Source organism: Streptomyces sp. P3, from assembly GCF_003032475.1.
In the GTDB taxonomy this organism is placed as follows: domain Bacteria; phylum Actinomycetota; class Actinomycetes; order Streptomycetales; family Streptomycetaceae; genus Streptomyces.
This window is the reverse complement of record NZ_CP028369.1, coordinates 7,047,873-7,278,558: the sequence shown is the minus strand read 5'-3', so window position 1 is coordinate 7,278,558 and position 230,686 is coordinate 7,047,873. Positions and strand designations below refer to the sequence as shown.

The following is a 230,686-nucleotide window of genomic DNA, read 5'->3' as shown; positions in this document are numbered from 1 at the left end:
CGAGGATGGTCGCCGACAGGGTGCTGCCGAACTTCTCCGGGGGGATCAGGCGGGAGCGCAAGGTGCGCAGGACCACCGTCATGCCGCCGTCGGCCGCCATGAGGACCGCGACCAGGACCAGGTAGGACAGGTAGTCGGGGGCCTGGGCGGCGGCGAGGCAGGCGAGCGAGGCGAGGGCTGCGCAGACGGCGCCGACCGGCCACAGGCCCCGCCGGTCGAGCGCGAAGCGGCAGAGCGTGACGCTGAGGAGCGTCGCTGCGGCGGCTGCGGACCAGACCAGGCCGACGGCCGTGGTGGACTGCCCGAAGTGCTTGACAACGATTACCGGACCGGCCGCTTGCAGGAGTCCGGTGGCCAGGTTGGACAGGGTCAGCCCGGTCACCAGCCAGCCGAGCGCCGGAAGAGAGCGGATGGTGCGCCACCCGGTGAGGAGTCCGGCGCCGGACTGTCCCTTCGGCGCGCGGGCCGGGGCAACGGGTGAGGGGGGTGTGCGCAGGGCGAGCATCGCGGCGAGAAGTGAGAGCACCGTGATCACCGCGAGCATCGTCGGCGGCCCGGCGAGCAGGAGCAGTCCGGCGAGGGCGGGGCCGACCAGGGTCGCGGTCTGGTCGATGCCGAGCAGGGCCGCCTGGACGCGGTGGGCCCGCTTTCCTGCCCGTCGGCCGGCGGCGGCGCCCGCGGTCTCGGCCGCGATGTAACTGAACTCGGTGAGCACGCCGGTCGTCGCCGCCAGCACCAACACCGTTGCGGTCGCCACAGTGCCGGACGGGTGGCAGTGGAGCAGGACCGCGCCGGCGGCGAGGGCCAGCGCGCGTCCCAGGGAGGCGAGGTGGAAGACGACGGCCGCCCCGCGCCGGTCGACGATGGATCCGGCCCACCCGAACGCCGCCAGCCGCGGGATCCACTCCAGGGCGAACGCGGCGCCCGTCAGCGCGGCGGAGCGCGTGGTGGCCAGGACCAGCAGCGGGATGCCGTAGGTGGACATCGCAAACGCGAGAGCGTCCGCCGTGCGCGGCAGGTAGATGCTGCGCATCAGCCCGGCGGTGTGGCGTGCATTCCGGGGTGCAGCCGCTGTGCTCACGCGGCCGGCTCGGGCTCGGACACCTGGGTGATCTGGGGGTTGCCGGCCAGCCACTGGATCAGGAGGATGCGGGGACGGACAAGGTCCGCTTCGGCCTCGTCGCTGGGCAGCCGCGCGGCGGCGGCCCGCTGCGGCAGGCCGTCGGCGCGCTCGGTCGCGAGCGAGGGCGCCAGGAGGTCGAGGACGTGGCGGACACGACTGCTGAACTCGCAAACCGGTGCCGGGTAGGCATGGCGTCGAGCCCAGCGCGCAGCCGCGTCGTATAGGTCGGCCAGCTCCGAACCCGACTCGGTGAGTTCCAGACCGGCGCCGGGCGCGGTCCGGACGAGACCGTGGGCGCGGGCCGCTTCGGCAGCGCGGCGCAGTTGGTGCGAGGAGAGGTCGGGGAGGGTACCGGCCAGCCGTCGCGGCGGTATCGCCCCGTTGTCGTCGATCTCGGTGACCAGGCGGATCAAGGAACGCGAAGCCAGCAGCTCGACCGCGTTGCGTACTTCGGCAGAGGTGAAAAAGGTAGTCATCGGCGCGGACCTCCCGCCGGGATGGCTGCCTTCGGCCGGGCGGCCGTGGCATGGGAGAAGAGATCGCGGTTGTGCCACGCCGGAGAGGACTCACCCGTCCGGGCCTGCGGGAGGGTTACGGGGGCCGGCCGGGACTGGCTGCTGACCCACGGCCTCGGCGCGAGCTTCGCCTGCGGATGCCCCCAGACCGGGTGCTGGGCCGCCTGGTTGAGGGGCTGTCCGGCACACCATGCGGACAGGGCGCCGAGAACGGGACTCAGGCCGTCGCCCGCCGCGGACAGCCGGTAGGGCAGGCCGAGGCCCTCGGTGTCGACCAGGCCGTCGGCGACGAGCTGTCGCAGCGGCGGGTAGATGTTGGTCCAGTCGCTGCTGGGCATCACGATCCGGGCCAGGGCCCGCCCGCTGACCTCCTCGCGGGACTTCAGCACCCACAGGATGGCGGCGGCGTGCCGCCGGGTGAGCAGGGTGAGGCTGTCCTCGATCTGCTCGATCGCGGGCAGCGGGCGGTCCGCCTTCTCCAGATGCTCCTCGGCCCAGGTGACGATCACCGGCAGGACCGGCAGCAGGGCGACCCCACGCTCGGTGTGGCCGTAGGTCACATGCCGTGCGGTGTGTTCGGTGCGCTCGACGAGCCCGGCGTCGCACAGCGACTTGAGCTTGGGATGGAGCTGGCCGTTCTGCAACCAGGACACCTTGGCCGCCAGCTCGCTATAACGCTGTGGCGGGCCGGAGAGTGCCAGCAGGATCCTCACGTTCCAGCGCGGGGTGATCATAGCGAGGGCCTCGGTGACCCGGGCGATGTCGGCATCGGTGTCGGGAGGCAGCGCGGTGATGGCCAAGGGGAGGAACTCCTGGGTGAGTAAAGGGAAATCGCCAGCGGATCAGCGGCTGTGTGCGGTGCTCTGGGCCGGAAGTGGTGGAGCCGGAACGGGTGGCGAGGGAGTCGGCGGGGTCGGGGCTGGGGCCGGGACGCGGGCCAGGCTCTGCAGAACGGCGGCGACCGACTTGGCCTGGACGTCGCGGACTGCGACGGCTTCGGCGAGCCGGCGGGAGCCATCGAGGAGATGGGAGACCTCGTGTCGGCCGATCTGCCGCTCGGGGTGGATGAGCCGGGCGAGGTGGTCGCGGTGGAAGTCGATGCTCCGCTCGGCGAGGGCGAGGTCGTGGTGCATGCCGAGCAGGGCGGAGAGCATGCCGGGCGGCTGGTCCTGGGCGTGGGCTTCGAGGTCGGCGAGCGGCGCGCCGTAGAGGTCCTCGATCCGTCCGGCTATCTCGGTGGACGTGAGGTGAGACAAGCGGGGGCTTTCACGGTCGGCGGGCCCGGGCCACCCCGGCACGCTGAGGTGCCGGGGCGGCGGACGGGGGCAGGGCTGCGGTGACCCTGAGTTGTGCCGTACGGACGGGACGGGCCCGCTGGTCGGGCGGAGGCATGGTGCGCAGCAGCTCGCCGAGGGCGGCGCGGTAGCCGTCGCGGGCATCCAGCGCCGCCTCCAGCCACCGCGCGTCGAAGCGGAGCTTGTCCGCCGACAGCTCGCCCATGTCGCGGTCCGGATCCATGTCGGCGCACACGCGGTCGCGGACGCGGGCGACCTGCTCCTCGGTCAGAGCCAGAAAGGAACGCAGTTCCAGGGCACGGGCGAGGGCGGGAGAGGCATCGTGGCCCACTGCCGCCTCGTACAGCTTCGAAACGGGGCTCCCGAAGACTTTCTCCAGGTCGCCGTCCATCGTGCTGGACTTGACCCTCCTCAACGGACGGGCCTTCCTGTCCGCCCCGCCGACGCCGGCGCGGGTGTACCCGCGGGTCGGTGGGGAGCGCTGGTCTGCACCGCGGGCCCGGTTCGGGGGCGAAGGCGGGCGAGCCGTTCGGCGGCGAGGTCCTTCTTGCCCGGAGCGTCCGGGTCGAGGAGCCACCGCACGACCAGAGCCCGGCCGTCGCGTGCGGTGACAGCCGCGTTCACGCTGTGGGCAAGGCCCATCGTCGGGTCGTCGACCTCGCTGGGCTGGGTTTCCAGCGCGGCGAGGAGGTCGTCCTCCGCGCGCTCGAGCAGGGACTGAGCCTCGACGAGAAGGCCGTGCCACTTGACGACGTCGGTGGCGTCAGGGTTCACGGTCGGCGCGGCGGCGACCGCGGCCTTCAACTGGTCCATGTCCATGGCGAAGCGCGCTTCGATCCGTTCGGTGAGCACGCCCACGACATCCTCAGCCTCATCGGATATGCCGTCGGACAAAAGAGAAACTCCTTTTCTAGAAAGACCGGTGCCTGGGGGGAATGCGAGGGGGCGGCCGTACCCGGCGGCTCAGCCGCTTACGGGCACCTGCTGAATACCTGTCAGTCCAGGCACATACGGGTATCGCGGTAGACGTAGGTTCCGGACACCCAGCCCTTGACGCCGGTCGACCTGTCCGTGATGTAGAGCCAGTTGCCGCTCTTCTTGTGCACGGTGAACCTGTGGCTCTTGTAAAGCACGCCGAGCGCGGTGGACTTCGTGGTGGCCTTGGACCGGATGGTCACAGCCGACGCGTGGACCTTGTACGGCAGCGGCGGCAGGGACGAACAGCTGCTCGCGGGGGCCGCAGATACCGCGGCGGGTGCCGCACTGGCGGTGGTGGCGCAGAGCACCGGCAGGGCGAGCGTGCCGAGCATCGCCGCGGATATGGCAATTCGTGTGGAGCGCATGCGGAAGAAACCTCCGTGAAGGCATAGGGATTGTGTGGAATGGCGCCGCGGGAGTTGTCCCGGCGGCTGTATAAGGGTCCGGAGACTCGCCGGTTTGGCTAACCGGCGATCGTCGGCTATGTTGCGCCGCCAGCGTCGGCTTTGGCGCTCAGCGCGAGCGGCCGGGCGGGCGTGGAGCAGGGGCCTTCGGCAGGACGGCCGGGCGGCTGGCTGCGGCTGCCGGGCGGACCGGCGGCAGGGGGCTGGCCTCGTCGGTAAGCCGGTCGTCGCACCACTGCAGGGCTTCGCCCACGGTGTCGAAGCCGCCCTCGCGCAGGGTGTGCGTCCACGCGTCGGTGTCGACCTCCTCGACCACGACGCGGAACGGGCTGGGGGCTCGCTCGTCCAGGGCGCGCAGTGCCACGACGGTGACCATGTCGTCCGGGTCGTCGCGGGTGTAGGAGTAGCCCATGGCGTAGTGGTCGCCGTCGCCCGCAAGGCGTCGCTCCAGCGCACGAGTCGCCTCGTCTGCCGGCGGTGGCCCCAGCTCGGGGTCGAGGCCGATGGCGTCCTGCGGGCAGCCGCGGTGGACGAGCCAGGACTGCGCCATCGCGGGCAGTGGCACGCCGGCCTGCTCGAAGGTGAACGTCCGCTTCTCTCGGTCCCGTTGCAGATGCACGGCGAGCAGCTGCGGCATACCAGGGTGTCCCCAGGTGGCGGTGCGGTCGAAGAGGACGTAGTAGCTGTGCGCGCCGTTGGGAGTGTGGTGTGCGGCGAGGGGGACGAGCATGTCCTCGTGGACGGCGACCTGGCGGTAGAAGTCGAGGTACATCTCCTCGTCGGCATCGAAGTCGTCCAGCTCGAAGTCGACTTGGGGGATGGGCTTCCGGGCCGGCGCCGGTTCGGTAGGGGGCAACAAGGGCCTTTCGGTGGAGTTCAGCGCCGCTGCACCGGCGTGGACGGCGACGTGCCGGGGCGAGCCGGGAGCGTGGGTGCCCGTGTCGTGGGGGTCCGACGGGCGGCGAACAGCGCGGCGCGTCCGGCGTCGGTGAGTGCGACCGGCTGGCCGGCGTGCACGGGGTGGCCGGTATCCCTCACGACCAGGCCGGCGTCCTCCAGTCGCTGCAGCTTGGCGTGTGGGATGCGGGTACCGGAGGCGGCGGTGACGGACATCCGGCCGGTCAGCAGGTGTTCGTAGAGCTTGGCGCCACCGGCGATGGCGAGCAGGGCGGCGTGGTCGTCCGTCGCGAGTGGCTGCGCTTCGGGCGCCGGGGCCGCTGCGGCGGCCTCGATGGGCTCCAGGGCGGCGAGTACCTTCCCGGCGGCGGCGTTCCGTGCGTCGGCGGCCTCCTCCAGTTGGTCCACGGTGCGGTGGATGCGCGTGAACAGGGCGTCGTTGACGTCGAACTCGCCGCTGGAAAGGCGGTTCAGGAGGCGGCGGTAGAAGGTGACGCCGGTCTGGGTCTTGGCCAGCTCGCGGTGTCGATCGACCAGGTGGGCGTGTGGCTCGTCGAGGATGCCGCGGTCGCGGTAGGCCCACAGGGTGTCGATGTCGTGGCCGGTGGCGGCTTCGAGGCGGTGGTCGAGCGGGGAGACCGCACGCCGGGCTGGTGTCGGCGCGGGTTCAGGGGGCATAGGCGAGGTTCCGTGCGTTCAGCGGGTGTGGTGGTGCGCGGGGTTGTGTGCGGGACGGGGCAGACCCGGCGTTGCGGTGGACGGTGGACCGGGCCGGGGCGTCGGAGTGCGGGTGGTCAGCTGCGGGGAGCGGGAGCGGGCCGCGTGGGTGCGGGCGCTCAGCGGCCGGCGGGTCATCCCCAGGCGGCGGCCGACCTCGTCGTAGACGTCGTTGCCCGCACGCGGCCGGATGGCGACGACGTGGATCTCCTTTGAGTGCGCGGACTCCGCGGGGGCCGGGCGGACGCCGTAGACGACGCGCCAGTCCTTGCGCGAGTCCACGAAGAGCTTTCGGTAGCCCTCCAGGTCACCGTCGAGGCGCAGTCCGAAGCGCTGTGCGTTCACGACTTCTTGCAGGTAGGCGAGGGTGAGGTCGCGGATATCGCTGGGGGCTTGGAGGAGATCGGTCAGCGCGCGGGGGTCGAAGCTCAGTCCGAAGGCGGGCTGTCCCTGTCCCGCGGTCATGACGTCGGCTCTGCGGGCCCGTCGGCTTCCGCCGCCGCCGTCTCCGTGCGCGCGGACGGCGGCGGGCCGGGCAGAAGACGGTGCGCTGGCCGGTCGGGAGAGGTCATGCAGGCCGACAGCGGCCCGCCCGGTGCGCGGACGGCCGCAAGGGCGTGGGTGAGGAAGTCCCGGTGCCACACGAACAGGCCGCTCAATCCGGCTTCGGGGTCCTTGTGTTGCTGGTAGGCGAGCCACAGGGCGTGGAGCCAGGCCACGACATCATCGTGCTCCTGCCACTGCAGGCACCAGGGCGCTGCGGTGGTGACCTCCGCCCCGTACACCGGGAGGAAGAAGTCGTCGATCCAGTCCGACAAGGCGTCGAGTTCGTCTTCGCGTTCCTCCCCGTCGAGTTCCAGGATCGGGCGGGGCTCCGGCGGAGCGGCGGCAGGCGGCCCGCCGAGCCCCGGCATGCCGAACGCGGCGAACGGCGATCCGCTCGGCTCAGGGGCGGACGCGAGGTGGTCGAGTTGCTGCGCCTGTTGCGCCGACTGCTCCATGAGCCGTCGGACGCTCGCCTCGATTCCTTCCAGCTGTGGATCGGGAATGCGTACCGGCTCCAACTCCCCATCGTCAGGGGGTTTTATGGGTTCGGGCATGAAGAAGTTGGGCCTCCTACGAGACGCGGAATGTAAGGAAGACGGAAGCGGCAATGCTCGGACCGCCGACGGGTGACAAGTCCACTTCGCCGGATTGGCACTAGGGCGCCGGTCGCCTTGACGGGAAGCGCGCTCGCGGCTCAGGCGGTGAGAACCACGTCGTCTTGCGTGAGGGTCTTGCGGATCGTCTCGGTGAGCCGGTCAGCCGCGATCGCCGCGTAGTGCTCGGTCTTCTCCACGCCGATGAAGTCCCTGCCTTCCAGCAGTGCGGCCACCCCCGTGGAGCCGGAGCCGGCACAGAAGTCGAGCACCGTACCGTCCTCAGGACTGATCTTGACCAGCTCGCGCATCACCTCGACGGGCTTCTGCGTGATGTGCTGACGCTTCGCCCCCGAGGGCTGCGAGGCCGAGTACATGCCGGGCAGATAGACGGGGTTCCGGGAGCCGTCGATCGCCCCCTTGCTGGCCCAGACGATGAATTCACAGTTCTGGGTGAACCGGCCCTTCTGGGGCCTGGCCTGCGGCTTGTGCCAGGCCAGTACCCCACGCCACAGCCACCCTGCCGCCTGGATCGCATCCGTCGTGATCGGGAGTTGACGCCAGTCGGTGAACAGCAGAGCGGTCCCGCCGGTCTTGGTGAGGCGGTGGGCCTCGGTCATGATCTGCGTCAGCCAGAACCCGTAGCTTCGCTGGTCCATGTTCTCGCCGGTGAAGTCCGGCAGGGTGTGCTGGGCGTCGGCGGAGGTGTACTTCTGCTTCGCGGAGCGGGTGGTGCGCTCCTTCGCGGTCCTACCGCCCGAGTTGTACGGCGGATCGGTAATGACGGAGTCGACGCAGCCGTCCGGAAGGCCGGCGAGAACACTGAGGGCGTCGCCCTGGTGCAGAGAAAAAGGCAAAGAGGAACCCCTATTCGGGTGCGGAGTCGCGGAGAGAACTCACCGCCTCGCACACAAATCCTCGCGGGCCGGGAGTGGGCATGCAGAAGCCCAGGGCCACAGACCGAGGAAGGCGAGGGGGAGTCCAAAAACTGTAGAGGCGAAAACGCCGACGACCAAAAAGCTGGCGTGAGGTGCCGGATTCCGATACCTCACGCCAGCTTTTTGGTCAACCGCCGATCTGGGCCTACTGTTTTTGAACCGCCCGGCGCACACCGCCGCTGACTACTCCCTGCCCCACCTCACGGAGGTACCCCCTTGCCCCGGCACACCTAGCTCACCGCCCGGCCACGCGGAGCGAGCGGCAACTCGCCCCCACCGGCCCGCCTTGATCGCCCGCCCCGGCCGCCGCGCCCTTCCCATCATGCCTCGCGCACGCGGCACGCCGGACACTGCACCCCGAAGGACACGCTCATGACGTCTCGCCACCCACCCACGCCCGAAAGCCCTGGCCGGCGAGCGATCCGCTCCGGTTGAAGGCGCTCGCCGCCGGCATCGGCGTCGTCTTCCTCTCCCCAATCCTGATCGCCGGCACCGGCATGATGCTGGCCTCCTCCGCCGACGCCGTGCAGAGCAGCAGCTCCTTCAGCAGCTGCCTCACCGACATCGACACCGACGAGGTCGCCGAGCAGGTCACCAAGATTCTCGACGGCGCGTCCGGCAAGAACGTCCACGTCGAGGGCCTGGACCTGCCCGCCGAACAAGTCCCCAACGCGGCGACGATCGTGGCCGCCGGCCTCTCGCTCGACGTCCCCAGGAAGGGACAGATCATCGCGCTCGCCACCGCGATGCAGGAGAGCCGGCTGCGCAACCTCAACTACGGGGACCGGGACTCGCTCGGCCTGTTCCAGCAGCGTCCCTCCCAGGGCTGGGGCAGTGCCCAGCAGATCCGCGATCCGGTCTACGCCTCCGAGCAGTTCTACAAGCACTTGCTCAAGGTGAGCGGCTGGCAGCAGATGACCGTCGCCCAGGCCGCCCAAGCCGTGCAGAGATCCGCCTACCCCGACGCGTATGCGCAGTGGGAGAGCCTGGCCACCGCGCTGCAGGATGCCATCGCCAAGACCTTCCCGGGCGGCGGCACCGACGCGGACAGCAAGGGCGCAGACCAGGGCGAGCAAGCATCGACCGGCACGAGCGGCTGTGCTCCGGGCCAGGACGGTTCCGGCTTCGGCCGTATCCCCGAGGGAAGCGTCCCGAAGGGCTACGCGATCCCAAAGGACGCCGATCCGAAGGCACGCAAGGCCATCGAGTGGGCGATGCACCAGCTCGGCACGCTCTACCAGTGGGGCGGCACCTGCACCAACGCTCACGGCCCCGACCCCATGGGCCGCTGCGACTGCTCCAGCCTCATGCAGCAGGCGTACGCACATGCAGGCGTCACGCTCACCCGCACCACGTATACGCAGGTCAACGAGGGCAAGGCGGTCTCGCCAGCTCAACTCAAGCCCGGCGACCTGATCTTCAGCCGCGGCAGTGCCGCCCGCCCTGAGCACGTCGGCATGTACTTGGGCGAGGGCCTCGTGATCGAGGCGCCGCGCACCACCAAGCCGGTCCGGATCACTCCGATCAAGGACTGGACGATCCTCGCCGCCCGCCGCGTCCGGTGACACCGGCCGGGGCGCAAGGGGCCCCGGCGCACATCTCTGACCGAGATTCCCTCAACCGTACGGAGCATCTTCTTGATAACCCGCCCCCGCGCCCAGCGTGCCATCGCGGCAGCCTCTCTGGGCCTGGCCGTCGTCGCCGGCGGCCTCGCCACCGCCACCGCAGCACAGGCGTACGACACCGACACCACCACCATCAGCTGCAGTGCGGTCAAGGTGCGCAAGGCACCGTCGAAGACGTCCACGGTCTTGGGCATCGGCTACAGGCACGACAAGGTCGTCTACGACCAGTGGGTCTACAAGAAGGCCGAGAAGACCTGGTACACGCGCGGCACCGTCACCCGGAAGTCGGACGGCAAGAAAATCGGCCGCGGTTACATGATCTACAACTGCGCGAACCCGTACAAGACCAACCCCGCTCCGAAGCCGCCGGTCCCGAAGTAGGGGTCTTCCACGGCCGGTTCGGCCCCTGAGCCGGCGCCTTCGCCGGGAGCACTGGCTCGGTCCGCAGCCTCGGCGCGGCACCTGCTGCGTCCTCGTGCGAGCGATGCCGTCTCTTCGCGGACGCCGCCCGGGCCAGCCCGTGTCTCCACGGTGTCTGCCCTCCCTTTCTACGAGGCGCTGCCTCGTTCCTCCCTTTCCTTCTGTGATTCCCGCGCGCCAAATTTCGGCGCGCCCAAGGAGCTTCCTTGCCCCTACTCGAAACCGTGCAGTACCTGGCCTACGATCCCGGCATCACGCCGTCGGGCGGTGGCCTGCCCGGCCTGAGCGTGCTGAAGAACGTCGTCAACTCGATCAACCTGTTCGGCATCATCGCCGTCGTCGGCGCCCTCGCTGTGTCGCTCGGCGTGTGGGCTTGGGGACACCACACGGGCGGTCACCAGGCCGAGGCCAACGGGAAGAAGGGCGCGGTCGTGGCCGCGGGCGCCGCCCTGGGCCTGGGCGCCGCGAACGGCATCGTCGCGTTCTTCTCGACCCTCGGGTCGCAGGTGCACTGATGAAGAAACGACTCCCCTCCCTGTCTTCGTATGGCAGTGGCTGGTCGGCCAACCGGCGCATCGCGATCGTCGCCTCCGCCGTCGCAGTCCTGCTCGCCGTCGCCGGGATCGTCGCCCTGCTGACCGGCGGCGGCAACGGCCACCAGGCCCCGGGCACCGCCGCGCCTACCCCGAGTGGCAGCCCGTCCTCCTCCGAGGCCGCCCCCAAGCCTTCCTCCGGATCCGGGTCGGTGTCCCAGCCTCCGCAGATCGCCGAACCGGTCGCCTACGCCAAGGCGGCGGCCCAGATGCTGTGGTCCTACGACACCCGCGACACCAGCCGCGACCAACAACTCGCCGGCATGCGCGCCTGGATGACCACGGAGACCAAGTACGCCGACTGGGCCTCGGTCTCTGGCCAAGTGCCCGATCCGGTGCTGTGGTCGCGGATGGCCGACCAGGACCAGCACGCCACCGCCAGCGTCACCGAGGGCCACTACCCCTCCGCGTTCAAGCAGGCGCTGGCCGACGACCCGTCCGCGATCACCGAGGCGTACATCTACGTCGTCACCGTCAACGGCACGCAGCAGATCGCCTGGAAAAAGGGCGGCGGCGGAGCCGAGGAACGGGCCGTGACCCTCGCCGTCCAGTGCCGCCCGAATCACGACTGCACCCTGGCAGCCATCGCCCCGAGCGTCACGCAGTGACCCGCGCCTGAGACAAGAAAGGAGGAGTAACTCCTCGTGGGTTTCTGTGATTTCCCCCTGGCAGACAAGCTGTGCGCCGTCGGCGACGCAGTCGATTTCGCCTCGGACCCCGGCAAGGCCATCGGTGACTGGATGGCGAAGTCCGCCGGTGAACTGGCCGCCGCCGCAGCCGATCTGGCCGCCGAGGCCGTCAACACCACCACGAAGGTCGACCTCAACGCGTCGTGGTTCGTCGACAACTACGAGATGCTGCTGCCTCTGGGCCTGGTCCTGCTGGTCGCCACATTCTGCGCACAACTGGTCCGGGCCGCCATCCGACGCGACGGACAAGCCCTGGCACAAGCGTTCACCGGCACCATGAGCGGCGTCCTGTTCGCCTTCTGCGCCATCGCCTTCACCACGGTCGCCGTCGAAGTGGTCGATGCCGTCAGCGACGGCCTGTTCAAGACCGCCCACCTGAACATCGAGTCGGCCGTGCGACGCATCGTGAAGGTCAACCAGATCGCGGGCCTGTCCGGGATGGGCTGGCTCGTTGCGGTTGTCGCCGGCCTTGGTGCCGCCGTCGGTGCCTTCCTCTACTGGTGCGTGATGATGGTCCGCAAGGTCGGCATCCTCGTCATGGTCACGCTGGCTGTCTTCGCGTCCGCCGGCGGCGGGTGGGAGGTCGCGCGGCGCTGGCGCAAGGGCTGGATCGAGGCCACCGCCACCCTCGTCGTCTCCAAGCTCCTGATGACCGTGATCTTCGTCCTCGGTATCGCCGCCATGGGCAAAACCGAGGCCAAGGACGGCATCGCCGCTCTGGCCGACGTCATGTCCGGCATCGTGATCATGATCCTGGTGCTGCTGTGCCCCTACGCCGTCTTCAAGTTCGTGCACTGGGCGGCCGACGGGACCGACGGCGAGTCCATCCACCGTGCCGGTGGCGCCGGAGCGCAGATCGCCAAGGCGCATGCCGAGAACGCCGCCCGTAAGGCCGCCGCGGCTGCGGCCACTGCCGGAACCGGTGGCGCTGCAGCCGGAGCAGGCGCCGCACCGCAGGGGCCCGACGCCGCTGGCGGTGGCGGTTTCCCCGGCGACGTCGCCGCCAACCCGACCGGCGGCGGAGGGGGCAAGGAAGGTTCGCAGGACGGCGGTACGGGCGTCTCGCCCGGTGGCGACGCGGTCAAGTCCGGTCTGGAGAAAGCCGTCCAGCCCGCGCCGACGAGCGTGTCCGACGACACCAGCGGCCAAGTGGGCGGCAGCCCAGGGCCGGGCGGGCCCGGAGCGAACGCCGCCTCCGGCCAGGGCAGCGGATGGCAGTCCGCGCCGCCGACCACCACCGCGCCGCCGCAGGGCGCACCCCCGCCCTCCGGCTCACAGAACGCCACGTCCAGCGGGTCGGCCTCACCCTCTCCGCCGCCGACCGGCCTCTGATCCCCTGCCCGTCCACCGGGGGCGGGACGTGCGCTGCACCTCCCGCCCCCGGGTTCCCCCGCGTCTCCAGGACCCGCCCCTTTGACTGATCTCTCCGTCGCCCCGGTCACGGTGAAGTTCCCGCACCGGTCCCGCCGCGGCATCCTCCTCGGCCTCTCCCTGCCCCAACTCATCCTCGTCTCCTGCACACTGGCGCTCCTGCTGATGACGGTGGTCTCCACCGGACTGCTCGGCGCCGTCGCCCTGGCCCCGCTGTGGGCGGCATCCGGTGCGCTCGTCACAATCCGCCGGCACGGCCGCTCCCTCATCGACTGGGCGCCGATCGTCGCCCGCTACGCACACCGCCGCCGTACCGGCCAGACCCTCTGGCTCGCCCGGCCCGTCACCCGGCCCCGGCAGGACGGCATCCTCCACCTGCCCGGCACCACCGCCTCCCTCAAGGTGGTCACCCCCGGCGACTCCGCCAACGGCGCCGCAGCCGTCCACGACCCGCACCAGCACACCCTGACCGCCATCGCCCGCGTCACCAGCCGCGCCTTCGCCCTCCTCGACCCCGCCACCCAGAACCACAACGTGAGCAGCTGGGGACGCGCGCTCGCGGGCATCGCCCGCACCGGGCACGTCGCCACTGTGCAGGTGCTGGAACGCACCATCCCCGACTCGGGCGACACCCTCACCCGCCACTGGACCCACAACGGACAGCCCCAGACTCCCGTCGCCGGACAGATCTACTCCGAGCTGGTCGCCTCGGCCGGCCCTGCCGCAGCCCCGCACGAGACCTACCTCGCCATCTCCCTCGACCTCAAGGCCGCCCGGCGCCTGATCAACCAGGCCGGCGGAGGGCTGCCCGGCGCGTTCACCGTCATGGAGCAGACCACCGCCTCCATCGCCCAGGCCGCGCGCAACGCCGGACTCCAAGTCACCGGATGGCTGACCGCGAGGGAGATCGCCGCCGTCATCCGCACCGCCTACGACCCCAAGGCGCTCGCCGCCCTCCAGCAGTGGTCCGAGACCGGCCGCGCCGAGGCCGATCCCGCAGCCGCCGGGCCCGTCGTCCAGCTCGAGGAGTACGACCGGCTCGCCACCGACAGCGCACGGCACGCGACGTACTGGGTGGAGAACTGGCCGAGGACGGAGATGGGGGCCGGGTTCCTGCACGGGATCATGTTCACGGCCGGCGTGCGGCGCAGCCTCTCCCTTATATACGTGCCGCAGGGACTCGAGTCCGCGCTGCGAGACGTCCAGCGGAAGAAGGCGGCGATAATCGCCGACGCCAACGAGAGGGCCCGCCGGGGGCAGGTCGACAGCGAGGAAGACTCCGTCGAGTACGCCGACGTCAAGCAGCGTGAGCGCCAACTCATCGCCGGACACGCCGACGTGGCCCTGACCGGACTGGTCACCGTCACCGCCGAGACCGACGCCCTCCTGGACGCCGCCTGCGCACAGATCGAGACCCACGCCGTCACCTCCGGCGTCGATCTGCGACGGCTCAACTACCAGCAGCCGGACGCCTTCGCCCTCACCGCGCTCCCGCTCGCCCGGACCGCCCTGTGAGCCGGGCCCGTCCCCGCCGGACAGCGCCGTGGCGCCCGCCGCTCTTCGATCATCCGTCACCGCCCCTGCCTGCCGGCAGGAAGGACCACCACCTTTGACCGCTCCCACGCGTCCGGACGACGCGCACCCCTACCTCCGCGCCGCGAGCGCCGGAGTCCGCCACCACACCCGGGCCCTGGCACCGTCGGACGCGAACCCGCCCCGGCCAGCGGACCGCGTGCACCTTGACGTGCTGCACGCCCACCTCACCGCCCTGCACCAGCTCATGGACCGGCTCGCCGAAAACACCCGGCCTGCGCACCCCGCCGCCGGCCGCCACCTCGCCACCGCGCGCACCCGCCTCTGGCAGGCCACCAGCGAGGTCCACTCCGCCTTCCACCTGCTGCCCAACAACACGGCCGCAGAAGCCGATACGAGCGCATGCCATCCAGAGCGGCTGCCCGAGGGACCGCCCGTGCTCACGATCTGCCAGCGCCACCTCGCCGCCGGCCACAGCATCCGCCGCAAGACCACCCCCACCGACCTCCGCCCGCACACCACAGCCTGCGTGCGATGAGCACTACCCGCAGAAACGAGGGCCACCGATGAACTACCGGCCCGCCCGCCGCGCACGCCGCGCCTCCGCCAGCCCGCTCTTCACCCCCCACAGCACCGACCGCGCCAGCCGCAAGGCCGCCCGTCGCCAGCTCGCCGAGGCCACCGCCAAGGCCCGCGCTAAAGCCAGTGCCCACCAGAGCGAGACCGCGTCCGCCGCGCACGAGATGCCCACCGCGCTCTACCCGGCGAACGGACGTCCCGGACCCGCCTCCGCGCGGGGGAACCGGCTGAAACTGCCCGCCCACCGCATGACCACCGCGGTCGCGGCCGGTGCCTATCCCTTCCTCGCCGAAGGCGGACTCGGCGCCGAGGGCATCTACATCGGCCGCGACGTACACGCGGAAGCGTCCTTCGTCTTCGATCCGTTCGCGCTGTACGGCAAGGTCGAGGGATTCACCAACCCCAACCTCCTGCTCGCCGGGGTCATCGGCCAGGGCAAGAGCGCACTCGCCAAGTCCTTCGCGCTGCGTTCGGTGGCCTTCGGATACCGCGTCTACGTCCCGTGCGACCCGAAGGGCGAATGGACGCCGGTGGCACAAGCCCTCGGCGGCCGGTCCGTCGCTCTCGGCCCCGGACTGCCCGGACGGCTGAACCCCCTGGACGCGGCCCCGCGCCCGCACAGCGTCTCCGAGGACGACTGGGGCGGCGAGATCCGCAAACGGCGCCTGCTCCTGCTCGGCTCCCTGGCCCGGACGGTCCTGGGCCGGGACCTGATGCCCATGGAGCACACCGCCCTGGACGTCGCCCTGGACGCCGTCGTCACCCGCGCCGTCCACACTGGCCGCACCCCACTGCTCGGCGATGTCGCCGCCACCCTCAACAACCCCAGTGCGCTCGACGAGGCCGCCGGGATGGTGTCGGGCCAACTCGGCGACGCCGCACGCGACCTGGCCCACGCCATGCGCCGCCTCGTCCACGGTGATCTGGCCGGCATGTTCGACGCTCCCTCCACCGTCGCCTTCGACCCGAACGCACCGATGCTCACCATCGACCTCTCCCGGCTCGGCGGATCCGGCGACGACACCGCCCTCGTCCTGGCGATGACCTGCGCGAGTGCCTGGATGGAGTCCGCCCTCTCCGACCCGTCCGGCGGCCGGCGCTGGATCGTGTACGACGAGGCGTGGCGGTTGATGCGGCACGTCGGCCTGCTGCAGCGCATGCAGGCCCAGTGGAAGCTCAGCCGTGGCCTCGGCATCGCCAACCTCATGGTGATCCACCGGCTGTCTGACCTGCTCACCGCCGGCGACGCCGGATCACAAGGCCGGGCCTTGGCCGAGGGCCTCCTCGCCGACTGCAGCACCCGCATCATCTACCGCCAGGAGACCGACCAACTCCACGCCGCGGCCTCGCTGCTCGGCCTGACCTCCGTCGAAATGGACGCCATCGCCCACCTCAACCGAGGGCGTGGCCTGTGGAAAGTCGCCGGACGATCTTTCATCGTGCAGCACCTCCTGCACGCGTACGAGCTGGCACTCTTCGACACCGACGCCCGAATGCATAAAAAAGCCGCAAAAGACTCATGAAACCTGATATCCGGCGTGAATTGATCCCGCGCGCCACCACGCTCCACCTCATCGACGCGCTCAACGCCGTGAGGGGCAAACTCTCCGGCGCGTTCGAGCAGTGGGAGCTGCTGGACGACACCGGTCGCGTCCCGGCCTCGCCGTCCTACACCGCGCTTCTCCAGCACGTCACCGGCGCACAGGCGCTCGCCCGTGATGTCGTCCAGCTGACCGCGGACTTCGCCCGGACCACCTCCAGTACGAACCGTGCCGGCAGCGCCGTCCTCACCCATCTGGCGTCGGCGGTCACCCTGTCGAGCCAGGCCGTACCGCACTTCGCCGAGACCGCACAGACCGCGCTCTCACCGCCCCGGCCGCACAGCGAGAACGACAGCTACGTCCGTGACAACCGCATGGTCGTCGAACACGCGACGGCGCGTGCCTGTCTGCGGCGCGCGGCACAGGCGCTCGGTGACGCAGTCCAGGAACTCACCGACCACCTCGACTTCCACCGCTTCTTCCTCACGCCCTCCCACCGCCAGAGCCCGGTACCGCCGCCCAAACCGCGCGGTCGCCACCGCTGACCCGGACCGGCCCCACCCTTTCAAGGAGCCCTCTGAACCGCCCCGCCCACCTCAGCGACGCCGACTGGGCCGACTACCAGCAGTGCCAGGCCGAGCACGACGAGCTCATCGCACAAGTCGCCGAACGCGAAGTCCAGATGGAACACGACCTGATCGCCGCCTACGACGACTACGAACTCGGTTTCGCTCCCGTGCCGAAGCCCGAAGCCGACCCCGCACGCCGGACACCTCCGTCCCACCACGCGCCGGCCTCCCGCAGGAGGAACCGTGGCCGCTGACCAGGAGAACACTCCAGAGGCCCGCCGCGCGGCTGCGCTCGCACCGCTTCCCGACCACCGCAACGTGGACACGCCGTGGTGGCAGGAGCTGTGGCGCCGCCACGCGCACATCACCACGCCACTGCGAGAGCGCGGGCTGGAGTGCGACATCGAGTTCGGCCTCAGCGCCTACATCGTGCGCGTATCCCTCCCCGACGTCAGTCACCTGATCATCGGTCCGCCGCAGGAGCCCCCCTCCGACCGCCCTCCGGGAAATCCGGAGGGCTGGATCGCGACCCGCGAGCACCCCGACAACCCATCGCTGTCCGAGGTCCTCTACGACTCGGCGCCCTCCGACGACCCCGGTGCACCCCAGCGGCCCGAAGCCCGGCACGGCGGCAGCGCCCAGCTCCTGATCGAGGCGATCAACCATCGCCTCGATCAGCTCGGACTGCTGCCAACTCCCTCCTCGCCCACCGCCCGTACGCCCGTGTCCGCAGCCGAGCCGGCGCTCCGCACCCCCGAGCCCGCGGACGTCTCCGGCAACGCGGACCGCACCTTCGTCTACGGCGACGTACTCCTCGCTCTCACCGACCGGCTCAACGCCACCGAGTCACCTGCGGACGCCGCCGCCCTGCTGCACCAGATCCTGGACCCCACCAGCGGCCTGCTGGAACGGCTCGGCGAGTTCTTCGAAGCAGCCGCGGAAAAGGCCAAGGAATCCGAGCAGGACGACGGATTCGACCTCCACTACGACCTTCAGGACGCGGCGGCCACCCTGCGCAGTCTCGGCGAGGACCTGCACACCGCTGTCGACCGCATGCGTGCCCTGGCCCCCGCGCGCCGGACCACCCGGGCCGGTCTCCCGCCGGGCCCGAGCCAGGGGCCACCGACGGCGACCACCCCCGTGCCCGGCCGCACCCGGTGAACCAGGCACACCCGACGCTCACTGCGCCCTCGCCCGGCTCAAAGACCAGGAATGTGCCGCCTTCCCGAAATGGCGAGGTCCACCAGCCGCAGGCCCCACTTCGTGGACTTCCGCCCGGCAGGCAGGTGGCCCGGACGGCGGTCGGCGTCGCCTCCGGGGAGGTACACGGTGCGCTATCTCGGCACTCCCTCGGGGCCTGAGATTCGGGCTGCGATGAGCGCCGGACGCATCGGCTGTATGACCACCCCGGCGCAAGGCAGTCGGATCCCCGAGGGTGCGCTGTATGCCTGTGACAACTCCAAGTTCGGCAGCGACGGCAAGGGCCGCTACTGGCCCGGAGCCCAAGCATGGTTCGCCTGGCTGCACCGGACCGTTGAACGGTACGGGCCGGATCGCTGCCTGTGGGCGCTCGCCCCGGACCAGCCATTCGACGCCGCCGGCACCCTCACCGAGTCCCTGCCGTGGCTGGCCCGCATCCGCGAACTCGGCGTGCCCGCGGCCTACGCGGCCCAGGACGGCTGCGATACACCCGGGCTGCTGCCCTGGGACGACTTCGACGTCCTGTTCCTGGCCGGATCGACCGAGTGGAAACTCGGCCCCGTCGCCGAACGGCTGGCCCGCGAGGCGAAGGCCCGCGGCAAAGGCGTGCACATGGGCCGCGTCAACTCCCGGATCAGGCTGGGGATAGCCGAGTGGTTCGGCTGCGACAGTGCCGACGGCACCTACCTCGCGTTCGGGCCCGACAAGAACCTGCCCAAACTTCTGAGCTGGCTCGACGAACTCGATGGCCGCCCCTCCCTCGTCGGCGGCACACACCCCTTCGCCGCCCCCGACGCTCCGTCGACGGCTCCGCCTCCGCGAGCAGACCTCCGACGACGTGTACTGCCAGGTCACGAGGCTGCCATGAGAGCGAAGAAATACCCGCCCACGGCGACAAGCAATGTAGCCCCCGCCCTCCCGACACCACGAGGTCCCCGTGCCAGAACCCGCTGAACAATCGACGCCGCACCGGTCGCAGCAGCAGAACCTCGAACTGCGCAGTACCTCCGAGCCCCTCGAACTGCTCGACCACACCGGCCACGTCCCGGACGATGGCGGGTCACCGGCCGGAGCCTCATCGTCGGACATCAACTCCACTCGCACGAGCCTGGCGTTGTTCGACACTGACGGACCTGCAGACAAGCCCATGCCCGCCATTAGCCTCGGCGATCACGACCAGATCGGTGTCATCGCCCTCACCAGCAACGACGCCCCCGCTGCAGCCCACACCCTCCTTACCGACCACGGCTTCTGGCGCCCGCGAGGCGTCTTCGGCTCCATCCTGATCCACGACAGGTACGACCACGACGTTCCGGCCCGGCTCACGCGGTTCCTCGCCCATGCCGACCGACAAGGCATCGGCGTGGAATACCACCTGCCCCGCATCTTCGCGGACGCCGGTTCTCCAGCTGCGGGCAAGCGCGTCGAAGACCTGTGGCGCGACAACCAGCAACGGGAGTACCGCCGTTCACAGCGTGAGGCCGTCCGCATCGCCACCTCCGGCAGCGATCTGGAGTCCCTCGCCCATGGCCTGTGTCACCGTCTGCCCGGCGAATGGGTTTCCTGCATCACCGACTTCGCCGATCCGGACAGCCAGCTCGACTTCTTCGACGACCTGTGGGACAACGCGTCTTTGGCCAGTGCCTGGATGCAATTCCGCGTTCCCCGCGCCGCGATCCTCACCGGCCCCAACCGCCTTGAGCTCGTCGTGATCGACCGCCCGCTGCATCGCGGGCAGGTCCTCGTCGGCGCGCGATCTCTGCACGGCATCACCCACGACTACTTCGGCGACGACAACGCCCCGCACGCGATCGCAGTCCCCGCCGAGGCAGTCCGCGCCGCGCACACGGTCTCCCGGCGGCTCCTGCCCCGCTACCGCCAGGCCGCCCGGCGCCTCAGGAACCCATGACCGCGTCCCGCACCGATCTGTCCGCCTCCGAGGGCCCACCGACCCGCCCGCCCACAGCAGCGCCCGGCATACAGCCGACGGCGGGCACGCCGTCCTCGGCACGGCGGTAGACGCCCCCGCCCATCCTGGAGTTCCCGCTGTCCGATCCTGACCAGCGGATGCTGCTGCACGACGTGGCCGACCGGCTCAACGCCGTGGCCGACCACCTCCCGCTCCCCGACCAGATTCAACCGGACCCGGCCCTGAGCGAGATCCTGGACGACGAAGTCCGCCACCTGGCCAGCCTGCTGACCTACCTCGTCGGCGAGAGCGCCTTCCGCCACCGGGCCGCCGCCCGCTACCCGACCCGCGTCACGGCCACCCACCGCCGCACCACGCTCGCGCTCGCCCAAGCGGCCGAGCCCACCAGTGCCGCGCTCGCCGCCCTCGGCTCGGCCGTGCACCACCTCGGCCTCCTCGCCGACCTCACCCACCAAGCACCTGGTCCTGCCCGCACCCGGGCGATCGCCTCCACGTACCCGGGTCTCGTGGACCGGCTCGGTGAGAGCCGCGCCTGCCTCGCCCGCGCCGCGAAGCAACTACGTGCCGCCGCCGATACACGGGCGGCACCGGCCGTGACCGCGCCGTCCCCGCCGACGGCATCCGCCACCGCATCCCGTACCCGCTAACCCCCTATTTACCGGAGCCTCCTGATTCCCCTGCACACCTCCGCACGCCGCACCGCCCTCCTGCTCACTGCCGTATCCGTCGCGCTGACCGCGTCCGCCTGCGCCACTTCCGGCAGCCCGGACGCCGACACCACAGCCAGGGCCACCCGCAGCAGCGCCTCCCCCACCCCGACCGCCGAGCCGGCGCTGACGACGAAGGAGGCCCTCGCCCAGATCTCCCACTACTCCAAGATCAACAACGAGGCCAACACCGACCGCGACCGGCGCTTGCTCGACACGGTCGAGGACGGCCCGCTGTACGCGATGTCCATCTCGGACTACACCGAGACCGAAGGGCTTCCCGCAGCGGACCGCAAGCCGTACAAGCCGTGGTCCTACGACTCGGCAAACGCCGAGCTGTACATCCCGCGCCTGGAAGCGGGGCAGGACCGCTGGTTCGCCGCCGCGCTCTCGGAGCAGAAGGGCAAGGCACCCTCGCGTCTGGCAGTGTTCGCCGGACGCCCCCAGCACAAGCGCTGGGAGATGGTCTCCGTCGTCGACCTGGACAGCCAGAAGCTGCCGGACATCGCCCTTGACCGGGACGGGTACGCGACGGCCGCGCCCGCCGCCGGCAACAAGCAGCTGGCAGCGGACGCCGACCTGCTACGCGCAGCCGTGCTCGACAACTTCGCCACCGGAGGCACGGACACCGGGACGAAGGTCTTTGCGCCGACCAAGGCAAGCAAGCGGCAGATCGAGGTTCACGGCAAGACCGGCACCCGCTACGGGAACCAGGGCACCACCGTCTTCGCCGGCGCCGCCAACCGCTACACGGACGCCTACGCCCTCAGGACCACCGACGGCGGCGCGTTGATCCTCTTCTCCCACACGCACACCCAGACCGACGCCGTCGCGCACTCCGGCCTGCAGATCAACCCCGGCAAGGACGACCGGGCCTGGCTCCACGACGTGCCCCGCACCTCCATCACGTACACGTTCGTGTGCAACGACGCCGCCATCGTCCCCGCGAAGGCCGAGACGTCCCGACTGATCGGTTATACCTGCGCCCGCACCGACGCCTCCGGCCCCCCGGTCGCCTCCTGATCGGACCGCGTGTAAACGCACCACCCCTGACGGGCCGCGCGCCCCTGATGGCCGCCCGACGTCCCCGCTTCCTTGCTCGATCCGGAGAACTCCCTGTCCACACGTTCCTTCATCGCCCGCCCCACCACCGGTACGGGATACAGCGGCATCCACGTCCAGCTCGACGGCGTACCCAGCCACCACCTGCCGCTGCTCCTGGCCGCCTACCAGTACAAGTTCGGACGCGACGTGGAAGCCATGTCCCGTCACCTCATCGACGACGTCGCCGTCGGCTGGGACGAGCTGGGCACCGATCTCCTCGACGGCGCCCCGCCCTCGCTCGTGGCCGCGCTGACCGGCGGCGAGCAGTGGCCCAGCCGTAACCTCGACCACCTGATCACCCCGTACGGCTCCCCGCCGGTGCGCATGTCGGTCACCGACGAGACCGCCGACGAGCAGGACATGCAGTGGGGGTACATCCTGCACAAGGAGGGCATCGAGGTGATCAGCCTCCTCCACGAGGACATCGGCCCGGTCGTGGATTGGGCCATCGACCCGCGGACCGCCTTCAACGACCACCCGGCGGCCTGGTCCTCCCTCGACCCCGCACCGGTTATCCGGGCATCGCGCAGCACGCCGCCCCCGGGCGCTCCCGCCGCATCCCCGGCGAAGGCCCACGCCCCGCGTCCCGCCACGCGCCGCTAGTTCACTCTCGCTTCCCGGAGCCTCCCCTGCCCTCGCACACCCCGCCCCTGATCACCGTCGTCATCGCCAGCCGCCTGCGCGAAGACCGGCTCGACTACCTGACCGCCATGCACGCCAGCCTCACCCGGCAGTCCGTGCCGTGGGAGGCCGTGATCGCGCTCGACGGTGCCTCGCCGGACCGCCTGCCGGACCCGCTCGCGCAGGACTCCCGCGTCCGCACGTTTGCTCTGCCGCGCCCGGTCGGCGCCGCCTGCGCCCGGAACCTGGCCCTCGCCCATGTCCGCACCCGGTACACCAACTGGGCAGATGACGATGATGAGTTCACCGACGACGCCATGTCCGTGCGGCTGAACATCCTGGAATCGACGGGGGTCGGCTGGTGTGCGGGATGGAGCGAGGACCTGCACCCCGACGGCTCGACCACCCTGTGGCGCTGCCCCGCCCCGCCCGGCCGGCACGAGGCCGGCGACGTGTGGACGTACTGGAAGTCACCGGCGGACACCATCCCCATCGGGCCGACCACTATCCTCGCCCGCACCTACCTGGTGCGCGCCGCTCCGATGGGCGGGCTCGTCCAGGGCGAGGACTACTGCGCCGCCCTCGGCGTAACCAGCCTCGCCCCCGGGATCCTGCTTCCCCTGCCGGTCTACCGGTACCGCAAACACCCTGGCCAGATGACCCGCCAGGACGCCCATGACGTCCTGGAGCCGGAGGCTCGGCGGCATGCGTGGAACTACGGAGGCAGCCTGCGAGCCGCCCTCCGCGCCCGGGAGACAAGCGCTGCGGCCGGGGTGGTCTGATGTCTTCCTCCGTCACTCCGGCCACATTCGACTACCTGGCCAGGCGTCTGGAGGAACTGGCCGCCTCATTCCCCACCAGCCCCGAAGCCGTCGACCTGATCACGCTCACCGACGACATCGGCGTGCTGGCCCACCATCTGCAGCACACAATCGAACACGCGCAGGAACGGTTCACCACACCGCAGACGGTCTACCCGCCCGAACGCGTCGCCCTGGTCCAGCTCGCCCGGGCCGCCGCCGGTATCACGCGAGGTCTGGACACACTCGCCGAAGCCCTGACCTACGCCACGACCGGCTTCCAGCGCGAGGCCGTGGAGGATCTCGCCCACTCGCCTCTGCGCAACGACCCCGAAGTCCTGCGGATCATGACGGCCGAGAAGTACGTCGCGGCCCGCGCACGCCTGCACCACACCGCCGCCGCCCTGCGCGCGACCTCCACCCCGGCACCGTCTGGGCCGTCCACACCGCGCACGACCGGCCCACGGGCCCAGCCAGCTGCCGCCGCCCAGTCACGGCAGCCGAACCGCCACTGAACGACGCCAGCAGACCACGGGATGCCCCCGAACCCTCTTGCCGAGATCCGGCTCGCCTACAGCCGCGCCGCCGCCCTGGCCGCCATCGCCCACGGCGAGCAGTACCAGTGGGCCAACGCCGCATTGGACCAGGCCGGATTCACCAAACGGGACGACGGAAGCGACAGCATGCCCGGCCCCGACGTGCGCCCAGCCCGCCACCGGCGGACCCGCCCCCTTGCAACCAGCCCGGCGTACCACGACCCATCCGCCGTCCCTCGCCGCTGACCAGTAGATAGAAGGGATCATTCTCTGTCCGACCACTTCCGCTTCCGTGCCCATCCCGAACACGGTTTCGTCGCCACCGCCACACCGAGCTTCACCCCTCACCTGGCCGAGTGGTTCCTCGTCCGCGAGCAGTTCGAGCCCGTCCCCTTTTCGCCGGGCCTGTACCGGCTCACCGAGCCGGAACGCGATGGGCTGCGCCGTACGCGCCAAGCCGTCCACGACCTGCGCAGCCTCGGCTACAGCGTGCAGGCCGACGTTCGCCTCGACCCGTCCCTCTCCGCCGGGCCACCACGCCCGGACCGGCCGAACGGGCTCCGGGAGCGCCGCAGCCGTCTCGCCCAAGCAGCAGCCGGCCGAACGACGCAGCGCGCCACACCGCCCACCACTTCCCCGCCCTCGGCCCGACCGATCCCGCCGAAGCCCGCCTACGCACCGACCGTCCATCTGACGGCCTCGGGCAGTGGACGGTCCCGATGACGCCCGCGAGGAATCCGACCCGGGACGGCTCCGTCCCGGTGACACCGGAACTCACGAACGGTGCACGCAACTTCCGGCTGCGGATGGCGGTCATCGACCGCGAGAGCGAGGTCGCGCTCGACATGGCATGCGACCGCTACGGTCGCATCGTCCACGCAGGCGCCGCGGCAGCCGCACGAGCCCACCGCAACAGGGCGGCGGTGGAGGCGTACACCACGCACCTCGCCCCGCACGCCGACACTCTGCTCGACGCCGCCCGCCGTGCGCTCGACGAGCTGCCACCCGCCCGGCACCTTGCCGGGTGGCGGGCCGTGCTGGACGGCCTGGCCGCCTCCGCCGCCGAGATCCGCCGGGCCCTCGACCGGCCGGACACCCCCGGCTCCCCGGCCGAACGCGCACAGCACTCGGCCCTGTGGCCGCACCTCGCCGCCTGGGCGGATCACAGCTTCATCGCCAGCGACATCGCCGACCAGAACAAGCACCACCACCACAAAGCCCCGCTGCCCGACGAAGAGCAGCGGATGTGGACCGAGAGGGCCCAGGCCGCGCAGAAGCGAGGCGAGCTGGAGCTGACCGAGTCGTGGTACGCCGCCGACGGGCAGCCGATCACCCTCGCCCACCTCATCGAGAACGATGACTCGACGCTGGTCGCGCTGCGAGGCGACCCGGACGCACCGGGCTGGCAGGTGATCGGGCACTACGCCCACGAATACGAGGCAGGGAAGGTACTGCCTGCCCCGGTCCCGCCTGGCGTGCTGCGCGCGGACGTCTCCCGGTTCAACCGCCCGGCGCAGGTCCCGGAGGTGTCGCTGCAGGAACTCATCCGCGACGTCGTCGAAGGCCAGACCGCAGGAGACGCCTCCGAAGCTCTCCTCGGCGCCGTCCAGCGCGGCTACACCCCGGGCCCGATGGTCCGTCTCCAGGAACTCCTGGAAACAAGCAGCCAGTTCGCCAGCGCGCTGGCGACCGTGCAGAGCCGCCAGATCGCCGCCCGCCTCTCGGCGCTGGGCCGGCAGATGGAGTTCCTCACCCGCGAAGTCGAGGAGGCGGCCGAGGACCTCGGCGCGACCGTCGCCGTCCTGCCGCCGCACCGCACCCCCGTGCTGCGCGTCCGCCCGCGTCCGGCCGTGGACACCGCACCACCCACGCCGCCGCCCCGCGCCATCACGCCCGCCCGCCACCGCTAAGCACCGAGAAAGCACCCGTTGTCCCTGACCGCATCCCCGGCCCCGGCCCCGCGCATCTCCTACGGCGCGGTGCTGGGCAGCCCGTACGTCGCCCGCCTCCTCAGCGGCACCCTCACCGGCCGGCTTCCCAACGGCATGGCGCCCGTCGCCATCCTTCTGTTGGCCACCGCGGGTGGCAGCAGCATCGCCTTCGGCGGGCTGCTCAGCGCCCTGTACGGGCTGTCCTCCGCGCTGGCCCAGCCGGTCAAGGGACGCCTCATGGACCGCCACGGCCAGAGCGCGGTGCATCTTCCGGCCGCCCTGCTCAACTCGGCCCTCCTGGTGGCTCTGCCCCTGGCCGGACCGTACGGCGGACCGGGCCTCGCCACGGCCATCGTCGTCGTCGGCGGCCTGACCACGCCTCCCCTGGAGGCCGGACTCCGGGCGCTGTGGCCGAGCGTGCTGCCAGACCCCCGGCTGCGGCACGCCGCGCTCGCGCTCGACACCGGCACGCAGGGCCTGCTGTACATCGTCGGCCCCCTGCTCTCCGCCGCGCTCGCCTCCGCGTACAACCCCGCCGTCGCGCTCGCCGTCACCGCAGCCCTCGGCCTGGCCGGCACCGCTGCGGTCGCCCTCGCTCCGCCGTCGCGACGCTGGCGACCCGAACCGTTCGTGGGGCAAAACGCGGCCCCGGCTCGGCAGTTGGCCACCCCTGCCGTGTTGCTGCTGTTCGTTTCCCTCACCGGCATCGGATTCGCGATCGGAGCCATGAACGTGTGGTCCATCTCCATGGCCGAGCACCACCACCAGGACATGCTCTCGGGCATCATCCCCGCCGCGTTCTCCACCGGCGCCTTCCTCGGCGGCCTCATCTACGGAAGCCGCACCTGGACCGGCACCACCACCAGGCGACTGATCATCGCCACAGCCGCGTTCCTGGCCGGGTGGCTCCCGATCCTTGCTCTTCCGGCCCCGTATGCGGCCACCGCCGCGGTCACCGTGCCCGGTGCGTTCCTGACCATCGTGGTCGCCTGCGCCTACGTCACCACCGACGCCTTCACCCCGGCAGGCCGCACCAGCGAGGCGTACGCGTGGCTGATCCTCGCGATCGGCGCCGGGCAGTCCGCCGGCACCGCCCTCGCCGGACGCCTCGCCGAGCAGCCTCTCGCCGGCGCTGCGCTCCCCGCCGCCGGCGCGGCCTTCGCTCTCACCGTCCTTCTCGCCGCTCGCCGACGTCTCGGCCCCACCGGCCACATGCAGAGCGGCCAGCACCGCCGCCCGCTCCGAGGCCGGCACAAGACGCCCTTCTCCGGGCGCAACACCCCCACTTTCCAACCCTTTTGAGGAGATCCATTTATGGCCGTCCGTACCCATTGGACAGTGGAACACGCGTGCTCCCACCAGGTGGTTCATGACCTGTCCGGCCGTCCTGCCGACAAGCGGGCAGGGTTCGCCCGCTGGCTCTCAGCCAAGGACTGCGCCGACTGCTGGAAGGCAACGCGCGACGCCGACACCGAGTCCAAGGAGTGGCTCGCGGCCAAGCGCGCCGCTGAGCAGGAGGCTGCCGTCGCGTGGGCGAAGCAGTTCGACATGCCGCAGTTGGAAGGCCCGGCCAAGGCCCTGGACTGGGGCGAGCGCTCCCGCCACCAGCTGATGACGGCCGCGCACACCGCGCTCGTCATGGAGGGGAGTTGGGACGAGGCTGACTGGGCGGAGCTGGAGGAGAAGGCCCGCGCCATCACCGCCGCCGGATGGTGGATCGACCAGCGCGACGCCGAGGGCACTGACCTGCTCGAACTTCTCGACGCTGCAGGCGAGAACGACCGCGGTACGGAGAACCCGTTCCGCTGACGGCGGGGGAACATAGCCGGGAAACGCCGGTTAGCCAAACCGGCGTTCCTCCGGACCATTGTTCCTCCCACCCCGCCACCGATTGCGTGGAAGGAACCGCATGTCCCAGCCCCCGCCCACGTCGGCCTTCGCGCCGACGCCCGACCCGCTCACCCCCGCCCGGGACATCACGCACCAGCACTTCCAGGCCGGTGACACCGTCGTCGTCCTGAAGGGGGTGGCCGGCGGGGAACTGTGGGGCGACGCGATGCGCATCGTTGCCCCGTCCTGGCACACCCCGACCGACGAGGACGGGTGGCGGCTGCGTGATGCGACCGGCGGCGCCCAGTCCTACGTCACCGGCCACCCCCGCTACCTCGTACACCTCTCGCGCCGCTGCCCGGACTGCCTGATCTACCTGCGGGCCATGGAAGACGCCCTCCTGCCGCGGTACGCCGACCGCAACGAGCTGATCGACTGCGGCTGGTACACCACCACCGCCCTCAACCAGTTGGTGCACATCGCCGACGTTCGGGGCGGCTGGTGATTCCCCGCCTGCACGAGCGGACCCACACGCCGCACGGCCCGCTCGCCGAGGCGCTGGCGCGGCCGGTCTCGCCTCACGAGGGCCTGACGGAATACACGATCGTCGCCCACTGGCCGGGCCTGGATTACTTCACCCTGGACGACGAGCAGAGGATCTGGACGTCCGTCCAGTGGGCCGAGCACCTCGAAGACCCGTATCTGGAGCATCCGTTCGCCGCCAGCCCGGACGACGACCGACGGGCGATCCTCCACCTTGACATCCGGCTTCATCCGGACGACCGGGAGCTGACCGGCCCCGAGTGGGCTGAAATCGCTCACCGGCTCGCGCGGGCCGCCGACATCGAGATTCCCGGCAAGGAGCGCGGGTGCCGGTGGATTGCCGTTCAGGCGCAGCCCGGACGCCTCGATTTGATCGCCAATCTGATCAGCCTCGACGGCGCGTGGCACGCACCGCCCGCCGACATCCTGCGGCGCCTTGCGGACGAGGCGCGCCGCATCGAGCAGGACCTCCGCCTGATTCCCGTGCGCTCCGTCCCCACGGCGCGGCCCGCCCTCCGGCCGGCGCCCACGGCATCGGCCCAGCTCGCGAGCGTCCTCACGCAGCTCGCCGACGAGCAAGTCGGTCCGCTGGCCACGGTCCGCGGACTCATCGAGCACACCGCGCACCGAGTCGCACGCCAGCCCGGCGCCGCCGGCACCGACACGGCGCACCGCCTGGAGCTGATCGCCCGCCGCCTCCACGCCATCCAGCAGGACCTGGACACTACCGCGGCCCACCTGGTCCAGCCCCGGGTCGCCGCCGCACCACCCGCCGCCCGGTACACCGCCCACCGATCGCCGTAGGAGAAACGTCTCCTTGCCCCGTACCGACCGCTTCCTGGACATCCGCCGTGACCCGCACTCCGACGAACTCCTCGCCCGCGGCGGCGACTCCGAGGCGCACAGCGTCCTGCAGCGCGCGGGTTTCATCGCCGTTGTCCGCGTCCACGAGACCTACCACCGCGCCCCCACCGGCCTCACCGAGGACGGCGAGTCCGATCTCGCCATCGACGCCGTCGCCCGCCTCCGGGCCGCCGGGTACCACGTCGACTGCGACGAGGACTTCGACACTGACTACCGGCCGGCCAGTTACCTCTCGCTGGGCTCCTCCGTAGCCCACATCGCCGAGCGCATACGCGAAGCCACCACCACGGAAGAGGCGGCCGACGCCCTGACCGAGCTGACCGCAGCCCACGACGGCATCCTCGCCGCGCTGGAGGAAGTGCTCATCGCCACCGCCGACTTCCACGACGGGCTCGGCCAGGCGGCCGACCCCTACATCGCACGGCGGTTGCGCTACCTCGTCGACGAGCACCTGCACGTCATCCGCACCGACGTCGCCCACACCCGCAACGCCCTCGCCGACCGGCACGCCCCGCACCCGGGCCGCAGCACCTGCAGCGGGGAGGTCCCCGCCCCCGAACGCGAACGCTCCGCCGTGTGCGCCTGCCCGCCCCCGCCGCGCACGCTCCCGGTCCCGCCGCCCCCCGTGGCCGCCGGACTGCGCCGCTGACCCTACTTTGCCCAAGGACACCATGCACGACTACGACACCTCCGAGCGCCTCGCCTCGTACGCCGACGTCCTCGCCGGCGAACTCCCCGACACCTGGACCAGCACTCATTTCCCGCCGGAGGCCAAGGACGACCTCGCCGAACTGGCCGACCGTATCTGGGACTTGGACCTTGTCGCCGCGTCCCTCGCCGAGCACCCGCTGCGGCAGGCAGCCGTCCTGAGCCGCCCCGACGGTGCCCAGCTCGTCCTTGTGGACCGGCACGACGGACGCGACGGATTCCTCATCGCCGCCGTCGCCCCCCGCGCCCTGCCCGACGAGGCGTACCGCGGCGTCCCCGAGCCCAACGGCATCCCCCTGGCGGACGACCCGTTCCTGAGCGCGGAGCAGATAGCCGGCGACCTGCTCGCCCGCTACGACAGCGCCCTCGCCCAGGTCCGGCACAACGCCCTGGGTGGCATCCAGCCCTCCCAGCCGGGCCGGGTCGTCCTGACCTGGCAGCCGGACGGCAGCGTCGCCACCGCCCCCGTCGGCGACCGTGCCGGCGCGATCCTCGTCGCCCACGGCTTCGTCCAGGACCCGCAGAGCGGCATCTACCGCCTCAGCGGCGACAACACCAGAGCGCAGGCGCGCGCCCTGCGCGAGCTCGGCCCGCAACTCGACGCACTCGGCATCGGCACCGCCCTCCAGCACCCCGCAGGCCGGACCGCGCCCACCTCCGCCCCAGCCTCCATGCCGCCCTCCCCGGCCGGCAGTCGTGCGCCGGCCACCAGGGCTCGATGAAGCAGACGGAGCCCGAGTTCTGGGTGCTGGAGTACATCACCATCACCAAGGACCCCCGCACCGGCCTCGTCGTCGCCATCGGCGGCACCGAGAAGGCGGCTTACATTCTCCAGCGAACCGGCGGCTTCCTCTCCGCTCCCGGACCGAGCGGGGACTACCACCGGCTTCCCCACGGCCTGCCCGTCGAGCGCCAGCGCCTGAAGGCGACCGCTGCCTCGCACGCCCTGCTTGCCGCCGGTCACAGCGTCCACCTCGACCCCGCCCTGAATGCGCTGGTCACACCGGACAGCGAACACAACGCGGCCCTGCGCTTCCTCACCCAGCTCGCCGAGCGGGCCTCTGCCGCCAAGACCAGCAGTGCGGTGGCCGAGGTGCTGACCGAGATCGCCGCCCCGGTCAATGGGCTGCTGCCCCTTACCAGGGAAGTGGTCGTCCGGGCCTGGATCGCTGCCAGTGCCCTCCAGAGGGCGGCCCCCGGCGAGGAACCCGAACCCCTCGCACGGCTCAGGGACACCGCGAACTCCATGAGCCAGGCCGCGTGCGTGATCCTCCACGCCCGCAACCACGCCGCCCGGGCTCCGCAGCCGGCGGCCCTCACACCGCCGCCGAGCGCTGCCCACCCCTCGGCTTCCCGCCACCGTTGATCCCAGAGGGAAACACATGGCCAACCTGGCCGACGAGTACGGCACGGACGTCGAGATCTACATCAAGGCCCTGACGACCACCCTCCACGCCGACACCCCCACCGGCGCCCCCGCCCAGCTCCATGACCTGCTGGAACAGCTCGGCCTGGAACGCCACGAATACCCCACGGGCGCGCCGCTGTACATCTGGCACACGGTGCCCGAACACCTCGGTGCCGACGAGCAGAAGCGCGTGGCGACCCGAGCCATCCCCGCCCTGCTCCTGGCCGGGTACGAGGTCAACTGCACGCCCGACGTCTTCGAGGAAGCCACCTACCGGCAGGCCGTGCACGACATACGTACCCGCGCGGCCCGCCCTGCCGCACAGCACCCGGCACCGGCCGGCTCCCCCTCGCGCCCCGCACAGGCCCGGCGCGCCCCGTAAAACCCCTGGGCGGCCCCGGCACCTCGCCGGGGCCACCCACCGCACCGCTCGATCCCGGAGAAACCCGTAGCAGCCCGCACACCCCCACCCATCAGCAACCGGCTCCAACCCCGACTCGCGACAGCCCTGTTCCGCCGCTACCTGCGCGCCTGCATCCCGACCGGCCCCGGCCGCACCACCCTGCTGGCCGGCGCCCGCCCGGAGGCCGTCCTCGCCGAGACCCAGCGCGTCGGCCACCGGCACCACCACTGACCGTTCCCCTGCCCCGGAGGAGCATGTCCCACCCCGCCCCCTACCCGGTGAGACTGGCCGACGAGATCACCCGCCAGCTCGGCCAGCTCGCCGACCACCTCTCTCAACTTCCCCCTCCCCAGGCCGCGCAGGTCATCGCCCGCGTCCTCGACCCCGACACCGGAGTCCTCGGCGGCATCACCCACCTCGTCGCCACCGGCAGCGTGTTCGCCAAAGACCAGGCCGAACGAGGCACCATCCCCGCAGAGGTGTGGCTCGCCCTGGGCCGCGCCTCGAACGAACTGCACGACATCACCCTCGACCTGGACGAACACAAGGACACCCTGCAGCACGTCGGCACCCAGCCCGCCACCACCGCGGCGAAGCCCCCGGCCCCCGCACCGCTCGTCGTCCGGCGGCACCGGTGAAGAAGAAGCAATGGCAGGGCTGGGGGCCAGGCGAGCAGACCGAGCAGCACTACCTCGTCCAGCCCCGTGCCCTCGCCGGCGGCGGCGACGTCCGGCACGTCTCGGAGTTCCTGCGCGCCTCGGGCTGGCGGGACAAGTCCAAGACGAACGGCCCGCTACTCATGGAGAGCCCCGACCGCACCGTCCGTGTCGCCTACGACCCCTACATCCTGCCCGGCGGGTGGACCATCCACGGCCAAGCGGACGGCCTGAACGGCGAATGGACGGCGAACCTGGGCCGGCAGACGCCGGTGGAGATCGTCGCCGGTATGACCGACACCCTCACCCGACCCCGCTCCGCCCACGCCCCCAACGTCTGGGCGCCCCTGCAGGAGCAGAACTGGCACACGCGTTCCGAGGGCGAGCACTACACCGCGACCAGCCCCGACGGCACCGCGTGGATGCAGTACCACCACAGCCCCGACGGCACGGCGATGTGGTGGACCGGAGCGAAGGACCAGCAGGGAAACGGCTGGACGGCCAACTTCACGCCTAACACCCCGATGCACCTGGTACAAGCCCTCTCGGCCGAACTCGCCAATCCCGATCCCGTGATGCGCCCGCGCGGGCGCGTCCCGCACAGCGCACAGATCCGCACCTGGTCGGTCTCCGTCAAGCCCTCCCAGCTCAGTGCGTGGCAACAGGCCCGGATCACGGCCGCCCGCGCCGCCACCTGGGCCCAGGGCAGCGCTCGAAGCACACGGCCACGCACCACCGCCCGTACCCATACCCCGGCCGGCGGCGCCCGGACCCGCCGCTGACCCGACACACCCGTCCCAAGGAGCCCGATGCCCGCACTCACCCCGGACACCATCCACACCGCGACCGAAACCCTGTCTGACCTCACCGACTACCTGCGCGAGAACCCTGACCCCGTGGAAGCCCTCGCCCTCGTCGAGCCCCTCCTCGACGAATACACGGGCCTGCCCGTCCAACTCGCCGACACCCTGCGCGCCCTCGCCCGCACCCTGCAGGAACACCCGGACACGCCGCGCACCGCACAGGTCGACCTTCTGATCACCGAGTTGCGCACGGCCGCGTGGGAGCAGGCCGACCAGCACACCCTCCACTACATCCTGGACGACCTCCGCGACCTGTACGGCAGCACCGCCGCGAGTGAGCCGGGAGACGCCCGGTGCCCCTGAGCGAACGACAGCTCGCCGCGTTCGCCGACAAGCACGCCAGGCAGATCCCCTTCGACACCAGCCCCCGCCACCTCGCCGGCCCCGGAGACGCCCGCCACGTCACCCACGGCCTGGCCGCCGCCGGATGGAGCGCCGCCTCCGACCCGTTGAGCGCCGAGATCGTGCTGCGCAGCCCCGACCTGCGCCACCGCCTCCAGTTCGACCCGCAGTCCACCACCTCCGCATGGTGGCGGCTGCGGGCCGAGCCCACCGACACCGAGCCGGGCTGGTACGCCGAGTTCGGCGAACTCGTGCCCGCCGAGATCCTCACCGGCTTCACCGACGCCCTCATCGCCCCGCCGCCACAACAGCAGGACCCGTGGCAGCCGGTGACGTCGGCGAACTGGCGCCGCGACGCAGACGGCACGGCGCACTCGCCCGACTCCATGTGTCACATCAAACTGCGCCCGTTGAGCGAATTCAGCTCCCGGCCGTCCTGGCACGTCGAGACCCGCGAGCCCGGCCACGGACAGTTCCACGGCCCGCGCATCTGGCACGCCTACTTCGACGAGCGCACCCCCGCCCACCTCGTCGGATCGTTCCTCACCGCACTCGTCGACGCCAGCCCGCTCCAGCGCGGCATGTACGACCGCACCGGCCACTACAGCGCCGTACAGGAGCCCAGCCCGCTGCGCCCGCAGCAGGTGGTCGACGCACACACCGCGCGTATCGAGTCGCTCCGCTCCCGGGCACGCTCCGCCCGCCGACAGCTGACGAGACCCGCACCGACCCCGGCGAAGGCCCACACCGCCCAGTCAGCCGCCCGCCGCTGAACCGACAGGACTCCTACCCCATTTCCGCTGATCACCGCGCACACCGCGACTCCCTCCGTCACCTCGACCGCTACGTGAGCGACAGCAAGAAGATCCTCGACGCCTGGGACGTTTACTCCGACGAGCACACCGACCTCGACGGATGGCCCTACGACGACCACGCCTACGGCCTGCGCGCGAGCCAGCGCGACGCCGACACCGCCGAGGCGTTCGAATCGCTCCGCTACGGCGCCCGTCACCTGCTGGCCACAGCGGAGACGCAACTGGGCCGCCTGCCGGAAGGTACCGTGCAGAGCCGCTGGGTCTACCAGCTGGGTGTTCTGCACGCCGCCCTCGACCGGCTCGAGCAGCTGCACGAGCAGTGGCTGGAAACCCGAGACGCCCTTCCCGCCACCGCTAAGCCCGGCACCACGGCCTTCGACGACGCCCTCGCCGAGTACCACGCCGAATCGTGGAGCTACCTCGACGACTGGGCCACCCATGGCAAGACACTCCGCGAGATCAACGCCGCTGCGCGCAAAGCCCCCTCACCGCTGGCACCTGCACCATCGTCGGCTCCCGTGGCCGACCGGCGAACCCCGGCACGGAAGTGACCATGCCCCCGGCTCCCGAGACCGTCGAGGTCGACTTCATCACCCCGCGCCACCTGGCCGGTGGCGGCGACCCCGCCTGGATCACCATCCCCCTCCACCGAGCCTGCGGCTGGAGCCACGGCAACGACCCCCTGATGGCGCGCGTCCTGCTCTCCAGCTCCGACCAGAAAGCCCTCCTGCGCCTGGAGCCCGAACCCGACGGCCAGTGGTGGACCCTTCACCACGCGGCGGAGCCGGACCGGCCCGCGTGGTACGCGAGCTTCGGCGCCCTCACCCCGGTCGAACTGATCGCCGCCGTTACCGACGCCCTCACCGATCCGGCCGCAACCGCGAGCACACCATCCGATCCGTACAAGCCGCTCCAACAGATCGTCTGGTCGCCCGCCTCCGCGGACAACGGCCTCGTGTCACCCGACGGCACCGCGTACGTCCAGCGGCTGGGCAACGCGGAAGAACCGGGCGCCTGGTTCGTCACCGCCGCACTCGGCCCGGACCGGCCGGTGTGGCGGGCCCGCTTCGGCGCGCACACTCCTGCGTACATGGTCGCCGCGTTCACCGCTGCGCTCGCCGATCCGAAGCCCGTACCGCGCATCGACAGCGGGCGCAGTCTCCCGACCCGCGACCCGAACGTCGTCACCCCTAGGACCACGGAAGTGCTCGCCGTGTACGTGGCCGGGGCGCTGGAAGAACGCGTCCACTCCCTCGCTGCCCGGCACGCCAACCCGCCGACGAATCCGATCCGCTCGCGACAGCCGCCGGCCAAGAACCACCGCAGCCGCTGATCCCTCCGCCCCGCCCCCGCCCGGAAGCACGTAGCCCTTGCCCCCTTCCTCCTCCAACAGCAACACGGACGGGTACGACCTCGTCCTGCGCCTCCTGATCGGCGTACTCGCCGTCGTCGTCCCCCTCTCCCACCTCGCCTGGCTGTCCGGCAACGTCACCGCCTACCTCACCGGCGCCGACTGGGCCCCCTACCAGCCGACCAGCGCCCTGCTCCACCCCGATCAGCTGTGGCCCAAAACGGGAGAGACATCCCTGCTGATCGGTGCCCGCGTCGTCCCTGTTGTCCTGCTCCTGGCCCTCGGAGTGGGGGTGGGCGTCCTGTGGGCCCGGCACAAAAACCGCAGCGGCGGCCGGAAGAAGAAGATCACCGGCATGGCCAAGGCCCGGGATATCGAGCCGCTGATGGCCAAGGCGATCACCGACAAGGCCCGCTCTCTGCGCCCGAGCCTGAAGGACGCCAAGCACATCGAGGCCCGCGACACCGGCATCCTGCTCGGCAACCTGCAGGGCACCAAGCACGAGGTGCGCATGGGCTACGAGGACGTGGCCGTCGCCATCATGGCGCCCCGCTCGGGCAAGACCACCAGCCTCGCGATCCCCTCCATTCTCGCCGCGCCCGGCCCGGTCCTGCTGACCTCGAACAAAGCCGCCGGCGACGCCTTCACCGCCACCTACGACGCCCGCGCCCGCGTCGGACAGGTGTGGTCGATGGACCCGCAGCAGATCGCGCACGCCGCACGCGAGATGTGGTGGAACCCCTTGGCGGACGCCAAAACCCTGGACGGCGCCGGGCGGTTGGCCGGCCACTTCCTCGCCGCCTCGGTGGACGCGAGCCAGCAGGGCGACTTCTGGTCCAAGGCCGGATCCAACATCCTCGCCCAGCTCTTCCTCGCCGCGGCCCTCGACGAGCGGCCGATCACCGACGTCATGCAGTGGCTGGCCTTCCCCGCCGACCGCACCCCGCTCGACATCCTCCGCGACCACCAATTCGCCGCCGTCGCCGCCCAGCTCAAGGGCACCGTGGAGGGACCGCCGGAAACCAGGGACGGCATCTACGAGACCGCCCGCCAGTACGCCGCCGCGCTGCTGAACAGCGAGATCGCCGCATGGGTCACCCCGCAGAAGGACACCGCCGAGTTCAAACCATCCGCGTTCGTAACCTCCACCGACACGCTCTTCCTGCTCAGCAAGGACGGCGGCGGCGGCGCCTCGGCGCTGATCGCCGCGTGCGCAGACTCGGTGATGCGGGCCGCGACCGCGCAGGCCGAACGCGCCGGCGGACGGCTCGACCCGCCCATGCTCGCGATCCTCGACGAGGCCGCCAACGTCTGCAAGATCTCGGATCTGCCGGACCTGTACTCGCACCTCGGGTCGCGCGGCATCATCCCGATCACGATCCTGCAGTCCTACCGCCAGGGCCAGAAAGTGTGGTCGGACGCCGGAATGGACGCCATGTGGTCCGCCTCGACCGTCAAGGTCATCGGCTCCGGGATCGACGACCCGGACTTCGCGGACAAGCTCAGCCGTTTGATCGGCGACCACGACGTCGAGACGACCTCCACCTCGCACTCGGAGTCCGGCAAGTCGACCTCGGTCAGCATGCGGCAGGAACGAATCCTGCCCGCCGACGCCATCCGCGCCCTCCCCAAGGGCACCGCGCTCTGCTTCGCCACCGGTCTGCGGGCCGCCATGCTGGACCTGCGCCCGTGGTACCTGGAGCCCGGAGCGGAGGAGCTGTCCGCAGCGTCCGCCCGCGCGTCGAAGGCGATCACCGCCCGCGCCGTGGCGAAGCACGCGCCGACGCAGTCCGACTTCGGGAAGGCCGTGTGAGGGCCGTCCGGCTGCATCTGGTGCCGGTGCGCTCACGTGCGGTGAAGGACTTCGTGCGCGCCTGGCACCGCCACCACCCGCCGCCCGCAGGTCAGATCTTCGCCGCCGGCGCCGCCGACGAGACCGGCACGCTGCACGCCGTGGCCATCGTCGGCCGGCCGGTTGCCCGCCACCTCGATGACGGCACCACCCTCGAAGTCACCCGGACCGCCAGCGACGGCGCTCGCAACGCCAACTCCCTGCTGTACGGAGCATCGTGGCGCGCGGCGAAAGCCCTCGGTTACCAGCGCCTGATCACCTTTACCCAGGCGGGCGAGAGCGGCGCGTCCCTGCGCGGCGCGGGATGGCACCTGATCGCTAGCCGCCCCGGGCCGGATGGCACACCCCCTCCCGGCCCCGGGCGGGCCACGGCAATGACCACATCGCCCGCTTCCTGTGGCAAGCCCCCTGACACACATGTCTGGAGACGCCCTGCATACTTACGAACCCACCGACCTCGACGAGATGTCCCCGCGCCAAGCCGTAGACGCCGTGACCGCGGACATCCGCGACCACCACATCACCGTGGACGGCACCGGCCTGTTGAACGCCACGCGGCACATCGACCTCCTGTGCCACCTCGCTGCCCGCATGGCCGCTGACGTCGAGTATCAGCTCGCCCCGAACACCGCCGGCCTCCCGCCCGCCGAGCCCCTCGGCGAGAGCGCCGGCCACGTCGGGCGGGCCATCGCCCACTACACCCAGGCCCTCGCCCCGCTCATCACCCTCACCACCACGGCGCAGGACACGCTCCAGCAAAAGCTCGACTCGCTGGACCACCACAGCCGCCTGCGGATCCACCTCGACGACGCCAGGCGGGCCCTGGCAGCAGCCCGCACCGCGCTGGAGGTACCGCGGACCCCCGCTGCTGCGAGCGCACCCACCCCAGCCCCGTTGCCCGCCCCGGCTATCCGGCGCCGCGCATGACGACACCGCCCACCGATGGCCTTCTCTTTGCAGTGGCCCCGCCACCGACGCCGGTTGAACGGCTCATGCTGCTCGCAGACCAGTACGTGCAGCACAACGACACGCTCGACCGCCTCCTGCGAGCCGGACCGCAATCCGAGCCCGACGCCCACGTCGCCTCCGCCCAGCGACTCGCCTCCGCGACCCGCACCGCCATCAAAGCGGTCACCGACGAACGCCTCTACGAAAGTCACGAGCTGTCGGACGCGGTGGTCCGGCTCCAGCAGCTCGCCTTCCTGAGCAGCGCCTCCACGGACCACCGCCTTCCCATGGCGCGCACCCTGACCGCCCTGGCCCCCGAAGCCGCCATGAGCTGCGCCGACAGCATCGCCCGCGAAATCCGACGCCGACGCTGGAGCACCACCGATGCTCCAGACCACCAGTTGACCGCCACGCAGCGCACCGCCCTGTGGGAGATCGCCTGCGGGCACGTCGTGGCCACCCGCTCCCTGGGACGGCAGTACGTCCACTACCGCGACGAGCGCGTGCTCATCGGCACACTGCGGTCGCTGGAGGCGAACGCTCTGGCCGAGCGCGTCCCGAACTCCGCGTCCTCCGCCTACACGGGCGGACCGCTTCAAGACCGAGTCCGTCTCACCGCCGCCGGCACCACCGCCCTGGCCGCCGCCATCAGCCGCCCGATCACCGCCAGGCCACCCGGCACGACACCCGCGCCCGCCCCCACCGCCGCGACGACGGCCACCCGAAGCCGCTGACCGACCCTCCGGAGCCACACCACCCCATGCCCCTGCTCGACCTGGCAGAACACGCACAACAACTCCGCACTCTGGCAAGCGACTTCGAGACCCTGCACGCTCGCGTTCGGGACGTCTCCTACACCCCCGGCACCGACGCGCTGCGCCAGATCAGCCCGCTCCTGCTCATGACCCAGGACCTGACGGCCACCGTCCTCGTCCGCCTAGGCGCGCTCGACTCCAGCACGTACACCAGCGTCGCCGGCAGCCGCGCGAGCCTGGAGTGCCTGGCCTCGGTCGTGGTCGCCTCCTCCCTGGCCGGCAACGACCTCGCCAGCGCGCTGCACGCCAATTTTTATGAAGGGGCGCCGTTCCCCGGCTATCCGGCTGACGACGCGTCGGTGCGCACCGCTCGCCACGCCGAGGCCATCCCGAAGATGACCGGCCACCTCGCTGACGCCGCCCACCAGCTCGACCTGAGTGCGACCGGGTGCCACTACGTCGCCACCGGCATCACCCGCGACCTCGCCGCCACACGGGAGGGAGCGGCTACCGCGCAGCGATCTGCCGGCCCTCCGCTGACCAGCGCCCAGTACGACGCCCTCAAGGCACTCGCCCTCGGCGGAGGGCGGCTGTATGAGAGTTCGCAGCGGGGGCTGGGTATGACCCGTGTCACCGCCGCCGACGGCACCCGCATCTCGATCGCCACCTTCCGGGCCCTGAACAAGCGCGGGCTCGTCGACTGGGACACCAGCACCTCCCTGGTCCACGGGCAGAAGATCACCGTCACCGAGCACGGGCGGCAGGCTCTGGTCAAGCCGCGCCCCGCAGCCACTGCTACTACCCCCGCGAAAGCCGTCCCCAGGACTCCTGCGGTGCAGGGAGCGCACCGGTGACGCACTTCGCGCCCCAGGATCGCGTCCTGGTCTCCCCTCGCCATCTGGCGGGCGCTGGGACCGACCGGCTCGCCAACGCGATCCACCCGCTGATCCGCCTCTTCGGCTGGCCGAACGAGCACGAGTGTGAGCGGACTGTCAGCAGCCCCGAGGGCACCCTGTTCGTGAGCTTCACCTCCCGCCGCACCAGAGGGCAGTGGTGATCAGTCGCCCAGCACGAGCCGTTCTGGAAGGCGCAGTTCACTCGGCAGACCGCGATCAAGGCCATCGTCACTGTCACCGTCACCGTCACCGTCACCCAGACTCTGCCTCAGCTGATCGGCGACCAGGGCCGGGCCGCCGCGCAATCCCCGGACGCGAAGCCCACACCACGCTGCGCACCCCGCCGCTGAACACCCTGCGTTCCCAGCCAATCCGTCCCCGCTAGCCCCCGAAGTACGGAGCTAAGGGCACAGGAAGCCGTATCGGATCATCACCCCGCCACCCGCCGCCCGGCATACCGCCCACCGAAAACCCCTGGACCACCTTGTCTCTTCTGGACATCCCCGATGTGTTCATCGGGTCCACCGACGACGGGCACACCTTCGTCGTCCTCAACCGCCGCATCCGCGACACCGACCGGCTGCTGACCGATGCCGGATTCCTCACCCGCGAACACCTCGGCCGCACGCTCTACCTGCTGCCACCGGGCACCGCGCAGGACGCGCACGAGCGCGCCGGAATCGCGATGTACGGGCTCCTGGCCCACACCCACGACCTCGTCGACCTCGCCTGGACCACGCGCCAGGACGGTGCAACCCCGTCACGCGAGCCCGACGTGGCCATCCGCTTCACCGACCACGCGGTCACGGCGACCGCGGCCACGGGCCAGGCCGACGCCGTTCTCGCCCAGCACGGCTTCATACCAGCGGAGGCGAAGCAGCAGTACGCACTGCCACCCGGACTCGGTGATCGCGACGTACTCAGTGCCGTTGTCCGCGCCGAGGCCCACCTCTACGCCGACGGCATCAGCGTGCGCATCGGCCTCGGCATCGCGACCCCGCAGGACATCCCACCGGCATCGTCCCGTCCCGGTGCCGCCCCCGCACCGCCGCCCATCACACAGGTCCAGCGGCGCAGCCGCTGACCACCACCCGCTTCCACCCGGAGCACTGCACCATGCGCAAGCGCGGCCTGCCCTTTTTGACCATTCGCTCTGCGGCGGCCGGCCCCCGAACTCAAGCTGCCCGCGCCGCCCCCGGTCATCGGTCAGCGCTGTACCCGTGGCCCGAACGCGGGCGCACCTGCGCCTTGCCAACCCCACACGATCACGCCGCTGACTTTCCCGCCCGGCCGCTGGGCGTCGCCTCCCCGATATCCGCCCGCCCCCTGTACGGCGGCAAGCGCAGTGAGGTGCCGAACGGCCAATTCCACCAACCCGGCCCGGACGGCGAACGGCTGCCCCCGACTGATCCCCCCTTTGGAAGTCCTACCTGTGCGCAACCCGCCTTTTGCCACCGAGGTGTTGTCGGTCTCCGCCGCGGACGGCACGCGCCTGTCCGCCTACCGCGACACCCCTGCGCGCCCGTGTCCCGGCGGCGCGACGGTCGTGCTGGTGCACGGCGCGTCCGTCACCGCGGACCTGTGGCGCGTCCACGCCCGGCACCTGACCAGCCTGGGCCTGACCGTCGTGCGCTACGACCAGCGCGCGCACGGTCACACCCCGTGCGGCCAGGCACCGCTGACGATCCGGCAGCTCGCCGACGACCTGCACCAGATCCTGACCCACGTCGTCCCCGCCGGGCCGCTCGTGCTTGCCGGCCATTCCCTGGGCGCCCTCGTCCTGCAGGAGCTCTCCGCCCTGCACCCCCAACACCAGGCCCGCATCTGGGGCATGGTGCTGCTGTCGGCCTCCGCACGCGGTGCGACCGTGCTGCCCGGACGCGACCCGCGCGCCTGGCTCCTGGCCGCCGGACGCAGCCTCGCCGCTCTGGCCTGCACCCGGGCGCCCCGCACGGTGGACTTCCTGCGGCGCCGGCTGCCCACCACACACCCCTACAGCCTCGCGCCCCACCCCGACCGGCCGGCCGACGGGCCACCGCGGTGCCGCCACGGCATCCGCCACACCCACACCCGCGATCTCGCCGACCTGTGGCAGTGCCTGCGCCGCTACCAGCCGCGCGACGCCACCGTGCTCAACCAGTTCGGCGAGCGGCTGCTGCTGATGGCCGGCGCGGACGACCGGCACATCCCCGCCGCCCACACCAAGCAGCTAGCCGCCCAACTCCCTGCCGCCCGCCTGGAGATCCTCCCCCGCACCACGCACGCGCTGCCCATCCGCCACCCCGCGCTCATCAGCGACCGCATCGCCCGCCTCGCCGCCGAACCGAGCCCCCACCACCCTCCTCACCCCCAGGACCAATCATTTCCGAACTCCCTGCCTTCCGGGCAATTTCACTAGGATTGGGTCTGTACCGAGTTCAGCGTGTTGCATGCGGTCTGCAGCGGTAGGGCATGGTTCTGTTCCGGGCCATGAGCGATCAACTGCGGGGCTTCAGGTCCCGCTTCGGGGTCTGGTACCTGCGCCGCTGCGAGCCCGACCGGCTGGTGCCGTGGTACGCCTCCGACCCAGTGCTGGCCGGTCTGCCGAGCTTGCGGGAACTCGCGGATGACCACGGGACTCGCACGGGTCAGGAATTCCTGATCAATTCCGACGGGCGGGTCATTTCCGAGGTCAATGCGTTCTTCGGGTCGTTGCGGATGCGGAACCGGTCAGCGGGGACCCGGGAGAAGTACGGGTACGCGCTGTGCACGTGGCTGGGCTTCCTCGACGCGGTGGGGGGCCGCTGGGACTCCGCCAGCACGGAGGACGTCGAGGGCTTCAAGTTCTGGCGGATGACGGACGAGTCGAACCCGGAGCGGGTGGCCGGTGGGACCGTGTCGGACAACCTGGACGCGATCAACGCCTTCTACGACTGGGCCGCTCCCAGTTTCGGAGTACGTAATCCGGTGATCCGGCTGGTGCACCAGCGGGGTTCGTCCTACACGGGTACTGCCGGTTTCGAGGCCGCACCGCATGTGGTGCGCGACCGGGACGTGAAGTGGTTCGATCCGGGCGGCTACGCCTTGTGGCGGGATGTGGGGCTGCGGGGCCTGGACCGTGAGGGCCGGGAGGTGTCGAGGTGGCGGGGCCGTAACAGTCAGCGGGACTGCACGTTCACGGACGGCCTCTACGGCACCGGGCTGCGGCTGACGGAGTGGGCCAGCACCTTGATGCTGGAACTGCCCGGCGAGAGCGTCAGCAGGAACTACTCCACGTGCCGGCTGGCGTCGGCGTGCGCGAAGGGCGGCCGGGGGCGGCGCTATTGGATGCCGCGCACGGTGCTGGCCGACGCGCTCGGCTACTGCGAGGGCGAGCGAGCTGCAGCGGTACGCCGCGCCCAGCGGGCCGGCCGCTACGAGCGGCTGTCCGAGGTCCTGGTGCTGCACCGGGTGCTGGGCCAGCGGCGGCTGCAGCTGGTCGACGGCACGGGATCGCTGATGCGGGTGTCGCTGGACGCGCTGACGCCGCAGGTCCGCAGGCGGATCTTCCTCGACACCCCGGCGGGGCTGGCTCCGGCGGTCTTGTGGCTGAACGAGGATGGGCTGCCCCGGGCTCCGCGCGGGTGGCAGCACACCTTCGACACCGCCAACGAGCGGGTGGCCCGCTCCGGGCTGGAAGGGGTGGCGGCAACCGCTCACATGCTGCGCCATTCGATGGCTCTGCGCTGGTTCTCGGTCGGGCGGCTGCTCTATGAACGCCGCTTCGCCCATCTGGACGGCGAGGAACTGCGGGACTTCCGGGCCCAGTTCGGCGACACCTGGCACCTGGTGCAGACCCTTTTGGGGCATGCGGACGTGTCCACCACGATCGACACGTACCTGGAGCCGTTCCGCGACCTGGATGTCGCCCTGCTGATCGAGCACGCCCACGGCACGGTCCTGGCCGAGCTGATGGCGGAGATGTTCGCCGCCCACCGGCAGGTCATCACCGCCCCGGCGGTGACCGGATGAGCGGGGCGGGACGCCGGGCGGTGCTGCCCGGGGCCGGTTACCGGCTGCCGCAGCGGTTGTTCGTCGACGACAGCCAGTGCCGGGTGCTGTTCTTCCCGGAACGCGGCGGCGAGCCGGTGGACATCGACCTGTCGGTCCTGCCGGTCGCACGCGAACTGCGCGACTGGATGGCCCTGGGAGTGCTGGGGGTGACGGGCCCTGCCGGGACTCGCCGCACCACCACCTCGGCCCTGGACACGGTGAACATCCTGAAGCGGTTCGCCCGTTATCTGGCTGCCCTCTCCAACCCTCCGACTGCTCCGGCCCAGCTTCGGGCCATCCACCTGGACGGATACATGCTGACCGGGGCGACCACGCTGCACCGGGACATTTCTGCGCTGCGGACCATCTTGCGGTTCGCCCCCGATCCGCCGTCGGAGTTCGCCGCCCGCCTGGCCCAGGCACGGGTCGCCAAGTCCGATACGCCTACCTGCAGTTACACCGCAGCCGAGTTCCGGCGCATCACCACGACGGCGCGATCCGAACTGCGGACCGCAGCCGCACGCATCCGCGCCGGCCGCCATCTCCTGGCCGACTGGCGGGCAGGCTCCATCGACCGGGAGAGCGACCGGCTCCGCTGGGAGATCGGTGATCTGCTGGACCATCTCGACCGGCACGGCGACATTCCCCGCTACGAGTGCGGAACACCACGCGCACTGGAGGTCGTGCGCCGGGTCGGCGGCATCGGCGCGGTCTTCGCACACCTGCACCTCACCCACCACGAGACCGGCGCCGCCGCGGTCCTGCTGCTCTGCCTGACCGGACAGAACTACTCGACCCTGGCCGCGGCAACCACCGCCCACCACCGGCCCGACGCGCACGCCGGGGGTACTCCGACCGCTCAGCTCGACCTGGTCAAACCCCGTCGCGGAGGCCGCCGGGCCGCAATGACCGTGGCCTTGCGCGATGTCCCGGCGGAGCCGGCGGAGGCGCGTGAGGACCTGAACACCCCATTCGGGGTCCATGCCCTGCTGCTGGACCTGGCCGCGCCCGCCCGCAACCGGCTGAAGTCCGACGCGCTGTTCGCGTTCTACAACGCCCGCAACGCCAGTGGCTTCGGCCACGGCCTGCCCAAGCAGATCCTGCAGCTGTGGGGCAAGGCCACCGATCTGGTCTGCGACGCACCCGATGCCGAAGGCCGGGCGGTGCCCCTGCACATCGACAGCCGCCGGCTGCGGCTGACCTGGCTGGAGATCAACCAGCGGCCGGTCGCCCACACGGAGACGACGCTGGCCAACGAGTACCTGGCCCGCAACCGCGGGAATCTGGCCGAGTACCAGAAGATCGTCGCTGATGTCCTGGACCAGCAGGTCGCCCGCGCCCGCACCGCTCCGCCGATCCCCGTGCTGTCCGCCCAGGACATCGAACAGGCCCGCACCGACCCGGCGGCGGTGGCCGTCCGGCACGGCCTGGACACGACCACCCTCCAGCAACTGATCACCGGTCGTCTGGACACGGTCCTCGCTGGCTGCACCAACCCGCTGGCCAGCCCCTACACCCCGGCTGGCAAGCCTTGCGGCGCTTCCTTCCTGCTCTGCCTGTCCTGTCCCTGCGCCAGAGCGACACCGGCCCATCTGCCCGTTCAGGTTCTCGCCCTGGATGCGCTGAAGGCCCGTCAGCAGGAGATGACGCCCCTGCGCTGGGCCGAACGTCTGGCCGAACCGACCGCCCGTCTGACCGACCTGCTCAGCCACTATTCGCCTGCCGCCGTCGCGGACGCCCGCACTTCTGCCACCCCCGCCGACCAGGCGCTCGTTGACCGCTTCCTGAGCCGAGGACTGGACCTGACATGACACCCGCCCTGCCCGCCGCCGCGCCGCCTGTCCGGCGCCTGCTGCCCGGACCCGACACCCCGGTCCTGGCCACCCGCCCGCTGCGTCCCGGCACGAGGGCCGATGACCTCTCACTGTTCGGTGAGGACCGCTGGAATCTGACTCCGGGCTTCTTCCAGGAGCACACCTCCCGCACCTGCGTGGACTTCCACGATGCCCCGGCCGCCTTCCGGCTCCCGATCAAGCTCCTGGCCTGGCTGATGCTCAACCATCAGGACGCCGACCACGGCGGCTTCCTCCCGGGCATCCCACGGCCCGCCGTCCGCACCGTCGTTCCCTACTGCCGATACCTCAAGAGCTTCGCCCACTGGCTGGAGAACCGAGGCATCACCCGTTTCGGCCAGGTCACCGACACGGACCTGGATGCCTACGCGGCCGACATCAAGGACGCGGCCGTCTCCCACGAACTACGCGAGGACTTCCTCGCCGTAGTCGTACGCACCTGGACACTGCGCGATCTGCTGCCCGACGAGGACGACCGCCTGCCCCAGGCACCGCCCTGGAACGGTGAGCGCATCCAGGACATCCTGGGGCAGCGCCGCACCAGCGAGGAGAACCGCACCCCGCGCATCCACCCCGCAACCATGACGCCGCTGCTGAAGTGGGCTCTGCGATTCGTCGAGGACTTCGCGGACGACATCATCGCCGCCTTCGACGAGTACAAGACACTCTCCCTCCGCGCCAGGGCCGCATCCACCCGAAGCGCCGCTCCACCCGGCAAGCAGCGCCGCCCGCCGGGCACGGTTCCCCTGCTGGTGGCCGAGCTCGCCGACGACTACCGGGCCCGCGGCCTGCCCCTGCCCGGACGCCGGAGTGCCGACGGACACACCACCATCAACACCCACTTCCTCAGCCTTCAACTGGGCGTCCAGATCACCCGCGCAGCCGCCAGCACTCTCGCGCACTCGGGACTGCCCGTCGCGGACGACACATACCTCACCACGCCCGTCCACGGCCTCCTCGACAACGAGCCCTGGCTCACCACTCGCATCACCTACGATCAGGCCCCCGTCCTGGCCCGCCACCTGAGCACCGCCTGCCTGGTCATCGTCGGATATCTGTCAGGTCAGCGGCCCGGTGAGACGCTCAACCTCGAACGCGGCTGCGTCGAACACGACCCGGTCACCGGCCTGATCCTGCTGCGCGGCAAACACTGGAAAGGCGTCCGCCACCCCGACGGCGCTCTCCGCGCCGAAGGGGAACAGCGAACCGATCCCTGGGTGGTCACCGCCCCGGTCGCCACCGCTGTCACCGTGCTCCAACGTCTCCACGACGCGCGGCTGCTGTTCCCCAACACCCTGCTCGTCAATGGCAAATCCGAGGCGGGACCCCTGCGGGAACGCGTCGGCCGGGCCCGCAACGACTCCGGCTGCAACAAGGACATCACCGAACTGATCGGCTGGATCAACGACTACTGCGCAGCCCGGCACCGCGACGACGCGATTCCCGCCGATCCCACCAATCCGAAGATCGCCCTCAGCCGCCTACGCAGAACGCTTGCCTGGTTCATCGCCCGTCGCCCCCGCGGCCTGGTCGCCGCCGCGATCCAGTACGGCCACGTCCGCGTCAACATGACCCTCGGCTACTCCGGCAACTACGCCTCCGGCTTCCCCGACGACCTGGCCTTCGAGGAATGGCTCGCCCGCCTCGAAAGCCTCGCCGAAGCCCACGACCAGCTCCAGGCCGGCGAGCACGTCAGCGGCCCCGCCGCCGACACCTACCGCCACCGCGTCGCCGCCTCCGCCAAGTTCACCGGCCGTGTCCTGCGCACCACCCGCGAAGCCCACACCCTGCTCACCAACCCCGACCTGCAGATCTTCCCCGGCCAGGGCATGACCTGCGTCCTTGACCCCGCCCGCGCCGCCTGCCGGCTGAGTACTGACGAACGCAGCAGTCGCCGCACCCCCGACATCGACGACTGCAGACCCTCGTGCGTGAACATCGCCCGCACCGACCGCGACATCGACTTCCTGCGCACACGCGTCGACACCCTGCAGGCCATCGTCGACGACCCGCTCGCCCCACCCATCCGCCACGCACGCGAACAACACGAGCTCGCACGGCTCCAGCAGGTCATCGCCAACCACCAGGAGCCCCGGCCATGAGCACCAACCGCACAGCCGAACGCGACGCCATCCGAGCGGCAATGCAACGCCTGCTGGCCGGCACACCGACCTGCTCCACCGGAGCCCTCACCGTCATCCAGCTCGCCGCCGAGGCCGGAGTAAAGCGATGGGTCCTCACCCACAAACACCCCGACCTTCGCAAGGAATTTGAAAAAGCCCGGGAATCTGTGAACGGAATTCCCGCCGCGTTCCAAACCCTCCAGGCCAAGGTCGACGACCTCGAAGCCGCACACAAACGGCTACGCCAGCACAACAGCGAACTGACCGAACGAAACGAGATCTATGCCCAAGTCATCCACGCTCTCACCACCGAACTCGCAGAGCTCCGACGAGACAGGCCCCTCCCAGCGAACGTCCGCCGTCTCCCGGCCGAAGCCACAACACCACCGCGGGCCTGAACTCTGTGCCGCCGCCCGGCTGGCGTCACGGTCGGCTCGGCGACCTCCGCACTCACGGGCGGCGGCTACACACGCTCAGCTGGTCAAAGTTCCCTGGTGGAAGTACATCCGCCAGCCCGTCTCTGTCAGGCGCCACAACGAACTCCGCCATGCCCGGCGGCCCTGGTTGTCGGCGAAGTACGTCAGATGGACGATGCCCGGAGCAAGGACGGCACCGGACATTTCGCTGACCTTGACCGGAGACTCCGGGGACACCGAGCCGCCGCTCGTCACGGTGAGGATCGACTCCACATCCCACCGGCGTCCAGAAGCGCCGATCTCGGTGAACTCCGGATCCAGAAGCTCCAGGACACGGGCCGGAGAAGCACGCACCTCAGGGTCGAGAAGCCGCAACTCCCCATCAATGGCCGCTTGCACGGCCTGCTCACTCTCATCCGCCATGCAGGAACCCTACGGACACGCCTGCCCGGAGCACAGCGAATTCTTCACGCGACGCGGCCACGGCACGGAGATGCCGCCAAGACTCGCGAACATCTCTGAACAGGCGATGGCCACCTGGCCCCGGAACTCGTGCGCAGGTGCTGCCGTCCGACGCGAACGAGGCCAGCCACTGGCGCTCCGCGCCAGAGGCTGGATGCAACAGCCCCGAATAGGTGACAGAGGTGCCGGTATCCAGTCCAGCGCCATGCTCGCCCTCTCCGCACAAGGCATACTCCCGAAGGTCGACTACGCAATTTTCGCCGACACAGGCTGGGAACCGAGAGCCGTTTATTCCCATCTCGACCGGCTGGAGCGAGAAATAGCCAGGCCCGCAGGCATACCCGTTCTCCGTGTATCGTCCGGAAACATACGCAACGATTCCCTGGACCCCGACCACAGGTTTGCGTCAATGCCGCTCTACGTCCTGAACAAGGACGGAAATCCGGGTATGACCAGGCGGCAATGTACCGGGGAATATAAAATTAAGCCGATCAAGAAAAAGGTCCGCGAACTACTCGGCTACCCCTATCCCACACGCATCCCCAAGAGCGTCTTCGTCGAGCAGTGGGTCGGCATCTCCACCGACGAATTCCACCGGGCCAAGGACGCCGACGTCAAGTACATGCGCAACCGGCACCCGCTCATAGACATGGGCTGGTCACGGTCCGACTGCGTCCGCTACCTGGCGTCGCTCGGCCTGGCCGACACCCCGAAATCGAGCTGCTTGGGTTGCCCTTTCCACGGAAACGCCCAGTGGCGCAACATCCGCGACAACTCTCCGGGGGAATGGGAAGACGTGGTGGAGTTCGACGCGGCCATCCGCAAGGGAAATGCCCGCGCGAACGCCACCGGCAACCGGCTGCTTGGTGAGGCGTTTCTCCACCGCTCCCGCGTGCCTCTCAGCGAGGCCCCCATCGATCACGTCACAGCCGCCGAATGGGCAGCGATGCAGCAAGAACTCACCGACAGCGGACCTGACCTTCAGGAGCTGGAGCAAGGAGTCACCGACGGCTGCTCCCCGTGGGCGTGCCGCGGTGAAGTCGAGCCGGCACAGGACGACTTCGGACTGGCCTCTTGACCATCCTGGACCTGTTTGCAGGACCGGGCGGATGGAGCCACTCACTTGACGTCCTCGGCGCACGGGACGTGGGCCTCGAATGGGATGAGTGGGCCTGCAAGACCCGTGCGGCGGCAGGGCAGCTGACCATTCGCACCGACGTGGCGCTATATCCCGTCTGGCCCTTCCTCGGCAAGACCGCCGGGCTCATCGCGAGCCCGCCCTGCCAGGCATGGTCCATGGCCGGCAAGCGCCTCGGCCTGGTGGACCAGCCGCTCGTGCACCAGGCAGTGGCGGACCTCGCCGCCGGACGCGACACCCGCGAGAAGCTGCTGACCGCCTGCCGGGACGAGCGCTCGCTGCTGGCCGCCGAGCCCATGCGCTACCTCCACGCCCTCAACACCGTCGGCGAGCCCGAATGGGTCGCCATGGAAGAAGTGCCGGACGTCCTGCCGCTGTGGAAGCAGTACGCCTCCGTGCTGCGCGGATGGGGGTTCTCGGTCTGGTACGGGATCCTCAACGCCGCCAACTTCGGCGTACCGCAAACCAGGCGGCGGGCAATCCTGCTCGCCTCCCGCGTCCGCACCGCCCAGCCCCCACCACCCACGCACGCCCAGACCGCCGAGCCGGAGAGCCTGTTCGGGCCAGGCCGTGACCGATGGGTGTCGATGGCCGAGGCCCTCGGCTGGGGCGCCACCGACCGACCCGTCCCCACCGTCTGCGCCGGCGGCGGACCCGGCGGCGGGCCCGAACCGTTCCCTTCAGGCTCCCGCAAGACGCTCTCCGACGCCCGGGAGCGCGGCACCTGGATGCCGCGACCGGAGGCTTTGGTCCTGCAGTCCCGCCGCGAAGGAGCCGGATGGGCCGCCCGGCACGGCACCCGCGAGAACCGGACCGCTACTGCCCCGGCACCGACGTTCACCGCCGAGGCGCACCGCTGGTCCTGGTCCCTGCGCAGCAACAACCAGGCCAACGCCACCATCCGTCCGCTGTCCGAGCCGGCAGGCACGCTGTTCTTCGGTCACCGGGCGAACGAGTGCACCTGGGTCGCCGCACCGGCCCTCGCGCCGACGGCGGACACGGACGCGCCAGCGGTGCCGGAGCCGATCCGGATCACCGCCCGCGAGGCCGGCCTCCTGCAGACTTTCCCCGCCGACTACCCGTGGGCCGGCAACAAAGGCCAGCAGTTCTCCCAGATCGGCAACGCCGTACCGCCGTTGCTCGCCGGCCACCTCCTCGCCCCGCACCTCGGCGTCACCCTCGACCCCAACGACTTCACCCTCACCGCCTGATGCCCCGCACCCCCGAACCTGACGAGGACGGCGACCTCGACGACCTGCCCGACACGCATCCGCCGCCGCCCGTGTACTACGTCGAGCAGGCCCTCCTCGGCGCCCTCCTCCTCGATCCGCACCGTCTCGCCGACGTGACCGGCATCGCCGGCAACTCGTTCTCCACTGCCGCGCACTCCGCCTTGTACGCAGCGATCAGCACGCAGCCCCCGCCCGACCCGGCCGAGCACGCCAAAAACACCAAGTGGCTCGACCAGGTGCTCGCCACAGGGCGCGAGCAGGCGCGCGGACTGACCGCCTCCTACCTGCACACCCTCATCCAGGTCTGCCCCTGGCCCCGCCACGCACCGGCCTACGCACGGATGGTCGAGGCCGAACACGCCCGCCGACGCCTACAGACGGCCGCCGAACTCCTCGTCCAGACCGTCCACGATGCCTCCCTCCCACACCCCGTCCAGACGGTGCTCGCCGAGGCCGACGCACTCGTCGCGGTCGTGGACGACATCGCGAGCCGGTTCCCACCGCGCGCCGGCGTCCTGCCCCGCGCCCCCGCACCGCCGCCAGCCATCCCGCCCGACTACATCGAGGCAGTCGAGGAGGAGCGGCTGCTGCTCGCAACCGCCACCGCCCACCCATCCGATATCGAGTCCGTCCGATGGCTGCTCCCCGACGACCTCACCCTGCCCTTGCACGCCGGCCTGTGGCAGTGCCTGACCGCCCTGGCCCGCCGCCGCGAGCCCGTCGACCCCGTCACCGTCCTGTGGGAGGCCCAACAGCGCGGCCTGCTCGACGACGGAAGCGAACCGGGCGAGGTGCTCCACCTGCTGGCCGAACCGGCCGGTTCCGTGGAGCACTGGGGCGAGCGCGCCCTGCAGCGCTCCCTCCTGGCCACCGCCGATCGCACCGGCCGGCGCATCGAGGCATACGCCGGCGACCCGGCGAACACCCCGTTCCAGCTCGTCGCCGGCGCCCGCCGATCCCTCGCCGACATCGGCGCCGTCCGCACCCGCTGGCAACACGCCACCGGAACGGTCCCGCCGCAGCGACCGCGGCCCGCGCCCACCACTCGCGCCGGACCGCCGACCACCACGGCCGCCCACACCGCCCGCGCCGCGCGAGCAACCCGATAGCACCCCGCATACGCCGGTGGCCGGACCCGAAGACCCGGCCACCGGCAGAAGAGACGACCACCTCAACGTGACCACCACACTCCCCATCGACGCCCACGTCCACCTCGACATCCACCCCACCCATCCCAGCGCCGTGACCGCCGCCCTGACCGGCACCCAGGCCCACATCGCCCACCTGAGCCTGGAGGCAGCCGACTGGACCGTCGTCGCCGACAACGTCCTGGTCCTGGTCCGCATCGACCACGAGGAGCCCTACTGGGCCCAGGACGCAGCCAAGCACCTGACCGCCGAAGGCATCACCGCCGAGATCACCCCTCGCCTCCAGGAGGCCATGGACGAGGAATGGACCTGGGCCAACTACCCGATGCCCTGGTGCACCCGCAGCGAAATCCGAGAGGTCTCCAACGAGGCCCAGAAGATCCATGACGACATCCGCCACGGCCAGCTCCTCATCCACGCCCACGCCCACGACGGCCACACCACCGTCGCCGTCGGCACCTACCTCGGCCGCAACGGCAAATCCGTCTACCTCCACGGCGAGGACCACCTGCGGCAAGTCGCAGACACCTTCGACTCACCCGCCCAAGCCCTGCTCGCCTTCGAGAAGGTTCACGCTGCAGACATGCGCCCCGGCCCAGCACCCCTGACCGACACCGAACGCGCCGCCGCCGAAGCCCGCACCCCGCTCGCCCTCACCGCAGCCAAGCCCGAACCGGCCCGCCCGGAGCCCGAGACAGTTGCGGCCTACCTGGCCGATGCCGGCAACCACGACGCCCTCCTCGACACCTTCCTCACCGCACACGGCGAATGGGAGAAGTGGCGCACCTGGTCAGACGAGACCACCCACGCGATCCACGAATCGCAGACCCTGCGCATCGAGCGGATCCACGAAGCCCACCCCCGCGAAACCGCCTGGACCGTGGCCGCGTACGAGACGCCAGTGTCCGACCGCATGTGGCACCTGACCGCCACGGGCACTGCCCCCGCCCCCATCCTCCAGGCACTGCTGAACCACCTCGCCGACGGTGACGGATGGGACACCGCCCTGGGGAGCCCCGTTGACGAGAAGACCGTCACCGCTGCCACGAGACCCCTCGCTGACGCCGGATGGAAACACACCGTGGACGGACGCTGGCTCCGCTGGACGAACGCCTCCCAGGATGCCGGTGTCCAATTCGACGCCTTCGCCGCCCAGCAACCGAACAGCCCCCTCGCCACCTGGACCATCTGGGCCGGCCCCACCATCGACCAGCCCACCTGGACGATCCACGCCTCCCCCTACACACCCGCCCCCATGATCGCCGACCTGGCCGAGGAACTCGCACACGGCACCGGCACGCGGCAGTTCAGCCCCAGCGTCCAGCGGCAGCCTCCGCGTCTCACCGCTACCGCACCGGCCATCGCGACGACCGTCGCCAGACCTCAGGCGAACCGAAGTCGCTGACCAGCACACTCACGCGCGCGAACAGCTGTGTGGCCCTGCGGACGGGGGATGCCGCAGGGCCACACTCGCACCGTACCGCGCCTGTCCGTTTCACCGGGGCTTACTCTCGCTGAATGCCGATGAGGCCCCCGCCATAGGCAACCAGCGCGGGGGCGCTTGTGGATTCACTCTGCAGAGCGCTCTCGCCTTGGCTTGTGGCCCCTAAGGTCCAAGCAGTGGTCGCGGGCGGCAAGGGAGCCCAAGTGAAACGTGAACGGGCAACGGAGATGCTCCACAAGATGCTCGACAATCTGGACGCAGGCAGTCGCCCCCTCGACCTCGTAGACGAGGTCTATGTCTTCGGTTCCTACGCCCGAGGCGCGCTGCAGCCAGGCGACCTCGACGTGGCCGTGATCCACCGGACCGACGCCGAATTCACCGAACACGTCGTCGGCGCCCGCATGTACGGGCGGGATCCGATGGCGGGCATGAAGCGCGCGCTCAAAGGCAGCAAGCGCGGCTTCCAATTCCAGTTCAACCAGAACGACCGCCTCCCCGAAGGCTCCGAGCCACAACTGCTGTGGAAACGCGGCGACACCCGCGCCACCGCAGAAGAACGGCTGCAGGCCATGAAGGCGGCCCCGGACGCCGGCCGGGCGCCCCGCGACGCCATGATCGAGCAGTTCGACGGACTCGACCGGTGGATTCCCCTCCCCATACGCGTCCGGCTAGTGGAACTGCTCGACACCGGCGCGATCGAGATCAGCCGCATCGCCCTCACGGCCGCCGACCCCACCGACCCGGCCGCCGTAGCCGCCCTGGGGCGCCGATGGAAGACGGACAGCCCACTGCATCGCGCAGCCGCTGCCGCCGTGCGCTATACGGAGGACTCCGGCATGTCCCCGCCGTCCGTATGGGTGCAGGGACAGCCACTCGACCACCGCCGCGACCAGTACAGCGCCGACGCCCTGTGGATCAACCTCGGCTGGTACCACTTCGACCAGCTCGTCTTCCGGCTTCGTGAGGGCGCACAAAGTCTGGAGGTCGTGCGCCCCACACGGACGCAGCCTCTTCACGCCCTCCACATCACCGTGCGCGACATCGCAGCCCTGGCCCCGTTGTAGCATCCCCGCCAGCCGGAACGACGACGAAAATTGGCGTCGCTCAGGGGACAGATCGGGGCCCGAGCAGCGCGACGAGGCCCGGCAACCGTCACAGGTTGCCGGGCCTCCACGCACTCGTCAGTCAACGAGGTAGTGGGCTTCAACGTAGGCGACGGTGGAGCCGTACGGTTCGCCCACCGGCTTCAGCATGTACCGGCGGAAGACTGCGGCGGTTGCACGGCGGACGCCGCGGTTGCGGGCCTCGGCGTTGTCCCATGACTGGGCGAGGGTGCGCTTGACCACCTGGTCGATCTCCTCGGCCAGGTTTTGCTCCGTGACGGTGAGGCCGGGCGGCGCGTGGTCGTGGATGATCCGTGACAGGACACCTACGTGGTCGTCGTCCAGTACGACGGCTTCGTCTGGGTGCTTCTCGGCGTTCACGATGGCACGGGCGACCCGGAGTGCTTCGGCCAGGAACTCCAGGGCGTCCTGGGCGTTCTGGATGATCCGGTCCCGCAGTTGCCTGATCCGCTCTGCCAGGGCGGTGTACTTCGCGGACCCCGGTTCGACGCCTTTCTCAAGGGCGGCCTTGATGTGGTCCAGGATCTCCGCCGCAGACGGCGGCCTCTTGTCCTCGCTGTCGTCCTTGTCGGGCTTGGGACGGACGAGGGCCAGCAGCTCCTTGAGGATCGTGATGCCCTGGGCATCCAGGACGAGGGCTTCTTCCTGGGAGGCGGCCACCGAGAAGGAGTGGACGTGGGCGTTGATTATCTCCAGGACCATCGGCCCCAGCTCGCCCAGTCGCTCCTTCCTTTCCTCGTCGGAAGACTTCTTGAACAGGGTCGTGTACGCAGACCCGAAGAGAGCGAACCCGTCCTGGTACTTGGCGACCCGCTTGTCCGTGGTGATGAGTGGGTACAGGCGGGCCAGAAGCCGGTAGTTCTTGCTGAAGACCTCGGCGGCGTCAGGGTTGGCGTCCAGGAAGCCGTTGATGGCACGTACGGACTCGTATCCGTGTGCCGTGAGGTCGAGGCCGTCCACATCTGCGAGGAGGTCTTCGATGCGGGCGAAGGTGGTGCGGAACTCGGCGACCAGGTCGGTCAGGTCGGTGACGAACCCGCCGCCCTTGCCGGCGGACCCCTCCGAGGTGGGGTCGACGACGGCACGCTGGACTTCTTCGGCCAGGCTGATGTAGTCCACGACCACGCCGGTGGTCTTCACGAATCCGGCCGGGGAGATCCAGGTGCGGTTCGGGCGGGTGATCGTCTGGAACAGGTTGTGAGCCTTCATTGGCTTGTCCAGGTAGAGGACGCCCTCGTTGGGGGCGTCGAACCCAGTCATCAGCTTGGCCGTCACGACCAGGAAGCACAGTGGGTCATCGGGAGTGAGGAATCGCCGCTTCTGGTCCTCCTCGTCGACCTCGGAGAGCCGGTAGGGCCGCATGGCCGCTTCCTCGGTCTTGGCGTCCGAGACGTGGATATTCACCTCTGCGGTGATCCGATCGTGCTTGCCGACCTCGGCGAGTACCTGCGACGCCTCGTAGCCGGCCAGCAGCTCGTTGATCTTGTCCGTGTATGCCACGGCCAGCTCACGGTTGTAGGCGACGACCTGCGCCTTGAGGCCGTTGCGATAGGTGCCGGCCAGGTAGTGGTCCACGATGTCCTGGCAGACCGTGTGGATGCGTTCGGGGTTGGCGAACACTGAGGTGAGGCGCCCGAACTTGCGGGACAAGGTTTCCCGGTCGGGGTCGTCGAGATCGAATTCGTCGGCGAACTGGTCGAACTCGGCCTGTAGGGCCCGGTCGTTCATCTCGAAGGTGACCGGGTGTGGGTCCAGCATGACCGGGACGGTTGCCTCGTCCTGAAGGGACCGGGACACCGAATACCGGTGCAGCACCCTGTTCGGGTCGGTCTCCTCACCGAAGAGGGCGAAGGTGTTGGTGGCGAGGTTCCTGACGGGTGTGCCGGTCATGCCGAAGAACTTCGCGTGCGGCAACGCTGCGCGCATCTGCCCCGCCAGGGACTCTTCCTCGGATGACTGCGTGCGGTGTGCCTCATCGACCAGCACGATGATGTTGCGGCGGGTCGACAGGTTCTTGCCGGCGTCGGCGAACTTGTGGACGGTCGTGGAGATGACGCCGCGCACATCGTCTGCCAGCAGCGAGCGCAACTCCTTGCTGGTGGAAGGTTGATGGAAGTAGGCGTCTCCCATCGCGGAGGTGAATACCCCGGAGGTTTGCCGCACGAGCTGGGTTCGGTCCGAGAGCAGGATGATCGTGGGCGACTCGGTGCGGGTGTCAGCCAGTAGCAGCGAAGCTGCGAACACCATCAGCAGCGTCTTCCCGCTGCCTTGGTGGTGCCAGACCAGACCTTTCTTGCCGTCGGCCAGGACCCGCCTGTGGATCAGATGGGCGGCCTCCATCTGTGGGTAGCGGGGCAGGTACTTCTTGTCCGGCCCGCCTCCAGAGGTGTCGAAGAGGGTGAAGTTGGCGAGCATGTCCAGGACCGTGCCTGGGTTGAGCAGCAGCTCGACGGAGCGCTGCACGTCGGCCTGCCCGGACAGGTTCTCGTCGTCGTCAGTGGATCGGAACGGCTGCCACAGGTTCAGGGGCGCACCAGCGGCACCGAACCGCAGCTTCAGCCCGTCGGAGGCGACAGCGAAGACATTGGGGGTGAAGAACCATGGATATTCGGTGGCGTACACGTCGTTGATCTCGCGTGCGGCGTCGGCCCACCCGGACTTAGCGGTCGGTGACTTCACCTCTACGACAACGAGGGGCAGGCCATTGGCCCAGTACACGAGATCGAACCGGCGGGGTGTCTTGCCGGGGATGGTTATGGTCACCTCGTCCGACACGACCAGGGTGTTGGTGGTCGGGTGCTCGAAATCGATGACCTTCAAGGCGTGCCACACGCCGTCGGCGCCCCGGAACTCCTTGTGCCCGCGCAGCAGTTCCAGTACCTGCTCGTTGGCTCGCACCAGCCCGCCATCGACGGCGTTGACCGTAGCGATAATCTCCTCGACCACGGCGTCCACGTCGAACCCGTCGATCACCTCAGGGTTGAGCCGGACGATGGCGTCCCGCAGCTCGCCAGCGAGCACCGTTTGTGTCGTCTCACGCGGCAGCGACCTGCCCGCTATGAAGCCCCACCCCATCGGAAGGGACCACTGGATCATCGAGTTCTGAAACTCACGCTCTCGAATGCCCTTGGCCACTGCTCAGACCCCCAACTTGGCAGACTCGATGTCGATGCTGCCGTCCAGTAGCCCCGACAGTAGCCCGGCCCGGACTTCACGGAGGCGGGCGGACTCTGCGCGGGTCGCCGCAACGACCTCGCTCATCGAGTCGAGTTCTGTCGCGATGCGCTCCTGGTCGGCGACGTTCGGGAGACGCACTAGCATCTGGACCGCCCGCCTGGACCCGATGTGCTTGATGTTGGTTCCGCCAGCGACGTCACGGAATTGCCCGGACTCGTACGCCCACAGGCACCAGTGCTTGACGAACGCCGGAATGCTGACGCCTTGGATGGCGCGATAGCGAAGCAGGGTGTTCTGGAAGCAGACCGGAGCTGGGAGCTCGTCCCGCCACATGGCTGGCATTCCCACTGCGGTCTCGCTCGCGCTCCCCTCAGAAACGAGGACGTCCCCGTACCGGAGCCCGAAGGTCTCACGCTCGCTCGGGTTGAAGTCCATCTCAAGTACATCGGAGAGGTCTAGGGTTCCATAGCCGACGTTGGCAGACCGTAGGTAGAAAGTCATGTGCGGGCCGGTGGCGCGTTGCGGTGAGCGCTGGCGTCCCATCGTGATGCTAAATGCCTTGTCCGCGCGGACTTCATCGGCTGAACTGTCGGTCATCGAGTCAGCGCGAAGGCGGCGAAGAACGTCTCGAAGCGCATCCGCCTCCACGTCGAGTGCAGTGACCTGGTCGTCCACCGCATCAAGCACGTCGACGATCCGCGCTTGTACCTCGCGAGGTGGGATCGGGAGTTGGATCTGCAAGAGCTGCTCTGGGTTGAGACGCTTGCGGCGTTGAACCGTCCCGCTCACTCGGTTCTTCATTTCCGCCCAAAGTCGCGGTGAGCGGCAGACGTGCCTCATCCAGTCAGGCATCAATTCGGGGCCAAGCGAGAACGTCGGGAACTCGTTGCTGACGACGAATCCGTCGAACTCGGCAGGTACTACGGTGATCGGGCCTTCCCATGCCGTCAGTTTTCGCATCACGACCTGGCCAACGCGCAGCACATTCATTGCCGCGTACTCGGTATCTGCGCCGTAAAGTTCGCCTTTATCGACAACTCCCTTTCCTGCATTCAGGACCCCGGCTAGGCGGTAGGTAGTTGTAGGCTTCACCGGTGTGCGCTGGATGTCGAGGCGCATTACCTCCCCGAGCGGACGAAGCGGATAACCGTCACTCATCGAAACTCTCGATCCCTGCGACGGAAGGGCTTCCTTGAGCCGCACAGGAGTCTCCAGGTCAGCGAAGGTGGCCTGCTGCCAGTCACTCATCGAAGCCCTCGATCCCTGCGGCAGAGAGGACCGTGAGCATGCGCTGCTCGGTCTTTTGGCGCTCGGCCCGGGCGATGTTGTAGGCGTCGATGAGGGTGCCTAGGTCCTCCTGCTCGGCGGCGGCCCGCTTGATGTAGCGGCCGATGTTGAGGTCGTACCCGTTCGCCACGATCTCCGAGATGGAGACAAACCGCGCCGAGAGGCCAGCCTCTCCGACATCGCCTGAGCCCGAGTGGTAGGCCGCCACGATGTCGGCGATGTCTGCGTCAGTGAGGAGGTGGCGGTTCTTGGCTTTGGTAAACCGTGTAGAGGCGTCGATGAACAACACGCCGCCCTGCCGCTCCGAGGTCTTGGTGCCGCGGGCGCGGAATACGAGGATGCAGGTCGGGATCGTCGTGTTGTAAAAGAGGTTCGACGGCAGCCCGATCACGGCCTCCAGGAGGTCACCGTCCAGGACGCGCCGGCGGATAGCTGCCTCCTGGCCAACTCGGAAGAGGACGCCGTGCGGCAGGACGACGCCAGCACGGCCTTTCTTCCGATCCATGCTGGCGATCATGTGCTGCACGAATGCCCAGTCCGCCGACGACTGTGGGGCGACCCCTCCGATGGCGCGCGGGTCGTTGGTCCAGGGCTTCCACTTCAGGCTGTAGGGCGGATTGGCGACAATCACATCGAATTGCTTGACGGACCCGTCCGGGTTCTTAAAGCGCGGGTCCCTCAGGGTGTCGCCGACCTCGACCTTGAACTCGGTCAGGTTGTGCATGAAGAGGTTCATGCGGGCCACACCTGCGGTATCCGTTACCGCCTCTTGCCCGTTCAGGCTGAGTGTGTACCCCCGCCCGCCGTGGGCCTTCAGTAGGTTCGCGGCGGCAATGAGCATGCCGCCTGACCCGCAGGTCGGGTCGTACACCGACTCGTGGTTCTTAGGGTCCAGCAGTTCGATGATCAGCTCGACGACCTCGCGCGGCGTGAAGAACTGGCCAGCGCGGGTACCGGACCCGTCCGAGAACCGCTTGAGCAGGTATTCGTACGCTCCCCCGAGCACGTCGTGGGACATGTTGCCCTCGTGCATCTTGGGGACGCGGTTCATCGTCCGCATGACCGACGCCAGCACCTCCCCTGGAAGCACCGCTTCGGAGGTCCAGGTCATGGACCCGAAAATTCGGGAGAACTTGTCAGGGTTGGCCGACTCGATGGCCTGGAGGGAAGCGCGAACCCGCTGGCCGAGGCCGTGCTGGGCGACGGTGGCGAGGATGGATGACCAAGAGGCGCGGCTCTCGGCGACGGTACCGGGGAAGATGAAGGGGATCTTGAACGTCTGGTAGTTGCTGTACTCGACCTCGTCGGCTTCCTCGGCTGAGAGGTCGAGGTCCTCGTTCTCCTTGAGGAAGGTCTGGTGGGTGTGCTCCCAGGTATCCGACAGGTACTTCCAGAACATCAGAGGGAAGACGACCGAGGAGTACTGCGCTTCGGGCATCGCCACACGCAGCTCGTCGGCGGCGTCCCACAACCGGTTCTCGATCTCCTGCTGGGTCACTGCCATCAGTCGGGGGTGTCCTTGCTCGTCAAAAGGTGGCGACCCGAAGGCCGTGAAAACCTGCTGATCACCCTATTTAGGGCGGACCCTGCATGTACACACCAGGCTTGGCCTGCCGGGTGAGCACACGCGGAGCGTCGCACTCCCTGCGCGGGAGACTCACAGACGATATCCGCCTCCCCAGAACCACGAAAAACGGCAAACAGCGCAGCCATCGGGACGCATCTTGCGGTGACCTCGCGGGCGTATGCGCGCAGGTAGCCGACGGCACCCTGCACCACTCCGTCGCCGCTGGGAGCTGCGCCCGCCGAACCTCATCGCTCGAGAGCTGCCGCGCCGGACCTCCCAGGAGCAGCCCGGTGGCTCGCTGCTCCTGCCTGATCAGTGCAACCCGAGCGAGGTACCGGGCGCTCCGATGTCATTTTCGGCTCGCGAGAGGCAGGGACCGTCATACGTAAGCTCATGGGGGCGACTCCGGAGACATCGGCAACGGTGCTGCGGCATATCCCACCACGCACCACTGACAGCGCGGGCCGCGAGCGTTCCCGGAGACAAAGGCAGAGCGAGAGATCCCCCCGTCGAAGAATCCCGCAGGCCGTAGCGCCGCTGCCCACAGTGCCGTCCGGCAGCGCCAGCCGACGATAATCGAAATCATGAGCGGATCAATCGCACAGACATTCGACTCCTGAGAGGCGTTGTCAGTGCGGTCAGGTATACCGGTCGGCTATGAGTGTTGCTCAGGAAGCGGCTGCGTCGGCCTCCGGCGGTACGCAGCCACCATCGGTTGACGGCGACTTTCCGGATGACCACCGCCCGGCTGCTGCGGTCCCTGCATCGAGGGACGCTGGCTCCGGCAGAGAAGGAAACCCACGGACCGCTCAGGACGACTACCTGCTGGTGGAGCTGCTGTGTGCCGCGTTGGCGAAAATCCGCCTCGAACGACAGCGGGCCGGCGTTCAAGCCCGCGGCACACGGTGAGCTTGACGGCCGAGTACACGTTGCCGCCGAAGGTCACGGCGATGGTCCGCCCCGCGTTCTCGTCGAAGACGATCGGGTTCCAGCAGTCGTTGCGCCACGCGTAGTCGTGGAACGGCAGGATGCCTTCGACCTTCATGGAGATGGTGTCGTTCTCGGCACCCTTGAACTGGTCAACACCCTGCTCCTGGAACAGGTTCGGGACCAACAGCTCCTGTTCGAGCATCCCGACAGCGGTGTTCACGAGCTTCCGGGGCTTTACGACCTGATGCTGCGTGATGGGCAACTGGACTACCCCTACAAGGGGTTGGCGCCGGGTTGGCGGGTGGATCGTTACCGGCTGAGCTGGCCGAGGTTTGTGAGGCTGTCGTAGCGTGATCGCCTCAAGCGACGAGAGATGCCTGACGGGGGTGCCTGGTGCAGACGCAAGGACATCAACCACGAACAAGGCCCAGTACGAGGCCCTCTGAGCCGAGGCAGGGAGCGGGACAGCCAAAGTGGGCATGGTGGGTGATCGGGATCGTGATTCCCGTCGTTGGGATTCTCGTGTCCGTATATCTCGCACTTGCCCCCTCGGACGATCAAGATTCAGCCGCGGGAAGGCCCTCGACGGGCGGAGGAGGCTCAGCGGATACCTCGGGGGCATCGCCCACGCCCCGCCAGGCGGCGTCGAAGATCATGTTCGGCCCTAAAGCCGTTGAGGTCGACGTGAACGGCAGCTATCTGGAGCTAGATACAAGGGCACCGCTCGTAGAGGGCGAAGCTCCGAAGGGCGTCGACATCCTCGTGAACACGGACGCGTCCGGGGCCATGGAGAACGCGAAGGTCTACGGCTACCTCGGCGGAACGGTTGCCCCGATCGCTGCGACTTCCGGGGCCGTTCAGGAAGCCGACTGCCTGCAAGCCGTACAGAGGAACGCCAGTGACTCGATGGACAATTTGCAACGAGGGCGCGGCATCTGCGTGGAAACAAGCGAAGGCCGGGTTGCCTTCCTGCGGGTAGCCTCGGCGCCTCCGAAGGGGCCTGTCACGTTTGACATGACCGTATGGGAGCTGCGGGGCTAGAAGCGCCTGGAGCGCCGCGCGAGCTTGCGTGGGTCCATCTCTCCGTCGTCCTCGTCGGACGGGTCGAGAGCACCGCCGAGGGTGGCTGGAGACCCCTGGGCGACAAGAGCCTGAAGGCCCTTCGCGTCGGCCTCCAACTCCTCGGGTGTCTTGCCACGCAGGCGACCCGCCAGGGCCTCGGGGAGATCGAACCTGCGGGCCACGGTGGACTCGAGGATCGAGCGCTCAAGGTCGGCGTTCTTGGCCTTCACGTCCGCGAGGGCGGCCTCGAACTCCTCCGGGCTCTTGGCCCCGGAGAGCTTCGTCTCGGCGTCCGCAGTCGAGTGCGGTTACGTCCAACTGGCATAGTCGGGGCAGGCCCGCCAGCATCTCCGGCAGTTCGGCGAGTGCGTTCTCCCGCAGGTCCAGGTGGCGTAGTTCGCGTAGGTCGGCTACAGACGGCGGCAAGCTCTCCAGCACGTTGCCCCTCAGCCAGAGTTCAGGAGGTTGCGGAGGCGGCCGATAGTGTCGGGCAGCGTGGCCAGCCGGTTGTGCTGTGCCCGGAGTTCGATCAGTTCGGCCATCCGGCCGACGGCCTCGGGCAGGGTGGCGAGAGCGTTCTCGCCGACGTTGAGGTAGCGCAGCCGCGTCAGGTTTCCCAGCGAGCCCGGGAGCTGGGACAGGTTGTGGTCGTGCAGGTAGAGACAGCCGCTGAGGCCGGTCAAGTCGCCGAGCTCGTCCGGGACAGACGTGAGGCTGTTGTGGCCGAGGTCCAGGGTGGTCAGCCGGTACAACTTCCCGATCTCGGCCGGGAGGGCGGTGAGTCCGGTGTCCGCAAGGATCAGCACGTTCAGCTTGGTGTGTTGCCAGACCGACTCGGGTACTTCTCCGAGCTGTTGGCACCACAGATTCAACACGTGCTGCACAGCCTGGTCCTTTTCGATGCTGATCCGGACTTATTCCAGTCGAAACAGCCCTCGGGCCAGCGGCGAGCCCGTGCACGTGCGTTGCTGTCACGCGCTCGCGTCTCGCAGCACGGAAGACAGCCCGTGGAAACGGTACCGCCTCGGAAGCCCGGGTCACCGACACGTTTACAGACCCCAACACCACCGTGTAGTTGGGGTGTTAGGTCACTGCACCCCTCGTGGCTTCAGGCGGGCTCGCTAGGCGTGCCGCGTTTGGCGCCGTCTGCCTCCCGCCCCTACGGTAACCCCAACATGTTGTGGTCATCATCGACTTGATGTCCACAGTTTGTGTATTCGTTTGCGCTCTACCCAGATTCGCAACTAAGGATGGGGATCATTCCATGGCCGAACGGTTCGGTGACAACACGACGCGAACGCGTAGCGGGGAGCACGCTGTCGAGCCGGCCCGGCAGCATCCTCTGCGGCGCATGCAGTCGACGACCCGGTCGTTCACTGTCCGCGAGGGCAAGGGGTACCTGACCGTCGCACGCACCGAGGACGGAGCCCCCGCCGAAGTGCTGATCCGTATGGCCAAGCAGGGCTCCACGCTCGCGGGCATGATGGACGCCTTCTCCTCGACCATCACCCAGGGCCTCCGGCATGGGGTTCCGCTCAGGGCGTTCGTCACCGACTACGTCGGAATGCGCTTCGAGCCCGCCGGCCTCACCAACGACCCAGAGGTCAAGCAGGCCAGTTCCGTCATGGACTACGTCGGCCGCCGTCTGGCCCTCGACTACCTGCCCTACGACCTCCGGGTGGAACTCAACGTCCTCACCACCGAAGAGCGGGCCACCAAGGAAGCCATCGACGGAGTCGGCGACGCCGTGTGGACCGACCTGGTGGGCCTGTCCATGTCCGCTCCCCTCGTGGCACGACCACGCCGTAGCTGACCCCTCAGCCTGGCCCGAATGCGGTCGTGGAACGGACGGACAGCGGACCAGGTCACCTGAGACCACAATCGAATCGGGTCAGACCGCTTGAGGCGGAAGCTGCTCTGTTCGGGCAAGAGCCACATGCGCTATGCGTGACGAGATACACCTGGAAACGGGATGGCAGCGCGCACCCCTGCGCGGGGGGGGCGGGCATCGGAACCGCCGGGTGGGTGACCTGAATCTCCGAAGATGTACGCGGGTCGGGTCAGCCCAGGACGAGGGGGCGCTCGGGCACGCCTCTGGCGAGTACCTCGGTTATGAGGTCGAGGAGACCAACGGGATAGATCGTCTCCGTGGTGTCCCTCAGCTCCTGAAGACTCCACCAGCGATGGGCCTGGATGTTGTCGGGCTGAGTGGCACGGGCGGGGTCGACATCCTTGGGCGCGAGTTGGGCGAGAAGGTACCGCTCGACCTGCCGGACTTCCCGCCCGCTGACTGCGTGATCCGTGCTGCGCTGGGCGAGCTGCGTGCCCAGTACGACGTACTTCTCGTCGACGCCGAGTTCTTCGCTCAGTTCGCGGAGCGCGGCGGCGGCGTGGTCCTCCCCTGCCTCCAGGGAACCGCCGGGGGTGGCCCAGTAGCCTCCGCCCTCGGGGTAGCGCAGCAGGAGGACCCGCTGGGCATCGTCAAGGGCGATGACGCGTGCGCCTTGCCGCAGGGGTGAGGTGGTCATGCCGCCCATTGTTGTGGTTCCGGCCCGTTCGACGAGGTGGCTCCGACCGAACGGTGTCCTGGTCTTATGCCTGAGGGTGACGAGTGCTTGGGCTGGGGGTAGTCAGACCGGCCGTATGGCGGATGGCAACGGCCGGCGCCGCCGCACAGACCGAGGCGGCTGCCCATCTCGGGATTCGGCACCTGCGTGCTTGCTACGGTCCCGCATATGACGCTGCCTGTGCCTCGTGCTGTTGATCTACGCCGAGAACCGCTTGACGGGGTGCTGGAGCGTGTGGAGCGGTCGCTGCAGGTATGTCTCGACCGGGAGACAGTGGTGCGCAAGCGCCGGACGGTCGGGGCACGGACGGACCGCAATACATGGGTGCGCATTGAGCGGCGTGGGTTCGACCGGATCGGCACCCAGGGGTGGAACGGCCCCGAATCGGCTGCTGTCCTGAGCGGGGTCGTCATGCCGCGGTGGTACACAGGGCTCGCTTGGCGCGAGCCGGGGAAGCCGGTGATGTGGCGGGCGGATGAGATGGAACTGGTCAATGCCGCGCCGGTCGGGCAAGCCGCTCTCGTGATCGAGGACCCTCGTCTCGCGGATGCGTGGTGGTCCGCGCTGAACGCCTCGCTGGACGCGCTCGCTGCCCAGTCCGCACCCCGCGTCGCCACGCCGGATACCGAAACCATCAGGCAGGAGCTGGTGACAGCTACCCTCGGGGAAGTCTTTCCCGAGGTGACCGACACCACGGTGGAGGAGTGGCTGCCGGCCCACGCCGACCTGACGTGGGCGAACGTCACCGGCCCGGAATTCTGCATGATCGACTGGGAAGACTGGGGCATGGCGCCACGAGGGCTGGACGCGGCAACGCTATGGGGCCACTCCCTCGCTGTCCCGGCCTTGGCGGAACGTGTGTGGAGCGAGCGTCGGCCGGACCTGGCCAGCAGGTCCGGTCGGCTGATGGCACTGTTCATGTGCGCGAAGATCGCAGGGCCACACGCGCGCCCCGAGGATCCACGGCTGGAGCCGGCCAGGAAAGAAGCCGCGCGGCTCATTTCTGAGCTTCACGACTACGGGCGACGGCCCTGCGGCAGCTGCCCGGACTGACCGTCATCCGGCCTCTGGCCAGCCGTCGAGTGAAAGGATCGGGCCGCCGTCCAGGTACCGCTGGACGGCGACCAGGGTGGTGTGTGTAAAGGGTTGGGGCAGGTCGTCCGGCGGCACCCAGGCGATGGTGTCGTGCTTGTGCGGCTCCGCGTTGTGGGGAGTACCGCTCCACTGGTCGGTGTGGAAGACCAGGGCCATGAACATCCCTGGGACCTCCGCCCCCCAGGAGCCGTGGACGATGTGGACCAGGCGTAGGTCCGCCTCGGCGGCCACGACGCCCGTCTCCTCCTTCAGTTCCCGTACCGCGGTCGCGGTGATCGGTTCACGGGGCTCGCCCTTGCCACTGGGGACGTCCCACTCGCCAGGCGCGAAATCCAAGTGCGCGCTCCGCCGCAGGATGAGGAGTCTGCCGCTGTCTGGATCCGTGACGAGAACAGCGGCGATGAGTCGCGTCGTCATCGGTTCGCTCTTCCACCGGGCCAGTGGCTGATTGGACTCAGTCAATCGCCTTTCTCCAAACGATCTCGGGGTGTGGGAGCGATACACCCGGCGCAGGGGATCGGTCAGTCTGCCGCAGAAGCCGTACGGTTCGCCTCGGGTTTTTCACCGCACTCGCGCTGGTCGAACTGGTGCACCTTCCCCGGCGCTTGGTGGGGCCGGCAGTTGCGGCACTGGTTCAGCACGCGTACGTCTTGCCCTTGCCACGGTCTGCTTCATGCTCAGTCCGCCAAGCTGGAGATCCTGTCGCCGCAAGGCGGCACTCCGACTCGGCTTCTTGCTGTACCGCGACCAGAAGGAACCCCCGCCATGATCGACGTCGTCAAGCGCAGCGCCCGCGCCATCCTCCTCGATGGTGACGACCTTGTCCTGATCCAGCGCACCAAGCCGGGCCGGGAGCCGTATTGGGTGACGGTCGGCGGTGGTGTGGAAGCCGACGACAGAACCATCGAGGCGGCCCTGCACCGCGAGGTGTACGAGGAACTCGGCGGCACAGTGGGCCGCGCTGAACTCGTCTACCTGATCACCGACGAACTCGACGACGGCATCGGCATCCAGCACATCTTCGCCGCAAACCTGGTGTCGATGGACCTGACCGCGCGGACCGGCACGGAGTTCAGTAAGCCAGAGCGAGGAGGCTACGAAGTGGTCCGGGTGCCGTTCACAGCGGAAGCCGTCGACGAACTTAACCTGATGCCACCACAGTTGGCTGAGTTCATCACCGCCAACGTGGACGCACTCGTCTCCGTGCTCGACACGCCGATCCGCGAGGCTTGAGACGGTCCCGTGTCCCCTGGTCTATCACGTCGTGCCGATGGCAAAGTTGATCGCTGAGGAGACGCCGCTGGCAACGTGGGTGGGCCGGTATGAGTCCTCGGGCCACGGCCTGCCGCCCGACACCCACACGCTTCGAAGACCGAGCCCGTTCGCGCCTCCGATGTCGGCACTCGGCGAATCGCCGATCATCCAGGCGCCGGAGAGGGGAACTCCGACGACTTCCGCCGCCGCGTGGAAGATCTCCGGGTCCGGCTTCCTATGACCAACGCGTTCGGAGATCACCCAGCCCTGTACGAGCCGTTCGAGCCCGGTATTGCGGATTTTCGCTTCTTGCTGCACGGTGCGGCCGTTGGTGACAATCACGCAGGTCCAGCCATCGGTGAGCGCCTTCGTGAGCGCCTCGCGGGTGGTCTTGGCCAAAACGACGCGATCAGCGGCGCCACGATCGAGAAGCGTTCGGATAGCGGTCTCAGGAAGCGCCGTCCCGTAGCGGTCCGCCATGGCCTCTGCGACAGCCGGTTTGGGTGTGTAGCCGCTCGCGTCGAGGGTCATCAGCCATTCGATGTCGGTTTCGGGCAGTGCATGCTCCGCCAGGAGTGCGGTGGCCGCGGCCCGGAAGGCGGCGTCGCGGTCTACCAATGTGTTGTCGAGATCCAGCATCAGCAACGGCATGACCGGCAGTAGACCACGAGCCATAACCTCCGGGCAGGTGGGTTTCCCGGCCGCGATCCGCGTGATCTCAAGATGAACCAACGTAGGCGGTCGCGCCCGGACTGGCCTTCGAACCGGACCGACGTCAGTGCGAGAGCCGGGCATCCACGAGTTGGCGCACGATGAGCACTCCGTCCCGGAGCCACTCGACGAGTTTGGCCGGAGCCTGCCTCCGGGCGCTTGGCCCTGCCCCGAGTACGACCTAGCCGACGCACCGTCGACTGACCCGCATCGGTCGGCGCGGTCAGTGACGGCTTCGGTCCTCTCCGGTCCCCCGATGGCTCAGGGACGGTGCGGACTGGCATTGCAGGCCGCCCGGCACCCGAAGCACCGCTGACGATTGCGGCGAGCTGATGACGGCTCGGGCAGGTGAACGCAGCCTGCTTCGAAGCGGGGCAACATAGCGCGGGATCGCCGGTTGGCCAAACCGGCGATCCCGCGCATCATTGATCGTCCACCGCCACTACCTGCCCCCTACGTCGGAAGGCACGATCGCCACCACATCCACAGCGGCCCAGTCCCGCACCCGATGACGTCACAGACGCGATGGGCGGTTACGCCGCCGCCCAGCTCGCGCGGAAGAGGTCCACAGCCCGCTCCACGTCCCGCTCGGAGCGCAACTGCACCTCCAGATCGCCCGTACCGTGGTGGCCGACCTCCGTCACATCCCGGGTGAAGCCGGGAATGAGGTCGACCTCTTTGGGGTCGGCCTTGAGGTAGACGAGGAGCTTGGTCTTCTGTGGCGGGCAGACGCACGCGAAGTTCCGCAGGCGCTGATACGCCCGGTACTGCTTGCGCTGCACCCGGCTGACGCCGTCCCCGAGGCCGAGCAGCACCTCATCGACCGCCTCAGCCAGCTTGGCCAGCGCCCCGCCCCGCGCGCGGACAGGCGGCAGCCCGGCCGCGCCCCGGCGCGGCTGTCTGAAGGTCGGCGTCCGGCCGGTGACAGAAGCCACGGTCTCAAGGCCGATCAGGTCCTTGCCGAAGAACCGATAGCGGACCAGGTCGATGCTGCGTCTGTGCTCGCGTACGGCGTGCGCGTCGTAGCGGGTGAAGTCGCCAGCGACACAGATCAGCCGGGGTGCGCTCCACAGCACCTGGGACGCGGCCGATACCCCGAGCCGGTCGCGGACCAGGTGCCGGAAGGCGTCCTTGTGCGCCATCAGCCACGCCATGTAATACAAGCCCTGATTGATGACCTGTTGACTGAACTACTGGCGGAGTTTCCGCAGGTCAGTGACCTTGTGGTGGGGGCGTCGTTGAGTCGGCCATGGAGGCATCGAGAGACCTGTCAGCCCTGTCCGTACCCCTGGTCGGGGAGCTGGTGGCCATGGATGATCCGTGGGATCCCTACCTGCTGATCAACCCGACCGGGGAACCGGTCGAGGGAGCTGGCGCCTTCTTGCGGGATCTGCAGGGAGCTGGTCGTTCGGCGGCGACGGCCCGTTCCTACGGGATGGATCTGCTGCGCTGGTTCCGCTTCTTGTGGGCTGTCGAGGTGTCGTGGGACCGGGCAAGTCGGATCGAGGCGAGGGACTTCTCCCGCTGGCTTCAGATCGCCGGCCAGCCGAGGCGTCCGCACTGGCGGCGCCCGAGCGAGGCTGGCCGATGGGCTGCGGGCGGGAAGCCGTACGCACCGTCGGTGCGAGCGCACAGCGAGACAGTGCTGCGCACCTTTTACGACTTCCACCGCGACAACGGCACCGGTCCGGTCCTCAACCCGTTCCCACTGGACCGATCACGGCATGGCCGACGAGCGCACGCCCATCGCAACCCGCTGGACCCGCCCCGCAACGAACGTAGTGGGCTCTACCGTCCGAGAGTGCCCACGCGAGTGCCCCGCAGTGTCCCTGATGAGGAGTTCAACGAGATCTTCGCCCGGCTCCCGTCGCACCGGGACCGGGCCCTTGTCGCCTTCTACATCTCCACCGGCGCCCGGGCCAGCGAGCTGCTCAGCACATGGCAGGCCGGCGTGGATCCGGGGCGTCAGCTGATCTCGGTGGTCCGCAAGGGCACCCGGGAAGTCCAGGAACTACCGGCCTCAACCGACGCGTTCGTCTGGCTGCGGCTCTACCAGGTGGAGATGGACGATGCGATCCCGCGCGGGCGGCGCCTCCCACTGTGGTGGACCCTGCGCTCACCGTCGAGACCGCTGACCTATCACGCGGTTCACCGCATGTTCGAGCGGGCGAACGCCAAGGCGGGGACCTCTGCGACGCTGCATGCGCTCCGGCACACTGCCGCCTACCGCATGGCCGAGGATCCCAGCCTGCCCCTCACCGATGTCCAATTCGTCCTCGGTCACGCCCAGTTGACCACGACACAGCTCTATCTCACGCCCCGCAAGGAGGTGGTGATCCGGCGATTGCTGGCCCACCACGCCGAACAGACGCGGCAGGCAGCCGCCCGCGTCGCACCGCCTCCCGCAGCCGACTACCGGCCGGAGAGCCTCGAGGTGCTGTTCGGAGCCGGTGCCCGATGACCACCACTTTGTCGGCACGCGCCGACCACGAACCGGCACCCGGAGTCACCCCTGGGCGCAACCGCGCACTGGCCGCCCAGCAGCGCTTCCCCGCCCGGACCGTTCCCGAGAGCTGGCCGGGCACCGAGCGCTCGCGCGTCGAGGCGGCCCGATTGCTGGCCCGTCCGCCCTACACGCTGAAGAACGCCGGCAGCGAACTGCACCACAAGCACGGCATCGTCATGGTGCTGGACTGGCTGGAGGACCAGCCCGGACAGACCTGGCAGGAACGGTGGCAGGCCAGCGGCATCGAACAGGTCGGCGCCGCCTGGCGGCCGGTGATCAAGCAGTGGCTTCACGAGCGCGGCCTGAAGGCGGCCTGGCGCATGCCGGTGGTGGGCCGGGCCCTGACCACGGTGATCAGTGCTGAGCTGCTGCGGCCGTCGGTGGACTGGCTGGCCGCCGGGGCCAGCCGTCAAGGAGTGCTGGTCCGCTCCATGGCACACAGCCGTGATCCCCGCGGATTCGAGCGCCTGCGGGAGCTGGGATCTCAAGCCCAGGGCGTGCGGCCGGGCGCCGTCAGCACGACGCTCTGCCGCAGCGCCCTCATCCTCGCGGCGAAGGGCGGCACGCTGGCCGACATCACCATCGGCGACGTCCTGGAACTCCTCGACACCCAAGCCGTGGTGCTCAAGCGGGCGATGGCGGGGACCGAGGTGTTCTACCGCCTGCTGCACCAGTTCGGAGCCCTCGGAGAAGACGCCCCGCCGAATCTGCGCGCGGTCCGCAACCTGGGACAGCGCACCCCAGAGGAGCTGATCGACCGCTACGGACTGATCTGCCGCCCCGTCAGGGATCTGCTGGTGGACTACCTGCGGGAACGCCAGCCCGCGCTGGACTACAGCAGCCTGAAGTCCCTCTCCTACCACCTCGGCAAGTGTTTCTGGCAGGACATCGAGCACCACCATCCCGGCGCCGCCAGCCTCCGCCTCGCCCCGGACGTCATCGCGCAGTGGAAGCAGAGGAATCGCACCAAGGACAAGACCGTCACCGCCCCGGACGGCCGACGCACGAGCACCAAGGTCGAGAGGCTCAATCACCGCGACACGCTCACCCAGGTGCGGGCCTTCTACCTCGATATCGCCCAGTGGGCATTGGAAGACCCCGGTCGGTGGGGCCCGTGGGTGGCACCGAGCCCCGTGCGGGCTGACGAGCTGGAGAACCGCAAGCACCAACGACGACGCAAGGCCAGGATGGACGCCCGCACCCGCGAGCGTCTGCCGGTCCTGCCCATCCTCGTCCGCTCGGTCGACCAGCGTCGCAGGGACGCGGCCGCGGTACTGGAAGCCGCCCGACACACCCGCCCTGGCAAGGTGTTCACCGCAGCCGGTCAACAACTCGTACGCGCGGTGGTTCCGCACGGAACGGCCGGCCGGATCTGGGCCGAGGATCCGGAGACCGGCAAACGCCGCGATCTGGGGCTTGAGGACGAGCGGGCCTTCTGGACCTGGGCCGCCGTCGAGGTCCTGCGAGCCACCGGCATCCGCATCGAAGAACTACTGGAACTGAGCCATCACAGCCTGGTCCAATACCGGCTGCCCACCACCGGTGAACTCGTCCCCCTCCTGCAGATCGTGCCGTCCAAGACCGATACCGAGCGGCTGCTGCTGGTCAGCCCCGAGCTCGCCGACGTCCTGAGCGCGACTATCTGCCGAGCCCGGGACACCACCGGCGCCGTTCCTCTGGTCCGTTCTTGGGACCGCCGCGAATGCGAGTGGCAGGCACCAGCCCCGTTGCTGTTCCAACGACGCATCTCCGGCGAGGACCGCGCATTCACCGACGAAACCGTCCGCACGATGCTGGACCAGGCCCTCATCGCGACGGGTCTGACCGATGCCACCGGCGAGCCACTGCGCTACACACCGCACGACTTCCGCCGACTGTTCATCACCGACGCCATCCTCAACGGACTGCCGCCACACATCGCCCAGGTCATTGCAGGCCACCAGGACATCAACGTCACCCTCGGCTACAAGGCCGTCTATCCCGAAGAGGCCATTCAGGCGCACATGGCCTTCCTCGCCCGCCGCCGATCTCTCCGTCCCAGCGAGGAATACCGCGTCCCCACCGATGATGAATGGCATGAATTCCTCGGCCACTTCGAGCGGCGCAAAGTCTCCATCGGCGCCTGCGGTCGCGCGTTCGGCACCCCCTGCATCCACGAACACGCCTGCGTCCGCTGCCCGATGCTCTGGCCCGACCCCGCCCAACGTGACCGGCTCGTCGAAATCCGAGACAACCTCCTCGCCCGCATCGCCGAGGCCGAACGCGAAGGATGGCTCGGCGAGGTGGAAGGGCTCCAGGTGAGCCTTACCGGAGCGGAGGGAAAACTCGCCCAACTCGACCAGCGCCCCGCCAACCGGAGCATCGTCGACCTCGGCATTCCCACGATCACCGCCCCCACCGTCCCACACCAACACAAGCCAGAGGGACGAAGGTAGTCACGGCTTCACGCCAATACCCGGACACCGACTGCAAGTTCAGAGAACACGCCGGCCGCGGTACCGCGCTTGAACTCCACGACCACCGGCGCCCCGTTCTCATCGAGCCCCAGCGAATCGATCCGGCCGCCGTCAGCACAGTCGATGACGTACTCGCTCGCCAGGAACCATACCCCCAGCATCGTCTCCATGTGCGCCTCGACGAGGCCCTGCACATCCGCCTCGACCTCGGCAAGACGCGGCGCGACCTCCGTCACGCCGCCATTCGTCGTGTGGAACAGCTTCAGGCCCGACACCTTCCCCTCCTCGGCTCAAAGATCGAGAACGCAGGAGAGGGGTAGATCTATTTCCGCGCGGGCGCACCGAACAGGTGAGGAGATCTGAGACGGTGACCACCTGGCCCAGTCGGGAACCCCTGCATCCCATCCGTCCCAGAGGTGCCCTCGTCCCACATACGTCCCACAAAACCCCTGACAGCGTGTCAGTGAGGAAGAAAGTGGCAGGTCAACGCACCTGCCGACGAGATGCGCCAGGCGCCTTCTAAGCACCTGGCGCTTCCAGTTCGGATTTTCCGGCACAAGTCGCTTGCAACGCTCGACGATCATCCGTAAGCCAGCCGACGCGGTCGCCAGCGCGTCGTTAGTACCACTACCCAGCCGTTCCTCAGCTGAATGCCGGCAAGACTCACGACTCGTTCCATCGAACTCGCCGCCCGTCAACGAATTCGCGACGCTGCAGTCGAGAGTGGGGTGCGCCTCCTCGCACAGGGAGCCACCTGGCAGGGCCCGCCGCCTCTCCTAGCCCCCGTGGATGCAGCGAACACGCCAGAAAACGACATCGAACAGGCATGCACATTGGAGTGAAGGCGACGAGCAGACCCGCGCGACGGGCACTCTGCCAAACTGCGCGTACGTCTACCGGCACGAGCGGAGATCGTCGGCGTTTTGCCGATCCCCGCCCCTTGTCGGCGCTCGAATCCCTCGCTCGCCGTCGTGGTCTGCCAGTGCCCCGGATCAAGAACGCCGGACTCGAGCCCTGGCTGGATCAGGCCGATGCCGTGCGGACGTGCCCGCCGGTGAGGCGAGGAACGGCTTCCCGGATCCGTTCTTCACGGCTACTGCGTCCGATTCATTTGTCCAACGCGTCGAGCGCCCCGTCAACCAGGGCGCTGGTCAGGGCCCGAACGGCTTCATGTCCTGCCTCGGCAAGCCGGGACAACGCCGCATCCCACTCGGTAAGACGACGCAGGGTTTCGCTCCGGCGTCGTTGTTCCTCGATTGCCAACACGGGCAGACGCAGCCGTTTCACATCGATGCGGAGGGCTCCGCTTGTTCCGGTGGACGTTCGGGCTGCCTTCGTGGCGTTCTCGGAGCGTGTGAGAGCGCCGGCCGCGAACCACGGGTCGAGGAAGTCCAGATCCACGCGCACGGCGTGCACGCCCGGCCCCAGCCGGGCTCCGATCTGCTCATCCGTCGCGACCCGGGCGACCAAGGTTTGGGCGATTGCTGGGATGAGGATGTCGTGGGCCCGTACCCGGGCCGCCGGGTCGTCGTCGGGGCTGACGGGAACTGAACCGCTGGCGGGTCGGCCGGCGATGACGTCCTGGCTCGTCAGCGCTGGTTCGTGCCGATCAGGGTCGGGGGCATCGCGGTGTGCGGCGCGGGCCGCATGGCGGTGCAGGCTCAGCGCCCCGGTCCGAGAGAGTTCGCCCAGCGTCGCAGTGGGACCGCCAGACGCCGTAGGCGCCTGGGCGGGGGCAAATTCTGGCAACGTATTTCGGAGGGAATTGAGTTGAGCCTTCACGACCGCTGGCATCTTGAGCAGGTCGTCGGGCGGGCACGGAATGGAGTCCGGGTTCGGCACGCGATGCCGGGGGGTGAAGTCAACGTCCTCGTCGAGCAGCTCGGCCAGCGGCACATCCCGGGCGAAGTCTGCATCCGTGGCCAAGGGTCCGTGTCCCTTACGGTAGCGGTCCCACAACGGAGCGATGTGGCGGCGCAGCGCCTCGAGACGGACCTTCGGGCGCACGTTCGCATCCAGAGGCACGTCGTCGCCGTTGACGAACAGCACACCTGTAGGTGGGGTGCTGTCCTCGTACGGACGTTGGAGAAGCCATACATGCACGCCGTTGCCGCTGCCGACGGTCGCCGTCGGGGGGAGCCCGACGACTGCCTGCAGGGCGCCGCGCCGGACCAATTCGCTGCGGATGCGGCGTCCCGCGGGACGCGCAGCCACTGCGGGCGGCAGGAGCAAGGCGGCCCTCCCGCCGGGCTTCAGCTGAGCCAACACGTGTTGTACCCAAGCAAGTTCGGGTTCGGTACGCGGGGGCAGACCTCCATAGGCCCACCGGGGATCGAAGGCGAGGCGGTCGTGGCCCCAGTCGCGGGGACTGTGGGGAGGACTGCCGACGACGGCATCGACGTGGTCGACGGGGAAGGCGCCCTCAAGGAGCGGATCGCCGACGCGCAGGCACAGTTCGTCGCCGGTGCCCGAAGCGGCCCTGGCCTGCTGCCGCAAGACCAGCAGGCGCAGCAGCGCGATGCGCACGTGTTCGGGACGGGCGTCCAGCCCCAGAAGCTGTGGCGTGCCGCCTGCCGCGTTCACCCTGTCGAAGGCGGCGCGCAAGAATGTGCCGGTGCCGCAGGCGACGTCGAGGACAGAGGCGGCGGGGCCGACGAGATCCAGCATCAGGCTGACGACAGGCACGGGCGTATCGGTGAGGCCGGCCGCGCCTCGGGCTGTCACGTATTGCGCGTGAAGGTGCTCCAGAATTCCAACACGGTCCTCTTGGTCGCTCAACGAGCACGAGACCTCGAGGATCTCTCGGTGCGTTGGTGACCATGCGACCGGGAGGTCCGTCAAGAGCACGTCGGCGTGACGGGGTGAAGTCAGCAGACGCACGGCGTCGGCAAGTTGGCGAGGGGTGGGCACTTCGGCAGGCGCCGTCAGGAGTGTCAGGCCGACCAGGACGAGGGCCTCTGCGGACTGCCCGGCCGTCCCGAGCGCTTCCAGACGCTGCTGGAGTCGGTCGAGCGGGCCGACAGTGCGGAGCTTGCCCTGCTGGTCGAGCCATAGCTCAACCTCGTCCAGGTCGAAGGCGGGGCTCGCGGCTGTGCCGGCGATCGGCCGAGGGAAATCCTGGTGGCGTCGGCGCCAGTTACTCACTGCGGCCCGGCCGACACCTGCGATCCTGGCGATGCCCGTGGCCGTCACGGTGGTCGGTTCTTCTGTCACGCCATGCTCCCTGCGTCCTACCCTGTTTCTGCAGACAGAGCGTGAAGCGTACCTTCGTTCTACCGTGCGTGTATGTTCTTCACGCGTCGATGACGGCACCGCGCTCGGAACCGCGTGCAGTGCATCGAGGCACGGATCAGTTCCACGTTCCGTCCTCCTCGCATCCCTCGATGCCTTCGTCGATCTCGCGCACTTCTGGACTCTCCTCTCCGAATGCGAGGACGGCGTCGGGGCGCACGTCGACGTAAGCGGCGTGCGCCTGCTTCGACAACCCCTGTTCACACAGCAGGCCGGCGTGGTCGATGCCCAAGCGGACCACACCCTTCTCGATGCGACCGAAGTGGCCGACGGCCGATGCCAGGCACTCCTCGATGCGCTGGACGGCGCCTCGCAGATCACCATTGGCCGCCTGTGCGGCAGCGTCGGCGCGAACCTGGGCCAAGTCGTCCCGTCTCAGGTCGGTTCGCCGCGTCCGGCTGCGGGCCAAGGCATCCATCCGGGTACCGGGAGAGCGCCGCGGAGGCGGCGTTGACGGTTGCGGCGGGGGCGGTGGTGAGCACGGGGCACGCCAGAGCAGGGCCGGATCGAAGCGGCCGAGCCGGGGGCCACCCGTTCCCCTGAGGTCGTCCAGATGCGGGTGGCAAGCCCCGTACAGGGCTCGCGCGTCGGGGAAGCGCAGTTCCGGGTCCTTGTGCAGCAGCCGATCGATGATGTGGGCCAGCCATGGTGGGGTTTCGGGGCGCACGTCCCGGGTCTTGCGGGGCGCCTGATCAATGTGGGCGCGCGCCATCGCGTGAGCGGTCGGCGCGTTGAAGAGGAGTTCTCCCGTGACGAGTTCAAATACGAGGCAGCCCGTGGAGTAGAGGTCACTGCGGGGCTCGGCGAGACCGTCGGCGGCCTGCTCAGGGGCCATGTACGCCGCGGTGCCCGGCACCTGGCCGGTGGCCGTCAGTCGCGTCGCGTGGGGGTCGGAGACGGCGACGATGCCGAGGTCCACCACCTTGATGACGCCGCCTGACGCGATCATGACGTTGGTCGGCTTGAGGTCGCGGTGGACGAATTCGGCGTCGTGCAAACAGGACAGCGCGGTGGCGAGTTGAGCCAGGATCGCCGTGATCGTGGAGAAGGACAAGGGGTGATGGTTGGCCGCCAGCTCCGCCAGGGTGGGTCCCTCGATGTACTCCATGACGAGATAGGGCTCGTCGGCGTGGTATCCGAAGTCGTACACCTGGGGGAAGTGCCGGCAGCGGCTGAGCCCGGTGGTCGCCTTGGCCTCACGCTCCAGGCGATCCGCGTAACGCCCCTCTTCTCGTTCGACGTTGTGCGCGTGGAGCTGCTTGACGGCGACCTGCCGGCCAAGGCTCAGGTCGTACGCCAGGCTCACCTCGCCCATCGCGCCGCCACCAAGCCGGCGCACGAGGCGGTACCGCCTGGCGATGATTTCGTTCTGTGAACCCACCTGAGGTCCGTTCTCTGCAATGAATTTGACGAATCATCCGCGCGTGAACCGTAGCAGCATGTAACCTCCGGTGAATGTTGTTCACAGACACGGGTGTGAGGAGTGCGCGTGACTGAGTGGCCGCTGCCCGCAGGAACCACGGGTGACTCGGGCCTGATCAGAGTGTTCACCGGAGGCGCGAAGGAGGGGGACGAGGACTGCCCCACGCTGCGGGCCGTCAAGGCCCGGCCACGCCTTCGCCCCACGCACCGCACCCCCTACAAGCCGGCGGACTACGAACCGTTCGCCCTAGCCGCCGTAATGCGCCGGCTCGACACCGTAGAGTTCGGCCGCCCCCGGGACGATCCGGCCCGAGTGCGCCCCTCGCACCCCGGGCTCGAGCGCTATGCCGAGCATGCCGCAGCCCAGTACCTGGACGCGGTCAAATCCCTCGATCCAAGAGGAGAGTTGCTGCCCGATCCGCAGTACTGGGTCAAGCAGTCGAGGACAGCAGCCGAGGGTCAAGGCACTTCCACCGTGTACGAGTTGAGAGTCTGGGGGCGCTGCTACGCCAGCCGTGACCGTGCAGTGTGTGAGCTGCGCCTGCTCCGGTTCGGATCGGTGCAGCCCGGGCGACGCGGGCCGGCTGAGCGGGATCCGGCGGAGGTCGCGATGGCGGCATACGTCGCTGCCCACGGCGGCCGTGCACCGGAACCCACCCGATGGGGTGACGCGCACGACGTGCACAGCGCCGTCACCCCGCAGCGGGTACGGGTCGTGGAGATCGGCTGCCTGGACGGCTCGGTCCGTCCCCCGCTGTTCGACGGGACACCCCAGGAAGCCGAAGCCGCCTATCACAAGCTCGCCGCGCCCCGCCTGCGCGCCACGGTCGATGCCGTGGACAGGCGCCCGGGCCCCGGATGCGCGACCTGCAAGCTCGCCGCTTCCTGCCCTGACCTGGCGCGCACGCCGGGCATCTTGCAGATCGCGGACGGGGCACGGCCTCGCCGCACCCTGTCCGTCACCGATCTGCGCCGCCATGCGAACTGCCCCGCGCAGGAACATCTGCGGCGCATCCATCTGCCCTACGACAAGGACGTCGAGCACGACCATCACGTGGTGCGCGGGCACGCGGTGCACGCCTGGCTGCAGCATCTGCACGCGCGCACCCCACAACGCCCCTGCACGCCGGACGACGCCCCCGCCGACCGGTCCGACTGGGCGGTCGACGACTGGCACCTGACGGGGGACGATGCCGAACTCGGTGCCCGCCTGATCGCCCGTCATGCCGCCGTGTGCCCGCTGCGCCACGCCGATCCGGATGCCGCGCTGGTCGCGGAAAGGCTCCTCACCTTCCACGACACACAGGCCGATGTCGTGCTCGTGGCCAAGCCGGACCTCCTGTACCGCAGTGGCGGTTCGGTGGTGTGGCGTGAGGTCAAGAGCACCAAGTACCGCACCCCGCGCGGGGGCAAGGACATCCTGGAGCTGTATCCCCAGGCGGCCCTGGCCGTGGTGTTGCTGGCCGACGGTGCACTCGGCGGTGACGTGCGCCGCTCCCGCGTCGAGGTGGAGATCCTGCGGCCCACCGGACCGGACCTGGAACTTGTCTCCCCCCGTCAGGCCGACCGTGTTGCCACAGCCCGGCAGGTGCTCCACGACCTCGCCGCCCCGTGGCATGCGGACCGCACATCCGCCCCGAACCCGGGAACCCAGTGCGCCCGCTGCGAGGTGTCCCGTTGGTGCCCCGCCGCACCCTCCTCCTCTGCTTCGTCGTCCCTCCAGTGAAACGGACCACCGTGCCCCCCGATGACTCCGCGCTTGTCCCGCACCAGGGTCTGACTCTGCTGCGCACCGTGGCCTCCGCCGTCCTCGATCTGGATGCCCTGTCCGACCTCGGTACCTTCACCCTCCCCTACCCGGACGAGGCACAACGCGCCCTGGACCGCACCGTGCTGGCCTGCCTGCTGCGCGGCGCCGACCCACCCCTGAGCGTCAGCGACCTGCTCGTGTGGTGTCGCCAGCGGCCGGTGACCGAGTGGCCGCTGGACCTCCCCGACGGTCTGGCGGGCTCGGAAGACCGCCTCATCGACGAGGACGCCTGCGTGCCCACGGACCTGTGCTACGAGTGGGCCGTCGACCGGCCCGACTCGGCGACCGAGCAGATCGACCGGGCCCTGATCGGCCTGGCGATGGACCGCTGCCGCAGCGCCAACGCCCCGGCCAGTTACGTGGCCTTCCGGCGCCTGCTCATCGAACATCCCGTGCTCACTCGGGACAAGGCCGCCGAGATCGCGCTGGAGCCGGCCTTCACCCCACTCGACGGACTGCTCCAGCAGATCTACCTGCCGGCCCCCATCGGCTGGGCCCGCGGGGGCCGGTTCACGTCGTGCCGGCGCTGCCACACCCTGCTCGCCCCCATGCGGGAGGGCGGCTGGTGGTGCGAGAACGCGCGCTGCCGGCACCAGGGTGACGCGCCCGTCGGCCCCGCGTACGACGAGCTCGAGGGCGGCGGCGTGCTGCTACTCACCCGGCCTTTGCGCCTGTTCGTCACCTCCCCCGGGGTCGCCGAACTGCGCCTGGAGCGGGCCCTGTTGCGCCTTCGCCTCACCCCTGAGCTGTGGCCGAACTACGACGCATACGACCTGCGGATCCCGCTGCCGGACGGGCGAGTATGGGCCGTCGATGTCAAGGACTGGGCCAACCCCGCGCTTCTCGGCCGCAACGCCGGGCCGCTGCCCAAAGATCCTCCCTACGACGAGGCGTTTCTCCTCGTACCCGACCACCGGATCGCCTTGCGCCGCGACTACGTGTCCGTAGTCCGCCGGTACCTGAGGGCCGAGGTACGCAAGTCGACGACCGTGCTCAGCCACCGGCAGCTCATGGCAAGGATCCGAACCACCCTGGCCGACGGCCCCGGCGGGCCGTTCGCCGACGACCAGGCGGAGGACGCCGATGCGTGACCAAAAGCAGTGGCGCGACGATCTCATCGCGAGCCTTCTTCCGTACTTCGCCGACGATCCCCAGCCGGACCTCGCGGCAGCCCGGTTGTGCGAAGTCGAACTCGGGCTCTGCCTGGTGGAACAGCTGCTGCCCGGGCATCCCGCACAGGCCGGCTGGACCCTCTTCGGCGGATACCCCTTCGCCGCCGCACTCGGACACGCCCAAACGCCCGCACAGCAGCGCATGCTGCGCATCGGCCGCCACCTGCTGTGGCCGCTGCGTCGGCGCCGCATGTGGACCCAGTCCCTCGACACCTATCTGACGCTCCCGCCCGAGCTGCGCGGCTTCCATCTCGCCGGCAAGGACGACACCCCCCGGCGGCGGAGCGTGTCCATCGCCCACCACCGGTGGGCCATCTACGCCCAGGCCCTCGCCGCGGCCCCGCCCTACCAGACCCGGTCGCTGCCACTGGCCGAGCCCGGCGCATGGCGCTTTCTGGAAAGCCGCACCTGGACCTCGGTGGAGCTGCCCAAAGAACTGCCCGCCGAGGAAGCGACGCCCCACGCTCTCGGATCATCGGCCGCCCCGGACGGCAAGCCACTGGAGGCCCCCTGGGAGGAACTCCTCGCAACCGCCACGTGGATGGAGGACCAGCTGCGCGGCCCCGACGACCCCGACGGCGGCGACTGGCGGCACAGACTGGAACGGGTCGAACTGTGCGTCCGCAAGCCCGAGTCGGGCGACTTCGCACCGGAGCACGAGGTGCTGCGGATCGACCGGATGCTGCATCTGCTCGGCATGGTCGGTGCCGGAAAGAGCACCCTGCGGGACATCCTCGCAGTCTGGGCGGCCACCCACGACAAACGCGTCACCTTGGTGGTGGGCGATGTCGCCGAGGCCCTGCACCTCGTGTCCCTGTTCACCGCGCTCGGCCTCAAGGCGGCTCCCGTCCTGGGGGTGACCACACGCGAGCAGCATCTGCAGCGCACCCACCGCCGCCTCGCCGCACAGGACGGCGGCACCTCCCTGCTCACCCACGACGCGCTGAGCCTCGACTACCTCAGCACGGCCTGCCCGCTCGATGCCCTGCGCGGAGTCGAGGCAGCGGAGCCACTCGCCTACCGGGCCGCTCCCTGCACGCAGCTCTTCCCGCCCAAACGGCGGCCAGCTCAACGCCCGCTCACCGCTCTGGCCACTGACGGATCGCAGGACACGCCAGCCCCGAACCTGCGCAAACGCCACGGCTGCCCTCTATGGCACCGATGCCCGCGTCATCACGGTGCCCGTGAGCTCGTCGCCGCGGACATCTGGGTCGCCACCCCCGCTGCCCTGGTCCACAGCGCCGTACCCGCCCACCAAAACGAGGAGCGCATTCGCTTCCTCGAACTCGCCTGCCGGCGCAGCGACTTGATTGTCGTCGACGAGGCCGACCGCGTGCAGATGCAGCTGGACACCATGTTCGCCCCCGCCGCCGTGCTCACTGGGCGCACGCCCAACTCCTGGCTCGACGAGATCCACCAGCACAAGATCGACGAACTGGCGCGCGGCGGACGCATCCAACTGTCCAACTCCACCGTCATGGAGTGGACGGCGGCCCTGCACACCGTCACGGTCGCCGCTGACCGCATTTACCACATGCTGCTGGGCCACCGGAGCCTGCGCGACTGGGTCGAGGCCGACTACTTCAGCTCGTGGACCCTCCAGTTCAAACTCATCTCGGACTGGTTCGGCAAGCCCTCCGACGCCGACACCGATCCGGCCGACACCCCCGACCAGCCCGCCCCCGAATGGGACGAGGACATCGGGCAGGCCGCCGACGGAGACGAGGAGACGCAACCTCCCGAAACCCGTCAGCCGGTCACACCAGACTCCTCAGGCGACGCGCGACGCGACGCCGTCGTGGCGGTCCTTGACGCGTTCCGCGACGACCCGCTCGGCGACCGCGAACCACGCGACCCTCAGGTCGACTCGCTGGTGCGACTTACCCGTCAGCTTCTGCACGCCATCCGCCCCCGCAACGCCCGCCGCCTGGTCGAGCGAGAACTGCTCTCGCTTGCAGGGGACGCCGTGCTGGAAAGCCCCGACAGCGTGAAAGAGCAGGTGCTGCGCTTCGAATTCACCCTCCTGCTGTCCGCCCTGCACACCCGGCTCGACCTGCTGACGGAGCTATGGCCGGGGGTCGAGGCCGCCTTGAACTTCGGGGCATCGAGCAACGTGCTGTCCCGCCGCCCGCCCGAGGACTACCGGCCGTTGGTCCCCGAATCACCCATGGGCAACATCCTCGGCTTTCAGTTCCTGTCCGAGGACGCAAGCCTGGGACAGCTGCGCAGCGGCGAACTGCGCTTCTTTCGCTGCGCCGGAAATGGTCGCGAACTCCTCCTCCAACTGCCGGAGTTGACCATCGCGGACGGTCTTCCCGGACCGAACGTGCTGCTCATGTCGGGCACCAGCTGGGCCGGCCGCTCCACCCGCTACCACGTGCTCACCGAGGTAGGAGCCCTCCTCAAGCCCCCGCCGGCGGAACGCGCCGCCATCAACGAGACCGTCTTCACCACCCGCTTCCTGACCGGTCCAGACGGCCGCCCCCTCAAGCTGTCCGGCACCAAACCCCACCTGCGCCCCCTCGTCCTCGAACACATGCTGGACCGGCTGGCCCGTCGCGGCACCGACGGCAAACCCAGCGTGTTCGAACAGGAACTCGCCGCCGTGAACAACGAACGGCGCGAACGGCTCCTCGTACTGACGGGCTCCTACGACGAGGCACGTCGCGCGGCGGACATCCTCAACCGCATCCCCCGGTGGGCCGGAAAGGTGTGCCGCCTGGTCGCCGACGACGCGGACGAGGAGCCCGCGTTCTACTCCAGCCCGGCCATGGGCCCCGACGGCGGCACGGTCGTAGCCCTGCGCCGCGGCGACGTGGCCAATTTCGCCTCAACCGGCATGGAGATCCTGGTGGCTCCCCTGCTCGCAGTCGAACGCGGCCACAACATCCTCGACCGAGGAGTCGCCGCGATCGGCTCGGTGTTCTTCCTGGCCCGCCCCCACCCCCGCCCCGACGACATCGGCCTCGCCGTGCAGGCCGTCAACGACTGGGCGGCACGCCTGCAACGCGACGGCACTTTCGATGAGTTCGTCCGCGCACAACCGAGCCTGGACAAGGCCGGCGCCCAATTCCGCACCCTTGCCCGCGCACGGTGGCGACACCTGCTCAACCATCCTCTGGCCTGGAGCCGGCTGAACGAGGACGAGAAGATCTCCTTCACCTGGGACCAGTTGGTCGTCATCTGGCAGGTCATCGGCCGTCTCGTGCGCGGCGGCGTCCCCGCCCGCGTCGTCTTCGTCGACGCTCCATTCGCCACCCGGGCCGCCGCAGGCAAGACGGTGCCAGATACCTGGCGGACGAGTCTCCTGCTCGCCATGCGGCACGTCCTGGACCCTTACCTCGCTCCGCCCCCGGCCGACGAGACGACCCCCGGCGCTGTACCGATCACTGCTCTGGACCGGGCCCTCGTCAAAGCCCTGTACGAACCCCTACACACCGCGCTCGCCGGCATCGTCCCTTCCGCCCCGGACCCGACCGACTGAACCGCACGGCCATTCCCTTACCCCTGTACACGAAGGGACCTCCACACGTGCCCTCCTACCCCACCGTCAGATTCACCGCGTTCGAGCCCGCCCGCGGCACGGACTTCATCCGCCAGACCCACGGACTCGCCTTCCCCGCCTCGTGGCGGGCCGAGGTACTGGACTTCTACCGGATCGGCAAACGCGAACCGAAAAGGATCAACCAGGTACCTATCCGCAGGCTCAACGAGGTCATCCGTGCCGTGGCACCCGACCTGCTGTGTGTCGCGCGCGGCGCCACACTCGACGACAACACCCCATGGCTGTACGCAGAAACGCCGCTTCCGCTCCCTGTCATGCGGCAGCTCATCCACGCCTGGATCCGTGACCTGCACTCCCCGCGCACCCGTAAGAAGTACCCGGACATCACCGAACGGGCCACCAAGCTCAGCGCCTCACTGGACGTGGCTGGGCTGACCTGGCAGCCACACACCGTCGACCTCTTCGCGGGCACAACCTCGCCCGGCGGCACCTTCGAGCCGGACCCGCTGATCCACCAGCTCCTGCCCGACGCCCTCGCACAGAGCATCGCGAAACTGGATCCCTACCGCTTCGAGGGCGTCGAGATGACGTTCAAAATCGCCGCCGCCGAACGCGGCGCCGAGCTCGTCTCCTGGCCGCCGCGTGACCACCAGGACGACGATGGAATGTGGTGGAAGTTCTCGTTCGTCATCACGCTCACCGTGCAGACCGTGCCCTTCGCCGGCGACTTCCGCCTCCATGTCCGCACGGGAGTTCGCCGCTGGCGCACCGGTGGGCCCGTGCCCGTACCGTATCGGCGGGCCGTGTCGGCGTACCTGCTCGCGCAAACGCCCTGGCTAGGGCAGTCGACAGGAACCGGACGGCTCTCGGTGTGCCGACTGGCCATCGACCGCAACACGTCCCTGCCCCAGTGGACGCGCGGAGGCCCCCAAGGCATGCTCAGCAGCCTCCGGTTCTCTCGCGAACTCCCGAACGCAGCGGCAGTGCAGGAGAACCCCGACGCCTGGATCCCCGGGAAGGAAGGCATCCAGATCAGCGTCGTGCATGCCACGTCGATGGGCGGCCATGGCGTCGGCACCGGTCTCATGCCGCGCGACCGTTCCCCCCTTACCGACTGGGCAGCCGGGGCGTTGCTGCCTCACCTCACCCAGCTCGGCGACTTCACCCGCAGCCGATTTCCAGTCCTCCCACGCAATCTCCCCAAGACTCCGACAGCCAAGACGAGGGAGGAACGCGCCCTCCAGAAGGTCGAGTTGGAGCGGAAAGGCCACAACGAACGACGCGCCGCCCTGGCACGGGTACTCGACGGCCGGCCCCTGATCGTCGAAGCGCGCTGGCAGAACGACCGCACGCGTGGCGCCCTGATCGAGCAACTGGCAGTCTTGTTGGGCCTGGACGGCCCGGGCGGAACGGACAAGGCCGTACGTACCTGGACGACACCAGAGCTGACGGTGCGCCTGTACCTGGAAGACGCCGGTGTCGTCGCCGCCCGGCTCGACTTCCCCGACGGCCAGCCGAAACGAAAGACCCTCACCACAGCGATCAGTGCCCGCCGGCGAGAGATCGCCGAACTGTGCGAGCGCGACGAACGACCAGACGTCCAGGCCGTCGTGGTCGAGATCGGCCACCCGAAGTCCTTCCGGCCCGACTTCGTGGACCCCAAGTTCGCCGTACGCCTCGGGTATGCCGATGCCGGACGGTTGACAAAGTTCATCACCTTGCCGAGCTCGCACTGGAACACCGCCACCAAGAAGAGCATCGCCCACCGAGCCCTGCAGGCGTGGAACGACGTCCTTCGGCAACTGGGCGTCTGCACGGCACCGGAACACAGTGTGGACGAACTGCCCAAGGACCTGGAGTACGTCGCACTGTGGATGGTCAAGCGCCGCGCCGACGGGCCCACCCGCAAACGCCGCACCTCCCCTGTCGCCGTCAAAATGAGCGCAGCCGACAGCTCGGTCATGGGGTGGGACCCCGATCGTGGGGACTGGATTCCGTACCCGGAACTCCTGCTCTCTCTCGCCCGCCACGCCGAGATCCCGGGCGAGTATGAAGAGTTCGACGAGGAAGACCAAGACGGCGAGGACGGTGAAGTCACAGGAGCGACCGGGGAGGAGGACGCGCCGAGGCCGGAAGCCGAGGATGGAAAGAGACAACGCACCACGACCTGGGTTCCCGATCTGGACGATCAACGGGCCGAGACGGCCCAGTTCATCCGGGCGATGCTCTACAGCCTGCGCGACCGCCACGTCCTGCTGCTCTCGCACGCGCAGAACTCCCGTCTGCACTGGCCATGGCTGACCAACGGCCGACTGCGCCCCGACGCCCTCCAGTTCGGCCCCAACCCGGCCCAGCACATCACCCTGTACGGCGAGAATCTGTGCCATGTGCGGGTACGCGACCACGCATCCGACGAAACCCCCCAGTGGTTCGCCCCGGACGACGACACCGCCGATCACGGCTTCGCGAGCGGCCTGTGGGCCCACCCGGGCGCCGACGACGACCACCGCGTGTACTACAGCACCGGCGAAAAGCCCCACACAGCCAAGCACGCGGTGAAGACCGCCTCGAAGATTGCCACCCGGATCCCGCTGAAGAAGAAGCGCTCGGAGGATGAAGAGGACAAAGAGCCGGAGCCCGTCATCGACACGGGCACCAACGCATGGAACCCGGCCGCACTGGAGATCGCGGTTGTCGCCGTGCCAGAGAAATCCAGCGTGCCGGGACCTTGGGCCGCCATCACCCACCAGTTGCGCCGCGCGCCTGACTACAACGTGACCCTAGGGCTTCCACTCCCGCTCCACATGGCGGCAAAGACCGCACAATACGTCCTGCCACACGACGGCGAATCCGACGAGTCCTCCGGAGAGGAAGGTTCCCCACCGAGTCGGTGACTTGCAGGCTCATCCCGCACGGGCATGCGTGGCGGGCCGGCGTCGTCACCTCGCGGCACTCGACTCCGGCCGCCCAGCGGCTGAGGTCTTGGTCTTGCCCGCCGACCCACGGTCGGCACACCGTCCACCTCGACGTAGTCGGACCATCGGTTTACCCAGCCGGGATACTGCTCGGGGAGGTTTTCCCGCAGTTGCTTCTCGACGGGCGACAGCGTCGGGCACGGCTTGAGCTCTTCGGGCACCGGCAGGGCTCAGTAGTCTGCGCTCAGCGTCGCCCGCCTCGGGGCATCGGCCTCCGCATGCGCCTCCCCGCCACACTCCACCTCAGAGCTCAACTCGTCGCGACCTGACCCTGCCGGCCTTGGTGCATCCAGGCGACGACGTCGAACACACGCAGGACGCCGATGTCCTCACCGATACCCGCCTGATCGCGGAGATGGACCAACTGATCATGGAAGGCACCGTTGTCTACCCGCAGGGCCGCAGCCAGCGCGGTCCAGAAGGAGTGGTCCGCCTTCGGTCGCTCGAACAGCTGCTTGATGCGGATGTCGTAGATGGGGATGAGGTGCGGCCGCTTGCGGGCCAGCAGTTTGCCTGCGACAACCGGGCCGCTGCCGTCGGGTTTGCCGGGGTATTGCTTGCTGCCGGATAGGGCTGCACCGGTGGGGTAGGGATACGACCCGGCAGATGCGGTCCAGTGAATTCCAGTCCAAGTCCGCTGGTATGCCCGTCGACCCGCCGTAGGAACGACGGCCCGACGAGTCCGGGTCCGGATCGAAGGGAGCCAGGAACAGACTCGTCCAATTGTTTGTCACAGTGCGAACCTAGAGGACGCCGCTGATAGGCCACGCCGATCAACCGTAGAAGCCCCTTCTGGCCAGCGGTCGACAGTCAGTCAACGGTGTCGTCGGTCATGTCGACGTTGGCTTGAGTGGCCCACTGCTGCACGCCAGGGCCGTAGCGCTGTGAACTCCAGTATTTGGTCCGGATGACGCCGTCAGTGGTCATCTGGAGGGTCTCCGGGTAGCCGAAGTGCTGGATCAGGCCAGCTGCGAGGACGGAGGTGGCCGCGATCAGGCCCGGTCCGTCTTCGGCTAGGTCGTCGATGTCGAAGACGGAAGTCGCTTGGGGTGGCTCGGTCACCTGGTGAGTGCCAAGACTGCCGCCGAGATTGGCGTGTCCGCGTGGGTGACGCAGTTCGGCCGGAAGGTCGGCGTTGACAGGGGTGATGGTCACGCGGACTGTGGCAGTGCCTCCTGCGGCAGCTCGGTCCCGTGCGTGGCGAGCCAGGAGCCGGAGTCCGGACCAGATGTCGAGGACCAGGTCCTCATCTTCGATCCGACTGACCGTGGTGTTCTCATCCACCTGGCCGGGTCGGGCAAGGTCGGTGCGGTTGGCGGCGACGGCGGCGAAGGTGCCGGCGCCGCTTTGGTGGAACTCGCACGCGATCCACTTGGCCGTCGCGGGCTCGGAGCCACCGTGCGCCATCAGACGGCGGCTGCCTACCGTGACGTGCCGGACGTACGCACCACGCGGGATGACGAGCAGGTCCTTGTCGCGGGTTTCCTGCTGGAAGGCTCGCAGGGCCTTGGTGTCGAGGATGAAGTCCCCACTGAGGTCCGGGACCAGGGTGACAACGACGTACGTCTGGTCGCTCACGTCCAGGCGGCCGATCAGGTCCCGCTCGTAGCGGAGCAGGTCGTCGTGGCGGGACTGGCGACGAGCGAAGCGGTCCTGGTAGGCGGCGGCCACTTCGGCCTCCGTCAGGTAGATGATGCTGGCGCCATTGCGGCGCGGGTAGCGCAGGCCCTGGTTGACCAGGACTCCGTGCGGAGCGGAGGGGCTGCGGGGCACAGCGATCATCAGAATCCCATGACCAGGTTTGTCCGGGTCCTCGATCTGCTCAACGTCGAAGACGGGCAGGGGGTGGACCTGGTCGGCCACGATGTTTCGGATCCGCAACACCTCAGCGTCGCTGAGCGCGACCCCGGGGAGCTCTGTCGCCCGGGCCTGGTCGTCTTCGGCAACTCCCAGCAGCAGGACTCCACCGGCGGTGTTGGCCAGGGCCGCCACGTCACCGGCCAAGTCCCGCTTGGCCTTGTCGTTACCGCCATAGAGCTCCCCCTTGAACTCCAGGTCGTAGGACTCAGAGACCGCGTTCGTCCTCAGGGTGGCGATCTGAGCGTGCGAGACCGCGTCGAGCCGGGCTCCGAAGAGCCCCTCCAGACGGCGGGAGCGAAGAGCAACCATCACGCCCGATGCTGCCCGAACCACCCCCATCTGTCACAGGATTAAGCAGATCCACCGGCGCGCGCCGAAAGCGCTCCGTGCCGTGGAAGACGTTCGCAGTCCCGGACCAGGCGGCGCAGGAGTTCATGGATGATTTAGTCGGTTCCGTCGTCCCGCCAGGCGGCGAAGTAGTAGTACGTCGCGTTCTTCTGCGGCAGGTCGTGGTGGAGGTAGGCCCATTGGCAGCCGGTCCGCCCCTGGTAGAGGATCGCGTTCACGATCTCCCGCATGCCGTAGGCGCCTTGATGACCGCAGACCGAGCGGTGCCGGTCCTTCCACGTGATGATCATCGGCTCGATCAACGACCACCGCTCGCCGATAAGTCACTGGGATGCGGCTTGCGTTCACTCACCCCGCCAACCCCAGCAGAGCCCGCACCGCGATCCTGCGGATTCCACCCACACCCCACACCCTCAGGCGACCAAAGAACGACCCAAAGACTCACGAACCACCCACCGTGGGTCGGCGACAGCCTGACTTGAGCCGGGCGCGAGAGCGGGCGATCCGCTCCAGTCGGATGCTGCCCGGAACATACGCGCGTGCAGTACCAACCAGGAGAAACCGCTCGAATAATCTATCTGCGGCGAGGATCATGGCGGGATGGCTGCGTACCTGTATGACCGGCTGGTGACGGAGGACGAATACCGTCAGCGCATCCGGCGTCATCGTCCCAGCTCGCTGCTTCCCCTGATCGCTGCAGCGGCGGCTCGCTACAGCACGCCCGAGCGGCCACAGCCCTGGCTGGAAAGCCCCTTTCTGAAGTACACGCCCTGGGCTCTGGCTGATGCGGCCCGCGTTTGCCTGGCATACGGCACCGAGCACCAGAGGGCCGAAGCCACCGAGCGTGACCTGCTGGAGATCCTCGCGGCGTATTCCAGCTTGAAGGAACCGACCTTGCACGGTACCGACGAGGATCCGATCCGCCTGAGGGACTTCATGATGCGTCTGGGCGGCGAGCAGATGGCCTTCCAGACCCCGGAGTTCGCCACTCTCGCCCGTACCGCCGCGCTGTACCTGCACACACCGTTCCCCGCACGCCGGCAACCCCGCTGCATAGTCCCCGGCTGGGACACCGAAGTCTTCGGCTGCCCGCTGCCCGACTACGTCGGCACCGCTCAGCTGCTGTGGGGATGTGCGCTGTTGAACGCCGGGCGTTTCGATCCCGCGTTCTACGACGGCCCCGATGGGGAGAAGTTCAACCGCGCCGTGAGCCGGGACACGGTGCTGCCCGTCGTCGAACGCCACTTCGCCACCGACGTGGCCTCCCTCAAAGCAGCCGAGAAGCGAACCACGCAGAACCTGGCGAAGGTGGCTGGCGGCAAAGCGGCCCAGCTGCGCCGCTTCACCTACAACCCGCTGCTCGGCCGGCCCGCGGTCACCGGCTTCGGACCCGGCCTGCTGTGCCCCTCGCCTCAGCTGGTCTGGCGCAAAGCGACGCCGGCCGGTATATACCACACAGGACGCGAGCACTTCGGACCCGACTTCCTGCAGGAGACCGGCTACCTCTTCGAGGAGTACGTCGGCCGCCAGCTCCGCCTGATACCGGACGCCGATGTCATCTCGGAGGTCACGTACCGGGTCAAGCGGAACGAACTGCAAAGCGTCGACTGGTTCGTCGTCTTCGACGACCTGGTGCTGCTCGTGGAGGTCAAGTCCATGATGCCGACCGAGAACGCCCGCCTCGGCCTGGAACTTGGCGTCGCCGAGACCGACAGCAAACTCGCCCGCGCCTTCCGCCAGGTCAACGCCACCTCGGCCCAGATCGACCAGCGCCATCCGGCATTCGCCGAAATTCCGACCGACCGTCCACGACAGGCACTGATCGTCACCCTTGAACCGTTCCCCGTCGCCAACGCCAACCTGCCTCACCTCGACCTACCCACCGCCGACATCCCGACCACGGTCGTCGCAGCCCACGAAGTCGAACGCCTGGTGACCCTCACCGACACCACACCCAGCTCTCTGCTCCTGGAACGGGCGGCCGACCCCGAGCGCTCCACCTGGGCGCTCAACGAATGCCTGAACGGGCACGAGAACTCCCTCAACCCGATCCTCGTCCAGGGATGGGCGTACTACCCCTGGGCCAGCGGCCGACTGGAACCGGGGCCAAGGACCGTCCTCTGAGCGGTGGCGACGGGGCAGTTGGGGCCGGTGGCCGGGCTCACGAGTACGGCTGCACGTCCTGTGCTCCTATTGGCCCGTCGATGACTTCCCTGGTGAGCCTCCGCCGATCAAGCGGCACGGAGACGTAGGCATCCATGCCCGCTGTGGCCAGGGGATGGAGGGGAGCCGTCTCAAGATCGCCGTGCAGGCGCAGCAGTACATGGTCGTCACCGACCAGGCAGTCGGTAAACGGAAGGGTGTGGGACAGCAGGCGGGCGAAATCGTCGCAGGCCGCTCGAATGTCCACCTTGTCGAGGCCGAGCCACACGTGCAGCGTGCCGTCCTGAACCGTCAGCTCGACGTCGATGCGGGTGCCGGCTGCCTCGGCGGCTTCGCCGCACCACGTCAGGGTCTCGTCCAGCGCGCCGAGGTGGACGGGAAGCGGGCGGAAGACGTCCTGACGCATGTCGTCGCGGACCGTGACGCCGGTGGCCGGGGCCTGGTCGCGCCACCAGTCCTGCACGATGTCTCGGACCGAGGCGGCCTGCGGCCCGCTGCTCAGCGCTCGCCGTACGGCGTCCGTCGCATTTCGCCGGACCACGCTCGCGGCGTCGGGTCCGGGGCTGGCGGCCATGCGGCGCAGGAGCGAGCCGGGCCCGATGCGCGTGTCGTCGAGGACCTTCCGGTACAGCTCGCGCAACGCATCCGGTACGGCCGTGTCGTCCGGCCCGAGCAGGGGGCAGACGCGTTCTGCCCAGGCAAGAAACGCCTCGGTGTCGCCGGTGGTGAGGAGGTCGGTGCCTAGGTCGCCGCGGGCGAGCATGCGTGCGCGTTGCCGTTCCGTCGGCCGGCCTAGGCCATCGAGCTGGGCGCGCAGGAGGAAGACGAGCAGGCCCCGTTCCGGGGCGGGGAGATCGTCGACGACGCCGTTGACGGGGGTGGCGAGGATGTCGAGGACGGCCTCGGCGGTCGCCTTCTTCGCCTCCGGCTTTCCGGGGGTTCCGGGCAGAGGTTCGGTCCACCGGTGGACCCGGCCCCGAGCATCCCGCAGCCCGATCGTGGCGGTGAAGCTCTTCAGGTGGTCCGGCCCTGAGACGTCGTACGTGTACTCGTGTTCGATGCCGTACATGGTGGCCATGGCGGCGAGGACGGTCACCGGGTCGTGCTGGTGCTCCAGGCCGGAGAGCCAGTCGTCAAGGACGGCGGGCCGGCGCCCAAGCAGCCGAGGCCCGTGGACGCGCCAGGCCGCGGCGACGACCGCCTGGGCGGCGTCCGACACCGCTGTGCGGCCCTGTCCGCTCTCACCACGGCTCGTCAGCAGCCCTTCCGCGAGCTGGAGGGTCGCACCGAGCCGCGCGGTGTCGTCGTCAGAGGCGGTGAGGATGCGCGCCTCGTCCTCGTCGGGGGTGAGGCTGTGCGCGAGGGCCTGGCGGACGCGAACGTGGGCGGCGAGGTGGTTCACCACGTGCGAGCCGTGGTGGGCGAGCAGGTGGTTGTCGCGCTGGCGGGCAGCGGTCGCCGCTGCCTGGTTCTCGTGGACCCAGGAGACATGGGTGAGGGCCTGGGCGAGGAGCCCGTCCGCGTGATGGCCGAGCTCGAACATGGCCGCTAGGTCGCTCACCGCGTCCCGGTGCCGATTGCCCGGCTGCGCGTACGGCAGCGGCGACGCGGCCGGCAGGGTCGCGGGTGCCGCCTTCCGCTCGGCGCCCGCCGCTGCGGCCACCTGCGGGTATGCGTCGAGCAGGGCTCGTGCCGCCGCCGCCCGTGCCGCCTTCTTGGACTGGCCGGTGCCTTCCGCCGTGCGGCCGGTTCCGGTGCGGACGACGGCGCGGAAGACCTTGCGGTGGTCCGGGCCCTCCTCGTCGTAGTCGTAGGTCAGTCCTTCCTTGTGGAAGGCCGTATGCGCCAGAGTGACAGGATCGGCTCCCGTCTCCGCGGACGGGCGGTCGAGGTCGGGCCACACGGAGACGACCAGCCTCCGGGCGATCTCGTGCTCGCCACAGAGGCTGAGCACGCCGAGGATCTGCCGGGCCACTCCTTCGAAGACGGACCTGGCGGGCTGTTGCGCCTCCCCCGCGCCCATGCGCACCAGCCCCTGCTTGGTAACCCACGCGCCGAGCGCGAGGTCGGCGGCGGCGCGTCGCCGGGCGTGTTCGCTCGACTGTTCGCCCGCCTTCCAAGGGGTCGCCCATCGCGCGTAAGCGTCGAGCAGGATCACATCGAGCGCGGTGGCGCCGAGCCGGTCGAGCAGGCCGAGCACGTGCGGTGTGACCTGGGCGGCGTGGTGGCACTCGTAGAGGTGACTGCGGTGTTCGACGGCCAGGCCGAGCCAGGCGGTGACCTCGGGGCTGGCGTCCCATCCGCGCACGGCCTTCCCCACGACCTCGCGGACCTCTCGCCCGTACGTGCCCACCAGCGACACGGGTGGCTCGCAAAGCGCCGGGTACGTGACGTCGTGGACGTCGAGCCGCCGTTCGGCGCGGGAGTAGGGCCGGACCGGCTCGGGCGACGGAAGCTGTCCGGTCGCGGGCGGGGCCGACCGCGCCAGCCGGGCTGGGCGTGCGGCTTCGGGGGGTGTGTTCCGGCCCCGGCGGGTGGACGCCGGGCCCTGGTGGACAGGACGCGAGACAGCCCGCCGAGGGGCCGCCTGCGCCCTCCGCCCGCCCGTCGGCGGTGTGCCGGACCTGCCGTCCAGGAGATTCTGGAGTTTGTTGGTGAGCCAGGAAGGCAGGCCGGTCGGGGGGTGGCCGCCGTCGAAGAAGTCACCGGCCAGGTCGACGCAGTACTCGTACCGCCCCCACTCATGGTGGCGCGCGTGCTCCTGACCGAGCGTGCGCAGCGCCGACCGCATCCGCGCATACGGCACCGTCCGGCCGGCCAGTTGGTACGACGTCCGGTTCCGCGCGGCGTCGATGGCGAGCGCGATGCGGTGCACGGGTGTCGGCGGCGCGGTCTCGCGCAGCGACACGATGCCGACCCAGCGGTTCATGGCCCTCCCCCTGCCGGGCGACGCGGCCCTGCCCGGCCACAGCACGCACTCCCAGACGGCGTCGGTACAGTGCCCGGTGCTTGCGTACAGGCGGGCGGCCTGCCCCGGTCCTGCTGTCCTTCCTCCCGCCGCGCCTCCCGGGGCTCCCGGTGATCACGGCGGCACTGGCTGGCCAGCGTATGCCGCCGAGCGCAGGTTCGGGGAGGGTTCACCCAACACGGATCGTTCCGTATCGCTCGCAGGATGAGGTGGCGGTCCGCCAAGGGCAGGGGCGCGGCTCGCGGGCACACGGAGAACTCAAGGAGAGCTCCGGTTGTGGCGATTACGGCTGACCGGCATCACGTGATTGATCCGGTCAAGCGGCTCTTCCCCGCCCGTTGTCATACCCCGGTGCCACAATGCTCTGAGCGTGAAGGGCACCTTGGTGACGAGGTGCCGTGACGTGTAACCGCCTCGATGCCGGGGAGGGAATGGGGCTTGGACGCAAGGGGGCAGAATGAATCCGCCGGTGCTGGCTTTTAACTTCCTGCCGGTCCGCTTTTCGGCGGACGAGTTCAAGGGTGGGCTGATCGAATTCGAGTCACCCGAGCAACTCGCTGACCTCCGAGCCAAGCTTGGCGACAGCCACGTGGTCGCCAAGACACGAACAAGCATCGCCTGCATTCCCGTGCAGGCCGACAGCGACGTCTACGGCACGCCTACAACGTTCCGGACACGCGATCACCGGTCCCTCACCATGCGTCTCGTCCAGGAGGCGTTGCTCCGGTCGGTGCTGGGCTGGGGGTACAAGGTGCGTCGGCTTAGCCCACCGGTGTTCGTCTCTCGCCTGGCGGGCAGGGATCTGCTTGAGCCTTCGGTCCGCGGCCGGCGTCAGGAGGCCCTCGGAAGGCTCCACGTCTATCCGGAATACCGGCTGGACAGCAGGACCATCGGTCCCTCGAACCACCCTGGTGTGATCGTCGGGGTGAAGAGCCGCTACGAGATCGACATGACGGTGGACGAGTTGATCCACCAGGGCCTCGACGTGCGCGGGCGCTACGTGCTGAGCGAGGACGCGGCGAGCACACCCGACCCGCGCATGGATCACCACGCCGCCCGGCAGGCGGTCGGTGCTGTCGACCACGTCGACGGCACCGACCTGCTACTGCGCGATGCCCCCGGGGTGACCCGAATCTCTGCCAGCAACGCGTGGCTGGAGAGCCGACGGGAGACCTTCGACGACGTGGTCCGTGCCCTGGCCGGAGGCGACAGCGCCAGGATTCTCAAGGAACTGGACCAGAAGACGTTCGATTTGCTCGGGGCCTTCGGCCGCTACGAGGGTGCGGTCAGCATTGCCGGCCGCTTGCAGCGACTCGGCCAACTACAGGTGGCCGGTGACCTGTCCGTGGTCATCGAGCAGCCAGTCGGGTCGAGCAGCGGCAGGAAAGTGAGCGGGACTTACGTTCCAGTTCGACCAGGCCGGAGATAAGACGAGCCGGTCACCCGACCGCGGCCTGGACGAATACGGCCCGTTCGACGTGGAATTCTTCGCGAAGAAGAAACCGAGGATCGCCGTCATCACACCCCGCGCGCACAAAGGTGTCGTCGAGAACTTCCTTTTCAAGTTCCTCCACGGGATCCAAGGAGAAAGGACGTTCGGCCTCGGGTTCATCCGCAAGTATCACCTTTCCGGCTGTGACGTCTCCCTGCACCCCTTCGACGGGGCCACGACCGATGCCAACGCTTACCGCGAGGCGTGCCGGAGGGCACTGCTCAGCGGGGACATCGACCTGGCCATCGTCATCACCAGCGAGGATCAGGCTCATCTCACGGGCGACAACAGCCCGTACCTTGTGGCGAAATCAGCCTTCATGGGACAGGGCGTCCCCGTCCAGGACGTGAGAATCGAAACGGTCCGACTGAGTAAGCTCGCCTACCCGCTCAACAGCATTGCCCTGGCCTGTTACGCCAAGCTGGGCGGAATCCCCTTCGTGATCGCCGCTCCACGCTCACTCACCCACGAATTGGTCATCGGCATCGGAAGCGCGCACGTCAAAGAGAGCCGGCTCACCGCGCCGGAACGAGTAGTGGGCATCACCACCGTGTTCAGCGCAGACGGCAACTACCTTCTCTCCAACACGTCCCGGGAGGCCGACTACGACGACTACCCCCGGGAACTCCTGCGCTCCCTGACAGAATGCATCGACGCGATCAAGATCCGCAACGCCTGGCAGAAGGGCGACGAACTGCGCCTTATCTTCCATGTGTTCAAACCGCTCAAAGACATTGAGGCCGCTGCGGTCAAGGAGCTGGTCGAGCGCCTTACCCGGACGTACGCCAGGGTCGAGTTCGCGTTCGTGCACGTGAGCACCGACCACGACTGGGTCATGTTCGACCGGGCCAGCGCGGGAGTGAACCGGGGGGCCAGCGGCCGGGCCAAGGGGCAGTATGTGCCGGAGCGTGGCCATGCCGTACCCATCGGCCAGCGTGAGCTGCTCGTGGCTGTCAGCGGACCCATGGATCTCAAGAGCGCTCTGCACGGTGCCCCCAAGCCGCTTCTGCTCAAGCTCCACCGCCATTCGACCTTCACTGACATCGAATACCTGGGACGGCAGGCGTTTCGGTTCACAGCGATGTCCTGGCGGAGCATGTACCCGTCACGCATTCCTGTGACGATCTTGTACTCAGACCTGATCGCTGAGTTGCTCGGACAGCTGCGCCACGTGCGGAACTGGAACGCCGACGCGGTCGCCACCAAGCTGCGCTCCAGCCGGTGGTTCCTGTGACCGAAGAACCCGGAAGAGCCACACCCACCGGACACCTGCTGGCCACGCAGACCGCCCGCCTGGAGGAATGCATCCGACGCGCGAACGCGCCCGGCAACCTCGACGGCCTGCTCGCCTATCACATCCTGAGCCGACGACGCCTCAGCTTCGACTGGGACGTCAACCCCCTGGCGCCGGCATGGCTCGCCGACAACGAGCACCGCTTCGCCCACTCTCACGGCCTGGCCGTCCTCGGCTACGGCCTCGCCGGGTTCTCCTCAACAGCCGCCTCCCAGTCCGCCGCCCGGAAACACCTGACCGTCGGCCTGCCTGCCCTCATGCGGAAGAACCCCTTCCAGGACGACGGGGTCACCTTCGTCAACGACCCCGGACAAATCATCGGACTCGCGCTCGCCGTCAACTCAATGCAGGATGACACTCCGCGAGCCCGCACATGGCTGGCCGAGGTCCTCCAAGACCCGAAGCTGCGCCCTGCCAACATCCTCCTGAGCCTTTTCCAGGAACACGCCCGGCGCATCCTCGGCACCACAACCGCCGTTGCGGTGGACGCCCGCAGCATCCGCGATCCGGTAGAAGCTGCCTGCATTCACTGGCTGACCGTCTCAGCCAGAGACGTACCGCTCACGGACCAGGACGAGTTGCGGCGACTGCAGTCCCGGCTGCTCAGCGACATCCTCCTGACCGATACAGGGCAGCCAACCGCGCCTCGGGCAGCGCTACTCCTTGAGGCAACCGCCCAGATAGTCACCGCCAGCATCGACGAGACTCTCCTGAGCCGCACCCATGTAGGCGTTCTCCTGAGCCGTTTCGAGGCTGCGATGCGGCAATGGCGCTACGACGGTGACGACCTCGACAACCCCATCAGGTGGCCCATCACCTCGGAACGCGAGATCCAGAACATCCTCTGGCTCATGCTCCGGCCCGTATTCGACGACCTCGTCGAGGAAGAAACCCTCCGGCGGCTCGGCCACAGCACTTACCGCGCGGATTTCGGCATCCCTTCGCTCGCTCTGCTCATCGAGGTCAAATACGCGCGCAAGGCCGCCGATTTCAAGACCTTCGAGAAGGAGATCTACGATGACTACATCGGCTACCTTGCCGGAAACTCGTCCTACCGGCAGATGACCGTCTTCATATACGACGAGTCCTCCTCCGTCCAGGAACACGACACGACCCGCAACGCTCTCCTGAAGCTTCCCGACATCACCGATGTGATCATCGTCTCCCGTCCCAGTCACATCCCGAAACCCAAACGAACGCCACGACGACGACGCAGGAATCAACAGGCCGACGGCGCTCCCGATGCGTGACCCAGGCATACGAAAGGGCATGTCCAGCCTCGCATTCGCACCAAGGGCTCCGTCGTTCTCGCGGCTGGCCTGAACCTGCCGGTGTATGCCCGAACGCGTCTACGCGATCACGAGTCTGACGGTGCACCAGGCGAACGCTGCTGACCTTGCGGAACGCGTTCGCGGGCACTGGGCCATCGAGGAATCGTGAGCACCACGTCAGGGGCGTGTTCGAGGAACTCGGCGGCAATATGGACCGAGGGCGGGCATGCCTGGATGGAGCGAGCCACCTCCGTCGTCCCACAGTCAGCCGGGCACGAACTTGTTGATTCAGCCATGGTTGAATCGGAGCCTCAGCTGGGTGCTGACCAGTTCGTAGCCAGCGAGGTTGGGGGCGCCGAATGGGTTGGGCAGGACGGTGATGTTGCGACGGTCGCGGTCGAGGACGTGAGAGACGTACACGATGAAGTACGTCTCGTCCGACTTCAGGCGAGAAGCGCGTCGAACCTCGGACTCGCCGAGGATGAACTCGCCACTGTCGCCGGTGGATGCCTTGACCTCGTAGAGGTAGGTCGCGTCGCCGTCGTGGATGAGGAAGTCGTATCCGAGCCGGTCGTCTCCCGGCTGCGCGCCGGCGAGCCCGTGGACTCGCAGACCGGACTTCCATGAGTCCTGTGGTTCGACCCCAAACTGCTCTTGCAGCCACGCGCCCACCGCCGCCTCCCCCGCAAGGCCCACGGCCAATGTCCGGTCCTGGTCGCTCGCGGGGACCTGGTACGAACCGCTGTGCGACCTTGCACCGGACGACGACGAGGTGCGTGGCTGCGGAATACGGGGCGCGAGCGCCGTGGCGGACGTGGCCGAGGTGGCCCGCTGCTCAGGCGTGAGGTCTGCGGCCACCTCGCGGGCGAGCGCCGCCAGGTCGTCGGGCAGGGCCGACACGGGCCTGCCGTTCAGCACTACATGGGGGCCGGGTGCGGACCCTCCGGTTCGGCCTCCGCCCGTGGCTCCGCCCGTGTTCCCCGCGGGCTCCGGGGGACGTGTCGCGGCCAGTCCGAGGTCCGCGCGCCGGTCCGACAGAGGCATGTCTTGGGGCCAGTGGCCGCGAGCCCTAAGCCAGGCGATCAACGCCTTCACGGACAAGACTTCGAAGTCCAGCAGGCCGTCGCCGTCCAGTTCCCGCAGGACGTCCTGGGCCGGGGGCAGCACCGTGGGGCGACTTGCGGGATGGAGGCGCTCCCATTCCTCGATCAGTTGCCGCAGCCGCGGTACCTGCTTGTGCACCGCTGTGCTGGATGCCTCGCGTACCTCGGCCAGTGGCCTCAGGGGGCGTGACGTCGACGAGGGTGCGGGAAGCTGTTTCAACAGCCAGGCGTCCGCGTGGGCTTGGAGGAGTTCGTCGGAGAGATGCCACAGCGTCGTGTGCCAGGCCGGGTCCGGCGCGAGTAGGGAGAGGTCGCGCAGCTTCACGTACCCGGCCCGGGACCGTCCGGACCGGTGGACGTCCCTATAGGCGTCCCTGATCCGCTCGGCGAGCGCGGGACGGTTCCGCTGAAGCCATGCCGCGAAATGCCGTTCATGCCGGTCCCTGTTGTCGATCTCCGGGAGGCCGAGGGCGCGCCATGCGCGGTTGGCGTCGGCCAGGGGCACGGATATGGCGCTCAGTTGCCGTTCCCGGTCGTCGTCCTCCAGCAACCGCATGAGCTGTTCCGCGTTCGGTGCGCCGATCCGGTCGGTGAGCCAGGTGAGGAGGGCGGCGCGGTCGGAGAAGTCCTCGGCGCGTTGCCGCAGTTGCTCCGCGAGGTCGAGATCAAGGCAGGCGAGGAGGGGGACCAGCCGCGCGCTGCCGGAACGCTGTGACGCCCGCTCGGCGAGGACGGCGTGCAGTTGGTGCGGCCGCAGGTCCAGGACGTCCGTGAGATCCTCCTCCGGGACGTGGTCGGTCTTCAGGCCGCGTTCCTCCAGTTTGGTTAGCGCCTTCCACAGCAGGTCTGCGAGGTAGGGCGCGCCGATGAGGGCAGCCACGGCGGGGGCGGCGGTGCGGAGCACTCGCCAGCCGGTACGCGGCTCGCTGTGCACGACGACCACACGGGGCCGGTCTGGGTGCGGGTGCAGCAGGGCTCGGTCCGCTCCGTGCTCGGTGAGGCGGTGGCCGGCGATCCAGAGGACGGCCTCGCCGGCCACGGTCACGTCGCAGCGATGCAGTAGGCCGGCCACGTCGGCCGCAGCCACGGGCTCCGGACGGGACGCTCGTTCCTCGTCGAACTCCACCAGGGCCGCGACCAGGGTGAGCAGCCAGGATCCCGCGTACTCCGTCAACGGCACGTGCGGTGCATCACGGACGGGCAATCCGTCGGCCTGGATGTCGTGCGCGGCCTCGCCGCACCGCTGGACATCGAACGTCGTCCTCCGTTGGAGGAAGGCGTGGACCCGGCCGCCCAGTGCCCTGTCCCGTACCGGGATCACGGGCACGAGGACCCGGTCCAGAAGGGCTCGGTTCTGGGCCCCGTCAGGATCCGGGACGAAGACCGTCTCGTCCGTCTCCGCCGGGTCCAGCGAGGCGAGGGCACCAGCGCGGGTCACCAGCAACCGGCGCGGCGCCGCGGGCTGCCCGCTGTCGGCGGTGCGCGTCCCGCCCTCCGCCGGCAGCAGCTGCGCCCACGCCTTCTCGTACTCCCGTCCGATCTCGTGCGCGAGTCTTCCTTCCCTGAGGTGGACGTTGGCCTGCACCAGGTCCGGCAGGTGGCGGAGCCGGTCGAGCGCGGTGCCGGGATCGTCCCAGGAGCGGATGCCGAGCAGGCCGAGCCGTGCCACGAGCTTGGCGGACCGCCTGCTGCGCAAGGAAGCCGGCACCACGCCGAGGAACTGGGGCGGGGGCTGCGTGCCGTGCCACCACCAGGCCGTGCCGGCGGTGGCGAACACGGTCCCCTCCGAGGTGGCGCTCGGGGCAGCCGTCTGCGGGATCCACGGTGCGTGGGTGAGGAAGGCGGACAGCGGAGTGGGCCAGGGCGTCCCGGTGGGATCGCTGTGGCGTACGAACTGCATCTCCAGTGCGGAGTCGGCCCAGGCGAAGGCGAGGCCGTGCACGATGAGCTCCGCGTAGAGTCTGCGGTCCTCCTCGGAGAAGGCGGCGTAGTCGTCCTGACCGGGCAGCATGGCCGCGGCACGGGAGCGTGAGTGGTACTCCACGCTGATGTAGCCGACCCTACGCCGGTTCCGCCAGCGCTCGGCGCTCGTCCGCCACTGCGGCAGCAGATCCTGCCGGTCCGGGGCCCAGAAACGGGAGGGCCGGTTGAGGGCGTCTCCCCTGACACTCGTGCGGAAGGTCTCGTTCCGGGGACGGAGGCCATGAGCGACGTGGTGCCGTTCGAGGAAGCGCCGCATGGCCTCCACGGGGATCGCGTCGCCGCACAGCTCGTCGGGGCGGACGAGGAGCCGTCCTTCCGTCTGGGTGAGCACGGGAGACAGTTCCCGGACGCGCTCCAGGAATCGGGTCAGGGTGTCGTCGACGGAGGAGTGCTCGGCGGGCCATCCCGGCCCGAACATGGCGCGGCTCGCGTCGATCCAGCCGGCCCGGGTCAGTACGTGGAGATCCCCCAGGAAGGGAGCCCTGCGGCCCTCCGTCTCCAGAGCGTGGGAGACCGCGCAGGCGTAGCGGAGGCAGGCCAGGCGTACGCCGTTGTCCTCGCTGTCCGCGCTCAGTGCGGCTGCGACGACCGCGAGCACCCGGTCGGCGCCGTAGTCATGGACGAGGTTCGCGGTCCTGAGCCACTTGCGGCCCTGGGCTCTGCGCTTGCGGCCCTTGCCTGACCAGGCGATGCCCTCGTGCACGAAGTGCAGGCGGTCGGACAGGCCGTCGGGCAGGGTCGGCAGGGAGCCGCCCTGCGGAGTGTCGCGGTCGAAGAAGACGCCGTCCGCGCCGGCCGGTGCCGTCGTCGACCTGGAAGTAATGACGATCCGCTTGCCGGTCAGGGCCGAGCCGTCGGGGAACGCCTGGGAGAGGTCGTAGTAGAAGTCCGCCCACCATCCGGGATCAAAGGTGTCACGAACGGCGGCCCCGGCGAGCCCTTCCGCCCACGACGCGAGGCGCTCTGTGGGGGGTTCGAGGCGCGTGCCCGCGCTCCTGGCCAGGGACGCCAGCCGCCGCAACCGAATGGGGTGCAGATGCGGATCGAGGAGATCCATGACCCCCGTGGCGGCGACAGCGTGCGGGGTGAAGATCGTGGAGCCGATCTTCCCCTCCCACAGAAGGGCACGGTGCAGGGAGGTGCGAGCCCCGGGTGTCGTTCCGATCACCGGGATGAACGGCACGTGGGCGATGCCATGGTCTAGCCGTTGGAAGGCAGACGTCAGCCGCGCCAGTGCCTTGGGCTGCCAGCACATCAGGTCGACGAGCGCGCCAGGCGGAATCGATGCCCGCCCATCCGCCGCTGCGAGCACCGCCCGGGCGCACACCTCAGCCACTGTGTCGAGCAGCAGGCCGTTCCACGGCACCGCCTCGTTGAACGAACGACGGTTCATCTCCGCGAAGAACGGTGCGTGGACATAGCCGCGCACGGGCGCCGGGATCTGCTCGCCCATCGGCAGGAAGGCGTAGAGCCGCCCGTCCCGTAGGGGATCGGCGACCGGTACGGCGACGCGTACCTCGGCCTTCTTCTCCCAGGCCATCCAGTCGCGTCGCATCCCGCTCTTCTCGATCGACGCGGCGAGCGCCTCCCGGGCGCGGTCCGGGTCGGCCTTCCCGCAGATGACGATCAGACGCATCCGCCGACGCAAGGTGACCTGCTGCACCTTCAGGCCACGGGCGTGGTGCAGCACCTCCACCTGACGGTCATACACCCTGCGCCGGGTCTCCCCCGCAGCCCGCCACTCCAACCGGACACGTTCCAACCGGTCGAGAAACAGCTCGAACGGGGCGTTGTCGTCCATGAGTTCCCGCACCTGCGCCCCGGCGGCCGAGCACGCGTCGGCCGACTTCAGCGGCAGACGGACGACGGTGACAAAGCCCCGGCGCGCGAAGCCTTGGACGGTCTGCGGTGCCTCCTCCAGGAAGACCGGCACCTTCAGCGTGAGCAGGTTCTCCTTCAAGTAGTCAGCGAAACCCGCGCGTTCGGGCGCCACCTCCCGGGCGAGCGCGTCGTAGTCGTCGAGCCGGGCGAACCGGAAGGTGAACCCGTCGAGGAGCCGAGACCCCTCCCTGGCCACGCTGTAGACCTCGGGCGCGTCGCACAGGTGCAGCACGCTCTTGAAACCGACGCCCTTGTGGCCGATCCCAGCGTCGGCACGCTTGCTGGAAAGGGCGATGCTGCAAAGGTCCTTGAAGTTCTTGCCGCCGAACGGCTTGCCGCGATTGGCCACATAGAGGGTGCCGTGCTCACCCTCGTCCTCGTCCAGGCGGATCTCGATACGTCCGTCGGTGGCTCTGGCCGGGTGCGCGTCGTGCGCGTTCTGCAACAACTCGATGAGCACCCGGCCCTCGTACTCGGGCGCGATGATCGTCTCGGCCACGGCCTTGGCCTCTCGGGCCGCGTCACGGCCGTCGTCCCAGTCCCGCAGACAGCCGCGCACCTCGACCAGCGCCTTCTCGTGCACCCGCCTGCGCACGGCGGCCGACCGGCGCTGCCGCACACGCTCCGCCGACGGTCGCCGGCCCCCCGTAGCCATACCGCTTCTCCCCACCCCGTGCGCCTCCCGCCCCGCTCTGCCGGTGATCCTACTGAGCGGGAAGAAGCCCAGGGCTCCGTCGTTCTCGCGGTTGGCCCGACGTGGCCGGTATGGGCCTGATGGCCCAAATCGCTTGCACGGTGATGGTTCGCACGCGCACGCGCAGGCACGCTCCGGCACGTTGACCGTTCGAAGCGAAGCAACATAGCGCGGGATCACCAGTTAGCCAAACCGGCATTTCCCCGGATCATTGATGGTCCACCGCCACAACCTGCACCTACGTCGAGAGGAATCGCCAAGACGGCTGTCAATTCAAAGTGTCGCGCGGCTGTCAGCTCTCTGGGCTGCCGCAGAGCTCGTATGGAACAGGTGCCGTGGGCGCTCGAGGTCCCGCGAAGCCCGTAGCGGCATCCCCACCTCCCCCGCGCCGTAGGGGGTTGGCTTCTATCGCATCCCGAGTGCACCCAGGAATGAAGTTGACCTGCTGCGGGGTGGCCTGCTCATCGGCATCAACCTCAGCGCACAAGGCTGGGTGACCTCAATTACGTCACTAGCTGTCTTGATCAATTTCCGGGTCGGCACCGTGATCCGCTGCCCCTGCCGCGCAGCGCGGCACGATTTCAGCAGCTTCAAACCCCATCGGCTGCGCGCAAGCCGCACCGCCTTAGCAACTGGAGAATTAGAATTGCACGGACAGACCAACGAGGTGCAAAGCACCCGTTACAGCCCTACACACATCCGCGCCACCTGGGACGGAACGGGGAGCATGGAAGACGCCTCCAGGGCGTTGGGGTTCTCTCGGGCGAAGGGCTACGACCTGGTGCGTCGCGGGGAGTTCCCGTGCCGCGTGCTACGCATCGGACGTAGCACGCGTGTCGTCACCGCGTCCTTGCTCCGCGTGCTCGAAAGCGGAGAGCCGGAGTACAACGGTGCCCACGCCAGCCGCTGCACTCCGTCATAGCCTCTGTGCACAAAAGCCCCGCCGAGCCCTGAGTTCTAGTGGTCGTCGCAACACCCCAGTTCAGGGGATGCAATGGACTTCGAGATCCGGAAGAACCGAGGGCCCAGAGGCAGGCGCAACATGGCCCGCGAGCGGGCAGCGTTCGGCAGCGGGCGACATGCAGGGATGCCACCCGCTTCCAGGCCAGCGGAGCGATGCGGCCGTGAGATGAAGCGGGCAAAGTCCTCGGCGGTGACGCGTGACGGCCTGCGACCGTCGTCTCCGGCAACGCCGTGGTAGTCGCCGCACGCGGTCCACGCAACATCGGAGAGCACTGGCAGTGCCGCAGACGCCTCCAAAGGCGTTCGGCTTTGCAGGAGTGAAGGCTACGACCTGGTGGGTCGCGAAGAGTTCCCGGGGTCGGATGCTGCGCGTTGGCCGTAAGACTCCTGTCGTAACCGCGCTCTTGCTTCGGGTGCTTGAGAGAGGAGAACCCGAGTGCAACGGTGGCCACAGCAGACACTGAAACCCACCTACTCAGAAGCCCCGCCGGGCCGCACCCGCGGGGCTTCTCGTCGCACACCACTCTCACACTGCCCCTATAACGGAGGTGACGACTGCACTGGTCTGACCAGGTGGAAGACCTCCCGGGCCGCGTAGCGCTTGAGGCTTCGGACTATCTCGCGCCGGGTCTTGCCCTCCTTGCTGCGACGCTCGTAGTAGTCCTGGGTGCGCGGGTCGACGCGGAGGCGGGTCTGCACGATCCGGTGCAGGGCCGCGTTCGCTTGCCGGTCGCCGCCCCGGTTGAGGCGACGGTACTGCCGACTGCCCGAGGAACGCTCGACGGGGCTGACCCCGCACAGCGCCGCGAACGACGCCTCACTGCCCAGGCGTTCCGGGTTGTCTCCGATCGTGATCAGCAAAGTGACGGCTGTGTCCGGGCCGATGCCCACTACCTCGAGCAGCTGCGGAGCGTGGCGTTCCACCAACCGAGTCAGGCGGCCTCCCAGGTCCTGGATCTCTTCGCTGAGCTGTCTGATGCGCCGGGCCAGGAGAGCCAGGGTGACGTGGGTGGCGTGGAGCACCGCCCCTTCGTCGGCCTCGTGGTTCAGGCTGTCGTCGACGAGCCCTGCGCAGGTGCGGAAGAGGTCTGCGTTGCCCAGCCCGGCAAGTTCCTCCCTCAGCTGCGGATCAGCACGGATGAGGACAGCCTTGAGCTGGTTGATCGCCTGTGTGCGGGCCTTGACCGCCGAGTCCTTGGCCAGCTTGTACATCCGGGCGATCTCCACCGGCCCGTCGCCCGTCTTGGCCTGAGCGCGTGCCCGTCCGCTCAGCACCTCCCGGGCCGCGTTCTCGGCATCGAGCGGGTCGGACTTGCCGCGCCGGCGGCGGTCGGCCCGGTCGAACCGGTTCACATCGAAAACGTCCACGCCCTGGGCCAGCAGGTAGCGGGACAGGGCCGCCCCGAAGGAACCGGTTCCTTCCACTCCGGCCCGCCGCACCGTACCCGACGCCCTGGCCCACCCCAGCAGGTCCCGGTATCCAGCCGCACTGGCCGGGAACTCCTCGGTGCCGATCACTTCCCCCACCAGGGAGAGCACGGCGGCCACATGGGCATCCCGGTGCGTGTCCACTCCCAGGACCACCTCCCTCGCCGACCGGCGGCGACGAGAACGCGAAGCGGAGGGTGTGCCGATCACGCTCGTTCCCTTTCAGGCTGACGGCTTATCGCTAGCCGGTACCGGGCCGTGCGGACGGTCAGAATCGTGATGACGCCTTTCCGGCAAGCCCCTATCGAGACACGCCCGGTCAGCCCGAGACCAGCAACGCACCGCCCCCGGCCGGTGGTCGACACAGTGTGAGCAGGACACTCTGGTCAGGCATCTCAGGAGTCAGACCCCGCCGCAGGACAGCACCCACCTACCGTTCTCCGTCTATCCGGCTTGCAGCCACGTCAGCTCGCTCGTTCGGACGAATCGAGTCGAAGCACCGGTCGCCTGCCAACGGAACTGACATCATGCCGCCGTCGTACGTCACTTCGAGTCGAAGGGGGACCATTGGAACGGTGGGTCAATGAGCGGCAGCTCTCGGTGTTGCAGTGGGTGGGGGCCGGGTGTCCTGCCGGCGTATGGGAGACGAGCTCCTACAAGACCACCTGTCAGGCACTGCACAACCGGGGTCTGGTGACGGTCTCCCGGAAGGCCGGGCAGTGGAGCGTCGCCCTGACGAGCGCCGGCCAGCACTACCTGGCACACGGCACATACCCTCCCCGCGGATCACGCTCGCGGAAGACTCAGGCCGCCGCCCCACGACCCCAGGTCACCCGAGCACAGGCAACTCCGGCCGCCGGGCGGAAGCCAGACCCTCCCTCACAGCCTCGTGTGACGCTCACGGAGCAGCTGTTACAGGAGCTCGGGGAGGCCGGCGGCCGAATCGTCAAGAGCGGCAGCGGTCCCGACTTGGAGAAGTGGCCGTCCCGCGTCGCCGCCGCACGCAGATCCGGAAGGATTCCGGAGATGAAGGAGCTGTACGGGGGTTGGTGCAGCGGCGGGTATGAGATCAAACTCGTCGACATCCCCGCCTGGCGCCTTGCCCTCCTCGACCCCGTCCCCGTGCCCGCCCGACTCACTCGGCCGCACACCGTTATCCGGGCCATGCAGAACGAACGCCAGCCGCTCGGCCTGACCAAGCCCGTCCAAGGACGTGCTCTCTGGCTCATCCAGGCTCTGATCACCGCCGCCGAGGCCGAAGGACACTCCTGTTCGGCGGGAGCCACCGGCTTCGCGCCCCCGTCTCATCGCCGCCGCAGGGCACATCCTCACTTCACCATCACGGCACAGGGCCAGCCCGTTGGGTTTCTCGTCCTCCAGGAGCAGGACCGGACCGAGCACGTTGCCACCGAGAAGGAACTCGCCGACGCCAAGAAGCACTCCTGGGTCAGGATCCCCCGCTTCGACTACACCCCATCCGAACGCCTTCGCTTTGTCCTCAGCGGCGGCCAGCCACACCGGGCGAGCGAATGGGCCGACGCCCCCGGCCGCGCCCTCGAAGAGCAGCTCGCCGAGATCGCACAGGAGGTCACCCTCCGCGGCGAAGCCGCCGAACGCAGACGTCTCGACGAGATCGAAGCCGCACGCCAGAAGCGCATCCGCTGGGAAGCCGCCATGGAAGACGCCCGCATCCGGTACGCCGAGGCGTACCGCTTCAGACACTTTGAAGCGCAGGAAGCGGCATGGCGCCACGCCACCGGACTTACGGAGTACGTGAGCGCGGTACGCACGCGAGTCGAGGCCATGCCACCGGGGCAGACCAGAACCGAAGCCGAAGCATGGATCAGCTGGGCCGCATCCACCGTCGAGCGCCTCGACCCATTGAACACACCGCCCCGACTGCCCGACATCCCCGAACCACGAGCCGACGACCTCAGGTCCTTCCTCGGGCACTGGAGCCCCTACGGCCCCTGAGCCGCGATTGCGGGCGCGCACCGACTGGGTGGCACTCAGATGATCATCCGTGATCTCAGACAGAACGGCACGGCCTCGTCGCACCCAATGTCGGATGTCGTCGACCGCGCTGAGCACCGCTGCACGGCCCAGCTCGCGGGTGGCGACGTGGTCGATCTCCGAGCGCAGCAGCGGGGACATACCAGGAGCCCCGCAGCCATGATGGCTTCGTTTGACGCACGCACGCTGCCCCCGCGATCGCCCCAGCGTTCCTGCAAGATCGCCGTACCGTCAACTGATTGCGCTCCGCACGTTGACGCACGCCCGGGAGGCACTCCCAGCTGACGATCCAACCCACCTCCGTACACGGGGCTTTGGCGGCATGTCACCAATCAACCTACATCCGCTGGTGTTTGCTGCTTGAGATGTCATGGGCATTCTGTATGGGTCTGATCGTCGGCGTGGGTGCAACCTTGGGGGGCCGATGGCAAGAGGGGACGTCTGGGCGGGAAAGGGCACGACCGGATCGGTAGCGGACCTCGTTGCAAAGTTCGGCGAGGAGGTCAGGGCCAAGCTGCAAGGTCCCGCAGGGGCGGTCAGCAGTAAGGAGGACAGCCTGACCGCGCCGGTGGAGCATCTGCTGCGCGGCATGGCCTCGCGGCAACGCCTCAAGCTCATCGTCCACGGTCAGAGTCGCATCAAGGAACTCGGGATCCGGCCCGACTTCGCCATCGCCTGCGGCGGCAGGACCATAGGGCACGTCGAGCTGAAGCAGCCGGGCTCGGGGGCCGATCCGGAGAAGTGGTCGGTGAAGAGCCACGACCGCAAGCAGTGGGAGAAGATCAAGGCACTCCACAATGTGCTGTACACCGACGGATACCAGTGGGCGGCGTACAGGTCGGCCCGACCGGAATCCTGGTCGGAGACCTTGATTCCGGTAGTCGGCAACTCGTCGTCGCGGACACCGGGTTCGAGCGTGCCCTCACGCACTTCTTCCTGCCAGCGCCCATCGTCCACGACAGCATCAACGAACTGGTCAAGCGCATCGCGGGAATCTGCGCCCTGCTGCGTGACGAGGTCACCGAGCGTCTCACCCGCGAGGAGCACGGGGAGGCTGACGCTGCGTTCTCGATCCTGGCCGACAACTGGAAGGACCTGCTCTTTCCCGATGCTCGCCCGGAGGAGTTCGCGGACCAATACAGTCAGACGCTGACTTTTGCCATGCTGCTGGCTCGCCTTGAGCACATTGATCTGGGCAGGCTCACGCTTCCCGAGGTCGCGATCCGACTGGGCAAGCGGCATTCCTTGATGGGCAAGGCGCTGGCGGTGCTGACGGACGACGCCCTCGACGATCTGCGGGGCATCATCGACCCGCTGATCGACGTCTTATCGGCCGTCGACCCCGAGATGTTCAAGGACGAGACCGGAGACGCCTACCTCCACCTGTACGAGGGCTTTCTGGGCGCCTACGACCCGGAACTGCGACGGCGGACGGGTACTTACTACACGGCTGGCGAGGTCGTCCGCTTCATGGTCGGCTTCACCGACGAGGTGCTGCGTGACCGGCTCGGCCAGGAGGACGGCTACGGAAGCGAGGACGTCACCGTCGTCGATCCGGCCATGGGCACCGGGACCTTCCTCATCAACATCATCGACCACGTCGCCAAGTCCCTGTCACTGAAGTACGGCAGCACGCTCAAGTCCGGGCTTCTCCGGGAGCTCTCGGGCCGACTGGTCGGGCTGGAGAAACAGACCGGGCCGTACGCCGTCGCCGAACTCCGTGTGCACCACGCCTTCCGGTCCCACGACGCCGACATCACGCGCCGCCCGCCGAGGCTTCTGGTGGCCGACACACTCGACGATCCCGCCGTCGAGCACCACCTGGGCTTCATGTACGAGGCGATCGCCCGCCACCGCCGAATGGCGAACAAGATCAAGGCGGACGAGAAGGTCATGGTGGTCATCGGCAATCCGCCCTACCTGCGGGGTGCGAGACAGTCGGGCGTCGGACGCTGGGTCACAGAGGGCAACCCGAACGGCCAGGGCCCGATCCTCGCCCGCTTCCACCCAGAGGACAACGGACGCATCGGATACGCCCTCGACAACCTCTACGTCTACTTCTGGGCGTGGTCCACCTGGAAGGTCTTCGACCAGTTGACCGCCTCGGGAGCGCCGAAGGCCCCCAGCGGGATCGTTGCCCTCATCACCAACTCCGGATACCTGGACAGCGAGGGCTCGGCCGGCATGCGCCACTACCTGCGCGAGGTCGCCGACGAGGGCTGGGTCATCGGTCTCTCCCCCGAGGGCGCCTACTCCGACACGCGCACCCGTGTCTTCCAGGATGTCAAGCGGGAGATCTGCATCGCCGTCTTCGTCCGCCATGGCGCCCCGGATGCGGATACACCGGCACGGGTCTGGCGACTCGACGTCCCCGCGGGCACACGCGAGGAGAAGTTCGACTGGCTGGAAGGGCTTGGCCTCGACGGCCATCGCGAAGGGACCTCCTGGCAGCTCTGCCCCACACAGTGGACCGCGCCCTTTCACGTCACGTCCGACTCCGAGTGGTCGGCAATGCCACCGGTGAACGCCCTGCTGCCCTGGACGAGCTCCGGCAACAAGAACAACCGCAACTGGCCCGTCTCACCCAGCCGGGACGTTCTGGAGAGGCGCTGGCACAGGCTCGTCCAGGCTCCGGCAGACGCCAAAGCGGAGCTGATGAAGAGCACCGGAGACCGCCGCCCGGACAAGCTGGAACCACCACTGCCCGGCCAGCAGGAGACGGGCAGTCTTGCCGCAGAGAAAGAGAGGGTTCCGGTCATCGTCAAGTACGGACGGATGACGTTCGACCGGCAGTACATCATCGCGGACCGTAGAGTGATCGACCGACCGCGGCCGGCCTTGTGGTTCGCCCACAACGACCAGCGTCAGATCTACCTGTCCGAACTCCACACGGAATCAGGCCGTCCGGGGCCAGCGGTGAGTTTCACCGCCCTCCTGCCCGACATTCATCACTTCAAAGGCACCGAAGGCGGCCGCGTCGCCCCTCTTTACCGCCACCCCCACCAGGCTGAACCAAATGTCACCCCTGGCCTGCTGCGGCTGCTCACCAAGACGCACGGCGTGACGGTCACCGCCGAGGACCTCTTCGCGTACATCGCGGGAACAGCCGGCCACAGCGGCTACACCCGCCGCTTCGCCGCGAACCTCGCCGAGCGCGGTGCCCGTATCCCCATAACACGCGACCCGGCCCTATGGGCGGAGCTCGTGGAAGTGGGCAGGCGCACGGTGTGGATCCACACGTACGGCCAGCGCTTCGCCTCCCACCACGACAGTTCACCTGGCTCGTCCCCCAGGCTTCCCCCGGAGGAACAACCGGAATGCGTCGTCGTGATCGGAGAGCACGACGGGTTACCTGAGGACATCTCCTACGACGCGTCCACGCGAACCCTCACGGTGGGCAAGGGCTGCATACGTCCGGTGGCGCCGGAAGTCTGGGACTATCGGATCGGCGGGGTGCAGGTGATCCGCAAGTGGTTCAGCTTCCGCAAGCGCAAGCCAGACGTGGAACGACAGACCCCGTTGAACGACATCCTTCCCCCGACCTGGCCTGCTCGGTGGACCGTTGACCTTATTGACCTCATCAACGCGCTCGGGCTCCTCGTAGCCCTCGAACCCCGACAGGCCCGGCTGCTGGACGCCGTGAGCAGCGGCCCGCTCATCAGCACCGACGACCTAGGGGGCGAGGGCATCCTGCCCGTACCTGCCTACGCAACCAAGGAACCGAAACCGCCGCGGAAGTCTCGACGCGCCCCCGGCCCTGGTCAGGAGAGCCTCGACTTCTCGGACTGACACCCGTCCGGCCTGAGTGCCTGACGCCCGCAACATCAACGGAATATTCGCACGACGACGCCCCGCCGCAGCAAGCCAGCGGGGCGTCGTTGTATCGGGTCCCCGTCTACGCAGGACCCCCGCCGGAGCAATCCGACGGGAATCCTCACCTGTCACGACAGCCCCTATGAGCGGGGTGCTGGTTGCAGCTGTTTGACCAGGTGGAAGACCTCCCGGGCCGCATAGCGTTTGAGGCAACGGACGATTTCACGCCGGGTCTTGCCCTCCTTGATCCGACGCTCGTAGTAGACCTGAGTGCGCGGATCAACCCGCAGACGGGTGAACACGATGCGATGGAGCGCGGCATTTGCCTGACGATCGCCACCCCGATTGAGGCGACGGAACTGCCGGCGTCCCGAGGAACGCTCGACAGGACTGACCCCGCACAGGGCGGCGAAGGACGCCTCACTGTCCAGGCGTTCCGGGTTGTCCCCCACCGTGATCAGCAAAGCGACCGCCGTGTCCGGACCGACCCCCACCACGTCGAGCAGCTGCGGGGCGTGACATTTGACGAGACGGGCCAGACGAGCTTCCACATCGCGGATCTGCTCGGAGAGCTGGCCGATCCGGTGAGCCAGCAGACCCAGCGTGATCCGAGTGGCCTGCAGCACAGACTCGTCACCGACCTCCTCGTGCCCGCCCACGTCCGTGAACCGCGCACAGATACGGAAGAGTTCGGCATTTCCCAGTCCGGCCAGCTCTTCCCGTAAGGCAGGGTCAGCAGTAACAAGAACGGCCTTCAGCTGGTTGATAGCCTGGGTACGCGCTTTGACCGCCGACGCCTTCGTGAGTCTGTACATCCTGGCGATCTGCGCCGGCCCGTCGCCCGCTTTCGCCCGAGCACAGGCACGTCCGCTCAATACGGCTCGCGCCGCGTTCTGGGCATCGAGTGGATCCGATTTGCCGCGCCGACGGCGATCCGCTCGGTCCATCCAGTTCACGTCAAACACGTCTATGCCCTGGGCCAGCAGATAGCGGGTCAGGGATGCCCCGTAGGAGCCGGTCCCCTCCACCCCGGCCCGCCTCACGGCTCCCGACTTCCTGACCCATTTCAGCAGATCCCGGTATCCAGCCGCGCTGGCCGGGAACTCACCGGTGGCCAACACCGCCCCCGTCAAGGAGAGCACCGAAGCCACATGCGCATCACGATGCGTATCCACTCCCAGCACCACCTCCCCCGCCGGAGGGCGACGGCGGGACTTCGGAGCAGGCAACGTACTGGACGTGGTCGAATTCGCCATACTCGATCCCTTCCCAGTCCTATGACGTGTCGCGTTGCCGGTACCGGGCCGCGTCGGACGGTCAGAATCGTGAGGACGCCACGGCAATCGGCAGGCCCCTATCGGGACACGCCCCGCCAGCCCGGTACCGACAACGCGCCATCCCCGACCATCGGCCGACACTGTGACAGCGGGACACTTCGGTCAGAAATATCATGAGTCAGACCTCGGACCCGGGACAGCACCCACTCATCCTCCCGCCCCTCACACCACCCCCACCCAGAAACACTGAGCACGCTCACTCCCGGCCCTTGACACATCCTGGATGTAACTCCGACCGATCGTTATGCGGCACAGAAGCCGACATCTTTGAGCATCCGGGCACATTGTGCTCGGACGAGGGCTCCCTCGGGGTCTGTCAAACGAGTGGTCCAACTGGGCTAGTTGGGGTTACTGACGGGGCCGCTGAGAGGCGGCCATCGAAGGTGATGTCGAAGGCGTTCAGTGCGGTCTTCCAGCGCATGGTCCAGCGGGCCTGACCTTTGCCGGTGGGATCGAGCGACATGATTGCCATGTAGCCGCTTTTCCCCACGCAGCCTGCTCGTTGGGGAAGTGTCCGCGGTCCTTGACTGCCCGGCGGATCCGCGCGTTCACCGACTCGATCGCGTTCGTCGTGCCGGGCCGACATCGGTCAGCACGGTCTTGGAGCGTTTGCCGTTGCGGGAGTTGCCGCCGTCCTTGCCCGCCGGGTCGTGCTTGTCATATCCGAGGTGGTCGGTGATCTCGCCCTCCAGGGCCGACTCCAACAGCCGCTTGGTCAGTTGCTGGAGAAGTCCGCCCTCGCCGGCCAGCTGCAAGCCCTCGGCCTGGGCTCGGCCCACCAGCTCGTCGATCAGCTGGTCGTCCACGGCCTTCGCCGACACAGCCTTCAGGGGCTCGACAGCCTCAGACTTGGACACGTTCTCACGAGCGCCGCGCCGCCCTGTGGGTCGAGGCCGCCCGCGCCTACAACCAGCAGGGCCGCCTCGCCGACGGGTACCAGGCGCTGCGCATCGCCGAAAGCTGCGCGGCCCAGGACATCCGCCGCCCCGCCGTCCGGGAACTGGTCGCGGATATGGCCGCCCGCGACCGCCGCCGTACGCTGCCAGCACTGCATCACTTCAGCCGTCGACTGGGAGTCCCCGCGTGAGCGACCAGCCCGACCAGCAGACCAAGAAGCCGTTCCTGTACGTCGTCGTGTGCGCGGCCGGAGTCGCCGACAACGTCGGCAAGCTGATCACGGCTGCTCAGGCGGCGAACTGGAACGTGGGCGTGGTGGCCACCCCGCAGGGCCTGGGCTTCATCGACACAGAGACGGTCGAAGCCCAGACCGGCTACCCCATCCGATCGGCCTGGCGCTCACCCGGCGATCCTCGCCCATTGCCGCCCGCCGACGCCATCGCGGTGGCGCCGGCCACCTTCAACACGGTCAACAAGTGGGCGGCAGGCATCTCCGACACCCTGGCACTGGGCATCCTGTGCGAGGCGTACGGCATGGGCATCCCCACGGCCGTCCTGCCATACGTGAACTCGGCCCAGGCCGCCCATCCCGCGTACCGACAGAGCCTGGAGCGGTTGTGCGAGATGGGCGTCCTGATCGGCTCGTACGAGCCTCACCGGCCGAAGGCCGGCGGCGGCGCGGATCACTACCGCTGGGAGGAGGCGCTGGATCTGCTTACTCCCAAGGTGTCCGCGCGGCCGTAATCAGCGCCGACGTGCTGGCGACGAACTGCGGCACTGGAGTGGCTGCCGCTGGTTGGAAGGGAGCGGCCCGGCGTGGTGTGACGCTGCGAGCCTTGGCTGCATCGGCGTGCGGGCCGGGTACGTGGAGTTCGCCGAGGCGGCGGATGCGCCAGGTCAGGGCGCGGGCGGGGCTGGGCGTCGTCCAGGGTGCGCTGGCCGAGCGCCTGATGGAGGACGGTGGCCGGGTTGCCTGTTGCTTCTGCCTCGGCGAGCACGGTGACGAGTGCGTCCCAGGCGGGGTCGTTGAGGATGCGCTCGGCGTGTTCCGGTACCGCCTCCCGGAGGTGGTGGGCGAAGCGGCGCTTGGTCTGGAGGCCGGGGGAGCGGTGTGCGAGGTCTGCTGCCCGGCCCACCAGCCGTGTTTGCACCCTTTCCGGGCCGAAGCCTCCCGCGGGTGAAGACAACAGTGGCTGGGATGGCACGGTCACGGTCTCCAGCGCCCCAGCTTGCCGTCCCTGTCGGTGCCGACGTTGCTGTCCTCCTTCTCGGTGTCGGGGCATGGCGGCTCAGGGCCGTCGCGGTGGAGAGTCGGCCTGAAATCCCCGGCGGTTGTGGCGTATCGCACAGAGGCGCACGGAACTCGCTCCTTGCGTGACCCGACTCCTCTATACGGTACGGCCGTAGGGGATCCCACCGTGATCCCCGTTTCCGAGCCGTCCGACCAAGGTCAGGAGGCCGGTGATGGAAGAACCCCAGCAGTCCTCCACTGAAGCGGGTTTTGCGCTGCGGAGACTGGTGCCGCCGCCCGCCCTCTGCGGTTTCCTTCTGCTGCTCGCCCTGGTCTTCACGGTGTCGTACGCCGCCGGAGCCGCCGCCGGCCCCGTCGCGCCCGACATGCAGCGCTCCGGAACGAGCGGCGACGGCAGTGGCGGCACGGAGGGCGGCATGGACATGAAGCACGGGAGCGGCGGCTGATGACCACGGAACCGGCCACCTCAGTGGTGACCACCGACCTGACCGTCGGCGGGATGACCTGCGCGGCCTGCGTGCGGCGGGTGGAGAAGAAGCTCGCGAAGCTGGAGGGCGTGACCGCGACGGTCAATCTGGCCACCGGGGGCGCCAGGGTGAGCCATCCGCCGCACGTCAGCCCCGTCGAACTCATGGCGACGGTTGAGCAGGCCGGATACACGGCCGCGCTGCCCGAGCCTCCGAAGCAGCAGCGCGAGGAGGGCCAGGGCGGGGAGTCCGATGGCACCCGGCAGGAGCTCGAACGGCTGGTGATCACGGCGCTGCTCGCGGTGCCGGTGGTCGTGCTGTCCATGGTGCCCGACTTGCAGTTTCGCTCCTGGCAGTGGCTGTGTTTCGTGCTGGCCGCGCCGGTCGCGGTGTGGAGTGCGTGGCCGTTCCACGTGCGGGCGCTGCGCGGGCTGCGGCACTCGACGGCGACCATGGACACCCTGGTCTCGCTGGGCGTGGCGGCGTCCTTCGCCTGGTCGGTGTACGCGCTCTTCTTCGGCGGTGCGGGCGTGCTGGGCATGACGATGCCGTTCAGCCTGCTGCCCGAAGCCTCGGACGGCACGGCGCACCTGTACCTCGAAGTGGCCGTCGTCGTACCGCTGTTCGTGCTCACCGGGCGGTTCCTGGAATCGCGGGCCACAAACGGCACCGGGGCGGCCCTGCGGTCGCTGGCCCAACTCGCCGCGAAGGAAGTGGCGGTACGCGAGGACGGGGCCGAGCGGCTGATCCTTGTCGAGGAGTTGCGGGTCGGGCAGGTCTTCGTCGTCCGTCCCGGTGAGCGCGTCGCCACCGACGGCGTGGTGGCGGAGGGCAGTTCCGCCGTGGACCTGTCCCTGGTCACGGGGGAGAGCGAGCCGGTCGAGGTCGGACCGGGTTCGGCCGTGGTCGGCGGGGCGGTCAACGTCGGCGGACTGCTGCTCGTCCGGGCTGCCGCGGTCGGTGCGGACACACAGCTTGCCCGCATCACCCGGTTGGTGACCGAGGCTCAGGCGGGCAAGGCGCGGGCGCAGCGGCTGGCGGACGCGGTGGCCGGGGTGTTCGTGCCGGTGGTGCTGGCGCTCGCCGTGACCGTGTTCGGGTTCTGGCTGGGTGCCGGGGCCGACCCGCAGGCCGCGGTCACCGTGTGCGTGGCCGTCCTGGTGGTGGCGTGCCCGTGTGCTCTGGGGCTGGCCACGCCGACCGCGCTGATGGCCGCCACGGGGCGCGGCGCGCAGCTCGGTGTCCTGGTCCGGGGCCCGCAGGCCCTGGAGGGGTTGCAGCACATCGACACGGTCGTGCTCGACAAGACCGGCACCCTGACATCCGGCCACATGACCGTCGCCCGGGTCACGGCCGTGGCGGACGGGCTCGGGCGCGAGGCGGTGCTGCGGCTGGCCGGTGCGGTGGAGCAGGGCTCGGAGCACCCGCTGGGCCGGGCGATCGTCGCGTACGCCACGGGGGTGTCCCCGCGTGAGCGTATTGGAGCGTCGGGTGATGCCCTGACCGGGCAGGGCACGCTGCCGGAGGTGAGCGGCTTCGCCGCGACCGCGGGGCGCGGCGTGCGCGGCCGGGTCGAGGGGCGGCTGGTCGAAGTCCTCGCGCCGGACGGCGAGTTGCCCGCCGTCCTCACCGACGCGCTGCGGGCGGCGGAGGCCGGCGTCAACACCCCCGTGCTGGTCCGTGTCGACGGGGTCACCGAGGCGCTGATCGAGGTCGGAGACGTCGTACGTCCCGGCAGTTACCAGGCCGTGGACCGGCTGCGGCGCCTCGGTGTGCGCCCGGTGCTCGCCACCGGCGACCGGGAGGCACCGGCGCGGGCGGTCGCCGCCGCGCTCGGCATCGAGGAGGTGCACTCCCGCTGCGCGCCCGAGGATAAGGCCGATCTCGTACGGGAGTTGAGGGAGCAGGGCTGCCGGGTCGCGGTTGTCGGCGACGGGGTCAACGACGCCGCCGCGCTGGCCGGGGCCGACCTCGGCATCGCCATGGGCGGTGGCACCGACGCGGCGATCGGGGCCGCCGACGTGACACTCGTACGCGGTGACATCGAGGCCCTGGGCGACGCGGTCCGGCTCGCCCGGCGCACTCTGGGGACGATCCGCGTCAACCTCCTGTGGGCGTTCGGCTACAACGTGGTGACCGTGCCGCTCGCCATGGTCGGACTGCTGAACCCGATGCTCGCCGCGGCGGCGATGTCGGTGAGTTCCCTGCTGGTGGTCGGCAACAGTCTGCGCCTGCGGGCCTGGCAGCCGTCGCGGGTCCGGGGAGGTACCCGATGACCGGACAGCGCCTGTGGCGTCCGACCCGCCGACGAGTCACCGACAGCCTGATCGCCGCGCTCGCGCCCGTCGCCGCGTGCGGCGTCGCCCTCGGGGGCCTGACCACCTGGGTCGCCCAGGGCAACGCGGGCAGCCCTGCACGGATTGCGGTCACCGGCGGGCGTGTCTTCCTCTCGTTCAACAGCACCCGGGAGACCTCCGCGTTCTTCCGCATCACCAACTCCGGCGGCGCGGACGACCGGCTGCTGAAGGTCACGTCCTCCGCCACCGGCGGCGACGCCACGCTCAGCCGCCACCGCATGGCTGGCGCACGGGCGGCGTACGGGCAGGCGGTGGACTCCGCGGCCGTCCCGGCCGGCGAAAGCCTCGCCATGTCTCCGTTCGGCACTGATGTGACCGTGAGGGCGAAGGAGACGTGGCGCGAGGGCGACCTCGTGCCGTTCACGCTGCACTTCGCACGCAGCGGTCGGATCAGCACCCTTGCGGTGGTGGTCCGCCCGGGGATGGGCGGGGCGTGACCGGCGGCCTGCCCGGTGGACTCGGTGAGCATGCCGACCGTGCACGCGGTGACGGCGTCCTCGCAGAGCGAGCGAAGGGGCGGGGCGGTGCCCTGCCGACGCGGCGGGTCCGGCGGGAAGCCGCGCGACCGAGTGGACAGCGGGTCCGGGACAGACCCCGCATCTTCAGTTGTCGGCCGAAGCGTGCGCCGAGTTCCGGCCCGTGGGCATGTTCTGTATCACTGGTCCGGGATTGAGTGGAGGGCGGGGCCTATTCCGTACCCCTTCATGGCGACGGAATCCCGGATGCGAGGATGAGGGCCGTCATGACTGCTGGGCGGTGTGCGCGCACGATACGGGCCGCGGTGTTCGCGGCCGTCTGTGTGCTGCTCGCCGCTCTCGGCCACGTCCTGATGTCCGGCGCCACCGTCTCATGGTGGGCACTGGCGGCCGGACTTGCCGTCACGGGCGGTGCGGGCTGGTGCCTCGCGGGCCGTGAGCGCGGACCTGCGCTGGTCGTGTCCCTGGTCGTGGTCACCCAGGGCGTGCTCCACTCGGTCTTCGAACGAGCGCAGTCGACGGCCACGAGCGCAGACGGACCGGACACCACGCCGCCCGGCTCGGGGGGCCAGGGACACGCCATGGAGTCCATGGGCCACAGCATGAGCGCCATGCCCATGGACTCCATGGACATGGGTCACATGGCCACGGACCACGCGGCGCACATGGGGCACATGGGCTCCGTGGGCCACCACATGGGCGGGATGTCGTCGTTCGGCATGCTGGCCGCCCACACACTCGCCGCGCTGCTCTGCGGCCTGTGGCTGGGCCATGGGGAGCGTGCCGCGTTCCGTGGCCTGAGGGCCGTCGCCGGCTGGCTGGCCGCACCCCTGCAGCTGCTGTTCGCTGTTGTCGCGCCGCCACGCCGACTGCGCGTCCGGCTGCGCCGCGCCCGCTCGGAACGGGTGCCGCGGCGCCTTCTTCTCGTTCACTCGATCACTCCTCGGGGGCCTCCGGCCGGGACCGCTGTCGTCTGAGACAGCCGGTTCCCCGGGGCCGTAGACGGTGTCGTGTCATCGGCACCCGCGCCTCGGGCATCGGCCGTACGCCCTCGTACGGTCGTCCCCCCTTCACTCCCGGACCCATCCGCAAGCGGTGTCACGCGGCCGTCGTGCCTCAGCACGGTCGTACGCGCCGCCGTGCCGGATGCCGGATGACCCGAGAAGGACATCAGGTGATCACTCCTGTTCTGCCCGCCTCCCGCGACAAACGCAGAGAGGTGAACAAAGACGGTGCGGTGGCGTCGTTCGACGAGTCGACGACCGCCTGGGCGCTCGCCGGCCGCGCCGGAGACCCTGCCGCCGTCGAGCGTTTCGTACGAGCTCTGCGCCCCGACGTCGTCCGTTATGTCGCGCATCTGTCCTCCGACCCCCAGGCCGCCGATGACCTGGCCCAGGACACGTTCCTCCGGGCACTCGGCAGCCTGCACCGGTTCGAGGGGCGCTCCTCGGCGCGTGCGTGGCTGCTGTCCATCGCACGCCGCGCCGTGATCGACAGCTACCGGTACGCCGCCGCCCGGCCACGCCTGTGCGGCGCGGACGACTGGAGAGTGACAGTCGAAAGCGCCCAGCCGAGCGGTCTGCCCGGCTTCGACGACGGCGTCGCGCTGCTCGACCTGCTGGACGCGCTGCCCTCTGAGCGCCGTGAGGCGTTCGTTCTCACTCAGCTGATGGGACTGCCCTACGCGGAGGCGGCCGAGGCCAGTGGCTGCCCCATCGGAACGGTCCGCTCGCGCGTGGCCCGCGCCCGGGCCACGCTCATCGAGCTGCTGGCCGAGGCCGAGGCGACGGCCGGGCCGACCCCGCTGGCCGCGTGATCGAAAGGGCGCCGGCGCCGTCCGTCCGAAGCGCGGGCCGGCGCCCTTCCTCTCGCCGAACCGTTCCGAGCACCCCCATGGATGACAGTCGCGCGCAGGAAGATGCGCGTACGAGCGAGGTCGCAATGAACAGTCCGGACCATACGAGCGGGCAGCAGCCCCACCTGGTGCTCATCCTGCTCTTCGACGGGGCCCAGAGCCTCGGCTTCTCAGGGCCCGCCGATGTCTTCGCCGCGGCAGGTGAGATGAGCTCGGGAACCTGCCGGTACGAGGTGAGGACGGCCTCCCTGGACGGCGGTCCCGTCCGCGCGTCCGGCGGACTCACCGTCCGACCGGACCACGGCACGATGGACGTGGCCGAGGCCGGCACGCTGATCGTGCCGGGCACGGACGGCATCCCTGCCCTCGATCGGGCGAACGTCGACGCGGTGGGTTCCCTTGCCCGGCGGGCCCGGCGCGTCGCCTCGGTGGGCACCGGCGCCTTCCTCCTCGCCGATGCCGGGCTTCTCGACGGCCGCAGGGCGGCCACGCACTGGGAGTTCGCGGACGAACTCGCCCGCCGGTACCCGGCCGTCGAGGCCGACGCACGGGACACGGTGGTGCGGGACGGCCGCGTCACGACCGCCGGGGGCGCCGCCTCCGGCCTCGACCTGGCCTTCGCCCTCGTGGAGGACGACCTGGGCGGCGAGGCAGCCCAGCAGGTCGCCCGGTCCCTGGTCACGTACCGACGCAGGCCGGGCGGTCAGCTCCAGTTCGCCGAGCCGCTCGGCCCCGACGCGCGCAGCCCGGTGCTGCGCGCGGTGCAGCGGCGGATCCTCGCCGACCCGGCCGGCGATCTGTCGATCCGCTCCCTGTCCCGTCAGGCAGGCATCTCCGAGCGCCACTTCACCCGCCAGTTCCGCGCCCAGGTCGGCATGTCGGCGCGGGAGTACGTCGAGCGGGCCCGGGTGGCCGCCGCCTCCCGCCTGCTCACGGAGACGCTCCGCAGTCCCGAGGTCATCGCGCGCGAGACGGGGTTCGGTACGCAGGCCACGATGCTCAGGTCGTTCCAGCGGGTGCTGCGGATCTCGCCCCTCGACTACCGGGAACGCTTCTCCTGACACGGATGACACGGACATACAGCCGATCCCGGCATGGTGGGCGTCGGCACAGTCGGGTCATCTCGCAGCCGTGGTCACGGGTACCCGGACTCCGACCCTTCCGCTGTACCGGAACCACAGGTTGTAGAGCACTTCCCGGCCCGGCTTCAGCGCAGGCGGATCCATGATCAGGACGCCCAGACCATCCGGGGCCATGCGCACGGTGCCGCCCGCCGGAACGTCGACGGACCACACCTGTTCCGTGAGCCCCGCCCGCTCCCGGCCTCCGGCGCGGCGGATGGCGCTGACTCCCAGCTCCGGCGAGTCCGCGTACAGGAGAGTGTCCCGCGAGACGCCGGTGTTTCGGATCTCGAAATAGGCGGCGGTGGAGCTCGCGCCCCTGGGCGGAGCGATGATCCGGGCGTCCACGACCGTGATCCGGGGCGGAGGATCGCCGGCCAGGCCGGTCATGGCGTAGGCGGTCAGCAGGATCAGAGCCGCGCAGCACGCGCCGAGGGGTACCGCGGCGGACCGCAGCGCGCTCGTGAACAGACTTCTCGGCGTCGAACGCGTCCAACGTGTCGGACGCATCGGGCTCTTCAGGCTCCTCCGCTTCACACCTCAGTAGTCGCGGTGCTCCCTCCCGGGGTTCCGGCAGCCGGATGAACCGGCACCCCAAGTGGCGGGAACCCACGCGGAGTTCGGCCCGACTTCTGGAACGGGTGGCAGAGGTCCGCCCGTGCCCGAGTGGATCCTGGAGAGTTTCGATGCGTTCTCGCGTGTGGTGGGGTACGACGGCCGTGGTGCTCGGCGGCCTGCTGGCGGCGGGCTGCGGCAGCGGGGACGGCGGCGAAGCGAGCCCCGCTGCCGGGAAGGCCGTCTCCGACGGCTACCCGGTGACCGTCACCGACTGCATGGGCGCCAAGACCACGTTCTCCGAGGCTCCGCGGAAGATCGTCACCAGCAATGCCTCCAGCCTGGAGTTGCTGCTCCGGCTGGGAGCAGGGGACAAGGTGATCGGCACCGGCTTCCCGCCCGGCAAGGGCACGCTGCCCGGCGAGCTGGACGCTCCGGCGCAGAAGGTCAAGGTGCTCGGCCAGACCGTGATCCCCAAGGAGAAACTGCTCGGTTCCGGCGCCGACCTGTACATCGACACCTTCGCCAACATGAACATGGGCGGCGGGATGGGAGACGCGCCGACCGAGGAGGAGTTCAAGGCCGCCGGGATCAGGCACATCTACCTGAAGTCCACCGCCTGCGCGGCGCAGAGCAAGAGCCCTGTCACCGACCTGACGGCTGTCGAGAAAGACATCACCTCCCTCGGTGCCGTCACCGGCACTTCGGCGAAGGCGAAAGAACTGGTCACGGGCATGAAGGAGAAGGCGGACGCCGTGCGGAAGGCCGTCGGCGGCACGGGTGAGGCCGAGCGGCCGACGTACTTCTTCTTCGACTACGACGCCGGCACCAAGCAGCCCATGGCCGTCTGCAACCGGCAGATCGCCCACGCGGTGATCACCCAGGCCGGGGCCCGCAACGTCTTCGCCGACTGCGACGGCGACTTCAAACCGGTCGGCTGGGAAGACGTGATCGCCAAGGACCCGGACTGGATCCATCTGGGCCTGCGCAACCGGGGCAGCGAGGCCGCGAACAAGAAGGCGTTCGACGAGGCCCAGAAGTGGCTGGAGACGAACTCCGCCACCAAGGGGCTGAAGGCGGTCAAGGAGGGGCACTTCCTGCGGATCGGCTCCGAGCAGACCACCATCGCCGGTGTCGAGAACGCCGACACGGTCGAGGCGATCGCCAAGGCCCTGTACCCCGGCAAGGTCGGCTGACCGTGATCGACGCCCTGCTGAGCCGAAAGGGTACGGGCCGAAAGGGCACGGATCGAGAGCGCGCGGACGCCCGCAGGCAGGCGCGTTCGGTGCTCGCCGGCCCCTTGGCCGCGGTCCTCGCCGTGGCGCTGCTCGCCGCTCTCACTGCGGCGGTCTCCTGGGGCTCGACGTCCATTCCGCCGGGTGAGGTGTGGGGCGTGGTGGGGCGGCGGCTCTCCGGAGAGGCGCCCCGGGCGGGCACGGATGACCTCATCGTCTGGCAACTGCGCGTCCCCCGAGCCCTGCTCGCCGCTCTCGTCGGTGCCGGGCTCGGCCTCGTCGGTACGGCGATGCAGGCTCTCGTGCGCAACCCGCTGGCCGACCCCTACTTCCTGGGTGTCTCCAACGGCGCCTCCCTCGGGGCGGTCGCGGCGATCGTGCTCGGCGTCGGGACGGGCGGGGCGCTGGGGCTCGGCCTGTCGGGCGCGGCGTTCGCCGGGGCGCTGGCGACGTTCGCGCTGGTGTGGACGGTGGCCCGGCGCCGTGGCGGCTTCGCCCCACTGCGGCTGGTGCTGGCCGGGGTGGCGATCGGCCAGTTCCTGTCCGGCTTCACCAGTTATCTCGTTCTCCAGGCCGGCGACGAGCAGCAGACGCACAGCGTGCTGTTCTGGCTCATGGGCAGTCTGAGCGGGGCGAGTTGGCAGCTGCTCGCCGTACCCGCCGTCGCCGTACCCGCCACCCTGCTGTGGCTCCAGGCGCGCGCCCGGGCGCTCAACGCCCTGCTCATGGGCGACGAGACGGCGGCCGGGCTCGGCGTCGACGCCACCCGGCTGCGCCGTGAGCTGTTCACCGCGACCAGCCTGCTGACCGGCGTCCTGGTCGCGGTGTCCGGCGCCATCGCCTTCGTCGCACTGATGGTGCCGCACGCCTGCCGCCTGGTCGTCGGCGGCGACCACCGGCGACTGCTGCCGGTCTCGGCGCTGTTCGGGGCGCTGCTGCTGGTGGTGGTCGACATCGTGTGCCGTACCGCCATGGACACGCAGGAGTTGCCGGTCGGGGTCGTCACCTCGCTGATCGGCGCACCGACGCTGCTGTATCTGCTGGACCGGCGCCTGGGAAGCCGAAGTTGAGGATCCGGAGGAGCGGAAGTTGAGAATCGACGTCGAGGACCTGCACATCGCCTACGACGGCCGTACGGTCGTGGCCGGCGCGCACCTCATCGCCACCGAAGGCGAGATCACCGGCCTGGTCGGACCGAACGGCAGCGGCAAGTCCTCGCTCCTGCGGACCGTCTACCGCCACCTGAAACCCGCCGCCGGGCGCGTCCTGCTCGACGGCACCGACCTGCGAGAGCTGAGCCCCGTCCAGGCGGCCCGGCGGGTGGCCGCGCTCCCGCAGGAGCGGGGCGGCGACTTCGAGCTGACCGTGCGCGAGGTCGTCGCCATGGGACGTACCCCGTACAAGCGGGCCTTCGCCGGGGAGGACGCCACCGACCGGGACGTCGTCGCGAAGGCGCTCGCCGACGCCGGCATGGCGGACCACACCGGACGCCGCTTCACGGAGCTGTCCGGCGGCGAACGCCAACGCGTCCTGCTGGCCCGTGCCTTCGCCCAGCAGACGGACGTCCTGGTCCTGGACGAGCCCACCAACCACCTGGACATCCGCCACCAGGTGGAACTGCTCGCCCTGCTGCGTGCCCAGAGCCGTACGACGCTGGTGTCGCTGCACGACCTCAACGCCGCCGCTTCCGTGTGCGACCGGCTGCATGTCCTGCACGAGGGAAGCGTGGTCGCGTCCGGCCCGCCCCGCGAGGTGCTCGTCCCCGCCCTGCTGGCCGAGGTGTTCGGCGTACACGCGGCCGTGGTGGAACATCCGCTGACCGGCGATCCCCTGATCGCCTTCGACCACCGGGCCCCGGCGGACGGACCGGTCCTCCCGAGAAGCGGCCCCACCGCAGCACAAGTCGGCTCGTGAGGCGGCTGAGTTCCCGGGATCCGGCGTGAGATGTCCCATCCGGGCCGTCCGGACTGGCGGAATGCCGGCGCGGGTATCCCCGGGGCAGTCCCCGAGGGGCACCCCGGTGAGCCGGTGAGCGCCCTCCCCAGCGCGAAAGGTTGTGGACGATGACCGGCATCGATCGCCTGACCCCGGTGGCGACGTTCTGCGGCGACTGCGACTGCGGATGCCCGCAGCTGTTCGTCGACCCGGCCGCGCCGGCGGAGCGGCGTGTGGTGCTCACGGATGACTTCGGACAGCGGGTGCAGATGAGCGCCGACCAGTTCGCGTCGCTCGTCGCGGACGCCAAGTCCGGCACGCTGGACGGCGTGGCCACGTCCTGACCTCCGGCCGCGGCTTCTTCCGGCCTCCCCCTCCGGTCGGTGCAGACGGGGCGGGGCCGGTACCGGCGTACGGCACGAGGGAAGGGCTCCTTGGCGGGTCCGGGCCCTTGCTCGCCACGGCCTGGCCGGTCGGCCGACGGCGTCGGCCGACCGGGCTCCGTCGTCGTGGCACCCCCGGCGCCCTGGTTCGGCTGTGCCGCCGGGCCGGCGCTCGCTGCCGGGCTCTATCTGCTGGTGGAGACGGCGGCACGAGGCCGCGAGCGGTGCGCCGCCGGTGCCGCGGCGCGGCACACCTGAGGCGCCGCGCCCCTTGAACTCCCTTTCTCTCCGCACTTTTTCGGCCAGCCCCGGGAACTGACCCGAGCGCTCCTCCGACCCCTGGGACGAGGCTGCTGTTCGGCAGCCCGTTCCGCGACGGAAGGGGCGGAGAGTGACGGACCACGGTTCCGGTTCGCAGCGGCCCGGTCACATACCCGCGGTCGAGGACCGCTGGCTCCTGGTGGCTGTGGCGGGCCTGCTGTCGTTCGTGGCGATGCTCGACATGAACATCGTCAACGTGGCGCTCGCCGATATCTCCGAGGGGCTGCACGTCTCGGCCGCGACCGCCCAGTGGGTGGTGCTGGGCTACCAACTTCCGGTCGTCGCCTTGCTGTTGCCCGTCGGCCGGTGGCTGGACGCTATGGGTCTGCGTCCCGCGCTGCTGGCCGCGACCGGCGGCTTCACGCTGTGCAGTGCCCTGGCCGCCGCCTCCCCGTGGGCGCCCTGGCTGATCGCCGCCCGGATCGGGCAGGGCGCGTGTGGTGCGGTGCTGTTCGTGCTGATGCCGGTGCTGGCGATGCGCGCCGTACGGCCTCAGGCGCGCGGCCGGGCGATGAGCGTGCCCGCGACGCTCGGCCCGCTGGGCGCGGTGACGGGTCCGGCGGTGGGCGGGCTGCTGCTGGACCAGCTGGGCTGGCGCTCGGTCTTCCTGGTGAAGATCCCGTTCTGTCTGCTGGCGCTGGCCGTGGCCTGGAAGGCGATGCCTCGTGACGGCCGCCTGCGCCGGCCCGACCGGCGGTCTTCGGGCGACATGGCGCTGGTCGCCACCGGCGTGACGGTTCTGCTGCTGTCTCTGACCCTGGCCTCCGACGCCTCCGCATGCCTGTTGCTCGCGCTCGCCGCCGTACCGCCGCTGTGGTGGTGGCTGCGCGGACCGGGGGGTCGTCCGGTGGCCGGCGTGCTGCGGGAGGCGCGGCTGCTGCGGGCGCACGGCGCGGTGCTGGCGCTGGCGGCCGGGTTCGCCGCCATGCACTACGTCGTCGCCCTGCACCTTCAGCGCGACGACGGCGTCAGCGCCACCAGGACCGGGCTGACCGTGCTCGCCTTCCCGCTCGGCATGGGGTTGGCCGGGCCACTCGGCGGACGACTGGCCGACCGGTACCGTCCGCAGCCCGTCGCGGTGGCAGGCGCCGTGCTCACCTCCGTCGGACTGCTCCTGCTGGTCCCCCTCGGCGACACCTGGTCGCCGCCCGACGTGGCCTGGCGCCTCGCACTGGCCGGGATCGGCATGGGCCTGGTCGGCGGTCCCACCCAGGCCCTGATCATGGGCGCCGCCCCACCGGACCGGGCCGCCACCGTCGGCTCGGCCGTACAACTCGCCCGCAGCCTCGGCTTCACGCTCGGCCCGGCCCTGGCCACCGCCACGTGGGCGTCGGCCGGGGCGGACGGCGGCGTACGGGCCTCCCTGGCGCTCGCCGCTGGGGCCGCCTGCCTTGCCGTGCCCCTGCTGGCCCTGCCCGGCCGACGGCCGACCCCCATCCCCGAGAAGACCACCGACGCGGCGACTGCCGCCCCTCACTGACCCAGGAGCCATCGGCATGTGCGGAATCACCGGCTGGGCGTCCTTCCACAGCGACGCCCGCACTCACGCCCCGGTCATCGAAGCCATGACCGCCACCCTCGCCCCGCGCGGCCCCGACGCCGAAGGCATATGGCTGGGCGAGCACGCGGCGATCGGCCACCGCCGCTTGGCCGTCATCGACATCGAGGGCGGCGTCCAGCCGATGGCCGACCGGCCCGACCGGCCGACCCTCGTGCTCAGCTACAGCGGCGAGGTCTACAACCACCACGAACTGCGGTCCGAGCTGCGCGCCCGCGGGCACGCATTCCATACGCGCAGCGACACCGAGGTGGTGCTGCGCGCCTACGCCGAGTGGGGCGAGGACGTCGCCGACCACCTGGAGGGCATGTTCGCCTTCGCCGTCTGGGACGAACGAGCCCGGCGGCTGCTGCTGGTCCGCGACCGGCTCGGCGTCAAACCGCTGTTCTGGGCGGTCATCGACGGCGGCCTGGCCTTCGCCTCCGAACCCAAGGCGCTGTTCGCCCACCCGGAGATACTGCCCCGGGTGGACGCGGACGGGCTGCGGGAGGCGTACAGCCTGCTGTTCAACACCGGACCGACCGTGTGGTCCGGGATACGCGAGGTCGAGCCCGGCGGCCTGCTCGTCCTCGACCGGTCCGGCATCCGCGAACGCCGCTACTGGCAGCTGGAGGCCGGTGCCCACGCCGATGACGAGGACGCGACCGTCGAGCGCGTCCGCAGCCTGGTCAGTACGGCCGCCCGCAGTCAGCTGGAGGCCGACGTCCCGCTGTGCAGCCTGCTCTCCGGCGGCATCGACTCCACTGTCCTGACCGCCCTGCTCGCCGACGAACTCCGCCTGCGCCAGGGCCCGGACGCCCGCATCCGCTCCTACGCCGTGGACTACAGCGACCAGGCGTCGCGCTTCACCGGGGATGTGCTGCGCACCGGCCACGACACCCCGTACGCCACCGAGGCCGGTGCCTTCATCGGCACCGACCACAGCACGGTCGTCCTCGACCCGCGTACCCTGCTCGACCCCGAGCACCGCAAGGCGGTGGTCGCGGCGCGGGACTCGCCGATCGGCGTCGGCGACATGGACACCTCGCTGTACCTGCTCTTCGGGGAGATCCGCCGGCGCTCCACCGTCGCCCTGTCCGGTGAGGCGGCCGACGAGGTGTTCGGCGGCTACCCCTGGTTCCACAGCCCCAAGGCGCTGGCCGCGGCCACCTTTCCCTGGCTGCTGGTCACCGGTGACGAGGCCGCCATGCCGCTCAACCCCGAACTCGACCTACGTATCGCCGAGTTCCGCGACGACACCTACCGCAGCGCCCTGGCCGCCGTACCCCACCTCGACGGCGAAACCTCCACCGAGCACCGGCAGCGCGAGATGCAGCACCTGTCCCTGACCCGCTGGCTGCGCCAACTTCTGCACCGCAAGGACCGGTTGAGCATGGCCCAGGGCCTGGAGGTCCGCGTGCCGTACTGCGACCACCGCCTCGTCGAATACGCCTTCAATGCGCCCTGGGCGCTGAAGAGCTTCGACGGCAGGGAGAAGAGCCTGCTGCGCGCCACGGGTGCCGGGCTCGCCCCGGACTCGGTGCTGCACCGGCCCAAGAACCATTACCCGACCACCCACCACCCCGACTACAACCGCGGCCTGCAGGACATGGCCCGTGACGCGCTGGCCGACGACCGGGTCCGTGCCCTCGTGGACGAGTCCCGCATCAAGCCCTGCCTCGACACCCCGCCCGACCGGCTGGAGTGGGGCCACCGCCTGCGTCTGGAACGTGTCGTCGACCTCGCCCTGTGGCTGGACCACTACCAGCCCGAACTCGCCCTGTAGACCTGTAGAGGAGCCTCCCCATGACCATCCAGGAACCCTCGGCGGCCGCGGAGCCGGAGACGACCTTGCCCGACCCGGTCCCGCTGATGGGCTGCCCCTACAAAAGCAATCCCTACCCCCTCTACGAGAAGATGCGCGAGGCCAGCCCGGTCCACCGCGTGCTCTTCCCCAGCGGGGTACAGGCGTGGCTCGTCACCGGATACGAGGCCGCCCACGCCGCCCTCAACGACGACCGCCTGGGCAAGAACCACGACCGCGGCAACGACCGCTGGCGCGCCCGCGCCTCGATCATGCCGGAGCCGCAGCACTCGCAGCTCCAGGTCCACCTCCTCCACCAGGACCCGCCCCAGCACACCCACATGCGGCGTTTCGTCACCGACGCCTTCACCCCGCGCCGCATCGAGCAGCTGAGGCCCCGCTTCCAGGAACTGGCCCACACGCTCGTCGACGCCCTGCCCGAGACCGGCCCCGCCGACCTCGTCACCGGCTTCGCCGCCCACTTCCCCTTCCAGGTCCTCGCCGAGATCCTCGGCCTCCCCGCCGAACTGGCGTCCCGTTTCAACCGCGACTGGGGCAAAGTGGTCCAGCCGGTCGGCCCCACCGACCCCGGACGCCCAGCGTACGAGGCGCGGCTGCACGGCCTGCAGAGCTACATCGCCGACATCGTCGCCCACAAGCGCGAGCACGGGGACGACGACCTGCTCAGCCGCCTCGTCGCGGCCCGCGACCACGACGAGCTCTCCCATGAGGAACTGGACTCGATGATCTTCCAGCTCCTCGTGGCAGGCCAGGAGCCGGTCACCAACCAGATCACCACCGCCCTGATCGCGCTCTTCCGCCACCCCGGCCAACTCGCCCGGCTCCGCGACAACCCGGACCTGCTACCGCGCGCGGTCGAGGAGCTGCTCCGCTATGACAGTGCCTTCGAGCTGACCACCTGGCGCTTCTTCGACCAGGACAGCGAGCTGCACGGTACCGAAGTCCCGTCCGGAGATTCCGTGATCGTCTCCCTGTGCGCGGCCAACCGCGACCCCCGCCGCTTCCCCGACCCTGACACCCTGGACTTCGAGCGATCGCCGAACCCGCACCTGTCCTTCGGCCACGGCATCCACTTCTGCCCCGGCGCCGCCCTCGCCCGCGCCGAACTCCAGATCGCCCTTGGCACCCTGCTCACGCGCCTGCCCGGCCTGCACCTGGCGATCAGCGACGAGGACATCAAGTGGATCCCGGCCGTCCTCGGCCGCGGCACCAACCACCTGCCCGTCGGATACGACCGACGCCGCTGACGCCTGACATCCGGCCGACAGGGCCCGGTCCCACAATCCGCACTGGTCCCGGCCGCCCAGGCTGACCACCCACCTGACCACCGTCGGCGCCCGGCGCCCCTCCCCCAAGCTCTCGGCTTCGCTTGAGCAGGGGGGACCCCCATCGGCGCCATACGGCCATGCCCGCATGCCCTCACGGAGGACCCACATGCCGCTGACGACCGCGCCGGACCCCCGCTCCACCGGCATCAGCGCCGCGATCCTGCGCCTGCTCCTGCCGTATCACCGCACCACCGACCACGCGCCCGCCACCGCGGAGGCGTTCCGGCACCAGCGGCGCCGTATCGACGGCTTCGTAAACGAACGAGAACCCGTCGTGTTCACCCTGCCCGGCTTCCCCTGCAAGTCCCCGAACCCGGCCAAGGTGCTCGGCCACCTCCCCGACCAGGGTGAGCGACTCTCCCTCACCTTTCTCCACACCCTGTGCATGAACATCGAACGGATCTACGCACCGGGCGCCCGGATCGTCATCTGCTCCGACGGCCACGTCTTCGGCGACCTCATCGGCGTCCCGGACGACCGCATAGACGCCTACTCGGACGAACTTCGCGCGGTCATACAGGCGTTGGATCTGCACCACCTGTCCGTCTTCGACCTGCGCGACATCCTCGGCGACCTCCCCCACGACACACAACGCGCCCGCATCCACGACCAGTACGCCCCGACCCTGGAGGCCCTGCGCGCCGAGGTCCGCACCGACGCCCACACCCTCGCCCTGTACCGGGGTATCACCCGCTTCCTCGTCGACGACACCGCCGACTTCACCGGCACCCGCTCCGCCCTCCAACGCGAGTGCCGCAAGCGCGCGTACGGCGTCATCCAGCGCAGCCGCGCCTGGGGCGCCCTCATCGCCGAGCACCACCCCCGCGCCGTACGCTTGTCCATCCACCCCCAGCCCGTCGGCGCCGCCAAGTTCGGCATCCGCCTCCTCGACGCACCCGATGCCTGGACCACTCCCTGGCACTCGGCGGCCCTGCGCGATCCCGACGGCAGGTGGACGCTCATGCCCCGGGCGAGGGCGGAGCGGCTCGGCCGTCTGGTCCACCGGAACGGCAGACCGAGCCACTTCGAGGAGGCTGACACACGCGCCGCCGTCAATCCATGGGGTGCGTAAACGCCGCCGCCCGGTAGCAAGCGCACGCCATTCAAAATCCCGGATCAGCCGACTCCGCCGAACTGTCGACGCAATGCGACCTGCCCGGCGGAGTCGGTCGATCGGACAATTACCTGGTCAGGCGGAAGGCGCTCCGGTGAGCACTTCCACCCGGCCGGTGTCGAGCGAGTAATAGGCGCTGACCACCGCCAGAGATCCCTTCTTCACGAGCGGGCCGAGATCCTTGTTGGACCGAAGCGCGGCAGAGGTCTGCTTCACGTGGATGCGGGTCATCGCGTCCACCGGGTCGCCGTGCTTTTCCTCCACGGTCTCCTCGTACGCCGGCCGCAGCGCGTCGGCGATCGACTGGAGGTTGCCGGGGAGCTTCTTGCCGCCGCGCATGGCCTCGTACGACGCCTTGACGGCGCCGCAGCGCTGGTGCCCGAGGACGACGATCAGGGGAGTTCCCGAGGTCATGGGCCCGTACTCGACGGAACCGGTGACCACCGAGTCGACCACCTGCCCACCGGTGCGCATCACGAACAGGTCGCCGAGCCCGGTGTCGAAGAGCAACTCCGGCGGCACGCGGGAGTCGATGCACGAAAGGATCACGCCGAAGGGGTCCTGCTCCTCGGCCACGAATTCTCGCCGCTCGGGGTCTCGGTCAGGATGCTGGAGGCTGCCGTCCTGCCAGCGCTTGTTGCCGTCCATCAGCCTTGAGAATGCCCCCCACGGCGAGGAGGGGCGGGCGTTCGGGGCCGGCGAGGCGGTTGCCGCGGCCGCTGCGTTTGCCGCTTTCCCGTTTTCCTTTCCCTCTGACTTCGAGGAACAGCCGGAGAGCGCGACAGCGGTGGCCGCCAATCCTCCGGTGAGAAAGGTTCTGCGGAGCGGATTTCCAGCTACAGACATTGCTCGGTCTTCCTTAGGTTTACGCCGGATTCCCCCCGAGCGCTTTGAGTACGTAGTTATATCAGGGGCAGGTAATGCGAGGTGAAAGACCGATGAGGACTTCACGATGAATTGATGGAGGATGGATGGGGATGTGTGCGCCATGCGGGCGGTGTTGTGAAAAGGGGTGATTCCCGGATCGCGGCGTCGAAGGGCGGGAAGTGTGACGTGCGCCATGCCACCCCATTGGTTACGTTGAGGTGACTGGCTACGGATCACGAGTATGGGTGGCGCCAGGAAGGACTCCGGCAAAGCAAGGAGATCGGCCATGCAGTTCGCCGAAACACGCCTTCTGGAACGGCAGCTGAGCCCAGAACCCCGGAGTCCTTCTCGTCGGCGGTCACACCCGGCCGTCGCACCCCCCGAACGTCGCCCGGAGTCCTATTCCCCCGAGTGCCCGGGCGACAACCAAGGCCCCGGCGGTCATCTGCACCGGCCGCCGGGGCCGTTTTCCTGGGCGCGGCGGCTTCGTCGGCGTCGCGGGGCGTCGTCCGTCGGTCTCAACCCTGACCAGCCTTTTGGTTGACCATCTGGAGAGGCGTGAGGCATGACGCAGCAGGCGGACTTTCACGTGCTCACGGGGAGACGTGCCCCTCCCGGACGTCCCTGTCCCGCATCGCCAACAAGTGGACCGCGATGGTGGTGATCGCGCTCGGCACCGGCCGGATGCGCTTCGGCGACCTGCGCGCCACGGTCCAGGGCATCAGCCCCAAGGTCCTCACTGGCACGCTACGGGATCTGGAACGCGACGGCCTCGTCGCGCGGTACGCCTACGCTGCGATACCGCCCAGGGTCGAGTACGAACTGACCGCGCTGGGACACACCCTGCACACGCCGCTGCACGCACTGGGCCGCTGGGCCGCTGGGCCGCTGGGCCGCTGGGCCGCTGGGCCGCTGGGCCGCTGGGCCGCTGGGCCGAGGAGAACATTCCCGAGGTACTCGCCGCCGCGAGACTTACGACACCCTGCGCCGACTTCCTTCCCTGGCGTCCCGTCTCACGACGCCGCGTCAGGAACCGGATCCGGGATCGACAGCGCCCAGGTGGCCATAGCTTCGAGGACTTCGCGCAGTCCCTCGCCGAGTGGGGTGAGGCGGTATTCGACGCGTGGCGGGATCTCTGCGTACGCGGTGCGGGTGACGATGCCGTACTGCTCGAACTGGCGCAGGCGGCTGGTGAGCGTGTGCGGGCTGATGCCGGGCAGGGTGTCGCGCAACTCGGTGAACCGCCTGGGGCCCAGGAGGAGTTCCCGCACGATCAGCGTGGCCCACGGACCGTTGAGCAGGGTGAGGAACCGGGCGACCCCGCACCCGGGCTCGCAGAACTTGTTCATTTTTTGAGCATATCCCATTAGTGCAGTTGATGTAACTGGTGCAGCCTATGCACTAATGGGGCTCATGACGTACGTGATTCATGGCGCCACCGGCGCCCAAGGTGCTCCTGTCGTCCCCGCCCTGGCCGCTGCGGACGAGTCCGTCGTGGCCCTGACCCGCAATGCGGAGGCCACCGTCGCCGGCGCGCGCGTGGTGGCCGCCGACTACTCCTCCGTCGAAGATCTGACCGAGGTTTACCGTGACGCCGAGGGGGTGTTCGTCCACCTGCCGATAGTCGCGGAAGAGGACCGCCGGGCCTACGCACGCAACGTCGTCGCCGCCGTCCGCGCGGCCCGGCCGGCCCGCGTGGTGTTCTCCACCAGCGGCTTCGTCGTCGATGACCCCGGTAACAGCGATCAGGACGGCACGGCCGAGAGCGCGGTCGCGACGCTGGTCGGTGGGCTGGCGGACAGCGGCGTGTCCTACGCGGTGATCGAGCCCCGGCTGTTCTTCGAGAACCTGCTCATGCCGCACGTGGTCGGAGCGGTCCGCGAGCAGGGCGTACTGCGCTATCCGCTGCCTGCCGGCTTCCGCGTCTCATGGGCCTCGCACCTCGACATCGCCGACGTCGCCGCCGCGCTGTTCGAGCGCCCGGATGTCACCGGTGTGGTCTCCGTCGGGCAGTACCCGGCCATCACCGGACAGGACCTGGCCGAGGCGTTCAGTGCCCGGCTCGGGCGGGACGTGGTCTACGAGGCGATCACTCCCGACGCCTTCCGCGCATCCGTCGCGCCCGTGATCGGGGAGGGCCCCGCCGCAGACGTCGCGGGCAGCTACCAGGCCATGCAAGCGCTGCCGGACCGCTCGATCGCACCCGAGCGCTCCGCCCAGAAACTGCTGGGCGTCGCTCCCCGGACCGCGATCCAGTGGCTGACCGACATAGGAGTGGCATAGCACGTGCCCACGGCATCGGGGCCGGGCAGTTGCACACAGGACCGCCCGGCCCCGATGCCGCACCTGACGGTCGCGCTGAAGCAGGTGCTCGCGGAGGGCGACCTGGTGGCCGTGCGCGCCCACTTCGTGACCGCGCCGGGCGAGCGGGGCCAGGTGATCGTCGACCTCTTCCGCGTGCTGGACGGGAAGATCGTCGAGCACCGGGATGTCATCCAGGACGTGCCGGAGACCTCCGCGAACAGCAACACGATGTTCCAGACACGCCAGGACCGCGGGTCGTCGCCGGCGCCTGCTCCGCCGGTGCGCGATCGCACGGAGAGAAAGCGCCCTTTCAGGTGGCCGCCACGCGAACGAGTACGAAGCCCGCGACCGCCAGTACGAAGACCGAGAACGCGCGTCGCAGCGCCCTGGCCGGAAGCCGGCAGCCCACCGGCGCGGCCGCGGCGGCGCCGAGGAGGGCGCACGCCGTGAAGCTGCCCGCCAGCAGCGGGTCGAGATTCACGTGACCGAGCCAGGACGCCAACCCGCTGAACGAGTTCAGCACGATGATCACCAGCGCCGTGCCCGCCGCCGTCGCGATCGGCAGCCCCAGCACCACCGTGAGCGCGGGAACGATGAAGAACCCGCCGCCCACGCCGAACAGCCCGGTCAGAAAACCGACCAGCGCACCGACAGCCACGGCGCGCGGCAGACACCGGCGCAGCTCCGTCCCACCGTCCGGCGCGGCGCAACCGGTACGGCGCACCGGACGGTCGAGGAACATCCGCGCCCCGGTGACGGCGAGCAGGATGCCGAATCCGGCGAGCACCAGGCGCGGGTCGAGCCGGCGGTTCACCAAGGCGCCGCCATACGTCGCTGCCGCACCGGTCACCGCGAAGATGCCCGCGATCCGCCAGTGGACGTGTCCGGCGCGGATCCGGCTCACGGACGCGACCGTCGCCGAACATCCCACCACCAGCAGCGACATCGGCACCGCCGACGTCGTCGGCAGCCCCGCCACGAAAACCAGGACCGGCAGAGCCAGGATCGAGCCGCCGCCTCCCAGCAGTCCGAGCGCGCCGCCGACGAGCAGCGCGAGCACGAGCGTGGCCAGCAGCGTCATGGCGATGCCTCGACGCCCGGTGATCCGGACTCCAGCCAGGCGCGCAGACAGCCGTCGACGAGAACGACGTCGTACCCGTGTGCTGCGAGCAGGGACGCCGCCACCGTCGCCCGGTAACCCGAGGCGCAGTGCACCCAGATCTGCCGGGCCGGCGGCAGTTCGCCGCGGCGCGTCAGGAGTTCGTGCAGCGGGATGGGGACCGAGCCGTGGACAACCCCGTCGGCGTGTTCCGCGGTCCGGCGTACGTCGAGGACGAGCACGTCGGTCCGCTCTCGAGCCCGCGCCAGTTCCTCGTACGACGCGCGCGGCAGCGACGCCAGTGTCGTTTTCCCGGCGAGCGCCTCGATGGGGCCGCTGGCCGCACCGGCCAGCTCGTCGATGCCGATCCGCACCAACTCGCGCTGTGCCTCGGCCACCTGATCGGGCGTCTCGCCGACGAGCGTGAGCGGCATGCCCTCCGGCAGCAGCCAGCCCAGGTGCGTGAGGAAGCTCGCGGACAGCTCGAAGCTGAGGGAGCCGGGCAGATGCCGGCGTGCGTACGCCGTACGGTCCCGCAGATCGACCACCCACTCTCCGGCGTCGGTCCGGGCGTGCAAGTCCTGCGGCGCGGCCGTTTCGGGCGGGGTCAGGTCCGCAGGAGAGGGGCCCGCCCGGTTGACCGGGGCCATGCGGGCGTACCAGGCCGGGACATCGGACAGCCCGGCGAGCAACTGTGATACGTAGGCGTCCTCGTCGAGCAGCAGCGCGGGGTTGCGCTCGCGTTCCCGCCCGATGGTCGAATGCTCGCCGTCGGCCGGGGTGGCCGCGCAGAAGGAGCCGAACCCGTGCGTCGGCAGCACCCGGGTCGTGGCCGCCGCCTCCGTGGCGAGCCGGCGGACCGACGCGTGCTGGGACCGGGCGAGCGGCTCGGTGTGCTCCGAACCCAGCAGGTCGGTGCGCCCGGTCGTGCCGTACAGCATCGAACCGCCGGTGAACACCGCCACCTCGTCGCCGACGGCGTCGGTCAGCAGGTAGCTCACGTGGTGGTGGGTGTGCCCCGGCGTCGCCACGACCCGCATCCGCATGCTGCCGACGTCGAGCACCTCGCCGTCGACCACGCCGAGCCGCCCGAAGCTCACTTTCTCGGCCGCCGGCAGGACGTACGTCGCCTCCAGCGACCGCGCGAGCTCCAGCCCCCCGGTCACATAGTCGTTGTGGACATGGGTCTCGAACGCATGGCTGAGGCGGACGCCCGCACGGTCCAGCAGCGTCCGTATCCGGTCGGTGTCGCGCTGCGGGTCCACGACCAGCGCCGTGTGGCCGTCGTGGGCGAGGTAGCTCCGGTTGCCCAGTCCTGGCGTCTCGATGATCTCGACGGTCAGGGGACGCACGGCCTTGGGTTGCTCCAGTGGGCCACCGTCGCGCTGCCATCGCACGATGCCGCCGGTGAGGGTGCGGGCGTCGTATCCTCTGCCGCCGAGCCAGGAGCTGATGCGGTCGGCGCGGCGACCGGACCGGCAGATCACCAGGACCGGGTGGCCGGGGTCGAGTTCACCGAGCCGGTCGGGGACCTCGTCCATGGGGATGTGCCGTGATCCGGGGATGCGTCCCGTGTTCCACTCGTGGATTTCGCGGATGTCGAGGAGTTGGAGGTCGGTGAGGGCGGTGACCTGGTCCGGGGTCATCGGGCTGCTGCCTTGCGCTCACGGCGGGGCTGCAGCAGCCACCGTGCCTGGGCGTCGATCGCGTATCCGATGAGGCCGATGATGAGGATGAGTGCGGTGATGTCGCTGTAGGCGAGCTGGTCCTTCGCGTTGAGGATCGCGTACCCGAGTCCGGAGGTGACGCCGAGCATCTCGGCGGGCACGAGCACGACCCAGCTGATGCCGATCGCCATCCGGATGCCCGACAGCAGGTAGGGCTGTGCGGAGGGCCACGTCACCGAGCGGACGACCTCCCACCAGGTGGCGCCCAGGCCACGAGCCACGCGCAGGTGGTCGGGATCGATCCGCCGTACGCCGTCGGCCGTGCTCATCAGGATCGGCCAGACCGCGGTCGCCGCGACCAGCGCGATCACCGGGCTGTCGCCGATGCCGAAGAGGCTGATCGCCACCGGTGCCCAGGACAGTGGCGAGATCATGCGCAGGAACATCAGCACCGGCCGGGTGCCGCGCTCCACGATCCGGCGCGATCCGATCGCGGCGCCGGAGAGGATGCCGGCGACGGCGGCCAGGGCCAGGCCGGCCGTCAGCCGCCACAAGCTGCTGGTCGCGTCGTCGAACACGGACCCGTTGCGCAGCAGCGCGACCAGGGCGTCCCAGGTCGGCGCGGGCGCAAAGTCGTGCAGCATGGAGCCGGTTGCGGCGAGCACCTCGGTGACGAACCACCACAGCAGCAGTGCCGCGGCGACTCCGATCACCGGCGCCAGGGTGATCGCGGCGGTGCCCACACGGGCAGGGATACGACGGTCACGGCCGCTGCGCGGGCTCGGGGGCGCGGTACCGGCGCTGACGTCCTCCTCGGTTTCCTCAGTGACGAGCGAGGTCATGGTTCGATCAGCTCCTTGCGGTTACGAACCAGCGGGATACCGACGGAGCTCAGGGCCCGGGTGACGAAACGGTCGTCGACGAGTTCCCGGTGCGCGGCGGCACCGGTCAGGCCGGACAGGAACGAGGTGTCGCCGTCGACCGTCGTCCTGCCCATCAGCTCCACGAGCGAGGTGGTGTAACTGGCCGCCGGGAAGGCGGAGAAGCCGAGCCGCTGGCCCTGCCATGCCGGGTGCCGCAGCACGTCGCGGTACGCCGCGGCGGTGCGGTTGAAGACCTTGTCGATCGCCTTCACCGGCTGTGGGAGGTAGCCGGTCGGCCCTAGCTCCCGCGCGCCGCGCGTGCGGTGCGCGGAGAGCCACTGCTGGGCCCGGACGACGGAGGAGACCAGCGCGGTCGCGGCCTCGGGGTGCGCGGTGGCGAGGTCCTCGCGGACCGTGACGGCGCAGCAGGCGTGGTCCTTCCACACGTCGCCGAGGAAGCGGAGCACATGGCCGGCCCCGCTCGCCTCGGCCAGCGCGGAGAACGGGTCGGCGACGACGAAGCCCGCGATCGAACCGGTCTGCAACGCGGGCACCATGTCGGCCGGTGACATCACCAGCAGCTGAACAGTGCCGGCCGCCGCGGACGCCGTGCCGGTGACCGCCTTCAGACCGGCGGCGGCGAGCATCCGCTGGAGCAGGACGTTGTGCACCGACCACCAGAACGGGATCGCCACTTTCGCACCGGCCAGCTGAGCGACGTCGGTGATCCGCGGCGCGACGGTGAGCGCGGATCCGTTGGTGTGCCCCCAGGCGACCACCTTGATCGGCGCCTTCTTCGCGATCCGCAGCTGCAGCGCCATCGGCATCAGCATGTGGACGACATCTACCTGACCGGTCGTCAGTGCCTGGGCGAGGCTGTCCCAGGAGCGGAACAGCACGGGGCGTTCGGCATCGACGCCGGCGTCGGCCAGCAGGCCGCGCTCGTAGGCGACGAGGAGAGCACTGGCGTCGGTGATGGGCAGGTATCCGATGCGCAGCGGCCGGTCCAGGAGGCCGCCGTGGGTCGAGGCGGAGGGGGCGACGGAGCGGACCGCGCCCGTACTGGCCAGTCCGGCCAGCGTGGCCCCGGTGAGCACCCGGCCGCCGAGGCGCAGTGCGCCCCGGCGCGAGTACGGGCGGTAGGGCCGTGAGGTCTCAGACATGGCCCGGCTCCTTCGCCGCGGTGTGGTAGGCCGCCTGGATCTCGGAGCGCAGCTCCGCCTGGCGGGCGGAGCGGCCCGGCGGGCCGCCTTGCGACTCGGGCTGGTTGGTCCAGCGGTCCGCGATACGCCCGCCGGTGCCCAGCAGCACGATCTCGTCGGCGAGCACGAGTGCCTCGTCGATGTCGTGGGTGACCATGACCGTGGTCCAGCCCCGCTCGGTCACCTGCCGGCGCAGCCAGCTCTGCAGTTCGGCGCGGGTGAGCGGATCGAGCGCGGAGAACGGCTCGTCGAGCAGCAGTACGTCCGGCGCGATGGCCAAGGCCCTGGCGAGCGCGACCCGTTGGGCCTGGCCGCCGGAGATCTCCTCGGCGTAGCTGTCCGCCACGGCGGTCAGTCCCAGCAGCTCCAGCAACTCGTCGACGAGTTTCCGGGGGACGTCCTTGTTGGCGGCGTACGTCTGGCCGAGTCCGGCGTTCTCACGCACCGTCAGCCAGGGGAACAGCAACGGCGCCTGGCGGACGGTGCCCTTCTTGAGGTCGTGCCCGCCGGAGTCGATCTCGCCTCGACTCGGCGCCAGGTCGCCCGTGAGTACGTGCAGCAGCGTGGATTTGCCGGCACCCGACTGGCCGAGCAGGGCCAGCACCCGGCCGCAGTTGATGGACAGGGAGATGCCGTCGAGCACCTGCTTGTCGCCGCGGCGCACGGACACATCGATCAATTGCGCCACCAGTTGGCCGGTGCGGAGTCTCGGCGTCATGGTGTGCCGTCCTTCCGGCCCGCCCGCCGGTCACCGGTCGACGGCGGTACCACGGTCGGCTTCCAGTCGTGCAGGGCGCCCGCCTGGTAGAGCAGCGGGGTGTGGGCCGACCGGTGCAGGGCGTGCACCCGGGCGAGGAGGATGACGTGGTCACCGCCGTCGTAGATCCGCACGATGTGGGTGGACAGCCAGGCGGCGGTCTCCTCGATGAGGGGGACGCCGTGGGGCCCGGTCCGGTGCTCGACGACGGCGAAGCGGTCTTCCACGGGAGAGGCGAACGTCTTCGCCACGTGCGCCTGGCCGCGGGACAGCACGTTCACGCCCATCGGGGAACCGACGCGGAAGGCCGGCAGGCAGCTCGCCGCCCGCGCGACACACACCAGGATCAGCGGCGGGTCGAGGGAGACGCTGGTGAACGAGCTCACCGTCATCCCGACCGGCTTACCGGCCGGAGCCGTGGTGATCACGGTGACTCCGCTGGGGAAGGCGCCGGCCACGGCCTTGAGCGCCTGCGGCTCGATGACTTCCTCGGGCTGCCAGTGCCCCACCGCGTCCTCGTCGACGAGTGTGAAGCGCGGCCGGGAGTCGATCTTGTCGAGCAGTTCCCTGACCCGCGGGTCATCGTTCGGCAGCGTCTCGGTGTCCATGCCGCGCAGGAGGCGGCGTACGTCCTGGAGTTGTTCCAGGTAGACCTCGCAGGGCGGACAGTCCTTCAGGTGCTGCACCACCTCGGCCTGCCAGGTCTCCTCGTCGGCGTCGAGCAGGTCGTCGACCATGCCGATGAACTCGCGGCAGTCGAGTACGGTCGTCACGGCCGGATTCCCTTCTTGTCCTGGTAACACTCCAGTGCGCCGCGGAGCTTCACGCGGCCGCGATGGAGGAGCGCACGCTGGTTGGTGTCGTCGAGGTCGAGCAGTTCGCGGGTCTCGGCCGCCGACAGCCCCTCGACGTCGCGCAGCAGCACGACCAGGCGCTGGTTGCGCGGCAGCCCGGCCAGTGCGTCACAGACCACGCCCATCAGCTCGGCGAACATCGCCGACTCCTCGGGCAGGAAGCGGCTGGTCGGCGGTACGGACCAGTGGTGGGCCTTCGGATGGCCCTCCGGGTGCATGCGCTCCGCGAACAGGTCCGTCTCCCCGAAACCGGCGCTCTCCCGCTGGGCACGGCGCAGTTCGCGTTCGGCGAGCTTGAGCGCCTTGTTGCGCAGCACTCCGAACAGCCAGGTGCGAAATCGTGACCGTCCCTCGAAGGTGTCGACCCGGTTGAGAACGGCGATCCAGGTCTCCTGAACGACGTCCTCGGCCAGGGTCCGGTCACCGGGGATCAGCGAGTCGGCGAAGCGCAGCATCGCCGGGTAATGCGCGGAGATGAGCGCCGCGACTGCGTCGCGGTCCCCGCCCTTGAGCACCGCCGCCTCCGGACAGTACGACCGTGCATCCTCCGGGGGCACTTGGCCCCGTTCCGCCTCGGTGCTCATGGCCGGCACTGGGCGAGCTCCCACTTCAGCTGGGCCTCGGAGGGGGACTGCACCGGGATGAAGAACGACTCCCGGAAGCGCCGCGAGGCACCTGAGGTGCGGGCATAGCCGCGCCCGCCGGCGGTCTTCGCCTCCAGGGTCGCCGCCTCTGTGGCGACCTCGGCCGCCGCGAGCCGCATGGACAGCATCTCCATGCAGGTGGCCGGGTTGCCGGATCCGACGCGACGCGCGACGTCACGCATCGCGGTACGCGCGACGGACAGGCGCCCGGTGGCCCGGTCGACATCCCCGGCGAACACCGTGTTCACCCCGGTCAGGCTGGCCCTGGCGTTGTCGAGGCAGGTGCCCGCCAGGCCGACGCACAGTGCGGTCTGCAGGGTGAGGAAGGTGCCCCGCACGGAGGCGAGGAAGCCTTCGAAGTCCCGGGTCAGCACCCGCTCGTGCGGCACCTTCACGTCCTTGAGGTTGAGGTAGGACGACGCGGTGCTGCCCAGGGCGAGCAGCGGGAACGGACGGCCGACGCTGATGCCCTCGCTGTCGAGCGGCAGGGCGACGACGATCCGGTCGCCGGCGTCGGTACGGGCCGCGGTGACCAGCACCGCGTCGTCGTACAGGTTGGACGCCCAGCGGATCGGCCCCGACAACTCGTAACCGTCCTCGGTGGCGGTCGCCGTGATCTCCAGCGATCCGCAGCCCGCCAGTTCCCGGAAGGCCGACGCCATCCCGGTCACGCCGGGCACGGTGCCAGCGCGGAGCCGTTCGGCCTGGGCGAGGGCGTACGGCGTACCGGACATGAGCAGGTACTCCAGGCACATCCGGTGCGCCCATGTCGTGAACGCGGAGCTCACACAGCGGGCGGCCAGGGCGCTGATCACCTCGGCCATGCCCGGGAGCCCGCCGCCAGCGTTGCCGGGAGCACCCAGGTCCGTGGCACCGGCCTCGGCCAGCCAGGTCAGCACCTGCCGGGCCTGGCCGGCCTCGTCGGCGTCCAGCCGGTCGGCTCCCTCACCGACGCGGGCCAGGACGGCCTCGAAGGCCACTTGGTCGAGGTCGGCGACGCTGCCGACGGGGGATGCGTGCACGGTGGTCATCAGTCCTCCAGATGGTCGGGGAGTGGTCCCGGTACGCCGGCTCTGCCTCGGCGCTACCAGCGGTAGTCGAGGAACTTGCCGTCGAACGTCACCACCACCCGGTCGCCGTCGTGGTGGGCGCGACGCTGGATGTCGACCTTGAAGTTGATCGCCGACATGATTCCGTCGCCGAACTCCTCGTGGATGAGCTCCTTCAGCGCCGGGCCGTAGACCGACAGCGCCTCGAAGAAGCGGTAGACCGTCGGATCCTTCATCAGCTCCGGGTCGACGCCGCGTGCGGGCTGCAGTTGCATCGACTCGACGACGTCGTCCCCGAGCCCGAGCAGCGCGGCGACGGCCGCCGCGTCCTCGGCGGTCATGGGGTGCTGGCCAAGCAGCGCCGCCACCGTCCACACGACCGGCTTGTCGATCTCGGCGGCGATCGCCGACCAGGTCAGGCCCCGGCGGATCCGGGCGGCGGTCACCAGGGCCGCGGCCTCGGACTTGGGCAGGATCGGAGTGCTCATGGCGGGCCTCAGCCGGTGGTCAGGGTCGAGGAGATCTCGACGTTGTTCGCGAACGTGTTGACCACCGGCGACCACGTCATCGCGCTGTCCTTGATCTCGCCGAGGACCTCGTCGTCGGCGTCGCCGGCGAGCGTGACGGAGCAGCGCACGGCGGTGAAGCCCAGTACCTTGCCATCCGGGGTGTCGCCGACGCCCCAGACGGCGGAGATGTCGATGTCGCCCTCCATGGCGACCTCGATCCTGCTCAGGGTGACGCCGCGCTGGGTGGCGTTGGCGAGCAGGCCGACGGAGACGCAGGAGCCGAGGGCCGCGAGCGCCATCTCGGAGGGGTTGGGCGCGGCGTCGTCACCGAGCAGGTGGCAGGGCTCCGAAATCAGCACCGGCTCCAGGGTGCGGATCTGTGTCAGGTTGCGGAAGCCGCCCTCGCAGGTGGTCACGGCCTTAAGCGTCTTCCTGCCGGTGCTCGGGTCCGCCTTGGCGCTGCTGGCGAGTGCTTCCAGGCCGTCGGCGTCGATGCTTTCAAGGCCACTGGTCGGCACGGTCTGAGTCATGGCTTCGGATCCCTCTCTTCGCGTTCCGCTACCTGCCGGCGGCTGCCGCAGCGGCTTTCACGAGGTGAGTTCCGGTGGAGGCGCCAACCGTGACACCCGGCGGCCGGAAAAGGCCGTCCGAGAGGGGGTATTTACATCCCGCTAACAGCAGGGCCGTGAACGCCGGGGCCGCGTAACCCCCGGGTAACACCGAGGCGATGTGTGATGTGCGACACATCGATCCATTGGTTACGTTGAGGTGCCTGGTTACCGAGGGTGAGTATGGCGGTGCAGCAGGACGAACTCACCGAAGGAGAGGGGCCGGCCATGGGGTCCACCACCGCGCTCAGGATCGCCCGGCAGTACGCCGACGCGGTCTCCGCGAAAGACTTCGCCACCGTCACGGGCTTGTTCGCCGATGACATCGTGTGGCACCAGCCGGGCGACAACCGCTTCTTCGGTTCGCATCGCGGCACGGCCGCGATCGGCGAGTCGGCGGCATGATGGCGGTCGCCGAAGGGACGTTCGCACTCGAGCCGACCATGGAGCCCATGGCGAACGGCTCGCTGGTCGCGGTACCCGTCCACTTCTCGGCCGAGCGGGACGGCGTAGTGATGGGAATGAACGGCGTCGACCTTCTGCGAATCGAAGGCGAGCGCATCGCGGAGGTGTGGCTCTTCTCGGCCGGCCAGTTGGGCGAGGACGAGTTCTGGGGCAGTGCCTGAGGGGGGTCTGCCGAAACCTGACCGGGCGTCATCGATCCATCCCAAGTCGCGTATGTCGCGCCTCGCATCCAACCTGTAACAGCAAGTCGTACTGCCTCTATGTCAGGGGCATAAGGAGTGTTGTCATGACCAGCAAGAACGTCGACATCGCGAGTGAGTACTTCCAGGCCGTGCGGACGGGTGACTTTCCCAAGGTGGGCGAGCTTCTGGACGAGGGGATCGTCTGGCACCAGCCGGGCGCCAACCGGTTCTCCGGTGAGCACAAGGGGCGCGACGCCGTCTTCGCGATGCTCGGCGGGATGATGGAGGCCAGCCAGGGCTCCTTCGCCATCGACACGGTCCACGCCCTGATGGGCAACGGCGACATGGTGGCCGCCTCGATCCACTTCGCCGGGCGGCGCGAGGACGCCTCCATGAGCATGGACGGCGTGGATGTCCTGCGCCTCAGGGACGGCAAGATCGTCGAGATGTGGCTGTTCTCCGGCGACCAGGTGGCCGAGGACGCCTTCTGGGGACAGTAGGCCGCCCGCATCCTTCCCAGGCGGAAGCCGTCCGGCACTGCGGTACCGTGCCGGACGGCTTGTTGCGTGGGTCGCCGGGCGGCCGGCGGCAGGATCCCTCGACTCCGGGCGACTCCGGGCGCGAGTTCAGGGCGCCGCCCGCACCGTCGGGTCCACCTTCACGACGTTCCGCTCGCCGGTGAGCGCGGCGGACATCCAGTGCGAGGCGAGGTCCTCCTGACGCCGAATGTTCACCTCTGGTGACCGGTCACGGACACTGGCGGGCGTCGTAGCTCTCGCGGGCCGCGAGTACTTCGGAGATGTGGTCCTCGGCCCAGCTGCCCAATGCATGAATCGGGGCGTGCAGGGTGCGACCCAGTGCGGTCAGCTCGTATTCGACCCTGGGTGGCACCTCGGCGTACACGTGCCGGGTGACGATTCCATCCCGTTCCAGGTCTCGGAGGGTCTCGGTGAGGACCTTGGAGCTGATGCCGTCGACGGTGGCACGCAGGTCGCGGAAGCGCATGCGGTCGGCACTGAGGGCGATGACCACCATGGCCGTCCACTTGTTGGCGACGCGAGCGAGTGAGGTGCGGGACGGGCAGGTCGCCGTCATGACGTCGAAGGCCGGAAGCTCTGGCATGCGTGACATCCCCTCATTGGTTACGTGAAGGCGACTGTTTACGGGTGGCTGGTTACCGATGGTGAGTGTAGGGCCCCAGGAGGCAGTACTCGACTGAGCTCGGCCGAGGAGAATCGATCGTGGAGCCCACCACCACGCTCGCCGGCATGTTCGCCGACGACATCGCCGGCGTGACGTGGCAGATCAGCTGGCGTCTCCACGCCGATGAGGCGCATGCAGGCGCGGTTTACGAGGGTGTGGCCGTCCCAGGATCGTCCGCAATGCCGTCGCGGCCGGGGCGCGACGCCGGTAAACCGTCCACAGCAGTGCCGGGAACTACCGGTGGGGCCGAGCCGACCAGTCAGGAGAGAACTCTCACTGGGAGGTAATCCATGGAACGTCGTACTTTCCTGCAGGCGTCCGCGTTGTCGACCGGGCTGGCGGTGGCGGGCGCGCCCCTCGCCTCGGCGGCGTCGCCCTCGGCGGCGTCGCCGTTGCGTGTCCAGATTCTGCTCTACGAGGGTGTGGAGGAACTGGATTCCATCGCGCCTTACGACGTGCTGTCCATCGCCGCCACCATGGGCGGCGCCATCCGGACGACACTTGTGTCGACCGACAAGCCGACCATGGTCACCGCGTCGAGGGGCCTGCGGATCGAGGTACCGCGCGGCTGGTCACCGCAGGACGCCGATGTGCTGATCGTGCCCGGCGGCATGCGGCACGACCAGCCAGGATCGGGCATGCACCGGCTGCTCGCGGACAAGGCGTTCATCCGGCGCCTCGCCGACGTCGAAGCGATCATGGTCGGGGTCTGCACGGGCGTGATGGCCTTGTCGGCGGCCGGATTCACGCGCGGCAGGCCGGCCACCACCCACTCGGACAGCAAGGCCGCACTCGCCGCACAGGGCGCGAAGGTGGTCAACGCGCGCGTGGTCGATGACGGCGACCTCGTCACGTGCGGTGGCATCACCTCCGGCCTGGACGGCGCGGTCTGGCTGGTCGAGCGGTTCCTCGGCGCGAAGTTCGCCAACCAGGTCGAGACCGTATTGGAGTACGAGCGCCGCGGCACGGTCTGGCGCAACTCGTAGCGCAGCTTGACGGGTTGATCACTCCCGGCGACGCTGGACCCAGTCGGCGAACCGGCGGTGCGCGGTCGGAGCGCTGACCCCGAACGAAGTGGGCAGTGCCGAAGAGGCGCACCCCGGTTTGCAGCAATGCGGAGGGCAGGTCAGGACGGGATGATCTGCCATTGCTGCCGTGTCTGTGACGCGTACGGCTGCTGCTCGATGTTGGCTCCGTCAGTGGTGCTGCCCTCGTCGACGCCGAGGGAGAGCCCGCTGTAGCGGTTGATGAGGAAGTAGTTTCCGTCACCGGTGGGCGTGACGGCCCAGTGCTGCTGGGGGGCGCCGGCGTCTCCCCAGATGCCGACGTTGCCGCCGTCCGCGCGGGAGAGATCCGCGACCTCCAGGAGCTTGCCGCTGCCCACACCCTTGATCTTGTAGTAGCCGTCGCCGGTGCTGGTGAAGGTCCACTTCTGGTTCGCCCGGTTGAGCCACGGCCATTGCAGGACGTTCGTGCCGTTGGCGGTGCGCGCGCCCTCCACGTCGGCGACCTTGCCGCTGTGTCGGGCGACCAGCCGGTAGACGGTGCCGTCGCCGGGCAGCGTGCTGGACACCAGCGCAGGCTTGGCCGTCCGGCCGCCGATCCTGACGCCGCCGATGTTGGCGTAGCCGCCGGTGGCCGCGTTGACCTGGATCCGTACGAAGCCAACGTTCCGGGCGGGCCACTCGACCAGCTTGGTCTTGTGGTTGCCGGCCCAGGTGCCGGTGGCGACCTGGGCGAAGGTGACCCCGTCGGTGCTGGTGGAGATGGTGTAGGAGGTGATGTCGCCGTCGGTGGAGTTGGTGCGGTTCCACTGCTTGGGCAGGTACTCCAGGGTGGAGACGTTGCTCCACACGCCGCCCAGGTCGATGGTGATGGACTGCGGCAGCGACAGGCTCCATGTCGACCAGCAGGTCTCGTAGCGGACGTCGCTGAGTCCGTCGATGGCGTGGAGCGGTCCCTCACCGGTGTGGAAGGCGGTCGCATACGCGTTGACCGGTGTGAGGGGGTGCTCGGCGCGCAGCAGCTGGGTGGGCAGCGGCGGCCTGGAGGTGTCGGGGCTCCATGCGGCGCCGACCTCGGCGAGGCGGTTGACGATGTTGGTGTCCAGCAGGCCGTCGCGGTTGGGCGGGCAGTTGAGGATGAAGGAGGTGTACTTGGGTTCCAGGTCGGTGAGGTGGGAGAGGATCGCCGACTTGCTCATGAGGCTTTCGGTCGGGGTGGAGGGGTGCCAGAACCAGCCGTTGCTGATGGTCTGTCCCTGCATTCCGGCGTAGGTGTTGCCCGCCGGCGCCGTGATGCCCAGCGGCTCCTCGAAGAAGATCGCGTCGCTGAGGAAGGGCTCGGTCAGTCCGCCGATGTCGATCATGACGCAGTCCGGCTGCAGTTGCTTCACCAGCGAACGGATCCTCTGGTAGGAGACGGCCTGCTGGCCCATCTGCCATGCGTAACCGTCGGTCATGAACATGTCGATGGTGCCGTAGTTGGTGAGCAACTCGGTGATCTGACCGAGGATGAAGGTCATGTCGCCGGGCTGGATGGCATCGGTGATTTCGAGCCCGGTCACTTTGTGCCGGCTCTCCCATGCCTCGACACCGAAGGTGCGGTCCCAGATCGAGTAGTAGAACCCGACCTTCAGCCCCTTCGCCCGGAAGGCATCGCAGTACGCCCGCACCACGTCCTGCTTGTAGGAGCTGTTCGCGACGTTCTGGGTGCCATGGGCGCTCGGCCACAGGGCGAAGCCGTCATGGTGCTTGGTGGTCAGGATGCCGTAACTCATCTTCGCGGCAACCGCCGCGTCGGCCCACTGCGCGCAGTTGACGCTCGGGGGAGCGAAAAGGGTGGGGCTCTGGTTGGGTTCGGCCCACTCCTGGTTCGTGAACGTGCCCAGGCTGAAGTGGTTGAACATGCCGAACCGCATGTCGACCATCTTGCTCAGGTTGGTCTGTGTGTCTGCGGCGGCCGCCTGCGACAGAAGGCCGGAGAAGCCGGGGACGATCGGCAGGGCGGTCGCGGCGGTTGCCGCACCCGCGGCGCCGAGAAACGTACGGCGATTCATTCTTGATGAGGGCATGGCCCACTCCTGAGGATCGATGGCATTGATCGCGATGACGACGTGCCAGGTGGCAGTCGACGTCGGCCTGGGTGCCGGGGCACGCACGGATTGTCAAAGTGGCTGTGAAACGGTGCTCCGCTGGCACCTGCCAGCTGGGCAGGTGCCAAGTGGAGGGTGACCGCCCGAGGTTGGCGACCGGGCTGTCGTGGGAGGCGTAATCGCCTCGGCGCTGAGAGGCAAGAGGGGCGCGTCGCGGGACGTGGTACCGCTCGCGGGCAGGCCGGAAGCTACCTGGCCAGGTGCGGTCGCCGTCGGCGGTGTCGGTGAAACCGGGATGCGTTGGTCACGGTGCCGGAGGGGCCTGGGCGCGCAATCCGTTGATGAGTAGTGGGACCACACTCAGGAAGGCGGCCGGCACGAGCACTACGGCGCGCCGGGCATCAGGAGCTCCTGCATGGAGAAGGCACGGACGGAGGGCGAAGCCCGCCCTCGGCGGACCGCCATGCCGGCGAGCTTCCCTTCGGTGGCTGACCGGCTCTGACAACGTGCGCTCCTAACTCTTTGCGGGACAACACAGGGTGCTTCGGCTCGACAACCGGGCTGATCACCCTCAGACGGCGAGCAGGAGAGAGGCCACCCGCACGGCGTGTGTTTCGCCGGAGTGACATCGGATCTATTAAGGGGCTTCAATGCAAGGTCTGTCTAGAGGATCGACAGAAGCCCCGTGATAACAGCTGGTGGCGCACTGAGGTCTCAGGATTAAGCCGCCGAGACGCTGGAGGTGAGAGGTCCGATAGGTCGGGTGAATAGGGTGGCTGGGGTCCTTGCGAACGCACCTCCAGACGGGACAGACGCGAGCAACACCAGGACCGCCGCCACGCGCCGCCCGTCCGTAACGACGCGGTAGCCGCCGGTATGGGGCAGCAGCGGGCCCGGGCAGGGTGATGACGCGTCCCCGCGGGGGTCCTGCTCCTGGGTGACGAACTCGCGGCGCGCCGGGTCCCGGGCGGAGTGCTGCAAGTCCCCTTACCAGCGTTGCGGAGATCCCCCCACGCGTCGAATACCAGCTCACCCCTCTGGGTGAGGGGCTGCGTGACGTCCTGGACGCCATGGGCACCTGGGCTCAGGCGGTCCCCGGCCCCGACCCCGAGCCCGACGCCATCGCCTGACCCTCCCGCTCGACGCGACGCGCTCACGCAGAGTCCGTCAGTCTCTGCTGCAAGGCGTCGTTGTCGTCGTGGTGGACGACCTCGTCGAAGCGCAGCCGCAGCCCATGCTTGGCGAGGAGGTCCGCCACGATTGCGTCGAGCCGTTCGCGGTGTTCCTTGGTGCGGGCCTGTACGTATGCCTCGCGTACCTCGTCGGGTTCGTCGGCGAGGACCTGGTCCATGCGCTCGCGGATGTACCGCTTGAGATTGATGTGTTCCATGAACACCTCGGTGATGCCGGCTTCGACGAGCTGCCCGAAGAGGTGGTCGAGGAGTTCGGGCTGGGTGGCGAAGTGGGGCAGGAGCGGGCCGACGAAGGCGAAGGTGGGGATGCCGGCCTCGCGCAGTTCCGCGAGAGTGCGCAGGCGGCGGGAGGCGAGCGGGGCACGCACCTCCAGCCAGCGACTGACCTTGTCGTCAGCAGTGGTCACGGTCATGCCGACCTCCGCCCGGGGCAGGCTGGCGAGCAGATCGATGTCGCGGATGACGACCGGCGACTTGGTCAGGATGCGGACCAGACCCGGATACTCGACCGTTCTCAGCTCGCGCAGGACGCCGCGGGTGAGCCGGTACTTCGTCTCGTGGCCCTGGTAGGGGTCGGTGACCGAGCTGAGCAGCATCGTGCCGTGGCGCTTGTGCTCAGGCATCTTGGCCAGCTCCTTGTGGGCCAGTTCGACGGCGTTCTTCTTCACGTACAGGTAGTCGCCCCACTCCTTGACCGACCGGCCGAACTGCCGTCCCGCGAAGGACGCGAAGCAGTACGCGCAGCCCAGCACGCAGCCGGTGTAGGGGTTGATGACGTAGTCATTCGACGGGGTGTTCGACTTCTGGATCAGGGTCTTCGCCTCGATCTCGACGGGTTCCATGACGGGTTCCTCTCGGCTGTCGGCCGCCCCCACCAGGGCGGCCTGGTCCCTCTGCTGTCCGCGGGGCCAGGCGGCTGGGCGCCAGTAGACCCGCATCACACGGAACAATAATCCCTGGAAGTTGATTCCATGGAATCTAAATGGTTTGCTGAGCGGCAGTTGATCCAGGGCTTGCTTGCCCCGGCAGGTCGGTCTGGAGCCATCCCGCCGGGTAGCAGCCGTCCGGATTCAATCCGTCCCAGAGAGTGATCTTTATCCCCGTATGGGGCTGTAAGGAGTGAGTGTGATGACCGTTCCCGCCCTCAATTCGGTCGCCTGGTTCGAGTTCGGCACCGACCAGCCTGAGAAGGTCAAGGAGTTCTACGGCGAGCTGTTCGACTGGAGGTACGTCCTCAACACCAACACCCCGGGCGTGACCTATCACTCGGTGATGACGCCGGGCGCCCAGCAGCCGACGGGCGGCGTGTGGGAGTCGGAGGGCAAGTTCCCCAACTACGCGATCTTCCACGTCCTCGTCCAGGACGTCGCCGCGAGCGTCAAGCGCGCCGGGGAGCTGGGTGCCAAGGTGCTCATGGAGCCCGCCTCCGACTCCGCGGGCTTCACCTTCGCCCGGCTGCAGGACACGGCAGGAAATCACTTCGGCGTGTTCTCCGTACCCGCCCCGTGACCGGATCTGCAGGTCGCCGCACGGCACGCGCCGGATGGCCGGCCGTGTAGCGGGGCCAGCGGCCCGTCTCCTTCCGCCCTGCCGGAGCCACCCGCAGGGCCGCGTCTTCACTGTTCCCCGACCGGGAGGTCCCGATGTCCGGCGCCAGCGCCACCAGCGAAACGATCCCCGTCCGCGTCTACGGCGGTCCGACCACCGTGATCGAGTACGGCGGGCTCAGGTTCGTCACCGACCCGACCTTCGACCCGCCGGGTGAGTACCTCATGCCCCTCCCCGGCGACCGCAAGCTCGTCAAGACCGAGCCGTCACCTGTCACCGCCGCCGAGCTGGGCCGCGTCGACGCCGTTCTGCTCTCCCATGATGAGCACGACGACAACCTCGACAACGCTGGCCGCGCCTTTCTGCCCGAGGTGCCGGTCGTCTTCACCACGGTCAGCGGTGCCGGTCGTCTGGGCGGCAACGCGCAGGGGCTGGGCTTCTGGCAGAGCGCTGAGCTCAAGCGGCCCGACGGCGGCACCGTCACGGTCACCGGTCTGCCCGCCCGGCACGGCCCAATCGGCTGCGAACCGATTTCCGGCGACATCGTCGGCTTCATGCTCACCTCCGACGACCTGCCCTCGGTCTATGTCAGTGGAGACAACGCCGCCCTGGAGCACGTCAGGGAGATCGCCGAGAAGTTCGCCCCGGTGGACACCGCGGTCCTCTTCCTCGGCGGTGCCCGCATGGCCTTCGCCTTCGACAACGCCCTGCTCACCCTCGACAGCGCTCAGGGCGCCGAGGCCGCGAAGATGCTCGGTGCCCACCGGGTCGTCCCCGCCCACTTCGACAGCTGGGCCCACTTCAAGGAAGGCCGCCACGAGATCGAGGCCGCGTTCACCGATGCCGGACTGGCCGACCGTCTCGACTTCGCCCGATAGCCACCACCCCCGCACAAGGCACCCGTGGAGCAAGCACCATGACCAGCGCGAACATCGACATCGCCCGCACCTACTTCCAGGCCGTGCAGACGGGAGACATGGCCACCCTCGGCGAACTCCTCGACGAGGCGATCGTCTGGCACCAGCCCGGCGCCAACCAGTTCTCCGGCGAGCACAAGGGCCGCGACGCCGTCTTCCAGATGCTCGGCAGCATGATGGAAACCAGCCGGGGCACCTTCGCCATCGACAAGATCCACACGCTCATGGCCAACGACGACCTGGTCGCCGCCACCATCCACTTCAGCGGCCGCCACGACGACGCGTCGATGAGCATGGACGGCGTCGACCTCCTGCGCATCGAGAACGGCAAGATCACCGAGATGTGGCTCTTCTCCGGCGACCCGGCCGCCGAAGACGCCTTCTGGGGCTGAGCCCCGGGTGTCCGAGGCCGACTCGGCCTCGGACACCCACGAGCCGATCCGCACGAACGCGAAAGGCACCCACATGCGGAAGATGACCGGGCAGCAGTGGCGGGCGTTCGTCACGCATGGCACTCGCACCGGCAAGTTGTCGACCGTCCGCGCCGACGGCAGCCCCCACGGGACACCGGTCTGGTTCCTCCTCGACGGCGACGACATCGTGCTCACCACCGAGAAGGACGGGGTCAAGGGCCGCAACCTCGCCCGTGACGGACGGTTCGTCCTCTGCGTCGACGAGGACCGGCCACCGTACGCGTTCGTCCTGCTCCAAGGACGCGCCGAGATCTCCGAGGACCCCGAGGACATGCTGCGCTGGGGTGGTCTCCTCGGTGCCCGCTACATGGGTGACGACCGCGCGGAGGAGTACGCCGCTCGCAATGGCGGCCCCGGCAACCTCCTTGTCCGCGGCCACATCGACAAAGTCATCGCCTTTGACGGCATCGCCGACTGACCCGTGGGCTGATGGGCCGGCGCCCGGCCCCGGCCCATCAGCCCACGGGCCTTGCGGAGGCGTGGTAGCTCACGATGCCGACCGGCCAGGCTGCTTCGGCGCCCGCATACCCGGCACCGGTGTTTGCCCGGCGGCCTTCCGCTCCGCATCCAGGGCGCGTCCGGCCGCCCGCAGTGTGCTGAGGACCCCCGTCACCTCGCGCACGGAGTTCCCGGGAATGACCGACCCGATACGCAGCTCTAGTTCGTCCTCGAAGACCTTCAGCGCGTCGTCCACGAGCTTCCGCCCCTTAGACGTCAGCTCGACGATCGAGGAACGGCGGTCGTTCGGATTGGCCCGCCGCTCACACAGGCCCGCCACCTCCAGACGGTCGACCACCTTGCTCGTGCCGCCCACCGTGATCGAGAACTCCTCCGCGATGTCCTGGATCCGCGGCCCGGGCCGCCGCAGCAGCAGGTGCAGTACTTCGAACGAGGTCAGCGGCAGGTCATACTCGGCCCGCAACCGCCCTTCGATGCCATTCCACAGCTCGATCTCCAGCGAGACCAGCTCCCGGTACAGCAGCCTCAGGTCAGCGTCAGCCATACTCATCTTCCGAAGAATTATCTTCCGTGGATGTTTAATTGTAGGTCATTGCAGTGGTCCATCGAGCGGCACCGACGTCGTTGAGTGCAGCGGATCGACTCTGAGGAGTTCTACGGCCCGCCGAAGGCATGCCCGCAACCAGAAGGGCAGGATCAGCGCGGGCGCCGCTGGCCCCGGCAGGGCATCCAGGCCGATGCGACACCCCACACACCTGCTACCTGCCGAGCGGGGCCTGCTTCGGCAGCGTGCGGACCGTGGCACCGCAGTCGGAGAGCTGTCGGCGCAGATAACTGTTTTTCATCGTGGCCTGGTGCAGGGCGCCGACCAGCGCCTCGACGTCGGCCTTGGGCTGGGCGAGCTCTGCGGCGTCCGCGGCCCGCAACTTCTTGAGCCGCCGGACCTGCTGGCGCAACAGCCTCTCGTTATCCGGTGTCTGCCCGCGGGCGCGGACCTTCTCGTAGAAGTCGTTCTTTTCTTCCAGCCGCAGGAGACGGTGGTCGAGGTGACGCAGGGTGCGGCGCTTGCCGGGACAGGCGGCTGGCGGTCGTCGCCGAGATGGTGCCGGTGGCCGGCGCAGGTTCGCGCGCAGCCGGGTGTCGGCGAGCGCGGCGCGCGCCGCCTCGGGAAAGGCCGGGGTGCCCAGCCATACGACGTTGTCGGCGCCGCTCACCGTACGTCCCCTTCCGTGGAGGCCAGGATCTCGGCCAGGTGCATCGTCCCGACGCCGGTACGCAGCCGGGACAGACCGCCGCCGATGTGCGTCAGGCAGGAGTTGTCGCCCGCGCACAGGTACTCGGCGCCGGTACCCAGGACATGGCGTGTCTTGTCGGCCGGCATGGCGTTGGACACGTCCGCGTTCTTGAGCGCGGAGGTGCCGCCGAAGCCACAGCAGGACTCGGCGGGCAGTTCGACCAGGTCGATGCCCTTCACCGCGCGCAGCAGCCTGAGCGGCCGGTCGCCGACGCGCAGCATGCGCAGCGAGTGGCAGGTCGGGTGGTAGGTGACCCTGTGTGGGAAGTACGCGCCGACATCGGTGACGCCGAGGACGTCGACGAGGAGTTCCGACAGCTCGTACACCGTCGGCACCACCCGCTCGACCGCCTCGGTGAGCGCGGGGTCCCCCAACTGGGCGGCCACCACCCGGTGATGGTCGCGGACCATGCCCGGCAAGAGCCGGAAGGGGTGACCACGGCGTCCTAACCTGCGAAGACCTCCGCGAAACGGCGCACCATGGGCAGGGTCTCGGGGCGGTAGCCGGTGTTGAAGTGCACCTGACCGCAGCAGGTCTGGCCCTGCGGGAACTCCACGGTGTGGCCGAGCTGTTCCAGTAGTTCGGTCACCGCGCGGCCGGTGTGGGGGAACATCATGTCGTTGAAACAGGTGATGAAGAGAGCTACGCGCATGGTGCTTCCTGAGGAGCCGGGGAGCCGGTGACGGTCAGTCCGTAGGTCCGCAGGGCGGTTCCGGTGAAGACCTCTCGGCGTTCGGCAGGATGGAGTGCTGCCGTCAACTCCTGTGCGGCGGCGACGACTTCGGCGTAGGTGGCGGCCAGCCGGCAGACGGGCCAGTCGGAGCCGAACATCAGCCGCCGCGGTCCAAAAGCGTCCAGCACTGTGTCCGCGTACGGCCGGAGGTCCTCGACGCTCCACTGGCCCCAGTCGGCCTCGGTCACCATGCCGGAGAGTTTGCAGACGGTGTTGGGCAGCGAGGCCAGCAGGCGCACCGCGTCCGCCCACGGCCGCAGTTCGCCCGAGGCGATGGGGGGCTTGCCCGCGTGATCGAGTACGAAGGTGAGGCTGGGAAGCAGTCGGGCGGTCTCATGGGCGGCCGCGAGCTGGTGGGGCCTGACAACCAGGTCGTACACGAGCCCTGCCTCGGCCACTGCGGCGAGCCCACGCAGCACGTCCGGCCGCACCAGCCAGCGAGGATCGGATTCGCCCTGCACCTGGTGGCGGATGCCCACCAGGTGCTCGCCACCCGGCCCCTCCCGCAGCGCCGCGAGCGCGCGGGCGACATCCGGGGAGGTCAGGTCGGTCCAGCCCACGACGCCGGCCACCAGGTCGCTGTCCTGGGCCAAGGCCAGGAACTCGGGCGTTTCCTCCGGTACATCGATCGTCTGGACCAGGACCGTCGCGGTGACGCCGGCGGCCCGGGTCTCCGGCTCCAGGTCGGCGAGCGTGAAGTCGCGGCGCAGCGGGGCGAGTTCCTGTCCGATGATCCAGTCCTGGTCGCGGAGGGAGAGGTCCCACACGTGGTGGTGTGCGTCGATGACGCCCTCAGCGTTGTTCGCCTCCGTGGCGGTCACCCCCACGACTCCTCCTTCGGTCGATCGGTCTCTTCGACCGGTGGGGCGGCAGGGACGGGGACGTGCGGGGGCAGCAGCCCCTCGGTGCGCAGTCCGTCCCAGACCGCGGCCGGCATCGTTCGCCGCAGCTGATCCACTGTGTCGCGGACCTCCTCGGCGGAACGAGCTCCCGACAGTACGCTCGCGACCGCCGGATGGCCGAACGGGAAGCGCAGAGCGGCCGCGCGCAGCGGTACGCCGTGGCGTTCGGTGACCGCCTTCATGCGCACCGCCCGGTCCAGCACGTCTACCGGGGCAGGCACGTAGTCGTACATGGCCCCGGGTTTCGGGTCGGTGAGCAGACCCGAGTTGAACACCCCGCCGACGATGACACACCTGCCGCGGGCGGCGGCCTCCGGCAGTACTTCAGCAAGCCCCTCCTGCTCCAGCAGGGTGTAGCGGCCTGCGAGCAGCACCACGTCGATGTCGGTCTCGCGCAGGAAGCGGGCAGGGAGCGCGCACTGGTTCACTCCGATGCCGATCGCCTTGACGACGCCTTCACCGCGCAGCCGTTCCAGCGCCGGGTATGCCTCGGTGAGAGCCTGCTCGGCGTGGTGGTCCGGGTCGTGCAGCAAGGCGATGTCCACCCGGTCCAGGCCGAGGCGGTCCAGGCTCGCTTCCAGGGAGCGCAGGACTCCGTCGCAGCTGAAGTCCCACACTCGCCGGTGGGTATAGGGCACAGCGAAGCCCTGGGCGAGATCGTCGCCGCGTCCACCCTCCGGGTTGGGTTCGAGCAGCCGCCCGACCTTGGTGGAGACGGTGTACGTGTCGCGGTCGCGTCCGCGCAGCGCGGCGCCCAGGCGTCGCTCGGACAGCCCGAGTCCGTAGTGCGGGGCAGTGTCGAAGGTGCGTACGCCCGCGTCCCAGGCCGCCTCCACCGCGGCGAACGCGGCCTCGTCGGTGACCGGGCGGAAGAGGTTGCCGATGCCGGCGGCCCCGAACGACAGCTCGGTGATCCTGGCACCGGTGCCGACCGGCGTCGTCGCTCTCATGCGCCGACCGCCGGGCGCAGCCGGAGCCCCTGCATGCCACCGTCGACGGCGAGGGCGATGCCGGTGACGGAGGCCGCGGCGGGGCTCGCCAGGTAGACCACGGCCGCCGCCACCTCGTCCGCGGTGACCAGGCGGCCCAGGGGCTGGCGTGCGTCGAGGGCGGCGCGTTCCGCCTTCGGGTCGTCTGCGGCGTCCAGGAGCCGGGTCACCCAGGGGGTGTCGGCGGTGCCGGGGTTGACACAGTTGACGCGGATACCCTCACGGACGTGGTCGGCGGCCATCGCCAGGGTCAGCGACAGCACCGCACCCTTGCTGGCGGAGTACAGAGCGCGCTGAGGGAGGCCCGCGGTGGCCGCGATGGAGCAGGTGTTGACGACCGCCGCGTGTGACGAGCGCCGTAGATACGGCAGGGCGGCGCGGGTGGTGCGCACCGTTCCGAGGACGTTGACGTCGAGGACGCGGTACCACTCATCGTCCGGATTGTCCTCGACGGTACCGACGGCGCCGATGCCTGCGTTGTTGACCAGGATGTCCAGGCCACCGAGCTGTCCGGCAGCGGTCTCCACAGCGATGCCTACCGAAGCGTCGTCGCTGAGGTCGGCCTTGATGGAGATCAGCGGCTCGGGGGCGCCGGAGGGGGCGAGGTCGAGGACGGCCACCGTGGCGCCGTGCCCGGCCAGTATCCGGGACGTGGCCAGCCCGATGCCGGACGCGCCGCCGGTGACGACGGCCTTGAGCCCTGACAGGCCGCTCATGCTGGTCAACTTGCTCAAGGGGGCCCGGTCGACACCGTCCGAGGCGAGGAAGGCGCCGTCGATGTCGGAGGTCACGGAGGACAGATCCAGCGGTCGGCCCTCCTCGGTGCGGACGGCGGGCCGCTCCTCGCCGGCTGCGCCGACTCGTTGAAGTCTCACTGGGCGTCTCCTTGACATGGGTGTTGTCAGGTGGCTGTCGCCGAGGGGGTCAGATGCCAGATTTCGGTCAGGTCCGACCAACTGCCCCCGGTGCCGGTATCTGCCCAGGGCTCCTGACATGGTCCGGTGAGCTTCCACCAGGCTTGGGTGGCTGCGTCGGCGCCGATCGCGGCCATGTCGGCCTCGAAGTCGTCGCCGTGGTACTCGAAGTAGCCGAACAGCGTGTCCTCGCGCAGAAAGATGCTGTAGTTGCGGATGTTCGCGGCTCGCAGCGCGGCCTCGACGCCCGGCCAGACCGCGGAGTGCAGGCGCAGATACCGCTCACGGTGCTCGGGCCGCAGGCGGATCGTCTGGGCAACGCGTTTCATCGGGGTCCTTCCGTGAGTGTGGGCGGCGTTGCGGGACAGCCCGCCATGGGCCTGCCTGGTGACGCACTGGCGTGGCTGTCCGCACGGCGTGGGGCTTGGCACGACGCCGACGTCAGGGAACGCCGGTTGAATACGACGGCGGCGCCGAGGGGGCGGCTGCCGCCTCACTCCTTCGTCGCGCCGGCGAGCATGCCGGACACGAGAGCGCGTTGGGAGAAGAGGAAGACGATCAGAACGGGGACGATGGTCACGAGCGTGGCCAGGGCCAGTTCGGGTCGCATGATCTGGTTGCCCGTGCCGCTGGAGGTGTTGAACAGCGGCGAGGCGGCGAGCAGGTTGTTCAGCCCTACCTGCGCCGGATATTGGGAGCTGTCGGGCAGCATCACGAACGGCAGGAAGAAGTTGTTCCAGTTGCCGACGAAGTTGAAGAAGCCGACCAGGGCGATCACGGGCTTGGCCAGCGGCATCGCGATGAGACGGAAGACCTGCCACTCCGAGCAGCCGTCGATGCGAGCTGCGGCGAGCAGGTCGGAGGGGACGTTGGAGGAGAAGTAGATGTAGGTGAGGTAGACCCCGAAGGGGAAGAAGGAGAAGGGCAGGATCACCGACCAGATCGTGCCGTCCAGGTGCACGGCGTTCATCCCCAGGTACAGGGGCAGCACCATCGCGGCCGTCGGCATGAGCATCACGAGCATGGTGATGGTCAGCAGCATCCGTCGCCCGATGAACTGGGTGAGAGCCAGCGCGTACCCGGCGGGGATCGACGTCACGAGGGTGATGGCCAGTGCGCCGAACGTGTAGAGCGCCGAATTCAGCAGCCAGGTGAGGATGGCGCCGTCCTGGAAGGCGTAGAGGTGGTGCCAGGCGTCGGCGACCGCGGTGAGGGAGCCGAAGGAGAACGGGTTGTCCCGCACGATCTGACTGTCGGTCTTGGTCGGCGCCAGCAGGAGCCACACCACCGGCACACAGAAGAACAGCGCGGACAGGCCCATGACGATGAGCCAGGCCAGCCGGGCGGCCAGTGAGCTTGGGCGGCGCTTCCGGCGCATGGGCTTCCTCGGGCGGGTGCGGGCGCCGGTCGTGCGGGGTGGCGGGGTTCGGCGGGCTGTGGTCGTGGGAGCTGTGGTCATCCTTCGTCCCTGTCGAACAGGCCGGTACGGAAGACGACGAGCGCTGCGCAGGCGAGGCCCAGGATGAGGAGGTCGACGGAGAGCGCCGCCGCGCCGTTGAAGTCGCCTGCCTGGAAGGCGTACTGGTAGGAGAGCTGGTTCGGTGACCAGCTGTCGGGGATCATGCCCCAGCTGGCGAGGGAGACCAGTTGCGGCTCGACGAAGAGCTGGGTGCCGGCCGCGAAGGCCAGGATCAGCATGTACGCGATCCACTTGGTGATCATCGGGATCTGGATGCGCAGGGCGATCTGGAGCGTGCTTGCGCCGTCGATGCGGGCGGCCTCCAGGATTTCGTCGGGGATGCTGTTGAGCGCGCCGTACATGACCACGATCCAGCCGCCGGCCCCGGTCCAGAAGGCGATGACGGTGAAGAGCACCGGCAGGTGACCGGGGGCGTTGACCTGGGCGAGGGTGTTCCAGCCGAAGCCCTTCAGCAGCCAGCCGACGGGACTGGCAGCCGGGTCGAGGAGGATCAGGAAGAGCAGTACGCTCGCCACCCCGGCGAGGGCACCCGGCAGGTAGAACAGGAACCGCAGGCTGGTGGAGGTCCTGCGCATGCGGCCGTGCAGCATCAGGGAGAGCAGCACCACCAGGATCATCAGGCTGGCCAGCCAGACCACCAGGTACAGGCCGATGTGGAGGAAGGCCGGTCCGAAGCGGTAGTCGGTGAACGTCCGGGTGAAGTTGCCGATTCCGACGAGCTGGTTGCGGGAGTTGGACAGCGCCAGCCACACCGCGTAGCAGGTCGGCAGGACGCCGAAGGCGAGTAGGAGGAGGACGTAGCCGGAGACGAAGACGTAGCCGGCGCGTCCGACCGGGTTGCGGGCCGAGCGGCCGCCGCGGCGGCCGCTCCGCTCCGTTGCGGGGTGGGTGGTCATGGGTCCGCTTCGCTAGTTGACGGTGTAGCCGAGGGACTTGGCCTTGTTGGTGATGGCCGTCTGCCAGGTGTCCAGGGTGTCGGTGAGGGTCTTGCCGGAGTTCAGGGCGGGGACCACGGTGGAGGAGTAGATGGCTTCCTGGCTGTACTGGGTGGCGGACCAGCCGGGCCAGATCAGTTCCGCGGATTCCTTGAAGACGGGGCTGACGTCCTCGGCGAAGTAGCCGGTCTTCTTCTGGTTGGCGAGCCAGGTGACCGCGGCCTTCTTGTACGCGGGGTAGGTGCCCGCGGTGCCCTGGTAGGCGTCGGAGGTTGTCATCCAGGTGACCAGGTCGGCGGCCGCCTTGAGGTTCTTGCTGTGGGAGGAGATGAACCACAGTCCGCCGCCGACGTTGCCGGTGTAGTTCTTGGCGTCAGCCTCGAACTTCAGCGGGGAGGCGGCGGCGATCTGTCCTTCGGGGGTCTTGAAGGTGGAGTTGAAGAGCACCTGGCCGAACCAGGAGGGGCCGGGGAGCATCAGGACCTTGCTCGCCTGGTTCTTGATGAAGCCGGCGCTGAAGACGGTGTCTTTGGAGACCGAGCCCTTGGCGATCAGGGTGTCGAGCAGCTTGGCCATCCGGGTGCACTTGGCGTCCTTCAGGTCCACCTTCACCTTCTTGGCGCCGGTAGTGGTGCTGGCCGTGCACTGGCTCGCCCAGAAGTACACCTCGGGGCTCCAGGCGTCCCCGGCGGTGCCGACCAGATAGCCGGGGTGCTCCTTGGCGACCTTCTCGCCGAGTGCCTGGTACTCCTCCCAGGTGGTCGGGATCTTGTACCCGAACTTGTCCATGAGGGACTTGTTGTACCAGAGCACGTTCTGGGCCAGGTCGTTGCGCAGGCAGTAGGTGTTGCCGTTGAAGGTGCAGGGATTCAGCGCGCCGTCCGCGAAGCCCCCCAGCGTGGACTGGGAGATCACGTCCTGGTTGACGGGCGCGGCATAGGGGGACTTGCCCTGGGACGCCCAGGTGCCGTCGTTGACGTTGGCGCTGAAGGCGACGTCGGGCCAGCCGCTGCCGGTGCGATCGAACAGCTGGACCTTGGTCTGGAGGTCGTTGGCGCCGTTGGCGTCTCCGCTGTACGTGACGATCTTTATTTTCACGTCCGGGTGGGCCTTCTGGTACGCCTGCACGCCGGGGACACGGGTGGCGTCCGCCCAGACAGTGATCTCACTGCCCTGCTGCTGAGCCACGGGCTTGAAGGCCGCCGGGGAGGACGTCGCGGGGGGTGTGGGGTCCGCGCTGCCGCAGGCGGCGAGAGCGAGCAGGGAGACGGCGCCCAGGACGGCGACGGCCGTGTGCCTGAGCCGGCGGCGGGAGGAAACCGGAACGTCGTCGTTCATGTCTGACCTCAGATCTTGGGAAATGGCGCACAGCGGGAGAGGTGCCGCGTTCGGGGTGTTCGAGACAGGCCGTCGGGCCTGGGGCTCCGGTCATCAGGCTCGGGGCGGGGTGACGGTGTCCTCGTCGACAAATTTCTGAAGGGCGGGAGGGTAGTCCAGACCCGCCGGAAGGGCGACGCCCGGACCGGTGGGGGCATGAACGAGGCCGCGGGCGTCGATGCCGCTCTCGCGGCTGATGGGGTTGCCCATGACCAGCGACTCGTAGTAGGTGGTGTTCGAGATGGCCATGCACAGGTGCCGGTTGGGGATCTCCGGCCCGTGCACCTCGGCGCGCAGTCGGTAGGCGTCGGCGAGGTGGGCGGTGCGCATGGCGCCGGTGAAGCCGCCTCGCAGTTGTGTGGAGGCGCGGACTCCGAAGGTGGCGGCGCCGGCCTGGATGAAGTCGGCCGAGTTCATGTGCGCCCCGTCGGAGGTCTCGGCCACAAGGAGGGGAACGGCCACCGCGGCGGCGAGGCGCTTGTACGCGGTGACGCTGAACTCCCTCATCGGCTCCTCGTACCAGAGGTAGCCGGCGTTTGAGAGAGCGTGCCCGAGATAGATCGCGTCGGGGAGGTCGAAGCCCGCCGACCCGTCGAACATCAGCGGGATGTCGTCCCCCACATGCTCGCGCAACGCCACCGACAGGCGGGCGTCGCGGCGGGCGTCACCCCAGGCGTGGAGCTTGATGGCGGGGTAGCCGAGCTCCAGGGCCTGGTCGGCGATGTCCAGGTACTCCTCGACCGAGGAATAGGTGACGGTGGAGGCGTAGGCGGGTATCGAGGTGCGGTATCCGCCGAGCATCTGCCAGGTGGGCCGGTCGGCGAGCCGTCCGGACAGGTCCCACAGCGCGGTGTCGACCAGACCCAGCAGATAGAGCGGGAGCTCCTCCGTGCGGTCAAGCTCCCACATGCGGTGCCAGAGCCATTCCCGCTGCAGGGGATCCTGCCCCACCAGCTCCTTGCGCAGTACGCGGTCCAGCAGGTCCGCCAGGATGACACCGCTGCCGCGCCGGGGGGACATCGCCACCCCCTCTACCCCTTCGTCCGTGCAGATGCGCAGCACCGCGGCCTCGCCCTCGGACGGGCTGCCCAGGAGTCCGTCCCGCCAGACGAAGGATGGACTGGCTCCCGGCACCCGGACCGGATGGCACTCGACTTCGGCAATGCGCACGGCTTGCACCCCTTGTGGCGGGAAGTACTGCTGCGAAATTTCCGTGTAACGTAAGTCGTCATACGAATGCTGTCAAGGAGTTTCCGCGCAGTAGACTCGCCGTCATCGCACATCAGCAAGGGGGACATGATGGCTAAGGAGAGCGCCGACGGGACGGGAGAGCCTCCTGTCCTCAAGCCCTGGCCCAAGCGTCCGGCCCGCCTGGCGCAGGCCGTCATGGAGAGCCTGACCGACACGATCGTGTCGGGCGCCATTCCGCCAGGGTCGACCCTGCCGGTGGAACCCGAGCTCTGCGAGACATTCGGCGTCAGCCGGATCACCGTCCGCGAGGCGGTCAAGTCGCTGGAGGCCAAGGGGCTGGTCCAGGCCCGGCAGGGCTACGGCACCACCGTCACCCCACCCGAGGAATGGAACCTCCTCGACCCCGTCGTGCTCGCCGCGACCGTCCAGCATGACGACCAGCTCGTCATCCTCGACCAGTTGGTCGACATCCGGTCGACGCTGGAGGCCCAGATGACAGCCCAGGCCGCGGAGCTGGCCACCGACGACGACCTGAGAGCCGTCGAGCAGTTGCTCGCCCGGCTCGACGAGGAGACCGCCGTCCCGGCACGCTTCATCGAGACCGATGTGGCCTTCCACGACCGGATCCTGCAGGCATCCCACAACAGACTCGGCCGTTCCATCATCCGGATCCTCCACGCCCAGGCGCGCACGACCTTCCTGTACAACGGCACACCGGACGCGACCGCATGCGAGCAGGCCAACGAGGAGCACCGCGCGGTCGCCGAGCGGCTACTGGCCCGGGACGCCGACGGGGCCGCGCAGGCCATGGCGGCACACATCCAAACCGCCTGGAGCCGCCGCCGCCTGCCGAACGTCGGCTCGCCCGCCTCCTAGAGCACCCGCACCGACCGCGCCCCCGAGCCGACAGGCCGGGGGCGTTCGCATGCCCTGACCAACTCCCGCCGAGGCGGCATGCACGATCTATTGACGAAATTCATATGACGACTAATGTTACATCGCCATTTCCCTTCCCCTCCCGTCGCTGGGTTCTTCCCTGCCCGCCGTGGGCACCGCAGGCCCCTCTGAACCACCCGGAAGGTGTCACGTGCGAACAACCCATATGCATCCCGCGGTTCCCCACCGCTTCAGATCATGGCTGGCCACAGCCGCCGTCCTCACCGCCTCGACCGCGGCAGTCCTCACCCAGGCCGGCCCCGCCTTCGCGGCCGGCACGACGCTCTACGCCTCACCGAGCGGCTCCGGCACCGCCTGCTCCGTGAAACGGCCGTGCTCCGTCACCCAGGCCAAGACCAAGGTTCGGGCAACCAACAACTCCATGAAAGGTGACATCACCGTCGAGCTCGCCGACGGCACCTACCGGCTCTCCTCGCCGCTCGCCTTCACCTCGGCGGACTCCGGCACAGGCGGCCACACGGTGATCTGGAAGGCCGCGCTGGGCGCCCACCCGGTCATCACCGGAGCGCAGAAGGCCACTGGCTGGACCGTGCAGGACTCGGCCAAGAACATCTGGAAGGCTGACGTCGGCACCGGCTTCGACACGCGCCAGCTGTACGTCGACGGCGTCCTGGCCACCAGGGCCCGCACCGCGGTCGCCCGCTCGGACCTGACCGCGACCACCAGCGGCTACACCTTCACGAACAGCTCGCTGAGCTACCTCAACAGCCTCTCGCAACCCGGCCGGACCGAGATTCACGGCATCGGATCCTTCACCGACCGCTATGCCCCGGTGACCGGCATCAGCAGCGGCACCATCACCATGGCCCAGCCCTCATGGAACAACAACACGTTCGGCTACGACACTCTGACGAGCCCCTTCCGGGCCGGCCCCCTCTACATTGAGAACGCCTACGAGTTTCTCGACACGGCCGGCGAGTGGTACCTCGACACCGCTACCGGCACCCTGTACTACAAGCCGCTCACCGGCCAGGACATGAGCAAGGCCGATGTCGAGGTGCCGAAGCTGGAGTCGCTCATCAGCGTCGGAGGGACGTACTCCTCCCCCGCCACCCACATCGCCTTCTCCGGGCTGCAGTTCTCGGGCACCAGTTGGCTGGAACCCACCGCCCACGGCTACGCCAGCCAGCAGACCGGCGCTTACCTCTCCGGCACCTGGGACCGCCCGTCGGACGCGCTGACCTCGTGTCAGAGCGGGTGCCGGCTCTTCGAGGCGGCACGCCCTCACTGGAAGCAGATGCCCTCCGCGGTCCAGGTCTCGGCCGCCGACCACATCACGTTCACCGGTAACCGGTTCACCCAGCTCGGACAGAACAGCCTCGGCATCGGCAACGACGCCAACGCCCACACCACCGGCGTCGGGCTCGGTGCCCGCAGCATCACAGCGACCGGCAACGTCTTCACCCAGGACGCGGGGGGCGGCATCGCCGTCGGCGGCGTTCGGGCGGACGCGCACCACCCCAGTGACAGGCGGATGACCAACCGCGACATCACGCTGAGCAACAACCTCATCCATGACGTGGCGCTGGAATACCGTGACATGTCCGCCATCCTCGTCACCTACGTGAACGGCGCGACCGTCTCGCACAACGAGGTGTACAACCTGCCCTACTCCGGCATCACCATCGGCTACGGCTGGGGTGCCAACGACATCGGCGGCAGCCAGGACTACGTCAACCGGGGCCTGTACAGCTACCAGCCCGTCTACACGACCGCGACCACCGCCGCGAACAACCACGTCACCGACAACTACATCCACGACCTCATGCAGCAGATGACCGACGGCGGCTGCATGTACACCCTGTCGGCGTCACCGGGCAGCACCTTCGAACGCAACTACTGCCACAGCAACAACGGCTGGTTCGGCTTCTACCACGACGAGGGCTCCCGGAACTTCACGGACACCAACAACGTCTTCCGGAACACCGGCGAATGGGGCCATGAGAACAGCAGTGCCACCAACAACACCGGCGCCCTGACCCTGACCGACAACTGGACGAACAACAGCTCCGCGAACATCACCAACACCAACGGCCGCGGTGACGTAGTCAGCGGCACCGTCGTCGTCAGCGACGGCAACTGGCCGTCAGCCGCCAAGACGGTCATGAACAACGCCGGTATCCAGCCCCTGTACCGTCCGCTGACCACCGACCCGGTCAGCTCCCCCTACAGCGCCTACTCCTCCACCCCCGCCAACACCGGCCAGAGCGGCGCCCACTTCACGATCACCGACGCGGGCAAGGACATCTGGGGTGCCGGCGGACAGCACGACGACGAGTACGGCACCGTCTTCCGAAACGGGGCAGCTGTCGACGGCACGTCGGTGACCGCCCGGGTCGACAACCTGGACAAGACCAGCGGCTGGGCCAAGGCCGGCGTCGTCCTGCGCAACGACCTCACGGGCAACGGCTCCTCCGCCGGCTACGCGGCTGTGGTGGTGACCCCGAACAACGGCGTCAGCTTCCAGCGGGACTCCAACGCCGACGGCTACCTCGACCAGCTCACGTCCACCGCTGCCACCATCAAGGCACCGGTCTGGCTTCGGCTCACCCGCACTGCCACCCAGGTGTCCGCCTCCTACTCCACCGACGGATCCACCTTCACTCAGGTCGGCTCGACGGTGACCCTGCCGTCCATGGCGACCACCCAGGATGCCGGTGTCATCCACACAGCCCACAGCACCACCGCCGGCAGCGCGACATTCAGCAACCTGCGCATCGTCACCTCTCCCTACAGGGCATACAGTTCGATTCCGGCCGCCGTCAGCGAAAGCGGCGGAGTGACCTCCCTGACCAGCGCGGGCATCGACATATGGCGCTCCGGCACGGCATACGACGACGAGTACTCCGCCGCCTACCAGACGGGGGCCGCCGGAACCTCCTCGACCGTCACCGTCACCGTCCGCGTCGCCAGTCAGGACAAGACCAACAGCTGGGCCAAGGCCGGCCTGATGCTGCGAAACGACATCGCCTCCGCCGGCTCGTCCACCGGGTACCTCGTCCTCGCCACCACCCCCGGCAACGGAATCACCCTGCAGTCGGACTCCAACGGTGACGGCTACCTCGACACCAACACCATCAAGACCGGAAGCGCCACCGTCGCCCCTGTCTGGCTCCGCCTGGTCAGAAGCGGTACGTCGGTCACCGGCTCCTACTCCGCCGACGGCACCACCTGGACCACTGTCGGCACCTCGACCCTGACCGGGGCGAACAGCACCCTGGACGCGGGCATGTTCTCCACGGCCCACGCCGGAACCATCGGCACCGCGAACTTCAGCCAGTTCTCGGTCAGTTGACAAAGCGGTTCGGGTCACGATCCCCGAAACGAGTTCCGCCTGCCGGTGCGACCTCCGCACCGGCACGCGGAGCACCGTCATGTCCGGGCCGACCTGCTGCGGCATGGCAACGCGCACGCGGCATCGACGGTGCCGCACCCACCCTGCAACGCGCGGAATGTACCGCGCGACCGCTATCTGCGTGCAGCCTGTCCCATACACAAGTCGAAAGTGGAGTTGATGAGCAAACACGGAGTGGCCGCGGGCGCCATGGCGGCGGTCGTGCTGGCTGCTGGGCTGGTGGTCAGTGGTACGGCGGAGGCGGCAGCAGCGTGCACCTTCTACGTCTCCGCGTCGGGCAGCGACGGTAACGCCGGAACCTCATCGGATCGCCCCTGGGCGACCTTAGAACGGGCGCGGGACCACATCCGACAGCACGAGCTCAACAAGGACATGCGGGCCGACATCCGCGTCTGCCTGCGCGGGGGCCGGCATACTCGGACGGCCACCTTCGACCTGGCCGAGGCGGACTCGGGTTCCAACGGGTTCAAGGTCGTCTACCAGGCGTATCCGGGTGAGACGCCCATAGTTGACGGTGGTAAGGCCGTCACAGGCTGGAAGCGGGTAACCGACCAGCCTTACTTCGTTGCCGACGTACCGGAGTCGGCGGGCTACGCCGACTACTTCCGGCAGCTCTACGTCGGCGGTCGGCGGGCTCAGCTGGCGATGGGCAAGGGCATCGTGGGCAGCGGCTTCTTCGATGAGGCATCGATCCCCAACCCGCCGGCCAACCCGGAGCGGCCGACCCGCTCCTACGACGGCGTGCAGTTCCCGGCGGCCGGCGTTCCGGCGTACACCAACGTCCGCGACATTCGGCTGCTGCACATCGGGATCGGCTTCAAGATCGACTACTTCCCCGTCGTGGACATCAGTGCGAGCGGCGCCAATAAGCGGGTGCGCCTGGCACAACCGCACTTCCAGGCGCGGCTGAACCGCGACGACGGCTTCTCGCTGGACTACGACGACACGTACTACGTGCTCAACGCGTTCGAGGAGCTGGACTCCCCCGGCGAGTGGTACCTGAACCGGGCGACGAACAAGGTGTACTACTACCCGCGAGCTGGAGAGGATGTCAACCAGGCCGGGGCGTACGTACCGACGGTGGAGACGCTGGTGAACGTGGCCGGGTCCAGCCCGTCCGCGAAGGCGAGCGCGATCGCGTTCGACGGCATCACGTTCGAGCACGGCAACTGGCTGATGCCTCGCGACCGGTTCATCGGCGGCACGCAAGCGGAGGCGCAGTACGCGGACGACCCCTTCAAGGATCCGAACTACGACGGCTACGGCGGCGAGGTGCCCGGTCAGATCAAGCTGACCAACGCCCGCGACATCACCTTCACCGACAACACCGTGCGCAAGATGGGCAGCGGCGGACTGCAGCTGCTGACCGGAGCAGAGGACGTCACCGTCACCGGCAACCTCTTCCACAACCTGACCGCCGCCGGGGTCATCGCCGGTCGGTGGATGGACGTGCACGTCAACGGCGCCCAGCGCACCAAGAACGTGACGATCAGCAACAACGTCGTGACCGACACCGGTGACGACTTCTTCCCGGCGACCGGGATCAGCCTGATGAACACCTACAACGTGGCAGTCACCCACAACCTCGTCTACGACACCGCATACAGCGGCTTCCATCAGCGCAAGGCGGAGGAGACCAGCCTCCTCGACGCGGTGGACGGGATCGGCAAGACGACGTTCAGCCACAACGAGGTGTACAACGCCACGTCCAAGCAGCCCTGGGGGGTGCACGACTCGGGGGCCGTCTACTCGTTCGGGTCGTGGCCGGGCAGCGAGATCAGTTACAACTACGTGCACCACTCGACGTCGACCGCGAACTACTACAGCGACAACCAGAGTCACCAGACCCGCTGGGACTACAACGTCGGAAAGGGCGGGCGGTTCGATTTCTCCCCGCGTTACCGCCAGCCCCTGTCGGTGTACGCGTCGCACAACTACACCGACTTCGCCGACAACTGGCTCAGCGGGGCCATCTACGACGGCGACGGGCGACCGCACGTGGTGACAGATGGTGCGTGGCCGGCCGAGGCCCGGACCATCATGAACCAGGCGGGCCTGGAACCGGAGTACGCCGCGCTGCGGCGGAAGGTGCCCACGGAGAACCTGGCCGACCACTCCACCGTGTCGCAGCGCAGTGCCTGGAACAGCGACCTCGGCAAGCTTTGGGACGGCGTCACCGAGACCGGCGAGGCCGGCTCCAACGTGAACGAGTCCTGGGTGCAGTTCGATCTCGGCGCCGACTACGAGCGGTTCGCCTTCACCATCCAGCAGGACAACTGCTGCACCTGGATGACCACCCACTGGAAGGTGCAGCGGTGGAGCGCCAGCAAGAACGCCTGGATCGACATCATGCCCTACCAGGCGATCAACACGGCGGCGCCGGTCGTCTACCGACCCTCGGCCAACGTCGCCACCACCAACATCCGGCTCTACGTGCGCAACAGTAACCAGAACGGAAAGGTCGGCGTACAGGAGTTCAGCGCGACCGGCGTGAGGAAGTAGCGGCCTCGACATCACGCGGCGGGCGTGGCGCAGCGGGCGGGTGCACCGAGTCGTGCGCCTGCCCGGCCGCCTTCTGTGGAATCCTCACATCGGGGTTCCCCCGACGTGCGGGATGTGCTGATCAGCGAGTGGGGCTGGTTGACGAGGTATCAGACATCCGCTTACCGACAACGGGCTTGTCTGGTCGAACAAGGGTCTTGATCGGGTGATCGCGGTGCGGTCGGCGCATGAGGGCAGGGCCTCGCGGTAGCTCGTGGTTGTCGAAGCCAACGAGCACCAGGAGGCCCTGTTGCTGCAGTCTTTCGCGCACGCGCCCGTGGAGTCCAACTCGCCGTCTCCGTTGTGTGACTGCCTCGCGCACAGGTTCGGTAACGCGGCGGACGGGGCGGGCCGTGTGCGGTGTTACGGCTCGGACCTGACAGACGTGGAGTGGCAGGTCATCCGGCCGTTGCTGCCCGTTCTCGCGTGGTTTCAGGGGCGCGGTGGCCGACCGGAGGCTATTGCCATCGCGTCACGCTGGACGCAGCGCGCTACGTGGTCGACAACGGCGTCGTGTGGGCAATCTGCCTGCGGATTTCCTGCCGCACCGGCGTGTGCACGCCTTCGCCCGCCGTTGGCAGGTGGCGGGCTGCTCGCCGAGTTCCACGACCGGCTGCGCGACCGCGTGCGCCAGAAAGAGGGCCGCACGGTGGACCCGCCGGCCGCGATCGTGGACTCGCAGTCGGTGCGGACGGCGGCGAACATCCCGCGCTCGCCCGCCGGTTGGGATGGTGGGAAGAAGGTGGGCAGCCGTAAGCGGCATCTGGTGGTGGACTGTCTCGGCCTGGTCCTGGCCGTCCCGGTGACCGCAGCGAACGTGCAGGACCGAGACGCCGCAGTGCCTCTGCTGGAACGGCTGCGCAGGCTGTACTTCTCCGTCCGGCTTGTCTGGGGGCGGCTATGCGGGGCGCCTGGTCGACTGGGCGGCCGAGAACCTCCACCTCACGCTCGAGATCGTCAAACGCTCCGACGACACCACGGGGTTCGTGGTGCTGCCGCGCAGGTGGGTGGTGGAAAGGACGCTGAGCTGGCTGATGCGCTCCCGTCGCCTGGTGCGTGACTACGAGACGCTGCCCGCCATACACGAGGCCATGGTGCTGTGGTCGATGACCATGCTTATGAGCGGCCGCCTGGCCGGACGCCGGCCCGGTGCCTTCAGCCGGCCGGCGTCCCGAGCGGGGTGAACACCCCCGGCCGTGGCTGAAGGGCCCACCCTCGTTCCATCAGGCGCTTCGCCTTCGACCGCAGCCCCTCGACCTTCGCCGGGACCGCCTGAAGCCCCAGGGCCGCGGCCAGTTGCTGGCACCGCATTCCCTCCCGGCCCGCAGCCGACTCCAGCACGGAGATGATCCGCTGGTAGTCCCCAGGCAGGACCGACGCCGTCATCCCCTCGGCCCTTCGCGGCACCACCGCCCCCGCCGCCCCTGTGATCCCTGCCGACGCCACGACCGCAGACTTCGGCTCCGTCAGCACCTCGGCCACCGTCATACGGGCATCCGCAAGACGCTGAAGTACGCGTTCCACCTCGCCGAGGGCGGCCTGCACCCGCTCGGCCTCCTCCCGCAACCGCGCGACCTCTGGAGCCGGATCTTCTCCCTAAACGCCCGACGCTCAGCGGTCAGGCCCCCGCCCTCCGGATATCGCATACCACCGGCATACCTCAGGGATCATGAACGGTCACCACCCGACGACAACCCGAAAACCTCAGTAGTCACAACTCACTGGGCCGCCATCCACAACTCTCGGCAATGCCCCCGTTCAGGCAGATGCGAGGCGGAGGGGCCGGATGTCATAAGGCGGGCCAGAGTCCCTCTCACTTGATCAGACGACTCACCGGCTGGCCCCTGTAGTGAACAGTGGAATCATCCGTGGTGAGCTCGCTCGACCCCAGGCCGCCTCGCGTGCCCACCACAACGGGGCGGAAGTCCCGGTGTGCTGGAGTTCCACCGCCTGCGCCGGTGGACGCCTGTACGAGGAATCGCCCCTCGGCATCGGACCAGCGCAGCGACGTGAACGTGAACTCGCCCTCCTCGTAACCGAATCCGTCCCCGGCATCGTCGTAAAGGTCGAACCGCCCGTCAGAGCCCGGGTAGACACGGACCTCCAACGGAGCGTCGGGCATCTCGTCGGCGTGGGACATCACGGGGCCGAGCGGAAGAACCGAGCCGGCGCGCACGAAGACGGGTATGTGCTCGAGCGGGGCTGCGGCATGGATGGTCCGGCCACCGGTGTGTCGTTCGCCCGTCCAGAAGTCGTACCAGTCGCACCCGGTGGGAAGGTAGACCTGCCGGGTCCATACGGTATCGGTGATCGGGGTGGAGCCAGGGCCGAAGTACATGGGTTCGGTGACAGGGCAGATCATCAGCGCGGGCCCGATCATCAGCTGGTCGTCGATGTCGTAGACGGCAGGATCGCCGCGGAAGTCGAAGGCCAGTGCGCGCATGCCGGTATAACCGCGGTGGGCTTCCCAGCCCTGAAGTGTGTAGAGGTAGGGCAGCAGTCGGTAGCGTAGACGAATGAAGGCGAGGATCGTTTCATAGGTGCTGTCGCCGACGTCTCCGAAGCGCCAGGGTTCGCGCGGGGTGTCGGTGCCGTGTGAGCGGAACATCGGCAGGAACGCGCCGAACTGCAGCCATCGCACGTAGAGCTCACGGTAGCCGAGGTCGGCGCAGCCGGCGGGGAAGTCACCGCGCCAGAACCACGGTTCCTTGCGGTCGACGAAGAAACCGCCGATGTCGCAGGACCAGCGGGGGTTGCCGGTCATGCAGAAGTTGAGACCATCGGCGATCTGGGCGCGCAGCGTGGCCCAGGTCGCGGTCACGTCTCCCGACCAGGTGACCGCTCCGTAGCGCTGCTGGCCCGGGCTGCCGGAGCGGGTCAGCACGACGGGGCGCCTGTGCGGGTCGGCTCCGCGCTGACCCTCGTACAGGCCGCGGGTGTGCAGCAGCGCGTAGGCGTTGAGGTGTTCGGCGTCGAGATACTTCTTGCTCTCGTCGGTGTTGATACGGGCCCGGGTGGCGGCGTCGGGTTTCACCGTGCCGTTCCAGTCCGCTTCGAAGGGCTCGGTGCAGTCGGTCCACCAGGCGTCGACCCCGAACCGGAAGTACCCCTCGTCGGCCTGCTTCCAGTAGAGCCTCCTGGCGTCCGCGCTGAAGGCGTCGTAGGTGGCGTCGTTGCCGAGCAGGTGTCCCCGTTCCCGCATCTCGACCTGGTCGGGTCCGTCGTTGTGCATGGTGGGCCAGACGGAGACCATCAGACGCGTGTTCAGGGCGTGGAGGTCGGCGCAGAGTCTGCTCGGGTCCGGGTAGCGGATCGGGTCGAAGCTCTTCTGCCCCCACAGTTCCCCGGTCCAGCTCTTCCAGTCCTGCACCACACAGTCGAGGGGGATGTCTCGTCGGCGGTGTTCGCGGGCGATCTCGACAAGCTCTTCCTGGGAGGCGTAGTGCTCCTTGGACTGGAAGTAGCCGAGTGCCCAGCGGGGCAAGGGCGGTACCTGGCCGGTCAGCGTCCGGATGCGTCCGACGATCGCGTCGATCTCCGGGCCGAGGATGAAGTAGTAGTCCAGTTCGTCGTCGGTCTCGGTCCAGAAGCGGGTCCCGTCCCGGTCGTCGGTGAACGAGGCGAACGCGCAGCTGTCCCAGAGCATTCCGTAGCCGGCGGTGGAAACGATGACCGGGGCAGCCACCTTCAAGTTCTGCTGGTACAGGTACTGCTGGTGTCCGCGGTAGTTGAGGATGCCTTCTTCGTGCTGGCCAAGGCCGTAGATCGCCTCTCCCTCGGCAAGTTCAAGGCGCAGCGTGGTCGAGTACGCCGTACGGTCCACGATGCGTGGCACGGCCTCTGTCACCGCCTTCGGTCCGTCGGCTCCGCTCACGTTGGTGATGCGCGCGTCCGCGGCGCGGAGGGGGCGATGGACGAGGACCTCTTCCAGCGTTCTCGTCGGCGCTCCGTCGTGTGGTTCGCGCACCAGCAGCCGACCAGAGCTGTCCGTCCAGGTGAACGCACCGTTGAGGGCGTCGATCCTGAGCCGCAGTGCGGAAGTCGAGACGAGGAGTCCGCCGTCGACTTCGGCCACCTGCGGGGCGGCGGCGGGTGCCGGGAGGATCATGAGGCTCTCGGCGGTCCCGAAGCGGTCCTGCCTCGTCTGCACCACTCGTATGATCTCGGGGCCCAGGACCTGGATCTTCATCCGTCCGGTGTCCGTGAGGACGACGACTGCGTCGGGTTCGACATGATGGCTGGTCACAAACATCGTGTTCACTCCTTCTCGTGAGGGTGTCGGCAACGTCGGGGGCGGTCAGGCCGGTCCAGCCGACGGCCCCGCGACCAGGTCGCTGTCGGCGGCCAGGGCCAGGACCTCCGAGGTCTCCTCCGGCACGGTGATCGTCTGCCTCAGCTCGGTGGCGGTGACACCGGCCGTGCGTGCCTGAGGTGCCAGGTCGGCGAGGGTGAAGTCACTTCGCTGCGGGCCGAGTTCGTCTCCGCTGCTGATCCAGTCCTGGTCGCGGACGAACAGGTGCCACACATGGTGGTGGGCGTCCACGATGCCGGACCCTGTCTCCGCTCCGGTCACAGTTCCACACCACCGGCAGCGAGGCGCACGCGCCCTGCGCGGAGCAGTCGTGGACGACGTCGAGCAGGTCGGCCATCCGGGCCTGCCAGGTCATGTTGACGGGCGGCTTGTCGAGTTCGGCGATCATCGCCTGGTAGTCCTCGACCGCCAGCACAGGGAACAGGTCCGTGCCGCTCCGGCAGATCGTCCCTTCATGCGCCCCGGCGTCGCGGATGGCGGCGGTACGTTCCTCGGGCACCTTCCGGTGCGCGGCCTCGTACTCCTCGATGGGGTCGGCGCGGAACTTCGTGTGCAGGGCGATCCTCATGACGGCCCCTTCGGTGGCACAACTGCCCCGGCGGGGGTGGCGGTGGGGACGGGGGTGTCGGGGGCCAGCAGGCCCTCGGCGCGCAGCTCGTCCCACAGCGCGTCCGGGATCGGGCGTCGCAACTGTTCCACCGTGTCGCGCACCTCTCGAGAGGAACGCGCGCCGGTCAGGACGCTCGCGACCGCGGGATGGCCGAACGGGAAGCGCAGTGCGGTGGCCCGCAGCGGTACGCCGTGGCGTTCGGAGATCGCCAGCAGCCGCAGCGCCCGGTCGAGCACCGGCTGGGGAGCCGGTGCGTAGTCGTAGGTGGCGCCGGGTCGGGGCGCGGTGAGCAGACCGGAGTTGAACACCCCGCCGATGACGACGCCACGGCCGCGGGCGGCTGCCTCCGGGAGCAGTTCGGTGAGCCCGTCCTGGTCCAGGAGCGTATAGCGGCCGGCCAGCAGGACCACGTCGATGTCGGTCTCGCGCACGAACCGGGCGGGCAGTGCCGACTGGTTCATCCCGATCCCGATCGCGCCGATCACGCCTTCGGCGCGCAGCCGCTCCAGCGCCGGGTACGCCTCCCGCAACGCCTGCTCGGCGTGGGCGTCCGGGTCGTGCAGCAGGGCCACGTCGACACGGTCGACGCCGAGCCGTTCGAGACTCGCCTCCAGGGAGCGCAGCACCCCGTCGGCGCTGAAGTCCCAGACCCGGAGGTGGGTGGCCGGGACGGCGAAACCGTGCGCCAGGTCGTCGCCGCCCCCCTGCGGATGCGGGAGGAGCAGCCGGCCCACCTTGGTGGAGAGGGTGTAGGCGTCGCGGGGGCGGTCGCGCAGCGCGGCGCCGAGCCGCCGTTCCGACAGGCCGAGACCGTAGTGGGGCGCGGTGTCGAACGTGCGGACGCCGACGTCCCAGGCGGCGTCCACCGTGGCACGGGCGGTCTCGTCGGAGACCGGCTCGTAGAGGTTGCCGAGGGCGGCGCAGCCCAGCGCCAGCTCCGAGACCGCCACCGCGCCGGCGCCCAGCCCGGTGGTCCTCACGACCGAGCCTCCGGACGCAGCCGCAGCCCCTGCATGCCGCCGTCCACCGCGAGCGAGGTGCCGGTGACGGACGCGGCGGCGGGACTCGCCAGGTAGACGATGGCCGCGGCGACTTCGTCCGCTGTGACCAGGCGTCCCATGGGCTGGCGGGCTTTGAGGGCGGCGCGCTCGCTCTCGGGGTCGTCTGCGGCGTCGAGGAGCCGGGAGACCCACGGCGTGTCGGCGGTGCCCGGGTTGACGCAGTTGACGCGGATGCCCTCGCGGACGTGGTCGGCGGCCATGGCGAGAGTGAGCGAGAGGACCGCGCCCTTGCTGGCGCAGTACAGGGCTCGCTGCGGGAGGCCCGCGGTCGCGCCGATCGAGCAGGTGTTGACGACCGCCGCGTGGGAGGAGCGACGCAGATGCGGCAGGGCGGCGCGGGTGACGCGCACGATGCCGAGGACGTTGACGTCCAGGACCCGGTGCCAGTCGTCGTCCGTGTTGTCCTCGATGGTGCCCACCGCGCCGATGCCCGCGTTGTTCACCAGGATGTCCAGGCCGCCGAGCCGATCGGCGGCCTGTTGTACGGCGGCGCGCACCGAGGCGTCGTGCGTGACGTCGGCCCGGAAGCCGAGCAGCGGTTCGCCGACGCCGTCCGGGTCGAGGTCGAGGACGGCGACCGCCGCGCCCCGCGTCGCCAGTGTGCGGGCGGTCGCGAGGCCGATGCCGGACGCGCCCCCGGTGACGACCGCCCTGAGCCCTGACAGATCGGTCATGCCGTCCCTCCCTGAGCAGCGCGGTCGGCGGCCCAGAACGTGCCGTCCGGGTAGTGGTACGCGGCGACGGACTCCTCCCGCATGGTGGCGGAGAACCCGGGCGCGAGCGGCGCACGGTAGCGGCCGTCGCGCATGATCACAGGCGCGGTGAAGTGCTCGTGGAGGTGGTCGACGAACTCGATGACGCGGTTCTCGGTCGTGCCGGAGAGCGCCAGGTAGTCGAACATCGACAGGTGCTGCACCAGCTCGCACAGGCCCACCCCGCCGGCGTGCGGGCAGACCGGGACCCCGAACTTGGCGGCGAGCAGCAGGATCGCGAGGTTCTCGTTGACGCCGCCGACCCGGGCCGCGTCGATCTGGAGGACGTCGATGGCGCCGGCCTGGAGGAGTTGTTTGAAGACGATGCGGTTCTGCACGTGCTCGCCGGTGGCGACCTTCACGGGCGCGACCGCCCGCCGTACGGTGGCGTGGCCGAGGACGTCGTCCGGGCTGGTGGGCTCCTCGATCCAGTACGGGTCGAACATGGCGAGCGCGTTGGTCCACTCGATCGCCTCGTCCACGTTCCATCGCTGGTTGGCGTCGATGGCGATGCGGATTCCGTTGCCGACGGCGGCGCGGGCGGTGCGCAGGCGGCGGATGTCGTCGTCCAGGTCCGCGCCGACCTTCAGCTTGATCTGGGTGAAGCCGTCGGCGACGGCCTGCTTGGCCAGCCGGGTGAGCTTGTCGTCGGAGTAGCCGAGCCAGCCCGGGGAGGTGGTGTAGCCCGGGTAGCCGTCCTGCAGCAGAGTCGTCTCCCGCTGCGCGATGCCGGTGCGGCCCTCGCGCAGCAGCCTCAGGGCGTCCTCGGGGGTGAGGGCGTCGGCGATGTAGCGGAAGTCGACCTGGGAGACGAGCCACTCGGGTTCGGCGTGGGCGAGCCACTGCCACAGCGGCTTGTCCTCGCGTTTGGCGGCGAGGTCCCACACGGCGTTGAGCACGGCGCCGATCGCCATGTGCATCACGCCCTTCTCGGGGCCGAGCCAGCGCAGTTGGCTGTCGCCGATCAGGTCGCGGCTGAGCGAGCCCGGGTCGGCGCACAGTTCCTGGACGGACCGGCCGACGATGTGCGGTCGCAGCGCCCCGATCGCCGCGACCTGGACGTCGTTGCCGCGTCCGGTGGTGAAGGTGAAGCCATGGCCTTCGTGTCCGTCACCTGCGTCGGTGCGCAGGACGACATAGGCGGCGGAGTAGTCGGGATCCGGGTTCATCGCGTCGGAGCCGTCCAGTTCCCGCGAGGTGGGGAAGCGGACGTCGTAGGTGTCGACCGCGGTGATCCGGGCGGAGGTTGCAGTCAAGGTGGTGCCTTTCACGCTGGGGCGAAGGTCTGGCGCTGGGCGCCGAGGCCGTCGATGGCGAGCTTGACGGTGTCGCCGGGGCGGAGGTAGGGGGTGCCGGGGAGGCCGAGGGCCGCACCCCCGGGAGTACCGGTGTTGATCACGTCGCCCGGCTTCAGGACCATGTACTGGCTCAGGTAGGACATGAGGTGGTCGACAGGGAAGATCATGTCGCCGGTGTGGCCGTTCTGCCGCTTCACGCCGTTGACGCTCAGTGCAGGGCGAGGCATGGGGGCGCCGATCTCATCGGCGGTGACGAGCCAGGGGCCCAGCGGGTTGAAGGTCTCGCAGGACTTGCCGAGGTCCCACTGGGACGAGTGCTCCAACTGGAACTCGCGCTCGGAGACGTCGTGGCTGATCGCGTACGCCGGGATCACGGTCCGCGCGGCCGCGGGTCCGTCGAGGTAGCGGGGCCGTCGTCCGATGCCGACCGCGAGTTCGACCTCCTAGTCGGTCTTGGCCGAGCCGCAGGGGATCAGCACCTGGTCGTACGGGCCGACGACCGTGCCCGGTCTCTCATGAAGACCACCGGGCGCGCGGGGATTGCCCCATCGGTCTCGGCGGCGTGGTCGCGGTAGTTCAGACCCACGCGGACGATCTGGGCGGGGCGGGTGACGGGGGCACCTACGCCCAGGTCGGCCGGGTCGAGCTCGGGCAGTTCTCCCGCCGTGACGGCCACCCGGGCCCGGTCGATCCCCCCCGAGGCCAGGAAGGCGCCGTGGATGTCCGGCGTCACGGACGACAGGTCCAGCATCCGGCCGTCGTCGGTACGGACGGCGAGCCGCTCCTGTCCGGGGGGCACCGACTCGTAGCAGTTTCACTGGCGGAGCTCCCTTGTCATGCGGGCTTTGCCTGAGGGTTGATGGGGTGGAGCCGGCCGCTGCGCTGGGGCCGTCCTTCGGGATGGCAACTCGCATCGAGGATGCCAGTCATCGGATGTATCGCGGCAGAGTGACCATAGATGCAGAGACCGCCCCTGGCAATGGACTCCTCGGATGCATTTGTTGACTGCCGTCCCTTGTGCTCGACGGGCGGATTCTCGTGGCCACGCCTGGTGAGGGGTTCGAACACGTGGCCCCGCCATCCGATGAAGCAACGTGCGTCGCCACGGGTCCAGGCGACCCTGCGTCGAATCGACAGCTGCCACAACACATTCCCCGTCACCCAGGAGGCGTGAATGTGCAGGTCAACGGACATGCGGACAGAGGCCCCAAGCAAGGAGGGTGTCTGGACCTTGTGCGGTGCACTACCCCGCCCATCTCCGACAGTGACACTTGGCAATGCGGTAAATGTCGCTGTATCGTCCTAGCGGTCCCGCGATACATCGGATGAATATGCCCATCCAGTGCGTCCGAACAACTCGTCGTCCGTGCGGGTCGATGCGCCTTTGCGTCCTTCTCGACCCCTGGCTGACCCTCACGTCCGGCCGTTACTGGGCACGATCCGCGCCCTTTGGGGGCGCGGATCGGCGTCTGCCCGTCCAGCCGCCCCTCCCCGCAGGCAGGTGAACCCCCTCCCAGTGGCGCAGTGCGGGCCTACGCTCGCGACTGAGGAGGGAACACAGCCATGAGTCTCACTGCCGTCCGTCGGCCGCAGCGCGTTGCGCGATCACGTCGTGTCACGGCCGGAGGGGGGTGCTGTGGAGTTGCGGACGACGAGTTCGGTGTCCAGCTCCATGTGTTCCATCAGTAGCTTCTGGCCGTCGATGAGGGCCAGAAGCGCGCGGGCCGCCTTCTGGCCCATGTCGTGGAGTGGCTGACGCACGGTGGTCAGGCCGGGAAAGCTCTGCGCCGCCTGCGGAAGGTCGTCGAAGCCCACGACTGACAGTGCGGTGGGCACTTCGAGGCCGCAGGCCCGTGCCGCGTCGATGGCGCCGAGTGCCATCAGGTCGGCGCCGGCGACGATCGCCGTGGGACGGTGTTCGGTGATCAGTCGGGTGGCGGTGCGGAATCCGCTGGCGTAGGAGAAGTCGCACGAGGCGACGAGGCGAGGGTCGACTTCGAGTCCCGCGAGCCGCATGGCGTCCTCGAAGCCGCGGTAGCGGAGGGAGGTGCTTTCGAGGTCTTCCTCGCCGCGGAGGTAGGCGATCCGGGTGTGTCCCAGGTCGATCAGGTGCTGTGTGCCCTGGCGCATGCCGTTGTAGTTGTCGACGGTCAGCCGGGGCAGCGGTACGGCGAGGCGACGGGGATCGATGATGACGCAGGGCAGGTTCTGCCGGTGCAGGAGTTTGACCGTCTGGTCTTCCAGGACGGGCGCGATCAGGAGTACGCCGTCGACGAGGCCGCGTGTCAGGAACTGGACGCGGTCCTGTTCGCGTACCGCGTCGTGGTACGAGGCGTTGACGAGCAGCTCCTGCTCCGCGTCGGCCAGTTCGTGGGCGACGCCGCGCAGGATCTCCAGTCCGTATTGACTCGTCAGGTCCAGTGCGATGAGGCCGACGAGCCCAGTGCGACCCGCCTTGAGGTTGCGGGCCGAGATGTTCGGCCGGTAGCCGAGCTTCGCGGCCACTTCCATGACGCGGCGCCGGGTCTCCTCGGAGGCTCCTGGCTTGCCGTTCAATGCGTTGGACACGGTCATCGCGGAGACGCCGGCCTCCTCGGCAACCTGCGCGATGGTCACCCGTGCTGCCACCAGAACTCCTTCGATCAGTCGGCATCCGTCGTGCCGAAGCCCCGGACGAGGCCCGGTGCCGTCCAGTCGCGCGCCTGGTGTGGGGCGCGACTGAGGACAAGAGCGGCTCACTGACCTGACGCCCCGGGGAAATACTTGGAAACTGTAACGATAAGGCTGCGGTGGCGTCAACGGCTGGCGCCTACCACGAAGCCGTGATGGCACGTAGCCGGACTCATCGACCACGGAAAGTTACGTATAGATGACCGCTAAGTTTTGCGTTACAGTCCCTGGCCATCGACAAGTGTCGTTCCCCGCAACTCGGGCCGACCGGCTCTTTTCATACGAATCAGCGCTGCACCCGTACGGCACAGGCTGATCAACTCGCATCGATCAAATCCCCTTCAGAGATGACTGTCGGTCCGTACCGACGGGTGAGGTGTGCAATGAAGCGTTCTGGGAGATGTCTCGCGGTCGCCACCACGGTCGCCGCCATGGCGATGTCGTTGGCCGCGTGCGGCGGAGGGTCGTCCGACTCGTCCGCCGACGGCACCGTCACCATCCGCGTACAGGCGTGGAAGGGCGGTGGCGCCGAGCCCGCCAACGTCGCTGAGATCAACAAGGCGTTCGAGAAGGCCAACCCGAAGATCAAGGTCGACTTCGAGTACATCACCGCGAACGACACCTACACGCAGAAGCTCCAGCCCGAGCTGCTCGGCGGCAAGGCCGGAGACGTGATCATGGTCGACACGGACCGGATGAAGAAGTGGGGCGCCTCCGGCTACCTCGCCGATCTGTCCGGGGAGCCCTGGGCGAGCCAGATCGCCCCGGACGCCAAGCAGTTCGCGCAGGCCGACGGCAAGACCCTGGCGATGCCGATGGAACTGATCGGCATCGGCCTGTACGCCAACATGGACCTGCTGAAGAAGGCGGGCATCGCCGAAGTCCCCGCCGACTGGCCGACATTCCTCGCCGACCTCGCCAAGGTGAAGAAGGCCGGCATCGACCCCATCTCGCTGCCCGACAAGGGGGCCTGGACCGGCAGCTCCGTCTTCCAGGCCGCCGGCTCGACCCTGGTCTACCAGAAGAACAAGCAGTGGGACGCCGACTTCCTGGCCGGCAAGACCTCCTTCGACCCGGACTGGAAGGAGCCGCTGGAGCAGTTGAAGACCCTGGAGGACAAGGGGTACCTCAACTGGAAGAACGAACTCGGCATCGACGAGTGGTCCCAGGGGGCGCAGGACTTCAGCGCAGGCAAGAGCGCCTTCTGGTACCAGGGCGCGTGGATGGTCTCCAACGTGAAGAAGGCGGGCTTCCCGGTCTCCTTCGCGCCCTGGCCGGGCGGCGCCGCGGGCACCAAGCCCAACAGCATGCTCTTCTCCGGCACGATGTGGGCGGTCAACTCCCAGTCCGAGCAGGGCGACGCGGCACGAAAGTACGTCAAGTTCTGGTCGCAGAACGAGAACCTCGCCAAGTATCTGGAGGCCGAGCACGCGGAGTCGCCGTTCACAGGCGGCACGACACCGCAGAGCACGGAGACGAAGGTCTTCACCACGGCCTTCACGGACGGCCGTTACCGGATCCTGCCGTCCGACTCCTGGTACGCCGGGGCCGCTGAGACGGCGACCGGATCCAAGATCCAGGCATATCTGCTGGGCAAGGCGTCCGCCGCGCAGACGCTGAAGGACATCCAGACCGCGGCCTCCGCGAAGTAACAGGCCACCCCCGGTCCGCCGTGGTGGGGGGCGGGAGGACGGCTCCTGGCCGCCCCGCACCACGGCCATCTGGGAAGAGGAGGATCCCGTGTTCCACCGACGGCGTGCCACCATGGCCGCCTTCCTGCTTCCGGCCATCGTCATATACGGCGTGTTCATGCTGTATCCGCTGGCCCGCGGCGTCTACCTGAGCATGACCGACAGCCTCGGTGGCCCGATCGCCCACTTCGTCGGCACCGAGCAGTACCGCGCCATGGCCGACGACCCGGCCGTCGCCGACGCCCTGTGGCACACCATCCTGTACGCGGCCGTCGTCGTGGTCGTGCAGAACGGTCTCGGCCTGCTCTTCGCGAGCCTGCTCTTCCGCCGGCCCGGAGTCCGCAAGTCGCTCAACGTGGTGCTGCTGACTCCCACTCTCGTCTCGCCGGTGATGGCGGCCTTCATCTGGTCGTACCTGTTCGCCCCGGACGGCGGCATCAACGCGCTGCTGGGGGTGCTCGGACTGGACTCGCTGCAGCACGTCTGGCTGGGGGACACCTCCACCGCCCTCTACTCGGTGGCCGCTGTCAACATCTGGATGTTCGCGGGCTACTCCTGCGCCATCTTCCTGGCCGGCTACATGAGCGTGCCCACCGAGCTCCTCGACGCCGCCGCCGTCGACGGGGCGAGCGGCTGGCGGCGGTTCCGCAGCGTGGAGTGGCCGATGCTGGCACCCGCGCTGACCGTGAACGTGACCCTCAGCCTCATCGGCTCGCTCAAGGTCTTCGAGTTCCCCTTCGTACTCACCAACGGCGGACCGGCCGGCGCCACCGATACCCTCACCATGCTCGTCTACCGCAACGTCTTCGGCGGCGGCAAGTTCGCCTTCGGCATCGCCCTGTCGGTACTGCTCCTGGTGACCGTGGTCGTCCTGTCCAGCGCCACCTCCTCCCTGCTCCGCCTGCGCGAGCGACGAATCTGACGGGCGACCACCATGAACTCCAAGACTCTGCCCCCGAGGACCGCGCACAGGCTCACCGCTCCCGTTCCGCCGTCCCGTGCCAAGTCCACCGCCTCCGGCCCGCGCAGGCGCCGCATCACCCACACCCTCGGCACCGTCCTGCTGTGCCTGGGCACGCTGGTGTTCGTCCTGCCGTTCCTCTTCACGATCATCACCTCGCTGCGCACCGCGGCGGACGTGGCCAGAACACCGCTCGGCATCCCGCACTCGTTCACCCTGTCGAACTTCTCCACCGCCTTCCAGCAGATCCACTACGGGCGGAGTGCGCTGAACACGCTGCTCCTCACGGCTCTGTCGTGCGTGAGCGTCACGGTCATCGGCTCCTTGGCCAGCTACCCGCTGGCCCGCATCACCCAGAACTGGTCCGCCTGGGTGTACCGGTTGTTCATCGTGGGCACCTCGGTACCGATCTTCGTGGTGATGGCGCCGCTGTACCTGCTGATGCGGGACCTGAACCTGCTCGACAGCTATACGGGCATGGTCCTGATCTACACGGCTCTCAACCTTCCGCTCGCCGTCTTCTTCTACACCAGCTTCATCCGCTCCATCCCGGTCGAGCTCGAGGAGGCCGCCGCCCTGGACGGCTGCGGGGCCTTCCGCACCTTCTTCACGATCGTCCTGCCGCTGCTGCGTCCCGTCACCAGCACACTCCTGACCTTCATCGCCCTCCAGGTCTGGAACGACCTGCTGATTCCCCTGGTCTTCCTGCAGGATCCCGACAAGCGCACCGTCATGGTGAACGCCTATTCCTTCATCGACCCGCACACCGTGCAGCCGACCACACTGTTCCCGGCCGCCCTGCTCGGCGTTCTCCCGCTGCTGCTGATCTTCGTCTTCCTGCAGCGCCACGTGGTGGCCGGCATGTCCGCCGGAGCTGTGAAGTCATGAAGCCGGGCCCGACCTGCTGCACCTGCTGAGCTGCACGGTCGGGCCCCGTGCCCGGGGCCGGCAACGCGGCACAAGGGACCGCCCCTGTGATGACACGCGATCCTTCTGGCCGACCACCCGCGCCTCTCGAAGCGCGTGCATCCGCCACGCGAGCCAGTGGACCCGCCCGCCCGGGAACAACACAGCCTCCGCCCTCAGGTCCCTTACCCACCCGACTCAATCCCCCCATGTCCCGGAAGGACCCTGTCACCGATGTACGTGGTCTCTTACTTCACCGATGCCGACGAGGCGCTGCACCTGGCCTACAGCCACGACGGCGAGCGGTTCGCCACGGTGAACGACGGCCGGCCCGTCCTGCGGGGCACCGTGGGCACCGGCAGGCTCCGGGATCCGTTTATAGGGACGGGCCCCGACGGCCTGTTCCACCTCCTGGCCACCGACGGCTGGACGAGCCCCTGCATCGTCCATGCCACCTCGGCCGACCTGCTCACCTGGTCCGACCAGGAACTCATCCCGGTCATGGCCGAGGTGGAAGGAGCCCACAACGCCTGGGCCCCGGAGTTCTTCCAGGACCGGCGCTCCGGGCTGTACCACCTCATCTGGTCCTCGGTCGTCGAGCCCGGGACCACGGCACAGGACCGCGACTTCGAGCACAACGGCCAGGATCACCGCATCTGGCACTGCACCACCGAGGACTTCCGGACGTTCATGGCGCCCGACGTCTTCTTCGACCCGGGGCACTCGGTCATCGACGCCACCGTGAGGGAACTGGACTGCGGCGGATTCCTCATGGCCTTCAAGGACGAACGCGGCTCCAACGACCTGGCCACCGCGCACAAAAACATCCACCTGACCACGTTCGACACCCCGGGAGGCCCCTACACCTCCCCCAGTGGGCCGGTCACGCCCTCCGTGGTGGAAGGGCCGTCGATCTTCCGCCGCGGGGACGAATGGGTCATCATCTTCGACCACTTCCTCGAAGGAAGATACGGGGCGGCCAGCAGCAGGAACGGCGTGGACTGGAAACCGGCCTCCCTCGCTCTGCCGCCGCACATGCGGCACGCCTCCGTCCTCGAGACGCCCCCGCTCGCATCGCTTCCCCCGCAGTGAGCCCGGGCTCCTCCTTGCGAGGCGACCCGCTCGCACCTGAGCGAGGAGCCCGCCACAGATTCCGGGCGTGTCCGCTTCGGACGACGCCCGGTGCAGGAAGCCCGCATCGCAAGGGTGATGCGGAGGACACCTTCACACCTCAAGGAGCGCCGCAATGAAGCGTCGCAGATCCTCACGCCCGGCCCGCCGGGCATCACGAGTCCTGACCCTGCTCGCCATGCTGGCAGGCGCCCTTCTCCTGCCGGCCCACACCGCCCTGGCCGCGGGCACCACCTATTACGTCAACTGCTCCGCATCGAGCAACGGCAGCGGCACCCAGGCCAGCCCCTGGAACTCCGTCACCAGCGTCAACAGCGCCACCTTCACGGCGGGCGACAGCATCCTCCTCGCCTCCGGCACCACCTGCACCGGCCAGCTCGCCCCCGGCGGCTCGGGCACCTCCGGCAGCCCCATCACCATGGGCTCGTACGGCAGCGGCGCCAAGCCGGTGATCAATGCGAACGGTGCCACCGGTCCCGTCATCCACCTGCTCAACCAGCAGTACTGGGAGATCGGCGGCCTGGAGCTGGTCAACTCGGCCGCCTCGCCCGCCTACCGCTCCGGCGTGCTGGCCGAGAACAGCTCGGGCGGGATCCTGCACCACATCCGAGTGCACGACATGTACATCCACAACATCAGCGGCTACGGCGGCGGCTGGTACTCCACCAACGCGGGTGTCGGCGTCCAGACCGACCACACCACCCCGGTCTCCACCTGGGACGACGTGGTGGTCGAGGACAACACCTTCGACCATGTCGACCGTATCGCGGTCGCCGTCACCCCCGACGCCGACGGCCAGGGAACCGGCCTGACCACCGGCACGGTCATCCGCAACAACACCATGACCTACGACGGCGCCGACGACATCCTCGTCGTCAAGAACGACGGCGCCCTCATCGACGGCAACAAGGCCGGCTACGCCGGCGCCAAGACCACCTGCCCGCCCTCGGGGCAGTACTGCAACAGCGCCTCCGCCGGAATCTGGATGTCCGGCAGTTCCAACACCGTCGTCCAGAACAACGAGGTCTACTGCCACATCAACGGCGCCGACGGCACCGGCTTCGACGTGGACTGGGGCAACCACAACACCACCTTCCAGTACAACTACAGCCACCAGAACCTCGGCGGCTTCATGCTGGTGATGCCGCCCTTCACCTTCTCCGGCGAGCCCACCGCGTCAGTGCCCAGCGACGGCACCGTGATCCGCTACAACATCAGCGAGAACGACGGCAGCAACGCCGGCTGCCCCGCCTCCGGCACCGCCGGTCACGGCAGCGGCGTCTTCCACTTCGTCAGCAACATCCCCAACCAGAGCGGCAGCTCAGCCGCCGTCCCGCTCATCTACAACAACAGCATCTACGTCAACAAGAGCGGCCTGAACACGCCCATCCTCTATTCACGTCGGGGCGGCAGCGTCACCGGGACCCTGTCCTTCCGCAACAACGCAGTGTTCAACTACGGCACCGGCGGCTACTTCACCACCAGCTCCGGGTCCGTCTACTCCAACAACCTCTTCTACGGCAACCACCCGTCCTCCGAGCCCGCCGACTCGGCGAAGGTCACCGCCGACCCGCAGTTCCGCAACCCCGGCAACGCCAACGGCTCTTCCTCCTACACCGGCAAGAACGCTTACCAGGTCCACCCCTCCTCGCCCGTGATCCGAGCCGGCGCGGTCATCGCCGCCAACGGCGGCAAGGACGCCTTCGGCAACACGGTCTCCGCCACCGCCGCGCCCAACATCGGCGCCTACAACGGCACCGGCGACAACCTGCTCTCCAACCCGGGCTTCGAGACAGGAGCGTTGAGCCCCTGGACCCAGGCCAGCGGCAGTACCTCGTCGGTGACCGGCACAGCCGCCCACACCGGTAGCTACGCGCTGACCACAGCGGCCAGCGGAAGCGGCGCCAACCAGACGCTGGCCGGCCTGAGTCCCAACACCACCTATCTGCTGACCGGTTATGCGAAGGTCGGCAACGCCGGCGAAACCCTCGCCATCGGAGTGAAAAACTTCGGCGGCACAGAGACGTACACCAACATCGCAACGGCGTCATACACCCAGGCCGCCGTCCTCTTCACCACCGGCTCCTCCAGCACCACAGCCACCGTCTACTGCTGGAAAAACGCCGGCGGCACCAGTGCCGGCTACTGCGACGACCTCGCGGTGGAAGCCCTCTCGTCCGCCGCCAACACGGTCACCAACCCGGGCTTCGAGACAGGCGCCCTCACACCCTGGGCCCAGAGCACGGGCACGGCGTCCAGCGTGGTCGCATCCAACGCCCGCTCTGGCACGTACGCCCTGCAGACCGGGGTCAGCGCCAGCGGCGCCATCCAGACGGTCAGCAGCCTCAGCTCCAGCGGCACCTACCTCCTGGCCGGCTGGGCCAAGTCGGCCACCGCCGGAGAGGAAGTGTCGGTGGGCGTGAAGAGCTTCGGCGGTACGGAAACGTACCTGAAGACCTCGACTACGTCCTACGCCCAGCAACCGATCTTCTTCACGACCGGCGCGTCCACCACCTCGGCCGACGTCTACTGCTACAAGAACACCGGCTCCTCTGCCGGATACTGCGACGACTACACCCTGATCAAACTTCCCTGACGGTCGTCTCCCTGCAAAGAGAGACAGGCGGGCCAGCGTCGCTGGCCCGCCTGTCTGCATGAGACTGCCGCCCCGCGAGCTCCTCTTCGTAGCTCCGCCATGCATCACCATCGCGCGAGGGCGACTGCCTGGATCCGGCCGCCTCACGCAGCGAACCAGTCGGCCGCCTCGGGCCCTCCACACCCTGGCATGAGCAGGAAACCCCCCGATCACCCTGGCCGCCGCCATGACGACGACCGCTCGCGTCCGCCCACGTGCAGCCGCGCACCGAGCGGAAAATTCTCCCGCCCCTCCCCGTGAACTCTTGGCACCGGCTGGTTCACTGCGGAGATTGGCCGGCTGGGCCCTGGCCGGCCTGCTGTGGCCCGGCAACGCCGCCGCCCACATCACCATCCCCGATGCCGCGCTCGTGCCGCGTCGACTCCGCGTCGCAGGTGGCCAGCTCCGTACTTCGCGGGTGGCTGAGTCGGGTGGAGCAGCTGCCTGGCCGTGTCCGGCAGAGCGTCGTCTCAGGTGGGGAGTGGGCGCGCCTCGACGATCTTTTTCATGACGATGGTGGAGGTCAGTTTCTGTACACCTGGCAGCCTGGTCAGTTGCCCTTCATAGAGCTTCCGGTAGTCGGCAAGGTCGACGGCCACGACGTGCAGGAGGCAATCGGGATCGCCGAAAAGGCGTTGTGCCTGCAGAACGTTGGGAATCGCGGCGACGGCCTCGTCGAAGGCCGCCAGCGTCGACTGATCCTCCCGCTGCAGCGTCACGAAGACCAGCGCTTCGAAGCCGAGTCCCATCGCCTCCGGATCCAGCACTGCCTTGTATCCGCGAATCACGCCTGCGCGCTCGAGCTCGCGCAGCCGCCGCTGGCAACGCGAGATGCTCAGCCGGACCTTCTCCGACAGTTCCGTGATCGTCTGACGACCGTCCTTCTGCAGCTCCGCAAGAATTTCGCGATCTACCCGGTCAATGGGCAACTCTCTCCCCGATCTGTCTGGCTGCTAGCAAAGGTGGCAAAAATATAGCGGTCGATCCCGCCTAGCCTCGTCTTAAAGAGTGAGCGCGGTCGACTGCTTCTTCAGGGGCGAAGTGTGCGCCGCGCCGCGACACATTTCTCAGCCCTGAGTGGCGGTCCGATGTCCGCGGTCATCGCTCACTCCTGACCGCCCCACGCCAATCGGAGGAATCAGTACTGATGTCCGTAGTCAACGAGATCGACGTAAAGGCTCTGCGGGAAACCATCGACGCCGTTCGGGCCGCTCCCGAGCTCGGCCAGGTCACCTTCGCTGTCGACGGTACGTGGCAGGGCGGCTTCCGGATCAAGGCGCAGACCGGCGCCCTGACGCAGGGCGGTGAGCGCGACGAGCAGCGTGTGGCGAAGTACACGATGACCAGCGACGAGCCGACCGCGCTGCTGGGCACCGACACCGCGGTCTCGCCCGCCGAGTACGTTCTGCAGGCGCTGGCAGGCTGCTACACCGTCACACTCACCGCCAACGCCGCCTCGCGCGGCATCGAACTCAAGAGCTTCCGGCTGGAGCTCGAAGGCGACATCGACCTGCGCGGGTTCCTCGGTATCGACACCGCAATCCGTCCGGGCGTGCAGCAGCTGCGCGTTCGCGTCCACATCGAGGCCCCTGATGCCACCCGCGAGCAGCTCGAAGAGCTGATCTCCCTCGTCGAGAGCCGTTCGCCCATCCGCGACACCCTCGCCAACCCGGTCGACGTCATCACCACGCTTGCCTGAGGACGCGACAGCCCGGACGCCCGAACTGTAAAGGACAGTCGCGGCGCACGACCCGCTGCCCGCATCCGCCCGAAAGCGGCATCGGACGGCGGGTCAGCCACGTGCGCCGGCGTCTTTCAGGGTGGGCATCCGCAGGAGGAGCCTGGAGACCTCGCACGGCGGAATCCGGGCTCAGGCGCGTCTGTTTCCCTCAATGGCGCATGGGCTTCATCGCTGAGATGCCAATGGGCTGGGAGACGCGCGGAACCGAGTGCCCAGGCCCGCTTCTCGCCCCGCCTGGATGGGACCCCTGTAGGGTATCGGGAGCTCGTCAATGAGACCAAGAGTGGCCGAAAGACGGATGGCATGGGCCGGCCTCTGAGACGCGGCACGGCTCTGCGGCGGCGCACAGGACGGGCGGTTACCTACGCAGTCCTGCTGAGCGGACCGCAGAGGCCACCCATCACGTCCCTTTCGAGTCGACGAGCTCACAGCACGGAGGCCATCCTGCGGACCCCTTCGGCGAGGATTTCCGGGGAGGTGGCCAGGTTCATACGGACAAAGCCCGCTCCGCCCGGCCCGAAGGCCATCCCGGAGTTGAGGGCTATCCGGCCTCGTTCCAGGAAGACGGCCGCCGGGTCGTTGCCAAGGGCCAGTTTCCGGCAGTCCAGCCAGGCCAGGTAGGTGGCCTGGCCCGGGCGGCAGCGCACGGCGGGCAGGTGGGTGGACAGTAGATCGCCGAGCAGATGACGGTTTTCGTCCAGTCCGGCCAGCAGGCTGTCGAGCCAGGCACCGCCCTCCCGTAGTGCCGCGGTGTGGGCGATGACGCCGAGGTGGCTGGGGCCGTGACCGACTTCCTCGGGGAGGCGGGCCAGGTCGTCGGCGGCCTCGGGGCCGGCGATGGCGAGGGCGGCTTTGAGACCTGCCAGGTTCCATGCCTTGGACGCGGACATCACCGACAGGCTGTTCTCCGCGCCCGGCACGCTCAGGTAAGGAACGAAGGAGGTTCCGGCAGCCACGATGGGAGCGTGGATCTCGTCCGCCACGACACGCACGGCGTACCTGCGCGCAAGCTCGGCAACATCGGTCAGTTCAGTGGCGGTGTGTACGGTGCCGGTCGGATTGTGCGGACTGCACAGCAGATACACCGGCCGCCCGCCGCGACCGGTGGCTTCCTGGAATGCGACCTCCAGGGTGGTCAGGTCGATCCGCCCTTCCTCGGTCAGCGGCGCCTCGACAACCGGCCGGCCGTCGTTGCGGATGAACTGATAGAAGGGCGGATACACAGGACAGTTGACCACCACGGGGTCCCCGTGATAGGAGACCAGCTTGAGCATCTCGACGATGCCCAGCATCACGTCGGGGACGATCGCCGTCCGCTCAACAGCCAGGTCGTCCCAGTCCCAACGTCGCGCGGCGAAGTCCGCGAATGCCTCGCCGTAGGCGGTTCCGGCCGGATACCCGATATCTCCGCGCTCCACCGCACTGTGAATGGCTCGCGCTACGGGCTCGGCGACCGGCACGTCCATCTCCGCCACCCACAGTGGCAATACGTCGTCCTGGTAGGTCGTCCACTTCATACTCGTGCGCTGCCGCAGCTGCTCCAGAGACAGCTGCCGCAGTGGGTTCACGCCGCGAGTTCCAGTGAGGTCCTTCAATGAGTCATCCATGAAGCGAAAATAGACCGCATGTCGCGCGCATTGTTTGCCTTTCTAGTGCTATCCGCCCTCCGATCGGCAAAGAGTCACCCCGTGTGGAGCGCGATTCAGCAAGGAAGTTGCGCCTGCCGGTTGCGGCTCTTGCTCTGGGTCTCCCGCTCAACGCAGTGATCCTGCCGAGCATGGGCTGTCTCGATGTGCCGTCCTCCAGTCGCGAGCCCAAGGTCACGTCACAAGGACGGCTCTGGTCGTCGCGGACGCGGCGCAGGACGCCGCACGCATCGGCGTGACGGGCCCGCGACAAACCCGGCGCAGAAACTCGGCAGCGACAGGCAGAGCGCCCAGACGCGCACCGTCCGCAGCTGCGGAGACCGGGAAGACTTCGTACACCCGGTCAACACGACCAGCGCAGGACCGGACACGGCCAGGCAGCAACTTGCTACGCCTACGTGCACAGACTGCCGGTCGCCGATGACCAGCGAGGTCTGGGCGACGGCGGGATCCGGGTGCACGAGGCACACCCCTGTTCCCGCTGCGGCCTTCGCCGCGCCGTAAGGGGTGGTGACAGGGGCCTGTATCGCTGGCTGCACGGACCAGGCGGCAGCTGTACTTCGGCGCTGCCATCGCCAGGCGAACAGGGCCCTGAGCTGTTACGACCAAGGCGGATTCGCCGCTCGTCGCGTTGATGGCGGTGTGCGGGCCGCCCTCAGCCACGTCGAGGGCGTGCCACACGCCCCCGAGGGTGCTCCCGGGCCCTCGGGGTCATCTTCTAGATCAGCAGACCGCTGGCGGGCTAGATCGAATATGACGGGGAGAGGCGCAAACAAGCGAGGGGGTTGGGAGCGTTGAGGGGCGGCCGCCGTCCTTTGACGTAAGACCCCGTGCGGGATTGTCCTTGCCGCCCTCGGCGTCGCCCTGGCCGAAGCGGACGTCGGCGGTGGCTGACACCGGCCATGACGCCGCTTCACGCGGGGAGCCGGACGATCCCCCCTGAACCCGCCCGTTGAGCGGGTCAGCAGTCGGTCACCGTGTGGCGAAGCGGATCGCGGTGGGCAGCGCCGTGTCGAGGCCGGCGGACGTGATGTGGATGCCCTCCGGACCGGCTTCGGCTTTGACGGTGTCGCCGTCCAGGCGTTCTGCCGTGTCCGGATCCAGCAGTCCAGGGCGTGTCTTCAGCACGACACGTCCGCCGGCCTCGTCGGGAACGTCGGCCACGAAGGCGTAAATGTGTCGCTCGTCGCGGGTCCAGCGTACCCAGGGGACGCCGTCATGCGGATCGGCGGAGCCAGATTCCAGTGGCCTGGTCGCGTGCACGGCCTCGGAGTGGCAGGCCATCCAGGACGCCATGCCCTCCAGTACGGCGCGCTGCTCCTGTGGGAGGGTGCCGTCGGCCTTCGGACCGACGTTGAGCAGCAGGTTCCCGCCGCGTGAGACGACGTCGACCAGCAGTCGGACGGCGGCCGCTGGATCCAGCAGGTGCTCGGGTCCTTCGGCCTGGTTGTAGCCGAAGGAGAATCCGATACCCCGGGTGTTCTCCCAGCAGGCTCCCCACTCGTTGGCCCGGTCGGCCTCGTACTCGGAGGTGAGGTAGTCGGCGTGGGCGTTGTCCCAACGGTCGTTCACCACGCCTTCCGGCACGGTGGCGTAGTAGTGGGAGAAGAGCTCCGGCAGGTCCGCCTGGCCCGCGCGGGGCCAGCCCATGTCGTTCCACAGCACCTCGGGGCAATGCCGGTCTATGAGGTCGATGACCTGCCGGTGCGCGTAGGCGGCGTATGCGGCCTCGTGTGGCCGCCCCTCGTCCATCCGGTCCTCGTGGAGTACGGGGTCCCTGCGTCCGGCGTACCAGTCGATGCCGCCGGAGTAGTACACGCCGAACCGCAGGTCGCGGGCTCGGACAGCGGCGGCGAGGTCAGCGATCAGGTCGCGGCGTGGACCACGGTGGACAGTGTTACGAATTCCGGTGCCCGGGGCGTCCCACAGGGCTATGCCGTCGTGGTGTTTGGTCGTCGGGACGACGTAGCGCGCACCCGCCCGGGCGAACAGCTCCACCCAGTCCGCGGGGTCGAAGAGCTCGGCCTTCCACTCGTCGAGGAACTCGTCGTAGGGGCGTCCGCCGTGCGTGGTGCGATGGTGTTCCTGGGCGGGGCTGCCCTCGATCCGGATGGTGTTCCAGTACCACTCTGCGTACGGGTTGTGCTTGAACCACACGTCGGGGTCGACGACGCCGAGTTCCCCGGTGGGCTCGGCCCAGGCCGGCACCGAGTACGCGCCCCAGTGGACGAAGATACCGAACTTGGCATCGGTGAACCACGCGGGAACGGGCCGACCGCTCTGAGGGAAATCGTTCATGCTCTGGGCTCCCGATACATCGGATTGATTACGCGAGAGAACCGTAACCCTGAGGACCTTAGAGCGCTAGATGCGACTACTTGGCTTGATAGGTCGGAGGTCTTGCTGGTGCATGGACCTCTCGGTGATGCCCCCGTATGGGCTGGTGTGCATCGTCCAGCGCACTGGGGGCCTCGACCAACGGGTACCGTTCGGCGTCTCCTCGCGGCGGGTCAATCCCCTCGAATTGTGGAGACCTTCCTATGCAGCCAGTTCCTCGGTGAAACGGGCCTAGTAGGACTCCGTTAGGTCTTTCTGTCGGTGGTGTTCAGCGGCATGGTGGATGTGTGGACGCACATGAAGTGAACCGTGCTCGGGCGACGTTGGCGTTATTCGTGGCTGATGTGTTCGCCTCGGTGCCGCGTAAGGATCAGCGGGCCAAGAGCGACTGCTATCTGCGGGGGCTGATGGTGGACGGGCGGCGCAAGTCCATCCAGGCCATGGCCTCGCGGCTGCCGGACGGCAACGAGCAGAACCTGCAGCAGTTCGTGAACCAGTCGACGTGGGATCCGGTGCCGGTGCGGCGGCGGATCGCCCAGCGGACGGTGCCGCGGATCGGCCCGGATGCCTGGGCCATCGACGACGTGTCGTTCCCCAAGGACGGGAAGATGTCGGTCGCCGTCGCGCACCAGTACTGCGGGGCCTTGGGCAAGCAGGCCCACTGTCAGGTGGCGGTCAGCGTGCACGCGGTCACGGATTCTGCCTCCGTCCCGCTTCAGTGGCGGCTGTTCCTGCCCAAGGAGTGGGACAGCGACACCGAACGCCGGCGTCGCTGCCAGGTGCCCGATGAGGTCGGGCACCGGGAGAAGTGGCGTCTGGCCCTGGACACCCTCGACGAGCTGGCCGGGTGGGGGCTGGTGCCGCCGTTGGTAGTGGCCGACGCCGGCTACGGGCAGAACGCCGACTTCCGCGAGGGCCTGGCCAGCAGGGGCATCGGCTATGTCGTGGCCGTCCGTTCGGACGTGAGCGTCCACCCGCACGACGTGCAGCCCACCGTCCCGGCGTGGTCCGGGAACGGCCGCAGGCCGCAGCCCCGCTACCGGGACAAGCCGTCCGCGGCGGCCGTATTGGTCGCCGGTCACGGTCGGCAGGCGTTCACCGAGATCACCTGGCGGGAAGGATCTCGCGGACCGATGCGCTCGCGTTTTCTGGCGCTGCGGGTGCGGCCGGCCGGCGTCCGGTCCCGCCGCCTGGCCCAGGCCGCCGCCTCGCGCGACGGCTGCTGGGACGGCGTCCTGCCCGAGGTCACGCTGCTGGCCGAATGGCCCGAGGAGGCCGAAGCACCCACCGACTACTGGCTGTCCAGCCTGCCCGCCGACACCCCGCTCGCCGAGCTGGTCCGTCTGGCCAAGATCCGCTGGCGGATCGAGCACGACTACCGGGAACTCAAACACGGCCTGGGCCTGGACCACTTCGAGGGCCGTTCCTGGGCGGGATGGCAGCACCACGTCACCCTGGTCACCGCCGCCCACGCTTTCCTCACCGAACAGCGCCTGGCCCCAAAAGCCGATACAGCGGGCTCACCCTCTACCAGATCCTCAACGCCATCCAGGACCTGCTGAACTGCTGGACCGGCACCTGCACCACCTGCCACCGCCCCCTGCCCAGAACATCCGCCACAAGCCCGAGCCCAACAGCCAGAGCAACCTAACGGAGTCCTACTAGTAGTCGTGTTCGTAGTCGATCGGGCAATTCCAATGGCACACGCTGTGTAGCCGACGGGTGTTGTGGAAGTCGGTGATCCAGGTCGCGATCTTGATCCGGGGCGCGGCGCGGTGGCGAAGGTGTGCCGGTGGACGTACTCGACCTTCAGCACGCTGTTGAACGCCTCGCTGACGGCATTGTCGAAACAAGATCCGACCCGGCCCATGGACTGGAAAACGCCCAGCCGGCGGCAGGCCCGGCGGAACCTCCGTGAGGCGTACTCGCTCCCGGGGTCCGTGTGAGAGATGACGCCCGCGCACGTCTCCGCCACGGGTCGTCGAGGCCGACCAGTTCGGCATCGTGGCGTGCCCCCGTCGCGTAGCCCAGAAGACGCCGGGAGATGAGGTCGATGACCGTGGCCAAGTACAGCTTGCCTCGCCGGTCTCGATCTCCATCATGTCCCCGCACCAGAGCAGGTCGGGTGCCTCGGCAGTGCCGGCGCACGAGGTCCGGGGCGGCCGGCCGCTTCCCCGGGCGGGTCAGCCCCCGCCGTCTGCGCACCTTCTGCGCGACCAGGCCCAGCTCGGCCATGATCTTCGCGATGGTGTTCACCGAGACCCGCCAGCCCTGCCTCACCAGCCTGATCCAGATCTTCGGCGACGGCGGGGCTTCGTCGTGTCACGGACGCCCCTATAGCGTGGGGGTGCGGGAAACCTGTCTGACCAGGTTGAAGACCTCGCGGGCTGCGTATCGCTTGAGGCATCGGACGATCTCGCGTCGGGTTCTTGCCCTCCTGGGTGCGGCGTTCGAAGTACGCCTGGGTGCGCGGGTCGTGGCGCAGGCGGGTGAACACGATGCGGTGCAGGGCCGCGTTGGCCTGTCGGTCGCCGCCGTAGTTGAGCCGGCGCGTGCTCCGCCGGCCCGAGGAGTACTCGATGGGGCTGACTCCGCAAAGGGCAGCAAAGGACGCCTCGGTGTTCAGCCGTTCGGGATTGTCCCCCATGGTGATCAGGAGAGTGACGGCGCTGTCCGGACCGATGCCCACCGGTACGAGCAGCTGTGGGGCGTGACGTTCGACGAGCCGGGTCAGTCGCTGGTTCAGCTCATTGATCTGCCCGGTGAGCTGTTCGATGCGCTCGGCGAGCATGCGCAACGTCAGGTGGGTGGCCTGGTCCGCCGCGTCCTCGTCTCCCCCGCCATCGGGTGGGCTGAGGGTCGCGCAGGTGCGGAACAGCTCGGCGTTGCCCAGGCTCGACAACCGTTCCCGCAGGGCGGGGTCGGCGATGACCAGGACGGCTTTGAGTTGGTTGATCGCCTGCGTACGGGCCTTGACCGCGGAGTCCTTGGCGAGCTTGAAGATCCGGGCGCTGTGCACCGGACCGTCGCCAGACTTGGCCCGGGCTCGGGCGCGACCGCTGAGCACGGCCCGCGCGGCGGCTTGCGCGTCGAGCGGGTCTGGCTTCCCCAGCAGCCGGCGGGCCGAGCGATCCGGCCTGTTCACCTCGTATACCTCGACCTGCTGCGCCAGCAGGTAGCGGGACAGGCCCGCGCCGAAGGTGCCGGTGCCCTCCACACCGGCCCGGCGCACCGTCCCCGCTCTGCGGGCCCACACAAGAAGCTGCCGATAGCCGGCCGCCGTGGCCGGAAACGACTCGGTACCCAGGACCTTCCCCAACGGGGAGATCATGGCGGCGACATGCACCTCGCCGTGCGTGTCCACGCCCAGGACGACCTCTCTCCGCACGGGAGGGTCCGTGCTCGAGGAGGTGCTGCGCTGTCTGATCGTCATGGTGGTTCGCCTCCCGCGTGGTGACGTGCTGGGTGGATGGCACCGGCCTGCATGGGCGGTCTGAACCGTGATGGCGCCTGAACTCGGCAAGGCCCCTATAGGGACACGCCCTGTGGCTCGGTGGCAGGCAGCATCCCGTAACGGCAGTCGACAGGTCCGTGACTGGACACTTCGGTCATAGATCTCACGAGTCAGACCCCCGTCCGGGACGGCACTGGGCAACCGTCCCATCAATGCTGGTACAGCGGCGTGACTCGATCACTGCCGGATGACTTCGGCCGAACGGATGCTCAACCTGACTGAGTGCGCTGACAACGCGTTGGCTCTCGTCCATTCCTGACCGGTATCGGCAGGGATACTTCACGCAAGGAGGCGGTGCTCACCGGCTGCGGCAGCTGGGGCTCCCTCCCTGGTGATCAGAACCCCGATGGCCAACTCACCAGAAGACTCATGACCCGCATCTCAGCTTGGTGTTTAACCTCGGCCGTTCACCTGACCCGCTGATCTTGGTCCGTTCCCGGGACAGCAGGGCGGCCGTTCTTCACGCTTCGAGGTGTCGAGCAACGTCGCATGAAGGAACGGCCGCTGGTGAAGAGTCTCGCCGCTGAACAGTCCGCTGACGCCGCGTTGGGTGTCCTGTCCCACTTTCGTGTCCAGTTCTACGACTGCCTCTACACCCGGGCGGATGCGCTCTTCGAGCTCACCGACGCGGTGCTGTGCTCGGACGGCCCCGTGACGTCGCTGGTCGAGTTGACGCTCACGGCAGAGCACCGGCGCGGGCACGGGGCGATGTACGACGCACTCAACCACGGCTGGCTGGAGCCGCGCCGCCTGCGCAGGCTGCTGGCCTCCACTCCGCTGCCGCGTGCCGCCGACGGGCGGATCGTGCTCGCGGTGGATGTCAGCAACTGGCTGCGTCCCGACGCCCCCACCAGCCCGGAGTTGCTGTTCTGCCACGTCTACGGGCGGGGCCGCAGCGCGGATCAGTTTATCCCCGGCTGGCCCTACTCCTTCGTCGCCGCGCTGGAGACGGGACGCACGTCCTGGACGGCCGTGCTGGACGCGATCCGGCTGGGGCCGGCCGACGACGCCACCGCGGTGACCGCCACCCAGCTGCGGGAGGTGATCACCCGGCTGGTGCACGCCGGGCAGTGGCGGCCGGGCGACGCGGACATCCTCGTCGTCATGGACACCGGCTACGACGTCACCCGCCTCGCCTACGTCCTGGCCGACCTGCCCGTCGAGCTGGTCGGCCGGCTGCGCTCGGACCGGGTCATGCTCCGGGACGCCGGACCACGTCACTCCACCCCGCGTGGCGGGCAGCCCCGCAAGCACGGCGGTGTCCTCACCTTCTCCAAGCCGGAGTCCTGGCACACCCCCGACCAGGCCACGACCTGCGACAGCACCCGCTACGGCACGGCCGAGGTTCTCGCCTGGGACCGGATGCACCCCCGCCTGCAGGCCCGCGGCCCCTGGCTGGATCACTGCGGCGAACTCCCTTTGATCCATGGCACGTTGATCCGGCTGAGGGTCGAGCACCTGCCCGGTGACCGCGACCCGAAGCCGGTCTGGCTGTGGTCCTCGCGCACCGGCATGACCGGCCAGGACGTCAACCTGCGCTGGCAGGCGTTCCTCCGCAGATTCGATCTTGAACATACCTTCCGGCTGTTCAAGCAGACCCTGGGCTGGACCGTCCCCAAGGTCCGCGATCCGCACACGGCCGACCTGTGGACGTGGCTGATCATCGCCGCCCACGCCCAACTCCGCCTTGCCCGGCCCCTCGCCGAGGATCTCCGTCGGCCCTGGGAGCGGCCGGCGCAGCCTCGCCGGCTCACCCCTGCCCGGGTCCGTCGGGGGTTCCGCCACCTCCGCGTGAAGATCGCCCGTCCCGCGGACGTGCCCAGACCCTCCAAGCCAGGGCCGGGACGCCCACTCGGCTCGAAGAACCGCAGGTCAGCCCCGCGTCACGAGCCTGGAAAGACCGTGAAACGAATCGAAACCCTCACCGAACATGCCCGCCTGAAACAGCAGCGAGGTTAATGATCAAGCTCAGAAGCCGTTGTCGTACCGATCACGGTGGACATCGATTCGAGTGCGCCCACGCGGCTGGGTGATCTTTCGGTGGGGCGCGCATGAAAGCAGGGCCTCCTGATCAGCTCGGGATTGTCGAAGTTCAAACGAACTGGCCAGGAGGTCGCCCGCATCGGGCTGAAGCCCGGCGATCGTTGTCAAGCTCAAACAGACCGTTGTCCAGGTCGACGAGGAACGCGGAGAACTGCGGCTTGTCACCCTCCTGCTCTCCGGTGCCGGCCATGCGGGCGACAACGATCGCGAAGTCGGCGAAGGGGCCGGCGGAGGAGAAGACCTTGTGGCCGGTGAGCCGGTAGCCGTCGCCGTCCCGTACGGCGACGGTGTGCATGGAGCGGACGTCGGAGCCGGCGTCGGTCTCGGTCAGGGAGAAGCAGCACGTCCTCTCGCCGCGGATGAGTAGCAGCAGGTACTTGTCCAACTGGTGCTCGCCGGCGTGCTGGAGGATGTCGCCCGCGCGCAGGGGGCCGCCCATGTCGCCGAGCACGCTGTGGCCGAGGACGCGCCCGCTGGCGCCGATCTCCTCCTTGAGGGCGGCGAGCTGGGTGTAGGTGAGGTTCTGGCCGCCGTACTCCCCGGGCAGGTGGATGCCGTAGAAGCCCAGTTCGCGGCTGCGGCGCCAGACCGGTTCGAGGTCGGCGCGGGTGAGCAAGCTGCCGGGGGTGAGGCCGCGCTCTCGTCCGTACTCGGCGAGTTCACCGTCGAGGTAGTCGCCAGGCGGTCGACGAGTTCGGCAGTGCGCGGGCGGGGTGGAGGGAGAAGGTCACGGGAGGGGCTCCGAACGGGGTGGGGTCAGTTGACGCGGCGGGCGGTGTGCGCCCAGAAGGGTTCGCGTACGGTCTTGCGGTCGAGCTTGCCGTTGCAGTTGTAAGGCAGTTCGGGCACGAAGTCGACCGAGCGCGGCTTCTTGAGGCGGTCCAGCCGGTCGGCGCAGAAGGCGATCAGTTCCTCGGCCGTGACAGTCGTACCGGCGCCGCCGGCCAGGCCCATCACGGTCAGAACGGCCACATGCGCACCGTCCTGGACGCACGCACCTCCAGCGGCTACGGCTCCCGCGGCACCCACGCCATCCTCGACGTCGAAACGGCATTGGCCGCCGCCGGCACCGCCGCGCGGCTGCGGGACCACGCTGCGGCCGGCGAGAAGATTCCCGGTCCCGCCGCCCGCAGGGCCCTGACTCCCGACGCGTTCCTGATCTGCGCGTTCAAGCACGCCAACGCTCTGTGCGAGCCGGTGCCCGGCGTCACAGCTCCAAGGCAGTACGACTGCCAAGGCCCTCACATGAACGACCAGCACCAAGACGAGCGCGCCCGCATTCGCCAGGCCATGGACCGTCTCCCGGCCGGGCAGGCCACCGCCTCCAACGGCAGCCTCACCGTAGTTGCCCTCGCCGCCGAAGCAGGCGTACACCGCATGGCCCTCCTCAAACGGCACACCGACCCGAAGAAGGAGTTCTACGAACGAGTACGCACCGAGATCCGGCAGACGCCGGCGCCCGAAAGACGTTTGCGGGAAACCGTCACCAAGCTCAAGGAGAACGTCGCCCGACAGAGAGCCGAGATCGAAGAGCTCCGCCAGCTGGTAACCAGACTCACCCTCGCCAGCGCCGTGCTCATCTACGACGGTGATCAGCGGACGGATTCATCCGCCGATAACGTCGTGCCGCTGCGCCGACCACCAACGTGACGGCCGCCGCCGGTCGGCGCTGGCAACCCTGCCCGGCCACCCGCTCCGGCTCCGGCTCCGGCTCCGGCGACACAAAGCCCGACGGTCCCGCCCGCAGTCGGTTCTCTCGGCCCACTGCCCGCACGCCACTTCGGCGGCTTCCAGCCTGGTCACCCGCGTCTCGATCTCGGCCAGTTCCTTGCGCAGCAGTTCTCAGCGCGTTCTGCCAGCTGCACCCGCTGCTCGATCGTCCACGTCAACGCATCCGCGATGAAGACCCCTCCCGCCGCGGAACCTACGCAACAGGCCAAGGATCTTGCCCGAGAACCGCAGAGGACACCCGTGACAGACGATCACGCGCTACCGATCTCCACCCAGAGCAGCGCGAGCACTTCCCCGGGACAGCACACCAGCCCCGCCGATCAGCAGAAATCAGGTTGCCGCCGTCAGAGGGTCAGCGGTGTCAGCAGATCCGGCTCTGTCGGCTTCTCCCAGGGGCGCAGGTCCGCAGCAGCCGCGCGGGGCCGCCGCGCCTGTCGGCCTTCGTTGACCGGGAGGTCAGGCGGCCGACCTCGGGTCGATCTTCCAGCGCATGTTGGTGGGCGCGTTGGTTCCGGTGAAGTGCTTGAGGGTCACGTACACATCAGGGTTGGGGTAGTTCTGCGACTGCGAAGTGATTGCCCACTGCCGGAAGTTCGCTCCGGCCGGAGTGATGGTGTAGGTCTCGGAGGTGCCGTCCTCGCGGACGATCCAGTCCTGTGCCGGACCGCCGTTGCAGTCGGTCACGGTCAGCGGGCCGTTGTCCTTCGCGTTGTCCGGCACCGTCAGACAGGCCGGGGTCGGGTTCTTGATCGGTTCGGTCTCGATGACGTAGTGGTCGCCGTACTTCTGCTTGAGTCGCCAGACCGACCCCGAGCCCTCATTGGCCAGCGGCCAGGGGTACCACACCTGGACGTACTGCGGCCGGTTCTCATTCTGAGTGTCGGTCTGCAGGTAGAAGCCGGTCGATGCGTTGCTGATGATCACCGCCTGGTTGCTCGGGGGGTAGCCGGGGCCATTGGCTGCGGCCGGGGCGGCCGCAGCCACGCCTGTGGAGAGAGCCAAACCGAGCAGGAGAGCGATCTTGCGCATGGACGGTCCCTTTCGTCGAGCGGCATCTGCCGGGGGTATCTGTCGTCGACGTCCCTGCCCCTACGGTCGACTGCAAAAAGAGCCCGCCCCGGAATGACTCCGAATGAGGGAGGGGTGTTCGGATTGGCGTACGGCTCGACGGCCACTTCTGGATCGCGTTGCGGAGATGGTGCAGGATGCGGCCGTCGGGGCCGACGAGCACCGCCCCGGCGGTGACGTGGCCGGGCCAGGGGTTTGCGGCTGGTGAGGTCGTCGCCGTCGTCCAGAAGGCCGAGGAACCGCACCGACATCAGGTCGCAGTCATCGGCACGGTCGTGCGCCCCTGGTTACGCCCCCGGTGTGCATCTTCGTCACTCCTTCGTGGCATTTCGGTCTCGGACTGCAGTGGTGAAGATCAACTGTGTGGCGCGCCGGGGGGTTCGGTCCGGTCAGCGCCGCATCCCCGTGGGTGCGTCGAGAGGAGTGAGCTGTGACCTTGACGGCTGAGACCGTGGAAGCCGAGATGGAGGCCGCAAACCAGGAGGGAGACCCGGCTGCGGACGCGCTGGTGTCCGATCTCATCGACAACAGGGAGGTCGACGGCGTCAACGGCCTGTTCCGCACCATCGGGACACTCAAGCCCCGCATGCCCATGGACGAGCTGTCCAACCTTCCAGAACGGCTCGCGCAGTTCCTGCACGATGCCTCCGAACAGCCGCCCGGCTGGAGCGAGGCCGACGTCAAGGCCGCGGAAGCCTTCTTCGCTCACCACCACGGCGTGGCCTCCATGCTGCAGGGCACCGTCGGCCTGATCGGCACTTACCTCTCCCCGACCGGCGCCTACACCCTGCGCACCACCGGGCGCCTGGGCGGCGTGGACGGTCCCGGCCGGCGGCTGTCGCAGTCCTCGCGCCTGTTCATCGGCATGGGTGACAAGGACGCCCTGCGCAACGGCACCCTGGCGGCGACCGTGACCAAGGTACGCCTGGTCCACGCCTCCGTCCGCCAGCTGCACAAGAAGAGCGGCCAGTGGGACGCCAAGTGGGGCGAGCCCGTCTCCCAGAAGTACACCACCGGCGCCATCGGCGTCTTCAGCGTTCAGATCCTCCAGGCTATGAAGAACCTCGGCGTCCATGTGGCGCACGACGACGCGCAGGGCTTCGTGAACGCCTGGCACTACATCAACCACTACCTCGGCACCCCCGAGAAGTGGCTGATCCCCAAGGACGTCGACCTGGGCGACCGGATCTGGAGCATCATGCGGGAAAAGGAGTGGCAGCCGGGCGAGGACTGCAATGTCATGACCGCGCAGGCGCTGAAGTTCTACAAGGAGAAGATGCTCCCGCCTGGCTTCTACGAGCCCTTCATCGCCATGGTCCGCACCGCGTTCACGGACAAGTACGCCGACATGGCCGGCATCCCCAAGAGCGCCGTCGACCTGGCGGCCAAGCCCGCCGCGGCCATCCACAGCCTCTTCAGCAGTACTGTCGGCGGCATGGGCGGCGGCAGCGCGAAGAAGGCAGTCGGGGTCAACCCCCACGACGAGATCCTCGGCGTGGCGTCGAAGGCGTTCAATCAGGTCGAGCGCTACGCCCTCACTCACGACCAGGACGACCAGCCCCAAATGCACCAGGAGCTCCACGACAACCGCTGAAGGCTCAGCCGACTCCGATACCGCCCTCGCGTGCGGGTGGCATGGTCGCCGGCCAACCCTGGCCGCACTCGACCTGGACGCCGTGGCCGCCCGCCTCCAGGCCCTCGTCGTCGACCAGACGGGCTTTGTTCACGAGAACGGTGCAGGCCACCCGCGCGCGGGTCGCCCCGGGCGCACGACGTTCGTCTCCGGCAGAAACGACCGCCAAGGGCCGTGTCCTGTTCAGCGGGGGTGCTCCGGCCCGCCGGGTGCCAGACGGCTGTGCACACCAAGGGCATCGCTGAACAGTTCCACAGGCACCCGATGGTCAGGACGGAGATCAAAGACGTCCGGCCCCTGGGTACGGGGCAGCGCGACAGCCGCCGTCATCGGCGGCGCCTGGACTCGGAGGTTCCGTCTTCGTCGTGATCACTCTGTGTCGGCTCTCGTCCGGCGGGACCACGAGGAGCGGGAAGGGCGGTGGTGGTGGAGGACGAGCAGGGCCAGGGCCCCGGTTGCTGCGGACCAGGCGAGGGAGAGCAGGCCGTGGGACCAGGGAGTCTGGGGGGTGAGGGCTGAGCTCAGCGCCAGCTGGTTCACGCCGTACAGAGGGAGCGCGGACACGCCTGCCACATCCATGAGTGTGTTGAAGACGGGGTTCTGCAGACCGGTGTCGACCAGGCTGAGCATGATGATCAGGAAGAAGCCCTCCAGCTCGCCGCGGACCAGAGAGCCGAGGAGAAGCCCGATGCCGCCGTAGGCGAGGCCGGCGCCCGCGAGGGCCAGCCCCAGGGGGCCTGCGTGGCGTACGGGCAGGGAAGCCCACAGCAGGATCGTGGTGTAAAGGGCCAGCGCGACGGCGGTGAGGGCGATGGCAGTGAGCTTGGCCAGCAGCATCGGCAGCCGGGGGTAGCCGGCCAGCAGCAGACGGCGGTCCATCTGACGGGACTGGAAGGTCTCCGTGAAAGTGATGAAGCCGGCGACCATGGTGACGGCGCCCAGCGCGCTGGCCACCTGGCCCAGCTGGCTGGCCGGAGCAGAGACAGGGACGCTGATGGCGTCCAGCCGGATGCGCACCACTTGGTCGGATGTGCACAGGCGTGCCACCGCGACCCAGACGGGAATGAACGCGACTGCCAAGGCCAGGGCCAGCCGGTTGCGCAGGTGGCCCAGCAGAGTGCAGCGCAGGAGCTCGGTGAAGGCCGTCCAGGTGGGTTTCAGCACTCGGTCTCCTCGAAGTGCAGACGGCCCTGGCGCAGATGCGCGATCGCGTCGAAGTGGTGTGCGTCGTGCAGCAGGTGAGAGACCACGATGATCGACCGGCCCTGATCGCGCAGGGCGGCGGCCAGGGCCCAGAACCGCTGGTGGGTGTCCCAGTCGAAGCCCTGATAGGGCTCGTCCAGGACCAGCAGGTGTGGATCGTGCATAAGAGCGATCAGCAGGTTCAGCTTCTGCCGCGTTCCACCACTGAGTTCGCCGACCTGCTGTCGTCGGCAGGCGGTCATCGCCAGCAGCTCCATCAGCTCGCCGGCCCGTTCCAGTGTGGCCAGCCGGTAGGCCCTCTGGAACAACCGCAGATGCTGTTCGACGGTGAACGCGTCGTTGAGTACCGCTTGTTGCGGGCAGTACCCCACTGCTCCGGTCCGTGTCACGGTGCCGCGGTCGGGTGCGAGGTGGCCTACTGCGATCTGCAGCAGAGTGCTCTTGCCCGCACCGTTCTCGCCGACGATTCCCACCAGCGTCCCGGCAGACACGTCAAGGTCCACCTCGCGCAGGATCTGCCGGCCGCCGTACGCCTTGCGGACTCCGCTGATCCGCAGCCGTGGCCGGGGGCGCGTCGTTACTGCGTGCACATGAACCCCTCGAAGGAATCGGACAGGTGGAGCGAGCCGTTTCGGAGAGAGCCCCACGGAGGCCGCGGCCGCGCAGGCTCATACTCTGCTGGCCTGCACGGCTCATGCCCCTCAGGGACCCGCGAGTGAAGGCGGCGCCGCCCCAGTCCCTTGCGGGCCGGCTCTCGGGACGACCGAACTCTCGCGCAACGTCTGCTGCCCGGTGACCAACGAATCGGCACCGCCGGTGTAACGACAGTCACTCCCTGCTGAACATCTGGGAGTTGGCCGTGACGTACCCCGTAGTCTGCCGTTGTAGGAGGCGATGTCCCCCACACCACAGCGACACTTCAGCGCTCCCACGATCGTGATCGGAGCCGGTCCGCACGGCTTGGCGGCCGCCGCACTGCTGAACCGCTCCGGCGAGCCGACCGTGATCCTGGAACGGTCGGACCGCGTGGGAGCGAGCTGGGCGCAGCGCTATGACCACCTGCGCCTCCACACCACTCCCGGCATGTCGAAACTTCCCGGCCTTCCGGTGCCGCGCCAGGCGGGTCCCTGGGTGAGCCGGGACGACTATGTGCGCTACCTGGAGCGTTACGTCGCCCATCACCGACTCGATGTCCGGGTGAACACCCCGGTGCAGCGCATCGAACAGGCCGAGCCGGGTTCGAGAGCACGCTGGCTGGTGCACACTGCCGACGGTCCGGTACCCGCTGGTGCGGTCGTGGTGGCCACCGGCCGCTGCCACACGCCCGACACTCCGCGCTGGCCGGGGCTTTCGACGTTCACCGGAACCCTGCTGCACTCGGCCCAGTACCGCTCTCCGGGCGCCTACCGGGGGCGGGACGTGCTGGTGGTCGGCGCCGGCAACAGCGGTACCGAGATCGCGAGCGTCCTGGCCGGGGCCGGAGCCGCACGGGTACGGATCTCAGTTCGCACCCCACCCAACATCCTGCCCCGCTCCAGCGCACGATGGCATGCGGCCGGCCGGCTGACGGAGGTCCTCCCACTGGCGTGGCGTGACCGCACCTCCCTGCTCACGCAACGTCTCGCGGTGCCCGACCTGACCTCACGGGGACTGCCCCGGCCCCGCACCGGTCTGTACACCCGCAATGTCCGTGAAGGGGTCAACCCGGTGCTCGACCACGGCTTCGTGGACGCCGTCCTGTCCGGCCGGGTCGAGCCGGTCGCGGCCGTCGAGGCGTTCGACGGCCCGGACGTGGTGCTGGCCGACGGCACCCGGCTGCGACCCGACACGGTCATCGCCGCCACGGGGTTCCGGTCCGACCTGCACGACCTGGTGGGAATCCTGGGCGTACTCGACGACGCCGGACAGCCCCTCGCCGTAGGCGGGCAGAGCCACCCCGCGGCCCCGCGCCTGTACTTCACCGGATACACCAACCCCCTCACGGGTGTCCTTCGCCAAGCGGGCGTCGAGGCACGCGCGATTGCCCATGCGTTGCGCCGGGAGAAGGCGCGGCCAGCCCTTCCCCTCCCCCGGCCCGGCGGCCGCACGGCCGACGCACTCGACAACGGACACGCACCCGGCTGACGGAGACTGTCGGTCTCGGCTGCCGGTCGCCGACAGGGCACCGCGGCCCAACTCGCCGATCGTTTCCCCGGATGCGTCCGCACCGGAGCGCGGGACATGCCTCGGACCACTCGTGGTCGGTGCGAGCGGGGCGGTGCTGCTCAGATCGCGGGTCACCGGCAAACCCGGCCGGGCGCGGCCTTGCGGCCACTGACCGAGATCAGACTGATGCCGGTGTCGGTGAAGGAGGGGCTGCGGTGGAGCGCCCGCATGTTCTCGATGTCCTGGCGGGTGAGAAGGCCCTGTTCCAGTAAGGCGGGAGTGGCTTGGTCGAATGTCGCCGTCCAGAAGGCGTCGGTCGCACTGCGATCGCCTACGGTGCCCGGGGCGGTGGAGGACTCGACCATGGCCAGGCCGAGCTCGGTGAACCGGGCCGCGAGAGTGTCGGCCCAGCGCAGGTCGGACCCGACCGTCGTGGCGAGAAGCCTTTCGCCAGCGCGGGTGACCTTCCTGAACAGAGGATGCGCGGAGGCGTCGACGGGGCGGACGGAGAGGTCCGCGATGACCAGCCAGCCGCCGGGACGGACCCAGCCGACGGCCCGGTGCAGCAGTTCCTCACGCTGGGGCAGGTGGCACAGCAGGGCGCGGGCGTGGACGAGGTCGAACGCCTCGGGCGGGAAGTCCTCGCGTACGGCGTCGTGCTGGAGCACCCGGACCCGCGTCAAGGGTGGGAAGCGCAGGAACCGGGTGTCCGTGTCGGTGGCGGTGATCTGTCCGAGTGGGTGACGGGCGGCCAGCCAGGCGGCGACCGACCCGGCTCCGGCGCCCAGGTCGAGACAGTGTGCGTCCGCGGGCAGTTCGAGACGGCCGAGCACCCGGAAGGTCGCCGGGTCGAAGGCGGCCTCCAAGGTGCGCAGGCGGGCGTGTTCTCCGGGGACGTGGTGGGCGACGTAGCTGCCGGCGTAGCCCTCGGCCGCCGCGCGCTCGGTGCCGGTCACAGGGTCACCTCCAATCGGCTGGGGCAGCGGTTGAGGAAGCCGGCCGGTACGGGGCGGAAGCCGCTTGCCCAGCGAAGGCGGGGGTATTGCGCGACCAACAGCCTCAGACCGGTGGTGATCTCGGCGCGGGCCAGGTGTGATCCGAGACAGAAGTGCCGGCCCGCGCCGAAGGCGAAGTGGCTTGCTGCGCCGCCGTACTCCCGGTCGAGGCGGTCGTCGGCGCGGTGCAGTGCGAAAGCGTCCGGGTCCGGGAAGCGTCGGGGGTCGCGGTTGGCCGAGCCGATCAGACAGGCGACGGTGGCACCCGCCGGCACGGCCCCGGAGGGCAGATCGACAGCTTCGCGAGTCTGCCGGAGCACCAACTGCAGGGCGGGGTCGCGACGCAGGGTCTCGGCGAGCGCGAGGTCGATCACGGAAGGGTCGGTGCGTACCGCGTTCAGGAGGCCGGGGACGTCCAGGACATTGGCTATCAGGTTGGCGAGCGTGCCGTGGCTGGTTTCGCTGCCCGCGGTCATCAGGATCGCGCAGCACCCGCGGACGTACTGCTCCGAAAGCGGTCGGCCGTCGACTGTCGCGGTCAGCAGGGCGGAGATCAGATCGTCGCCGGGGCGGGCCCGCCGGGCGTCAAGGTGAGGCTGGAGGTAGTCGTAGAAGTCGTCCCGGTTGGCGAGGCCGTGGGTCAACAGTCCCGGGTCCTGACGGTAGTTGCCCATGTACGCGAAGCCCACGGTGCACCAGCGTTTCAGCCGGGCGACCTGCTCGGGTGTGTCGGCAGGCAGGCCCAGGGCCCGGGCCATCACCCGGATCGGCAGGGGGGTGGTGAACTCGGCTACCAGGTCGACCTGTTCACGGCCGCTGAGCCGCGTCACCAGGTCTGTGGTGACTTCGGTGATGGACTTCTGGAGGACGGCCAAGGCCCGGCTGCGAAAGGCGGGTGTGAGCAGCGCGCGGTGCACGGCATGCTCCTGGCCGTCCATGGACACGATGCTGTGGCCCAGCAGCGGGGCGATCTGCCAGGTGTAGTTGTCGTTGCTGAACCGGGGATCGGTCAAGGCTGCGTGTACGTCCGCGTGGCGGCTCAGCAGCCAGGTGTCGGTGGGTTCGTCGTAGGCGATCGGCAGGGTGTCGCGCAGCCACCGGTACAGCGGATAGGGGTCGGTCTCGAAGGCCCGCGATTTCAGTGTGGGCGGCGTCAGCGAGGTGTCCACGGCGCCGGCGTCGGTGCCGCCGCTGGCCTGCAGGTGGTAGCGGGAGACGTCGGCGTGCCAGTCGGCGGAGGCACGCATCGCCTGTTCGAGCCGTCCGATCCAGGCTGCCTGCACTGTGACATCAGGACCGGACGGTGGCAGGTGGGCGAGGTGGCAGAGTGCGCGGGCGCTGAAGTCGTCGGCGGCCGCGGTGATCATGTCGCGAGTCGCGTCCAGAGTTTGCTGCAATGGGGCGCGATGTTCCCCGGCGAGCAGCAATGCCAGGTTGAAGGGATCGTCGTGGACGAGGTCCTTCGCGACGGAGTGGATGTCGTTGGTCCAGGCGATCACATCGGCTGCGAGAGCCCGTAGCTCGTGCCAACAGCCCTCGCCGCACGGTTCGGTGGACTGGACGGCGCCGTCCGCGGCTTCGATCAGGTCGAAGAAAAGCAACGCGCCGAACGCGTCGCGCCGCAGCTCCTTGTACTCGGCCACGGTGCAGGTCACTCCGCGCTCCCGCATCCGTACCAATGCCTGCTGGGCCCGCAGATGGCGCAGGAGATCTCGGCGCAATCGTGCCTGCCACGCCGTGTCACCGAGGCTCCGGGTACGTGGCCACAGATCGGTTGCCAGAGCGCGCAGCATCGGATCGCGGCTGCCTGGGCCGCTGTCCCGGCTCACGATGTCTTCGACCTCGGCGGAGAAGCGCTCCAGCGCTCCGTCCTCACCCCAGGGTCCGTCGTCGACCCGGTCGTCGAGTGCCAGCGCCCACAGGAACCAGTCCATCAGCACCGCCGCACCGGGCAGCGGCGCCGGACCTGCCAGGGCCACTCCCAGGCCCAGCAGGGAAGACTTCTGCAGTCTGGCCCGGCCTCGCAGCCCGATCAGGCCGTGCCGCTCGGCCCAGCCGATCGCGGCATCCCGCAAGGCGCCCGCGTCCGCACGGCACGGCGGCGGCTCGAACGGCAGAACGATCGAGGGGATGACGAGCACGGGGGCCGGATCACGGGCCGGCGGTACGGGTGTCATGGCTGTTCCTCATACACACTCTGGAGCATGTTCGACCGGGTTTCGGCACGTGCTGGAACCGGTGGGGGCGGCCCTGGCCCGGAGCCGCCGGTCCCCCTCACCGTCCCCAGGCGATGCCCCCTGCTACGCCACACGGACCAGCGGTTCATTCCTACGGATGAAACACCCTTCGCGAGGCGAGCTGCCTCCTGCCCATGGGTAGGCAGCGCCCTGGAGCCGATCGCCGTGACGGCCCCGTCAACCACCTTGCCACTGCCCGGTGTTCGCCGGCGCGAGCGCCTCGAAGAGCGGAGACACAGCGAGCCATGACCATCGACAGCTCAGTGCTGAGCATCAAGCTCCACCGGATGTTCACCTTCCTCGACGCCGACCAGGACGGCTCCCTCAACGAGCAGGACCTGACGGCCATCGCCGACCGTCTGGCCGGCTCAGTCCCCACCCAGCCGGAGAAGGTGCAACGGCTGAGGGACGCCCTCGCTGTCATCTGGGACCAGCACCTGCGGCACATGGACGACGACGGCAACGGACTGATCAGCTCCACCGAGTACGAGCGCGGCGTCCGCGGAGCCATCGCCTCCCAGGAGTCCGCGCTGATCTCCGCCCTCCACGACGTGGTCGCCGCCTGCCTGGACATCTGCGACAGGGACAACGACGGCCTGATCACCCTCGACGAATACACCCTGCTCGGCCAGGCCGTGAGCGGCGGCAGCACCAAGGACATGGCGACCGCCTTCGCCGCACTCGACCTCAACGGTGACGGCGCCCTCGGCCCCGAGGAGATCCGCACCGCCGTGACCGAGTACTTCACCAGCGAGGACGCCGAAGCCCGCGGCAACTGGCTGTATGGCCCTCTGTGACCTCCACCGCCGTGGGGGGCACACCGCACGCGCAAGCCCCCGCTCACGAGGAGAGGTGCTGCGGCCGGACGCTCCGGTGAGGACGCCCGGCCGCCTGGCGGGTGCATGAGGTGACCGGTCCGCAAGTGCCGGTCATCGTCGGGGACACCAGACGCCAGTTCCGGGGAACCCCTCCGCGCGGGAGGCCGCGGCCCGCTCGGTGGCGGTCACCGGGGCGTCGTCCGTCAGTCGCCTGGGCGATGGCGACACGGACTCAGCCACGGCGGAGGGGTGCCACACCATCGCTGGGCTCAGGTCAGCTTGGTGTTGGCCAGGACCCGGCGCAGGATGCCCCAGGAGAGATCGGACTCGGTGGCGAAGGCACGCCGCTTCTTGGATTCTTCGTCGATGTAGTTGAAGGCGTCGCGGCTGTAGCTGTCGCCGTCGTCGTCCTCGACGCCGGTCTCCTCCGGGTTGAGGTAGACGTGGAAGCTAGCGCCGAAATCGGCGGAGGCGTTCATGTAGCCGGGGCCGGTGGAGCCGCCACCGCCGTCCATCGGGCAATACACGCGGTGCACGGCGTAGTTGTCCCTGGACAGCCAGGCGCATTGGCCGGGGGTGAGGGTGATCAGGCCGAGCTTGCGGGCGTCCCAGTCGAGGTGCTCGTAGACCATGACGTCGAGCTGGCCGGCGAGGCAGAAGACGATGCCGGTGGTGTGTCCGTGGGAGTGGATGGGCGAGTAGTGCTGCGCCGGCCAGATCTCGAGGACGACGGGCGAGCCGATGTCACCCTTGGGGTGGTCGTCGGGGTGGAGGTGGCCGTGCTTTGCTGCCAGGTGGTCGTAGTCGCCCCGGCCGGTGCAGGCGACACGGATGTACGGCGGGTGGGACGGATCGTGCTTGTACTTCTCCACGAGGATCTGGCGCAGCAGGCCCACCTTCTCGCCGGGTGCGGTGGCGGGGGCCAGGTGCTTGCGCATCGCCTCGACTTCCCAGGCCGACAGGCGCAGGTCCTCGGCCTTGCGCGCGAGGTCCATGACGGCCGGCGGGATCATCAGCTGGCGGGTGTACTCGTCGAAGGACGTGGCCTGCCCGATCACAAGGGACGGGGCGGCCTGGGCGCCGCGAAGGCGCAACTGCCGTTCCTCTTCCTTGGTGATGTGGAAGGGGTACGTCGCATCGCCGTACTCCGGCTGCCCGGCGGGCGTCTGGTCGGCGGTCAGGCTCATGAGGGACTCCTTCGTGTGCAGGTGTGCCGCGGCTCGGCGCGGGACCCGATAACGCCACGCATGTTCGGTGCCACGGCTCGAGGCGGGTTGTGCGGTGTGATCAGTGGCTGAGCAGGCGTGTGGCCCTGAGTCCGTCGAGGGGGTACTCCCGGGGCAAATGGGTCGGGTCGCCCGGCACGGTGATCAGCACGGTGATCGTCCGGGACGTGCCCGCGGCGAGGAACTGGTCTCCCACCGAGCTCAGATACGCCTTGCCGTCCTGGGCGATGACGTCGACGCCGGAGGCTTCGGCTTTCGCGCCCTTGGCCGTGGGCAGGTCGAAGGAGATGCGGAACTTCCTGACGTCCTCCGCCGTGCCGCTGTCTTTGCTGACGGCCGTCAGCGTGAGGTCGAAGCTGTAGACCCGGCCTCGGGGTTCGCCGTTCTCCCACGTCCCCTTGAACTTCTTCGTCACGACGATCTCGTCGTAACTGGGCGGCACAGGCAGCGGGGTGATACGCCCGGCGCCGTTCACGATCTCCAGGTCGTCTACGGGCACCCTGCCCCGTCCGATGCGCTGCGAGTGATCGGGGATCTTCGCCGTGGTCATGTCGAGGTGGTTGACGTTGCCCGCGGAGTCGACGGCGTAGAAGTTGCCGTCCTGGTCGAAGAAGGTGGCCGCGTACGCCTTGCGTGAGCCTGCCGCGCCGCTGGCTTGCGCCGGCGGGAAGACACCAGCCTTCAGAACGGTCTTCGTGGGCTGCCGGCCCGGGTCGATGAGCAGCAGGTCACCGTTGTCGCCCTCCACCGAGTACAGCCGGCCGTCCTTGGGGTGGTAGGCGAAGTCGTCCCACCGGCCGCCTCCCGGCGAGTTGCGGGGTGTGGCCCTGCCGGCTGCCACGTCGATGGCGTAGCTGGGTGTGTCGGGATTGCCGGCGACGAAGAGGCTCTTGCCGTCGGGGTCCATGGCGCCGTCGAACCAAGGCCCCTTCGGCAGCCCGTCGATGACCTGGTCCTTGAGAGTGCCGGCCGCCACGTCGATGGTGATGAGCTTGTTGCCGCTCACGGCCAGCAACAGGGGCTCCTGGTCGTCGCCGCGGTACTGCGCTCCCATGGCGGTGTAACCGCTCTCGTAGGGCGCGACGTTGTCAACGACGCGAGTGTCGCCGTCGATGGGATCGAAGCGGTAGATCCGGGTGCCGGTCCTGCCGACGGCCAGATACACCTTGCGGTGAGCCATGAAAATCAAGCGTCCTTCCATACGGCTGAGGAACGCTTCGACGTCTGCCCTCAGCCACCAGCGATAAGCACTCTGAGTATTCTTTCGAACACAATCAGCCACATCTCATGGTGCTGGGCGCACAGGACGAAGTCCGGCGAGGGCTGTCGGGCGACAGTGGCTCGTTTCTCCGCGTCGACACCAACTGTTGGAGCGGTGTGCAGAGTCCCGAAGTACAAGGGTGCCGGCGCCGGCCGCTGCATCGGCATCCTCCCCAGCAGGCACCGGACGCTCTGAGTGGGGTGAGCCCGCCGACGCTGAATGAGGCGCGGTACATCCAGCACGCCAGCGAGGAAGTGCAGACGCAAACCCCCGCATCCTGCAAGACCGCCCCAGGAACACGGACCGCATCAGGCGCCGACCGCATCGGCCGCGCCGGCCCACCCGAGCTCGCGACGAAGCCGCACCGGAGCGCCCGGATGCGGCTTCGTCGTCTCACAGCTCCGTGCAGAGGCCCTGTCAGGACGGACCCGGCGGCGCCTCGTCGTATCACCGACGCCCCTATAACGTAGGGGTACGGGAAACCGGTCTGACCAGGTTGAAGACCTCGCGGGCTGCGTATCGCTTGAGGCATCGGATGATCTCACGTCGGGTCTTGCCCTCCTGCGTGCGGCGTTCGTAGTACGCCTGGGTGCGCGGATCGTGACGCAGCCGGGTGAAGACGATGCGGTGCAGGGCGGCGTTGGCCTGCCGGTCGCCGCCGTAGTTGAGCCGGCGCGTGCTCCGACGCCCGGAGGAGTACTCGATGGGGCTGACTCCGCAAAGGGCAGCAAAGGACGCCTCGGTATTCAGCCGCTCGGGATTGTCCCCCATGGTGATCAGGAGAGTGACGGCGCTGTCCGGACCGATGCCCACCGGCACGAGCAGCTGTGGGGCGTGGCGTTCGACGAGCCGGGTCAGGCGCTGGTTCAGCTCATTGATCTGCCCCGTGAGCTGTTCAATGCGCTCGGCGAGCATGCGCAAGGTCATGTGGGTGGCCTGGGCCACCGCGTCCTCGTCTCCCCCACCGCCGGGTGGGCTGAGGGTCGCGCAGGTGCGGAACAGCTCGGCATTGCCCAAGCTCGACAACCGTTCCCGCAGTGCGGGATCGGCGATGACCAGGACGGCCTTGAGCTGGTTGATCGCCTGGGTACGCGCCTTGACCGCGGAGTCCTTGGCGAGCTTGAAGATCCGGGCGCTGTGCACCGGACCGTCGCCGGACTTGGCCCGGGCCCGGGCACGACCGCTGAGCACGGCCCGCGCGGCGGCCTGCGCATCGAGCGGGTCCGACTTGCCCAGCAGCCGGCGGGCCGTGCGGTCGGGCCGGTTCACTTCGAACACCTGGATCTGCTGGGTCAGTAGGTAGCGGGACAGGCCCGCGCCGAAGGTGCCGGTGCCCTCCACACCGACCCGGCGCACGGTCCCTCGCTTGCGGGCCCAGACGAGCAGTCGGCGGTAGCCGGCCGCCGTGGCCGGAAAGGACTCGGTGTCCAGGACCTTCCCGAGTGGGGAGAGCACGGCGGCGACGTGAACCTCGCCGTGCGTGTCCACGCCCAGAACGACCTCGCGCCGAACGGGAGGATCCGTGCTCGAGGAGGTGCTGTGCTGTCGGGTCGTCATGATGGTTCGCCTCCCGCGTGGTGACATGCTGGATGGATGGCACCGGCCCGCTCGGGCGGTCTGAACCGTGATGGCGCCTGGAACTCGGCAAGGCCCCTATAGGGACACGCCCTGTGGCTCGGTGACAGCAGGAACCATCCCGCAACGGCAGTCGACATGCCTGTGACTGGACACTTCGGTCAAAGATCTCATGGGTCAGACCCCCGTCCGGAACGGCATCGCGCAACCGTCCCATCGATCCCGGCGCATCGGCACGTCCCGACTACAGCCGGATGGCTTCGCTCGAACCAGTGCCCAACCTGGCCGGAACAGACCGAGAATGAGTTGACTCCCCGCCCACTCGTGAGCGGCAATGACGGACAGCCGTCTGGCCCGCCCTACGGTCAGGTATCTCCGGGTCGTCATCGAGGAGTAGGGCACCGCCTCCGACCAGGTTCCCCCAAGCGGTGCCGCGGGTGTTCCAATAGACGTCGGGTGCGTCGCTACCCATGAGGGCATCGGTGGTTTCCACGGCCGCGCTGGTGCTCGTGGGAGATCGATCTCGGAGAGGTGACCTATCTCAGCCCGGACGGCTGCAGAGCGCTGTGCGTCGCGCTGCGTGCCGCTCTCGCCCACGGCACCCGGCTGGTCGTCACGCACGCCGACGAGCGGGCCCGGTCGATCCCGAACCAGATCGGTCTTGCCCGGGTGCTGGCGGCCCAGCCGGGCAGCGACTTCTGATCGGTGCGCTCAGATCGTCCCGGCCGGACGCTCCTCCGGGGTGTGGCCGCGGCGGGGCCGGGGCGCGCTGCCCATCTCCAGGGTGAAAGGCATCGGGTCGCTGTCGGATCCCCGGACCATGCCGTGCATCTCCCACTCGCCCGATCCGGCTCTGACGAACTCGGCCGCGGTGGCGGCGGTGCAGTCGGCGACCTGCGTGAAGTCGTCCGCCAGCAGTTCGGTGTAGCGCTGGACGACCAGCACCCCGGCGTTGGAGATGTCGCCGAAGGTCCGGCGTCCGCCGTCCTGGTGGATGACCACCCCCACCACCCGCCCGTAGACGGCCATAAGGCGGTCGAACTCCAGCACCATCACCTCGACGTAACCGAAGCCCAGGCCGGTCTGGCTGTGCCGGGGCATGTTGATCGTGCCGTCGGGTGACCGGCTGTCGTAGGCACTATGCCGACCAGGCAACGGCCGAACAAGTGAACCTGAAACCACGTCAACCCGCCCTGATCAGCAAGTCAGCCGCTCCCGCGCAGCAGCGGGGGAACCTCAGAGTCCGAGGTAGACGTCGGTGGAGTAGCGGGGAAGGAGATCGGCGGATAGCCGCGGTAGTGCACGTAGTACGCGTACATCAGGCCGGGCACGATCGTCAGCGCACCCACCACGAGTGGCAGGCCGAGGCGCAGCAGACGGCCGACCAGGAAGCGGCGGGCGCCCGGCGGTCGTAGGAGCCAGGCACGAAGACCGCGGAGAGGAAGAAGAACAGGCTCATGAAGAACGCCTCGTCGACCGCCCACAGGGGCGCGAGGGCGCCGGTGCGCGGCTGGCCTTCGAGGTACCACTACCAGTCCTGGGTCAGACGGCGGTAGGTTTCCACGCCGAGCAGGGCGGCGTTGGCGAGGATCAGGGCGAAGACGTGAGGGTGAACCGGCGGGCCTCGGTCCCGGTGCGCCAGAGCCTGGCGTGCGGACCAATGCGCGTTGTCCATAGGGGTGCGGTGGTCGGTCTTCCTGCTGTATCTGCTCCTTCACCCAGCGCTATTTGCCCGGCCAACCGGCATGACGGACGGGCGTGTTGAGCGCGGTCACGCTCCAGGAGAGATTTCTGCATCACTGTAGAGCGGAAGGTGTACCAGGCGGGACGCCTCGTGCGGGGGCGCGCACGAGGTGGCCCGGTGGTCAGGCGGCGGCCGGTGCGGGGCCGACCAGTTCGGACAGGACGTCGTCCATGGTCACGAAGCCGAGGACCGCGCCGGCCTCGCCGGTGACGGCGGCCAGGTGGCTGCCGTCGGCGCGCAGGGCGGTGAGGGTGTCGTCCAGCGGGGTGTCGATGCGGACCTGGGTGATCGGGTGCAGGACGGTGCGCGGGAAGGGCTGGTCGCGGTCGGTGATGCCGAGGGTGTCCTTGATGTGGAGGTATCCCAGCAGGGTGCCGTTCGGGCCGGTGACCGGGAAACGGGAGTAGCCGGCAGCGGCTGCGGTCCGCTCCAGTTCGCCCGGGGTGACGGTGTCGGCGACGGTGCGCATCTTCTGGGCGGGGACAAGGATCTCGCCGACCGGGCGGGTGCCCAGCTCCAGGGCGTCGCGCAGCCGTTCGCCGTCGGCGCTGGAGAGCAGGCCGGCCTGGCTGGAGTCGAGGACCATGCGGGCGAGCTGGTCGTCGGTGAACGCCGACTCGACCTCGTCCTTCGGCTCGACGCGCAGCAGTTTCAGCAGGGTGTTGGCGAAGGCGTTGATGCCGAACACGACCGGCTTCAGGGCCCGGGTGAGGGCTACCAGCGGCGGGCCGAGCAGGAGTGCGGTCGGGACCGGTGCGGCCAGGGCGATGTTCTTGGGGACCATCTCGCCAATCAGCATGTGCAGGTAGGTCGCAACCGTCAGGGCGATAACGAAGGCGATGGGGTGCACCAGGCCGTGCGGGATGTGGACCGCGTTGAAGCCGGGTTCCAGCAGGTGCGCGATGGCCGGTTCGGCGACCGCGCCGAGCACCAGGGAGGAGACGGTGATGCCGAGCTGGGCGGTGGCCATCATCGCGGAGAGGTGTTGAAGGCCCCACAGGGTCATCCGGGCCCGTGTGTTCCCTGCCTGGGCGTGCGGCTCGATCTGGCTGCGGCGCACGGAGATCAGGGCGAACTCGCCGCCCACGAAGAACGCGTTGGTCAGCAGTGTCAGGGCGCCGATGAGGAGTTGCAGGGTGGTCATCGGGACTCCTCCCCGGCCCCGGCCGGCACCTGGGCCGGTTCGGTGATGCGGATCCGGTCTGCGTGGTGGTGCTCGACGTCCAGGACGTCCAGCTGCCAGCCGTCGAGGTCGACGGTGTCGCCCTTGGCGGGGATGCGGGCGAGGCGGGTGGCGATCAGGCCGGCCACGGTTTCATACGGGCCCTCCGGCGCCGCGAGTCCTATCTCCCCGAGCTGGTCGAGGCGGACGCCGCCGTCCGCCTCCCACACCGCGCGGCCGTCCGCGCCGGTCTGCGCGGGCAGCAGGTCGGGCACCTCGACGGGGTCGTGCTCGTCGCGGACCTCGCCGACGACTTCCTCGACGATGTCCTCCATCGTCGCCACGCCCGCCGTGCCGCCGTACTCGTCGATGACCACGGCCATGGTGCGCTTCTCCCGCAGCCGCTCCAGCAGCCGGTCGGCAGTCAGGCTGTCGGGCACCAGCAGGGGTGCGGTGGCCAGCTCGGTCACCAGGGTGACGGCCCGTTTCTCCGGTTCCAGGGCGAGGACGTCGCGGATGTGGACGGTCCCGATGACCTCGTCCAGGCTGTCGCGGTACACCGGGAAGCGGGACAGGCCGGTGGCGTGCGTCAGGTTCGCCGCGTCCGCGGCCGTCGCGTGCGCTTCGAGCGCCTTGACGTCCACGCGCGGCGTCATGACGTTCTCCGCGGTCAGCTCGCCCAAGTGCAGCGTGCGCACGAACAGTTCGGCGGAGTCCGCCTCCAGGGCGCCCTCGGCGGCCGAGTGCCGGGCGAGCGCGACCAGTTCCTCAGGGGTGCGGGCGGAGGCCAGTTCCTCGGCGGGCTCCAGGCCGACGCGACGGACGAACCGGTTCGCGGTGTTGTTCAGATGGCGGATGAACGGCCCGAATGCCGCGGTGAAGCCGCGCTGCGGGCCGGCCACCACCTTGGCCACGGCCAGCGGACGGGAGATCGCCCAGTTCTTCGGCACCAGCTCGCCCACCACCATCAGCACCACGGTGGAGAGGGCCACACCCAGCACCGTCGCCACCGACGAGGCGGCGCCGCCCAGCCCGACCGCCTTGAGCGGGCCTTGAAGAAGCGCCGCGAGCGACGGCTCGGCAAGCATGCCGATCACCAGCGAGGTGACCGTGATGCCGAGCTGGGCGCCGGAGAGCTGGACCGTCAGACGGCGTACGGCCTTCAGCGCGCCCCCGGCACCACGCTCACCCGCCTCCGCCGCTCGCTCCAGGTCACCGCGCTCGACGGTGGTCAGCGAGAACTCGGCCGCGACGAACACCGCGCAGGCCAGTGTGAGCAGGAGGGCCAGCAGGAGCAGCAGGACCTCGGTCACCGCGCCACCCCCGATCCCTCACGCACACACAGCGCGGACTGCGGACGGGGTACGACGCGGCTGATACTGGGAGGCTCGCCCATTGCGGGACCGTCGCTCCTTCTGTTCGGGAGGGCCACAGGGCCCTCAGTCGTCGGCAGGGCAGAGACACACCCTGCCCATTATCGTAAAAGATCGGCAAAGCATCGAGGTCAGCCGCCGCCGGTCTCGATCGGCGGCTCTTTTCGGACTTTCCCGCCGCAGCCGCCAGGATGCGCTGTGGACCAGCCCGCGGCGACCCTATGCTTCTACGTGTTTGTAGAGAGAACGCGGTGGCTCCTGCCGGTTGTTCCCGGGAGCCGCGCGCCTCTCACCTGCTCGCGCGACGGGATGAGACGCATGGCCTCGACCGGCCTGGACACAGAGCCCGGCACGCCAGCCCGGCACGCGCGCAGCCGCTGCCGTAACACCCGCGAAGGCATGCGGCATCGCTCTCACGGAACACACGCACGTTAAGGAGTGGACGCCACGATGGTGTTCAAACGACTGCTCGGTTCGCTCGGCGTGGGCGGCCCCACGGTGGACACGGTCCTCACCCCCGGCGCCGCCCACCCCGGCTCCACGCTCAGCGGCCAGGTCCATCTCAAGGGCGGAAGCGCCGACTTCGACATCGAGCACATCACCCTGGAGCTGGTGGCCCGGGTCGAGGCCGAGCACGAAGAGGGGGAGAGCGAGGGCGTCGTCGCCTTCGAACGGTTCACCGTCGGCGGCGGCTTCCGGCTCGCCGAGGGCGCGCAGCACAGCATCCCGTTCAGCGTGATGCTGCCGTGGGAGACCCCCATCACCGAGCTGTACGGACAGGGCCTGGGCATCGTCCTCGGCGTGCGCACCGAACTGTCGGTCGCCGGAGCCAAGGACAAGGGCGACCTCGACCAGCTCGCCGTGGGCCCGCTGCCCGCCCAGGAGGCGATCCTGGAAGCCCTCGGACAGCTCGGCTTCGGCTTCAAGTCCGCAGACCTGGAGTACGGCCGCATCGGCGGCACCGGCCAGCAGCTGCCCTTCTACCAGGAGATCGAGCTCACCCCGGCCCCTCAGTACGCCCACCAGGTCAACGAGATCGAGCTGACCTTCCTCGCCCACCCCGGCGGCATGGAGGTGGTCCTGGAGGCCGACAAGCGCGGCGGCCTCTTCTCCGAGGGGCACGACGCGCTCACCCGCTTCACCGTCTCCCACGACGGCGTCGAGCACCAGGACTGGATCACCCTGGTCGACGGCTGGATCCGCCAGCTCGTCGAGCACCGCGCCTCCTACGGCTCGCACTCCGCCTACGCACATGCAGACCCGTACTCGGGGAGCCACGGCGGGCACTACGGGCACGGAGACGACGAGCACCATCACGAGGGCCACCGCTCCGGCCCCGGCATGGGCACCGCGATCGCCGCGGGCGCGGCCGGCCTCGCGGTCGGCGTCGTGGGCGGGATGGTCGCGGCCGAGGTCGTCGACGAGGTCGGGGACTTCTTCGAGGGTGACGAGGAAGACGAAGACGAGGACTGACGGCGCGGGTTGCCGGAGGATCGGATCAGGCGCTGACCGTGCGCAGGAAGTGGTCCGCGTCCTCCGGCTCACCCAGTCGGCCCAGCTCCAGCCAGGAGCCGTCGCTGAAGCGGATCCTGAAGGTGGCGAACCCTCGCGGCCGGCCCGCCTCGGCTTCGATACGGGCCTCGGTGTAGGGAAACTCCGCGATGGTCCGGAAGTCGTCGGCTTTGGTGGGCGACAGCGTACGGCGCGGGGAGGCGGCCACGCAGACGCGGTCACGAGCCAGCATCACCAGGCGTTTCGGATTGGGTGAGTGGCCGTACCAGCGCAGCAACAACTGGCCCGCAGTCAGGTTCCAGTCGCCATCGAAGATGCCTCTGGTGGGGTCGTCGACTTCGCGGCGGCCGCTGCCGGCGGCGCGGTCCCGGGTGGAGCCTCCCTCTCCGGAAGAGGTCTGCTCGTCCAGCACGTCGCCGAGCTTGTCGATCAACATCATCGGCACGACGACGAAGAAGAACACCACACCGCCGACGTAGAGCAGCCAGTGGTGCCTCGGCTTCAACCGTCCTTTGCCCGCAGCCCGGTGGACGGCCTTGGGAGGCGCGGGAATCGGCTTGCCGATCTCGCACCAGACCATGGCCACGGGGTCCTCGCCAAGGATCTTCCGGGCCCGTCGATGCACCTTGCGCTTCGCCATGCCTGAAATCCTAGGCAGGCAGGGCGTCACGGCCGCAGCGCCCCGTGAGAGCCGCGACCCGCCTTGTGAACCTGCCGGAAATCGCCGGAACTTCTCCGCCGGACCGTTAGTTTCTACGTTGCTGTAGATATTTACGGGCTCGGACCGCCGCCGAAGCGGGCCGGCCGACCAACCGTTTGGAGTTCACATGGCCCTGTGGGACCGCCTCAAGGAGTCCGCGTCGACGATGCAGACCCAGCTCGTGGCGAAGAAGAACGACCTCAAGAGCGGTGCCTTCCGCGATGCCAGCATGGCGATGTGTGCCCTGGTCGCCGCCGCCGACGGCACCATCGACCCCTCCGAGCGGCAGCGGGTGGCCCAACTGATCGGCACCAACGAGGTGTTGCAGAACTTCGACGCCATGGACCTGCAGCGGCGCTTCGACGACAACCTGGGCAAGCTGACCGCCGACTTCGCCTTCGGCAAGGTCAGCGTGCTGCAGGAGATCGCCAAGGCGAAGAAGAAGCCGGCCGAGGCCCGTGCCGTCATCCAGATCGGCATCGTCATCGGCGGCGCCGACGGCGACTTCGACAAGACCGAGCAGGCCGTTGTCCGCGAGGCGTGCTTCACCCTGGATCTGCCGCCGCACGAGTTCGACCTCTGATCGCCCCACTGCGCTCGTGCCGGCCCGTCGACGGCAGCCCGGCACGGGCGTCGTCGACGGCGGATCCGGACACCCAGGCTCGTCTAGGGTGGCTCGGTGGGGTTTGAGCTGCGGGCACGGTGGGGCGGGCAGCCGGTGTGGGCGAGATGGGTCCGCGCGGTGTACGTGATCGGCTTCTTGGAGGGTTCCTGCGTCCACGCTCTCGACCTGGCCGGGCGCGGCATCCATGCCTATGCGTCATTTCCGCAGGTTCCCCTGCAGGCGTTCTTCGTCGGCTTGGCGGTCCTCGATCCGCTCGTCGCCGTATTGGTGGGGGTAATGCGGAGGGAAGGGGTGTGGCTGGCAGGCGCCGTGATGGTGGTGGACGTCTGCGCGAACTGGTGGGGCAACCGGCATTGGCTGCACGATGATCCTGCGAGGCTGCTGCGCCTGTTGCCCATCACCCTCTTCAGCCTGTTCGTCGTCGCGTTCTTGCTCCCGTTGCATCGCGCGGCTACTGGGGCCGCGGGCCAGGCCGGCCAGCCCCAGGCGACTCTGCCGTATGCCTGAGTTCCGCGTCTCGCAGCCAGGGACGCCTCCAGCCGACGAACGTCTCGGATTCGCGCCGACCGGCACGCTGACCGGCCGGCGCTGTTCGCACGCGGCGCCGATTCGGGCCGCCGACGGCTCGCCAGGGACATCGCCGTATCCGTGGACCGCGTCTGTCCAGTGTCAGAGCGGTGTCGCCGCATGCAGGATGAGCACCATCGTCACCGCCGAGTTCGCGGACGACAGCGCGGAGACCGCGGCCCCAACGGCCGCACCCCAGGCGGCCAGGCCCACCGAAGTGAACACCGACGGCCAGCTGCGCAACGTCGGCGCGGGGCCGAGCAGGGCAGCCACCCGGCGCGGCACCGGCCCCGGCTCGGCGAAGCCCGCGAGCGTGGCGGCCGGGGTGCCGCGCGAGACCAGAGCCGCCTTGCCGATCGCGCACGCCACATCCCGGCGGCTGCCGACCGTCCGCGCCGCTTCCTCGTCCGCCCACCGTTCCGTCGTGTAGGAGACCGCCGTACGCAGCGGGAGCAGGAACGGGTTGGCGCGCGCGGCCAGTTGGACCGCGAGCAGGAACCGGTGGTGCCGGGCGGCGAGATGGGCGCGCTCGTGGGCGAACAGGGCGCGGCGCTCGGCAGGGGCGAGGCAGGACAGCATGCCGGTGGTCACCACGACCCGGTCCCGCCGCCTGCCGGGGAGGGCGTACGCGTACGGCACCTCGTCGGACAGAACCGCTACCTGTGTGCCCGGCAGTCCGGCCAGGGCCCGGTGGGCGCGGCGGCGGATCAGCCCGTGCCGCCGCAGCGTGCGGCCGCACGTCAGCAGGACCGCGAGCAGCGCCGGGATGGCCAGTTTCCCGGCGACCTCGTCGTACGGGACGGCCTCGCGCACCTCGGGGTCCGACCAGCCATCAGGCAGCGGGTTGCCGGGCAGTTGCGCGGTGCCGACCACCATGAGCAAGCCCAGGCACACCGTGCTGCACAGCGCCATCACCACGGTCACCCCAGTCAGCAGCCGGGTGGCGGTTCGCGGATGCAGCCGCTGCTCGGCCAGGCGCGCGATCGGCCATGCCGTCAGCGGCAGGACCAGTGGAAGAAAGACGAACACCCCCATGAGGCTTCAGTCTTCCCTCTCGCCCCTCGCAGGATCCAGCAGTTCCCGCAACAGCCGTTCATCGCCCGGCTCCAGGGAGGTGACAAAGCGGGCCAGCACCGCCTCACGGTCGTCCTGGCCGTCCAGCACCTTGCGCATCTTGTGCGCGGCCAGGCCCGCCTGGTCCGAGGCCGGGGTCCAGGCGAAGGACCGACCGGCCCGCTCACGGGTCACCGCTCCCTTGGCCAGCAGCCGGGTCAGGATCGTGATCACCGTCGTATAGGCAAGGTCACCGCCGAGGCGCTCCTGCACCCAGCCCGCACTCGCCGGGCCGTCCGCCTCGCGCAGCACAGACAGGACAAGCGCCTCCAGCTCCCCCTGCCCCCGTCGCCGGGAACCCCGCTGGTCCGTCACGCCCTGTCTCCCTTCCATCGACCCCGAATCCACGCGCAGCCCATCGTATAGACGCCCCTGCGGCCACCCACCGCACCGCGACTTATGTGCGGCACCAACACCACACCATCTACACAATTGTAGAAGATAGGCTGGCCAGGTGGGTCCGTCCGGACCGCAGAGACAACACCAGTACACAAGGAGAGAGGGCAGACATGGGCGTCATCGCATGGCTGGTTCTGGGACTGCTCGCCGGGGCCATCGCCAAGGCCATCCTCCCCGGGCGCGACCCGGGCGGACTCATCGGCACGACGCTCATCGGCATCGCGGGAGCCTTCCTGGGCGGATGGCTCTCGGCGAGGTTCCTCGACCGGCCGGTGCAGCGAGAGTTCTTCGACGCCGCAACCTGGGGCTCGGCCATCGCGGGCGCACTGGTCCTGCTGATCGGTTACCGCCTCCTCTTCGGCAACTCCCGCGACTGAAGCACCCCTTCACCATTTTCTACATTGCTGTAGATTTTAAGCTTGGGCCGCGCCGGCCCCGACCTGACGCATCGCGAAGGACTTCACTGTGGGAGTTTCCCTGCCCAAGGGCGGCACCGTCTCGCTCAGCAAGGAGGCGCCGGGCCTGAGCGCGGTCCTGGTCGGCCTGGGCTGGGACGTGCGCACCACCACGGGCACCGACTACGACCTCGACGCCTCGGCACTGCTCCTGGACGCCTCCGGCAAGGTCCTGTCCGACCGCCACTTCGTCTTCTACAACAACCTGAAGAGCCCGGACGGCTCGGTCGAGCACACCGGCGACAACCTCACCGGTGAGGGCGAGGGCGACGACGAGTCCGTCAAGGTGAACCTCGCCGCCGTGCCCGCCGAGGTCGACCGGATCGTCTTCCCCGTCTCCATCCACGACGCCGAGAACCGCGGCCAGAGCTTCGGCCAGGTCCGCAACGCCTTCATCCGCGTCGTCAACCAGGCCGGCGGCGCCGAGATCGCCCGCTACGACCTGTCCGAGGACGCTTCGACGGAAACAGCCATGGCCTTCGGCGAGCTCTACCGCAGTGGCCCGGAGTGGAAATTCCGCGCCGCCGGACAGGGCTACGCCTCCGGACTGGCCGGCATCGCCGCCCACTTCGGCGTCAACGTCTGACCCGGCGGGCCGGGTGACATAGGCGAACGCCGGTACGGCGTTGGTGCGCAGGGCGAAGCCCAGGTAGGCGGTGTAGAAGTCGACGGCCTTCTGGACGTCGTCGACGAGGTACCGGACGCTGGCGAACTGGTCGGACGAATTTCTCGTGGAGTTGGGCCAGGATCGCAGCGGCGAGCCGGTCCGGGGCTGCCGGGTTGCCGCTCTGTGACCCATGCCACATGCAGTTCCTGTCAGCAATCGGGTCGCTGTTCCGCTCAAGTCGTCGACAGGGAGCAGCGAACCGACAGGAGCAAGACATGAAGCACCGCATCGTCGTCGTCGGCGCCGGCTATGCCGGGGCCTACGTGGCCGGGACCCTGGCCCGTCGACTGTCCCCGGCGGACACCGACATCACAGTGGTCAACGCCGAGCCGGACTTCGTCCAGCGGCTGCGGCTGCACCAGCTCGCGGCCGGCCGAGAGATCGAGGCTCCACAGCTCACCGGCGTCTTCGCAGGCACGGGGATACGGCTGCGTCTGGCCCGTGTCACCGCCGTCGACCCCGAGCGCCAGGTCGTCGCCGTGGCCGACGCCGACGGCGGCGGCGAACTCGGCTACGACACGCTTCTCTACGCGCTCGGCAGCCACGCCGCCGACCACGGCGTCCCCGGCGTGGCCGAGCACGCCTTCGACGTCACCGGCCGGCCCTCCGCGCTGCGCCTGCGCGAGCGCCTGGACAGCCTGAGCAGGCGGGACGGGGGAGGAAGCGTGCTGGTCGTCGGCGACGGGCTGACCGGCATCGAGACCGCCACCGAGATCGCCGAATCCCGGCCGGGCGTGTCGGTGACACTGGTCGCCCGCGGCGAGCTGAGCGCCCCTCTCTCGGCCGGAGCACGCAGCCACCTGCGCCATGCGTGCGATCGGCTGGGCATCACCGTACTGGAGCACACCACCGTCGAAGCCGTCGAAGCGACGCGGGTGCTGTGCTCCGACGGCACCGCCCTGGCGTCCGACGCGACCGTGTGGACGGCCGGGTTCGCGGTCAGTTCCATCGCCGCCGTGGGCGGGCTGGAGGTCACCGACAACGGTCGGATCGTCGTCGATCGCACCATGCGGTCGGTCTCGCACCCGAACGTCTACGCCGCCGGCGACAGCGCCTACGCCATCGGCGACAACGGCCGCCCGCTGCCGATGTCCTGCGCTTCGGCCGGCTACACCGGCCGGCAGGCCACGGAGGCGATCGTGGGACGCCTGACCGGCCGCGAGATCCCGAACACCAAGCTGGAGTACCTGGGCAACCACATCAGCCTCGGGCGGCGGGACGGGATCCTGCAGATGGTCGACGACGAAGCGCAGGCGAAGCCGAAGTACATGGGTGGCCGGAAGGCCGCGCGGATCAAGGCCGGCATCCTCAAGATGTCGCTGTGGGCCACCTCGCACCCGACCTTCGGGCTGCCCAAGCGCAAGCGCCGCCTGGCCGCCACGCCGGATGCGTCCGCCGAAGAAAAGGCGGTCGTCGGTCGCGTGGCCGCCTAGGGTGATCCGAGTGGACAGCACCGCCACTGATCGCTTCGACACCAGCCGGTTCGAGGCCAGCCGGAACCGGCTGGCCTCGCTGGCCTACCGGCTGCTGGGCTCCGCCGCCGACGCCGAAGACGCCGTGCAGGATACGTTCCTGCACTGGCAGGCCGCCGACAGGCAGCAGATCAGGGTGCCGGAAGCATGGCTGACCAAGGTCGTCACCAACCTGTGTCTCGACCGGCTCCGCTCGGCACAGGCCCGCCGCGAACGCACCGCCGGCGCCTGGCTGCCCGAACCGCTCCTCGACGGCGACCCGATGCTCGGCCCGGCCGACACGTTCGAGCAGCGCGAATCGGTCTCCCTGGCCGTGCTGACGCTCATGGAGCGCCTGTCACCCCTCGAGCGGGCCGTCTACGTCCTGCGCGAAGCGTTCTCCCACAGCCATGCCGAGATCGCCGGGATCCTCGACCTCACCGAGTCCGCGAGCCAGCAGCACCTCCACCGGGCCCGGCGCCGCATCACCGCCGCGCGCCGCGGCGGCGGCGAAGTCGACCTGGCATCCGCCCGCAGGATCGTCGAGGAGTTCCTCGCCGCCGCCACCACGGGCCGCACCGAACGGCTCGTGGCGCTGCTCACCGACGACGCGACCGCGATCTCCGACGGCGCCGGCCTGACCGAGAGGCTGCTGCGGTACGACACTCCGCAGCGCGTCGCCGCCGTCGCACGGGCCGGCTTCAAACCCACACCCGCGAAACGGCGACTTGTCGGCGGCACGCCCGCCGTCCACTACGCGCTCGTCAACGGCGCCCCCGCCATCCTCACCGTGCTCGGCGACCAGGTCGTCGGCTCCGTGACGTTCGACATCGCAGGCGGCAAGATCGCAATTGTGCGCGGCATCGCCGCCCCCACCCGCCTCGCCCGCCTCACCGAAGCCTGGCGACAGCACGAACCGGACACGCCGCTCATCGCCCAATGGTGACCCGACGCCGACCACTGCTGGGCGCGCACCACCCGTGCTGCGATGAACCGGTCGCCGCAGCCGTGAGGACGTGTTCACCTCGCTACTTTGCACCGTGGGGCACGGACAGGAGTCCCGAGCCAAGAAGACGGCGGTCACGAAGCCCTGAAAGCTACCGGCGGGCTAGTTTTTTCCTTGGTGGCCGTGCCAGGACTCCGGGGCCGAATCGCGCTTGGCGCAGCCGTCAGGGAGCACATCCCAGGGGCGACAATGTTGCGAAGTGCGCGGGCCCCGGCCGGGCTACGCGGTGCCGACGCCGACACGCGGATGGCCCACGGCCTGGCCGGTACCACCCGCACGCGCCCCATCCCCGCCTCGCTTCTTGGGAGTTCTGCCCGTCGCTCCCCCATTCAACGGAAACGCAGTCGCGCAGGGGCGGGGTGCTGAAGGTGCCGACCGGTACGGCTCAGCGGTGCTCGGGGTTGTCCGCCCCCGGGCGGCAGCCGGCGTCCCACTCCGAGCGCTGGTTGCCGTGGGCCGGGATGCCTCCGGCGCGTTTGAGCAGGGCTGCCAGGTGCAGCAGGTTCCAGGTCATGAAGGCGGTGTTGCGGTTGGTGAAGTCGTTGTCCGGGCCGCCTGAACCTGGATCCAGGTACGAGGGTCCGGGGCCCGCGGCGCCGATCCAGCCCGCGTCGGCCTGCGGGGGGATGGTGTAGCCGAGGTGCTGGAGGCTGTAGAGGACGTTCATGGCGCAGTGTTTGACCCCGTCCTCGTTGCCGGTGATCAGACAGCCGCCGACCCGCCCGTAGTAGGCGTACTGTCCCTGGGGGTTGAGCAGGCTGGAGCAGCTGTAGAGGCGCTCGATGACCTGCTTGGTGACGGAGCTGTTGTCGCCCAGCCAGATGGGCCCTGCCAGCACCAGGATGTCCGCGGCCATCACCTGCTCATACAGCGCGGGCCAGGCGTCGGTGGCGAAGCCGTGTTCGGTCATGTCCGGGTAGACGCCGGGCGCGATGTCCTGGTCGACCGCGCGAACGAGGTCCGTGGTCACCCCGCGCGCCTCCATGATCGCCCGGCTCTTGTCGATGAGTCCTTGGGTGTGGCTGAGCTGGGGGGACGGCTTGAGGGTGCAGTTGATGAAAAGGGCGCGCAGGTCGTCGAAACGGTAACC

Annotated in this window: 202 protein-coding genes and 20 pseudogenes (2 of these 222 only partly in view); 122 read left to right on the top strand and 100 right to left on the bottom strand. The window is 69.1% G+C overall.

Annotation, left to right across the window (positions count from 1 at the left end; genetic code table 11):
* The 12 genes from C6376_RS31985 to C6376_RS31930 form a co-directional block, all read right to left on the bottom strand.
* Positions 1–1,081: the 5' portion of an MFS transporter gene (locus tag C6376_RS31985; protein WP_107446556.1), read on the bottom strand. The gene continues 155 nt to the left of window position 1, outside the view; the window shows 1,081 of its 1,236 coding nt (coding positions 1–1,081); its start codon is at positions 1,079–1,081; its stop codon lies beyond the left edge, outside the window.
* Positions 1,078–1,599 (bottom strand): hypothetical protein, encoded by a 522-nt coding sequence (locus tag C6376_RS31980; protein ID WP_061334519.1) that lies wholly within the window; start codon positions 1,597–1,599, stop codon positions 1,078–1,080. Before C6376_RS31980 ends, C6376_RS31985 begins: the two co-directional genes overlap by 4 nt.
* On the bottom strand, positions 1,596–2,438 hold the full coding sequence (locus tag C6376_RS31975) for a winged helix-turn-helix transcriptional regulator (protein ID WP_107446555.1): 843 nt from the start codon (positions 2,436–2,438) through the stop codon (positions 1,596–1,598). Before C6376_RS31975 ends, C6376_RS31980 begins: the two co-directional genes overlap by 4 nt.
* A 42-nt stretch (positions 2,439–2,480) precedes the next feature.
* Positions 2,481–2,894, bottom strand: coding sequence for a hypothetical protein (locus C6376_RS31970; protein ID WP_173985779.1), 414 nt, complete (start codon positions 2,892–2,894; stop codon positions 2,481–2,483).
* Positions 2,895–2,904: 10 nt separating this feature from the next.
* Positions 2,905–3,348 (bottom strand): hypothetical protein, encoded by a 444-nt coding sequence (locus C6376_RS31965; protein ID WP_061334513.1) that lies wholly within the window; start codon positions 3,346–3,348, stop codon positions 2,905–2,907.
* Positions 3,345–3,827, bottom strand: a complete 483-nt coding sequence (locus C6376_RS31960) for a hypothetical protein (protein ID WP_061334511.1) — start codon at positions 3,825–3,827, stop codon at positions 3,345–3,347. Before C6376_RS31960 ends, C6376_RS31965 begins: the two co-directional genes overlap by 4 nt.
* A 101-nt stretch (positions 3,828–3,928) precedes the next feature.
* Entirely contained in the window at positions 3,929–4,243 is a 315-nt protein-coding gene (locus C6376_RS31955) for an SH3 domain-containing protein (RefSeq protein ID WP_061334509.1), read from the bottom strand.
* Between the two features lie 181 nt (positions 4,244–4,424).
* Positions 4,425–5,174 carry a hypothetical protein gene (locus C6376_RS31950; RefSeq protein WP_107446554.1) on the bottom strand — a complete coding sequence of 250 codons (750 nt, stop codon included), beginning with the start codon at positions 5,172–5,174 and terminating at the stop codon, positions 4,425–4,427.
* Between the two features lie 17 nt (positions 5,175–5,191).
* Positions 5,192–5,890, bottom strand: coding sequence for a hypothetical protein (locus C6376_RS31945; protein ID WP_107446553.1), 699 nt, complete (start codon positions 5,888–5,890; stop codon positions 5,192–5,194).
* A gap of 18 nt (positions 5,891–5,908) precedes the next feature.
* Positions 5,909–6,394: a hypothetical protein gene (locus C6376_RS31940; protein WP_061334895.1), complete on the bottom strand. Its 486-nt coding sequence runs from the start codon at positions 6,392–6,394 to the stop codon at positions 5,909–5,911.
* Complete coding sequence (locus C6376_RS31935) at positions 6,391–6,930, bottom strand: DUF4913 domain-containing protein (RefSeq protein ID WP_061334896.1); 540 nt, start codon at positions 6,928–6,930, stop codon at positions 6,391–6,393. The genes C6376_RS31940 and C6376_RS31935 overlap by 4 nt, the downstream gene beginning before the upstream one ends.
* 239 nt (positions 6,931–7,169) lie before the next feature.
* Entirely contained in the window at positions 7,170–7,925 is a 756-nt protein-coding gene (locus C6376_RS31930; RefSeq protein ID WP_107446552.1) for a site-specific DNA-methyltransferase, read from the bottom strand.
* A gap of 512 nt (positions 7,926–8,437) precedes the next feature.
* On the opposite strand from C6376_RS31930, the gene C6376_RS31925 reads away from it, so the two are divergent.
* From C6376_RS31925 to C6376_RS31695, 47 genes and pseudogenes are all read left to right on the top strand, one after another.
* Positions 8,438–9,571, top strand: a complete 1,134-nt coding sequence (locus C6376_RS31925) for a C40 family peptidase (RefSeq protein WP_107446551.1) — start codon at positions 8,438–8,440, stop codon at positions 9,569–9,571.
* Positions 9,572–9,643: 72 nt separating this feature from the next.
* Positions 9,644–10,012, top strand: coding sequence for a hypothetical protein (locus C6376_RS31920; RefSeq protein WP_107446550.1), 369 nt, complete (start codon positions 9,644–9,646; stop codon positions 10,010–10,012).
* Positions 10,013–10,257: 245 nt separating this feature from the next.
* Positions 10,258–10,566: a DUF6112 family protein gene (locus C6376_RS31915; protein ID WP_061334899.1), complete on the top strand. Its 309-nt coding sequence runs from the start codon at positions 10,258–10,260 to the stop codon at positions 10,564–10,566.
* Positions 10,566–11,252, top strand: coding sequence for a hypothetical protein (locus C6376_RS31910; RefSeq protein ID WP_061334900.1), 687 nt, complete (start codon positions 10,566–10,568; stop codon positions 11,250–11,252). Before C6376_RS31915 ends, C6376_RS31910 begins: the two co-directional genes overlap by 1 nt.
* A 36-nt stretch (positions 11,253–11,288) precedes the next feature.
* Positions 11,289–12,665, top strand: a complete 1,377-nt coding sequence (locus tag C6376_RS31905; protein WP_107446549.1) for an ATP-binding protein — start codon at positions 11,289–11,291, stop codon at positions 12,663–12,665.
* A gap of 81 nt (positions 12,666–12,746) precedes the next feature.
* A complete protein-coding gene (locus C6376_RS31900) occupies positions 12,747–14,219 on the top strand; it encodes an SCO6880 family protein (RefSeq protein WP_173985778.1) in 1,473 nt (490 codons plus the stop codon).
* A 94-nt stretch (positions 14,220–14,313) separates the two neighbouring features.
* Entirely contained in the window at positions 14,314–14,775 is a 462-nt protein-coding gene (locus C6376_RS31895; RefSeq protein ID WP_107446548.1) for a DUF6238 family protein, read from the top strand.
* Between the two features lie 28 nt (positions 14,776–14,803).
* Entirely contained in the window at positions 14,804–16,339 is a 1,536-nt protein-coding gene (locus tag C6376_RS31890) for a VirB4 family type IV secretion system protein (protein WP_107446547.1), read from the top strand.
* Positions 16,336–16,902 (top strand): hypothetical protein, encoded by a 567-nt coding sequence (locus C6376_RS31885; RefSeq protein WP_173985777.1) that lies wholly within the window; start codon positions 16,336–16,338, stop codon positions 16,900–16,902. The genes C6376_RS31890 and C6376_RS31885 overlap by 4 nt, the downstream gene beginning before the upstream one ends.
* Positions 16,903–17,039: 137 nt before the next feature.
* A complete protein-coding gene (locus C6376_RS44035; RefSeq protein WP_159083323.1) occupies positions 17,040–17,180 on the top strand; it encodes a hypothetical protein in 141 nt (46 codons plus the stop codon).
* Positions 17,170–18,087, top strand: coding sequence for a hypothetical protein (locus C6376_RS31875; protein ID WP_107446546.1), 918 nt, complete (start codon positions 17,170–17,172; stop codon positions 18,085–18,087). The genes C6376_RS44035 and C6376_RS31875 overlap by 11 nt, the downstream gene beginning before the upstream one ends.
* Before the next feature lie 213 nt (positions 18,088–18,300).
* The gene (locus C6376_RS31870) at positions 18,301–19,080 is read left to right on the top strand and encodes a hypothetical protein (RefSeq protein WP_173985776.1); all 780 of its coding nucleotides are present in this window, start codon (positions 18,301–18,303) and stop codon (positions 19,078–19,080) included.
* Positions 19,064–20,035 carry a hypothetical protein gene (locus C6376_RS31865; RefSeq protein WP_107446544.1) on the top strand — a complete coding sequence of 324 codons (972 nt, stop codon included), beginning with the start codon at positions 19,064–19,066 and terminating at the stop codon, positions 20,033–20,035. The genes C6376_RS31870 and C6376_RS31865 overlap by 17 nt, the downstream gene beginning before the upstream one ends.
* Before the next feature lie 158 nt (positions 20,036–20,193).
* The gene (locus C6376_RS31860; RefSeq protein WP_107446543.1) at positions 20,194–20,703 is read left to right on the top strand and encodes a hypothetical protein; all 510 of its coding nucleotides are present in this window, start codon (positions 20,194–20,196) and stop codon (positions 20,701–20,703) included.
* Between the two features lie 267 nt (positions 20,704–20,970).
* Positions 20,971–21,786: a hypothetical protein gene (locus tag C6376_RS31855; RefSeq protein ID WP_254076154.1), complete on the top strand. Its 816-nt coding sequence runs from the start codon at positions 20,971–20,973 to the stop codon at positions 21,784–21,786.
* A 111-nt stretch (positions 21,787–21,897) separates the two neighbouring features.
* Positions 21,898–22,470 (top strand): hypothetical protein, encoded by a 573-nt coding sequence (locus tag C6376_RS31850; protein ID WP_254076427.1) that lies wholly within the window; start codon positions 21,898–21,900, stop codon positions 22,468–22,470.
* Positions 22,471–22,517: 47 nt separating this feature from the next.
* A complete protein-coding gene (locus tag C6376_RS31845; protein ID WP_107449315.1) occupies positions 22,518–23,270 on the top strand; it encodes a glycosyltransferase in 753 nt (250 codons plus the stop codon).
* A complete protein-coding gene (locus tag C6376_RS31840) occupies positions 23,270–23,803 on the top strand; it encodes a hypothetical protein (protein ID WP_107446541.1) in 534 nt (177 codons plus the stop codon). The genes C6376_RS31845 and C6376_RS31840 overlap by 1 nt, the downstream gene beginning before the upstream one ends.
* A 21-nt stretch (positions 23,804–23,824) precedes the next feature.
* Positions 23,825–24,070 (top strand): hypothetical protein, encoded by a 246-nt coding sequence (locus C6376_RS31835; protein ID WP_107446540.1) that lies wholly within the window; start codon positions 23,825–23,827, stop codon positions 24,068–24,070.
* Positions 24,071–24,094: 24 nt separating this feature from the next.
* The gene (locus tag C6376_RS45720; protein WP_079109522.1) at positions 24,095–24,547 is read left to right on the top strand and encodes a hypothetical protein; all 453 of its coding nucleotides are present in this window, start codon (positions 24,095–24,097) and stop codon (positions 24,545–24,547) included.
* A complete protein-coding gene (locus C6376_RS31825) occupies positions 24,544–25,734 on the top strand; it encodes a hypothetical protein (protein ID WP_107446539.1) in 1,191 nt (396 codons plus the stop codon). The genes C6376_RS45720 and C6376_RS31825 overlap by 4 nt, the downstream gene beginning before the upstream one ends.
* Positions 25,735–25,752: 18 nt before the next feature.
* A complete protein-coding gene (locus C6376_RS31820; protein ID WP_107446538.1) occupies positions 25,753–27,057 on the top strand; it encodes an MFS transporter in 1,305 nt (434 codons plus the stop codon).
* Positions 27,058–27,069: 12 nt separating this feature from the next.
* Positions 27,070–27,564 carry a hypothetical protein gene (locus tag C6376_RS31815; RefSeq protein ID WP_173985775.1) on the top strand — a complete coding sequence of 165 codons (495 nt, stop codon included), beginning with the start codon at positions 27,070–27,072 and terminating at the stop codon, positions 27,562–27,564.
* A gap of 100 nt (positions 27,565–27,664) precedes the next feature.
* On the top strand, positions 27,665–28,090 hold the full coding sequence (locus tag C6376_RS31810) for a hypothetical protein (protein WP_107446537.1): 426 nt from the start codon (positions 27,665–27,667) through the stop codon (positions 28,088–28,090).
* Positions 28,087–28,932, top strand: a complete 846-nt coding sequence (locus C6376_RS31805; protein WP_107446536.1) for a relaxase/mobilization nuclease — start codon at positions 28,087–28,089, stop codon at positions 28,930–28,932. Before C6376_RS31810 ends, C6376_RS31805 begins: the two co-directional genes overlap by 4 nt.
* Positions 28,933–28,945: 13 nt before the next feature.
* A complete protein-coding gene (locus tag C6376_RS31800) occupies positions 28,946–29,641 on the top strand; it encodes a hypothetical protein (protein ID WP_173985774.1) in 696 nt (231 codons plus the stop codon).
* A gap of 22 nt (positions 29,642–29,663) precedes the next feature.
* Complete coding sequence (locus tag C6376_RS31795; protein WP_107446535.1) at positions 29,664–30,422, top strand: hypothetical protein; 759 nt, start codon at positions 29,664–29,666, stop codon at positions 30,420–30,422.
* Positions 30,419–31,066 carry a hypothetical protein gene (locus C6376_RS31790; protein WP_107446534.1) on the top strand — a complete coding sequence of 216 codons (648 nt, stop codon included), beginning with the start codon at positions 30,419–30,421 and terminating at the stop codon, positions 31,064–31,066. The genes C6376_RS31795 and C6376_RS31790 overlap by 4 nt, the downstream gene beginning before the upstream one ends.
* Positions 31,067–31,082: 16 nt before the next feature.
* The gene (locus C6376_RS31785; RefSeq protein ID WP_107446533.1) at positions 31,083–31,490 is read left to right on the top strand and encodes a hypothetical protein; all 408 of its coding nucleotides are present in this window, start codon (positions 31,083–31,085) and stop codon (positions 31,488–31,490) included.
* Between the two features lie 275 nt (positions 31,491–31,765).
* Entirely contained in the window at positions 31,766–32,149 is a 384-nt protein-coding gene (locus C6376_RS31780) for a hypothetical protein (protein WP_107446532.1), read from the top strand.
* Positions 32,146–32,949, top strand: coding sequence for a DUF317 domain-containing protein (locus C6376_RS31775; protein ID WP_107446531.1), 804 nt, complete (start codon positions 32,146–32,148; stop codon positions 32,947–32,949). The genes C6376_RS31780 and C6376_RS31775 overlap by 4 nt, the downstream gene beginning before the upstream one ends.
* 27 nt (positions 32,950–32,976) lie before the next feature.
* Complete coding sequence (locus C6376_RS31770) at positions 32,977–33,333, top strand: hypothetical protein (protein WP_107446530.1); 357 nt, start codon at positions 32,977–32,979, stop codon at positions 33,331–33,333.
* Complete coding sequence (locus tag C6376_RS31765; RefSeq protein WP_107446529.1) at positions 33,324–34,145, top strand: DUF317 domain-containing protein; 822 nt, start codon at positions 33,324–33,326, stop codon at positions 34,143–34,145. Before C6376_RS31770 ends, C6376_RS31765 begins: the two co-directional genes overlap by 10 nt.
* Before the next feature lie 74 nt (positions 34,146–34,219).
* Positions 34,220–34,738 carry a hypothetical protein gene (locus C6376_RS31760; protein WP_173985773.1) on the top strand — a complete coding sequence of 173 codons (519 nt, stop codon included), beginning with the start codon at positions 34,220–34,222 and terminating at the stop codon, positions 34,736–34,738.
* 2 nt (positions 34,739–34,740) lie between these two features.
* Positions 34,741–35,520, top strand: a complete 780-nt coding sequence (locus tag C6376_RS31755) for a DUF317 domain-containing protein (RefSeq protein WP_107446528.1) — start codon at positions 34,741–34,743, stop codon at positions 35,518–35,520.
* A 37-nt stretch (positions 35,521–35,557) separates the two neighbouring features.
* Positions 35,558–37,351: a type IV secretory system conjugative DNA transfer family protein gene (locus C6376_RS31750; RefSeq protein WP_107446527.1), complete on the top strand. Its 1,794-nt coding sequence runs from the start codon at positions 35,558–35,560 to the stop codon at positions 37,349–37,351.
* Positions 37,348–37,802, top strand: a pseudogene (locus C6376_RS46550) (XF1762 family protein). The gene C6376_RS31750 and the pseudogene C6376_RS46550 overlap by 4 nt, the downstream one beginning before the upstream one ends.
* Positions 37,803–37,807: 5 nt before the next feature.
* Positions 37,808–38,317 (top strand): hypothetical protein, encoded by a 510-nt coding sequence (locus C6376_RS31740; RefSeq protein ID WP_159083322.1) that lies wholly within the window; start codon positions 37,808–37,810, stop codon positions 38,315–38,317.
* A 65-nt stretch (positions 38,318–38,382) separates the two neighbouring features.
* Positions 38,383–39,072, top strand: coding sequence for a hypothetical protein (locus C6376_RS31735; RefSeq protein WP_254076152.1), 690 nt, complete (start codon positions 38,383–38,385; stop codon positions 39,070–39,072).
* A 26-nt stretch (positions 39,073–39,098) separates the two neighbouring features.
* Positions 39,099–39,947: a hypothetical protein gene (locus tag C6376_RS31730; RefSeq protein ID WP_216825633.1), complete on the top strand. Its 849-nt coding sequence runs from the start codon at positions 39,099–39,101 to the stop codon at positions 39,945–39,947.
* Entirely contained in the window at positions 39,944–40,150 is a 207-nt protein-coding gene (locus C6376_RS31725; protein WP_107446524.1) for a hypothetical protein, read from the top strand. The genes C6376_RS31730 and C6376_RS31725 overlap by 4 nt, the downstream gene beginning before the upstream one ends.
* A 323-nt stretch (positions 40,151–40,473) precedes the next feature.
* Positions 40,474–41,073: a hypothetical protein gene (locus C6376_RS31720; RefSeq protein WP_107446523.1), complete on the top strand. Its 600-nt coding sequence runs from the start codon at positions 40,474–40,476 to the stop codon at positions 41,071–41,073.
* Between the two features lie 348 nt (positions 41,074–41,421).
* A complete protein-coding gene (locus tag C6376_RS31715) occupies positions 41,422–42,387 on the top strand; it encodes an alpha/beta fold hydrolase (RefSeq protein WP_107446522.1) in 966 nt (321 codons plus the stop codon).
* 71 nt (positions 42,388–42,458) lie between these two features.
* Positions 42,459–43,979 carry a site-specific integrase gene (locus tag C6376_RS44810; RefSeq protein WP_216825632.1) on the top strand — a complete coding sequence of 507 codons (1,521 nt, stop codon included), beginning with the start codon at positions 42,459–42,461 and terminating at the stop codon, positions 43,977–43,979.
* The gene (locus C6376_RS31705) at positions 43,976–45,811 is read left to right on the top strand and encodes a hypothetical protein (RefSeq protein WP_107446520.1); all 1,836 of its coding nucleotides are present in this window, start codon (positions 43,976–43,978) and stop codon (positions 45,809–45,811) included. The genes C6376_RS44810 and C6376_RS31705 overlap by 4 nt, the downstream gene beginning before the upstream one ends.
* Positions 45,808–47,955 carry a hypothetical protein gene (locus tag C6376_RS31700; RefSeq protein WP_107446519.1) on the top strand — a complete coding sequence of 716 codons (2,148 nt, stop codon included), beginning with the start codon at positions 45,808–45,810 and terminating at the stop codon, positions 47,953–47,955. Before C6376_RS31705 ends, C6376_RS31700 begins: the two co-directional genes overlap by 4 nt.
* The gene (locus C6376_RS31695; RefSeq protein WP_107446518.1) at positions 47,952–48,374 is read left to right on the top strand and encodes a hypothetical protein; all 423 of its coding nucleotides are present in this window, start codon (positions 47,952–47,954) and stop codon (positions 48,372–48,374) included. Before C6376_RS31700 ends, C6376_RS31695 begins: the two co-directional genes overlap by 4 nt.
* Before the next feature lie 75 nt (positions 48,375–48,449).
* On the opposite strand, the gene C6376_RS31690 is transcribed toward C6376_RS31695, so the two are convergent.
* The gene (locus C6376_RS31690; RefSeq protein WP_254076151.1) at positions 48,450–48,815 is read right to left on the bottom strand and encodes a DUF4440 domain-containing protein; all 366 of its coding nucleotides are present in this window, start codon (positions 48,813–48,815) and stop codon (positions 48,450–48,452) included.
* 244 nt (positions 48,816–49,059) lie between these two features.
* Here C6376_RS31690 and C6376_RS31685 point away from each other — a divergent pair, with 244 nt between their 5' ends.
* The 5 genes from C6376_RS31685 to C6376_RS31665 all read left to right on the top strand — a co-directional run bounded on the left by C6376_RS31685 (position 49,060) and on the right by C6376_RS31665 (position 54,880).
* Complete coding sequence (locus C6376_RS31685; protein ID WP_173985772.1) at positions 49,060–49,932, top strand: hypothetical protein; 873 nt, start codon at positions 49,060–49,062, stop codon at positions 49,930–49,932.
* Positions 49,929–51,203 (top strand): DNA cytosine methyltransferase, encoded by a 1,275-nt coding sequence (locus C6376_RS31680; protein ID WP_107446517.1) that lies wholly within the window; start codon positions 49,929–49,931, stop codon positions 51,201–51,203. Before C6376_RS31685 ends, C6376_RS31680 begins: the two co-directional genes overlap by 4 nt.
* Positions 51,203–52,333, top strand: a complete 1,131-nt coding sequence (locus C6376_RS31675; RefSeq protein ID WP_107446516.1) for a DnaB-like helicase N-terminal domain-containing protein — start codon at positions 51,203–51,205, stop codon at positions 52,331–52,333. The genes C6376_RS31680 and C6376_RS31675 overlap by 1 nt, the downstream gene beginning before the upstream one ends.
* Positions 52,334–52,400: 67 nt before the next feature.
* Entirely contained in the window at positions 52,401–53,777 is a 1,377-nt protein-coding gene (locus C6376_RS31670; protein WP_107449310.1) for a DUF317 domain-containing protein, read from the top strand.
* Positions 53,778–54,019: 242 nt separating this feature from the next.
* Positions 54,020–54,880 carry a nucleotidyltransferase domain-containing protein gene (locus tag C6376_RS31665; RefSeq protein WP_159083321.1) on the top strand — a complete coding sequence of 287 codons (861 nt, stop codon included), beginning with the start codon at positions 54,020–54,022 and terminating at the stop codon, positions 54,878–54,880.
* Between the two features lie 117 nt (positions 54,881–54,997).
* On the opposite strand, the gene C6376_RS31660 is transcribed toward C6376_RS31665, so the two are convergent.
* From C6376_RS31660 to C6376_RS45710, 4 genes are all read right to left on the bottom strand, one after another.
* Complete coding sequence (locus tag C6376_RS31660) at positions 54,998–58,075, bottom strand: type I restriction endonuclease subunit R (protein WP_107446514.1); 3,078 nt, start codon at positions 58,073–58,075, stop codon at positions 54,998–55,000.
* A gap of 3 nt (positions 58,076–58,078) precedes the next feature.
* On the bottom strand, positions 58,079–59,365 hold the full coding sequence (locus C6376_RS45715; RefSeq protein ID WP_254076150.1) for a restriction endonuclease subunit S: 1,287 nt from the start codon (positions 59,363–59,365) through the stop codon (positions 58,079–58,081).
* On the bottom strand, positions 59,358–60,908 hold the full coding sequence (locus C6376_RS31650) for a type I restriction-modification system subunit M (RefSeq protein ID WP_107446512.1): 1,551 nt from the start codon (positions 60,906–60,908) through the stop codon (positions 59,358–59,360). The genes C6376_RS45715 and C6376_RS31650 overlap by 8 nt, the downstream gene beginning before the upstream one ends.
* Positions 60,909–61,626: 718 nt before the next feature.
* Positions 61,627–62,163, bottom strand: coding sequence for a hypothetical protein (locus C6376_RS45710; protein ID WP_254076149.1), 537 nt, complete (start codon positions 62,161–62,163; stop codon positions 61,627–61,629).
* A 224-nt stretch (positions 62,164–62,387) separates the two neighbouring features.
* On the opposite strand from C6376_RS45710, the gene C6376_RS31640 reads away from it, so the two are divergent.
* Positions 62,388–62,942, top strand: coding sequence for a hypothetical protein (locus tag C6376_RS31640; RefSeq protein ID WP_159083320.1), 555 nt, complete (start codon positions 62,388–62,390; stop codon positions 62,940–62,942).
* On the opposite strand, the gene C6376_RS31635 is transcribed toward C6376_RS31640, so the two are convergent.
* Positions 62,939–63,193 (bottom strand): hypothetical protein, encoded by a 255-nt coding sequence (locus C6376_RS31635; protein WP_107446510.1) that lies wholly within the window; start codon positions 63,191–63,193, stop codon positions 62,939–62,941. The two genes, C6376_RS31640 and C6376_RS31635, sit on opposite strands and share 4 nt — an antisense overlap.
* 216 nt (positions 63,194–63,409) lie before the next feature.
* The gene (locus tag C6376_RS31630; RefSeq protein ID WP_367881063.1) at positions 63,410–63,847 is read right to left on the bottom strand and encodes a leucine-rich repeat domain-containing protein; all 438 of its coding nucleotides are present in this window, start codon (positions 63,845–63,847) and stop codon (positions 63,410–63,412) included.
* Positions 63,848–64,314: 467 nt separating this feature from the next.
* Between C6376_RS31630 and C6376_RS31625 the strand changes: the two genes are divergently transcribed.
* Positions 64,315–64,776, top strand: a complete 462-nt coding sequence (locus C6376_RS31625; RefSeq protein WP_216825630.1) for a ribonucleoside-diphosphate reductase — start codon at positions 64,315–64,317, stop codon at positions 64,774–64,776.
* A 247-nt stretch (positions 64,777–65,023) separates the two neighbouring features.
* On the opposite strand, the gene C6376_RS31620 is transcribed toward C6376_RS31625, so the two are convergent.
* Entirely contained in the window at positions 65,024–65,491 is a 468-nt protein-coding gene (locus tag C6376_RS31620) for an NUDIX hydrolase (RefSeq protein WP_107449309.1), read from the bottom strand.
* Between the two features lie 207 nt (positions 65,492–65,698).
* Between C6376_RS31620 and C6376_RS31615 the strand changes: the two genes are divergently transcribed.
* Entirely contained in the window at positions 65,699–66,583 is an 885-nt protein-coding gene (locus C6376_RS31615) for a hypothetical protein (RefSeq protein ID WP_061334395.1), read from the top strand.
* A 3-nt stretch (positions 66,584–66,586) separates the two neighbouring features.
* Here C6376_RS31615 and C6376_RS31610 read toward each other — a convergent pair whose 3' ends face one another.
* Entirely contained in the window at positions 66,587–67,042 is a 456-nt protein-coding gene (locus C6376_RS31610; RefSeq protein WP_107446509.1) for an NUDIX domain-containing protein, read from the bottom strand.
* Positions 67,043–67,390: 348 nt separating this feature from the next.
* Between C6376_RS31610 and C6376_RS31605 the strand changes: the two genes are divergently transcribed.
* On the top strand, positions 67,391–67,858 hold the full coding sequence (locus C6376_RS31605; protein ID WP_061334391.1) for an NUDIX domain-containing protein: 468 nt from the start codon (positions 67,391–67,393) through the stop codon (positions 67,856–67,858).
* Between the two features lie 24 nt (positions 67,859–67,882).
* Here the strand turns inward: C6376_RS31605 and C6376_RS31600 are convergent, their stop codons facing one another.
* Positions 67,883–68,530 (bottom strand): HAD family hydrolase, encoded by a 648-nt coding sequence (locus C6376_RS31600; RefSeq protein WP_107446508.1) that lies wholly within the window; start codon positions 68,528–68,530, stop codon positions 67,883–67,885.
* A gap of 593 nt (positions 68,531–69,123) precedes the next feature.
* Positions 69,124–69,768, bottom strand: a pseudogene (locus tag C6376_RS31595) (DUF5655 domain-containing protein); the annotation flags it as partial.
* A gap of 71 nt (positions 69,769–69,839) precedes the next feature.
* Between C6376_RS31595 and C6376_RS31590 the strand changes: the two are divergent.
* Both C6376_RS31590 and C6376_RS31585 read left to right on the top strand, forming a co-directional pair.
* Positions 69,840–71,051 carry a site-specific integrase gene (locus C6376_RS31590; RefSeq protein ID WP_107446507.1) on the top strand — a complete coding sequence of 404 codons (1,212 nt, stop codon included), beginning with the start codon at positions 69,840–69,842 and terminating at the stop codon, positions 71,049–71,051.
* The gene (locus C6376_RS31585) at positions 71,048–73,531 is read left to right on the top strand and encodes a site-specific integrase (protein WP_107446506.1); all 2,484 of its coding nucleotides are present in this window, start codon (positions 71,048–71,050) and stop codon (positions 73,529–73,531) included. The genes C6376_RS31590 and C6376_RS31585 overlap by 4 nt, the downstream gene beginning before the upstream one ends.
* Before the next feature lie 38 nt (positions 73,532–73,569).
* Here C6376_RS31585 and C6376_RS31580 read toward each other — a convergent pair.
* From C6376_RS31580 to C6376_RS31565, 3 genes and pseudogenes are all read right to left on the bottom strand, one after another.
* A pseudogene (locus C6376_RS31580) lies at positions 73,570–73,827 on the bottom strand (transporter); the annotation flags it as partial.
* 832 nt (positions 73,828–74,659) lie between these two features.
* The gene (locus tag C6376_RS31570; RefSeq protein ID WP_159083319.1) at positions 74,660–76,765 is read right to left on the bottom strand and encodes an N-6 DNA methylase; all 2,106 of its coding nucleotides are present in this window, start codon (positions 76,763–76,765) and stop codon (positions 74,660–74,662) included.
* A 136-nt stretch (positions 76,766–76,901) separates the two neighbouring features.
* Complete coding sequence (locus C6376_RS31565) at positions 76,902–78,224, bottom strand: serine/threonine-protein kinase (protein WP_107446505.1); 1,323 nt, start codon at positions 78,222–78,224, stop codon at positions 76,902–76,904.
* A 108-nt stretch (positions 78,225–78,332) separates the two neighbouring features.
* Between C6376_RS31565 and C6376_RS31560 the strand changes: the two genes are divergently transcribed.
* From C6376_RS31560 to C6376_RS31545, 4 genes are read left to right on the top strand one after another with little or no spacing between them, the layout of a single operon-like run.
* On the top strand, positions 78,333–79,991 hold the full coding sequence (locus C6376_RS31560) for a PD-(D/E)XK nuclease family protein (protein ID WP_159083318.1): 1,659 nt from the start codon (positions 78,333–78,335) through the stop codon (positions 79,989–79,991).
* An 11-nt stretch (positions 79,992–80,002) separates the two neighbouring features.
* Entirely contained in the window at positions 80,003–81,166 is a 1,164-nt protein-coding gene (locus C6376_RS31555) for a hypothetical protein (RefSeq protein WP_159083317.1), read from the top strand.
* Complete coding sequence (locus tag C6376_RS31550) at positions 81,159–84,731, top strand: signal recognition particle (protein ID WP_107446502.1); 3,573 nt, start codon at positions 81,159–81,161, stop codon at positions 84,729–84,731. Before C6376_RS31555 ends, C6376_RS31550 begins: the two co-directional genes overlap by 8 nt.
* A gap of 47 nt (positions 84,732–84,778) precedes the next feature.
* Positions 84,779–87,646, top strand: coding sequence for a DUF3962 domain-containing protein (locus C6376_RS31545; RefSeq protein WP_107446501.1), 2,868 nt, complete (start codon positions 84,779–84,781; stop codon positions 87,644–87,646).
* 331 nt (positions 87,647–87,977) lie between these two features.
* Here C6376_RS31545 and C6376_RS45705 read toward each other — a convergent pair whose 3' ends face one another.
* The 3 genes and pseudogenes from C6376_RS45705 to C6376_RS31530 form a co-directional block, all read right to left on the bottom strand.
* Positions 87,978–88,208, bottom strand: a complete 231-nt coding sequence (locus C6376_RS45705) for a DUF6308 family protein (protein WP_367881091.1) — start codon at positions 88,206–88,208, stop codon at positions 87,978–87,980.
* Between the two features lie 329 nt (positions 88,209–88,537).
* The gene (locus C6376_RS31535) at positions 88,538–89,896 is read right to left on the bottom strand and encodes a helix-turn-helix domain-containing protein (protein WP_159083315.1); all 1,359 of its coding nucleotides are present in this window, start codon (positions 89,894–89,896) and stop codon (positions 88,538–88,540) included.
* Positions 89,897–90,033: 137 nt separating this feature from the next.
* A pseudogene (locus tag C6376_RS31530) lies at positions 90,034–90,287 on the bottom strand (transposase); the annotation flags it as partial.
* A gap of 248 nt (positions 90,288–90,535) precedes the next feature.
* Here C6376_RS31530 and C6376_RS31525 point away from each other — a divergent pair.
* Positions 90,536–92,059, top strand: a complete 1,524-nt coding sequence (locus C6376_RS31525; RefSeq protein ID WP_107446499.1) for a hypothetical protein — start codon at positions 90,536–90,538, stop codon at positions 92,057–92,059.
* A gap of 37 nt (positions 92,060–92,096) precedes the next feature.
* Here the strand turns inward: C6376_RS31525 and C6376_RS31515 are convergent, their stop codons facing one another.
* A complete protein-coding gene (locus tag C6376_RS31515; protein WP_254076147.1) occupies positions 92,097–95,027 on the bottom strand; it encodes a putative dsRNA-binding protein in 2,931 nt (976 codons plus the stop codon).
* A gap of 496 nt (positions 95,028–95,523) precedes the next feature.
* Between C6376_RS31515 and C6376_RS44560 the strand changes: the two genes are divergently transcribed.
* The 3 genes from C6376_RS44560 to C6376_RS31505 are packed head-to-tail and all read left to right on the top strand — an operon-like array spanning position 95,524 to position 99,102.
* Positions 95,524–96,495 carry a hypothetical protein gene (locus tag C6376_RS44560; protein WP_173985771.1) on the top strand — a complete coding sequence of 324 codons (972 nt, stop codon included), beginning with the start codon at positions 95,524–95,526 and terminating at the stop codon, positions 96,493–96,495.
* Positions 96,496–96,544: 49 nt separating this feature from the next.
* Positions 96,545–97,792: a Piwi domain-containing protein gene (locus C6376_RS44555; protein ID WP_173985770.1), complete on the top strand. Its 1,248-nt coding sequence runs from the start codon at positions 96,545–96,547 to the stop codon at positions 97,790–97,792.
* Positions 97,789–99,102: a hypothetical protein gene (locus C6376_RS31505; protein WP_107446498.1), complete on the top strand. Its 1,314-nt coding sequence runs from the start codon at positions 97,789–97,791 to the stop codon at positions 99,100–99,102. The genes C6376_RS44555 and C6376_RS31505 overlap by 4 nt, the downstream gene beginning before the upstream one ends.
* 309 nt (positions 99,103–99,411) lie before the next feature.
* Here the strand turns inward: C6376_RS31505 and C6376_RS31500 are convergent, their stop codons facing one another.
* Together C6376_RS31500 and C6376_RS31490 are read right to left on the bottom strand one after the other, a co-directional pair.
* Positions 99,412–104,745, bottom strand: a complete 5,334-nt coding sequence (locus tag C6376_RS31500; RefSeq protein WP_159083313.1) for a sacsin N-terminal ATP-binding-like domain-containing protein — start codon at positions 104,743–104,745, stop codon at positions 99,412–99,414.
* 1,539 nt (positions 104,746–106,284) lie between these two features.
* Positions 106,285–107,319, bottom strand: coding sequence for an IS110 family transposase (locus C6376_RS31490; RefSeq protein ID WP_367881062.1), 1,035 nt, complete (start codon positions 107,317–107,319; stop codon positions 106,285–106,287).
* An 882-nt stretch (positions 107,320–108,201) separates the two neighbouring features.
* Between C6376_RS31490 and C6376_RS31485 the strand changes: the two genes are divergently transcribed.
* Complete coding sequence (locus tag C6376_RS31485; protein WP_254076146.1) at positions 108,202–109,149, top strand: hypothetical protein; 948 nt, start codon at positions 108,202–108,204, stop codon at positions 109,147–109,149.
* A 3-nt stretch (positions 109,150–109,152) separates the two neighbouring features.
* Here the strand turns inward: C6376_RS31485 and C6376_RS46545 are convergent.
* Positions 109,153–109,349, bottom strand: a pseudogene (locus C6376_RS46545) (VapC toxin family PIN domain ribonuclease); the annotation flags it as partial.
* A 661-nt stretch (positions 109,350–110,010) separates the two neighbouring features.
* Here C6376_RS46545 and C6376_RS31475 point away from each other — a divergent pair.
* The gene (locus tag C6376_RS31475) at positions 110,011–112,977 is read left to right on the top strand and encodes a type ISP restriction/modification enzyme (protein WP_107446494.1); all 2,967 of its coding nucleotides are present in this window, start codon (positions 110,011–110,013) and stop codon (positions 112,975–112,977) included.
* 164 nt (positions 112,978–113,141) lie between these two features.
* Here C6376_RS31475 and C6376_RS31470 read toward each other — a convergent pair whose 3' ends face one another.
* The 3 genes and pseudogenes from C6376_RS31470 to C6376_RS45695 all read right to left on the bottom strand — a co-directional run.
* Positions 113,142–114,257: an IS110 family transposase gene (locus C6376_RS31470; protein ID WP_107446493.1), complete on the bottom strand. Its 1,116-nt coding sequence runs from the start codon at positions 114,255–114,257 to the stop codon at positions 113,142–113,144.
* Between the two features lie 397 nt (positions 114,258–114,654).
* Positions 114,655–114,911 (bottom strand): annotated as a pseudogene (locus C6376_RS45700) (transposase); the annotation flags it as partial.
* A 20-nt stretch (positions 114,912–114,931) separates the two neighbouring features.
* Positions 114,932–115,144: pseudogene (locus C6376_RS45695) on the bottom strand (transposase); the annotation flags it as partial.
* Between the two features lie 59 nt (positions 115,145–115,203).
* Between C6376_RS45695 and C6376_RS45690 the strand changes: the two are divergent.
* Together C6376_RS45690 and C6376_RS31455 are read left to right on the top strand one after the other, a co-directional pair.
* Positions 115,204–115,425, top strand: a pseudogene (locus C6376_RS45690) (transcriptional regulator); the annotation flags it as partial.
* Positions 115,422–115,979 (top strand): flavoprotein, encoded by a 558-nt coding sequence (locus C6376_RS31455; protein ID WP_107446492.1) that lies wholly within the window; start codon positions 115,422–115,424, stop codon positions 115,977–115,979. The pseudogene C6376_RS45690 and the gene C6376_RS31455, both read left to right, overlap by 4 nt.
* On the opposite strand, the pseudogene C6376_RS45685 reads toward C6376_RS31455, so the two are convergent.
* Positions 115,951–116,359 (bottom strand): annotated as a pseudogene (locus C6376_RS45685) (hypothetical protein); the annotation flags it as partial. The gene C6376_RS31455 and the pseudogene C6376_RS45685 overlap by 29 nt on opposite strands.
* Positions 116,360–116,699: 340 nt before the next feature.
* Here C6376_RS45685 and C6376_RS31445 point away from each other — a divergent pair.
* The 6 genes from C6376_RS31445 to C6376_RS31420 all read left to right on the top strand — a co-directional run bounded on the left by C6376_RS31445 (position 116,700) and on the right by C6376_RS31420 (position 122,703).
* The gene (locus C6376_RS31445) at positions 116,700–116,933 is read left to right on the top strand and encodes a hypothetical protein (RefSeq protein ID WP_107446491.1); all 234 of its coding nucleotides are present in this window, start codon (positions 116,700–116,702) and stop codon (positions 116,931–116,933) included.
* Entirely contained in the window at positions 116,933–119,230 is a 2,298-nt protein-coding gene (locus C6376_RS31440; RefSeq protein WP_107446490.1) for a cation-translocating P-type ATPase, read from the top strand. The genes C6376_RS31445 and C6376_RS31440 overlap by 1 nt, the downstream gene beginning before the upstream one ends.
* The gene (locus C6376_RS31435) at positions 119,227–119,748 is read left to right on the top strand and encodes a copper chaperone PCu(A)C (protein WP_107446489.1); all 522 of its coding nucleotides are present in this window, start codon (positions 119,227–119,229) and stop codon (positions 119,746–119,748) included. Before C6376_RS31440 ends, C6376_RS31435 begins: the two co-directional genes overlap by 4 nt.
* Positions 119,749–120,053: 305 nt before the next feature.
* Positions 120,054–120,764: a hypothetical protein gene (locus C6376_RS31430; protein WP_107449306.1), complete on the top strand. Its 711-nt coding sequence runs from the start codon at positions 120,054–120,056 to the stop codon at positions 120,762–120,764.
* A 197-nt stretch (positions 120,765–120,961) separates the two neighbouring features.
* Complete coding sequence (locus C6376_RS31425; RefSeq protein ID WP_254076145.1) at positions 120,962–121,603, top strand: sigma-70 family RNA polymerase sigma factor; 642 nt, start codon at positions 120,962–120,964, stop codon at positions 121,601–121,603.
* Positions 121,604–121,728: 125 nt separating this feature from the next.
* Positions 121,729–122,703: a GlxA family transcriptional regulator gene (locus tag C6376_RS31420; RefSeq protein WP_107446487.1), complete on the top strand. Its 975-nt coding sequence runs from the start codon at positions 121,729–121,731 to the stop codon at positions 122,701–122,703.
* Between the two features lie 57 nt (positions 122,704–122,760).
* Here C6376_RS31420 and C6376_RS31415 read toward each other — a convergent pair whose 3' ends face one another.
* Positions 122,761–123,273: a copper chaperone PCu(A)C gene (locus C6376_RS31415; RefSeq protein WP_254076144.1), complete on the bottom strand. Its 513-nt coding sequence runs from the start codon at positions 123,271–123,273 to the stop codon at positions 122,761–122,763.
* Between the two features lie 176 nt (positions 123,274–123,449).
* Between C6376_RS31415 and C6376_RS31410 the strand changes: the two genes are divergently transcribed.
* From C6376_RS31410 to C6376_RS31375, 8 genes are all read left to right on the top strand, one after another.
* A complete protein-coding gene (locus C6376_RS31410) occupies positions 123,450–124,514 on the top strand; it encodes an ABC transporter substrate-binding protein (protein ID WP_107446485.1) in 1,065 nt (354 codons plus the stop codon).
* Positions 124,515–124,603: 89 nt separating this feature from the next.
* Positions 124,604–125,623 (top strand): iron ABC transporter permease, encoded by a 1,020-nt coding sequence (locus tag C6376_RS31405; RefSeq protein WP_254076423.1) that lies wholly within the window; start codon positions 124,604–124,606, stop codon positions 125,621–125,623.
* Between the two features lie 19 nt (positions 125,624–125,642).
* Positions 125,643–126,467: an ABC transporter ATP-binding protein gene (locus C6376_RS31400; protein WP_107446484.1), complete on the top strand. Its 825-nt coding sequence runs from the start codon at positions 125,643–125,645 to the stop codon at positions 126,465–126,467.
* Positions 126,468–126,616: 149 nt separating this feature from the next.
* The gene (locus C6376_RS31395; RefSeq protein WP_107446483.1) at positions 126,617–126,832 is read left to right on the top strand and encodes a hypothetical protein; all 216 of its coding nucleotides are present in this window, start codon (positions 126,617–126,619) and stop codon (positions 126,830–126,832) included.
* A 430-nt stretch (positions 126,833–127,262) separates the two neighbouring features.
* Positions 127,263–128,672: an MFS transporter gene (locus C6376_RS31390; protein ID WP_107446482.1), complete on the top strand. Its 1,410-nt coding sequence runs from the start codon at positions 127,263–127,265 to the stop codon at positions 128,670–128,672.
* 16 nt (positions 128,673–128,688) lie between these two features.
* Positions 128,689–130,515 (top strand): asparagine synthase (glutamine-hydrolyzing), encoded by a 1,827-nt coding sequence (asnB, locus tag C6376_RS31385; RefSeq protein ID WP_107446481.1) that lies wholly within the window; start codon positions 128,689–128,691, stop codon positions 130,513–130,515.
* A gap of 20 nt (positions 130,516–130,535) precedes the next feature.
* A complete protein-coding gene (locus C6376_RS31380) occupies positions 130,536–131,801 on the top strand; it encodes a cytochrome P450 (RefSeq protein WP_107446480.1) in 1,266 nt (421 codons plus the stop codon).
* A gap of 187 nt (positions 131,802–131,988) precedes the next feature.
* Positions 131,989–132,954 carry an L-tyrosine/L-tryptophan isonitrile synthase family protein gene (locus C6376_RS31375; RefSeq protein WP_107446479.1) on the top strand — a complete coding sequence of 322 codons (966 nt, stop codon included), beginning with the start codon at positions 131,989–131,991 and terminating at the stop codon, positions 132,952–132,954.
* 117 nt (positions 132,955–133,071) lie between these two features.
* Here the strand turns inward: C6376_RS31375 and C6376_RS31370 are convergent, their stop codons facing one another.
* On the bottom strand, positions 133,072–133,644 hold the full coding sequence (locus tag C6376_RS31370; protein WP_107446478.1) for a carbonic anhydrase: 573 nt from the start codon (positions 133,642–133,644) through the stop codon (positions 133,072–133,074).
* An 812-nt stretch (positions 133,645–134,456) separates the two neighbouring features.
* Positions 134,457–134,585 (bottom strand): hypothetical protein, encoded by a 129-nt coding sequence (locus C6376_RS46230; protein ID WP_301554723.1) that lies wholly within the window; start codon positions 134,583–134,585, stop codon positions 134,457–134,459.
* On the opposite strand from C6376_RS46230, the pseudogene C6376_RS45680 reads away from it, so the two are divergent.
* Positions 134,548–134,685, top strand: a pseudogene (locus tag C6376_RS45680) (winged helix-turn-helix transcriptional regulator); the annotation flags it as partial. The gene C6376_RS46230 and the pseudogene C6376_RS45680 sit on opposite strands and share 38 nt — an antisense overlap.
* A 191-nt stretch (positions 134,686–134,876) precedes the next feature.
* Here C6376_RS45680 and C6376_RS31355 read toward each other — a convergent pair.
* Entirely contained in the window at positions 134,877–135,212 is a 336-nt protein-coding gene (locus tag C6376_RS31355; RefSeq protein WP_107446477.1) for a helix-turn-helix domain-containing protein, read from the bottom strand.
* Positions 135,213–135,276: 64 nt separating this feature from the next.
* Here C6376_RS31355 and C6376_RS31350 point away from each other — a divergent pair, with 64 nt between their 5' ends.
* On the top strand, positions 135,277–136,146 hold the full coding sequence (locus C6376_RS31350) for an NmrA family NAD(P)-binding protein (RefSeq protein ID WP_107449304.1): 870 nt from the start codon (positions 135,277–135,279) through the stop codon (positions 136,144–136,146).
* Between the two features lie 54 nt (positions 136,147–136,200).
* Positions 136,201–136,335, top strand: a pseudogene (locus C6376_RS31345) (SnoaL-like polyketide cyclase); the annotation flags it as partial.
* Positions 136,336–136,477: 142 nt separating this feature from the next.
* Here the strand turns inward: C6376_RS31345 and C6376_RS31340 are convergent.
* The 10 genes from C6376_RS31340 to C6376_RS31295 are packed head-to-tail and all read right to left on the bottom strand — an operon-like array spanning position 136,478 to position 145,341.
* Complete coding sequence (locus C6376_RS31340) at positions 136,478–137,248, bottom strand: sulfite exporter TauE/SafE family protein (RefSeq protein WP_216825629.1); 771 nt, start codon at positions 137,246–137,248, stop codon at positions 136,478–136,480.
* On the bottom strand, positions 137,245–138,912 hold the full coding sequence (locus C6376_RS31335) for a rhodanese-like domain-containing protein (protein WP_107446476.1): 1,668 nt from the start codon (positions 138,910–138,912) through the stop codon (positions 137,245–137,247). The genes C6376_RS31340 and C6376_RS31335 overlap by 4 nt, the downstream gene beginning before the upstream one ends.
* The gene (locus C6376_RS31330; protein ID WP_107446475.1) at positions 138,909–139,775 is read right to left on the bottom strand and encodes an ABC transporter permease; all 867 of its coding nucleotides are present in this window, start codon (positions 139,773–139,775) and stop codon (positions 138,909–138,911) included. Before C6376_RS31330 ends, C6376_RS31335 begins: the two co-directional genes overlap by 4 nt.
* The gene (locus C6376_RS31325) at positions 139,772–140,959 is read right to left on the bottom strand and encodes an ABC transporter substrate-binding protein (protein WP_107446474.1); all 1,188 of its coding nucleotides are present in this window, start codon (positions 140,957–140,959) and stop codon (positions 139,772–139,774) included. The genes C6376_RS31330 and C6376_RS31325 overlap by 4 nt, the downstream gene beginning before the upstream one ends.
* Positions 140,952–141,716 carry an ABC transporter ATP-binding protein gene (locus C6376_RS31320; protein ID WP_107446473.1) on the bottom strand — a complete coding sequence of 255 codons (765 nt, stop codon included), beginning with the start codon at positions 141,714–141,716 and terminating at the stop codon, positions 140,952–140,954. Before C6376_RS31320 ends, C6376_RS31325 begins: the two co-directional genes overlap by 8 nt.
* Positions 141,713–142,528 (bottom strand): flavin reductase, encoded by an 816-nt coding sequence (locus C6376_RS31315; protein WP_107446472.1) that lies wholly within the window; start codon positions 142,526–142,528, stop codon positions 141,713–141,715. Before C6376_RS31315 ends, C6376_RS31320 begins: the two co-directional genes overlap by 4 nt.
* The gene (locus C6376_RS31310) at positions 142,525–143,193 is read right to left on the bottom strand and encodes an RNA polymerase sigma factor (RefSeq protein ID WP_159083312.1); all 669 of its coding nucleotides are present in this window, start codon (positions 143,191–143,193) and stop codon (positions 142,525–142,527) included. Before C6376_RS31310 ends, C6376_RS31315 begins: the two co-directional genes overlap by 4 nt.
* Positions 143,190–144,284, bottom strand: coding sequence for an acyl-CoA dehydrogenase family protein (locus C6376_RS31305; protein WP_107446470.1), 1,095 nt, complete (start codon positions 144,282–144,284; stop codon positions 143,190–143,192). The genes C6376_RS31310 and C6376_RS31305 overlap by 4 nt, the downstream gene beginning before the upstream one ends.
* 53 nt (positions 144,285–144,337) lie before the next feature.
* A complete protein-coding gene (gene cynS, locus C6376_RS31300; protein ID WP_107446469.1) occupies positions 144,338–144,790 on the bottom strand; it encodes a cyanase in 453 nt (150 codons plus the stop codon).
* Between the two features lie 8 nt (positions 144,791–144,798).
* The gene (locus C6376_RS31295; RefSeq protein WP_107446468.1) at positions 144,799–145,341 is read right to left on the bottom strand and encodes an OsmC family protein; all 543 of its coding nucleotides are present in this window, start codon (positions 145,339–145,341) and stop codon (positions 144,799–144,801) included.
* Positions 145,342–145,602: 261 nt separating this feature from the next.
* Between C6376_RS31295 and C6376_RS44800 the strand changes: the two genes are divergently transcribed.
* The 3 genes from C6376_RS44800 to C6376_RS31285 all read left to right on the top strand — a co-directional run bounded on the left by C6376_RS44800 (position 145,603) and on the right by C6376_RS31285 (position 146,566).
* Positions 145,603–145,824 carry a nuclear transport factor 2 family protein gene (locus C6376_RS44800; protein WP_216825628.1) on the top strand — a complete coding sequence of 74 codons (222 nt, stop codon included), beginning with the start codon at positions 145,603–145,605 and terminating at the stop codon, positions 145,822–145,824.
* Positions 145,821–146,045 carry an ester cyclase gene (locus C6376_RS44795; protein ID WP_216825627.1) on the top strand — a complete coding sequence of 75 codons (225 nt, stop codon included), beginning with the start codon at positions 145,821–145,823 and terminating at the stop codon, positions 146,043–146,045. The genes C6376_RS44800 and C6376_RS44795 overlap by 4 nt, the downstream gene beginning before the upstream one ends.
* 125 nt (positions 146,046–146,170) lie before the next feature.
* Complete coding sequence (locus C6376_RS31285; RefSeq protein WP_107446467.1) at positions 146,171–146,566, top strand: nuclear transport factor 2 family protein; 396 nt, start codon at positions 146,171–146,173, stop codon at positions 146,564–146,566.
* Positions 146,567–146,813: 247 nt separating this feature from the next.
* Here the strand turns inward: C6376_RS31285 and C6376_RS31280 are convergent, their stop codons facing one another.
* Positions 146,814–147,188, bottom strand: a complete 375-nt coding sequence (locus tag C6376_RS31280; RefSeq protein ID WP_107446466.1) for a helix-turn-helix domain-containing protein — start codon at positions 147,186–147,188, stop codon at positions 146,814–146,816.
* A gap of 371 nt (positions 147,189–147,559) precedes the next feature.
* Here C6376_RS31280 and C6376_RS31275 point away from each other — a divergent pair, with 371 nt between their 5' ends.
* Positions 147,560–148,255 (top strand): DJ-1/PfpI family protein, encoded by a 696-nt coding sequence (locus C6376_RS31275; RefSeq protein ID WP_107446465.1) that lies wholly within the window; start codon positions 147,560–147,562, stop codon positions 148,253–148,255.
* A 140-nt stretch (positions 148,256–148,395) separates the two neighbouring features.
* Here C6376_RS31275 and C6376_RS31270 read toward each other — a convergent pair whose 3' ends face one another.
* On the bottom strand, positions 148,396–150,342 hold the full coding sequence (locus C6376_RS31270; RefSeq protein WP_107446464.1) for an RICIN domain-containing protein: 1,947 nt from the start codon (positions 150,340–150,342) through the stop codon (positions 148,396–148,398).
* 1,025 nt (positions 150,343–151,367) lie between these two features.
* On the opposite strand from C6376_RS31270, the gene C6376_RS31265 reads away from it, so the two are divergent.
* Complete coding sequence (locus tag C6376_RS31265; RefSeq protein WP_107449302.1) at positions 151,368–151,493, top strand: helix-turn-helix domain-containing protein; 126 nt, start codon at positions 151,368–151,370, stop codon at positions 151,491–151,493.
* 23 nt (positions 151,494–151,516) lie between these two features.
* Here C6376_RS31265 and C6376_RS31260 read toward each other — a convergent pair whose 3' ends face one another.
* Complete coding sequence (locus C6376_RS31260; RefSeq protein WP_107449301.1) at positions 151,517–152,398, bottom strand: radical SAM protein; 882 nt, start codon at positions 152,396–152,398, stop codon at positions 151,517–151,519.
* A 286-nt stretch (positions 152,399–152,684) separates the two neighbouring features.
* Between C6376_RS31260 and C6376_RS31255 the strand changes: the two genes are divergently transcribed.
* The 4 genes from C6376_RS31255 (at position 152,685) to C6376_RS31240 (ending at position 154,912) form a co-directional block, all read left to right on the top strand.
* Positions 152,685–153,065 carry a VOC family protein gene (locus C6376_RS31255; protein ID WP_107446463.1) on the top strand — a complete coding sequence of 127 codons (381 nt, stop codon included), beginning with the start codon at positions 152,685–152,687 and terminating at the stop codon, positions 153,063–153,065.
* A gap of 134 nt (positions 153,066–153,199) precedes the next feature.
* Positions 153,200–153,982: an MBL fold metallo-hydrolase gene (locus C6376_RS31250; RefSeq protein WP_107446462.1), complete on the top strand. Its 783-nt coding sequence runs from the start codon at positions 153,200–153,202 to the stop codon at positions 153,980–153,982.
* Between the two features lie 38 nt (positions 153,983–154,020).
* The gene (locus tag C6376_RS31245; protein ID WP_107446461.1) at positions 154,021–154,413 is read left to right on the top strand and encodes a nuclear transport factor 2 family protein; all 393 of its coding nucleotides are present in this window, start codon (positions 154,021–154,023) and stop codon (positions 154,411–154,413) included.
* 73 nt (positions 154,414–154,486) lie between these two features.
* The gene (locus C6376_RS31240) at positions 154,487–154,912 is read left to right on the top strand and encodes a PPOX class F420-dependent oxidoreductase (protein ID WP_107449300.1); all 426 of its coding nucleotides are present in this window, start codon (positions 154,487–154,489) and stop codon (positions 154,910–154,912) included.
* A 69-nt stretch (positions 154,913–154,981) separates the two neighbouring features.
* Here the strand turns inward: C6376_RS31240 and C6376_RS31235 are convergent, their stop codons facing one another.
* From C6376_RS31235 to C6376_RS31185, 11 genes and pseudogenes are all read right to left on the bottom strand, one after another.
* Positions 154,982–155,497 (bottom strand): MarR family winged helix-turn-helix transcriptional regulator, encoded by a 516-nt coding sequence (locus C6376_RS31235; protein ID WP_107446460.1) that lies wholly within the window; start codon positions 155,495–155,497, stop codon positions 154,982–154,984.
* 214 nt (positions 155,498–155,711) lie between these two features.
* Positions 155,712–156,167: a hypothetical protein gene (locus C6376_RS31230; RefSeq protein ID WP_107446459.1), complete on the bottom strand. Its 456-nt coding sequence runs from the start codon at positions 156,165–156,167 to the stop codon at positions 155,712–155,714.
* Positions 156,164–156,900: pseudogene (locus C6376_RS31225) on the bottom strand ((Fe-S)-binding protein). Before C6376_RS31225 ends, C6376_RS31230 begins: the two are co-directional and overlap by 4 nt.
* The gene (locus C6376_RS31220) at positions 156,891–157,802 is read right to left on the bottom strand and encodes an amidohydrolase (RefSeq protein WP_107449299.1); all 912 of its coding nucleotides are present in this window, start codon (positions 157,800–157,802) and stop codon (positions 156,891–156,893) included. Before C6376_RS31220 ends, C6376_RS31225 begins: the two are co-directional and overlap by 10 nt.
* Complete coding sequence (locus C6376_RS31215) at positions 157,799–158,833, bottom strand: aldo/keto reductase (protein ID WP_107446458.1); 1,035 nt, start codon at positions 158,831–158,833, stop codon at positions 157,799–157,801. The genes C6376_RS31220 and C6376_RS31215 overlap by 4 nt, the downstream gene beginning before the upstream one ends.
* Positions 158,830–159,588 (bottom strand): SDR family NAD(P)-dependent oxidoreductase, encoded by a 759-nt coding sequence (locus tag C6376_RS31210; RefSeq protein WP_107449298.1) that lies wholly within the window; start codon positions 159,586–159,588, stop codon positions 158,830–158,832. Before C6376_RS31210 ends, C6376_RS31215 begins: the two co-directional genes overlap by 4 nt.
* A gap of 185 nt (positions 159,589–159,773) precedes the next feature.
* Entirely contained in the window at positions 159,774–160,115 is a 342-nt protein-coding gene (locus C6376_RS31205) for an L-rhamnose mutarotase (RefSeq protein ID WP_107446457.1), read from the bottom strand.
* Between the two features lie 164 nt (positions 160,116–160,279).
* On the bottom strand, positions 160,280–161,164 hold the full coding sequence (locus C6376_RS31200; protein ID WP_107446456.1) for a carbohydrate ABC transporter permease: 885 nt from the start codon (positions 161,162–161,164) through the stop codon (positions 160,280–160,282).
* Between the two features lie 77 nt (positions 161,165–161,241).
* On the bottom strand, positions 161,242–162,162 hold the full coding sequence (locus C6376_RS31195; protein WP_107446455.1) for a carbohydrate ABC transporter permease: 921 nt from the start codon (positions 162,160–162,162) through the stop codon (positions 161,242–161,244).
* A gap of 12 nt (positions 162,163–162,174) precedes the next feature.
* On the bottom strand, positions 162,175–163,539 hold the full coding sequence (locus C6376_RS31190) for an ABC transporter substrate-binding protein (RefSeq protein WP_107446454.1): 1,365 nt from the start codon (positions 163,537–163,539) through the stop codon (positions 162,175–162,177).
* A gap of 93 nt (positions 163,540–163,632) precedes the next feature.
* A complete protein-coding gene (locus tag C6376_RS31185; RefSeq protein ID WP_107449297.1) occupies positions 163,633–164,748 on the bottom strand; it encodes an enolase C-terminal domain-like protein in 1,116 nt (371 codons plus the stop codon).
* Between the two features lie 126 nt (positions 164,749–164,874).
* Here C6376_RS31185 and C6376_RS31180 point away from each other — a divergent pair, with 126 nt between their 5' ends.
* The 5 genes and pseudogenes from C6376_RS31180 to C6376_RS45670 all read left to right on the top strand — a co-directional run bounded on the left by C6376_RS31180 (position 164,875) and on the right by C6376_RS45670 (position 172,806).
* Entirely contained in the window at positions 164,875–165,645 is a 771-nt protein-coding gene (locus tag C6376_RS31180; RefSeq protein WP_216825626.1) for a FadR/GntR family transcriptional regulator, read from the top strand.
* Positions 165,646–165,856: 211 nt separating this feature from the next.
* Positions 165,857–169,021 carry a DUF1349 domain-containing protein gene (locus tag C6376_RS31175; protein ID WP_159083311.1) on the top strand — a complete coding sequence of 1,055 codons (3,165 nt, stop codon included), beginning with the start codon at positions 165,857–165,859 and terminating at the stop codon, positions 169,019–169,021.
* Between the two features lie 219 nt (positions 169,022–169,240).
* Positions 169,241–171,583, top strand: a complete 2,343-nt coding sequence (locus tag C6376_RS31170; protein WP_107446451.1) for a right-handed parallel beta-helix repeat-containing protein — start codon at positions 169,241–169,243, stop codon at positions 171,581–171,583.
* A gap of 253 nt (positions 171,584–171,836) precedes the next feature.
* Positions 171,837–172,439: pseudogene (locus C6376_RS46540) on the top strand (transposase); the annotation flags it as partial.
* Between the two features lie 67 nt (positions 172,440–172,506).
* On the top strand, positions 172,507–172,806 hold the full coding sequence (locus C6376_RS45670) for a transposase (protein WP_254076143.1): 300 nt from the start codon (positions 172,507–172,509) through the stop codon (positions 172,804–172,806).
* On the opposite strand, the gene C6376_RS31160 is transcribed toward C6376_RS45670, so the two are convergent.
* The 9 genes and pseudogenes from C6376_RS31160 to C6376_RS31120 all read right to left on the bottom strand — a co-directional run bounded on the left by C6376_RS31160 (position 172,778) and on the right by C6376_RS31120 (position 182,283).
* Positions 172,778–173,188, bottom strand: a complete 411-nt coding sequence (locus C6376_RS31160) for a hypothetical protein (RefSeq protein ID WP_107446450.1) — start codon at positions 173,186–173,188, stop codon at positions 172,778–172,780. The two genes, C6376_RS45670 and C6376_RS31160, sit on opposite strands and share 29 nt — an antisense overlap.
* 247 nt (positions 173,189–173,435) lie before the next feature.
* Positions 173,436–175,874 carry a TIM-barrel domain-containing protein gene (locus tag C6376_RS31155; protein WP_107446449.1) on the bottom strand — a complete coding sequence of 813 codons (2,439 nt, stop codon included), beginning with the start codon at positions 175,872–175,874 and terminating at the stop codon, positions 173,436–173,438.
* 19 nt (positions 175,875–175,893) lie between these two features.
* Positions 175,894–176,195, bottom strand: a pseudogene (locus C6376_RS31150) (amidohydrolase); the annotation flags it as partial.
* A gap of 4 nt (positions 176,196–176,199) precedes the next feature.
* A pseudogene (locus C6376_RS31145) lies at positions 176,200–176,502 on the bottom strand (L-rhamnose mutarotase); the annotation flags it as partial.
* A complete protein-coding gene (locus C6376_RS31140) occupies positions 176,499–177,524 on the bottom strand; it encodes an aldo/keto reductase (protein ID WP_107446448.1) in 1,026 nt (341 codons plus the stop codon). The gene C6376_RS31140 and the pseudogene C6376_RS31145, both read right to left, overlap by 4 nt.
* The gene (locus tag C6376_RS31135) at positions 177,521–178,279 is read right to left on the bottom strand and encodes an SDR family NAD(P)-dependent oxidoreductase (RefSeq protein ID WP_107446447.1); all 759 of its coding nucleotides are present in this window, start codon (positions 178,277–178,279) and stop codon (positions 177,521–177,523) included. The genes C6376_RS31140 and C6376_RS31135 overlap by 4 nt, the downstream gene beginning before the upstream one ends.
* Positions 178,276–179,613 (bottom strand): L-fuconate dehydratase, encoded by a 1,338-nt coding sequence (locus tag C6376_RS31130; RefSeq protein ID WP_107446446.1) that lies wholly within the window; start codon positions 179,611–179,613, stop codon positions 178,276–178,278. The genes C6376_RS31135 and C6376_RS31130 overlap by 4 nt, the downstream gene beginning before the upstream one ends.
* A gap of 11 nt (positions 179,614–179,624) precedes the next feature.
* A pseudogene (locus C6376_RS31125) lies at positions 179,625–180,473 on the bottom strand (fumarylacetoacetate hydrolase family protein).
* Positions 180,474–181,260: 787 nt separating this feature from the next.
* On the bottom strand, positions 181,261–182,283 hold the full coding sequence (locus C6376_RS31120; RefSeq protein WP_107446445.1) for a LacI family DNA-binding transcriptional regulator: 1,023 nt from the start codon (positions 182,281–182,283) through the stop codon (positions 181,261–181,263).
* Between the two features lie 425 nt (positions 182,284–182,708).
* Here C6376_RS31120 and C6376_RS31115 point away from each other — a divergent pair, with 425 nt between their 5' ends.
* From C6376_RS31115 to C6376_RS31095, 5 genes are all read left to right on the top strand, one after another.
* On the top strand, positions 182,709–183,977 hold the full coding sequence (locus C6376_RS31115) for an ABC transporter substrate-binding protein (protein ID WP_107446444.1): 1,269 nt from the start codon (positions 182,709–182,711) through the stop codon (positions 183,975–183,977).
* Positions 183,978–184,065: 88 nt separating this feature from the next.
* Entirely contained in the window at positions 184,066–184,938 is an 873-nt protein-coding gene (locus C6376_RS31110) for a carbohydrate ABC transporter permease (RefSeq protein WP_107446443.1), read from the top strand.
* A 12-nt stretch (positions 184,939–184,950) separates the two neighbouring features.
* Positions 184,951–185,865: a carbohydrate ABC transporter permease gene (locus C6376_RS31105; RefSeq protein WP_107446442.1), complete on the top strand. Its 915-nt coding sequence runs from the start codon at positions 184,951–184,953 to the stop codon at positions 185,863–185,865.
* A 252-nt stretch (positions 185,866–186,117) separates the two neighbouring features.
* Positions 186,118–186,975, top strand: a complete 858-nt coding sequence (locus C6376_RS31100; protein WP_107446441.1) for a glycoside hydrolase family 43 protein — start codon at positions 186,118–186,120, stop codon at positions 186,973–186,975.
* 154 nt (positions 186,976–187,129) lie between these two features.
* Complete coding sequence (locus tag C6376_RS31095; protein ID WP_107446440.1) at positions 187,130–189,610, top strand: carbohydrate binding domain-containing protein; 2,481 nt, start codon at positions 187,130–187,132, stop codon at positions 189,608–189,610.
* Between the two features lie 509 nt (positions 189,611–190,119).
* Here C6376_RS31095 and C6376_RS31090 read toward each other — a convergent pair.
* The gene (locus C6376_RS31090; RefSeq protein ID WP_107449296.1) at positions 190,120–190,572 is read right to left on the bottom strand and encodes an Lrp/AsnC family transcriptional regulator; all 453 of its coding nucleotides are present in this window, start codon (positions 190,570–190,572) and stop codon (positions 190,120–190,122) included.
* A 224-nt stretch (positions 190,573–190,796) separates the two neighbouring features.
* Between C6376_RS31090 and C6376_RS31085 the strand changes: the two genes are divergently transcribed.
* Positions 190,797–191,348, top strand: coding sequence for an OsmC family protein (locus C6376_RS31085; protein WP_107446439.1), 552 nt, complete (start codon positions 190,797–190,799; stop codon positions 191,346–191,348).
* A gap of 467 nt (positions 191,349–191,815) precedes the next feature.
* Here the strand turns inward: C6376_RS31085 and C6376_RS31080 are convergent, their stop codons facing one another.
* Together C6376_RS31080 and C6376_RS31075 are read right to left on the bottom strand one after the other, a co-directional pair.
* Positions 191,816–192,997, bottom strand: coding sequence for a MalY/PatB family protein (locus C6376_RS31080; RefSeq protein ID WP_107446438.1), 1,182 nt, complete (start codon positions 192,995–192,997; stop codon positions 191,816–191,818).
* 1,011 nt (positions 192,998–194,008) lie between these two features.
* Positions 194,009–195,334, bottom strand: a complete 1,326-nt coding sequence (locus tag C6376_RS31075; RefSeq protein WP_107446437.1) for an alpha-L-fucosidase — start codon at positions 195,332–195,334, stop codon at positions 194,009–194,011.
* A 326-nt stretch (positions 195,335–195,660) separates the two neighbouring features.
* On the opposite strand from C6376_RS31075, the gene C6376_RS31070 reads away from it, so the two are divergent.
* On the top strand, positions 195,661–196,935 hold the full coding sequence (locus C6376_RS31070; RefSeq protein WP_107446436.1) for an IS701 family transposase: 1,275 nt from the start codon (positions 195,661–195,663) through the stop codon (positions 196,933–196,935).
* Between the two features lie 247 nt (positions 196,936–197,182).
* Here the strand turns inward: C6376_RS31070 and C6376_RS46535 are convergent, their stop codons facing one another.
* Together C6376_RS46535 and C6376_RS31055 are read right to left on the bottom strand one after the other, a co-directional pair.
* Positions 197,183–197,629 (bottom strand): hypothetical protein, encoded by a 447-nt coding sequence (locus C6376_RS46535; RefSeq protein WP_367881061.1) that lies wholly within the window; start codon positions 197,627–197,629, stop codon positions 197,183–197,185.
* Positions 197,630–197,822: 193 nt separating this feature from the next.
* Positions 197,823–198,704 (bottom strand): annotated as a pseudogene (locus C6376_RS31055) (IS110 family transposase); the annotation flags it as partial.
* Positions 198,705–199,433: 729 nt separating this feature from the next.
* Here C6376_RS31055 and C6376_RS31050 point away from each other — a divergent pair.
* Positions 199,434–200,846: an NF041680 family putative transposase gene (locus C6376_RS31050; protein WP_216825695.1), complete on the top strand. Its 1,413-nt coding sequence runs from the start codon at positions 199,434–199,436 to the stop codon at positions 200,844–200,846.
* Between the two features lie 133 nt (positions 200,847–200,979).
* Here the strand turns inward: C6376_RS31050 and C6376_RS31045 are convergent, their stop codons facing one another.
* Both C6376_RS31045 and C6376_RS31040 read right to left on the bottom strand, forming a co-directional pair.
* Entirely contained in the window at positions 200,980–201,546 is a 567-nt protein-coding gene (locus C6376_RS31045) for an acyl-CoA dehydrogenase family protein (protein ID WP_254076142.1), read from the bottom strand.
* A gap of 140 nt (positions 201,547–201,686) precedes the next feature.
* Positions 201,687–201,902: a hypothetical protein gene (locus tag C6376_RS31040; protein WP_254076463.1), complete on the bottom strand. Its 216-nt coding sequence runs from the start codon at positions 201,900–201,902 to the stop codon at positions 201,687–201,689.
* On the opposite strand from C6376_RS31040, the pseudogene C6376_RS31035 reads away from it, so the two are divergent.
* Both C6376_RS31035 and C6376_RS31030 read left to right on the top strand, forming a co-directional pair.
* A pseudogene (locus C6376_RS31035) lies at positions 201,891–202,166 on the top strand (integrase); the annotation flags it as partial. The gene C6376_RS31040 and the pseudogene C6376_RS31035 sit on opposite strands and share 12 nt — an antisense overlap.
* 9 nt (positions 202,167–202,175) lie before the next feature.
* Positions 202,176–202,580 (top strand): hypothetical protein, encoded by a 405-nt coding sequence (locus C6376_RS31030; protein ID WP_055707196.1) that lies wholly within the window; start codon positions 202,176–202,178, stop codon positions 202,578–202,580.
* A 537-nt stretch (positions 202,581–203,117) separates the two neighbouring features.
* On the opposite strand, the gene C6376_RS31025 is transcribed toward C6376_RS31030, so the two are convergent.
* Positions 203,118–203,690: an RICIN domain-containing protein gene (locus C6376_RS31025; RefSeq protein WP_107446432.1), complete on the bottom strand. Its 573-nt coding sequence runs from the start codon at positions 203,688–203,690 to the stop codon at positions 203,118–203,120.
* A 469-nt stretch (positions 203,691–204,159) separates the two neighbouring features.
* Here C6376_RS31025 and C6376_RS31020 point away from each other — a divergent pair, with 469 nt between their 5' ends.
* A complete protein-coding gene (locus C6376_RS31020; RefSeq protein WP_254076141.1) occupies positions 204,160–205,323 on the top strand; it encodes an oxygenase MpaB family protein in 1,164 nt (387 codons plus the stop codon).
* A gap of 4 nt (positions 205,324–205,327) precedes the next feature.
* Here the strand turns inward: C6376_RS31020 and C6376_RS46225 are convergent, their stop codons facing one another.
* From C6376_RS46225 to C6376_RS31010, 3 genes are all read right to left on the bottom strand, one after another.
* Positions 205,328–205,456, bottom strand: a complete 129-nt coding sequence (locus C6376_RS46225) for a hypothetical protein (RefSeq protein ID WP_301554722.1) — start codon at positions 205,454–205,456, stop codon at positions 205,328–205,330.
* A 275-nt stretch (positions 205,457–205,731) separates the two neighbouring features.
* Positions 205,732–206,526, bottom strand: a complete 795-nt coding sequence (locus C6376_RS31015; protein ID WP_254076140.1) for a hypothetical protein — start codon at positions 206,524–206,526, stop codon at positions 205,732–205,734.
* A complete protein-coding gene (locus tag C6376_RS31010) occupies positions 206,520–207,155 on the bottom strand; it encodes an ABC transporter ATP-binding protein (RefSeq protein WP_254076139.1) in 636 nt (211 codons plus the stop codon). Before C6376_RS31010 ends, C6376_RS31015 begins: the two co-directional genes overlap by 7 nt.
* Positions 207,156–207,459: 304 nt before the next feature.
* Here C6376_RS31010 and C6376_RS31005 point away from each other — a divergent pair, with 304 nt between their 5' ends.
* On the top strand, positions 207,460–208,689 hold the full coding sequence (locus C6376_RS31005) for an NAD(P)/FAD-dependent oxidoreductase (RefSeq protein WP_107446431.1): 1,230 nt from the start codon (positions 207,460–207,462) through the stop codon (positions 208,687–208,689).
* Positions 208,690–208,841: 152 nt separating this feature from the next.
* Here C6376_RS31005 and C6376_RS31000 read toward each other — a convergent pair whose 3' ends face one another.
* On the bottom strand, positions 208,842–209,666 hold the full coding sequence (locus tag C6376_RS31000) for a class I SAM-dependent methyltransferase (RefSeq protein ID WP_107446430.1): 825 nt from the start codon (positions 209,664–209,666) through the stop codon (positions 208,842–208,844).
* Complete coding sequence (locus tag C6376_RS30995) at positions 209,663–211,882, bottom strand: cytochrome P450 (RefSeq protein ID WP_173985768.1); 2,220 nt, start codon at positions 211,880–211,882, stop codon at positions 209,663–209,665. The genes C6376_RS31000 and C6376_RS30995 overlap by 4 nt, the downstream gene beginning before the upstream one ends.
* A 305-nt stretch (positions 211,883–212,187) precedes the next feature.
* Here C6376_RS30995 and C6376_RS30990 point away from each other — a divergent pair, with 305 nt between their 5' ends.
* Positions 212,188–212,739 carry an EF-hand domain-containing protein gene (locus C6376_RS30990; protein ID WP_159083308.1) on the top strand — a complete coding sequence of 184 codons (552 nt, stop codon included), beginning with the start codon at positions 212,188–212,190 and terminating at the stop codon, positions 212,737–212,739.
* A 290-nt stretch (positions 212,740–213,029) separates the two neighbouring features.
* Here the strand turns inward: C6376_RS30990 and C6376_RS30985 are convergent, their stop codons facing one another.
* The 3 genes from C6376_RS30985 to C6376_RS30975 form a co-directional block, all read right to left on the bottom strand.
* Positions 213,030–213,947, bottom strand: a complete 918-nt coding sequence (locus C6376_RS30985) for a hypothetical protein (RefSeq protein WP_107446428.1) — start codon at positions 213,945–213,947, stop codon at positions 213,030–213,032.
* A 100-nt stretch (positions 213,948–214,047) separates the two neighbouring features.
* Positions 214,048–215,166 carry a YncE family protein gene (locus tag C6376_RS30980; protein WP_107446427.1) on the bottom strand — a complete coding sequence of 373 codons (1,119 nt, stop codon included), beginning with the start codon at positions 215,164–215,166 and terminating at the stop codon, positions 214,048–214,050.
* 540 nt (positions 215,167–215,706) lie between these two features.
* On the bottom strand, positions 215,707–216,804 hold the full coding sequence (locus C6376_RS30975; RefSeq protein ID WP_254076138.1) for an IS110 family transposase: 1,098 nt from the start codon (positions 216,802–216,804) through the stop codon (positions 215,707–215,709).
* 549 nt (positions 216,805–217,353) lie between these two features.
* On the opposite strand from C6376_RS30975, the gene C6376_RS30970 reads away from it, so the two are divergent.
* Complete coding sequence (locus tag C6376_RS30970; RefSeq protein WP_159083307.1) at positions 217,354–217,524, top strand: hypothetical protein; 171 nt, start codon at positions 217,354–217,356, stop codon at positions 217,522–217,524.
* Positions 217,525–217,533: 9 nt separating this feature from the next.
* Here C6376_RS30970 and C6376_RS30965 read toward each other — a convergent pair.
* The 5 genes and pseudogenes from C6376_RS30965 to C6376_RS30950 form a co-directional block, all read right to left on the bottom strand.
* A pseudogene (locus tag C6376_RS30965) lies at positions 217,534–217,953 on the bottom strand (TerD family protein); the annotation flags it as partial.
* 205 nt (positions 217,954–218,158) lie between these two features.
* Positions 218,159–218,281: a hypothetical protein gene (locus C6376_RS46220; protein WP_301554721.1), complete on the bottom strand. Its 123-nt coding sequence runs from the start codon at positions 218,279–218,281 to the stop codon at positions 218,159–218,161.
* Between the two features lie 69 nt (positions 218,282–218,350).
* A complete protein-coding gene (locus tag C6376_RS44790) occupies positions 218,351–218,497 on the bottom strand; it encodes a hypothetical protein (protein ID WP_216825714.1) in 147 nt (48 codons plus the stop codon).
* A 190-nt stretch (positions 218,498–218,687) separates the two neighbouring features.
* Positions 218,688–219,710, bottom strand: coding sequence for a hemolysin family protein (locus C6376_RS30955; protein WP_107446425.1), 1,023 nt, complete (start codon positions 219,708–219,710; stop codon positions 218,688–218,690).
* Positions 219,707–221,041, bottom strand: coding sequence for a hemolysin family protein (locus tag C6376_RS30950; protein WP_107446424.1), 1,335 nt, complete (start codon positions 221,039–221,041; stop codon positions 219,707–219,709). The genes C6376_RS30955 and C6376_RS30950 overlap by 4 nt, the downstream gene beginning before the upstream one ends.
* Positions 221,042–221,551: 510 nt before the next feature.
* On the opposite strand from C6376_RS30950, the gene C6376_RS30945 reads away from it, so the two are divergent.
* Positions 221,552–222,574, top strand: a complete 1,023-nt coding sequence (locus C6376_RS30945; protein WP_107446423.1) for a sporulation protein — start codon at positions 221,552–221,554, stop codon at positions 222,572–222,574.
* 25 nt (positions 222,575–222,599) lie between these two features.
* Here the strand turns inward: C6376_RS30945 and C6376_RS30940 are convergent, their stop codons facing one another.
* The gene (locus C6376_RS30940) at positions 222,600–223,253 is read right to left on the bottom strand and encodes a hypothetical protein (RefSeq protein WP_107446422.1); all 654 of its coding nucleotides are present in this window, start codon (positions 223,251–223,253) and stop codon (positions 222,600–222,602) included.
* Between the two features lie 187 nt (positions 223,254–223,440).
* Here C6376_RS30940 and C6376_RS30935 point away from each other — a divergent pair, with 187 nt between their 5' ends.
* Both C6376_RS30935 and C6376_RS30930 read left to right on the top strand, forming a co-directional pair.
* Entirely contained in the window at positions 223,441–223,896 is a 456-nt protein-coding gene (locus tag C6376_RS30935; RefSeq protein WP_107446421.1) for a tellurite resistance TerB family protein, read from the top strand.
* Between the two features lie 96 nt (positions 223,897–223,992).
* Positions 223,993–224,445, top strand: a complete 453-nt coding sequence (locus C6376_RS30930; protein WP_107446420.1) for a hypothetical protein — start codon at positions 223,993–223,995, stop codon at positions 224,443–224,445.
* 162 nt (positions 224,446–224,607) lie between these two features.
* Here the strand turns inward: C6376_RS30930 and C6376_RS30925 are convergent, their stop codons facing one another.
* Both C6376_RS30925 and C6376_RS30920 read right to left on the bottom strand, forming a co-directional pair.
* Positions 224,608–225,540, bottom strand: coding sequence for a M56 family metallopeptidase (locus tag C6376_RS30925; RefSeq protein WP_107446419.1), 933 nt, complete (start codon positions 225,538–225,540; stop codon positions 224,608–224,610).
* A gap of 6 nt (positions 225,541–225,546) precedes the next feature.
* Positions 225,547–225,951: a BlaI/MecI/CopY family transcriptional regulator gene (locus tag C6376_RS30920; protein WP_107446418.1), complete on the bottom strand. Its 405-nt coding sequence runs from the start codon at positions 225,949–225,951 to the stop codon at positions 225,547–225,549.
* A 176-nt stretch (positions 225,952–226,127) separates the two neighbouring features.
* On the opposite strand from C6376_RS30920, the gene C6376_RS30915 reads away from it, so the two are divergent.
* Together C6376_RS30915 and C6376_RS30910 are read left to right on the top strand one after the other, a co-directional pair.
* Positions 226,128–226,394 (top strand): GlsB/YeaQ/YmgE family stress response membrane protein, encoded by a 267-nt coding sequence (locus tag C6376_RS30915; RefSeq protein WP_107446417.1) that lies wholly within the window; start codon positions 226,128–226,130, stop codon positions 226,392–226,394.
* 88 nt (positions 226,395–226,482) lie between these two features.
* Positions 226,483–227,058: a TerD family protein gene (locus C6376_RS30910; protein WP_107446416.1), complete on the top strand. Its 576-nt coding sequence runs from the start codon at positions 226,483–226,485 to the stop codon at positions 227,056–227,058.
* Between the two features lie 21 nt (positions 227,059–227,079).
* On the opposite strand, the pseudogene C6376_RS46530 reads toward C6376_RS30910, so the two are convergent.
* Positions 227,080–227,271 (bottom strand): annotated as a pseudogene (locus C6376_RS46530) (VOC family protein); the annotation flags it as partial.
* 83 nt (positions 227,272–227,354) lie between these two features.
* Here C6376_RS46530 and C6376_RS30905 point away from each other — a divergent pair.
* Positions 227,355–228,572 carry an NAD(P)/FAD-dependent oxidoreductase gene (locus tag C6376_RS30905; RefSeq protein ID WP_107446415.1) on the top strand — a complete coding sequence of 406 codons (1,218 nt, stop codon included), beginning with the start codon at positions 227,355–227,357 and terminating at the stop codon, positions 228,570–228,572.
* A 10-nt stretch (positions 228,573–228,582) separates the two neighbouring features.
* A complete protein-coding gene (locus tag C6376_RS30900) occupies positions 228,583–229,536 on the top strand; it encodes a sigma-70 family RNA polymerase sigma factor (protein ID WP_173985767.1) in 954 nt (317 codons plus the stop codon).
* Positions 229,537–229,981: 445 nt separating this feature from the next.
* On the opposite strand, the gene C6376_RS30895 is transcribed toward C6376_RS30900, so the two are convergent.
* A protein-coding gene (locus tag C6376_RS30895) for a flavodoxin family protein (RefSeq protein ID WP_107446413.1) crosses the window boundary here: on the bottom strand, positions 229,982–230,686 show its 3' portion. 33 nt of this gene lie beyond the right edge of the window; the window shows 705 of its 738 coding nt (coding positions 34–738); the start codon falls outside the window, past its right edge; it ends in the stop codon at positions 229,982–229,984.

What these genes read in the sequence shown, in the direction of transcription:
- C6376_RS31980 (WP_061334519.1), bottom strand. Translation starts at nt 1,599, where the DNA reads ATGACTACCTTTTTCACCTCTGCCGAAGTACGCAACGCGGTCGAGCTG.
- C6376_RS31955 (WP_061334509.1), bottom strand. Translation starts at nt 4,243, where the DNA reads ATGCTCGGCACGCTCGCCCTGCCGGTGCTCTGCGCCACCACCGCCAGT.
- C6376_RS31945 (WP_107446553.1), bottom strand. Translation starts at nt 5,890, where the DNA reads ATGCCCCCTGAACCCGCGCCGACACCAGCCCGGCGTGCGGTCTCCCCG.
- C6376_RS31940 (WP_061334895.1), bottom strand. Translation starts at nt 6,394, where the DNA reads ATGACCGCGGGACAGGGACAGCCCGCCTTCGGACTGAGCTTCGACCCC.
- C6376_RS31935 (WP_061334896.1), bottom strand. Translation starts at nt 6,930, where the DNA reads ATGGAGCAGTCGGCGCAACAGGCGCAGCAACTCGACCACCTCGCGTCC.
- C6376_RS31910 (WP_061334900.1), top strand. Translation starts at nt 10,566, where the DNA reads ATGAAGAAACGACTCCCCTCCCTGTCTTCGTATGGCAGTGGCTGGTCG.
- C6376_RS31890 (WP_107446547.1), top strand. Translation starts at nt 14,804, where the DNA reads ATGAACTACCGGCCCGCCCGCCGCGCACGCCGCGCCTCCGCCAGCCCG.
- C6376_RS31885 (WP_173985777.1), top strand. Translation starts at nt 16,336, where the DNA reads ATGAAACCTGATATCCGGCGTGAATTGATCCCGCGCGCCACCACGCTC.
- C6376_RS44035 (WP_159083323.1), top strand. Translation starts at nt 17,040, where the DNA reads ATGGAACACGACCTGATCGCCGCCTACGACGACTACGAACTCGGTTTC.
- C6376_RS31870 (WP_173985776.1), top strand. Translation starts at nt 18,301, where the DNA reads ATGAGCGCCGGACGCATCGGCTGTATGACCACCCCGGCGCAAGGCAGT.
- C6376_RS31860 (WP_107446543.1), top strand. Translation starts at nt 20,194, where the DNA reads ATGCTGCTGCACGACGTGGCCGACCGGCTCAACGCCGTGGCCGACCAC.
- C6376_RS31840 (WP_107446541.1), top strand. Translation starts at nt 23,270, where the DNA reads ATGTCTTCCTCCGTCACTCCGGCCACATTCGACTACCTGGCCAGGCGT.
- C6376_RS31835 (WP_107446540.1), top strand. Translation starts at nt 23,825, where the DNA reads ATGCCCCCGAACCCTCTTGCCGAGATCCGGCTCGCCTACAGCCGCGCC.
- C6376_RS31825 (WP_107446539.1), top strand. Translation starts at nt 24,544, where the DNA reads ATGACGCCCGCGAGGAATCCGACCCGGGACGGCTCCGTCCCGGTGACA.
- C6376_RS31815 (WP_173985775.1), top strand. Translation starts at nt 27,070, where the DNA reads ATGGCCGTCCGTACCCATTGGACAGTGGAACACGCGTGCTCCCACCAG.
- C6376_RS31810 (WP_107446537.1), top strand. Translation starts at nt 27,665, where the DNA reads ATGTCCCAGCCCCCGCCCACGTCGGCCTTCGCGCCGACGCCCGACCCG.
- C6376_RS31795 (WP_107446535.1), top strand. Translation starts at nt 29,664, where the DNA reads ATGCACGACTACGACACCTCCGAGCGCCTCGCCTCGTACGCCGACGTC.
- C6376_RS31790 (WP_107446534.1), top strand. Translation starts at nt 30,419, where the DNA reads ATGAAGCAGACGGAGCCCGAGTTCTGGGTGCTGGAGTACATCACCATC.
- C6376_RS31785 (WP_107446533.1), top strand. Translation starts at nt 31,083, where the DNA reads ATGGCCAACCTGGCCGACGAGTACGGCACGGACGTCGAGATCTACATC.
- C6376_RS31780 (WP_107446532.1), top strand. Translation starts at nt 31,766, where the DNA reads ATGTCCCACCCCGCCCCCTACCCGGTGAGACTGGCCGACGAGATCACC.
- C6376_RS31770 (WP_107446530.1), top strand. Translation starts at nt 32,977, where the DNA reads ATGCCCGCACTCACCCCGGACACCATCCACACCGCGACCGAAACCCTG.
- C6376_RS31755 (WP_107446528.1), top strand. Translation starts at nt 34,741, where the DNA reads ATGCCCCCGGCTCCCGAGACCGTCGAGGTCGACTTCATCACCCCGCGC.
- C6376_RS31740 (WP_159083322.1), top strand. Translation starts at nt 37,808, where the DNA reads ATGTCTGGAGACGCCCTGCATACTTACGAACCCACCGACCTCGACGAG.
- C6376_RS31735 (WP_254076152.1), top strand. Translation starts at nt 38,383, where the DNA reads ATGCTGCTCGCAGACCAGTACGTGCAGCACAACGACACGCTCGACCGC.
- C6376_RS31730 (WP_216825633.1), top strand. Translation starts at nt 39,099, where the DNA reads ATGCCCCTGCTCGACCTGGCAGAACACGCACAACAACTCCGCACTCTG.
- C6376_RS44810 (WP_216825632.1), top strand. Translation starts at nt 42,459, where the DNA reads ATGAGCGATCAACTGCGGGGCTTCAGGTCCCGCTTCGGGGTCTGGTAC.
- C6376_RS31705 (WP_107446520.1), top strand. Translation starts at nt 43,976, where the DNA reads ATGAGCGGGGCGGGACGCCGGGCGGTGCTGCCCGGGGCCGGTTACCGG.
- C6376_RS31700 (WP_107446519.1), top strand. Translation starts at nt 45,808, where the DNA reads ATGACACCCGCCCTGCCCGCCGCCGCGCCGCCTGTCCGGCGCCTGCTG.
- C6376_RS31695 (WP_107446518.1), top strand. Translation starts at nt 47,952, where the DNA reads ATGAGCACCAACCGCACAGCCGAACGCGACGCCATCCGAGCGGCAATG.
- C6376_RS31690 (WP_254076151.1), bottom strand. Translation starts at nt 48,815, where the DNA reads ATGGCGGATGAGAGTGAGCAGGCCGTGCAAGCGGCCATTGATGGGGAG.
- C6376_RS31685 (WP_173985772.1), top strand. Translation starts at nt 49,060, where the DNA reads ATGCTCGCCCTCTCCGCACAAGGCATACTCCCGAAGGTCGACTACGCA.
- C6376_RS31675 (WP_107446516.1), top strand. Translation starts at nt 51,203, where the DNA reads ATGCCCCGCACCCCCGAACCTGACGAGGACGGCGACCTCGACGACCTG.
- C6376_RS45715 (WP_254076150.1), bottom strand. Translation starts at nt 59,365, where the DNA reads ATGAGTGACTGGCAGCAGGCCACCTTCGCTGACCTGGAGACTCCTGTG.
- C6376_RS31650 (WP_107446512.1), bottom strand. Translation starts at nt 60,908, where the DNA reads ATGGCAGTGACCCAGCAGGAGATCGAGAACCGGTTGTGGGACGCCGCC.
- C6376_RS31625 (WP_216825630.1), top strand. Translation starts at nt 64,315, where the DNA reads ATGCAGTCGACGACCCGGTCGTTCACTGTCCGCGAGGGCAAGGGGTAC.
- C6376_RS31620 (WP_107449309.1), bottom strand. Translation starts at nt 65,491, where the DNA reads ATGACCACCTCACCCCTGCGGCAAGGCGCACGCGTCATCGCCCTTGAC.
- C6376_RS31615 (WP_061334395.1), top strand. Translation starts at nt 65,699, where the DNA reads ATGACGCTGCCTGTGCCTCGTGCTGTTGATCTACGCCGAGAACCGCTT.
- C6376_RS31610 (WP_107446509.1), bottom strand. Translation starts at nt 67,042, where the DNA reads ATGACGACGCGACTCATCGCCGCTGTTCTCGTCACGGATCCAGACAGC.
- C6376_RS31605 (WP_061334391.1), top strand. Translation starts at nt 67,391, where the DNA reads ATGATCGACGTCGTCAAGCGCAGCGCCCGCGCCATCCTCCTCGATGGT.
- C6376_RS31600 (WP_107446508.1), bottom strand. Translation starts at nt 68,530, where the DNA reads ATGCCGTTGCTGATGCTGGATCTCGACAACACATTGGTAGACCGCGAC.
- C6376_RS31590 (WP_107446507.1), top strand. Translation starts at nt 69,840, where the DNA reads ATGGAGGCATCGAGAGACCTGTCAGCCCTGTCCGTACCCCTGGTCGGG.
- C6376_RS31585 (WP_107446506.1), top strand. Translation starts at nt 71,048, where the DNA reads ATGACCACCACTTTGTCGGCACGCGCCGACCACGAACCGGCACCCGGA.
- C6376_RS31550 (WP_107446502.1), top strand. Translation starts at nt 81,159, where the DNA reads ATGCGTGACCAAAAGCAGTGGCGCGACGATCTCATCGCGAGCCTTCTT.
- C6376_RS31535 (WP_159083315.1), bottom strand. Translation starts at nt 89,896, where the DNA reads ATGGTTGCTCTTCGCTCCCGCCGTCTGGAGGGGCTCTTCGGAGCCCGG.
- C6376_RS31525 (WP_107446499.1), top strand. Translation starts at nt 90,536, where the DNA reads ATGGCTGCGTACCTGTATGACCGGCTGGTGACGGAGGACGAATACCGT.
- C6376_RS31515 (WP_254076147.1), bottom strand. Translation starts at nt 95,027, where the DNA reads ATGAACCGCTGGGTCGGCATCGTGTCGCTGCGCGAGACCGCGCCGCCG.
- C6376_RS44560 (WP_173985771.1), top strand. Translation starts at nt 95,524, where the DNA reads ATGAATCCGCCGGTGCTGGCTTTTAACTTCCTGCCGGTCCGCTTTTCG.
- C6376_RS31500 (WP_159083313.1), bottom strand. Translation starts at nt 104,745, where the DNA reads ATGGCTACGGGGGGCCGGCGACCGTCGGCGGAGCGTGTGCGGCAGCGC.
- C6376_RS31485 (WP_254076146.1), top strand. Translation starts at nt 108,202, where the DNA reads ATGAAGGAGCTGTACGGGGGTTGGTGCAGCGGCGGGTATGAGATCAAA.
- C6376_RS31470 (WP_107446493.1), bottom strand. Translation starts at nt 114,257, where the DNA reads ATGGCGAATTCGACCACGTCCAGTACGTTGCCTGCTCCGAAGTCCCGC.
- C6376_RS31445 (WP_107446491.1), top strand. Translation starts at nt 116,700, where the DNA reads ATGGAAGAACCCCAGCAGTCCTCCACTGAAGCGGGTTTTGCGCTGCGG.
- C6376_RS31440 (WP_107446490.1), top strand. Translation starts at nt 116,933, where the DNA reads ATGACCACGGAACCGGCCACCTCAGTGGTGACCACCGACCTGACCGTC.
- C6376_RS31435 (WP_107446489.1), top strand. Translation starts at nt 119,227, where the DNA reads ATGACCGGACAGCGCCTGTGGCGTCCGACCCGCCGACGAGTCACCGAC.
- C6376_RS31430 (WP_107449306.1), top strand. Translation starts at nt 120,054, where the DNA reads ATGACTGCTGGGCGGTGTGCGCGCACGATACGGGCCGCGGTGTTCGCG.
- C6376_RS31420 (WP_107446487.1), top strand. Translation starts at nt 121,729, where the DNA reads ATGAACAGTCCGGACCATACGAGCGGGCAGCAGCCCCACCTGGTGCTC.
- C6376_RS31415 (WP_254076144.1), bottom strand. Translation starts at nt 123,273, where the DNA reads ATGCGTCCGACACGTTGGACGCGTTCGACGCCGAGAAGTCTGTTCACG.
- C6376_RS31410 (WP_107446485.1), top strand. Translation starts at nt 123,450, where the DNA reads ATGCGTTCTCGCGTGTGGTGGGGTACGACGGCCGTGGTGCTCGGCGGC.
- C6376_RS31395 (WP_107446483.1), top strand. Translation starts at nt 126,617, where the DNA reads ATGACCGGCATCGATCGCCTGACCCCGGTGGCGACGTTCTGCGGCGAC.
- asnB (WP_107446481.1), top strand. Translation starts at nt 128,689, where the DNA reads ATGTGCGGAATCACCGGCTGGGCGTCCTTCCACAGCGACGCCCGCACT.
- C6376_RS31380 (WP_107446480.1), top strand. Translation starts at nt 130,536, where the DNA reads ATGACCATCCAGGAACCCTCGGCGGCCGCGGAGCCGGAGACGACCTTG.
- C6376_RS31375 (WP_107446479.1), top strand. Translation starts at nt 131,989, where the DNA reads ATGCCGCTGACGACCGCGCCGGACCCCCGCTCCACCGGCATCAGCGCC.
- C6376_RS31370 (WP_107446478.1), bottom strand. Translation starts at nt 133,644, where the DNA reads ATGGACGGCAACAAGCGCTGGCAGGACGGCAGCCTCCAGCATCCTGAC.
- C6376_RS46230 (WP_301554723.1), bottom strand. Translation starts at nt 134,585, where the DNA reads ATGCCCTGGACCGTGGCGCGCAGGTCGCCGAAGCGCATCCGGCCGGTG.
- C6376_RS31355 (WP_107446477.1), bottom strand. Translation starts at nt 135,212, where the DNA reads ATGAACAAGTTCTGCGAGCCCGGGTGCGGGGTCGCCCGGTTCCTCACC.
- C6376_RS31350 (WP_107449304.1), top strand. Translation starts at nt 135,277, where the DNA reads ATGACGTACGTGATTCATGGCGCCACCGGCGCCCAAGGTGCTCCTGTC.
- C6376_RS31340 (WP_216825629.1), bottom strand. Translation starts at nt 137,248, where the DNA reads ATGACGCTGCTGGCCACGCTCGTGCTCGCGCTGCTCGTCGGCGGCGCG.
- C6376_RS31335 (WP_107446476.1), bottom strand. Translation starts at nt 138,912, where the DNA reads ATGACCCCGGACCAGGTCACCGCCCTCACCGACCTCCAACTCCTCGAC.
- C6376_RS31330 (WP_107446475.1), bottom strand. Translation starts at nt 139,775, where the DNA reads ATGACCTCGCTCGTCACTGAGGAAACCGAGGAGGACGTCAGCGCCGGT.
- C6376_RS31325 (WP_107446474.1), bottom strand. Translation starts at nt 140,959, where the DNA reads ATGTCTGAGACCTCACGGCCCTACCGCCCGTACTCGCGCCGGGGCGCA.
- C6376_RS31320 (WP_107446473.1), bottom strand. Translation starts at nt 141,716, where the DNA reads ATGACGCCGAGACTCCGCACCGGCCAACTGGTGGCGCAATTGATCGAT.
- C6376_RS31310 (WP_159083312.1), bottom strand. Translation starts at nt 143,193, where the DNA reads ATGAGCACCGAGGCGGAACGGGGCCAAGTGCCCCCGGAGGATGCACGG.
- C6376_RS31305 (WP_107446470.1), bottom strand. Translation starts at nt 144,284, where the DNA reads ATGACCACCGTGCACGCATCCCCCGTCGGCAGCGTCGCCGACCTCGAC.
- cynS (WP_107446469.1), bottom strand. Translation starts at nt 144,790, where the DNA reads ATGAGCACTCCGATCCTGCCCAAGTCCGAGGCCGCGGCCCTGGTGACC.
- C6376_RS31295 (WP_107446468.1), bottom strand. Translation starts at nt 145,341, where the DNA reads ATGACTCAGACCGTGCCGACCAGTGGCCTTGAAAGCATCGACGCCGAC.
- C6376_RS44800 (WP_216825628.1), top strand. Translation starts at nt 145,603, where the DNA reads ATGGCGGTGCAGCAGGACGAACTCACCGAAGGAGAGGGGCCGGCCATG.
- C6376_RS44795 (WP_216825627.1), top strand. Translation starts at nt 145,821, where the DNA reads ATGATGGCGGTCGCCGAAGGGACGTTCGCACTCGAGCCGACCATGGAG.
- C6376_RS31285 (WP_107446467.1), top strand. Translation starts at nt 146,171, where the DNA reads ATGACCAGCAAGAACGTCGACATCGCGAGTGAGTACTTCCAGGCCGTG.
- C6376_RS31280 (WP_107446466.1), bottom strand. Translation starts at nt 147,188, where the DNA reads ATGCCAGAGCTTCCGGCCTTCGACGTCATGACGGCGACCTGCCCGTCC.
- C6376_RS31275 (WP_107446465.1), top strand. Translation starts at nt 147,560, where the DNA reads ATGGAACGTCGTACTTTCCTGCAGGCGTCCGCGTTGTCGACCGGGCTG.
- C6376_RS31270 (WP_107446464.1), bottom strand. Translation starts at nt 150,342, where the DNA reads ATGCCCTCATCAAGAATGAATCGCCGTACGTTTCTCGGCGCCGCGGGT.
- C6376_RS31260 (WP_107449301.1), bottom strand. Translation starts at nt 152,398, where the DNA reads ATGGAACCCGTCGAGATCGAGGCGAAGACCCTGATCCAGAAGTCGAAC.
- C6376_RS31255 (WP_107446463.1), top strand. Translation starts at nt 152,685, where the DNA reads ATGACCGTTCCCGCCCTCAATTCGGTCGCCTGGTTCGAGTTCGGCACC.
- C6376_RS31250 (WP_107446462.1), top strand. Translation starts at nt 153,200, where the DNA reads ATGTCCGGCGCCAGCGCCACCAGCGAAACGATCCCCGTCCGCGTCTAC.
- C6376_RS31245 (WP_107446461.1), top strand. Translation starts at nt 154,021, where the DNA reads ATGACCAGCGCGAACATCGACATCGCCCGCACCTACTTCCAGGCCGTG.
- C6376_RS31240 (WP_107449300.1), top strand. Translation starts at nt 154,487, where the DNA reads ATGCGGAAGATGACCGGGCAGCAGTGGCGGGCGTTCGTCACGCATGGC.
- C6376_RS31235 (WP_107446460.1), bottom strand. Translation starts at nt 155,497, where the DNA reads ATGGCTGACGCTGACCTGAGGCTGCTGTACCGGGAGCTGGTCTCGCTG.
- C6376_RS31215 (WP_107446458.1), bottom strand. Translation starts at nt 158,833, where the DNA reads ATGAGAGCGACGACGCCGGTCGGCACCGGTGCCAGGATCACCGAGCTG.
- C6376_RS31210 (WP_107449298.1), bottom strand. Translation starts at nt 159,588, where the DNA reads ATGAGCGGCCTGTCAGGGCTCAAGGCCGTCGTCACCGGCGGCGCGTCC.
- C6376_RS31205 (WP_107446457.1), bottom strand. Translation starts at nt 160,115, where the DNA reads ATGAAACGCGTTGCCCAGACGATCCGCCTGCGGCCCGAGCACCGTGAG.
- C6376_RS31200 (WP_107446456.1), bottom strand. Translation starts at nt 161,164, where the DNA reads ATGCGCCGGAAGCGCCGCCCAAGCTCACTGGCCGCCCGGCTGGCCTGG.
- C6376_RS31195 (WP_107446455.1), bottom strand. Translation starts at nt 162,162, where the DNA reads ATGACCACCCACCCCGCAACGGAGCGGAGCGGCCGCCGCGGCGGCCGC.
- C6376_RS31190 (WP_107446454.1), bottom strand. Translation starts at nt 163,539, where the DNA reads ATGAACGACGACGTTCCGGTTTCCTCCCGCCGCCGGCTCAGGCACACG.
- C6376_RS31180 (WP_216825626.1), top strand. Translation starts at nt 164,875, where the DNA reads ATGATGGCTAAGGAGAGCGCCGACGGGACGGGAGAGCCTCCTGTCCTC.
- C6376_RS31170 (WP_107446451.1), top strand. Translation starts at nt 169,241, where the DNA reads ATGAGCAAACACGGAGTGGCCGCGGGCGCCATGGCGGCGGTCGTGCTG.
- C6376_RS31155 (WP_107446449.1), bottom strand. Translation starts at nt 175,874, where the DNA reads ATGTTTGTGACCAGCCATCATGTCGAACCCGACGCAGTCGTCGTCCTC.
- C6376_RS31135 (WP_107446447.1), bottom strand. Translation starts at nt 178,279, where the DNA reads ATGACCGATCTGTCAGGGCTCAGGGCGGTCGTCACCGGGGGCGCGTCC.
- C6376_RS31115 (WP_107446444.1), top strand. Translation starts at nt 182,709, where the DNA reads ATGAAGCGTTCTGGGAGATGTCTCGCGGTCGCCACCACGGTCGCCGCC.
- C6376_RS31105 (WP_107446442.1), top strand. Translation starts at nt 184,951, where the DNA reads ATGAACTCCAAGACTCTGCCCCCGAGGACCGCGCACAGGCTCACCGCT.
- C6376_RS31100 (WP_107446441.1), top strand. Translation starts at nt 186,118, where the DNA reads ATGTACGTGGTCTCTTACTTCACCGATGCCGACGAGGCGCTGCACCTG.
- C6376_RS31095 (WP_107446440.1), top strand. Translation starts at nt 187,130, where the DNA reads ATGAAGCGTCGCAGATCCTCACGCCCGGCCCGCCGGGCATCACGAGTC.
- C6376_RS31085 (WP_107446439.1), top strand. Translation starts at nt 190,797, where the DNA reads ATGTCCGTAGTCAACGAGATCGACGTAAAGGCTCTGCGGGAAACCATC.
- C6376_RS31080 (WP_107446438.1), bottom strand. Translation starts at nt 192,997, where the DNA reads ATGGATGACTCATTGAAGGACCTCACTGGAACTCGCGGCGTGAACCCA.
- C6376_RS31075 (WP_107446437.1), bottom strand. Translation starts at nt 195,334, where the DNA reads ATGAACGATTTCCCTCAGAGCGGTCGGCCCGTTCCCGCGTGGTTCACC.
- C6376_RS31030 (WP_055707196.1), top strand. Translation starts at nt 202,176, where the DNA reads ATGAACGACCAGCACCAAGACGAGCGCGCCCGCATTCGCCAGGCCATG.
- C6376_RS31025 (WP_107446432.1), bottom strand. Translation starts at nt 203,690, where the DNA reads ATGCGCAAGATCGCTCTCCTGCTCGGTTTGGCTCTCTCCACAGGCGTG.
- C6376_RS31005 (WP_107446431.1), top strand. Translation starts at nt 207,460, where the DNA reads ATGTCCCCCACACCACAGCGACACTTCAGCGCTCCCACGATCGTGATC.
- C6376_RS30995 (WP_173985768.1), bottom strand. Translation starts at nt 211,882, where the DNA reads ATGACACCCGTACCGCCGGCCCGTGATCCGGCCCCCGTGCTCGTCATC.
- C6376_RS30990 (WP_159083308.1), top strand. Translation starts at nt 212,188, where the DNA reads ATGACCATCGACAGCTCAGTGCTGAGCATCAAGCTCCACCGGATGTTC.
- C6376_RS30985 (WP_107446428.1), bottom strand. Translation starts at nt 213,947, where the DNA reads ATGAGCCTGACCGCCGACCAGACGCCCGCCGGGCAGCCGGAGTACGGC.
- C6376_RS30980 (WP_107446427.1), bottom strand. Translation starts at nt 215,166, where the DNA reads ATGGCTCACCGCAAGGTGTATCTGGCCGTCGGCAGGACCGGCACCCGG.
- C6376_RS30975 (WP_254076138.1), bottom strand. Translation starts at nt 216,804, where the DNA reads ATGACGACCCGACAGCACAGCACCTCCTCGAGCACGGATCCTCCCGTT.
- C6376_RS46220 (WP_301554721.1), bottom strand. Translation starts at nt 218,281, where the DNA reads ATGAGCCTGTTCTTCTTCCTCTCCGCGGTCTTCGTGCCTGGCTCCTAC.
- C6376_RS44790 (WP_216825714.1), bottom strand. Translation starts at nt 218,497, where the DNA reads ATGGACAACGCGCATTGGTCCGCACGCCAGGCTCTGGCGCACCGGGAC.
- C6376_RS30955 (WP_107446425.1), bottom strand. Translation starts at nt 219,710, where the DNA reads ATGACCACCCTGCAACTCCTCATCGGCGCCCTGACACTGCTGACCAAC.
- C6376_RS30945 (WP_107446423.1), top strand. Translation starts at nt 221,552, where the DNA reads ATGGTGTTCAAACGACTGCTCGGTTCGCTCGGCGTGGGCGGCCCCACG.
- C6376_RS30940 (WP_107446422.1), bottom strand. Translation starts at nt 223,253, where the DNA reads ATGGCGAAGCGCAAGGTGCATCGACGGGCCCGGAAGATCCTTGGCGAG.
- C6376_RS30935 (WP_107446421.1), top strand. Translation starts at nt 223,441, where the DNA reads ATGGCCCTGTGGGACCGCCTCAAGGAGTCCGCGTCGACGATGCAGACC.
- C6376_RS30925 (WP_107446419.1), bottom strand. Translation starts at nt 225,540, where the DNA reads ATGGGGGTGTTCGTCTTTCTTCCACTGGTCCTGCCGCTGACGGCATGG.
- C6376_RS30920 (WP_107446418.1), bottom strand. Translation starts at nt 225,951, where the DNA reads ATGGAAGGGAGACAGGGCGTGACGGACCAGCGGGGTTCCCGGCGACGG.
- C6376_RS30915 (WP_107446417.1), top strand. Translation starts at nt 226,128, where the DNA reads ATGGGCGTCATCGCATGGCTGGTTCTGGGACTGCTCGCCGGGGCCATC.
- C6376_RS30905 (WP_107446415.1), top strand. Translation starts at nt 227,355, where the DNA reads ATGAAGCACCGCATCGTCGTCGTCGGCGCCGGCTATGCCGGGGCCTAC.